This window comes from Lactiplantibacillus sp. B652, from assembly GCF_023806745.1.
Classification (GTDB): Bacteria; Bacillota; Bacilli; order Lactobacillales; family Lactobacillaceae; genus Lactiplantibacillus; species Lactiplantibacillus pentosus.
Window position 1 is genome coordinate 57,672 of the sequence record NZ_JAMSKY010000004.1, and the last position, 179,600, is coordinate 237,271.

At 46.5% G+C, this 179,600-nt stretch carries 159 protein-coding genes, 3 pseudogenes and 1 riboswitch (1 of these 163 only partly in view); of the genes and pseudogenes, 107 read left to right on the forward strand and 55 right to left on the reverse strand.

What is annotated here, in order from left to right:
- On the forward strand, positions 1-415 hold the 3' end of the coding sequence (locus tag MZO40_RS06775; RefSeq protein WP_105961112.1) for a glycoside hydrolase family 13 protein. The gene continues 1,310 nt to the left of window position 1, outside the view; the window shows 415 of its 1,725 coding nt (coding positions 1,311-1,725); the start codon falls outside the window, past its left edge; the stop codon is at positions 413-415.
- 375 nt (positions 416-790) lie between these two features.
- Here the strand turns inward: MZO40_RS06775 and MZO40_RS06780 are convergent, their stop codons facing one another.
- Positions 791-1,108 (reverse strand): hypothetical protein, encoded by a 318-nt coding sequence (locus MZO40_RS06780; protein WP_003639467.1) that lies wholly within the window; start codon positions 1,106-1,108, stop codon positions 791-793.
- 194 nt (positions 1,109-1,302) lie between these two features.
- On the opposite strand from MZO40_RS06780, the gene MZO40_RS06785 reads away from it, so the two are divergent.
- The 3 genes from MZO40_RS06785 to MZO40_RS06795 all read left to right on the forward strand — a co-directional run bounded on the left by MZO40_RS06785 (position 1,303) and on the right by MZO40_RS06795 (position 4,176).
- Positions 1,303-1,941 (forward strand): LVIS_2131 family protein, encoded by a 639-nt coding sequence (locus MZO40_RS06785; RefSeq protein WP_003639466.1) that lies wholly within the window; start codon positions 1,303-1,305, stop codon positions 1,939-1,941.
- Between the two features lie 212 nt (positions 1,942-2,153).
- A complete protein-coding gene (locus MZO40_RS06790; protein WP_252133183.1) occupies positions 2,154-2,666 on the forward strand; it encodes a phosphohydrolase in 513 nt (170 codons plus the stop codon).
- Positions 2,667-2,991: 325 nt separating this feature from the next.
- Positions 2,992-4,176 carry a MalY/PatB family protein gene (locus MZO40_RS06795; RefSeq protein ID WP_105961111.1) on the forward strand — a complete coding sequence of 395 codons (1,185 nt, stop codon included), beginning with the start codon at positions 2,992-2,994 and terminating at the stop codon, positions 4,174-4,176.
- Positions 4,177-4,217: 41 nt separating this feature from the next.
- Here MZO40_RS06795 and MZO40_RS06800 read toward each other — a convergent pair whose 3' ends face one another.
- A complete protein-coding gene (locus MZO40_RS06800) occupies positions 4,218-4,400 on the reverse strand; it encodes a hypothetical protein (RefSeq protein WP_003639463.1) in 183 nt (60 codons plus the stop codon).
- Positions 4,401-4,638: 238 nt separating this feature from the next.
- The gene (locus tag MZO40_RS06805; RefSeq protein WP_105961110.1) at positions 4,639-4,965 is read right to left on the reverse strand and encodes a hypothetical protein; all 327 of its coding nucleotides are present in this window, start codon (positions 4,963-4,965) and stop codon (positions 4,639-4,641) included.
- 170 nt (positions 4,966-5,135) lie between these two features.
- Here MZO40_RS06805 and MZO40_RS06810 point away from each other — a divergent pair, with 170 nt between their 5' ends.
- Positions 5,136-5,612: a hypothetical protein gene (locus MZO40_RS06810; protein WP_225083285.1), complete on the forward strand. Its 477-nt coding sequence runs from the start codon at positions 5,136-5,138 to the stop codon at positions 5,610-5,612.
- Between the two features lie 134 nt (positions 5,613-5,746).
- Here the strand turns inward: MZO40_RS06810 and MZO40_RS06815 are convergent, their stop codons facing one another.
- Entirely contained in the window at positions 5,747-6,163 is a 417-nt protein-coding gene (locus MZO40_RS06815) for a GtrA family protein (protein WP_021337693.1), read from the reverse strand.
- A 78-nt stretch (positions 6,164-6,241) separates the two neighbouring features.
- Positions 6,242-6,478, reverse strand: coding sequence for a sodium:proton antiporter (locus MZO40_RS06820; RefSeq protein ID WP_105921733.1), 237 nt, complete (start codon positions 6,476-6,478; stop codon positions 6,242-6,244).
- 348 nt (positions 6,479-6,826) lie between these two features.
- On the opposite strand from MZO40_RS06820, the gene MZO40_RS06825 reads away from it, so the two are divergent.
- Together MZO40_RS06825 and MZO40_RS06830 are read left to right on the forward strand one after the other, a co-directional pair.
- Positions 6,827-7,156, forward strand: a complete 330-nt coding sequence (locus MZO40_RS06825) for a hypothetical protein (protein ID WP_088770886.1) — start codon at positions 6,827-6,829, stop codon at positions 7,154-7,156.
- A 343-nt stretch (positions 7,157-7,499) separates the two neighbouring features.
- Complete coding sequence (locus MZO40_RS06830; RefSeq protein ID WP_050339706.1) at positions 7,500-7,970, forward strand: universal stress protein; 471 nt, start codon at positions 7,500-7,502, stop codon at positions 7,968-7,970.
- 129 nt (positions 7,971-8,099) lie between these two features.
- Here the strand turns inward: MZO40_RS06830 and MZO40_RS06835 are convergent, their stop codons facing one another.
- Genes MZO40_RS06835 through MZO40_RS06860 form a run of 6 tightly spaced genes read right to left on the reverse strand, consistent with a single transcriptional unit; the run spans position 8,100 to position 13,041 of the window.
- Complete coding sequence (locus MZO40_RS06835) at positions 8,100-8,909, reverse strand: ABC transporter permease (protein WP_105961109.1); 810 nt, start codon at positions 8,907-8,909, stop codon at positions 8,100-8,102.
- Complete coding sequence (locus tag MZO40_RS06840) at positions 8,899-9,777, reverse strand: ABC transporter ATP-binding protein (RefSeq protein WP_065674838.1); 879 nt, start codon at positions 9,775-9,777, stop codon at positions 8,899-8,901. The genes MZO40_RS06835 and MZO40_RS06840 overlap by 11 nt, the downstream gene beginning before the upstream one ends.
- Positions 9,774-10,145, reverse strand: coding sequence for a GntR family transcriptional regulator (locus tag MZO40_RS06845; protein ID WP_003639455.1), 372 nt, complete (start codon positions 10,143-10,145; stop codon positions 9,774-9,776). The genes MZO40_RS06840 and MZO40_RS06845 overlap by 4 nt, the downstream gene beginning before the upstream one ends.
- Positions 10,146-10,172: 27 nt before the next feature.
- Positions 10,173-10,448 carry a hypothetical protein gene (locus tag MZO40_RS06850; protein ID WP_252133184.1) on the reverse strand — a complete coding sequence of 92 codons (276 nt, stop codon included), beginning with the start codon at positions 10,446-10,448 and terminating at the stop codon, positions 10,173-10,175.
- A 22-nt stretch (positions 10,449-10,470) separates the two neighbouring features.
- Positions 10,471-12,252 (reverse strand): FtsX-like permease family protein, encoded by a 1,782-nt coding sequence (locus MZO40_RS06855; RefSeq protein WP_105961108.1) that lies wholly within the window; start codon positions 12,250-12,252, stop codon positions 10,471-10,473.
- A 30-nt stretch (positions 12,253-12,282) separates the two neighbouring features.
- Positions 12,283-13,041 carry an ABC transporter ATP-binding protein gene (locus MZO40_RS06860; protein WP_252133185.1) on the reverse strand — a complete coding sequence of 253 codons (759 nt, stop codon included), beginning with the start codon at positions 13,039-13,041 and terminating at the stop codon, positions 12,283-12,285.
- 437 nt (positions 13,042-13,478) lie between these two features.
- Here MZO40_RS06860 and MZO40_RS06865 point away from each other — a divergent pair, with 437 nt between their 5' ends.
- Positions 13,479-14,453: an asparaginase gene (locus MZO40_RS06865; RefSeq protein ID WP_105961107.1), complete on the forward strand. Its 975-nt coding sequence runs from the start codon at positions 13,479-13,481 to the stop codon at positions 14,451-14,453.
- Between the two features lie 1,204 nt (positions 14,454-15,657).
- Here the strand turns inward: MZO40_RS06865 and MZO40_RS06870 are convergent.
- Entirely contained in the window at positions 15,658-16,467 is an 810-nt protein-coding gene (locus tag MZO40_RS06870; RefSeq protein ID WP_088770890.1) for an alpha/beta hydrolase, read from the reverse strand.
- 25 nt (positions 16,468-16,492) lie between these two features.
- Positions 16,493-17,128, reverse strand: a complete 636-nt coding sequence (locus MZO40_RS06875; protein WP_105961416.1) for a carbonic anhydrase family protein — start codon at positions 17,126-17,128, stop codon at positions 16,493-16,495.
- A gap of 258 nt (positions 17,129-17,386) precedes the next feature.
- On the opposite strand from MZO40_RS06875, the gene MZO40_RS06880 reads away from it, so the two are divergent.
- From MZO40_RS06880 to MZO40_RS06960, 17 genes are all read left to right on the forward strand, one after another.
- On the forward strand, positions 17,387-18,178 hold the full coding sequence (locus MZO40_RS06880) for a tyrosine-protein phosphatase (RefSeq protein WP_165860982.1): 792 nt from the start codon (positions 17,387-17,389) through the stop codon (positions 18,176-18,178).
- Between the two features lie 11 nt (positions 18,179-18,189).
- Complete coding sequence (locus MZO40_RS06885) at positions 18,190-19,200, forward strand: lipoate--protein ligase (protein ID WP_088770892.1); 1,011 nt, start codon at positions 18,190-18,192, stop codon at positions 19,198-19,200.
- A 232-nt stretch (positions 19,201-19,432) separates the two neighbouring features.
- Positions 19,433-20,041 carry an NADPH-dependent FMN reductase gene (locus MZO40_RS06890; protein ID WP_105920724.1) on the forward strand — a complete coding sequence of 203 codons (609 nt, stop codon included), beginning with the start codon at positions 19,433-19,435 and terminating at the stop codon, positions 20,039-20,041.
- A 14-nt stretch (positions 20,042-20,055) separates the two neighbouring features.
- Positions 20,056-21,372, forward strand: coding sequence for an NAD(P)H-dependent oxidoreductase (locus tag MZO40_RS06895; RefSeq protein WP_105961418.1), 1,317 nt, complete (start codon positions 20,056-20,058; stop codon positions 21,370-21,372).
- A 318-nt stretch (positions 21,373-21,690) separates the two neighbouring features.
- Positions 21,691-22,173 (forward strand): 5-(carboxyamino)imidazole ribonucleotide mutase, encoded by a 483-nt coding sequence (gene purE / locus MZO40_RS06900; RefSeq protein ID WP_050339689.1) that lies wholly within the window; start codon positions 21,691-21,693, stop codon positions 22,171-22,173.
- A complete protein-coding gene (gene purK / locus MZO40_RS06905; protein ID WP_105961419.1) occupies positions 22,157-23,287 on the forward strand; it encodes a 5-(carboxyamino)imidazole ribonucleotide synthase in 1,131 nt (376 codons plus the stop codon). The genes purE and purK overlap by 17 nt, the downstream gene beginning before the upstream one ends.
- 2 nt (positions 23,288-23,289) lie before the next feature.
- The gene (purC, locus tag MZO40_RS06910; protein ID WP_105961420.1) at positions 23,290-24,021 is read left to right on the forward strand and encodes a phosphoribosylaminoimidazolesuccinocarboxamide synthase; all 732 of its coding nucleotides are present in this window, start codon (positions 23,290-23,292) and stop codon (positions 24,019-24,021) included.
- A gap of 1 nt (position 24,022) precedes the next feature.
- A complete protein-coding gene (gene purS, locus MZO40_RS06915; RefSeq protein ID WP_021337683.1) occupies positions 24,023-24,277 on the forward strand; it encodes a phosphoribosylformylglycinamidine synthase subunit PurS in 255 nt (84 codons plus the stop codon).
- The gene (purQ, locus tag MZO40_RS06920; RefSeq protein ID WP_252133186.1) at positions 24,277-24,957 is read left to right on the forward strand and encodes a phosphoribosylformylglycinamidine synthase subunit PurQ; all 681 of its coding nucleotides are present in this window, start codon (positions 24,277-24,279) and stop codon (positions 24,955-24,957) included. Before purS ends, purQ begins: the two co-directional genes overlap by 1 nt.
- Positions 24,950-27,169: a phosphoribosylformylglycinamidine synthase subunit PurL gene (purL, locus tag MZO40_RS06925; protein ID WP_105920727.1), complete on the forward strand. Its 2,220-nt coding sequence runs from the start codon at positions 24,950-24,952 to the stop codon at positions 27,167-27,169. The genes purQ and purL overlap by 8 nt, the downstream gene beginning before the upstream one ends.
- Positions 27,154-28,608, forward strand: a complete 1,455-nt coding sequence (gene purF / locus MZO40_RS06930) for an amidophosphoribosyltransferase (RefSeq protein ID WP_050339682.1) — start codon at positions 27,154-27,156, stop codon at positions 28,606-28,608. Before purL ends, purF begins: the two co-directional genes overlap by 16 nt.
- Positions 28,605-29,630, forward strand: coding sequence for a phosphoribosylformylglycinamidine cyclo-ligase (purM, locus tag MZO40_RS06935; RefSeq protein ID WP_105961423.1), 1,026 nt, complete (start codon positions 28,605-28,607; stop codon positions 29,628-29,630). Before purF ends, purM begins: the two co-directional genes overlap by 4 nt.
- Positions 29,623-30,201 (forward strand): phosphoribosylglycinamide formyltransferase, encoded by a 579-nt coding sequence (gene purN, locus MZO40_RS06940; RefSeq protein WP_105920729.1) that lies wholly within the window; start codon positions 29,623-29,625, stop codon positions 30,199-30,201. Before purM ends, purN begins: the two co-directional genes overlap by 8 nt.
- Before the next feature lies 1 nt (position 30,202).
- A complete protein-coding gene (purH, locus tag MZO40_RS06945) occupies positions 30,203-31,735 on the forward strand; it encodes a bifunctional phosphoribosylaminoimidazolecarboxamide formyltransferase/IMP cyclohydrolase (protein ID WP_105961424.1) in 1,533 nt (510 codons plus the stop codon).
- 17 nt (positions 31,736-31,752) lie between these two features.
- Positions 31,753-32,994 carry a phosphoribosylamine--glycine ligase gene (gene purD, locus MZO40_RS06950; protein ID WP_105961425.1) on the forward strand — a complete coding sequence of 414 codons (1,242 nt, stop codon included), beginning with the start codon at positions 31,753-31,755 and terminating at the stop codon, positions 32,992-32,994.
- A 174-nt stretch (positions 32,995-33,168) separates the two neighbouring features.
- A complete protein-coding gene (locus tag MZO40_RS06955; RefSeq protein WP_105961426.1) occupies positions 33,169-33,834 on the forward strand; it encodes a methionine synthase in 666 nt (221 codons plus the stop codon).
- Positions 33,835-34,112: 278 nt separating this feature from the next.
- Positions 34,113-35,012: an NAD(P)H-binding protein gene (locus MZO40_RS06960; RefSeq protein WP_105961427.1), complete on the forward strand. Its 900-nt coding sequence runs from the start codon at positions 34,113-34,115 to the stop codon at positions 35,010-35,012.
- Positions 35,013-35,181: 169 nt separating this feature from the next.
- Here the strand turns inward: MZO40_RS06960 and MZO40_RS06965 are convergent, their stop codons facing one another.
- The 3 genes from MZO40_RS06965 to MZO40_RS06975 form a co-directional block, all read right to left on the reverse strand.
- Positions 35,182-36,465 (reverse strand): NCS2 family permease, encoded by a 1,284-nt coding sequence (locus MZO40_RS06965; protein ID WP_088770904.1) that lies wholly within the window; start codon positions 36,463-36,465, stop codon positions 35,182-35,184.
- Between the two features lie 344 nt (positions 36,466-36,809).
- Entirely contained in the window at positions 36,810-38,153 is a 1,344-nt protein-coding gene (locus tag MZO40_RS06970; protein ID WP_003639430.1) for a nucleobase:cation symporter-2 family protein, read from the reverse strand.
- Between the two features lie 59 nt (positions 38,154-38,212).
- Positions 38,213-38,311, reverse strand: a riboswitch (purine riboswitch).
- 101 nt (positions 38,312-38,412) lie between these two features.
- Positions 38,413-40,002, reverse strand: a complete 1,590-nt coding sequence (locus tag MZO40_RS06975) for a PucR family transcriptional regulator (protein WP_088770905.1) — start codon at positions 40,000-40,002, stop codon at positions 38,413-38,415.
- A 1,355-nt stretch (positions 40,003-41,357) separates the two neighbouring features.
- On the opposite strand from MZO40_RS06975, the gene pyrR reads away from it, so the two are divergent.
- The 12 genes from pyrR to MZO40_RS07035 all read left to right on the forward strand — a co-directional run bounded on the left by pyrR (position 41,358) and on the right by MZO40_RS07035 (position 62,351).
- The gene (gene pyrR, locus MZO40_RS06980; RefSeq protein ID WP_003639428.1) at positions 41,358-41,900 is read left to right on the forward strand and encodes a bifunctional pyr operon transcriptional regulator/uracil phosphoribosyltransferase PyrR; all 543 of its coding nucleotides are present in this window, start codon (positions 41,358-41,360) and stop codon (positions 41,898-41,900) included.
- A 145-nt stretch (positions 41,901-42,045) separates the two neighbouring features.
- On the forward strand, positions 42,046-42,981 hold the full coding sequence (locus MZO40_RS06985) for an aspartate carbamoyltransferase catalytic subunit (protein ID WP_105961429.1): 936 nt from the start codon (positions 42,046-42,048) through the stop codon (positions 42,979-42,981).
- Between the two features lie 3 nt (positions 42,982-42,984).
- Positions 42,985-44,277 (forward strand): dihydroorotase, encoded by a 1,293-nt coding sequence (locus MZO40_RS06990; protein ID WP_105961430.1) that lies wholly within the window; start codon positions 42,985-42,987, stop codon positions 44,275-44,277.
- A complete protein-coding gene (locus tag MZO40_RS06995) occupies positions 44,274-45,368 on the forward strand; it encodes a carbamoyl phosphate synthase small subunit (protein ID WP_050339665.1) in 1,095 nt (364 codons plus the stop codon). Before MZO40_RS06990 ends, MZO40_RS06995 begins: the two co-directional genes overlap by 4 nt.
- A complete protein-coding gene (gene carB, locus MZO40_RS07000; RefSeq protein WP_252133187.1) occupies positions 45,361-48,537 on the forward strand; it encodes a carbamoyl-phosphate synthase large subunit in 3,177 nt (1,058 codons plus the stop codon). Before MZO40_RS06995 ends, carB begins: the two co-directional genes overlap by 8 nt.
- An 86-nt stretch (positions 48,538-48,623) precedes the next feature.
- Positions 48,624-49,541, forward strand: coding sequence for a dihydroorotate dehydrogenase (locus tag MZO40_RS07005; protein WP_050339663.1), 918 nt, complete (start codon positions 48,624-48,626; stop codon positions 49,539-49,541).
- Positions 49,538-50,251, forward strand: coding sequence for an orotidine-5'-phosphate decarboxylase (pyrF, locus tag MZO40_RS07010; RefSeq protein WP_105961432.1), 714 nt, complete (start codon positions 49,538-49,540; stop codon positions 50,249-50,251). The genes MZO40_RS07005 and pyrF overlap by 4 nt, the downstream gene beginning before the upstream one ends.
- Before the next feature lies 1 nt (position 50,252).
- Complete coding sequence (gene pyrE / locus MZO40_RS07015; protein WP_105961433.1) at positions 50,253-50,891, forward strand: orotate phosphoribosyltransferase; 639 nt, start codon at positions 50,253-50,255, stop codon at positions 50,889-50,891.
- A gap of 1,178 nt (positions 50,892-52,069) precedes the next feature.
- Positions 52,070-53,026, forward strand: a complete 957-nt coding sequence (locus MZO40_RS07020) for a DMT family transporter (protein WP_105921753.1) — start codon at positions 52,070-52,072, stop codon at positions 53,024-53,026.
- A gap of 214 nt (positions 53,027-53,240) precedes the next feature.
- A complete protein-coding gene (locus MZO40_RS07025; RefSeq protein ID WP_252133188.1) occupies positions 53,241-56,840 on the forward strand; it encodes a PD-(D/E)XK nuclease family protein in 3,600 nt (1,199 codons plus the stop codon).
- A complete protein-coding gene (gene addA, locus MZO40_RS07030; protein WP_105961435.1) occupies positions 56,837-60,589 on the forward strand; it encodes a helicase-exonuclease AddAB subunit AddA in 3,753 nt (1,250 codons plus the stop codon). The genes MZO40_RS07025 and addA overlap by 4 nt, the downstream gene beginning before the upstream one ends.
- Before the next feature lie 586 nt (positions 60,590-61,175).
- Positions 61,176-62,351, forward strand: coding sequence for an MFS transporter (locus tag MZO40_RS07035; RefSeq protein WP_105961436.1), 1,176 nt, complete (start codon positions 61,176-61,178; stop codon positions 62,349-62,351).
- 26 nt (positions 62,352-62,377) lie between these two features.
- Here the strand turns inward: MZO40_RS07035 and MZO40_RS07040 are convergent, their stop codons facing one another.
- The gene (locus MZO40_RS07040; protein WP_105961437.1) at positions 62,378-63,355 is read right to left on the reverse strand and encodes an AraC family transcriptional regulator; all 978 of its coding nucleotides are present in this window, start codon (positions 63,353-63,355) and stop codon (positions 62,378-62,380) included.
- A 280-nt stretch (positions 63,356-63,635) separates the two neighbouring features.
- Between MZO40_RS07040 and MZO40_RS07045 the strand changes: the two genes are divergently transcribed.
- From MZO40_RS07045 to MZO40_RS07055, 3 genes are read left to right on the forward strand one after another with little or no spacing between them, the layout of a single operon-like run.
- Positions 63,636-65,690: an amylo-alpha-1,6-glucosidase gene (locus MZO40_RS07045; RefSeq protein WP_065674832.1), complete on the forward strand. Its 2,055-nt coding sequence runs from the start codon at positions 63,636-63,638 to the stop codon at positions 65,688-65,690.
- Positions 65,687-68,380, forward strand: coding sequence for an alpha-L-rhamnosidase (locus MZO40_RS07050; RefSeq protein ID WP_252133189.1), 2,694 nt, complete (start codon positions 65,687-65,689; stop codon positions 68,378-68,380). The genes MZO40_RS07045 and MZO40_RS07050 overlap by 4 nt, the downstream gene beginning before the upstream one ends.
- 25 nt (positions 68,381-68,405) lie before the next feature.
- A complete protein-coding gene (locus MZO40_RS07055) occupies positions 68,406-69,695 on the forward strand; it encodes an MFS transporter (RefSeq protein ID WP_252133190.1) in 1,290 nt (429 codons plus the stop codon).
- A 142-nt stretch (positions 69,696-69,837) separates the two neighbouring features.
- On the opposite strand, the gene MZO40_RS07060 is transcribed toward MZO40_RS07055, so the two are convergent.
- On the reverse strand, positions 69,838-70,362 hold the full coding sequence (locus tag MZO40_RS07060) for a GNAT family N-acetyltransferase (RefSeq protein ID WP_105961440.1): 525 nt from the start codon (positions 70,360-70,362) through the stop codon (positions 69,838-69,840).
- 161 nt (positions 70,363-70,523) lie between these two features.
- On the opposite strand from MZO40_RS07060, the gene MZO40_RS07065 reads away from it, so the two are divergent.
- Entirely contained in the window at positions 70,524-71,171 is a 648-nt protein-coding gene (locus MZO40_RS07065) for an SDR family oxidoreductase (RefSeq protein WP_050339647.1), read from the forward strand.
- 91 nt (positions 71,172-71,262) lie between these two features.
- On the opposite strand, the gene MZO40_RS07070 is transcribed toward MZO40_RS07065, so the two are convergent.
- On the reverse strand, positions 71,263-72,156 hold the full coding sequence (locus tag MZO40_RS07070) for a LysR family transcriptional regulator (protein WP_105961441.1): 894 nt from the start codon (positions 72,154-72,156) through the stop codon (positions 71,263-71,265).
- Positions 72,157-72,283: 127 nt separating this feature from the next.
- Here MZO40_RS07070 and MZO40_RS07075 point away from each other — a divergent pair, with 127 nt between their 5' ends.
- Positions 72,284-73,057: a sulfite exporter TauE/SafE family protein gene (locus tag MZO40_RS07075; protein WP_050339644.1), complete on the forward strand. Its 774-nt coding sequence runs from the start codon at positions 72,284-72,286 to the stop codon at positions 73,055-73,057.
- 296 nt (positions 73,058-73,353) lie between these two features.
- On the opposite strand, the gene MZO40_RS17395 is transcribed toward MZO40_RS07075, so the two are convergent.
- From MZO40_RS17395 to MZO40_RS07085, 3 genes are all read right to left on the reverse strand, one after another.
- Positions 73,354-73,485, reverse strand: coding sequence for a hypothetical protein (locus MZO40_RS17395; RefSeq protein ID WP_080390157.1), 132 nt, complete (start codon positions 73,483-73,485; stop codon positions 73,354-73,356).
- 75 nt (positions 73,486-73,560) lie between these two features.
- Positions 73,561-74,430, reverse strand: a complete 870-nt coding sequence (gene dapA / locus MZO40_RS07080; protein ID WP_050339643.1) for a 4-hydroxy-tetrahydrodipicolinate synthase — start codon at positions 74,428-74,430, stop codon at positions 73,561-73,563.
- Positions 74,431-74,437: 7 nt separating this feature from the next.
- Entirely contained in the window at positions 74,438-75,604 is a 1,167-nt protein-coding gene (locus MZO40_RS07085) for an aminotransferase class I/II-fold pyridoxal phosphate-dependent enzyme (RefSeq protein ID WP_105961442.1), read from the reverse strand.
- 99 nt (positions 75,605-75,703) lie between these two features.
- On the opposite strand from MZO40_RS07085, the gene MZO40_RS07090 reads away from it, so the two are divergent.
- The gene (locus tag MZO40_RS07090; protein ID WP_105961443.1) at positions 75,704-77,077 is read left to right on the forward strand and encodes a PLP-dependent aminotransferase family protein; all 1,374 of its coding nucleotides are present in this window, start codon (positions 75,704-75,706) and stop codon (positions 77,075-77,077) included.
- Between the two features lie 267 nt (positions 77,078-77,344).
- Here the strand turns inward: MZO40_RS07090 and zwf are convergent, their stop codons facing one another.
- A complete protein-coding gene (gene zwf, locus MZO40_RS07095) occupies positions 77,345-78,832 on the reverse strand; it encodes a glucose-6-phosphate dehydrogenase (protein WP_105920744.1) in 1,488 nt (495 codons plus the stop codon).
- 123 nt (positions 78,833-78,955) lie between these two features.
- Positions 78,956-79,303: an SdpI family protein gene (locus MZO40_RS07100; protein WP_003639409.1), complete on the reverse strand. Its 348-nt coding sequence runs from the start codon at positions 79,301-79,303 to the stop codon at positions 78,956-78,958.
- A 318-nt stretch (positions 79,304-79,621) separates the two neighbouring features.
- On the opposite strand from MZO40_RS07100, the gene MZO40_RS07105 reads away from it, so the two are divergent.
- Positions 79,622-80,785 carry an MFS transporter gene (locus MZO40_RS07105; protein WP_105961444.1) on the forward strand — a complete coding sequence of 388 codons (1,164 nt, stop codon included), beginning with the start codon at positions 79,622-79,624 and terminating at the stop codon, positions 80,783-80,785.
- A gap of 126 nt (positions 80,786-80,911) precedes the next feature.
- Complete coding sequence (locus tag MZO40_RS07110; protein WP_105961445.1) at positions 80,912-82,504, forward strand: sodium:proton antiporter; 1,593 nt, start codon at positions 80,912-80,914, stop codon at positions 82,502-82,504.
- A gap of 279 nt (positions 82,505-82,783) precedes the next feature.
- Here the strand turns inward: MZO40_RS07110 and nrdI are convergent, their stop codons facing one another.
- Positions 82,784-83,269: a class Ib ribonucleoside-diphosphate reductase assembly flavoprotein NrdI gene (nrdI, locus tag MZO40_RS07115; protein WP_050339638.1), complete on the reverse strand. Its 486-nt coding sequence runs from the start codon at positions 83,267-83,269 to the stop codon at positions 82,784-82,786.
- Positions 83,270-83,530: 261 nt separating this feature from the next.
- Positions 83,531-84,901: a hemolysin family protein gene (locus MZO40_RS07120; RefSeq protein ID WP_050339635.1), complete on the reverse strand. Its 1,371-nt coding sequence runs from the start codon at positions 84,899-84,901 to the stop codon at positions 83,531-83,533.
- A 238-nt stretch (positions 84,902-85,139) separates the two neighbouring features.
- Between MZO40_RS07120 and MZO40_RS07125 the strand changes: the two genes are divergently transcribed.
- The 5 genes and pseudogenes from MZO40_RS07125 (at position 85,140) to MZO40_RS07145 (ending at position 88,168) form a co-directional block, all read left to right on the forward strand.
- Complete coding sequence (locus MZO40_RS07125) at positions 85,140-85,481, forward strand: hypothetical protein (protein WP_050339634.1); 342 nt, start codon at positions 85,140-85,142, stop codon at positions 85,479-85,481.
- A gap of 28 nt (positions 85,482-85,509) precedes the next feature.
- Complete coding sequence (locus MZO40_RS07130) at positions 85,510-85,929, forward strand: Hsp20/alpha crystallin family protein (RefSeq protein WP_050339633.1); 420 nt, start codon at positions 85,510-85,512, stop codon at positions 85,927-85,929.
- A gap of 423 nt (positions 85,930-86,352) precedes the next feature.
- Positions 86,353-86,898, forward strand: coding sequence for an Ltp family lipoprotein (locus MZO40_RS07135; protein WP_225367220.1), 546 nt, complete (start codon positions 86,353-86,355; stop codon positions 86,896-86,898).
- Positions 86,899-87,373: 475 nt separating this feature from the next.
- Positions 87,374-87,655, forward strand: coding sequence for a type II toxin-antitoxin system RelB/DinJ family antitoxin (locus MZO40_RS07140; protein ID WP_252133191.1), 282 nt, complete (start codon positions 87,374-87,376; stop codon positions 87,653-87,655).
- Positions 87,645-88,168, forward strand: a pseudogene (locus MZO40_RS07145) (hypothetical protein). Before MZO40_RS07140 ends, MZO40_RS07145 begins: the two are co-directional and overlap by 11 nt.
- A 12-nt stretch (positions 88,169-88,180) precedes the next feature.
- Here MZO40_RS07145 and MZO40_RS07150 read toward each other — a convergent pair.
- Entirely contained in the window at positions 88,181-88,564 is a 384-nt protein-coding gene (locus MZO40_RS07150; protein WP_050339628.1) for a hypothetical protein, read from the reverse strand.
- Positions 88,565-88,729: 165 nt separating this feature from the next.
- Here MZO40_RS07150 and MZO40_RS07155 point away from each other — a divergent pair, with 165 nt between their 5' ends.
- The 4 genes from MZO40_RS07155 to MZO40_RS07170 all read left to right on the forward strand — a co-directional run bounded on the left by MZO40_RS07155 (position 88,730) and on the right by MZO40_RS07170 (position 92,037).
- Positions 88,730-89,254, forward strand: coding sequence for a DUF1836 domain-containing protein (locus MZO40_RS07155; RefSeq protein WP_003639400.1), 525 nt, complete (start codon positions 88,730-88,732; stop codon positions 89,252-89,254).
- A gap of 184 nt (positions 89,255-89,438) precedes the next feature.
- Entirely contained in the window at positions 89,439-90,188 is a 750-nt protein-coding gene (locus MZO40_RS07160) for a LytTR family DNA-binding domain-containing protein (protein ID WP_050339626.1), read from the forward strand.
- A gap of 9 nt (positions 90,189-90,197) precedes the next feature.
- Positions 90,198-90,851 (forward strand): HD domain-containing protein, encoded by a 654-nt coding sequence (locus tag MZO40_RS07165; RefSeq protein ID WP_105961447.1) that lies wholly within the window; start codon positions 90,198-90,200, stop codon positions 90,849-90,851.
- 397 nt (positions 90,852-91,248) lie between these two features.
- Positions 91,249-92,037: a CPBP family intramembrane glutamic endopeptidase gene (locus MZO40_RS07170; RefSeq protein ID WP_105961448.1), complete on the forward strand. Its 789-nt coding sequence runs from the start codon at positions 91,249-91,251 to the stop codon at positions 92,035-92,037.
- A 180-nt stretch (positions 92,038-92,217) separates the two neighbouring features.
- On the opposite strand, the gene MZO40_RS07175 is transcribed toward MZO40_RS07170, so the two are convergent.
- Positions 92,218-92,997, reverse strand: coding sequence for a hypothetical protein (locus MZO40_RS07175; RefSeq protein WP_050339623.1), 780 nt, complete (start codon positions 92,995-92,997; stop codon positions 92,218-92,220).
- A 4-nt stretch (positions 92,998-93,001) separates the two neighbouring features.
- Entirely contained in the window at positions 93,002-93,505 is a 504-nt protein-coding gene (gene ybaK, locus MZO40_RS07180; RefSeq protein WP_105961450.1) for a Cys-tRNA(Pro) deacylase, read from the reverse strand.
- A gap of 123 nt (positions 93,506-93,628) precedes the next feature.
- Between ybaK and MZO40_RS07185 the strand changes: the two genes are divergently transcribed.
- The 4 genes from MZO40_RS07185 to MZO40_RS07200 all read left to right on the forward strand — a co-directional run bounded on the left by MZO40_RS07185 (position 93,629) and on the right by MZO40_RS07200 (position 98,870).
- Positions 93,629-94,354, forward strand: a complete 726-nt coding sequence (locus tag MZO40_RS07185) for a GntR family transcriptional regulator (protein WP_021337648.1) — start codon at positions 93,629-93,631, stop codon at positions 94,352-94,354.
- 248 nt (positions 94,355-94,602) lie between these two features.
- Positions 94,603-96,969 (forward strand): phosphoketolase, encoded by a 2,367-nt coding sequence (locus MZO40_RS07190; protein WP_252133192.1) that lies wholly within the window; start codon positions 94,603-94,605, stop codon positions 96,967-96,969.
- Positions 96,970-97,390: 421 nt separating this feature from the next.
- Entirely contained in the window at positions 97,391-98,539 is a 1,149-nt protein-coding gene (locus tag MZO40_RS07195; RefSeq protein WP_252133203.1) for a glycosyltransferase, read from the forward strand.
- A gap of 130 nt (positions 98,540-98,669) precedes the next feature.
- Positions 98,670-98,870 carry a DUF2929 family protein gene (locus MZO40_RS07200; RefSeq protein WP_105961453.1) on the forward strand — a complete coding sequence of 67 codons (201 nt, stop codon included), beginning with the start codon at positions 98,670-98,672 and terminating at the stop codon, positions 98,868-98,870.
- Positions 98,871-99,020: 150 nt separating this feature from the next.
- On the opposite strand, the gene MZO40_RS07205 is transcribed toward MZO40_RS07200, so the two are convergent.
- Complete coding sequence (locus MZO40_RS07205) at positions 99,021-99,338, reverse strand: helix-turn-helix domain-containing protein (protein WP_050339616.1); 318 nt, start codon at positions 99,336-99,338, stop codon at positions 99,021-99,023.
- Between the two features lie 386 nt (positions 99,339-99,724).
- On the opposite strand from MZO40_RS07205, the gene MZO40_RS07210 reads away from it, so the two are divergent.
- The 3 genes from MZO40_RS07210 to MZO40_RS17520 all read left to right on the forward strand — a co-directional run bounded on the left by MZO40_RS07210 (position 99,725) and on the right by MZO40_RS17520 (position 103,020).
- Positions 99,725-100,846, forward strand: coding sequence for a TcaA second domain-containing protein (locus MZO40_RS07210; protein WP_105961454.1), 1,122 nt, complete (start codon positions 99,725-99,727; stop codon positions 100,844-100,846).
- Positions 100,847-100,880: 34 nt separating this feature from the next.
- Positions 100,881-101,753 (forward strand): zinc ribbon domain-containing protein, encoded by an 873-nt coding sequence (locus tag MZO40_RS07215; protein WP_088770932.1) that lies wholly within the window; start codon positions 100,881-100,883, stop codon positions 101,751-101,753.
- Positions 101,754-101,850: 97 nt separating this feature from the next.
- Positions 101,851-103,020 carry a DUF6287 domain-containing protein gene (locus MZO40_RS17520; protein ID WP_122217767.1) on the forward strand — a complete coding sequence of 390 codons (1,170 nt, stop codon included), beginning with the start codon at positions 101,851-101,853 and terminating at the stop codon, positions 103,018-103,020.
- A gap of 149 nt (positions 103,021-103,169) precedes the next feature.
- Here MZO40_RS17520 and MZO40_RS07225 read toward each other — a convergent pair whose 3' ends face one another.
- On the reverse strand, positions 103,170-104,072 hold the full coding sequence (locus MZO40_RS07225; RefSeq protein WP_105961456.1) for an RluA family pseudouridine synthase: 903 nt from the start codon (positions 104,070-104,072) through the stop codon (positions 103,170-103,172).
- 94 nt (positions 104,073-104,166) lie between these two features.
- The gene (locus tag MZO40_RS07230) at positions 104,167-104,625 is read right to left on the reverse strand and encodes a universal stress protein (protein ID WP_050339609.1); all 459 of its coding nucleotides are present in this window, start codon (positions 104,623-104,625) and stop codon (positions 104,167-104,169) included.
- Between the two features lie 488 nt (positions 104,626-105,113).
- On the opposite strand from MZO40_RS07230, the gene MZO40_RS07235 reads away from it, so the two are divergent.
- From MZO40_RS07235 to MZO40_RS07250, 4 genes are all read left to right on the forward strand, one after another.
- Positions 105,114-107,474: an SH3 domain-containing protein gene (locus MZO40_RS07235; protein WP_105961457.1), complete on the forward strand. Its 2,361-nt coding sequence runs from the start codon at positions 105,114-105,116 to the stop codon at positions 107,472-107,474.
- Between the two features lie 537 nt (positions 107,475-108,011).
- Positions 108,012-109,025: a lipoate--protein ligase gene (locus MZO40_RS07240; RefSeq protein WP_101873085.1), complete on the forward strand. Its 1,014-nt coding sequence runs from the start codon at positions 108,012-108,014 to the stop codon at positions 109,023-109,025.
- A gap of 13 nt (positions 109,026-109,038) precedes the next feature.
- Positions 109,039-109,419, forward strand: a complete 381-nt coding sequence (locus tag MZO40_RS07245; RefSeq protein ID WP_003639375.1) for a hypothetical protein — start codon at positions 109,039-109,041, stop codon at positions 109,417-109,419.
- A 34-nt stretch (positions 109,420-109,453) separates the two neighbouring features.
- Positions 109,454-109,903 carry a hypothetical protein gene (locus MZO40_RS07250; RefSeq protein WP_105961458.1) on the forward strand — a complete coding sequence of 150 codons (450 nt, stop codon included), beginning with the start codon at positions 109,454-109,456 and terminating at the stop codon, positions 109,901-109,903.
- A gap of 549 nt (positions 109,904-110,452) precedes the next feature.
- Here MZO40_RS07250 and MZO40_RS07255 read toward each other — a convergent pair.
- From MZO40_RS07255 to MZO40_RS07270, 4 genes are all read right to left on the reverse strand, one after another.
- A complete protein-coding gene (locus MZO40_RS07255) occupies positions 110,453-111,379 on the reverse strand; it encodes a DMT family transporter (protein ID WP_165860568.1) in 927 nt (308 codons plus the stop codon).
- Positions 111,380-111,459: 80 nt separating this feature from the next.
- The gene (locus MZO40_RS07260) at positions 111,460-111,948 is read right to left on the reverse strand and encodes a MerR family transcriptional regulator (RefSeq protein WP_252133193.1); all 489 of its coding nucleotides are present in this window, start codon (positions 111,946-111,948) and stop codon (positions 111,460-111,462) included.
- A 265-nt stretch (positions 111,949-112,213) separates the two neighbouring features.
- Positions 112,214-112,933, reverse strand: coding sequence for a hypothetical protein (locus MZO40_RS07265; protein WP_133305827.1), 720 nt, complete (start codon positions 112,931-112,933; stop codon positions 112,214-112,216).
- A 405-nt stretch (positions 112,934-113,338) separates the two neighbouring features.
- Positions 113,339-113,845: a DUF2798 domain-containing protein gene (locus MZO40_RS07270; protein ID WP_050339600.1), complete on the reverse strand. Its 507-nt coding sequence runs from the start codon at positions 113,843-113,845 to the stop codon at positions 113,339-113,341.
- Between the two features lie 228 nt (positions 113,846-114,073).
- Here MZO40_RS07270 and MZO40_RS07275 point away from each other — a divergent pair, with 228 nt between their 5' ends.
- The 6 genes from MZO40_RS07275 to MZO40_RS07300 all read left to right on the forward strand — a co-directional run bounded on the left by MZO40_RS07275 (position 114,074) and on the right by MZO40_RS07300 (position 120,506).
- A complete protein-coding gene (locus tag MZO40_RS07275) occupies positions 114,074-115,918 on the forward strand; it encodes a hypothetical protein (RefSeq protein ID WP_133305826.1) in 1,845 nt (614 codons plus the stop codon).
- Positions 115,919-116,181: 263 nt separating this feature from the next.
- Positions 116,182-116,826, forward strand: a complete 645-nt coding sequence (locus MZO40_RS07280; RefSeq protein ID WP_105961463.1) for a hypothetical protein — start codon at positions 116,182-116,184, stop codon at positions 116,824-116,826.
- A 227-nt stretch (positions 116,827-117,053) separates the two neighbouring features.
- A complete protein-coding gene (locus MZO40_RS07285; RefSeq protein WP_225367222.1) occupies positions 117,054-117,362 on the forward strand; it encodes a hypothetical protein in 309 nt (102 codons plus the stop codon).
- A gap of 684 nt (positions 117,363-118,046) precedes the next feature.
- Entirely contained in the window at positions 118,047-119,168 is a 1,122-nt protein-coding gene (locus MZO40_RS07290; protein WP_105920764.1) for a PLP-dependent transferase, read from the forward strand.
- A gap of 72 nt (positions 119,169-119,240) precedes the next feature.
- Positions 119,241-119,561 (forward strand): thioredoxin family protein, encoded by a 321-nt coding sequence (locus MZO40_RS07295; RefSeq protein WP_003639365.1) that lies wholly within the window; start codon positions 119,241-119,243, stop codon positions 119,559-119,561.
- A gap of 159 nt (positions 119,562-119,720) precedes the next feature.
- Positions 119,721-120,506, forward strand: coding sequence for an alpha/beta fold hydrolase (locus MZO40_RS07300; protein WP_105961464.1), 786 nt, complete (start codon positions 119,721-119,723; stop codon positions 120,504-120,506).
- A gap of 110 nt (positions 120,507-120,616) precedes the next feature.
- Here the strand turns inward: MZO40_RS07300 and MZO40_RS07305 are convergent, their stop codons facing one another.
- Positions 120,617-121,033: a hypothetical protein gene (locus MZO40_RS07305; protein WP_105961465.1), complete on the reverse strand. Its 417-nt coding sequence runs from the start codon at positions 121,031-121,033 to the stop codon at positions 120,617-120,619.
- A gap of 231 nt (positions 121,034-121,264) precedes the next feature.
- Here MZO40_RS07305 and spxB point away from each other — a divergent pair, with 231 nt between their 5' ends.
- The 3 genes from spxB to MZO40_RS07320 all read left to right on the forward strand — a co-directional run bounded on the left by spxB (position 121,265) and on the right by MZO40_RS07320 (position 123,933).
- Positions 121,265-123,022 (forward strand): pyruvate oxidase, encoded by a 1,758-nt coding sequence (gene spxB, locus MZO40_RS07310; protein WP_088770948.1) that lies wholly within the window; start codon positions 121,265-121,267, stop codon positions 123,020-123,022.
- Positions 123,023-123,276: 254 nt separating this feature from the next.
- Positions 123,277-123,564 carry a LasU family protein gene (locus MZO40_RS07315; RefSeq protein WP_165861008.1) on the forward strand — a complete coding sequence of 96 codons (288 nt, stop codon included), beginning with the start codon at positions 123,277-123,279 and terminating at the stop codon, positions 123,562-123,564.
- Between the two features lie 12 nt (positions 123,565-123,576).
- On the forward strand, positions 123,577-123,933 hold the full coding sequence (locus MZO40_RS07320; RefSeq protein ID WP_088770949.1) for a DUF6483 family protein: 357 nt from the start codon (positions 123,577-123,579) through the stop codon (positions 123,931-123,933).
- A gap of 142 nt (positions 123,934-124,075) precedes the next feature.
- On the opposite strand, the gene MZO40_RS07325 is transcribed toward MZO40_RS07320, so the two are convergent.
- From MZO40_RS07325 to MZO40_RS07335, 3 genes are read right to left on the reverse strand one after another with little or no spacing between them, the layout of a single operon-like run.
- Positions 124,076-124,927, reverse strand: a complete 852-nt coding sequence (locus tag MZO40_RS07325) for an SAM-dependent methyltransferase (protein ID WP_105961466.1) — start codon at positions 124,925-124,927, stop codon at positions 124,076-124,078.
- Between the two features lie 8 nt (positions 124,928-124,935).
- Entirely contained in the window at positions 124,936-125,352 is a 417-nt protein-coding gene (locus tag MZO40_RS07330) for a helix-turn-helix domain-containing protein (protein ID WP_003639358.1), read from the reverse strand.
- Between the two features lie 18 nt (positions 125,353-125,370).
- Positions 125,371-127,170: a M3 family oligoendopeptidase gene (locus tag MZO40_RS07335; RefSeq protein WP_122217766.1), complete on the reverse strand. Its 1,800-nt coding sequence runs from the start codon at positions 127,168-127,170 to the stop codon at positions 125,371-125,373.
- 230 nt (positions 127,171-127,400) lie between these two features.
- Between MZO40_RS07335 and MZO40_RS07340 the strand changes: the two genes are divergently transcribed.
- A complete protein-coding gene (locus MZO40_RS07340; protein WP_105961491.1) occupies positions 127,401-128,324 on the forward strand; it encodes an alpha/beta hydrolase in 924 nt (307 codons plus the stop codon).
- 316 nt (positions 128,325-128,640) lie between these two features.
- Here MZO40_RS07340 and MZO40_RS07345 read toward each other — a convergent pair whose 3' ends face one another.
- Together MZO40_RS07345 and MZO40_RS07350 are read right to left on the reverse strand one after the other, a co-directional pair.
- A complete protein-coding gene (locus MZO40_RS07345) occupies positions 128,641-129,099 on the reverse strand; it encodes a hypothetical protein (protein ID WP_105961467.1) in 459 nt (152 codons plus the stop codon).
- Positions 129,100-129,303: 204 nt separating this feature from the next.
- A complete protein-coding gene (locus MZO40_RS07350; RefSeq protein WP_050339580.1) occupies positions 129,304-129,588 on the reverse strand; it encodes a bacteriocin immunity protein in 285 nt (94 codons plus the stop codon).
- A 189-nt stretch (positions 129,589-129,777) separates the two neighbouring features.
- Here MZO40_RS07350 and MZO40_RS07355 point away from each other — a divergent pair, with 189 nt between their 5' ends.
- From MZO40_RS07355 to MZO40_RS07365, 3 genes are read left to right on the forward strand one after another with little or no spacing between them, the layout of a single operon-like run.
- A complete protein-coding gene (locus tag MZO40_RS07355; protein WP_105961468.1) occupies positions 129,778-130,167 on the forward strand; it encodes a GntR family transcriptional regulator in 390 nt (129 codons plus the stop codon).
- Positions 130,148-130,858, forward strand: coding sequence for an ABC transporter ATP-binding protein (locus MZO40_RS07360; protein ID WP_082230298.1), 711 nt, complete (start codon positions 130,148-130,150; stop codon positions 130,856-130,858). Before MZO40_RS07355 ends, MZO40_RS07360 begins: the two co-directional genes overlap by 20 nt.
- Entirely contained in the window at positions 130,848-131,621 is a 774-nt protein-coding gene (locus tag MZO40_RS07365) for a hypothetical protein (RefSeq protein ID WP_050339575.1), read from the forward strand. Before MZO40_RS07360 ends, MZO40_RS07365 begins: the two co-directional genes overlap by 11 nt.
- Before the next feature lie 125 nt (positions 131,622-131,746).
- On the opposite strand, the gene MZO40_RS07370 is transcribed toward MZO40_RS07365, so the two are convergent.
- Entirely contained in the window at positions 131,747-132,301 is a 555-nt protein-coding gene (locus MZO40_RS07370; protein WP_252133194.1) for a cysteine hydrolase family protein, read from the reverse strand.
- Between the two features lie 441 nt (positions 132,302-132,742).
- Here MZO40_RS07370 and MZO40_RS07375 point away from each other — a divergent pair, with 441 nt between their 5' ends.
- The 4 genes from MZO40_RS07375 to MZO40_RS07390 all read left to right on the forward strand — a co-directional run bounded on the left by MZO40_RS07375 (position 132,743) and on the right by MZO40_RS07390 (position 140,114).
- Positions 132,743-134,746, forward strand: coding sequence for a Na+/H+ antiporter (locus MZO40_RS07375; protein ID WP_105961469.1), 2,004 nt, complete (start codon positions 132,743-132,745; stop codon positions 134,744-134,746).
- A gap of 1,338 nt (positions 134,747-136,084) precedes the next feature.
- Positions 136,085-137,836, forward strand: a complete 1,752-nt coding sequence (locus MZO40_RS07380) for a 1-deoxy-D-xylulose-5-phosphate synthase (RefSeq protein WP_105961470.1) — start codon at positions 136,085-136,087, stop codon at positions 137,834-137,836.
- 254 nt (positions 137,837-138,090) lie between these two features.
- A complete protein-coding gene (locus MZO40_RS07385; protein WP_252133195.1) occupies positions 138,091-139,110 on the forward strand; it encodes a Gfo/Idh/MocA family oxidoreductase in 1,020 nt (339 codons plus the stop codon).
- A gap of 26 nt (positions 139,111-139,136) precedes the next feature.
- Positions 139,137-140,114, forward strand: coding sequence for a Gfo/Idh/MocA family protein (locus tag MZO40_RS07390; protein WP_105961471.1), 978 nt, complete (start codon positions 139,137-139,139; stop codon positions 140,112-140,114).
- A 322-nt stretch (positions 140,115-140,436) separates the two neighbouring features.
- On the opposite strand, the gene MZO40_RS07395 is transcribed toward MZO40_RS07390, so the two are convergent.
- Positions 140,437-141,306: a MurR/RpiR family transcriptional regulator gene (locus tag MZO40_RS07395; RefSeq protein WP_088770958.1), complete on the reverse strand. Its 870-nt coding sequence runs from the start codon at positions 141,304-141,306 to the stop codon at positions 140,437-140,439.
- Positions 141,307-141,469: 163 nt separating this feature from the next.
- Between MZO40_RS07395 and MZO40_RS07400 the strand changes: the two genes are divergently transcribed.
- Complete coding sequence (locus MZO40_RS07400; protein WP_050339562.1) at positions 141,470-142,408, forward strand: LacI family DNA-binding transcriptional regulator; 939 nt, start codon at positions 141,470-141,472, stop codon at positions 142,406-142,408.
- 16 nt (positions 142,409-142,424) lie between these two features.
- A complete protein-coding gene (locus MZO40_RS07405) occupies positions 142,425-143,198 on the forward strand; it encodes a Cof-type HAD-IIB family hydrolase (RefSeq protein ID WP_021337609.1) in 774 nt (257 codons plus the stop codon).
- A 194-nt stretch (positions 143,199-143,392) separates the two neighbouring features.
- Here the strand turns inward: MZO40_RS07405 and MZO40_RS07410 are convergent, their stop codons facing one another.
- On the reverse strand, positions 143,393-144,331 hold the full coding sequence (locus tag MZO40_RS07410) for a ribonuclease H family protein (protein WP_105961492.1): 939 nt from the start codon (positions 144,329-144,331) through the stop codon (positions 143,393-143,395).
- A gap of 135 nt (positions 144,332-144,466) precedes the next feature.
- Between MZO40_RS07410 and MZO40_RS07415 the strand changes: the two genes are divergently transcribed.
- From MZO40_RS07415 to MZO40_RS07430, 4 genes are all read left to right on the forward strand, one after another.
- Positions 144,467-144,628 (forward strand): hypothetical protein, encoded by a 162-nt coding sequence (locus tag MZO40_RS07415; protein WP_165861007.1) that lies wholly within the window; start codon positions 144,467-144,469, stop codon positions 144,626-144,628.
- A 167-nt stretch (positions 144,629-144,795) separates the two neighbouring features.
- Positions 144,796-145,116: a bacteriocin immunity protein gene (locus MZO40_RS07420; protein ID WP_252133196.1), complete on the forward strand. Its 321-nt coding sequence runs from the start codon at positions 144,796-144,798 to the stop codon at positions 145,114-145,116.
- A gap of 350 nt (positions 145,117-145,466) precedes the next feature.
- Complete coding sequence (locus MZO40_RS07425; protein WP_105961474.1) at positions 145,467-145,730, forward strand: hypothetical protein; 264 nt, start codon at positions 145,467-145,469, stop codon at positions 145,728-145,730.
- Between the two features lie 280 nt (positions 145,731-146,010).
- On the forward strand, positions 146,011-146,778 hold the full coding sequence (locus tag MZO40_RS07430) for a hypothetical protein (RefSeq protein ID WP_105961475.1): 768 nt from the start codon (positions 146,011-146,013) through the stop codon (positions 146,776-146,778).
- A gap of 224 nt (positions 146,779-147,002) precedes the next feature.
- On the opposite strand, the gene MZO40_RS07435 is transcribed toward MZO40_RS07430, so the two are convergent.
- Positions 147,003-147,959: a nucleoside hydrolase gene (locus tag MZO40_RS07435; protein ID WP_105920774.1), complete on the reverse strand. Its 957-nt coding sequence runs from the start codon at positions 147,957-147,959 to the stop codon at positions 147,003-147,005.
- Between the two features lie 199 nt (positions 147,960-148,158).
- Between MZO40_RS07435 and MZO40_RS07440 the strand changes: the two genes are divergently transcribed.
- Entirely contained in the window at positions 148,159-148,719 is a 561-nt protein-coding gene (locus MZO40_RS07440; protein WP_050339553.1) for a nitroreductase family protein, read from the forward strand.
- Positions 148,720-148,738: 19 nt separating this feature from the next.
- Positions 148,739-149,623: a polyphosphate kinase 2 family protein gene (locus MZO40_RS07445; RefSeq protein ID WP_050339551.1), complete on the forward strand. Its 885-nt coding sequence runs from the start codon at positions 148,739-148,741 to the stop codon at positions 149,621-149,623.
- Between the two features lie 163 nt (positions 149,624-149,786).
- On the opposite strand, the gene MZO40_RS07450 is transcribed toward MZO40_RS07445, so the two are convergent.
- Both MZO40_RS07450 and MZO40_RS07455 read right to left on the reverse strand, forming a co-directional pair.
- Positions 149,787-151,565, reverse strand: a complete 1,779-nt coding sequence (locus tag MZO40_RS07450) for an LPXTG cell wall anchor domain-containing protein (protein ID WP_105961476.1) — start codon at positions 151,563-151,565, stop codon at positions 149,787-149,789.
- A 171-nt stretch (positions 151,566-151,736) separates the two neighbouring features.
- The gene (locus MZO40_RS07455; RefSeq protein ID WP_105961477.1) at positions 151,737-152,504 is read right to left on the reverse strand and encodes an alpha/beta hydrolase; all 768 of its coding nucleotides are present in this window, start codon (positions 152,502-152,504) and stop codon (positions 151,737-151,739) included.
- Between the two features lie 349 nt (positions 152,505-152,853).
- Here MZO40_RS07455 and MZO40_RS07460 point away from each other — a divergent pair, with 349 nt between their 5' ends.
- Positions 152,854-153,849 carry an NAD(P)/FAD-dependent oxidoreductase gene (locus tag MZO40_RS07460; RefSeq protein ID WP_050339548.1) on the forward strand — a complete coding sequence of 332 codons (996 nt, stop codon included), beginning with the start codon at positions 152,854-152,856 and terminating at the stop codon, positions 153,847-153,849.
- A 1,110-nt stretch (positions 153,850-154,959) separates the two neighbouring features.
- Here the strand turns inward: MZO40_RS07460 and MZO40_RS07465 are convergent.
- Both MZO40_RS07465 and MZO40_RS07470 read right to left on the reverse strand, forming a co-directional pair.
- Positions 154,960-156,753, reverse strand: coding sequence for a glycerophosphodiester phosphodiesterase (locus tag MZO40_RS07465; RefSeq protein WP_105961478.1), 1,794 nt, complete (start codon positions 156,751-156,753; stop codon positions 154,960-154,962).
- A gap of 213 nt (positions 156,754-156,966) precedes the next feature.
- Entirely contained in the window at positions 156,967-159,117 is a 2,151-nt protein-coding gene (locus MZO40_RS07470; protein ID WP_050339545.1) for an LTA synthase family protein, read from the reverse strand.
- Between the two features lie 264 nt (positions 159,118-159,381).
- Here MZO40_RS07470 and MZO40_RS07475 point away from each other — a divergent pair, with 264 nt between their 5' ends.
- From MZO40_RS07475 to MZO40_RS07485, 3 genes are all read left to right on the forward strand, one after another.
- Complete coding sequence (locus MZO40_RS07475) at positions 159,382-159,828, forward strand: GNAT family N-acetyltransferase (RefSeq protein ID WP_105961479.1); 447 nt, start codon at positions 159,382-159,384, stop codon at positions 159,826-159,828.
- Between the two features lie 326 nt (positions 159,829-160,154).
- Positions 160,155-162,509, forward strand: a complete 2,355-nt coding sequence (locus MZO40_RS07480; protein WP_252133197.1) for a collagen binding domain-containing protein — start codon at positions 160,155-160,157, stop codon at positions 162,507-162,509.
- A 240-nt stretch (positions 162,510-162,749) separates the two neighbouring features.
- Positions 162,750-163,124, forward strand: a complete 375-nt coding sequence (locus MZO40_RS07485; RefSeq protein WP_105920782.1) for a hypothetical protein — start codon at positions 162,750-162,752, stop codon at positions 163,122-163,124.
- Between the two features lie 125 nt (positions 163,125-163,249).
- Here MZO40_RS07485 and MZO40_RS07490 read toward each other — a convergent pair whose 3' ends face one another.
- On the reverse strand, positions 163,250-165,934 hold the full coding sequence (locus MZO40_RS07490; protein ID WP_122217762.1) for an MMPL family transporter: 2,685 nt from the start codon (positions 165,932-165,934) through the stop codon (positions 163,250-163,252).
- Positions 165,935-166,084: 150 nt separating this feature from the next.
- Here MZO40_RS07490 and MZO40_RS07495 point away from each other — a divergent pair, with 150 nt between their 5' ends.
- From MZO40_RS07495 to MZO40_RS07510, 4 genes are all read left to right on the forward strand, one after another.
- Positions 166,085-166,714 (forward strand): TMEM175 family protein, encoded by a 630-nt coding sequence (locus MZO40_RS07495; protein WP_050339537.1) that lies wholly within the window; start codon positions 166,085-166,087, stop codon positions 166,712-166,714.
- Positions 166,714-166,932 (forward strand): hypothetical protein, encoded by a 219-nt coding sequence (locus MZO40_RS07500; RefSeq protein ID WP_003639318.1) that lies wholly within the window; start codon positions 166,714-166,716, stop codon positions 166,930-166,932. The genes MZO40_RS07495 and MZO40_RS07500 overlap by 1 nt, the downstream gene beginning before the upstream one ends.
- Positions 166,933-167,438: 506 nt before the next feature.
- On the forward strand, positions 167,439-167,753 hold the full coding sequence (locus tag MZO40_RS07505; protein WP_252133198.1) for a hypothetical protein: 315 nt from the start codon (positions 167,439-167,441) through the stop codon (positions 167,751-167,753).
- The gene (locus tag MZO40_RS07510; protein ID WP_252133199.1) at positions 167,707-168,609 is read left to right on the forward strand and encodes an MFS transporter; all 903 of its coding nucleotides are present in this window, start codon (positions 167,707-167,709) and stop codon (positions 168,607-168,609) included. Before MZO40_RS07505 ends, MZO40_RS07510 begins: the two co-directional genes overlap by 47 nt.
- Positions 168,610-168,869: 260 nt before the next feature.
- Here MZO40_RS07510 and MZO40_RS07515 read toward each other — a convergent pair whose 3' ends face one another.
- The 3 genes from MZO40_RS07515 to MZO40_RS07525 all read right to left on the reverse strand — a co-directional run bounded on the left by MZO40_RS07515 (position 168,870) and on the right by MZO40_RS07525 (position 172,222).
- Positions 168,870-169,385 carry a hypothetical protein gene (locus MZO40_RS07515; protein WP_105961485.1) on the reverse strand — a complete coding sequence of 172 codons (516 nt, stop codon included), beginning with the start codon at positions 169,383-169,385 and terminating at the stop codon, positions 168,870-168,872.
- A gap of 423 nt (positions 169,386-169,808) precedes the next feature.
- Positions 169,809-170,762, reverse strand: coding sequence for a linear amide C-N hydrolase (locus tag MZO40_RS07520; RefSeq protein WP_252133200.1), 954 nt, complete (start codon positions 170,760-170,762; stop codon positions 169,809-169,811).
- 602 nt (positions 170,763-171,364) lie between these two features.
- Positions 171,365-172,222, reverse strand: coding sequence for a LysR family transcriptional regulator (locus tag MZO40_RS07525; protein WP_101873120.1), 858 nt, complete (start codon positions 172,220-172,222; stop codon positions 171,365-171,367).
- Between the two features lie 132 nt (positions 172,223-172,354).
- Here MZO40_RS07525 and MZO40_RS07530 point away from each other — a divergent pair, with 132 nt between their 5' ends.
- From MZO40_RS07530 to MZO40_RS07570, 9 genes and pseudogenes are all read left to right on the forward strand, one after another.
- The gene (locus tag MZO40_RS07530; protein ID WP_101873121.1) at positions 172,355-173,206 is read left to right on the forward strand and encodes an aldo/keto reductase; all 852 of its coding nucleotides are present in this window, start codon (positions 172,355-172,357) and stop codon (positions 173,204-173,206) included.
- A 21-nt stretch (positions 173,207-173,227) separates the two neighbouring features.
- Positions 173,228-174,075 (forward strand): annotated as a pseudogene (locus MZO40_RS07535) (aldo/keto reductase).
- On the forward strand, positions 174,068-174,817 hold the full coding sequence (locus MZO40_RS07540; protein ID WP_252133201.1) for a S9 family peptidase: 750 nt from the start codon (positions 174,068-174,070) through the stop codon (positions 174,815-174,817). The pseudogene MZO40_RS07535 and the gene MZO40_RS07540 overlap by 8 nt, the downstream one beginning before the upstream one ends.
- 15 nt (positions 174,818-174,832) lie before the next feature.
- Positions 174,833-175,390, forward strand: coding sequence for a DapH/DapD/GlmU-related protein (locus MZO40_RS17525; RefSeq protein WP_225367224.1), 558 nt, complete (start codon positions 174,833-174,835; stop codon positions 175,388-175,390).
- A gap of 19 nt (positions 175,391-175,409) precedes the next feature.
- Positions 175,410-176,492, forward strand: a complete 1,083-nt coding sequence (locus tag MZO40_RS07550) for an FAD-dependent monooxygenase (protein ID WP_105961488.1) — start codon at positions 175,410-175,412, stop codon at positions 176,490-176,492.
- Positions 176,493-176,508: 16 nt separating this feature from the next.
- Positions 176,509-176,919: a hypothetical protein gene (locus MZO40_RS07555; protein WP_101873125.1), complete on the forward strand. Its 411-nt coding sequence runs from the start codon at positions 176,509-176,511 to the stop codon at positions 176,917-176,919.
- A 48-nt stretch (positions 176,920-176,967) separates the two neighbouring features.
- Entirely contained in the window at positions 176,968-177,426 is a 459-nt protein-coding gene (locus MZO40_RS07560) for a flavodoxin (RefSeq protein WP_101873126.1), read from the forward strand.
- Between the two features lie 4 nt (positions 177,427-177,430).
- Entirely contained in the window at positions 177,431-178,147 is a 717-nt protein-coding gene (locus MZO40_RS07565; RefSeq protein WP_105924050.1) for an SDR family NAD(P)-dependent oxidoreductase, read from the forward strand.
- Between the two features lie 116 nt (positions 178,148-178,263).
- Positions 178,264-179,235, forward strand: a complete 972-nt coding sequence (locus tag MZO40_RS07570) for an aldo/keto reductase (RefSeq protein ID WP_105961489.1) — start codon at positions 178,264-178,266, stop codon at positions 179,233-179,235.
- 152 nt (positions 179,236-179,387) lie between these two features.
- Here MZO40_RS07570 and MZO40_RS07575 read toward each other — a convergent pair.
- Positions 179,388-179,600, reverse strand: a pseudogene (locus MZO40_RS07575) (IS5/IS1182 family transposase); the annotation flags it as partial.

Below are 179,600 nucleotides of genomic sequence, written 5' to 3' on the forward strand. Positions count from 1 at the left end.
ACATGATGATCTCACGAAGTTTAAATCAGCATTGGCACTACTGATGTTATTGCCTGGGAGTCCCTGTGTCTATTATGGGACCGAAGTAGCAATGGTTGGTGGTGCTGATCCGGACAATCGGCGGTGCATGAACTGGCATCCGGATGACCAAGCGCAACAAGTTCGTGAGTTTGTGACCGCACTGATCAAGTTCCGGCGGCAACAGGCGGACTTCTTAGCAGCTAGTACGCTAACCTGGTCGATTGAAGACCAGTGCTTGACGTTGACCCGCACGGACGCTGAACAAACGATTACCGGCCGTTTTAACCTAGGTACGACGGCCGTGGCCGCAACCACGACACCTGCATCACTAATGGCGGCGGGCGTCGTTGGTGGTCAGTTGACGGCTGGCGGATTTGAGCTGACTTTGGCCTAAGGTTTGGACTGAGTCGGCTGATAAAAAAACGAGTTGAAAATGGTTTTGCAGGCTGAATTAAGGGCCTCAAGACCATTTTTCTTGCCTTCAACGAGGATAGTTAAGGCTTGGCGGGTGACTGCACTTTAAGACGTAATGGCGAAGCAGATGGTGCCTAATGTTGGGGTGTCACGCCCTTTGGTCAAGTTGACTAAAATTATCTGGTCAGTAGCATGAGCGGTTAAAGGCTGATTAGCACATTTTTGCACAAACCGGTCACTGAAGGGTACGTCTTGCTGATGAGCGCAAAATCGTGTTGAACCAGAGCGGGGTGGGGGTAAAAGTTGGCAATAAAAAACGCCTAGAATGACTTCTAGACGTGACCTGAGTTAACCTTTATTTGGCAGCTTCAGGCTTGATACCGCGGCCTTGAATGAACTCGATGACAATCAAGACCACGTAGCAGATTAAGACGATGCCTAACAGATTAGTCGTCTTAACGGTGCTGGATAACCAGTAATATTGCCAGTCTTGATTATTAAAGACCCACCAAACTAACAGCCCGGCTAAGGCACCTAAGGTATTCATAATTGCAATAAAGAAAATGTTGCCGTTTTGTTTTTGGCTTGCCCAGTAAGCGGAGAGGATGGCCATCCAGACACCCCAGACGATCAGACCAACCACAACGACCCAATAAATCAGTGATGCGATCATGCGTACGCCTTCTTTCTACAAGTTAATAACTTTATTTTACCATGAATCCGCTAACATTGGCACCGTTTCCAGTGATTATTTTCACAATCTACTCTGTGAAGATTAGGGGTGAATTTGTTGGATTACTTGTTATTTGGGAGCGGATTATTTACAATTAGAACATAATAATGTAATTGAGAAAGGGTTGGCAATCAATGACTTCTGCATGGAATTGGATTGGAATCATTGCTTGGATCATCGTGTTGGCGTTAGTTGTGTGGGTCTTTCACCATATTCGCGTCCGGCGCATCAAAATGATCGTAGAGCGTAAGCACACATTTGAATGGGGAAATCTTCTTATTACCGCTGTCGAATTAATCGTCAGTCTAGGATTGCTAGTTGGGATGGGCTACGTGACGTTCAGTAATCAAGTCAACCTCACCGATTCAAAGGATGTCAAAGTTTCATATTCGGTCGAACCACTCGTGTTGCGTGTCGGGACAAACGGCTCGTATTACGTCACGGTTGACCGTGGCACGACCAAGAAGCCGGTTCACATTTACAATTACTGGGTCGATGGCGCCAAGTACACCGTTTCTAGCAATAAAGCAACGGTCGTGACGAATCTGTCACAGGTTAAAGTGGCCGATGCGGGGATTCCGTGGTCGCAGAAGCAATTGGCCAAAGAAGACCGGAAGCATGAAAAAGCCTATGCCATGAAATTGACGGCGACCTATCAACCGTCGTTCTGGAACGGTCTCGGCATGCACGTTGGCCATCAAGCCATGACGCGCTGGTTGATTCGAGTCCCTGCACAGTCGTTCATCAATACCGCGGATGTGCAAACTAATTAATAATCTGATTGAGAAAATGAATCGAACCTTGTGCTTTTTGGTAGCCAAGATTCGATTTTTTTCATACACTTATTAAAAGTTGTTAAATATTCACAACACCACGCTTTTTTTTGGATTCTTATCATAAATGTAGGGTAAAATGAAATTGTTATATTTTTATAGACTAATTAATTTATCTGCTTAATCATATGACTGAGAGAAGGAAAAATTTGATGATTAACGAACCAACAAGTAGTCCACTATTTGTTTGCGGTATCATTGGTGATTCAACGGCCATGGTTCTTAACAAATGCCTAACCGGACCGTTTAAAAATCGTTATGACCTGGTAACGGCACCAGTGACGACGCGGGCCACATTGAGTGAGTCCGTTAGTCAAATCGCACAATTACAAACTGGATTAAAAACCATTATTTCCAAGCAATTGGGGACCATCCAATTGACGATTCCAGCACTCGCAGCATTAGAACTACCAACAAGCTTGATTAATATTTATTATTTACTAGAACCCGTGGGTGGGCAATTATTGACCAAACGGCCCGCTTATACCGAGGCTGTCTCGGACGGTGCGGTTCGCGTTCCCTTAACAGAATTGACTTGGGCGAATAGTTTGCCGCGGGTCATGCAAGCCAAGCGTTTTTTGCAAACTGGGGCGTTCCCAACTGCTGAACAGCGCTTGGATGGATACGAAGTTGCGAGTGAACCGCAGTTTGAAATCGTCGGTTGACATTTCAGTGGCGACGTTGTAATTTAGTACCAATGTAAAAATGGAATGTTGATGAGAAGAGTAGCCGGTCATGGATGTTCAGCGAGTCAAAGAAGTGGTGAGATTTGACGATCAATGGCTGGTGAAGATGAACTCGGAGTTGGCTAACGGTTGACGCTGTTAGTCCGGATTGACCACCGATAGCCTGGTTGAACGTGACGATTAAGTTGCGCGAGTGACAGGCAGCTGTAATGTAGGTGGTACCGCGGAGTATAAACTTCGTCCTTAGAAGATAAACTAAGGGCGAAGTTTTTTTGATGCATTTTAATGAAAGAAGGACGATGGAATGGATAAGGCAGCATTTATTAAGCAATATGCAACGACTCGGCAACATACGGATTCACTCAAATGGGACGCGCTACAAACGCGTTATGGGGATGCGGATCTGTTACCAATGTGGGTCGCAGATATGGAGTTCAAGGTACCCGAAGCAGTCACGCAGGCCTTGCAGGAACGGGTCGCGCACGGTGTCTATGGGTACTCGATTACTCCAGATTCATATTATCAAGCCTTGATTAACTGGCAGAAGACCCGCCACTGTGTTGACCTCCAACGGGACTGGATCCGTTTCGGCAGTGGGGTCGTCAACTCACTGTATGCACTGGTCAATATCTTGACGCAACCGGGTGATGGCGTCCTGATTTTGACGCCGGTCTACTATCCATTCTTCAACGCTGTCCGGGATAACCATCGTCAACTCGTCACGTCTGAATTACGCAATGACCAGGGCCATTACACGATTGATTTTGACGATGTGGAACGCAAAATCAAAGCCAATGAGGTCCGCTTGTTTATTCAGTGCTCACCGCATAATCCGGTCGGCCGCATCTGGACGGAAGCGGAACAGACACGCTTGTTAGCGTTATGCGAACGATACCACGTCCTCGTCATTTCTGATGAGATTCATCAGGACTTAGAAATTGACCGGGCAGCCCATCCGTTCCAGTCGGCACTGTCCGTTGCGGATGGGCGCTTCAATGACCGGCTAATCGTGGTCAACGCGCCATCAAAGACGTTCAATATTGCGTCATTGTTAAACTCGCACATCATTATTCCAAATTCTGAGTTACGGCAGCGCTACGATGATCAGATTGGCCGTTTCAGTCAGACAGAAATTAGTGTGTTGGGGCAGGTCGCCGGCAAAGCCGCCTACCAATCTGGCGCCGAGTGGCTAGACCAAGTGTTGGCCATCATCCGCGATAACTATCATTATTTGCAAACGACTTTTGCCGCTCAGGCGCCGAAGTTGGTATTGTCAGAGCTACAAGGTACTTATCTGACGTGGCTAGATTTACGAGCTTATGTCCAGCCAGAAAATGCTAAAGCCTTTATTCAAGATCGATGTCATATCGCGGTTGATTTTGGGGAATGGTTCAGTCCAGCTGATAAAGGCTTTGTGCGGATCAATCTGGCCACTGATCCTAAGAACGTTCAGGAAGCAGCCAAACGGATTGTTGCTTGTTTAGCTTAAAGCTTATCAAAAAAATTCCGACACCAGCGTGTTGGAATTTTTTAGCGACTTTTATTAGTGACGGTACGTTGTTTGAGCAATCGGCGTCGATTGACTTCTCGGCGGATGAAGGAGTAAGCAATCAAGCCCAGTGCCAATACGCCGATAATAATTGCAGTCTTCACGAATCCGAAAATCCAGAAAAACACCGCAATAGCAAAGGTACAGTAAACGATTAAGAACATGGGAGCCCTCCTTCGATCGAATGGTTAAGTTATTTTATAAAACCATTGTATCGAGAAAAAATAGCTATCCCGTGATTGAAATTTGAATTTTCTGTTAAGGATTGCAGGATTATCCCCAAATCGGCTTGATTTGTGCTGACCATGACTGACTAGTTAGAATTCTAATCGACATGTGCGCAGGACAAGCATGCGTGAGCCAATTAATTAGTCATGAATTATGACCGAGGTAAAACCATGATCAGTCCCGAAAGTGTCGATGTAGTCGCCGTTCGTTGGCCTGGGCTAATTGTTCAGTCGTCAGTTGATAGGTGGTGGCAGCTTGAAGTTTTGCTAATCCGACCTGAATTGCGCCTAACTGGGTGGTATCACTAGCTTGAGGGCCTAACTTTTCCGTGAGGGTCGATAATAGCGTCAGTTCAGGTTGGAGCGTTTCTGCAACTTGCTGGTCGTATTGCGATTGGCTTAGACTGTGGGTTTGCCAACGCGTCACCCGGCTCAGTAAGTTCAGCATTTGATTGGTTAGTAAGTTCAGTAAATAGTCCGTTTCTTGATTCGTTAGGGTCATCAGCAGGACCTCCAATAATAAAGTAAGCTCACTCAAATATTAGCATGAGTAAGGTCAATTTAATTACTATTTTAATAATTTCGGCCGAAATGTGTTGATTTTGAGTTTCAATCGTCTTTTAGTTTGTGAAGCGTGCTACATTATCAGTAATTGAATGAAAGGAGTGAGCAATGATGATTGGGCATATTACAGCAATGCGACCCGATTATGATGTCGGCATCTTGACTGATTTTCACGGTCGGCACTTTAAATTTCGACTCACGGCGGTTCAACCCGCGAGCGCCTTGCATATTGGTGCGGAGTTTTTCTTTGATCCGCAGTTGACAGCAGCCGGTTTAGTTGCGGTGCAATTACGGTACCAGCACCACGATGGCACTTGCTTGTCAGTGCGGCCACCGACTGAAGTGGACCAGCCAGTCGTCGTCAGAATCGGTGAGTTAGTCTTGAACGTTGATGATATTCAGTACTATGCCTTGACGACTGATCAGGCTGAGATTCGAAACGGATACGCGTCATCTGCTCGGCATCTCGTCATCAAGATGCGGGGCGGCCGCCAATTCATCTTCTATAATTGGGATGGTGTCAATATTGATGATGTGGTCACAAAGCTAGCGACGTTACATACTGTGCAACGCCAATTTGGTTGAAAGGCAGAAATCAAAAAAGACGTCCGTTTCATACAGCCAGGGCTGGTGAAATGGGCGTCTTTTGGTGATTCAAGCGTCTCGGTTGCTGGCAACGGTGTGAGCAGTTGATTGCTAGCGAGCAAGACTTTAAATGGTTAGTGTTGGCGGTCTTTAAAAATAAAGAGCTTGCTGAAGAACCAGTTGAGTAACACGATAATAATTTGGTCGATTAATTTCACAAGCAGACTGTTGCCGTGCAGGACGGAAATCCCGACGATCATAATTCCTTGGTCAACAAAGTAGCTGAGTAGCCGAAAGCCGAAAAACGAGGTCATTTCGGCTAACACCGCACGAAACGTAGGTGTGTGTGATTCAAAAACCCACCGTTTGTTGGTCACGTAGGCGAAGAGGACTGATAGTAACCAGGCAATCGTATTGGCAATCCAATACGGCCAGAATTGGTCGAAAATGCCAAACACGATAAAGTTGATGACGGTGGTTAAGCCCCCAAAAATTAAATAGGACAGCACACTTTGATAGCGCCGCCAGAGTTGTTTGATAAATTGCACCACTAGTAAATTACCCTCACTTTAGCTAATTAATAACTAGCTACCATCCTATCATATAATCCGGTCTGGCGTTGGATAAATTTAGTGTTGAGTGAGCTGGTGGCAGCGCGCTTCAAAGGCGTCATGGGCGGCTGCGAAGTTCGTAAATTGAATCCGTTCAACCGTCAGTGTTCCTAGAGTGGTTGTGGCGCTGACTCTTAATAGAAATAAATGTTGACCAAAGCGCTGCTTGATCAGTTGTAGTTGATATGAAAGGTCATTATTGATCACAATCGTGTGATTTGCCATTAAACCTGGTTGCATTCCCAAAGCAATCATTCAACCCACCCCCAGTGATTAATTTTTATTGTAAGCAGCGACTGTAAATATCGAATGTTGTTGCTGTAAATTTTGTGTAAAGTTGGGGTGAGGGAATCAAAGGTTGCGGGCTATGAATGATTGTTGGATGCTGCAAGTATGTTGGATCTTAAAAAGGAAGCGCATTCAATGGGGCTGGATGTTAGAATGAACTTAGCTATAATTGGGTAGGACGCAGATGTTACAGGAATATTCGGCCTTTCACAGATGGCTCGGAAATATGGTAGTAGTTGAGTTGGATAAAATACGTTCGGAGACAAGTAACTGGTAGATGGGATAGTCGTACGAGCTCGGGGAGTGATGAAAAGCATGTTAAAGTTCAAAACATTTTGTCGTTCAGCATATGCTTTATTATATGTGATCGCACTAGTTTTTATCAGTATATCGCCAAAAACAATAACCACTCACATTAATGGCAATGGTATGGCGGATGCACATGGAAATCGGTTCCTCTTATTATTGGCACCATTACTTTACACAATTGTTGTTGAACTGGTTATCTATGCAACAAAACGAAAAAGAACGAAAGCTGGGCTAAAGGATGTCAATTTTATCTTGGCAAGTGAATACCGTTGGATTGGTGCATTGATTGTCATATTTGTGGTCTTTGTCATTATGATGTGGATTCAAATCAATTAAGAGAAAAAACTATGAAAAACTGCTGCTAAGAATTATCATGTCAAGTGCAACATACAGAACTTATCCACATCCATTAGTCTAGCTAATCATGTTCGAGCCCTCTCATCAACGGTGATTGAGAAGAGAATACCCGTATCTGCATTGATTGAGCACATTGTCGATGGCTTGGACTTCTGCGTTTAATGGCAACTGTGAGGGCCGTCCTCAAGCGTTGAATTCGAGTTAGTGCCGAGTACAATCCAGAAAAATAACTGTCAAACACCACCCGCTTTTGAAAATGACAACGCATTCAATGGCGATAAATGTTAAAATAAGGTTAGTAGATGGAAAGGGCGTGACGTAAATGTTACAAGAATATTCGAATATTTTAGTTCCCCTAGATGGTTCAGAGCAAGCGGAAATCGCACTGGATAAAGCGGTGGCGGTTGCTAAGCGGAATGACGCGCACATTGACGTGTTAGCTGTCATTGATCCTGGACAGTTTGGCTATAATTTAGCCGGGCTAGCTGATGGCGATATTACGTATCAGCTCGTCCAAGATTCAGAAGCCTATTTGAAAGAAACGGTCGGTCAAATCAAGAAGGATGGCTTCGATGACATTGACTTTCACATTCGGATGGGTAGCCCTAAGCCAATTATTTCACAGGACTTCGTCAAGGATCATCATAACGATTTGATTATGATGGGTGCGACTGGCCTGAACGCGGTTGAACGGGTGCTTGAAGGTTCTGTGACGACCTATGTGCAACGTAACGCACTGACTGACGTGATCGTCGTTAAAACGGATTTGGAAAACACGCAAGTTGAAAAGTAACCGCTACGTCAATCCGTCATCACTGACTGATAAATCAGCGGTTTACGACCAAAAACAATACTTTTGAATAAATCAAAAAATACCTGAGCTGACTTTTAACAAGTCGTGCTCAGGTATTTTGCGTAGCATTTAGTTTCTAATCCGTAATTTACGATTGAACAGGTAAGCCAGTGTTCCGATAACGCCACAACCAACTAACATGGTAATCAATGGCATAACCGGGTTGAAATAGCCGGCGTCGGCTGGCCCATGACTGGGGTAACCCACTAGGAATTTCAGGAAGGCTTCTAAACCAGTGTAGCTAAAACTGGATTGACTGCGAACCATCACCACCGCGAGTAACCAAATTGCGATGACGCCTAGAATGGGCGCCCCAACAATCAAGATGGTTTTGGCCCATTTGCCGAATAGAGCGAGCAGGGTGCCACAAGCCATGCCGGTCAAACCAGTTCCAATGTAGAAAATCCAATTAAAGATGAGATTCAGGGCAACGTTAAGCGTGACATTGGAACCAAAAGCGTAGGCGTAAAGCGAGGTACCCGTCTTTAATAGGGCCTGTTGCGTGCTCCAATGCATGTAAGGGGCGTGAATGGCGAAGTAATAAATTCCGCCGACAATCACGCACAGGGCACTGAATAAAATCAATGATAGCAGGCGCGCACTGAAGTACGTGCGCCGCGAAATCCCGTTTTGAATGAACAGCTTGAAGTTATCGTAGGTCAAAGCGCCGAAGATAAAAATCAATAGGAAGAATAGGGCCCCTGGATTCAGATTAGCAATATCTCGTAAGAACTGGTAATGACCAATATTACCGGTCAGCAAGGACACCAACAACGGAAGAACGATAAACAATCCAATCAGAGTGAGAATCGACCAACCAGCCAGTTTTAACTGGTCCAACAACAAATAACGGGTGGTCCGTTGTACTTTAGTTGACATGAGTGGCGGCCTCCTCCTTGGTGTTAGTCAGGTTGATAAAAAGTTTTTGCAGGTCGAGATGTTCAATCTTGACGGTGTCTGGAATTGGCCGATTATCATCTAAACCGCCATAGACATAGTGGGCCGTGATTCCACCCAGTGCGTCTTGACCGATAACGTTGAGGCCGTTCGTGTAGGCGACGACATCCGCCTGTGGCCCCGTGACGGCGTACGATTGCGCGAGGATATCGGAGACATCGCCATCAATCACGATCTGATGCTGGTCGAGCACGAAGACGTGTTCAACGATGTTGGCGATTTCGTCGATCAGATGGGTCGAAATGACGAAGGTCCGCGGGTGCTCACTGTACGTTTCGATAAGTTCTTGGTAGAAAATCTCACGATGATTGGCATCCAGACCGAGGACGGGTTCGTCCAAGAAGATGTAGTCGGCCGGCACACAGAGCGCCACGATCAGTTTAAAAATCGTGCGGTATCCCGTCGACAATTTACCGAAGCGGGTGTTTAGGTCGAGTCCAAATGTCTGGGCTAATTTTTCAGCGTAGGCGAAATCAAAACTGCCGTACAAATAAGCGGTCGTTTTGAAAAGTTGCTTGACGCGTGCTCGGTCAGAATAGAGGTTCACTTCACTCATCAAGTATAGTCGGCCCAAGGTCCGGTCGTTGTCCCGCATGGACTCGTCATCCATCGTCACGGTACCGCTATCGGCAAAGATGCGATTACTGATAATGTTCAGCAAGGTGCTTTTCCCCGCGCCATTGCGGCCCAACAGTCCGTAAATCGTGTTAGGTTCGATGGTCAGGTTAAGTTCATCCAGAACGACCTGACTGTGAAAGGCCTGTTTGACGGCCTGAACTTGAATACTCATGATTCAGAAAACCCCCGTTCAATTAATTTTGCTAGTTCAGTCTGAGTGATGTGCAATTTCTGCGCTTCACTGACTAATTTTTTGACGTAATCCGCATAGAATTGGTCGCGCCGTTTATCAACAATGCGCTGTTGCGCACCACTGATGACGAACATCCCGACCCCCCGACGTTTTTCAATCAATTGGGCGTCGACTAGGATGTTCATGCCTTTTAAAACGGTCGCAGGATTGATATGAAATTCTTTAGAAATCTCGGTTGTCGAAGGAATTTGCTCACCTTCAGCGAAGGTTTCAGTAAAGATAGCTTCTTCAATTTGGTCGGCAACCTGCAAGTAAATTGGTTCCGTACTATTAAAGTTGAACTGCATTCTATTCACCTCATTGCAGTGATTGCCCTATTTCGTTGTGACCTTATGCTGCGGCTGGTGCAGTTGTCGTTCGGTACGGTCGATGCGAGCAGCGATCCAACTAGAACCTAGGAGGAGGGTGCCCAGAACGGCTAAGAGCACGTCTTGGTGTTCAAAGACGACCTGGAAGGCAAGTCCGAGGTTGACGCCCATCCATAAGAGCGGCATGAGCGCGCCTAACCAAAATTGACGACGATTTGCGAGCGCGTAACGGTGTAATGGTGTAATAACGATTAATAAAGCGACTAATCCAAAGTATACCATGATTGTTCCCTCCTCCAAAAGGTTATTCTAAAACGATGCGCCGGTAGATGGTGATGGTCATCAGATAGTACAACAGGTACAGGCCGGCGAAAATTAGAAACGGTAGCCAGATGCCCGTGTAAGGTGACGTGACCATGATGATTTTGAACATTTGTAAGCCGAACAAGACGTGAACAATCCCCACGATACCGGGTAAGATGAACAGTACGGCGATTTCCTTGTTGATAGCCCCGGTCAATTGACGACGGGTCGTGCCGACTTTATCAAGCATGGCATACCGATGTTGGTCAGCGGCGGCCCCAGATAAAATTTTGAACATCAGACAACTAGCTAACATGGCTAAGAAGGCGATTCCGAGGAACATCCCCATGAATTCAAGGCCGGAATACATACTGTTGACGAGTTGATACATCGCATAGCGACCACCGTATTGCTCAGGATTCGTGGTGTGGAAGTGTTCCTTGGCTAATTTGGCAAGTGCGCTACGGTGTTCAAGGACACTGTTGGTCGTGAAAACGGTCAGGCGTTGTTCAGGCTGGGCGAGCTTCGCGTAAGCCGTTTCGGACAAGAAAACTGGTGTCGTTGCGGCCATGGTACCGCCTTGAAGCTGGGTCAGTTGATAGTTGTCAAACGACTTTTGTAACTTAGCGGCATTATTTTGAACTGGTCGGTAGTCCAATTGATGCTTGTTTTGCATTTTGATGGTCGTGAAGGGCTGTTGGTTGAATTCAGCCGCACGATAGTAAGTCACTTTTTTAGTCGCTTTAAAATGATAAGTGTGGGTCGTCTTTGGCTTCATAGCCGCGATTTGTTGACGCTCAGACTTGGTCGTGTTAACGAGGCCCATATCATAGGCGTTGTTGGCGTTGGCCATCAGTGGGATCTGGCTGTGAAAGCCCATCCCGACTGTGATTGCACCCAGTGCCAGTGCGAATAACATGGCGACGATCGATAGCATCTTAGTGTAATTACGGATGCGAAAACTCAGCTGAGAAAGCGTGAAGCCGTTTAAGCCCCGTTGTGCGAACTTGAACCGTTTCAGGGCGACCATTAGCCAAACGAAGATGGCGTTAAATAGCAGGTACGTGCCTAAAACGATGGTGACTAGGGCAATACCGATACCAGCCAGCACGAGTGTTTCCAAGTTAGCCATAGCCCAGTAACCAATCGCAATGGAAATCAAGCCTACGATGACTTCGAGCAATTGCCGCATTGGTTTGAGTTGCGGTCGGTTGGGTTGATCGTTACTATGGAGCAGCTTCAAAGCAGGGGTCCGAGTCAGGGCAATCAGGTTGAAGACGCCGGCAATCAGGAATAAACCGACGTACAAGAGAATCGTGACGAGTGCGGCGGGTGCGTACCAAGCGGCAAAGCGGTGTAGCGTCAGGCCTAAACTGTTGATTAGGATTTGACTTACGCCGGCAGTCAGGGCAGTTCCGACTAAAATTCCGACAATGGTCGCAGTAACCCCGACCAATAAGGTTTCAAGCCAAATCAGCTGTCCAATTTTACTTTTGCGCGCACCGACCATCATAAAGAGGCCGTAGTCGCGTTTGCGCATGCTGAGTAAAAATGAGTTGGCATAGCCGATATAGACTAACGTGATAATCGTCAGTAAGACTGAGCCGAATTGGAAGATAAAGCCGACCATACCGATGCTGGTGTTTTGTTTTAAGAACGCGTTGTTGGTGGCGAGGGCTTCAAACATGTAGAAGATCGCACTGGACATGATCAGTCCTGAAAATAGGACCAGATAATCGCGCCAGCGGTGTTTGAACCCGGTCATGGCAAGTTTAGTTAACATCGTGATAAAACTCCTTTTGATTAATTTCGCTTATTGTTCAAACGTCCCGAGGTTATCAAGCACTTGTTGATAAAAGTCGCTCCGACTGGCCGTTCCCCGTTTCAGTTCTTGTCCAATCTGTCCGTCTTTGATGAACAGGATCCGTTGGCAGAAGCTAGCTGAGAAGGGGTCGTGAGTTACCAACAGAATTGAGACGGCCCGTTCCTGGTTGATTTTGGTAAATAAATCAAGCAATTCCCGCGCGGACTTGGAATCTAGTGCGCCGGTCGGTTCATCACCAAAGAGAATTGCAGGATCATTGATGAGGGCCCGTGCCGCTGCGACCCGTTGCTTTTGACCACCAGAGAGTTCGTTTGGATAATTTGTGAGAAATTCTTGAATACCTAACTGTTGGGCTACTTTTTCGACGGCCGGTTTGATTTGCTTGCTAGGTGTATTTTGCAATGACAGCGGCAAGGCGATGTTTTCATAAGCCGTCATTGTTTCTAATAAGTTGAAGTCTTGGAAGATGAACCCAATCTCCTTGGAACGAAAATCGGCCAGTTGGTTGCCTTTTAAATGGGTGATGGGTTGCTGGCGAATCGTGACTTCACCACTAGTTGGTTGGTCTAAAGTGGCTAGCATGTTCAGCAGCGTGGTCTTCCCGGAACCAGAGGCCCCCATGATGCCGACAAATTCGCCTGATTGGACGTTGAAGTCGATGCCCTTCAAGGCTTCGTATTGTTTGCTGCCGGCCTTACCATACGTTTTGTGCAGGTCGTTGACAGTCATAATCGGTGTCGTTGTCATTTTGTAAAACTCCTTTTGGGTTGTTAGTTTGTTATTTGGTTAATTACTTATGTAACTAACTATAAAGGCAACTAGCTATTCTGTCAAACATAATTTGTCTTTTGATAGCCGCTTGCGGGTGAAAAGTCAGCTATGACGGGGGATTAGCACGACAAAATAATTAGCGGAATTTAGCGATTGGTTGATGATTTGGCCAACTTGAGGTTAATTAGTCCGGTCAAAAGTTAGTCACTCAGTAACTAAGTAACTAACTGACTAACGAATCAGTGGCGATCTTTTTTAGGTGGTGTTCGTTGTGAGGATACGTTATATGAGAATCTAAGGAAGTTGACATGAAGAAGCGGTGAGGGCGGATTGCAATTCTAAGATGGCAGGCCTAAAATAATTTTTACTGAAGTTGCGGATGACCCGCACATGATAAGACAGGAGGAGCTAACGTGAAAAAGATTTTGGTACTACATACCGGTGGTACGATTGCCATGTCGGCGGATGAAGCTGGCAACGTGACGCCCGGTGCAGAAAATCCGTTGGACAATTATCAATCGTCATTCGGTGCCGATATTGAGTTGGAAACTGAAGATGTCTTCAATGTTCCTTCACCCCACATTACGCCTGAACGGATGTTGCAACTGAAGCAACGCATCGATAAAGCGGCCCACGAAGGTGTTGATGGCGTGGTGGTCACCCATGGAACGGATACATTAGAAGAAACGGCTTATTTTTTGGATTTAACGTTACCGAATGAGCTACCAGTCGTGATTACCGGTGCGATGCGCTCGGCCAATGAAATCGGGTCGGACGGGTTGCATAATTTAGAAACAGCGATTCAGACAGCTAGTACGCCAGATGCGGCCGAAAAGGGCGTGCTCGTCGTGATGAACGATGAGATTCACTCGGCCCGTTACGTGACGAAGACCCACACGACCAACGTGGCCACTTTCCGGACACCCACTTTTGGGCCAATCGGATTAGTTGCCAATAAAGGCGTGGTCTTCTTCGAATCACTACTGCGTTCAACGGTCTGCCCGATTCAAAGCGTCACTGACAATGTCTTCTTAATTAAAGCCTATGCCGGGATGGGGCCAGAATTATTTGATGCCATCGCACAACCAACGACGCACGGGGTCGTGATTGAGGCGCTAGGCGCGGGTAACTTACCACCGGCAACCTTGCCAGCGGTTCAAAAACTTTTGGATATGCAGATTCCAGTCGTGCTCGTTTCACGGTGCTTTAACGGAATTGCGCAAGACGTTTACGCTTATGAGGGTGGCGGTGTGCAATTGAAGCAGATGGGTGTGATTTTCTGCCAAGGCTTGAATGGTCAAAAAGCACGGATCAAACTACTAGTCGGCGTAAGTGCCGGCATGTCAACAGACGAACTAGCACGCTTTGTGGCGACGGCGAACTCTTAAATCGGGAGCTAGTGCCTTGAAGCGCGTTGTGCTAGTTATTCTTTAGCATCAAAGATGGTTAAATCATGTCATTTCTTAAGTTCAAAAGCCGCCAGCTTAGACCCGCTGGAAACAGTGCGAGTTAGCGTAAACCTGCTGTTGTAGCGACGTCCTACGCCGGCTTCCAGGCATTCTAGGCAATGGCCGTGACGTGGTGGACACAGATTTAAGCCGACAAACCACGTCTTAAATACTGGTCTTTCACGCTGGCTGCGATATGGACGAAACGTGTTCAGGTCAGACTGGGACTTCCGGTTAGCTACGCCAGAACGCCAAGCGGAAATGCACCGCTTAACGCTCTAGCTAGGCTAATCCTCAGTCCCAACCCGTCTGAACCTCACACTCTGAGAAGCACTTGGCCTTGCCCAGAATACCTTCCAGCCGGGATGGTATTCGAAAGGCAGACATGTGCGAACTCAACTTTTTGTTGGATTAGTCGTTGGTTCCTTGGTACACGGGGACTTTGATATTGAACTGTCAGATTAGTTTCTAATGATAACTAAGCTTCCTAACCCATGCTTTAACTTTTCGAATCAACAGTTTCACTGAATTTGTCAAAACTTTCCCTAGTCGTTTGAGATAGCAAAGTTTCAAATTATAAACGAAGGTAATTTATCAACTAAGACTAATGTCCGTTGAATCTTGCGAATAAAATTCAACTGTTTTTTCAATGATTAAGTGTGATAAAGCATTATTGAGGCCAATTAAAAGTTTACCTGAAGGACCAGTCACTTAATATTCAGCGGTCAATTACACCCAGATAGGTGGCCGTTCATCTGCCATTCGAGCGGCTTCCCGACTGTAGGGGCTGGCTGACAATGCTCAAGGGCGAAGTTCTTCTTGTCCGGGTGGGGTTCCCGGGCTAGAAGAAGACTCGTATTTGAAATTGCGCAGTGGTCTTCTGCGTGAGTTCAAATCGATGTCCGCCCTGTTCCAGCGTTGTCAGCCGGCCCCGGAAGTCGGACTAAGACGTCCATTGGCTGACGAACAGGACGCCAACTTGGCATGATTTAACCATGATTCATGACAAGTTACCTAGCACATGCGTAATAATTGTTGTGTCTCTAAAACAAAACAAGTCGAACACGGTTGCCAACTTTAGCTGAAGTTGACTAACCGTGTTCGGCTTGTTTTTTAGTTGATACTGAATGTGATGAGCGACGATTTATTGGTTAATGAGGTTTTGCCGAATGAGACGCGCCACGTAGGCTTCATGTAATAAGTCACCGTGACTGATGGCTTTTTGGTTGACGGTCATGGCGGTGTAGCGCGTGACGTTATTCATGAACAACTTGCCACCCGCGTTAACACTGCTGAGTGGGACGATGTCGTCGTTGCCATCCCCAGTATCGCCAGCGACATTAATGACGGCGTGTAATTTTTTGAAGGCGGCTTTATGGTCGAGCAACGGGTCATACAACGTTTTATCTGGATTTTCCGCATCGGTACCCAAAAACGGGGTGCCGATAACCATCAAGTCGTGGACGTTTAACGGATTATCAGTGCTCAACCCAGCGAGGTAGCGGCTCCAAATCAGGCCACCATTCGAGTAGCCCAGCGCATTGGCGGTCGTCAGGTGCTGGTGGCGCTTGAGGTAGCGGACTGCCTTAGCTAACCCCGTCGTTTGCGTTTTGATATTGTCGTTGGAATCGGTACTGTTCTCGAAGAAAATCACGATTAACGCGTCGTTGATGGTCGTATTTTTGACGCGGGTTTCAGTGACTTTCAGTTGTTGATCAGCAGTAATGGTTACCCGAATCAACGGATGCCGATCCGTTTTGTTGAGCGAACGAATAATGTCGTCAAAATCCGTCAGGCTACTACTACTGCCGCCAATCATGATCAGCGGTCGTTTTTGTTTGGTCACCACGTGGTTCGTCTGATCCTGATGAATCTGGGTCGTCAAGCCTAACCCAATAATCATTAGCAGGAATAAGCCACAGGCAATTAATCCCCAGATTACCTTTTTTGGCATATGCTCACCCCATTAAGCATTTATTTTAGAAGCGTTCGGCAATAATTGGTCGGTCATTGAGTGGTTGAACTGCCCGGTTATTTGCGGCAAATAGGTGTTGATAAACTGCCAGCTGTTTTTCACCAATCATGACCGTGTCGGCACAAACGTACCATTCGACCGTTTCGCTAAGTGGTGGTGTCGTCAATGAACCGAGGTAGTGATAGACCGTCCCGGTGTCTGGGAGTAGTTCGGTCAGATTGACTGGTTCAGTGAGGTCATGGCTTGCTTCAGGCGTAAATTGGTCTAATAAGCCCTGAAATGACTGGTTAGGCTTGCCAATGCGGCCAAAGACGGCGACCACGGCTAACTGACCGGTAGCGCTTCGGTGAACCAAATGCCATTCGATGGGCGCAGCTTGGCCGTCAATCAGGTGTTCGGCTGGCGTGTGGAAATGCAGCTGTTGGAAGGTGAAATCGCGGTCATTCAAGTAGGCCGCACCAATCCCGTGCGCTTTGAGTGTCGTTGCTTCGCCAGTAATCGATTGTGCTTGGTATAAACCACGCCAGCTAATGGCTGAAAGTTGTGAATCCTGCGTTTTGCTGGTTTGAATATCAATTGGTGATTGGTGCTGACCACTAGTCATCGGCCAGTCGGTTTGGTGTGCGTAGTCAAATGTCATCGTAAATCCTCCGTTAATAAAACCCGTGATAAATTTTAGCGCGCTGTGACCCGGTCTAATTTGAACCAAACAGCCACGAACGTCTGAATCTGTAAACATTATAACACCCAATCATAATCGGTGGTGAATCAGCTGCAACCTGCAAATTCAACCGCACATCGGGTGTTAAAAAACAACAATCAGACAATTGGCACCCGATTGAGGGGAAGACAATGTTAGAATAGAAGTTGAAATGACAACAGATAGGTGGCTTCAACAATGACAAATCAACGTGTATTAACGGTACCAGGTGGTATCAACTTTCGCGAACTCGGTGGTTACGCGACTAAAGACGGACGCACGGTCAAGTGGCATAAAGTGATTCGGACGGGCGGCCTCGACCAACTCACACCGGCTGGTCAAGCGCAATTGAACGATTATGGTGTTCGCTATGACATCGACTTTCGTTCACCAAAAGAAGTATTAGATGCGCCTGACCGGGTGCCAGCTAATGCTAAGTACGTCTATGCACCGGTCTTTAACGTCGATGAGACGCGTAATTCAGATGGCACGGACAAGATGACTGCGAACTTGGAAAAGCATCCGGATAGTGGCTTCAAACACATGCTCAAGGTTTACCGGATGGTCGCAGATGAACAGCACGCTAAGGATGAGTATCGCCGGTTCTTCGATAACTTACTAGCGAATGACCAACCTGATTCAACGCTGTTATTCCATTGTACAGCCGGTAAGGACCGGACTGGTATGGGCGCCGTGTACTTATTAACGGCGCTGGGGGTCGATTTCGCGACCATCAAACAAGATTATTTACTGACCAACCAAGCGTCGATTGGCCGAATCAACGGCGCAATGGCAGCTGCCAAGGCTCAAGGTGCTTCAGCGGAAACGATTGAAAGTATTCGTGCGCTGTGGTCAGTTGATCCGGCTTATTTAGATGCTGCAATGACCGAAATTAAGCGCCAATCTGGTAATTTGACGCACTATTTGCATACTGAGTTGAAGCTGACCAATAATGAAATCAAGGATTTGCAACGAATCTATTTGGAATAGGAAGTGTGACGATGCGCTATTTAGCAAGTTCTAGTCATGATATTCGGACGAATCTCGCGATTGAGACCTATTTGATGACTCACGCAGATTTGACCGAACCAATTCTGTATTTTTATATTAATTCGCCATGCATTATCGTGGGTCGATACCAAAACGTTGTTGCGGAGATCAATCAGGACTATGTGAAACAGCAGCATATTATTTTGACGCGCCGGACGTCTGGCGGTGGCGCGGTCTATGATGATTTAGGCAATGTTAGCTTTAGTTTTATTACCAAAGACGACGGTGACGGGTTCGGTAATTTCAAACGCTTTACCGCACCGGTTCTCAACGCCTTGCATGCAATGGGGGCGACCGGTGCGACGATGAGCGGCCGCAATGACTTGTTGATTGACGGTAAGAAATTCTCTGGCAACGCGATGCACGTTGAAAATGGCCGGATGTTCTCACACGGCACATTGATGTATGATGTCGACCAAAGCCAGATTGCGAAGGCGCTGACGGTACCTAAGGACAAGCTCGCATCGAAAGGTATTAAGTCTGTTCGCAGTCGGGTCACTAATTTGAAGCCGTACATGGCACCCGAGTACCAGCAGCTGACCATCGAAGAATTCCGGGATACGCTGGCACGTGAAATCCTCGGGGTGACTGATTTGAAGCAGGCGAAGACCTACCAGCTTGATGATGAGGCTCGTGCGGGCATCGCTGAACTCAATCAGCAGTATTTCAAAAATTGGGACTGGATCTACGGGCAATCACCGGCCTTTACGATCAAACAACGGCGCCATTTTGATGCGGGGACGGTCGAGTTTCAACTCAACGTGGATGCGGGCCGAATCAAAACCGTCACGATTTACGGTGACTTCTTTGGTGCGCAACCGGTTGACCCCGTCATTGACCACCTAATTGGCGTCAAATACGAACGGCAGGCGATTGCGACCGCGCTGGCACCCCTCGATTTGAGCCAATATTTTGGTAACATTGACCGCGACCAATTGATTGATTTATTGGTTGCACCCTAATACTTTGTGAAAAATCCGGTTAAATGGCGATTTTTGTCAGCAGCCGCGTAGACAACTGAATCGACTTAAACAAGCGAAAAGACTTGAGATAAGTTAATTCAGTTATTTATTAAATTTAACTGAAAGCGCTTAAAATTGTTTTGCTTTCTTTAGTGAAATCCATTACAATATAATTGTTAATTTAGAAAATATATAATATTTGACTATTTGAGTATAGAAGGAGTTGTTTTCGATGCATAAATTTATCGCAATGGTTGGTACCAATTCAGATGAATCGACGAACCGCAAGTTATTGCAATACATGCAGGCCCACTATGCGGATCAAGCAGAAATCGAATTAATGGAAATTAAGGGGCTACCGATTTTTAATAAGCCAGAAAACCGGCAGATTCCAGAACAAGCTCAGGGGATGGCCGCAAAAATCGAAGCAGCTGATGGGGTTATCATCAGTACGCCTGAATATGACCATTCGGCGCCAGCTGTGCTGTTAAATGCATTGGAATGGCTCTCATTCCATATTCAACCATTTGTGGACAAGCCAGTGATGATTCTAGGGGCTTCCTATGGGGCACTAGGGACTTCACGGGCGCAAGCGCATTTGCGGCAAGTGTTGGACTCACCTGAATTACGCGCGCGCATCATGCCAAGTTCTGAATTTATGCTCGGCCATTCATTACAAGCATTCGATGATGACGGCGACTTGGTAGATGACCAACAGGTGGCTAAGTTAGACGGGTTATTCGCTGACTTCCAAATGTTTGTCGAAATCACGAAAAAGCTTAAGAACGCGAACGCAACGACGTACCAAGAAGTTCGCGACATGGATTGGGAAAAACTATAGAGAGGGCGAGACGTATGAAATTAGTTGGAATTGCAGGGTCAATTGAAGATAAGTCTTATAATCGGTTATTGTTGAAGTTTATCGCTAATCATTTTAGTGACATGGTGGACGTTGAAATCTTGGACATTCAAGACGTGCCGATGTTTAACCAAAGTGACGACCAGACGGAAGGCGAAGCCGTTCAATATCTGAAGCGGAAAATTATGCAAGCAGATGGGGTCATTATTGCGACGCCTGAACACAACCACACGATTACCGCTGCCTTGAAGAGTGTCATCGAATGGTTATCATTCAAGATTCATCCAATGTCCGGCAAACCAGTCTTGATTGTGGGTGCTTCATATTATGACCAAGGCTCTTCACGGGCACAGTTGAACTTACGGCAGATCTTGGAATCTCCTGGTGTGGACGCAGTGGTCATGCCTGGTAATGAATTCTTGTTGGGTGAAGTCAAGCAAGCCTTTGATGATCAAAACAATTTGAAAGACGCCCGCACCGTTTCATTTTTACAAGAAACGTTAGGTAAGTTCCTCAAGTTTGTTAAGATGGTCAATGCGATGGACAAAGAAGCACATGCGGATGACTGGAAGAATGAAGACCTAGAAGCGAAGGGCGAAGTTGAGACGACCGTTAAAGGCGTCAACATGCATGCTGCTGACTGGGTCGAACAAGCGGCAGCTAAGACCCACGCCGCTGAAGGTGACGATTACGTGAAGTTAGACCGTGGGGTATTGACGGTCAACCAGTTGAACTGGTTCTTGAACTCAATGCCAATGGAATTAACTTATGCCGATGCCAACAACCAGTTCCTCTACTATAACCACCAGATGGACGGCGACAAGATGTTAGCCTCACGGACGCCAGCACAAGCCGGTAACCCGTTAGCAGACTGTCATCCTAAGCGGGCCGTTCCTGGGGTTAAACGGGCAGTTCACATGCTGCGGACCGGTGAGACTGACCTCTTCAAGTTACCGGTACCCGGGATTCCAAATAAGTATGTCATGCATTACTACCAAGCCTTACATGACGACAAGGGCGAATACAAAGGTATCAACGAGTTTGTCCTCGACTTATTACCAATCGTGAAGTATTACTTGAAGCAGACTGGACAGATGTTAGCACCTGATCCAGATGCGAAGACTGACGCGGTTTCTGGTGCTTCTTCTAAAGCCAAGGAAACTAAACCAGATGATGTATCCGGTGCTTCTGCGGATACGGAAGAACAACCCGCTGTCGATGACGTTTCCGGCGCTTCAGCCGATACGGCAGCAGAACCAACTAAGCCTGAAGAACCAGCCGTTGATGATGTATCCGGTGCTTCAGCCAAATAATCGAATGTGTTTTAAGAAGCTTTCAAGTCCACCAATGCTTGAAAGCTTCTTTTTTGTGCAATCAGGGATTGTTCGGTAATTATAATATTAATATTATTATGGCGAGCCCTGAGAAGGGGTGGAAGATGATTCGTTAAAATAGCTGTAAATTAACTAAAATAGCGGTTTGTGTTGGAAAATGAAGAAATATTAGCAAAATTGTGTCGGATAATAACACGAACATTAAAACGTTAATTAATCAATAAAGTTAAGAAATTCGTTGACAGCGGACCGGCTGGTTGCTAAACTAATGGTGAAAACAGAGAAAGAGGGATCGTGATGGCAAAAGTTGGGTTAGTGATGGGATCAATTTCGGATTGGCCAACGATGCAATTGGCCGCCGAACGGTTAACAGCAATGGGTGTTTCGTACGAACGCCACGTCATTTCGGCACATCGGATGCCGCAGACGTTGCAGACGTACGGCGAACAGGCTGCTGAGCGGGGACTACAAGTCATTATTGCGGGTGCCGGTGGAGCGGCTCATCTTCCTGGAATGTTGGCTGCCAATACCGTCCTTCCAGTTATCGGGGTGCCAATTAAGACGAAGGCGTTGAACGGGGTCGATTCATTACTCTCAATCGTTCAAATGCCAGCGGGGGTTCCCGTAGCCACGATGGCAATCGGAGAGGCTGGTGCCAAAAACGCCGCTTTGATGGCCGCTCAAATTATTGGGCTACGCGAGCCAGCAGTCCAACAAGCAATCAGTGATTTTCGAGACAAACAACGTCAGGAGGCTGAGCAAAGTGAACGCCAGTTTTAAACAGCCGATTTTACCACCAGCCACCATTGGCATCGTCGGTGGGGGGCAGCTTGGACAGATGATGACACTAAGCGCCAAAGCGATGGGCTATCAAGTTGGTGTCTTAGATCCGACGTCCAAAGCGCCAGCCGCTCAAGTCGCGGACTTTCAAATTGTTGCGGCTTATGATGACGAGGCCGCCTTACTCGATTTAGCGCGGCGGAGTGATGTGTTGACCTATGAATTCGAGAACGTTGATGAGACGGCCTTGAAGGCGGCTCAAGCATACGCCCAATTACCACAGGGAACCGAATTACTGCATATTACGGGTGACCGGCTGAACGAAAAACAATTCTTACATGACCATGGCATTCCAGTCACACTATTTGCACCAGTCAATGACCGTCAATCCTTGAATTACGCGTTAAACCGGGTCGGCACCCCAGCCATCCTCAAAACGGCGGCGGGCGGTTACGACGGCCACGGCCAAGCTGATTTAGCATCAACGACCATTACGCCGGAAGCGGAAGCACTGCTCGCCCATCCTTGTATTTTGGAAGCACGACAGGAATTTCAGACGGAAGTTTCGATGATGGTGACGCGCAGTGCAGCGGATGTCGTGACGACCTTCCCACTCGTTGAAAACCAACATCAACATCATATTCTGCACACCACGATTGCCCCGGCGAACGTGCAAGCTAGTGTCCACGCCGCTGCGCGTAAAATCGCGGTTTCAATTGCTGAGGCACTTGAATTAAGAGGGGTTCTCGGCATCGAATTCTTTGTCTTACCAGATGACACTTTAATTGTGAATGAGTTAGCGCCGCGACCCCATAACTCGGGCCACTATACGATTGAAGCTTGCAATATTTCGCAATTTGAAGCACATATTCGTAGCATTTGTGGGTTACCGATTCCCGCTGTGGTCCAGACTAGTCCGACAGTGATGCGTAACTTACTGGGCGATGATTTGACACTTGCTCGGCAGCAGTTGATCAACCATCCCGAATGGCATTTTCATGATTACGGCAAGGCGGCGATCAAGTCGCAACGGAAGATGGGCCACGTCACCGTGTTAAATCACAATATTGACGCAGCATTGGCATCAGTTTCAATTCTGAAAGGGGAACAATGAGTATGACGGCAGCGATTGAAAAAGAAACGTTATTATACACGGGTAAAGCGAAGGAAATGTATACCACTAACGATCCAGAAATCCTCTGGGTCGAATACTTAGATCAGGCGACGGCGCTGAATGGCAAACGGAAGGTGCCAATCGATCAAAAAGGTCGTTTGAATAATCGAATCTCCAGCTTAATTTTCAAAGATTTAGCTGCGCATGGAATTCCCAATCACTTTATTGATCAACCAACTGATTACGTTCAGCTAGTTAAACGGGTCACGATGATTCCGTTAGAGACCGTCGTTCGTAATGCGGCTTCAGGTAGTTTTGAACGGAGATTTGCCGTGGCCCACTTGACGAAATTCCCTGAACCGGTGTTGGAATTCTTCTACAAGAGTGACGCGCTCGATGATCCCTTTATCAATGACTCACAAATTCACGCGTTAAATATTGCCACTCCAGAAGTGGTCGCGGAAATCAAGCGTCAAGCCTTGCAGGTCAATCAGCGGTTAACGACTATTTTTGCGGCGATGGGCGTTCAATTGGTTGATTTTAAAATCGAATTTGGTTTAACAGCAGCGGGTGACGTGTTGCTCGCAGACGAAATTTCACCAGATAGTTGTCGATTAGTTGATCTGAAGACCGGTGCCTCGTTGGACAAGGATGTCTTTCGTAAGAACTTAGGCGACTTAACGTCGGTATATCAGGAAGTGTTAGCACGGTTAGTGACCGTCGAGGAGGATTAACATGTACTTAGTAAAAATCTATGTCACCTACAAACAATCAATCTTGGACCCCAAGGGCGAAGCGATTCACGATGCCTTGCACCGGCTGGGGTATACGAATGTTGCGGATGTCGAGCTCGGTAAATATTTCGAAGTCAAACTTGAAGCTGACGAACGGCCAATCGAAGCTGAAGTCGATGAAATGTGTGACCGGTTGTTAGCTAACGTCAATATGGAGACGTACCGTTACGAAATCACCGAGATGGAGGCCCTGTAATGATGAAATTTGCCGTACCAGTCTTTCCTGGTTCGAACTGTGACCACGATATGGTCAACGCTTTGCGTGATGTCTTAAAGGTTTCGGCGGATTTGATCCCAGCAACTGCAACTTCGCTAGCAGGTTACGATGCCGTCGTTTTGCCCGGGGGCTTCTCGTACGGTGATTACTTGCGTAGCGGTGCGATCGCCCGCTTTGCGCCAATCATGGCAGCGGTGATTGAATTCGCTAACGCCGGCAAACCGGTTATTGGTATTTGCAACGGTTTTCAAGTACTGACTGAAGCGGGTTTATTGCCGGGCGCACTCCAGTCTAACCGCTCCGCCAAGTTTATTTGTCAAGATAGTCCCTTAAAAATCGTTAATGGGGATACGGCCTTTACGCGAGCGTATGGCGCAACGACTGAAATTACGCTGCCGATTGCCCATGGCGAAGGCAACTATTATTGTGATGAGGACACATTGGCACAATTACGCGCGAATCACCAAATCGTCTTTGAATACGTCGATAACTCGAATGGGAGTACCGCGAACATCGCCGGCATCACCAATCAGGCCGGTAACGTGCTCGGTATGATGCCGCATCCAGAACGGGCAGTTGAAATGATTTTAGGGTCAACGGATGGTTTAGGACTATTCCAATCAATTATCACGAGTCAAGAGGAGGTCGCCCATGCTTAAGAAGCAACCATTATCACCCACGGATGTCCGTGATTCAAAAGTCTATCGGGACTGGGGATTGACTGATGCGGAATATCAGATGCTGACCGATGACGTGCTGGGGCGGTTGCCTAACGAAACTGAAACGGGACTGTTTTCTGGCATGTGGAGTGAACATTGTTCTTATAAAAATTCCAAGCCGGTCCTGAAAAAATTCTGGACGCAAGGTGAACAAGTTCTGGAAGGCCCTGGTGAAGGTGCCGGAATCATCGACATTGGTGACGGTCAAGCCGTGGTGTTCAAAGCAGAAAGTCACAATCATCCGTCCGCAGTCGAGCCTTATGAAGGTGCAGCTACCGGTGTCGGTGGGATCATTCGCGACATCTTCTCGATGGGCGCGCGTCCAATTGCCTTACTCGATAGCTTGCGTTTTGGTGAACCGACTGATGCACACACGAAATATTTGATCTCACAGGTCGTTGCCGGAATTGGCGGTTATGGCAACTGTATCGGGATTCCAACGATTGGTGGCGACACGGTCTTTGATTCGAGTTACCAGAAAAATCCGTTAGTGAACGCGATGTGTGTCGGCATTCTTAATCAGGCTGATATTCAAAAGGGACAAGCAACTGGGATTGGCAACGCCGTAATTTATGTCGGCGCCAAGACCGGCCGCGACGGTATCAATGGGGCGTCTTTTGCTTCTGCGGAATTCAATGATGCCAATGAAACCCAACGTTCAGCGGTCCAGGTCGGTGATCCGTTCATGGAAAAACTGTTGATGGAAGCTTGTCTGGAAGTGATTCATGACCACGCCGACGTGTTGATTGGCATTCAAGATATGGGTGCTGCTGGATTAGTTTCATCTTCGGCTGAAATGGCGTCGAAGGCCGGCAGTGGGTTAACGCTTAACCTGGATTTAGTGCCGCAACGTGAAACGGGTATGACGCCGTTTGAATTGATGCTCTCTGAATCACAGGAACGGATGCTGCTGTGTGTGAAGGCTGGGGCCGAAGCGGAGATCTATCAAGTCTTTGAAAAATATGGTCTGGACGCGGTCACAATCGGTAAAGTGACGGATGGTCATCAGTATCAATTATTCCACCATGGTAAGTTAGTAGCGGATGTGCCCGTCGATGCACTCGCAACCAAGGCCCCCGTTTATCAACGAGAAAAGAAGCGGCCGACACGCTTGAACCATCAGAGTCATCATCAATTTATGCCCCGAATCGTTGACGCGACGGGGACGCTGAAGAAAATGCTCCAGCAACCCACGATTGCCTCCAAAGCGGTGCTGTATAACACTTATGACTCACAAGTGCAGACCAATACCGTTGTTAAGCCTGGATCAGATGCCGGTGTGATTCGGATTCGTCATACGGATAAGGCGTTAGCCATCACCACCGACGTAAATGGGCGTTACTTGTACTTGAACCCACGGGTCGGTGGCGAGATTGCGGTGGCGGAAGCTGCTCGTAATATCGTGGCTTCCGGTGGCCAACCATTAGGGATTACCGATTGCTTGAATTACGGTAATCCGGAGAAACCCGAACAATTTTACGATCTGGATGAATCTGCGATGGGGATTGCCCGGGCTTGCCAATTATTTAATACGCCGGTGATTTCCGGCAACGTGTCATTGAATAACGAGTCGAATGGGGAAGCCATCTATCCAACGCCGATGATTGGGATGGTCGGACTGATCAAGCACCAACGTGACATTACGACCAGTGACTTCAAGCACGCTGGCGATGCCGTCTACGTTCTCGGGACGACTGCTGCTGATTTTAACGGTAGTGAATTGCAAAAGATGCTAACTGGAACGATCAAAGGCGAGCTGTTCGACTTTGACCTGGTCACTGAGAATCGCAACCAGCGCTTGTTGTTGACGGCCATCCAAAAGGGCTTAGTTGCCAGTGCCCACGATGTCTCAGAAGGGGGCTTGATCGTCACCATTGCGGAATCTTGCTTTGGCCAGAATCTGGGGGTCGATTTAACGAGTAGTGAACCGGCAGCCAACTTCTTTGCCGAAACGCAATCGCGCTTTGTGATTTCAGTGACACCTGACCATCAAGCGGCATTTGAACAATTAATGGAACCCTACGTCACGTATCTTGGGAAAACGACGGACGCGGACCGGTTACTGGTCAAGACGGCCGACCAAGCATTTGATTTGAAAGTTAGTTTTGCCAAACAGTTGTGGGAAGGGGCTTTACCATGCCTACTGAAGTAAAAAGTTTGAATGAAGAGTGTGGGGTCTTCGGTGTTTGGGGTTCACCAGATGCCGCCCAGCTCACGTATTTTGGCCTCCACGCCTTGCAACATCGTGGTCAGGAAGGTGCCGGCATTACGGCTAATGACCATGGCAAGTTACGTACAGAGCGGGGGCTCGGATTATTAGCGGATGTTTTCCGTGATCCGCGGCGCCTCGAACAATTGACCGGACAAGCTGCTGTGGGCCACGTCCGTTACGCGACGGCCGGCAATCACGGATTAGAAAACATTCAGCCGCTGAGTTTTAATTTTAGTGATTCGCAGTTTGCACTTGCCCATAACGGTAATTTGACGAATGCGGTCACGTTGCGGCGGAACTTGGAACAAAACGGCGCAATTTTTCACGCTAGCTCTGACAGTGAGATTCTAATGCATTTGATTCGCCGCAGTCCCGCAGCAACTTTGACCGAACAAGTCAAGGATGCGCTACGTCAGATTCATGGGGGCTTTGCCTACTTACTCTTGACTAACGACCGTTTGATTGCGGCACTCGACCCGAATGGTTTGCGGCCGTTGGTAGTTGGACAACTGCCAACCGGGGGCTACGTAGTTTGCAGTGAAACATGCGCGTTAGATACGATTGGGGCAACTTTCGTGCAGGATGTGCAACCTGGTGAACTCCTGACGATCGACGATAATGGCCTCACCATCGACCATTACACGACCGATACGCAGTTAGCGATTTGCTCGATGGAATTTATTTATTTTGCGCGTCCGGATTCCGATATTCACGGCGTCAACGTGCATTCCGCCCGCAAACGAATGGGTGCTCGCCTGGCAGCGGAACAGCCCGTCGACGCGGACATTGTCGTCGGGGTGCCGAACTCGTCACTATCGGCCGCAACCGGTTACGCAGAAGCGAGTGGTTTACCTTATGAAATGGGCCTGATCAAGAATCAATATTCAGCGCGGACGTTTATTCAACCGACCCAAGCGTTGCGTGAACAAGGCGTGCGGATGAAACTCTCGGCGGTTAAAGGGGTCGTCGCGGGCAAACGGGTCGTCTTGATCGACGATTCGATCGTTCGTGGCACAACGAGTCGTCGCATCGTTAAATTATTGAAAGACGCCGGCGCCAAGTCAGTCCACTTACGGATTGCGTCGCCACCATTACGCTACCCTTGTTTTTATGGCATCGATATTCAGTCGACTAACGAACTGATTGCGGCGCAACAGACGATTGATCAAATGTGTACGACGTTTGGCGCGGATTCCCTGGGCTTTCTAAGTGAACAGGGTGTGATCGATGCCGTGGGGTTGGACACGACTGAACCATACGGTGGGCTGTGCATGGCCTACTTCAATGGCGATTATCCAACGGCACTGTATGATTACCAAGCCGAATATGATGCGGAGATTGCGCAATTACAAGCCAATCATGAAGGGGTGATCAAGTGAGTGATGCGTATAAGCGCGCTGGTGTGGATATTAACGCGGGCTATGAAGTCTTAAAGACGGTCAAGCAAATGAGTGGGAATGCACAATTGGGGGCTTTTGGGGGCTTATTCCCGTTAGATGCGAAGACAACTGGCAATGAACCAGTGCTGGTTGCGGGCACGGATGGCGTTGGGACCAAGTTACTAGTGGCGATTGCTGCTAATCAGCATACGACGATCGGTATTGACTTGGTGGCAATGTGCGTAAACGATATTTTGGCACAGGGCGCCACGCCGCAGTTCTTCTTGGACTATTTAGGTCTGGGACATACCGACCAGGCGCGCGTCAAAGCGATTCTTTCAGGCGTTGTCACGGGGTGTCAGCAGGCGCATACCGCACTAATTGGGGGCGAAACCGCTGAGATGCCGGATATGTACGGCGAACGACACTACGACTTAGCGGGTTTTGCTGTTGGTGTCGCGAATCGGGCAGACTTGTTGTCACCGACGAATGTCACAGTTGGCGACGTGTTGATTGGGTTACCATCTAACGGTTTGCATTCCAATGGTTTCAGCCTGGTCCGTGACATCTTATTCAAACAACATGACTATCAACTAACGACGGTCTTTGAAGAATTGGGACATGATTTGCAGACTGAACTACTACGGCCAACCACGATTTATGTCGATGCTGTTCAACCGTTATTACAGCAAAAGCTCATCGCAAGTATCGCGCACATCACGGGTGGTGGCTTGATTGAAAATGTGGCGCGGGCGTTACCAGCAGGCTTGAGTGCCCACTTGAAGCCAGAGACATGGCCGGTTCCACCGATCATGACGTTACTGGCGAAATTAGGCGACTTGACGACATCAGATTTGCGGTCGACCTTTAATTTGGGACTTGGGATGGTGCTCATCGTTCATCCCGAACAGGTGAATGCCGTGACGGCGAACTTGACGGCTAACCACCAAGCCTACTATCAGGTTGGAACGGTTCAAGCAGGGGATACTCCGGTCGTTTTCGAGGAGGCTAAGCATGCTTAAACAGATTGCCGTCTTCGCTTCTGGCAATGGCACGAATTTCGTTGCCCTACATCAAGCGATTGCTGCGAGACAACTACCGGCAACGATTGCGTTACTCGTTTGTGACCAACCGCAGGCACCGGTGATTGCCAAGGCGCGTGCGTTGCAAGTGCCAGTCCTCATCGTTGATTTTCATGACTATGCGAATAAGGCTGCAGCTGAGGAAATCATCCTCACGGCGCTACAGGCACGCCAAATCGACGCAGTTTTATTAGCCGGTTACATGCGGATTATCGGCGCAACCTTGTTGACCGCCTATCCGCATAAAATTATTAATCTTCATCCAGCGTTACTGCCTAAATTTCCTGGTCGTCATGGCATTGAAGACGCCTTTGCAGCTGGTGTCAGTGAGACTGGTGTGACGATTCATTATATTGATGCGGGCATCGATACCGGTCAAATCATCGCACAACGGACAGTTCCCGTTAAAAGTGATGATACGTTAGCGACTTTGGCAACTAGAATCCATGATTGTGAGCACCAATTTTATCCAGACGTTCTACAGACACTCATTAATGAAGGAGCAATTTAAAATGACAAAACGTGCGTTGTTAAGTGTTTCTGATAAGCAAGGATTAACTGATTTTGCGAAGGGGCTGGTCGCCTTAGACTATGACCTCATTTCGACCGGTGGGACTAAAAAAGCGCTTGAAGCTGCTGGTATCCCGGTTACTGGCATTGAAGCAGTTACCGGCTTTCCAGAAATGCTTGACGGTCGAGTTAAGACGCTCCATCCCAAGGTTCACGCAGGTTTGTTAGCGCGCCGCGATGTGCCCGCTCACATGGCCCAACTCGCTGAAGCAGGGATTGAACCGATCGACATGGTCGTCGTTAATCTATACCCATTTAAGGCAACGATTCAACGGCCAGAAGTGACTCAAGCCGAAGCTATCGAGCAGATTGATATCGGCGGTCCGTCCATGTTACGTTCAGCTGCTAAAAACTTTGCGGCCGTACTACCGATCGTTGATCCACGGGATTATGACCAAATTTTGGCAGCACTGCAAGCAGATGAAGTGACGCCAGAATTACGGCAGCGACTAGCGGCAAAAGTCTTCCAGCACACTGCGGCGTATGATGCCTTAATTGCGCAATATTTGACGACTGAAGAATTTCCAGAGAAACTGACGTTGACTTATGATAAAAAGCAGGCGCTACGGTATGGTGAAAACAGTCATCAACAAGCGGCCTTTTATGAAAATGCATTGCCAACCAACTTCTCGATTACTGGCGCGCAACAACTTCATGGTAAGGAGTTATCCTACAACAATATTAAGGATGCTGATGCCGCGTTGCGGATGGTCAGCGAGTATCAACAACCAGCCGTCGTCGCAATGAAACATATGAATCCATGCGGTGTTGGTCTCGGGACGACCATTGAAGAAGCGTGGGACAAAGCTTATGAAGCCGACTCCATCTCGATTTTCGGTGGCATTATTGCCTTAAACCGTCCCGTGGACTTAGCAACTGCTGAAAAAATGCACGCGCTCTTCTTAGAAATCATCATTGCACCAAGCTTCGATGACGATGCCTTTGCGGTCTTGGCGAAGAAGAAAAATCTGCGGTTAATGACGGTCGATTTTGACCAAGCCCACACCGCTGATAAATTCGAAACGATTTCAGTCGGTGGCGGCTTACTCCGTCAAGAAGTGGATGCTGCTTTTGAAACACCAGCTGATTTTACTGTCGTGACCAAGACCCAACCAACCGAAGCGCAACTGCAAGCGTTGGCGTTTGGCCAACAAGTGGTCAAGCACGTGAAGAGTAATGCGGTCGTCGTGACAACTGCGGACCGGACGCTCGGGATTGGATCCGGTCAAATGAACCGGATCGATTCGACTAAGATTGCGATTGAAAAAGCGATGTCTAAAGCTGGCTATGAAAATGCCATTTTAGCCTCTGATGCCTTCTTCCCGATGGATGACTGCGTGGAATATGCAGCCCAACACGGTATCCGGGCCATCGTTCAACCTGGTGGTAGTATTCGGGATAAAGATTCAGTCGCAATGGCAGACCGGTATGGCATCGCGATGGTCACAACTGGTGTGCGGCACTTCCGGCATTAATGAAAGGGGTGGCAAGGATGGCGAAAGTATTAGTTGTTGGCGGTGGTGGTCGTGAACACGCGATTGCTAAGGCGATGTTAGCAAGTCCACAAGTGGGTACGGTCTATTGTGCGCCAGGTAATCCCGGCATGGTCGCGGATGGGATTCAAACAATCGCGATTGATGAACTCGATTTCGCCGGATTGGCCGATTTTGCCCGCGCCAATCTAGTGGCAGTGACGTTTGTTGGTCCAGAAGTGCCCTTGGCAGCCGGTATCGTGGATTATTTTCAGGCAGCCGGGCTAGCCATTTTTGGCCCTAATCAAGCCGCGGCCCAACTAGAAAGTTCGAAAGTTTTTGCCAAAGACTTCATGCAACGGCACCAAATTCCGACAGCCGCTTATCAGCAATTCCACGAGCTCGCGCCAGCATTGGCTTACAGTCAGCAACAGTCATTACCTCAAGTTATCAAGGTCGATGGTCTGGCGGCTGGCAAGGGTGTAACGGTAGCGACGAGTTACGAGCAAGCTGCGACTGCACTGACCGATGCTTTTGAAAACAGCTCGACGGTGCTGATTGAAGATTATGTCGATGGGTTTGAATTCTCACAGATGGTCTTGGTCGGCGGAGATCGCTATGTCCTATTACCGACGGCGCAAGACCATAAACGACTTCAGGACCATGACCGCGGCCCCAATACGGGCGGCATGGGTGCTTATTCGCCAGTGCCCCAAATTACGCCGGCCATTATCCAGCAGACGGTTACCACGATCGTCGAACCGACGATTGCTGGTTTGAAGGCAGACGGGTTGAGTTTTGAAGGCGTGATTTACGTCGGTGGCATTTTGACGGCTGACGGTGTTCAAGTGATTGAATATAATCTGCGGCTCGGTGACCCGGAGACTCAAATCCTCTTACCACAATTACAAAGTGATTTCTATCAAGTCATCGTTGATTTGCTTCAGCATCGGCAACCACATGCTGAATGGCAAACGGTATCCAGTTACCTTGGTGTCGTGTTGGCGGCACCAGGTTATCCTGGAAAAGCCCAAGCCGGTGTGCCAGTCCCCACTTTAGCCGGGGCAGATTACGCGAGTGTTGCCGGTACGCCTGACCAACTAGTGAGTGCGGGTGGCCGGGTCATGATGGTGACGGCCAGTGCCGCTAGTCTGGCAGGCGCACAAAAGGCTGTTTATCGACAAATTAATCAACTGGCTGTCGGTGACCTGATTTATCGCCATGATATTGGGGCTAAGGGGATTGCGGCAACCACTGATTAGTGCTTGACAATCACGGCGTTCCATTCTATGCTTAACCCATTACTTAAATTCGACATTAAATTAAGGGTTGGGTGCGTCATGCCAATCTTGAAATCATCCTTTTTTAAGCAGAATTAAAAGGGATGATTTTTTATTTTTGAACGATCGACAACCAGTTTTGGAGGCTAGGCTTGCATGGAAATTGGAACCTTGATGGCAATGGTAAAGCGACACGTCCGGCAACGGCAAGCGACAGTCAGAAGGCGGGGACAGTTGCGCCGTCACATCACCATGTCCACGATCAGTGCAGCTGGATTTAGTAAGATTGAGGATGCCATTTTTATTGAGCAACTGAAAAAGCCGAATAATAACGCTAGAATTTGCCCTAATAATTGGTGGCATCTCAACTTTTTCTGGGAATTACAAGGGATCAGTCGAACGTCGGCCGCCCAGGTGCCCGCGTTGTCTTTGAATGGCAAAATCAGTGGCATCAATCATCCAGCCGTCGCACATTTTGAATTCATGCGTGAGCAAGTGAGTGATGGCGACGCCGATAAACAAATTTTGCCAGCACCAGCCCTATGTTTGGCTGAGCTCAAACGTCCGGATAATGCGGTGGCCGTTAGTCGCGTCTATCAATCAGATACTGAGCTCGTTCATGACTTAGCCAGCGCGTACCATCAAATCATGACTGACTTATACCACGCCGGTGCCCGTCGGATTCAGCTGAACAACGGGCACCAGTCTTCGGATAAAATTACCGAACTCAGTGCGCAAGTCAGTCGTGAAGCTGTTCAGAATTTACCGGCCGATTTATGTGTGAACTGGCACGTGGCCCAGGGGCACTATTATTCGGCGTAAGCGCTGGTAATGGGGTGCTTGAACCGATTGGAAGTGAGACTGGTATTCAACGGTTGGTGAGTTGATCATAACTGCAGAATAATGATAATAGTGCGCGCGACTGAGGTATTTGCTTTTGGTCGCGCGCACGTTTTGATTATCACTGATTCTGGTTTGTCGTGTGAAGCCGATTGTTGGATAGGCACTGGCAGCCCCAGTGATTGACTGTGTTTTGGTGAACTTTTATAATCATTAAGAGATTTAAAAACGATGAAGACGAGAGTAGAGGATTAGTACAGATGAAAATTGTTTTAACTGGCTCATTAGGTCGGATCAATCAAACTTTGGTGCCCAAGTTGGCGCATGCCGGGCATGACGTGACGGTCATCAGTCATAATGCTAGCCGTAGCGGACTGATTAAGGTCTTTCGGGCGACCCCCGCAATCGGGAGCATTACGGATGAGGCCTTTTTAACGCAAACGTTTAAGGACGCGGACGTGGTTTACTTGATGTTGACCGGCATCATGGCGAGTGAGGATATTTATGCCGCTGCGACCCAGCAAGCCGAAACTTACGCGGCGGCGATCAAGGCGGCTGGTGTTAAACGGGTCGTCAACTTGAGTAGTGTGGGGGCCGACTTGGGTCCTGAGGTCGGGTCGCTTTATATGTATCACTTAATTGAACAAACACTGATAACTGCTTTGCCGGACGTAGACATCACGTTCATTCGCCCAACTGCGATGTATTACAATTTATTGAGCAGCGTGCCAACCGTTCGCAAGAGTCATCGTATTTATACCAATGCCAGCCTAGAGGTCAAAAACGTTTGGGTGGCACCCATCGATGTGACGACCGTTCTGATTCAAGCGCTGACGAAACCGACAGCGGGGCAAACAGTGACTTACGTGGCCAGCGATGAGCAGACTTACTTAGAAGTGGCGTCAGCACTTTCTAAGACGCTCAAAATGCCAGATTTGCGGGTCTCACAAGTGCCAGATGAAGTGATGCAGGATCATCTGATTACGGCTGGTGCACCCGCAGCCTTTGCGCGAGAATATGTCAAAACGGTGGCCTACCAACGCGATCACGATTTTTATGCGGATTACCGCGCCCATCAACCGCGTTTAGGTGAGGTTAAGATGGCGGATTTTGCGCAGGTGTTCGCTGAAGATTATCGTAATCGACAGGTCATTAAGTAACTATCGGGCTCAGAAGTTAACTGTGGTTGTCATTTGGACAAGGACGATCTGACTTCATTTAGCTTGTCGCCAGTAAAATAATTGAAAAGCTGAGTGGTGAAATCGAAGACGATTTTCACCACTCAGCTTTTTAATTGACCATCATATTGATGATGATGACGCGCTCAACCTAGGCCACAAAGGCAAAGTACAGGATGAAGACGACCATCATCGTCCACATCAGCGCGTTAACCTCACGCCAACGACCTTTGACCGTCATCGTGATTGGATAGAAGATAAAACCGACTGCTAATCCTTCTGAAATACTGTAGGTCAGCAGCATCATAATCATTGTGAAAAAGGCGGGGACGGCAATTTCAAACTTGGTCCAGTCGATGTATTGGACATTTGAAAGCATCAAAATACCAACGATAATTAGCGCGGACGCAGTAACGGCAGAAGTGATCACCGTTAAGACGGGTGAGAAGAAGGCCGCAATCGCGAAGAGCACAGCGACGAAGACTGACGACAAGCCGGTCCGAGCACCAACGGCCACGCCAGAAGTCGATTCTACGTAAGCGGTCGTTGGGGAAGTCCCAAAGATTGAGCCCAGCGTTGTTGCTAAGGCGCCACTAAATAGGGCTTTACCAACACCTTTGACTTCACCAGATTCTTTATCGACCATGCCGGCTTCAGTTGCGACACCGACGAGGGTTCCCGACGTATCGAAGAGGCCGATAATGAAGAAGGTCAATATAACGATAATCATTTGAAACGAGTTAATGTCACCGATATGTGTGATAGCCTGGCCAAATAATGGTTGCACGCTTGGAACACCACTGACGATTCCAGATGGCAGTGGGATAATCCCAAAAATCATCCCAACCGCGGCAGTAATAAACATACCCCAGAAAATACCACCGGTCACATTAGCGGTCACTAGCATGATGCCCACGATAATCCCAAAAATAGCGAGTAAGACGGTGGGATTATGCAAGTTACCCAGTGCGACGGCGTTTGACTTGTCCGCCACAATGATGCCAGAAGTCTGGAGTCCAGAAAAGGCAATGAATAATCCAATCCCGGCCGAAACGGCATACTTCAGTGCACTTGGAATTAAATTAATTAATTTATCACGCAACTTTGAGAGGGTTAATAGGATAAATAAAATCCCAGCGACGAAGACACCGGCCAGCGCCGTTTGCCACGGAATATGCCATTCTTGGACGACCGTGTATGTGAAGAAGGCGTTTAACCCCATACCAGGTGCGAGGGCAACGGGAAAGTTAGCGACTAGTCCCATTAACAGACAGCCACCGATCGCCGCCAGAACAGTCGCTGTAAAGACTGCAGTTTTATCCATCCCTGCGCTACCCAATAGTTCGGGATTTACAGCTAAAATGTAGGACATTGCTAGAAAGGTGGTTAGACCACCAATCAGCTCACGTCTGACAGAAGTGCGGTTTTCCCGCAAATGAAATAGATGTTCTAGAATAATGACCCACTCCTAAAATTAATAAAAAACTAACAATTCAACAATTGTCTAGTATAACATACTGATTTTTCAGGGAACAGGGGGAGTTGGTTTAGTCGTGAGTGGTCAAGCCACGGCACGTGAAGATTGGTGAACGAACATTTGGCTAATCGTACTGAAAGCATCGCGATGTCTCAGGCTACCGAGTTAGTATGCCGCAACTTTCAAGCGAACGCAAAAACGCCGTAAGAATCGGAAAATTCTTACAGCGTTGATTTTATTTATAATAATTATTCTTTTTGAACACGGTCGTCTCAGTCAAGTTAACGCTGAGTGAACGACAATTAGGAGTGTTGTTCGGCTTCGTTCAGGCCGACCGATTCGTCGTCGACTTTATTTTCAGCGGCGTGCCGATTAAAGAGCAAGTTCAAGCCAACTGCGGCTAAACTACCGACGACCACACCGTTACTTAACATGATCTGTAGCGCGTTTGGTAAGAATTGGAAGATGTTGGTTTCAACCGTGACACCTAAACCAAGGCCAATCGAAACGGCAGCGACCAACAAGTTGTTGTTATTGCGAAAATCAACTTGGGCTAACATCCGAATCCCTTGAATCCCAACGATCCCGAACATGACGACCATTGCGCCACCCAGAACCGGGTCGGGGATGATCGTTGCAAGTGCCCCAATTTTCGGCAACAGTCCTAGGATGACTAAGAATGCTGCTGAGAAGTAGATTGGCTTACGCGTTTTGACCCCAGATAATTGCACGACACCGACGTTTTCGGAGAATGTTGAATAGGGGAAGGTGTTGAAGAGCCCACCGAGGATAACGGCGATACCTTCTGCCCGGTAACCTCGTTTTAAATCTTCACCTTCGATTTTACGGCCAGTAATGTCACCTAATGCGAAGAAGACACCGGTCGATTCGACCATGGTCGTTAATGAGACCAGAATCATCGTCAAAATCGAGGACCATTCAAAGTGCGGTGCGCCAAAGTAGAAGAGCGTTGGGAGATGGAACCAGCTGGCTTCAGCGACGGGTTTGAGGGAGACCATTCCCATGGCACCCGCAATCAGTGTGCCGGCGAGAATCCCAATTAAAATTGAGACGGATTTCATGAACCCCCGGGCAAAGACGCTAATCAGTAAAATAATCGCAATCGTCAAAAAGCCAATACCCAGTGCCTGCAAGTTACCAAAGTTTTTGGCGGATGCATCGCCACCACCGAGGTTTTCAAAGGCGACCGGAATCAATGTGAATCCGATGATCGTAATCAGCGAACCAGTAACGACCGGTGGAAACAGGTTTTTAATCTTAGAGAATAGTCCGGCAATCAGAAAAATAAAAATACCGGCACCAATAATCGAACCATACATCGTCCCCAGTCCGTAAGTCTTCCCAATTTGAATCAATGGGTTGACGGCTTGAACCGCACAGCCTAAAACAACTGGCAATCCAATCCCAGTAAGGGGCGTTCGCTTGAGTTGCAGGAAGGTGGCAATCCCACACATGAAAATGTCGATTGAGACTAAGTAAGTCAATTGTTCTTGGCTAAAATGTAACGCTGCTCCAATCAATAGTGGGACCAGCACGTCACCTGAATACATGGCTAATAAGTGCTGAAATCCTAAAACCGCCGCCTTAATATTGGTAATCTTAGGTGATACGGATACTTCCTTCAAATCAATCTTCCTCTCTCGATTAAGCTGATTTGCCTATAAAAAAAGTCACCCCGGCAAACGGGATGACCTCGTTTGCTTATAGTCCAACCTTTACGGGGTTGGGTAGAAACTCGTCAACCATATTATGACATTATATAGGCAATTACCACTTATTTGAATGAAGCCCATTCTAGCACAGATGAAAACCGAATACAAATGTACCCGAATATATTAATGTTCGTGAAAACGTCATTTTCAATAAATTTAAAAATGTAAACGTTCACTTTTGCGACTGTTGATTATGCCAGAGGAGTACGGCCATCTCAAGGGTTTGGGTCTGTTCGGGATCGTCTAAATTCAGTGTCAACATTTTTTCAATTTTTTTGAGTCGATAGATGACCGTGTTCCGGTGAATATCCAAATGCCCGGCAACTTCCGCAATATTTTGGTGGTAGTAGAAGTAGCCGTATAACGTGTTCAATAAATTTAATTGTTCGTTGGCACTAACGCCGCCGACCAGGCCACCTAAGACGCGTTCCACGAATGAGCGGGCTTCGTTTTGCGGAATCAACGAGATCAATTCCTTCACGTATTTAGGCCGATAAATCGTGACAGCGTGCGGACTATTTTTACTGAGGGCGAGAGCCTCGGCCGCTTCGTTATAAATCGTGGCCAGTTCGGTCAGTGGGAGCGTTGAATAGCTGTAGCCCGCAATCAAGCGACTTTGTTTATCGAGCTTCGGCTGAATGAACTCGACCAGCGCTGTTAAAAAGTGTTGGGCGTTTTGTTCATCGTTGATTAATAAGACAAGTTGCTGCTTTAATGAAAAAACGATGACGGAAGCTTGGTATTCTTTAATAAACCACAGTGTTAACTGCTGCACCTGTTCCAACAGATGATTGCTCAGTAAAGGTTGGTGGTTAGTGGTGACTAGAATAGCCGCACAGCGGAATTTAGTTTGTGGGTCGATCTGCTGAGCTTTCAGAGTCTTGTTGATCAGGTCATTAGAGATACCGCCGTCCATCACGTTTAAGTAGAAGCCACTGAGGTTACGAAAGGCAGATTCATTTAACATGTCAACGCGACTATTGACGAAGCTCAGCGTATTAAGCGCCACTTGGGTCAGCATTTGGTCCGTCGAGTTGGCGGGGTCTAAGTCTAAGATGCCGACAAAGGCCTTATTTTCTTTATAAGCCGAAAAGAGTGGCATAATGGTCAAATCATTAGTTTGATAGGGGATTGTGACCCGCGTGTTCAAGTTGAAATAATCAATATCGGTCTGATTGCGTAAGAAGTCTGTCAAGGTACTGCGCGTCATTGGCAAATCTTGAGATGCACTGACGACCCGGAAATGGCTGTCCATCAAAAAGATGGGGTGGTGAATCAACTCACGACACTTGTTTAAGACCGTTGTATCGGTTGGGTCTTTGAGCAATAAGTCAGCTAGCGTCTGGTTGGCAGTTACGATGCGACTCAGTTCATCTGTTTGTGATTTTAAAATGATACTGAGCATTTTACGCATGGTTTCAGAGATCAGTTCATCGCCGGGTGTGATGATGATGGGAACCGCCAATTCATCCGCTAATTCAATCACGGCCTTGGGTAGATGGTCGACGTAGCGGTGATCCTTGAATCCGAGTCCTGCACAATTAGCATCATGCATCGCTTGAATCAACGTTGACGGGGCCGTCGCTGATTGTGTAAACGGGTAGCCGTTGGTAATCAAAAACTGGCCGCTCGTCAAATAGTTGGCGATATCTGGCGACTCAATCATTCCGATATTACTAATTTCACGTTTGAGACCGCGTTCACCCGCAATGACCCGCATCGCATGCATGGATGGTGTTTGTAAAAGTGTTTGTAAACGCATAAAAAGTCCCCCTAAAATTAGTTATCTTTAACAAGTAGTATACCGATAATTTGGCAGTTTGACTATAATTAAATGAAAATAAGATTAAAAATAAATTAATCAGTCGATTAGTGATAGGGGTTATGCATTATGCGGGAGGTTAATTTGCGTTGAGGATGATTCAAACGTCAAATTCAAAAGCAGCCAGCTGAGGACCGCTGGAAGCAGTGCAGGTTTGCGTAAACTTTCGGTGGTAGCTGCGTCCTACACCGGCTTCCAGGCATTTCTGACAACGCTGGAACGCGATGGACACAGATTTAAGCCGAAAGCCCACGTCTTAAATACTGGTCTTCCACTAACCAAGCCGAAAACGCTTGCTAAGTGGAATTTCATCGCTGAGCATTGTCAGAAACGCCCTCCACCCGGGGATGGTGTTCGAAAGGCAGACATGTGCGGGGCCAACTTCTGATGAACTGGTTGTTGATTCCTGGTAGACAGTCATGTTGATATTCAACCGTCAGACCAGCTACCGGTAATACTAAGCTACTTGACTCGCGGTTTTAGACGATGAACGATAAGCACCACTGAACACTGTCAGAACTTTTTCCAACTTGTCTGAAATGATAACGGCTTAAATTTTAAATAAATAGCAATTTTGTCGACTCATCTTTCTAATCTCAAAACTAGTTGTTATTGGAATTAGTAAACAACCTTCAGAACATCTCATCGGCATTAAACTATCCGTAAGCAATTATTGATGTTGGCTCAAAGCATGCATGAAGGCTCAGTTTCCTAATATTTAGTGGGCAATTGCACCTAATTCGGTGGTCGTTCATCTGCCATTCGAGCGGCTTCCCGACTGTAGGGGCTGGCTGACAATGCTCAAGGGCGAAATTCTTCTTGTCCGGGTGGGTTTCCCGGGCTAGAAGAAGACTCGTATTTGAAATTGCGCAGTGGGCTTCTGCGTGAGTTCAAATCGATGTCCGCCCTGTTCCAGCGTTGTCAGCCAGCCCCGGAGGTCGGATTAGGGCGCGCATCGGCTGACGAACAGGAAACCAACTAACTAGCTCGTTTGTACCATGATTCATGACAATGGAACTTCCACAACACGCATCATCGCCGCCTTTTCACATAGACTTAATGAAAGTCGCTTAAATTGATTGGATAATTAACTGAACTTCATGGATTGCCCCTTGACAGTGGTAGTGGAGTTCGTTACACTTATTTCAATCAAACAAGCACCTTTAACTTAGTCCTGTGAGGCTAACAAGGGGAACGGTCATGTTAGGGTCTCCCACGCTTTTCGCAGGAAAACGGGGTGACCCTTTTTTCATCCCGTACCAAGGTGAAATTACAGAAATGGAGCTGACAAACTAATGGCACGAGAAGTCGTTGATGCAATGACCATGCGCCGTGCGCTGACGCGGATCACTTATGAAATTATTGAGCAGAACAAGGGTGTTGGTAACCTGGTATTTATCGGGATCAAGACTCGTGGGATTTTCTTGGCCCAACGGTTAGCCCAACGATTAAAACAGTTGGAAGGCGTTGACGTGCCAGTTGGTTCGTTAGATATTACGTTATATCGTGATGATCACCATGCCGTCGACGTGGCTGGACAAGCCAAGTTGAACGGTGCGGATATTCCGGTCGATATCAATGGCAAACACGTCATTTTAGTTGACGATGTGTTGTTTACAGGTCGGACAGTGCGGGCGGCGCTCGATGCGTTGATGGACCATGGACGTCCCGCTAAGATTTCTTTAGCCGTGTTAGTTGACCGTGGACATCGCGAATTACCGATTCGGCCTGACTTTATTGGTAAGAACATTCCAACCGCATTAGATGAACAGGTCAGTGTGGCCCTCGAAGAACACGATGGTCATGATGGGATTAGTATTGAAAAATTAGAAGAATGATTTAATTGAATATAACCATTTAATTGTTTCCAGAGAGGAACGAAACGGTTCGGTCATGCGTGACCACTTAATCGGAGTCTAGCCTCTTTGCAAACATTTTTGCGGAAGCTAGACTTTTTTTGCACACAAAGGAGACGGCAAAGCCATGAAAACGAGTCAAAACTTAGTCAGTGTCGAACAATTTAGTAATGAAGATGTGATGGCCTACCTGAAGTTGGCTCAGGCCTTTAAGAACGGGAAAACGATTGAATTAGCACGACCAACATTTGCCATGAATTTATTTTTTGAAAACAGTACTCGAACCCATACTAGCTTTGAAATGGCGGAACGACGCTTGGGCATTCAAGTGATTCCGTTTGACCCCAAGACCAGTTCGGTGACGAAGGGTGAAAGTCTACTTGATACGCTTAAAACGATTCAGGCGATTGGCGTAAATTTGGCCGTGATTCGCCACCCACGCGACCGCTACTATCAACCATTGCTTGACGCGGGACTCAGCTTGAGTTTGATCAACGCCGGTGATGGCAGTGGCCAACATCCGTCACAATCGCTGTTGGACATGCTGACGATTTTTGAAGAATTTGGCCATTTCGACGGCTTAAAGATTGCCATCGTCGGCGATTTAGCCCACTCACGGGTCGCACGTTCCAACATGGAATTGTTAACGCAGCTCGGCGCCAAAGTTTACTTTGGTGGTCCGCGTGAATGGTACGGCGCGGATTTTGCCCAATACGGGGAATATCAGGAGATGGATCAACTGGTCACGGAGATGGACGTCATGATGCTACTGCGGGTGCAACATGAACGACTGACTCAGGAAAATAATCAGGCGTTTGACGCCTCCGCCTACCATCAGGCGTATGGATTGACCAATGAACGGGCAGCGCGGATGCCGCAACACGCGATCATTATGCATCCGGCCCCCGTCAATCGCGGCGTCGAATTAGCGAGCGATTTAGTCGAAGCACCACAATCACGGATTTTCCAGCAGATGACCAATGGCGTCTATATTCGAATGGCGATGATTGCGACGGTGCTCGCGCATCAAGGCTTATTGTCAGCGACTCAAGTGGAGGCTTAACTCATGACGACATTAATTAAAAATGCGCAGATTTGGCAAGATGACCGATTACAGACGAACGATATTTTGATTGCGGATGGCCGAATCAAAGCCATTGGACAACAGCTGCACGACCAATTTGGACCAGCCGACCACGTGATTTGTGCCGACCAACATTTCGTCAGTCCTGGGCTAGTGGACGTTCACGTGCATTTACGCGACCCTGGTCAAACTGAAAAAGAAACGATTGCGACGGGCACTTTAGCGGCGGCCCACGGCGGCTTCACAACGGTGGGGGCCATGCCGAATGTTGACCCCGTTCCAGATACGCCAGAACGAGTGGCAACCATGGTCCAACGTAATCAACAAGAAGCCCACGTTCACGTCGCTCAGTACGCTAGCATTACGACGGGACGGACGAGTGAACAGCTCGTTGATTTTGCGGGCGTCAAGGCAGCCGGCGCCTTTGCGGTCAGCAATGACGGTTCGGGCGTTCAAACGGCGGGGACGATGTTTGCCGCTATGCAAGGCGCTGCGCAAGCGGGATTGCCCTTAGCGGCGCACGTTGAAGATGACTCGCTGTATCAACATGGCGTGATGAACGCTGGCCCAGTCGCGGAGCGTTTAGGCTTACCGGGCATCAACAACGTTTCGGAAGCCGCACAAGTCGCACGTGACGTGATGTTGGCAGAAGCTAGTGGCGTTCACTATCATGTGTGCCACGTTTCGACGGCCGAGAGTTTGCGCGTCATTCGAGCGGCTAAGCAGGCGGGCATCAATGTGACTTGCGAAGTTTCACCGCATCACTTACTACTCAGTGATACGGACATTACGATGGATAATCCAATGCTGAAAATGAACCCACCGCTGCGGTCACCTCAGGATCGTGCTGCGTTAATTGCGGGACTGCTCGATGGCACCATCGACATCATTGCGACCGACCATGCGCCGCATACGGACGCTGAAAAGACCGGGAGTATGAAAACGGCCGCGTTTGGCATTACCGGAATCGAAACGGCCTTTGCCACCATGTACACGGCTTTTGTGAAGACTCGGCTGCTCACACTCGGTCGGTTGATCGAGCTGATGAGCACGCGACCAGCTGAATTGTTTGGCTTGAAGGATGCTGGCAAGCTCGTCGTTGGCGCACCGGCGGACCTGACAATCATTGATTTGGACCATGAATACAAAATTGACGCGACCAGCATGTTATCGAAGGGCCACAACTCACCGTTTATCGGTTGGCCGGTCTATGGCAACGTCTTAATGACACTAGTCGACGGTCAGATGGCCTATGGAAAGGAACAACAAGCATGAAACGATATCTAGTACTTGAAGATGGCACGATTTACCCCGGCACGGGTTTCGGTGCGACCACCGCAACAGTCGGTGAATTGGTCTTTAACACTGGGATGAGCGGTTATCAAGAATCGATTACCGACCAGTCTTACAATGGCGAAATTTTGATGTTTACTTACCCATTGATCGGTAATTACGGCATCAATCGCGATGATCATGAATCCATCAAGCCAACGTGTAAAGGGGTCGTCGTTCACGAAGTTGCCCGCCGCGCTAGCAATTGGCGTAACGAACTCTCATTAGACGACTACCTGAAGCAAAATGATATTCCTGGCATCATGGATATTGATACGCGGGCGGTGACCAAGCATATTCGAACGAAGGGGGCCATGAAAGCCACCATCGTTGATAACGTCCTACCAGATACCGTTGAACGGCTCAAGGTCACGGAGCTCAATCGGGCGGTCGTCGCTCAGAGTTCCACCACCAATGCTTATCCGAACCCAGCGACGGGTCCCAACGTGGTCGTTGTGGACTTTGGTTTGAAACATTCGATTTTACGCGAACTGGCCAAACGTCAATGTAACTTGACAGTGTTGCCATACAACACGACCGCTAGCGAAATCATGGCTTTGAATCCGGATGGCGTGATGTTGACGAATGGCCCTGGTGACCCGAAAGACGTGCCGGAAGCCCTCGTGATGATTCGTGAAGTTGAGAAGCACGTGCCACTCTTCGGGATTTGTCTCGGCCACCAACTCTTTGCACTCGCGAATGGCGCCGATACGTTTAAGATGAAGTTTGGTCACCGCGGTTTTAACCATCCTGTTCGCGAGATTGCGACGGGCCGGATCGACTTTACCTCGCAAAATCACGGGTATGCCGTCGACCGCGAGTCTTTAGCGAAAACGGACTTGATGATCACCCATGAAGAAATTAATGATGGCACCGTCGAAGGCCTCCGTCATCGGGATTACGCCGCGTTTTCCGTGCAATATCATCCCGACGCTGCGCCTGGTCCACACGATGCTGACCACATTTTTGATGAATTTATTGATTTGATGGCCGCTAATCAAGCAGCCCGGAAAGGAAGCCAATTCAATGCCTAAACGGACGGATATTCATAAAATCATGGTGATTGGTTCAGGGTCAATCATTATTGGACAAGCTGCGGAATTCGATTACTCCGGGACTCAAGCTTGTCTGGCACTCAAGGAACTGGATTATGAAGTGGTGCTGGTCAACTCCAATCCGGCGACCATCATGACCGATAAAGAAATCGCGGACCAAGTATACTTGGAACCCATCACGTTGGAATTTGTGTCACAGATTTTGCGTAAAGAACGCCCGGACGCCATTTTGCCAACACTTGGTGGTCAACAAGGGTTGAACATGGCGATGGAATTATCGCAATCCGGCATTTTGGATGAACTGAAAATCGAATTGCTGGGGACGAAGTTGAGTGCGATCGATCAAGCCGAGGACCGGGAGCAATTCAAAGATTTGATGGCTGAATTACACGAACCCGTACCCGCTTCAGGCATCGCCCGGACAATTGACGAAGCCTTAGCGTTTGCGGACGAATCCGGTTATCCTGTCATTGTCCGGCCAGCCTTTACCATGGGTGGGACTGGGGGCGGAATCGCCGAAAATCCGCAACAGTTACACGACATTGCCGAGAACGGCTTGGCCTTATCGCCAGTCACCCAAGTGTTAATCGAACAAAGTATCGCCGGTTATAAGGAAATCGAATTTGAAGTGATGCGCGACGCCGCCGATAACGCGATGGTCGTCTGCAACATGGAAAACTTTGACCCTGTCGGCATTCATACGGGGGATTCAATCGTGTACGCGCCGGTGCAAACCTTAGCCGACCGCGAAGTTCAGATGTTACGGGATGCGGCCTTAAAGATTATCCGGGCACTAAAAATCGAAGGTGGCTGTAATGTTCAGCTGGCTTTGGATCCGGAAAGTTATCAATATTATATTATTGAAGTTAATCCACGGGTCAGCCGCTCGTCAGCGCTCGCTTCAAAGGCGACCGGTTATCCGATTGCCAAGATGGCCGCTAAAATTGCGGTGGGACTGCATTTGGATGAAATCAAGAATCCGGTTACCGGGACGACCTATGCTGAGTTTGAACCGGCGTTGGATTACGTCGTCTGCAAAATTCCGCGCTGGCCATTTGATAAGTTCACGCATGCTGACCGACGTTTAGGGACTCAGATGAAGGCGACCGGTGAAGTCATGGCAATCGGCCGTAACATTGAAGAAGCCACTTTGAAGGCGGTTCGTTCACTTGAAATCGGCGTGCATCACGTCACGGAGCCAGCACTGGCAACGGTCGATGACGATGTCTTGAGTGACAAGTTGATTCATGCTCAAGATGACCGGTTATTCTATCTCACCGAAGCGATTCGGCGCGGTTATCCGATTGAAGAACTGGCGGAGCTGACGAAAATCAACGTCTTCTTCTTAGACAAATTGTTACACATCATCGAAATCGAACGGGAACTCCAAGCGCATGTTGATGACTTAGACGTTTTGACGGTTGCGAAGCGTAACGGCTTTGCGGACCAAACTGTCGCTGATTACTGGCACGAAACCATCGACCAGGTTCGTCAATTCCGACTAGACCATGATTTAGCCCCCGTTTACAAGATGGTCGATACCTGTGCGGGTGAATTTGCTTCAGAGACGCCGTACTACTATGGCACATACGAAACGGAAAATGAAAGCGTCGTGACGACTAAGCCATCCGTCCTCGTGCTCGGTTCGGGTCCGATTCGGATCGGTCAAGGGGTCGAATTCGATTATGCGACGGTCCATTCCGTTAAGGCGATTCAAAAGGCCGGCTATGAAGCAATCATCATGAACAGTAACCCTGAGACGGTTTCCACTGATTTCTCAGTATCCGACAAGTTGTACTTCGAACCGTTAACGATTGAAGACGTCTTAAACGTTGTCGAATTGGAAAAACCAGTCGGAGTCATCGTTCAGTTTGGTGGTCAAACGGCCATCAATTTGGCAAAACCACTGGCAGACCATGGCATCAAGATTCTGGGGACGAGTGTGGCGGATGTCAACCGGGCCGAAGACCGTGATGAGTTCGATAAGGTCATCAAGGCCTTGGAAATCCCACAACCAGCTGGTGATACCGCTAGTGATGAAGCGACTGCCTTAGCGATTGCCGACAAATTAGGCTATCCAGTCTTAGTGCGGCCAAGCTACGTGCTCGGTGGTCGGGCGATGGAAATCGTCAAGAAGCGGGCGGACTTAGATTATTACATGCATAATGCCGTTAAAGTCTCACATGACCATCCCGTTTTAGTGGATAGCTACTTGGTCGGTAAAGAGTGTGAAGTTGATGCGATTTGTGACGGTGAGACCGTCTTGATTCCAGGTATCATGGAACATATCGAACGCGCTGGGGTCCATTCCGGTGATTCGATGGCCGTTTATCCGCCACAGTCACTGTCCGCAGCGGTTCAAGCCCAAATTGTGGATTATACTGAAAAACTAGCGATTGCGCTCAACTGTGTCGGCATGATGAACATCCAATTTGTCATTCATGAAGAACAAGTTTACGTGATTGAAGTCAATCCGCGGGCAAGTCGGACGGTACCATTCTTGAGTAAGGTCACCAACATTCCGATGGCTCAAGTGGCCACTCGTGCGATTCTGGGACAATCCTTGACGGACCAAGGCTATCAAACTGGGTTAGTCACACCTGGTCGATTGGTCCACGTTAAGGCGCCGGTCTTCTCATTCTCCAAGTTGAACCGTGTCGACAGTTTACTCGGCCCAGAAATGAAGTCGACGGGTGAAGTCATGGGCAGTGATGTCACGATGGCCAAAGCCCTATACAAGGCGTTTGAAGCGGCCAAACTGCACGTCCCAAGTCATGGCAACGTCTTATTCACCGTTCGTGATGATGACAAGCCCGAAACAGTGGCACTTGCCCGGCGTTTCCACGCACTCGGCTATCAATTGTTGGCGACGCATGGGACCGCCAGCGCATTGACTGAACAGGGATTACCGGTCACCGTAGTCGATAAAATCGATAGCGGCGAGCACGATTTATTGCATCGGATGGAAGCCGGTGAGGTGCAAGTCGTCATCAATACGGTCTCAGATGAAGAACAGGCAGAAAATGATGGAACGCTGATTCGGAATACGTCAATCATGCATGGTATTCCGCTATTCACGGCACTAGATACGGTGGCTGCCATCCTACAAGTGCGCGAATCGCAATCATTTGTGACCCAAGCGCTATAACATCACCGGGCATTAGGACGCGTGTGATAGTTAGTATTGAGTTCGATATGAATTTGCACGATCCATTTATATAGGAGGAAAATTTGATGGGACGATTAACAGTAGATTTAGCCGGGGTGACCCTGAAGAACCCAGTCATGCCAGCAAGTGGGACGGCCGCTTACGGTCAAACGATGGCCCAACAATTAGATTTGGCCGCACTGGGTGGTCTGGTCATCAAGTCCACGACCGCGGCACCCAAAGCCGGCAATCCGCGGCCAACGACGGCTCCGACCACGGCTGGTTGGCTGAACGCGATTGGGTTAAAAAATCCTGGTATCGATAACGTACTCGCAGAGAAACTCCCGTGGCTTGCCAGCCACTATCCTGAGTTACCAATCATTGGGAGTGTTGCTGGTGCAAGCTTCGATGAATACGTTACTGTTGCCCAGAAGATGGCCTCAGCTGAAAATGTTAAATTACTTGAAATCAATATTTCATGTCCCAACGTTGAACACGGCGGCTTGGCGTTTGGAACCGACCCAGACACGGTCACGGCCTTAACGAAGGCCATCGTCGATGTCGTTGATAAGCCGGTATTCATGAAGCTGACGCCAAATGTGACCGATATTGTTCCAATTGCCAAAGCTGCCGAGGCGGGCGGTGCGGCCGGCTTGACGATGATTAATACGCTGACTGGGATGGGCATTGATCTGAAGACCCGCCGACCAATCTTGGCACACGGTACCGGTGGCTTGTCGGGTAAGGCGATTCATCCATTAGCCGTGCGGATGATTCACGAGGTTCGCCAACAGACGACCTTGCCAATTATCGGCGTTGGTGGCGTCTTCACGCCAGAAGATGTCCTTGAATTCTACCTGGCTGGTGCAAATGCGGTTCAAGTTGGCGCGGCGACATACGGTCAGCCAACCGCTTGTACTGACATTATCGCTGGCTTACCTGCAGCGATGGATAAGTATGGCATCACGAGTCTACAAGCGCTGATCAAGGAGGTGCAGGGATGAGTCGACCAGTGATTATCGCCTTGGACTTTCCAACGGCTACTAAAGCGTTGGCGTTTTTAGACCAATTTCCAGCAAACTTGCATGTGACGGTCAAAATCGGGATGGAGCTGTTCTACGCGGCGGGTCCGGAGATCGTAAAGGCTGTGCAACAACGTGGTCACGCGGTATTTCTTGACTTGAAGCTCCATGATATTCCTAATACGGTGGAATCGGCAATGCGGGTACTCGGTCAATTAGGGGTGACCTATACGACCGTGCACGCCGCGGGTGGTCACATGATGTTAGCGGCTGCCAAACGGGGCTTGGTAGCTGGTGCGACGGCCGCGGGTTTACCAGCCCCTAAATTATTAGCGATTACACAGTTGACCTCGACGAATCAGGACATCCTTAATCAGGACCAACAAATTGCTGGGACGGTGCGTGCAAGCGTCGTGCACTACGCTCAGCTCGCACAACAGAGCGGTTGCGATGGCGTCATTTGCTCAGCGCAAGAGGTGCAGGCGATTCATGAGGCGGTTGGCACCGATTTTCTGGGGATTACGCCCGGAATTCGGCCAGCCCAGGCCCAAGCGGATGATCAGCAACGGGTGATGACCCCCGCGGCGGCCGCTAAAGCTGGAAGCAACGGCCTAGTTATTGGCCGCCCGATTACTCAAGCAACTGATCCGGTCAAAGCCTATCAAGACATTATGTCAGAATGGAGTAACTAATATGAGTGAAATTGCAGCAACCATCGCGACCGATTTATTAGCCATCCAAGCCGTCACGTTACGGCCGAATGCACCGTTTACTTGGGCGAGTGGGATCAAAAGCCCAATTTATACGGATAATCGGTTAACGATTTCATATCCAGAAGTTTGGCAGCACATTGCAAGCGGCATTGCGGCCATCATCAAGCGTGACTATCCAGAGACAGAGGTCATCGCAGGTGTTGCCACGGCTGGAATTCCGCACGCGGCGTGGGTCGCAGCTGAACTGCACTTACCACTGATTTACGTGCGGTCCAAGCCTAAGGACCATGGGGCTGGACGCCAAATCGAAGGTGTCTTGAAGCCTGGTGAAAAAGTGGTCATGTTAGACGATTTGATTTCAACTGGCGGCAGTGTCTTACAAGCGGCTGAGGCAGTCCAAGCAGCCGGTGGCCTGATTCAAGCAGTCGGCTCAATCTTTAGCTACGGTTTAGATGCCGCGACGCGTAACTTTGCCGCTGCCAAACTACCGCTGTTCAGTCTGTCAAATTATTCAGAACTAATCAAAGTTGCCCGCGACGCGGATTACATCAATGATGACGAGTTAGCTTCGCTCCACGCTTGGCGTCAAGATCCCGAACATTGGGATGCACAAGCGTAAGTTGGTCGACTGATCTTAATACTGATTAACCATTTAAGTGTGCCACCGGGTGGCCTGCTTAAATGGTTTTTTAGACCACCAGACCGGGGCTGAGGGAAAATGCTGTCATTGATTGGGTAGTAAAGTTTAAAATAGATTGAATGACGTGTGACTGGTGATAAGCAGTATCGAGATCCCTCAGACTAATTACGCCAAGTCAGTGTATAACGCACGTTGTGTTAGTTATTATTTCGCATGAATCATGATTAAAATGTGCCAGTTCTTAAGTTCAATAACAGCCAGCTATGGACCGCTGGAAACAAGGCAAGTTAGCGTAAACCTGATTTGATAGCTACGTCCTACACCGGCCTCCAGGAATTTCTGACAACGCTGGAACGCGATGGACACAGATTTAAGCCGAAAGCCCGCGTCTTAAATACTGGTCTTCCACTAACCAAGCACAAAACGCTTGCTAAGTGGAATTTCATCGCTAAGCATTGTCAGAAACACCTTCCGGCCGGAGATGGTATTCGAAAGGCCGACATGTGCGGACTCAACTTTTTGTTGAACTGGTCGTTGATTCTTAGAAACCAGTTACTTTGGTATTTAACTGTAAGACTTATCTCTGATAATCGCTAAGTCAGCATACTCATGTTTTGTTTTCGGGAATCAGTAACGTTACAGGACATGGGTCTCATTATCTCTAGTCGCCTGAAATGAAAAGAGCTCCGAATGCTCAACGACTGGAAATTAGCGAATAATACTTAGACAAGCGACTGAGTATACAGATGCTATAACTTACCATCGATAACGATTCGGAAAAGTATGCCTGAAGGACCAGACACCTAATAATCAGTGGTCAGTTGCACCCAGTTAGGTGGCCGTTCATCCGCCATTCGAACGGCTTCCCGACTGGAGGGGCTGGCTGACAATGCTCAAGAGCGAAATTCTTCTTGTCCGGGCGGTTTTCTCGGGCTAGAAGAAGACTCGCATTTGAAATTACGCGGTGGGTTCCTGCGTGAGTTCAAATCGATGTCCGCCCTGTTCCAGCGTTGTCAGCCAGCCCCGGAAGTCGGAGTAGAACGAACCCTCGGCTGACGAACAGGAATCCACCAACTGGCACGTTTTAATCATAATTCATGACAATTCAACTCGCACAAGACGTGTTAAAACATAAGTGAGAATAGAGGAAACAGTATATGTTAGCAATTTTGATTGGGTTAGCCATTGGTGTCGGCTTGCCGATGCAAACAAGTATTAATTCACGACTGCGCAGCTCAGTTGGGTCGCCATTCATGGCCTCACTGATTTCTTTTGCAGTCGGGACCGTGTTTTTGGGCGTGATTACCTTAATTGATGTCCATACGTTGGGTTTTTCACCAGCGTTATTCACGAGTCAGCCCCTGTGGATCTGGTTGGGGGGATTATTCGGAATCATTTATTTGACGGGTAATATTTTACTTTTCCCGAAGTTAGGCAGTGTCCAAACGGTGATTATGCCGGTGCTTGGCCAAATTGTAGCGGGACTCTTAATCGATAATTTTGGCTGGTTTGATTCAGCTACCCGTGCATTGACGCCTATTCGGGTGCTGGGTGCGGTGCTCGTCTTAGTCGGGGTCATCATTACTGTGGCGGTCAAAGGGTGGCTCGATAATCGCCATAACCGCATTGCTGAGTCCGCGGAACAACAATTAGCAACTCAGCAGACAGCGCTCTGGTTGTGGCGGCTCTTAGGCGTCTTTGCTGGGATGTTAAGTGCGGCCCAAACTGCAGTCAACGGGCATCTCGGTAAAGTGTTAGGGTCGACCGTCCACGCGGCGTTTATCTCGTTTTTGGTCGGAACTATCGGACTGATTATCATCGTTGCAATCTTGCATCCTGGCTTAAAATTACAGACACCGGCCGGTCAATCGAATCCGTGGTGGATGTGGATTGGTGGCATGATTGGGTCGTTGTATGTGCTGGGAAACGTCTACCTGGCACCAGCGGTTGGAACGGGGTTAGCGGTTGTTATTGTGCTAGTTGGCTTGATGGCCGGGAGCTTGTTGATCGACCAATTTGGCTGGTTTGCTTCCAAACGTAACCCGGTTACTGGCGCACAACTCTTAGGGTTACTAGTGATGATTTTTGGCGTGGCGCTGATTCGATTGTTCTAAAGCTACCGTCTCGATATCCATTGGGCTGCGTACGTTTAATAGGACGTTTATTAAAATTAAAATGGTGCTCATTCTCCAGTCAGAATGAGCGCCAATTTTTATTTTCAGCGTCTAAAAAAATCGATGCGTGAAAGCTTTTTTTCGGTGCAAAACTATGCGATAATAAGATTACTTCAATGAGAACGTTTGTTCAGGTTTAGAGGGGGAATTCAAGGTGAGTTTACAATTCGTGTTGGGGCCGGCCAGGCTGGATCACCGGTCGAAGATGGTTGAACAGTTAGTCGCGAAGTTACGTGCCCAACCCAATGATCAGTATTTCTACTTAGTACCCAATCATATTAAATTCGATACAGAAGTGGACGTGTTGAACCGGCTTGCAGAAGCCGATGGCCAAACTGGTTTGTACGCGCAAAGCCAAGTCCAGGTCTTTTCATTCACGCGTTTGGCGTGGTATTTAATGAAAAACGAGGCGGCTTATCAAGTTCCTCGGCTTTCGGCGGCGGGCATCAATATGTTACTGCATCGTATTTTGCAGCAACATGCGGATGAGCTGCGGTTATTTGGTGGTGAAATCTCACAAACTGGATTTGTGACGCAACTGGCCAGTGAAATTAATGAACTGCAACTAGCCAACTTGCAGCCTGAAGATGTAGCCCAACTGGCTGCCAATGCCCAGGCTGGCGACTTACAAGCGAAAATGCACGACCTCGCAATCGTTTATGCTGATTTTGTCACAGCGACTGCGGATAAATACTTAAAACCAGCCGATGTTTTGGTTCAACTGAATGCTTACCTACGTCATCAGGACTTACATGGCACGCACGTTTACGTTGAACTGGCGGGCTTTGCACAATTACCCGCTCAGGAACAGGGAATCATCACAACCATGCTGGAGCAGGGCGCGGACGTGACTATTAGTTTGGTGTTGGATCACAAAGTCGTTGACCAGGCACCGGATAACGGCATGCTCTTTTATCAATCAGGTCGACTCTACTATCGACTCTATCAGTATGCCCGAATTCGCCAAATTCCGGTTGGACAGGATATTCAAGCAACTGAGCCACGAGTGACAGCTGGATTGGCGTCCTTAGACGACTTTTGGCGTGGAACTCCTCAGGCCGCAACTGGCCAAGAAGCACCTAATCCCAACGTCCATCTCTTCAGAACAGATAGTCGGCAAACTGAACTGGCACAAGTTGGTCGTATGATTCGTGATATGGTCGCTCAGAAACATGTGAATCCGGCCGATGATTATCATTATCGTGATTTCTTGATTATGACGCGGCATCTGAATGCTTATAAGACAATGCTTGCGCCCACCTTTCATCAACTCGAAATCCCATACTTCGTTGACTTAGAACGATCCATGGCTGATCACCCATTGGTCGAATTGGTCAATGCGTTATTTGACATGGATGAACAGCAGTATCAATACCGCGATGTGATGCGGGTCCTCAAGACCGAATTACTGATTCCACAAATCAACGGGCAACCGATGGACCGTGAAGCCTATCGTCAAGCGGTCGATTTAACTGAAAACTTCATTTTGAAGAGTGGGTATCATGGTCAACAGTGGTTACAAGCCGAAGATTGGCAGTATTTCCAACTTACGGAAGGCGATATTGGGATTGAAACCGACCAAAACATCGAAATTTCGCGGCAAATCAATTTAATTCATCACTTTGTGGGGACGATTTTCCCACCTTTCTTCAAAAAAATGCAGCAAGCGCCCGATGGCAAGACAGCCGTCACCGTACTTGTTAATTTTTTGACGGCTCACGGTGTCACACAACAGCTTCTAGCGTGGCGTGACCAGGCTTTGGACCGCCAAGATGTTCAGGCCGCAGCAGAGCCAGAACAGACGTGGCAGACGTTTTGTGACATGCTTGATGAATATGTGACGATTTTGGGGTCTGAACCGTTTGAAATTACGGACTTCTTAGCGTTGTTACAGGCCGGATTTGAAGGCGCTAGCTACTCACAGATTCCATCGACCTTGGACCAAGTCTTAATTTCTGAAAGTGGAATCGTTCAAAGCCAGGATCACCGAGTCGTCTTCATGATTGGTGCGACTGATTTAGTCATGCCCGACCGCATTATGAGTAACAACTTATTGAGCGATGTCGATAAAGAGAATTTACAACCAAGCCTAGCTACTTTAGATGGTGACCACTATCTGAATGATTCAGCCGTCGTTCAATTGGGCGATGAAAGTTGCTTGAATTACCTGGCTTTTTTGAGTGCGCGTCAGCACTTGTTCTTTAGTGCACCGTTTAAAGACGATCAGGAAACAGATCTAAATTGGTCGACCTATGTTCGGCGGATTCAACAACAGTTTAATCTCAAGGAACACTCGTATCTGGGAACGCCTGACCCGACTAGCCCCGACGTTAAGCCGTTTGTCGGTACCAAACGCCGGACGCTCAGTCATGTGATCCAAGTCTATCGAGATGTGCTGACGACCAATACTGACCGCAATCGCGTTGGTGAACCATTACGACCAGCGCCAGTCTGGGTTTGGCTGCGTCAACAACTGACCCGGGATCCACAATTTGGGTCGTTAGCGCGGCAATTGATGGCGGGACTCAGTTATCGTAACCAACCCGTCACTTTGACGGCCGCAAGTGTCGAGGCACTCTATGGTCATCAAATTTATACCTCCATTTCCAAACTAGAAGAATTTTATCGCAACCAGTATGCCTACTTCTTAAAGTACGGCTTAAAGTTGCGTGAACGGGACGTCTTCGAACTATCCGCGGCTAGTACCGGTGAGTTCTTCCACGCGGTATTGGATGGTTTGATTAAAGCGCTTCGGACGGATCAGATTCCGTTGGCCCAAGCCAGTGATCAGCAGTTGGGTCACTATTTGGAAACGGTGACTCGCGAGATTCTCGACCAACCCCAATTTACGATTTTAACGAGTTCTAATCGCATGGCGTATCTCCAACGGCAGTTGATCAACACGGTGCGCCAAATTGCGTTTGCCATTCGTAATCAGAGTAAGTTGTCGGCGGCCGAACCGCGTCAAACCGAAGTGCTCTTCGGAAATGTTGGTAAGGAGCACGGCTTAAAAGCCTTAGATTTCCAAATTGATGCAACTCACAGTGTCCACGTCCGGGGTAAAATCGACCGGTTAGATCAGATTCAAGTGGCCGACCAAAGCTATCTAGGAATCGTTGATTACAAATCATCTACGCACAAGTTTGATTTCCAAGAAGCTTACTATGGCTTGGCAATGCAAATGTTAACGTACTTAGATGCGGTCTTGCATAATGAATCTGAATTAGTTGGCTCTGACCAAGAAGCGGTCAAATTGGCGGGTGCGCTCTACATGCATATTCAGAATCCGACCTTGAAGCCTAAGGAAATTCAAGGGGGCTTTGAAGCCGCACTTTTGAAGAAAAACAAGTACAAGGGGATCCTATTGGACGACCCACAACTGTTGGAACACTTGGATAGTGAGGTCCAGGAGCAGTCAGGAACCTCGAAAGTGTATCCATTTTCGCGACGAAAGGACGGCTCCTACAGTGGTGGTCGGGCAGCATCACTGGTCACTAACGAGCAATTGGAACGGCTACTAGCCCATAATAGTCAGCTGATTGTCGCCGCAGCTGAAGCCATTTTTGCGGGGCAAGTGCAACTGAATCCAATCCGGCTCAACGATAAGACAACGGCCTTACAATATTCGCCATACCTGGCTATCATGCAGTTTGATGCGATGTTGGCGGAAAATGCTTATCGCGATTTACCACCGCTGTCCGCAAAACAAGTACTTGATTTATTGAAAGACGAGAAAGGTGGCAGTTTATCATGAGTGGCGCAACCCAGTACACCGCAAGCCAACAAGCGGTGATCAAGCAACAAGGCAATAATTTACTTGTCTCAGCCTCAGCTGGTTCGGGGAAGACGACGGTTTTAATCGAGCGTATTATGCGTAAAATTTTAGCCGGAACTAATATCGACCAATTGCTAGTGGTCACGTTCACGAATTTGGCTGCCAAGCATATGAAACAAAAGTTGGAATCGCAAATCAACAAGCGGATTTCGACGTTGATGGCTGAAAATTCTAGTGAAACAACGGCGTCACCAGTAATCCGGCAATTACGGCAACAGTTGAATTTGCTCGGCGTTGCCAATATTAGCACGCTGGATGCGTTCTGTTTACGCATCATTCAACGCTACTATTACGTGATTGATTTAGATCCTGTGTTTCGATTGTTAACGGATAACACGGAAGGACTCTTGATTCGCGACCAGGTCTGGGATGCAGTCCGTGAACAGTTGTATAAAAAAGACGGGGCAAAGTTTGACTTATTGACCGCGAACTTTTCAAATGACCGCAGTGATGATGGGCTAAGCCGGTTGATTTTTCGACTATTCGACTTTGCGCAATCAACACCAGCGCCGCAAGAATGGCTAGATGGTCTGACCAAACCTTATCAGATTGACGATGGTCCGTTGACGAGTAGCGCATTTTATCAACAACAACTATTACCACTACTGGAAGATAATGTTGATGACATGTTGCAAAAATTAACGCAAGCGCAGAAAATCGTCACTGACTTTGACTTAGAACCGAAGTCGCTGGATGTCTTGCAAAGCGTGGCAACCACGTTAACGACCTTGCGCGATCAGTTAGCGACGGCGAGTTGGAATGAGTTGCGAGCGCAAATCAACGAATTCAAAGTTGGTCGACTTAAAAAGACGTATAAAGATGACCCAGACAAGACTGCCCATGCCAAAGCAATGGGCACGCTGATTGATGGGATCAAGAAGCAGATGGCGACGCTTAGTGAACGGTACTTTGCTGCCGAAGAACAACAAGTCTTAGATATCATGGTCGGTGCCAAGGCGATCGTTCAAGAACTGGTGAAGGCGACGAGTCAGTTCGGCACGGCATTTGCCGCTGAAAAACGACGTCGGCACGTCTTAGATTTCTCTGACTTGGAACATCTGACCTTACAGATTCTCACGAGTGATAATGAGAGTGGTCAAGCCGCTTTAAATCAATTAAGAGCTCAGTTTGATGAAGTCATGGTTGACGAATATCAAGATATTAATAGTTTGCAAGAATCTATTTTGCAGCTGTTGTCGCGTGATGAACCAGGCAATATGTTCATGGTGGGCGACGTCAAACAGTCAATTTACCAATTCCGCTTGGCGGATCCGCTCCTGTTCTTACACAAGTATCATGATTTTGCCGATAATCCAGCCCATGGCGATCGTATCGTGCTAGCCGAAAACTTCCGGTCAGTGGCCAATGTTGACCATTTGACCAACCTGATTTTTAGTCAGTTGATGGATGCACCGGTCGGACAAATCGACTATGACGAGGATGCTTACTTGAAGTACGGGCCGAAAGATTATCCGACCGATATGCCGCAGACGACGAATCTGTTGTTGTACCAGACTGAAACGGATGCGCCAGCGGAACTAACTCAAGAAGATGAGAGTAACTTTTCAATCGATGATCCGTCCGTGGGCAGTATCACGATGGTTGCGCAAAAAATTCTGGCGTTGAAGGCACAGGATAAGCCAATTTATGACCGGGGCGAGGGGACTTATCGGCCATTTCGTTATAGTGACGTCGCGTTACTAGTTCCAACCCGTAATCATAATTTGACAATTATTGACGTCTTCAAGCGTTACCACATCCCAGTCGTCGTTAACGATGCGCAGAACTATTTTCAAACGACTGAGATTCGCATCGTGATGTCGTTACTCAGTATTATTGACAATCCATATCAAGATATTCCGTTGGTCGCCGTGTTGCGGTCACCAATCGTCGGTCTTGATGAAAATCAGCTCGTTTATTTGCGGATTCAAAATAAAACGAGTGACTATTTCCAAGCCGTTCAGGACTTTTATCACCAGTACCCGAGCGGCCCCGCGACTGAATATGGGGATCAAGTCTTTGCTAAAATCGAAACGTTTTTGAAGCAACTCGGTGATTTTCGGGACTTGGCTCGCCGCAACCAAATCGTGACGCTGATTTGGCAGATTTATGAGCAAACTGGTTTCTTGGATTACGTGGGCGGCATGCCAGCTGGTAAACAGCGACAAGCCAATCTACACGCCCTATATGAACGGGCGTACAGTTATGAACAGGGGAGTTTTAAAGGCCTGTTCCAATTCGTTCGTTTTATTCGCCGGATGCAAGAAAAGGATCAGGATTTAGCGTCAGCGGTGGCAGAGACGGATGCCGAAGCTGTTAGTGTCATGACGATTCATGGGAGTAAAGGGTTGGAATATCCCGTTATTTTTGTCATGGATATGGACAAGCAATTCAATCAGACTGACACACGGTCCAGTGCGTTATTGGACCGACAAGCCGGAATCGGGATCACTTATCTAGATCCTGAGACACGGGTCAAATACCCGACGTTGCCGCAAATTGTGACGAAGCAAGTTGTGAGCCAAAAGATGCGTGCCGAAGAAATGCGTAAGTTATACGTGGCCATCACGCGGGCACAACAACAGCTCTATTTGGTGGGAACCATCAAGGATATTGATACTGCAACCGAAAAATGGCGGCAGGCGTTCACAAGTGATGGCCGCGTGCTCAGTGCACAAGCCCGCGTTGCCACCACCAATCAACTCGACTGGGTGGGGATGACCCTGATTCGTCACCCTGCGATGCGCGACTATTGGGGCGACGAGTGGCCGAGCTATGAATTGACAGGAGATCCCACCAAGTTTGCCATCGAATTGGGTGGTGCGACCACGATTGCGGCTGATGATACGACCACAACGGCCGATGAACAATTAGATGCCGTTCAGTTAGTCGAGCAACAAGTCAGCATTGATGTCGATCATGCAACGCGCGAGCAACTCGCTGCGCTGCTGAATTTCCATTATCCACATCAGGCATCAACGACGACCACGGCCTATCAGTCGGTATCGGAAGTTAAACGAATCTTCGAAGATCCTGACACGCCGTTGATGAATGCGAACCCAACGGTCAGTCGGCAACGCGTTCGACCAACCTCGCGCTACGTGACGGGTTCACTAGACTTGCCACAGTTCCTACAAACGACGCAGGCACCGACTAGTGCGGAAGTTGGGAGTGCGACCCACTTGGTAATGGAACAATTAGACGTGACGAAACCCGTCGACGAAGCAGCCGTTCAGGCGACGATTGACGATTTGGTGGCGAAACGAGTACTGACAAGTCCCGTCGCTGACCGAATCGCTGTTGAGACGGTGGTCGCATTCTATCAGAGCGACCTCGGTGAACAGATTCTCGCACATCCTGATAAGGTCCACCGTGAAGTGCCATTTTCGTTGCTGATTCCAGCACGTCAAATTTTTGACGTCGATGATCAAGAGGATAGCAAGGTCTTGATTCATGGGATCATTGACGGCTATTTGGAGACTGACGACGGCTTGATTTTGTTTGATTATAAGACGGACCACGTCAAACAACCGGCTGACCTCAAACAACGCTATGCGGGTCAGGTCAAGTTGTATGCCGAAGCATTGAATTCAATGTATCGTGACACAAAAGTCATCCAGCGCTACTTGTATTCGTTGCCACAGCATGTTTTTGTGCCGGTAGATTAGTATATGAATTGGAGCGGCTAGGTTGCAGCTTGGATTCCCACTTTAGTTGTAGGTTATGTCGTTGCTGAAATGTTCATCAGCTTTTTGGGGTTCGCTGTCAACCGGTGTTTATGAAGTTTTAGTGAGTCTAGGTATAAACAGTACACGTGGTACTAGTTCGTAATAAAGTAAGCTGTAAATAACCGACCGTATTTCCTGCGTCTGCTATATGGATTATCAAAATCATCAAAAAATGGATCAATGGAAAGGCATCAATGAGCTCAGGAAACGACGTTCACCGCATAGACTGAAAAAGGAAAAGAGTGTTCTAAACTTCTCGTTTTTTGAGAAGTTTAGAACACTCTTTTGTATTAGAAATAATCTGTAAAAAAATAAAACCAGACGGTCAGTTATTTACTGATTACGGTATTATTTTCAGAAATGACTTGGAAGGCGGTCGGTATTACTAGGATGATGGCGCAATAAGTTTATCAAGTTAAATTATCTGTAGAATAGACATGAATGTATGGAGGATAGAACATTGTTCGAATTAAGAATTAAAATTATACTCGTTATGAATTAACATATTCGGATTGGTGGGAAAAAATTGAAAGCGAGTTCTCGAGTCTTCAAATTAGCACTATTATCAGTTTCTCTAATGTTGACATCTGTTACTGCTGTCGCAGCGTCTATACCAAGCATGGTACAGTCATTCCCGGGATTCAAAGAGACGGACTTTGAATTGCTAATTACTATCTCTTCTTTTTTTGTTGTCGCTGGTGTCTTGCTAAGCCCGCTAATCGTGCACTTTATACATGAAAAGAGCACGGTAATCCTAGGTCTTTTGTTAGCGGGATTTGGAGGAATCATTCCTGCCTTTATTAGTAACTATTGGATGATTTTAATTGGTCGAGCATTCCTGGGCTTGGGTCTAGGATTATACAACTCACTTGCGGTATCATTAATATATCTGTTTTATAATTTACCTGAATCAGAGAAAATGATTGGTTATCAAAATGCATTCCAGAATTTTGGTGCGGCAGGACTGACGTTATTTTCTGGAGCACTTTTGTCGATTAATTGGCGTTTCTCATTTCTAGTGTATGTTATCGCAATTTTTATTGGACTTTTTTTTAAGAGATACGTTTTTATTCCAGTAGCTAAAAAACGTCCGAAAATGGCTAAAACGGAATACCAGGTTACACCAAAAGCATGCTTTTTATTATTTGCAATGGTATTTGGAATGATGATTTACATGTCCTTGTATAATGGTATTAGTATTAAATTCTCTAGCTTAATTGTTGCTAAGAAACTTGCCACCAGCTCACAGGCTAGTGTTGTTCTTACAGTTATGCTTGCACTTAGCGGCGTTTTTGCTATGACATTTAGTAAATTGAGTCTTTGGTTAAAAAATTATCTTAATCCAATTTCAGTGATCATGTTGGCGATTGGTTATTTAATAATGACTTTTGCTGATAATTTCTTTTTAGCCGGTTTAGGGGCTATCATCGGAGGAATGTCGTTTGCAATCTTTGGACCGTATCTTTTTCTAAAGAGTGCTGAAATTCATAGAATACCAGTTACTATGAGTTCAACTTGTTTACTGATTGGTGCAAATATCGGCTGCTTTTTAACACCATTTATTTTTGAAATGCTTGGTCAGTTAGCGTCAAAGCACATTATGGCAGAGTTGACGATGGCTTGTATATTAATTTGCGTTTGTGCCATAACATATTTATTTATCACCATTGTCGTCAATAAAATAAATAATAAAGCAGCTTAACAGCGGAAATTGATGTGTGGGCAACATCAATTTCCGCTGTTTGTATCGATACGAAAAGCCTTCGGTGTTGTACCTAAATACTTCCTATAAAGTTTGAATAGAGAAGTGGGACTTTTGAAGCCAACCATTCCGGATATGCTTTCAACCGAATAGTTCGTATTTGTAAGCAAGGTGCGACTGCTTGAAAGTCGTTTCTGATCAATAAGACTTTGAAAAGTGCTACCTGTTTTTTCTTTCAGCATATTTCCCAAGTAATTTTTATTATAACCGAAGTGATGTGCTAGTTCGTCGAGCGATAACTTATTATAATGATTATCAATGTACTGCAAAATAGCAAGTTCCAAACTAGATGATTTAGCAACCTGATTGGTTTGTGATTCAACTGTGTTTGCTAGTTCGATTAATAACGTTGAAAGCAATAAGTTTAATGACTTGTTACGATTTTGTCTTTCAGAAAAGGTTTTAGCAATCATCATTTTTATGAGATCATTGGCCATTTCATTCTTGTTGATATCAAATAAAATGAAGTTATTGTGAACAGCATTTACAGCTGATGCGTTCATCATGAACTTAGTAACCAAACTTTCAGAATCGGCGAGATTTTGCATAATATTATTCAAAATAGAACTATCCTGAACACCAATATTTATGAGAATATCGTTTGTACCGATATAGTCAATACGTTGAATAATATCTTTATCCATCAAGATTAAATCATTCTCTTTTAGCTGGATTTTTTCGTCATTAATATATTGAGTACAGTGCCCAGAGTACATGTAATTAAATTCTACAAAGTTATGACGATGGGCCGGCGTATATGAGAAGCGCCGGCTTTTATTGATAAATATATTTCCTTCTTTGAAGAAGCCTTTAGTAGGCATAGTTGGAATATTTCCATCGTGATAATCTAAGTGAATTGTGTTAACATTTTGTTGATTTTCTTTCTGTAATCGTTCAATTGAATCCTCGGTACGCAAGAGTTTGTCCAGCTGACTTTTATCCATTTTACCATCTCCAATCAGCATCATTCTCTCATAATAAATCTAATAAATGAACCCCTAAAACACTGAACTTTTAATATCCACATTTTCAATTTGTTGATGTTACTGACGTTATAGAAAAGTTGAGAATTACTTTCCAGCCTATGACATAATCTGTATTTTTAACAGTGTTACGTGGAGAAATGATATTGTTACATGTATTGGAAAGCGGTTTAATAAACACATAGCAAACTTGTAAGCCTTTTCAACGGGCGGCGTTGATATGCAGAGAGGAAGAAAATAAATGTCGAAATGGATTTGGTATCATGGTGATTTTGAAATTTATCATGCAATGAAACAAAACTTTGATCGTGAAGAGCGTGGAATGACTTGGCCGGCATATTGGTATACTTCTAATTGGAACCATAATGTTTACTTTAAGCGAGATTATGAAGTTACCCACAAGCAAACATTCATTGTTCATGCGAAGGGCAAAGGATATGTAAAAATTACGAATTTAGGTTCAGATGAGCATGAGTCTAAATTTCCGTTAGATACTAAAATTGAAAGCCCAATCGGTCACATCCGTATCCAGGTGTTTGTTAGTAATATGCAGGGATTGCCGACAGTTTTGGTAGAGGGCAATCAAATATTTAGTGATGAAGAATGGGTCGCTTCTAATTTTCTGGGCTCTGACGTTTCGGTAGGGACGAGCAAGTATTTTACGCATGCCAATCAGAACCCAATGAAGTTTGAATATTCTCAGAGAAGACTTATGGCGTCAAAAATTGAAATCATTGATGGAGGAACATTATATGATTTTGGTCATGATATTACTGCCCAAACTTTATTTAAGTTCAACAATAATTTTCAACAGATTACTCTGTCATATGGTGAAAGCCGAACTGAAGCGCTTGATGTACTTGGAACATATCTCAAGCATACTTTAAAAAAAGAGAAAGATCCTTTGGGGCAATATTATCCAGAAACAAAAACTTTCGTTACAAAATTACGTGCTTTCAGGTATATATATGTGCCGGATGTTTCCAATCTGAAAAAAATCGGACAATTAAGCGTGAATTTTGAATATGTTGATTTTCCACAAATTGGTAACTTTAAATCATCGGACAATGAATTGAGCCAGATTTGGAAAATCGCAGATAGAACACTTAGGCTTTGTTCAGGTGTCTTCTTCATCGATGGCGTGAAAAGAGATCGATGGGTTTGGGCTGGGGATGCGTATCAATGCTACTTCATGAATCGATATGATTTTTTCGATAAGGAGATTGTTGAGAGAACAATTTTAGGATTACGTGGCGAATTAGATATTAAACAACATCTAGATACGATTGTTGATTACTCACTGTATTGGTTGATTAGTATTGAACTTTACTATGAAACGTTTGCAGATAAGAACTTTGTTAATAATATTTATCAAAAGATGAAACGTTTAATGGATTATTCTTTAGAGCAAACAAATGATTTGGGCTTTATCTATGGACGTAAAGGAGATTGGATCTATATTGACTGGGCCGATATAGATCGCAATGGAACGTTATGTGCAGAACAGATGTTATTGGCACGTGCCCTCCAAAGTATGGTTTATATCTCAAAACTTCTGGGTAAAGATGATACTTTTTATCAAAAAAAATATCATGATCTTCGCCAAAATATTGATCATTATTTCTGGAATGCTACAAAGCATGCTTACATTGACAGCTATGAATCTGGGATGAAGCATGTGAGTCGTCACGCGAATATTTTTGCAATTTTATTTGGCTATGTGGGACAAAATCGTGCAAATGAAATAGTTAGAAGTGTGTTGCGTAACGATAGAATTGAGCCAATTAAGACACCGTATTTCAAGTTTTGGGAATTGGAGGCACTCGCCCAAATTGGTAAATATAAGTATGTCCTAGATGAAATTAAATCATATTGGGGTGGAATGTTGGCTAATGGTGCAACGACTTTTTGGGAACAATTTGATCCAACCAAGCAAGGAAGTGCACGCTATGAGATGTATGATGACAAATATGGTAAGAGTTTATGTCATGCATGGGGTTCAAGTCCTATTTACTTGATTGGAAGATATTTAGTTGGTTTGCGGCCGACAGCACCAGGATATGGGACATATGAAATCAATCCACAATTAAAATTACTTAATGATTTTGACTGTACTTTTCCGCTTAGTACCAGTGGAGACAAGGTTGAGATGTCAGTACACGAGGGTACTTTAAACATAACCGCAACAAGGCCTGGTGGTGTTTTAAAGTTGAGCGACCGTAAAATGACGATTCCCGCTAATGAAACAATCGAATTATCAATTAATGAAAATAATAATTGGAAGGTGAAAAAATGACTAAATATCGTGTTTATGGTTTACGTGTTAATAATCAGAGAACACCAATTACGGTTACTTATCCGGTAACTTTTACTTGGAAGTTAATCAGTGGTAAGCAGAAGCGCTACTTTTTAGAAATTTCTACTGATAGCGACTTTACGACACTTGTCTTAAATATCGAAAAGTTTACTTCTAATACCAAGTTTGTACTGAAAGATAAAATGCTTGACTGGAACACAAAGTATTATGTGAGAGTTCGGTCTTTAAATAATAAAGATGAACTGTCCGAATGGTCGACTGTTCATACATTCGAATTACCAGTTGTTGAATGGTCCGCTAAATGGATTCGACCCAAGAAGCAAAATAATCCAGATCATCCGTTTCTAACTAAATATAATTTCAAAACAACTGCTCCAATCGAAAAGGCTCGCCTTTACATTACGGCTCAAGGTGTTTACCAAGCCAGTTTGAATGGTAACCGGGTTGGCAACGATTATTTTCGCCCCGGTTTTACTGACTACAATCATCGTCTTCAATACCAACAATATGACATTACAAACTTATTGCAAAATGAGAATGAGATTCAAGTGTTAGTGGCAGATGGTTGGTTCACAGGTTATTACGGTTGGGATCAAAGCAAGGACAAATTTGGTCATCGAACAGCTTTATTGGCTCAGTTACAGATTGAATATATCAATGGAGAAAAAGTAACTATTGGCACGAATGAAAATTGGAAGTTTTTTGATAATCCAATTCAGTCTGCGGATATTTATAATGGTGAGACAATAGACTATCGCGTCCGAAATGCCATTATCGGAAACGGTGAAATGACCGTTATCAACTACCCAAATAAAAAGTTAGTCCCACAAGAAGGCCCGAGCGTGCACCAAATTACAACGCTTCATCCTCAAAAAGTCTTAAAATCTACTCCAAACGAGACTATTTTGGATATGGGGCAAAACATGGTTGGTTGGGTTCGTGTGAAAGTCCATGGCAATAAGGGACAGAAAGTGATAACTCGCTACGCTGAGATTATGGTCAAACATAAAGATTTTTACACAGATAATCTTCGGAATGCGAAGGCAATGGATACGTATCTCTTAGATGATGATACAGAAGTAATCGAGCCCCATTTTACTTATCATGGGTTTCGCTGTGTACAAATTAAGGGGCTCGGTTACGAACTGAATTCTGAAGATGTTGAAGGAATTGTTCTTTCATCAAAGATGCAAGTTACAGGCAGTTTCAAAACTGATAATGAAAAATTAAATCGATTAGAAAAAAATATCGAGTGGTCTTTGAAAGCAAATTTCTTTGATATTCCAACTGATTGTCCACAACGCGATGAACGTTTGGGATGGACAGGCGATGCGCAAATCTTTGCCCCAACGGCGAGCTTTTTAGTTAATACTCAGGGCTTCTTCAAAAAGTGGCTTAAAGATGTTGCCTTAGACCAAGCTGATCAAGGTGGTGCAGTACCATTAGTTGTTCCGGATGTGCTAAAAGGAATGCTAAGTGATGGTCAGATGAATACAACAACCGGTTGGGGCGATGTTGCTACTTTTGTTCCTTGGACATTATATAAAATTTATGACGATAAGGAAATCTTAGTTAACCAATATGACAGTATGAAGTCATGGGTAGATTACATGATGAGTCGTGGTGATAACCCATATTTATGGGACACGGATATTCAACTCGGTGATTGGTTGGCACTTGACTCACCGCATAAAGGAGCCGATCCTGTTTTTGGTGCGACAAGCACAGCATTGGTTGCCACAGCTTTTTTCGCTGAATCGACACGAGTCTTAGCTTCAGCAGCCAAGGTGTTGGGGAATATGAGCGATTACTTGTTCTATCACAGCGCCTATGAAAAGATTGTTGAGGCATTTCAGTCACACTTTTTAGATGCTAACTATACACTGGTTTCAAATACTCAAACTGCAAACACATTAGCGCTTAAATTTAATCTTCTAGACGGACAAGCAAAACAAGTAGCCATCCAAAATTTGGTTAACATGATTTACAACAATAATGATCATATTGTGACAGGGTTTCTTGGAACGCCATATGTATGCGAAGTTCTTGCAGATAATGGCTATCAGGATCTTGCATTTAAGTTACTTTTCAATGAAGATTATCCCTCTTGGCTATATCAAGTAAACCATGATGGACCAACGATTTGGGAACGTTGGAATTCTGTCATGGATGACTACACGATGAATCCGGATGGAATGAATTCACTTAATCATTATGCATATGGTGCAATTGGTAATTTTTTGTATCGCTATCTAGGTGGTATTCGGTTGCGCAAACCTGGTTATAAAGAAAGTATAATTTATCCAGTACTTCCCAAAAATAACAAAGTGAATCATGTTGCAATCCAATTCAACAGTGAGAATGGATTGATACAGAATACATGGACACGTAAAGGTTACCAATTCCAAATGGATACGATTGTTCCTGACAATACAGAAGCAATTATTGTGTTGCCGACGCCAGCGGATAAGAAAGATTTGTTAAATAAATTACAAATGAAATATCCGAAAATGATTGTGGGATTGACTGACAAATCAACAACTGAATTTATGGGCGAAAAATATCCGCTTGGACCAGACTCTGAGCGTTCGTTGACAGTATTTGGAGCCGATGCTGTTGTGATAACAGTTACAGGTGGAACTTACAATTTTGAATATCAATTAGGATAATTTACCTAATTACAGGAGAAAAATCATGGATACAAAACTTAATGAGAACGAACTCGTAAAGAAGTACCGTCCGTTGGCAACTGCCGCAGGAGTCGGTTCAATGCTTGGATCCGGAATTATTATTGGCTTATCAACAACATTAGCTGTATGGCAGGATGGATTGCAACTCTCAAATAGTCAAGCAGGGACAATTTCAGGTGTTTTGACTTTAATGATTGGATTTGGCTCTTTATTTGGTGGAAGAATTGCTGAACATGTTGGCTTAATTAAAACGTTTAATTGGATTAATTTGTTTTATGGATTTGGAACCCTTATTTGTGTATTTTCTACTAACTTTGCAATGCTTGTTGTTGGAATTGGAATTGCTGGGATAACTTCTGGGATAGATCTTCCAGTTTCTTTAGCGGTGATTTCACGGGATGCACCAGATAAATCGGTGAATAATAAGTTAGTTTCCTACACACAGATTTTCTGGCAGCTCGGAACCTTTGTCTCTTCGGTAGCAGCTTTTATCGTTTCTAAAGTTAGTGGGGCTATGGGCGCACGAATTGTCTTTGGCGTTTTGACAGTGATTGCTTTCTTTGCCTGGCTCTGGCGGCTAGAATCTCCAACATTTAAAAAATTTCATGCATTAGGTAATGAATACTGGGCCAAGATGGACTTGGAAAATAAAGATGAGTCAAAAGCTAACAATGCATCTGTTATTAACGTTTTATTTCACCAAGGTAAGGGAAAATATATGAAATTCTTTATTATGATTATTTCATATTATTGTTTATGGAACTTGCTTGCCAATACATGGGGACAATTTGGAACGTTTATGTTACGTAAAGCAAATGCTTCGCAAAGCCTGGCTACTGGGGCAGGGCTAGTAATATCATTCTGCGTAATGGGTGTGATTGCCTTCTTCTCGAAGGTTTGTTCTAACAATAAGTCACGTATGAGTTCATTTATTGTTGGAGCAATTATTACTTTTGCATCTTTCATCTTGTTAGGATTTTTTGGAACAGCTGTCATCGGTATTATTTTGGCCCAATTTTCTTATCAAGTTGGTGCGTCGCTTGCCGGCGAAGCAATGTATAAAGTTTGGACACAGGAATCATTTCCAATGGGGGTAAGATCTTCTATCCAAGGAATTGTCAACGGAACATCGCGACTCTTGTGTGCCCTGTTTGCGATTGTAACGCCGTCATTAGTTATGCCTGGCCGTATTATAACAACAATGTGGGTATTTTCAGTTGTCGTCATTATTTATGCGATTATTGGTGTGGTAATGGGGAGAACTCAGAAAAAGTATGGCATTGATGCTGAATAAATCAGGTTAAGTGGCAAATTGTAAGGGGATGCTTTTCTAAAAGATAAATAGACCCGGAATCTTGATTCCGGGTCTATTTATCTTTTATTGGGCTAGAATTAATGATATTTTAGAAATGCTTACACCCGCCCAGGAAAGAGGATCACGGTAACAGAATTTGATAAGCATTCCGCGCCTCATCTGGTTGATGATCAATGTAAATCACGCCGCGGTAGTCAAAGCCGGCTTTGGTGATAACGTGTTGCATCCGCTTGTTTGACAGGTGGGTGTCGATGCGGATTTGGGGAAATCCGAGTTGATAGCTGATGGTCATTAAATTACTGAAATAAAAATCGGCTAAATGCTGACCATGGTAGCCATTTGCGATGGCGATACGATGGATGGAAGTGTAACGATGATGAGTCGTTGCTTTCCAGGAGCCATCGCTGATTTGAGCATAGTTGGGGTCCGGTGTGGTCAGTAGCGTTGCAGTTCCGGCAATTTGGCCATCGACGATCAAGACCCATGCGAGTTTGGCATCAATATCCGCTTGAAGGTCCACTGATTGGGGATAGCCATCTTGCCACTGAGGAATTTGGTCAGCGGCTAGGGCCGTTTTGGCTTGTTCAATAATCGCCATCATGGCTGGTAAATCTGCACTGGTGGCTTGACGAATGTATTTTGACATAAAAATCACTACTCTCGTTTAGATGCACACATTATAAGCCAATTCATTAACCTGGACAAATCAGGAACACAATAATTCTTTTTTGACGGGGTAAGTTTTATAATAGAACTTATATAATGAACTGATGTCAGTGAATTGATAATGATGATAGGAGTGACTCGATGAAAGTCTTTGTAATTGGTGCCCATGGTCAGATTGGTAAAAAAATCGTCTCAAAATTGGTGGCTCAAGGCGATCAAGTCTACGCCGGTATTCGACAACCTGAACAGGCGGAAGCCTTTGAAGATGCGGGTGCTGAACCCGTCCAGTTCAATTTGATGGCTCAGCCTGAAGACTTAGCCTTGGCTTTCAAAGGGATGGACGCCATCGTCTTTTCTGCTGGTTCTGGTGGTCAGACTGGTTACGATATGACGCTGATGATTGATTTGGACGGTGCCGTCAAGTCGATGGAAGCGGCCGAAATCGCCGGCGTTAAACGTTACGTCATTATTAGCGCCGAGTTTACCCCAGACCGCAGTCGGTGGCCACGTGCATTACAACCTTACTATGTCGCAAAGTACTATGCCGACGAATGGTTGAAGACGCGCACTCAGCTGGACTATACGATCCTGCAACCAGGAACGTTGTTGAACGACGCTGGAACTGGTCAAGTAACGGTCAATCCGGAAGTGGGCGGCGAAATTACTCGTGATGACGTTGCGACCTTCACCGTGCAAGCCTTGCGGACACCCGCAACGATTGGTCAAACGATTGCGTTAATCAACGGAACGACGCCAATTGAAACCGCAGTGCAACAAGCCGCTAAGTAATATCATGATAACTAAGAAAACTCACGGTCATGCGACGATGGATTTTGTCGGATGATTGTGAGTTTTTGATTCTCGCAACGTCACCTCAAAACTAAACCGACCAGTCCACCGATTGAAAGGCCGCAATCAAGTTAGAGCGAAGCGCGGCCTGGGGCGGACTGAATTGCATTTCGCGGCGATATGCGACCCCGACATTAAACGTTGGTACCTCGCTATCAGCTAAGGTGATGCGGGTCAAGCCTATCGGTAGTGCGACGGAATTACTGAGTAGGGCGATTCCCATGTGGTTACGAATCATATTCAAAATACTACCGATTTCGTTAGATTCGAAGACCACGTTAGGTCGAATATGATGCTGCCGACATAATTGGCGAAATGCTTGGCGATGGACAAAATTGTCCTTCAAGGCGACAAATTGCCGTTCTCGTAAGTCTTTAAAGTGCACAGTTGCCGCTTGAACCAAAGGGTCGTCCGTCGCGATAATAATACTGAATGCCTGCGTATCAAATGTCGTCAGTTGAATCGCTGGGGCATCGAAAACATTGAGATAGGCTAAGACGGCCAGGTCTAATTGTCCGTTTTGGAGGCTTTTCAAGGCTGCTAGCGATCCTTGACTGACGGGCTGAATTTGGTTGAAAAGCGTGGTCGGAAGTTGACTGGCGACGCGCGGAAAATAATTAATTTCGATAATCGGAGGCATCCCAATCACCAGTTGGTCGGCCGTCGTATGGGCGACTTCTTGACGCATGAGTTGGGTCTCCGCCAGTATTTTTTGGGCATGCTGTTGGACTTGCTGCCCGGTCGTGGTGAGTTCAACGGGCAGGTGTGGATTGGCGCGAATCAGTAACTGAGTGCCTAATTCACGTTCTAGTCGTTGAATCGCCGCAGTGATGGTCGGCTGACTAACGTGAAAACGGGTGGCGACTTGTGAAAAACTTTTGAGCTCAGTGAGCGCGAGATAATATTGCAATTCTTTAATATTCATTGATAATCCCTTATATAACAGTATTTTGATAACTAGTATTATGAATGGCTATTATAACATGTTTATTTGACTATGCTAATCGTTGTGACTATGGTAGGACTATTAAGAGAGAAGGGAACGTTGCAAAATGTTCGCGTATGGCACATTGATTATTATTTTAATTGTTGTTGGTATCGTTGCCGGAATCGTTAGTACTGCCGCTGGCTTGGCGTCGCTGGTCTCATATCCGGTGCTATTGGCTTTGGGCCTGCCACCGGTGACGGCCAATGTGACCAATACGGTTGGCTTAGTTTTTACGAGTTTTGGCGCCGTACCAGCGTCGCGGCGTGAATTACGAGGGCACGGCCGCGAGCTCAAAGTTTTATTACCACTGACGTTGATTGGCAGTATCGTCGGCGCCATTTTGTTATTTGTGATTCCCGCTGCGACTTTTGCCAAAGTGGTGCCGTTTTTCATTTTAGTCGCCGCCGTGTTAGTTTTGATTCCACGGCATATTCACGTTAAGCAGCCGGGAGAAGTCGTCGTTACGCCCAAATGGGTCACGGCATTGGCCTGGCTCGGGATTTTCCTAGTGGGGACGTACACCGGTTACTTCGGTGCGGCTGGTGGCGTCCTGATGTTGTCGATTTTATCGTTTATTAGCGATACGCCATTTGCGGTGTATAATGCTCAGAAAAATCTGGCGTTGGGACTTGCGAACATCGTGTCAGCCGTTGTTTATGGCTTGCAGACGCCAATTAAGTGGCACTATGTCATACCTTTGGGAATCGGCTTTTTGATTGGTGGTAGTCTTGGACCACACATTGTTCGACATGTGCCTGCTCAGTTGCTCAAAATTGTGATTGGCATCGGTGCGCTGGGATTAGCGGCTAGCTTGTTCAAGTCGGCGTATGGACTGTAAAGTAGTCTTGCGGTAAGTGTGGCCGACGCCAATCCATACTTGGACTAGCAATACCTAGAAATACAGGTCGGCAACACAGCGAGCAAACAAAATCGTCGTTGTTAGCATTCCTCTTGAATGTCGACAACGACGATCTTTGTAACAGCGCAAGAATTCAGCCTCCAGATCTGGTACACGTTTCATGCACACTCAGCCACCCACTGCACTTAATGCACAACACAAAAAATCGCGATCATTTTGAGCAACGTCTCAAAATGATCGCGATTTTTGATTGGTCAAGTCGACCACCACTAATATTAGTCATGATGGCGTGACCGTGTGCCGAGAAAATAGGCGCCCACGGCTAGCAAAATCAAGAAACCGATGATGCCAAAGGAGCCACCCATCCACATGAATGGCATGCCACCTGTAAAAGCCCAACTACACATATTTGGTCACCACTTTTCAATATTGATTCTAAGCTCAGTATACGCCAGATGCACGTGATAACCAATCGTTTTGCATTAGGCTAGGCAGTTGAGTAGTTGACGTTGCTCACTGGTCGATAGCGGTAGGATTGGCAAGCGCGGTGTGCCTACCCGATGGTGTTGTGCGTTCAGGGCGGCCTTGACCGGTGCTGGTGAGGGCTGGTTAAAGAGGGCGGTCATTTTTGGAATCAGTCGGCGCTGGATTTGGGCCGCTTCCGCAACTTCGCCTGTCGTTAAATGAGTGCGCATCGCTGCCATTTCGGACCCAAATAGGTGACTGGCGACAGAAACAACCCCTTGTCCGCCGTAGACCAACGCCGTCAGGGTCTGCGCATCTTCGCCAGTGTACACGAGAAAATCGCGGGGCGCGTCTTCGATGATGGCTGCCAGTTCCTCGTCAGTGCCGCATTGCTTGACCGCGACAATATTCGGATTTTGCGCTAACGTCAGAATGGTAGAAACGTTCATTTTTACGCCGACGCGTCCGGGAATATTGTAGATCATGACTGGGAGTCCGCCCTGTTCCGCAATCGCGGTAAAGTGGGCGAGCATCCCAGCTTGATTCGGTTTGTTGTATGGTGGCACGACGACTAGCGCGGCGTCGATGCCGATAATTTGGCTGACGATATGGGTGAATTTGATGGTCTCAGCGGTATTGTTGCTACCGGTGTTGGCAATAATTGGCACGCGGCCGTGGACAAAACGGGCGGTCCGTGTATACAAGTCGCGTTTTTCAGCAATACTTAACGTGGGACCCTCACCAGTCGTGCCGCCGACGACTAGACCCTCAGTCCCATTCGCTAGCAAATATTCGATGAGTTGTTCAAGTTGCTGGTAATCAATGTGGTGCTGTTCATCGAACGGCGTGACCATCGCGGTGATGATGTGGGCGCTTGATAATTTCATGTCCTGTTTACTCCTGACTAGCGGTTTGGACCCGCCATAATGCAAGTTGATTCATACTTTCACGGAGGACTGATTGGCTGGCGGCGTAGCTGATTCGAAACCAACCTTCGCCACTGGCCCCGAATGCGGAACCGGGAACGACTGCGACATGGGCCTCGTGGGCAAGCCGGGTTGCAAAGTCCCAACTTGAGCCTTCAAAATCAGTTGGCAACTGCACGAAGATGTAGAAGGCGCCGGTCGGATAAATATAATTGAGGCCAATCTCACTGAGTCGCTTGACCATATAATCACGCCGCTCCTGATAAACGGACCGCATTGCCGGGCCATCATCCAAGCCATTGGTCAACGCTTCAATTCCAGCGGCCTGACTAATTGAACTGGTCGAGGTCACGAGGTATTGGTGGGTCTTCTTCATCTCGGCAATCAGGTCGTGCGGGGCTAAAATAAAGCCCAGTCGCCAGCCGGTCATGGCATGTGATTTTGAGAGCCCGTTGATGGTGATCGTTTTGCTTGGATACAAGGTGGCAAAGGCGGTGTGCGCTTGCTCGTAAGTCAGTTCGCTGTAAATCTCATCACTGATAACATAGATGCCAGCCGTGGCAATCACCTTTTGGAGCGCTTGCAGTTCGTCTCGGGTGTAGGTGACGCCAGTTGGATTGGTCGGGTAATTTAAAATCAACGCTTTGACGTGGTCGAGGACGTGCTCATCCAGTGCCGTTTGCAGCGCGGTCGGTGTTAATTTATAGCCGGTCGTGGTGGTATCGATGGGAACTAACTGTGCGTTGGCCATGGACACGACCGGTTCATAACTCGTATATGCTGGCGTCGGGAGCAGGACCGTATCACCGGGATTCAGAATCGTTAGTAACGCCGTGGCAACCGCTTCTGTTGCACCGACCGTGGCAATGATTTCTTCTGGGTCATAATTTAATTGATATTTTTGATTAAAATAAGTACTGGCCGCGTGCTGCAGGGCGGCGAAACCCATCAATGGTGAGTAGTGGGTCCAATCATCACGAATGGCGGCAATGGCCGCCTTTTTGATGTGTGCGGGTGTCGGTAAGTCGGGCTCGCCAACGGTTAATTTGAGAATGTCAGGAATCGTACTGATGGCTTCGTCAAAGCGACGGATGCCAGAGACTTGAATTTGCTGGATACGGATATTCGTTTGCATATTGAGACCTTCCTCTCCTGGTGATTACCGTCTATAATAGGGGATAATTGTCATCTGAAAAATAGACAATTTTGACAAAAATGAAAGGACAGTTGTCAAATGCCACTAAATCGCTCTGAACGAACGCCAATGTACCTGCAACTTTACCGACAATTACGTGCTGATTATGATGACACGCGGGCCAATCAGCCGCTCTGGTCGATTCGTAAAATGGCGCAAAATCTCGGCGTCTCGAAAACGACCGTCGCGCAAGCCTATGATCAGCTGGTTGCGGAAGGAATCGTCTATAGCGTTCCTGGCAGCGGCTATTATTATCGTGACCAGGCGGATTGGTCACCGGACCAACCGAGTACGGATCAAATTGTGGCCCCTAAGACACCAGTCCCGGTTAAATACGATTTTCGTTACGGTGTGACCCAACTGTTGTCCCCAAGCTGGAATGCATGGAAACGGGCGGTGCGCTTAGCCCTCCGACAAACGGAACAGCAGCCGACCGCCATTTATCCGGATGCCCAGGGCTTACCAGCATTGCGGGCGGCACTGGTGCGGTTTCTTAAAACAACGCGGGGCGTACACGCCACCCCGGAGCAAATTGTGATTACCAATGGCGCCAAAGCGGGCCTCGGCATTTTATTGAGTATTTTACCGCGCGCCACACTCGGTATCGAAAATCCGGGTTACCGGGGATTATCGGACTTAGCTGCCAGCTATGGCCACACGGCGGTGAATATCCCGGTAACTGCCGATGGACTGGATCTTGCGACAGTCCGGCGAGTGAATCCGCAAGTCGTTTATACGACTCCCGGGCATCAATTTCCATTAGGTGTCATCCTGCCGATTGAGCAACGGTTGGCGTTGTTAAAGTGGGCAGGGGCTGACCACCTGATTATTGAGGACGATTATGACAGTGAATATCGTTATCGTGCGCATCCATTGCCGGCGCTCCAGTCATTAGCGGCGGCCAACCAAGTCGCATACCTGGGCACATTTTCGCGCGGCATTGACCCGACGTTGCGGATGGGATACCTGGTCTTACCACCACGGCTGGTCTCGGTCTATCACCAACACTATCAGTATCAGGCAGAAATGGTGGCGGGCTTGTTGCAACAGGCGATGGTCAATTACTTTGATGATGGCGCCTACTATCGGCATCTGAGTCGTAATCGTAGTACGAATCGGCAAAAATATCGCTGCTTGTGTGATCAACTCAAACGAAGCAAACAGATTCGGCCCATCATGACGGGGGCGGGGGTTCATTTGGTCGTTCAGATTCCAGGTATCGACCAGGCGACCTTACTGAAAGCGTTGGAACAACAGCAAGTGCGCATCTATCCGCTCAATTCCAATTGGACGGCCATGCCATCAGCCGACTATTACTTGTTAGGCTTTGCCGGGCTGACATTGGCGGATTTGAAGGTCGGTGTTCAGCGACTGATGCAAGTCTGTGAACGGCTGAGTGCGACGGGAGCGTAATCCTAGTTTAGCTTAGTCATTGTCTGGGCAGGGGCGATGAGTAGTTGGTTTGGCAATCATGCAAACGAGCGGGTCTGCACCGACTAATGAGCCGCAAGCCAACTGATGCCTATGTTGGGCCTTGATCGCTGTTAATCAAGCAAAACGGTGGGGGCTACCTAACAAGCAAATCGAGGCCCGCAGTCGCACATTTCGTACAAAAAAGGTTGGCATCACTCACAGCGAGTCATGCCAACCTTTATTTGTTCAGTAATTTAAATTAATACTTTAGTTCCGGTAAACCCAACGATGACCGTCTTTGTGCAAGAGTTCATCGGCGGCGTCTGGGCCCATTGTCCCAGGCCGGTAGTTAGGGAAGTCCGGTTGATGTTCGTCCCAATACTTCTGAATGACATCGACGAATTTCCACGAATCAGCAACTTCTTGCCAATGGGTGAAGTTCGTGGCGTCACCATTCAGTGCATCGTGTAGGAGCCGTTCGTAAGCTTCTGGACTGCCCGCGGTCGCTTCAGCGTCGTGGGAATAGTTCAGCTTGACCGGTGTCGTTGCAAAACCTTGGCCGACTGCCTTGGCGTTCATCCGTAATTCAAACCCTTCCGTTGGTTCAACGTTGATGGTGAGAATATTTGGATCAAGACGGGTTGACGCATCATCATTTTCAAGCACATCTTCGTGGTTGAAAATGTTAACGACTGGCCGCTTGAAGACCACGTCGATCCGCGTGAACTTATCAGTCAAACGCTTACCAGTCCGAACGTAGAATGGCACGCCTGACCAGCGATAGTTGTCGATCATGATTTTACCGGCAACGAAACTGTCGGTGTTGGAATCTGGTGAAATCTTATCTTCATCACGATAAGCCTTAACGCCGTCATCGCCAGCACCATATTGCCCACGAACAAAGTTAGTTGCCACTTCTTCGGGCTTCAATGGCCGTAAACTCCGCAGTGCCTTGACTTTTTCAACATCAATGTCTTTTTCAGTGAATTCGACGGGTTGATCCATCGTTAACAGACTGAGAATTTGTAAGATGTGGTTTTGGACCATGTCGCGCAAGGCCCCGCTATTGTCATAGTAGACGGCCCGTTCTTCGACACCGAGCTTTTCACTCAAGGTGATTTGCACGTTGTCGATGTAGCGGTTGTTCCATAGTGATTCCCAAATATTGTTACCAAACCGAATAGCCGTGATATTTTGAATCATTTCCTTACCAAGGTAGTGGTCGATCCGGTAAATCTGGTCTTCATTGAAGGTCGCCGTTAAGTGATCATTCAATTCTTTAGCACTGGCGTAGTCATGACCGAATGGCTTTTCAATGATCACCCGGTTGAACCCATTGTCCGTTAAGATATTTTCAGAACGCAAGTGTTGCGCGATCGTCCCGAAGAAATTGGGGGCCATCGCTAAGTAGAAAATCCGGTTGCCCTGTAAACCATACTGGGCGTCCAACTTTTCTGATAACTTTTTCAGGGTCATGTAGTGTTGCGCATCAGTCACGTCATGTGATTGATAGTAGAAATGGCTGGCAAACTGGTCGACGTCTTTTTGGTCAGCGTCTAAATCAGCCAGTGAGTCACTAATGACTTCGTGATAATGTTCATCAGTCCATGGACGACGCGCCGTGCCAATCACGGCGAAGTGGTCCTGGAGATAACCTTTTTGATATAGCTTAAATAACGACGGATATAATTTCCGTTGGGCAAGGTCACCAGTTCCACCAAAGATGGTGAATAAGGCAATTTTTTCTTTACTCATCAATTTCACTTCTTTACTTAGAGTATTTTAAACTGAAACATGCTTGTCAATTGTTATTTAGGATAAACTACCAGTATCAATATTAAGCAATTAATCGAAATGGTCAATTATAAAGCACTGGAATTACGATTGCGACTGTTTAGGAAACTGTAATTTCAGTTCGTGTTCGGTGGCCATGTTTTGAACAATTAGGCCAACTGCCAAGGCAATGGCCTGAAACTTGAAGCTTTGTAATAGGGCAATCTGGAATAAGCCGCCAGCCAGAGCGCCAATTAATAAAATGGAGAAAATTTCGATACCAACCATTGAATAAAAGCGCTGTGCAAACCGCCACGTCTTCTCGTTTTGGATGGCGCGTCGTGACATATAGCCCGCCAGTGAGCGCATTTTTGGCATGCGGACGCGTTGATAAATCCAAAGCAGCAGAATTACGAAGAATCCTAACGCTAACCCAAAGCTATTATTCGCCATGTTGTCACCTCAATTGTTTGTAAGTTACACTTGTTGGCAGTGTTTATTATATTATAGCAATCATTAGGGGTATGAGTCGACAATCAGGTTCAAAAACCGGACATTTCAATTTTAACTTTTTGGATAAGTCCGAGTTATTATCGCAAAATGTGTCTCGGTTCGGCCTGCTGAACAATCCAATGGTGTCCTGATTTAGATTGCTCAACTGTGTGGGTCCTGCTGAGGCTGATGGGTGGTAAACCCGGCCGAGTAGCGTATACTAGCTAGGGATAGTTTTGACAATGAGTTAACTAAATTATTTAGAACTGAGGTGAGCGGATGCAAAAAGAAGTTCGGTTGCGGTGGCTCTTTTTGGCTAACTTGCTGAACAACGCGGGGGCGGCCTTCATGTGGCCACTCACAACCATCTATATGCATAATTATTTGAAACAGAGCCTGACTTTTTCAGGCATTGTGCTATTTTTGATGTCGATGGCGATGATTGCCGGCAACTACTTAGGTGGACACTTGTTTGACCATTGGCGGCCATACTTTACAGCTTTACTGGGTGGCGGGATTTCAACCGTCATGCTGGCAACGCTGATATTCTGGCATAGTTTATGGCCATACGCGATCGGTTTAATTATTGTCGGTTTTGGGGACGGTATCAGTATGACGGTCGTGAATGCGTATGCGGCCACGGTGACGACGAGGTCTAATCGGTACGTCTTCAATATGTTGTACCTCGCTCTCAACGTCGGCGTCGTTATTGGGACGTTACTCGTCGGCTACTTGCTAGACTTAGGCATTAGCGTGGTCTTCATCGTGACGACGATTTGTTATCTGGGATTGATGACGATAACGATCAGTACCTTCAACGTGACACCGGCGCACCGGACAGCGACGGCAACAACTAAGGCTGCGGATACGACTCCCAGTAATCATCGTCAATTGATCTGGATGATCTGCCTGATGATTTTTACGATTTATCTCAGTTATGCGCTGTGGGAGAGTATTTTGTCCGTACACATGACCAACTTAGGAATTCCGTTCAGGCGCTATAGTGAAGTCTGGACGATCAATGGCTTGCTGATTATCGTCAGTCAACCAATCGTGTCGCTATTTAACGAGCGGTTCAAAATTGGCACCCAGATTGGCTTTGGAATTACCTTATTTGCGTTGTCGTTCTTAGGACTCGTTTTTGCGCGCCAATATGTTGATTTTATTATTATCATGGTCGTCTTGACGATTGGTGAAGTGATTGGATTGCCAATCGCACCAGCATGGGTCGACGACATGGCGGCGGATGATCAACGCGGCAAGTATCAGGGCCGCTATAACATGGCATTATCGCTGGGCCGGGCCGTGGGACCACTGTTCGGTGGGATGATGGTGGCCCAATTCTCATACTCGTTGCTATTTATCACGGTGACGGTTTTGATGCTCGGAAGCTTGGCATTAGTGTTATGGCGCGCACGCCGTGAACATTTATTAAACGGTTAGGTTGTGCGATTAAAATGCAAATCAGCTTTCAGAGCCAGTCACTCTGGAAGCTTTTTTACTTCGATGACCAGACAGATAAGGCTATGCAAGGGCATCTAAGTTAATTATTGAAAATGGGGTGAGTACGTGAACTTAATGATTTCGACCTTTATTTTAGTCATCGCAGCTGTTGTGAGTATCTTTATTTCCCGGGTAATACCACAAATCTCGGTCAACTATCTTAGCCTGTTAGTGGGAATGATCCTATTTTGTGTGCCCATCTTAGGGAACCACATTGAAAAATTCAATTCTGAGATTTTCATCGGCCTAATTGTTGCACCGTTACTATTTTTCGAAGGTCAAGCAACGCGCTTGAATGTCGTCGGGCAGGAATTCAAACACATTATTCAAACAACGGTGGTTTTAGTTATTCTGGCGATGATTGTTGCGGGCTTTAGTTTAGCCGCACTGGGCGTCGTTAGTTTGCCATTAGCCTTTATTCTCGCGGCAATCAGTACACCGACGGATGCGACGGCAATGGAATCCGTGACTAATGGTCTAGAAATGCCGACCACTGAGGGCACCTTCTTGAAAATGGAGTCGCTATTCAACGATGCTTCCGGCATTATTTTATTGAACATGGCTGTCTTATGGTATGCCAACGGTTATATCAATTACGGCCAAACGATGATGGATTTTATGATTTCAGCGGGCGGTGGCGTGCTGTTCGGGTTTGTTAGTGCCTGGATCCTGGTGCTGTCACGCCAGGTGTGGCTTCGGTCCTCGTACAATGCCTTGAATGCGTCATTGTTAATTTATATTATTACGCCTTTTATTTTGTATTATGCTGCCGAAGCCCTGCACGTGTCTGGAATTATTGCCGTGGTCGTTGCGGGGTTGGTACACAATGCGGAAGCCCAGCGGAGTCGACTACTCAATTCGCAGCAAGTACATTTTGCCTTCGACTTAGTCAGCATGATTACCGAAATATTCAACAGCATGGTATTCGTGGTGCTAGGCTTTATGTTTATTCAAATTTTGGTGAACGACCACTTTGGACATGGCTCCCTGAACTTTTTGATGATTGGGGTTGTCCTGTATGTCAGCACGGTCTTGGTCCGGTATGTTTACGGCCGGTTACGGTTAAATTTCAAAAATCGCCCAGCTTGGATTTTTTCCCTAGGTGGTGTACACGGGGCGGTGACCTTGGCGTTGGCTTACACCTTAGCGGATACGGCAGTTGGGCGAACGGACTTTAATCTAGTGTTGATGGCGGCTAGCACCTTGATTATTCTGAGCATGGTGGTCCCAACGGTTATCTTTCGGTGGCTCTTAAAACCCGCCGTAACGGATGATGAGGCAGCCAATGAAATAGATAAAATTCGTGTTGAAATGGTGCATCAGGCCATTGATACGGTCCAAAAAATGTACTTGCCAGCGAACGTGAAACAGTCCGTTATTTTTGATTTGATGACGCAAAAGCAGCGGACGCGAACGCGTGATTTTACGCGTGCCTGGTTCGATGTTGTCCGCCATCCTGAATTTACGGGGGCGGAAAAGGAACTGGAAATGCGCGCATTTATGAACGCCTTAGCACGGGAACGCGACTATTTGGACATGATTTCGCAGCGCGAAGTTAAGTATCAAAAATACGTGTTCAAATTATACAACGAAACACTATTAGCTGAATCACTGATCATCGGGCCAACGATTTTTGATAAGGATAAGCCCAACGAGTAGGGCATAGGCCGATTGTGCTAGTTAATGCGTCACGGATCCTGATTTAAAAGTGCCGATAATGTGTCTTATTATTCGTTCGCCGATGATCGTCCAGTCGGGAACCCGTGGGAATGGCGAGTGAAGGAGACCTATTCTGGCGCAATTGGCTATCGAGCATTAGGTAATTTGAGCTTCATGTCATTGGTAAATCAACATCAATGCCATATAAGTCGTCGCACAAACAAAAAGGGTCCTAGCAAGCGCATTAGACGTGCGGTTGCTAGGACCTTTTTGAGATCGTTAGAGTGGTTGGTTATCGCGGTAAGCGGCTAAGCGTTCCTTGATGACATTGTAGATGCGTTCGGTATCGACCGAAGTACCACGAAGTTCATAGTCGGCGATGAAATCGGTATCAAGTTGTTCAGCGTAGCGCCGAGCAGTCAGGCAATACTGTTCGTTGAAGTTCCGGTTACCAGAGCCAACAACGCCTAAGCAGTAGCGTGAATTTTGGTCATAGTTCAAATATTCACCGAGAACGTTGGTCATTAATTCTTTGACCCCGTTGTCAATGCCGTTACCACCGTCGAGGTAAGTTGGGACGAAGGCAAAGTAAGGTTCAGTCTCAATCTCGAACTCAGATTGTTCGGTAATTTCCTTTAAATTAACTAATGGATTGCTATCATCAGCGGCATGCTGGGTCTTGGCGTAGTCTTGCATACCGGTGACAAATGAGCGGGTGTTTCCTTCGATGGAAATATAAATAATATTAATCGTTGATTCACTCACAGTCGTTCCTCATTTCTGTTTTTACATTAGTCTTAGTTTACGCTGGGCACTAGTTAATTGCAAACGACGCGGGTTCCGAATCGCCTAAGTTTAGGCGGATAAATGGCGGCTTAAGGGAAATTTAAAGTTTATTAAATGAGAAAGTCGTGGGTCCACCAATAGCGCCCTGAAATTTACGTGAGTAGGCCAGACCTGCAACCCGTCTCGATAGTCATTGATGTCACAAAAAAACCACCCAGCAACGTGGCTGAGTGGTTCTATCTAGTTAGCTTGTTCTTGGTCATCATTGTCATCAGGAGTGGCTGGGGTCGTGGTTGAACTGACCTCAAACCAGTTGATGTAGGCATTTTCAAAATCAAGCGCTTTGAAATTGAAGTTGCCGATTTGAATGGTATCACCAGCTTGAATTTTCGGGAAGTTGTCCAGAATGTAACCCGTCAATGTAACGACATCTGAATCCTCAAATTCTTGTAAGTCGGTCTTGAAGTACCGTTCAAAATCATAAATCGTCATTTTTCCGCTAATGCGGTAAGTGCCATTGGCTTGCTTTTCGATGTATTCGTTCGACACATTATCGATTTCATCATTGACCGTTCCAAATAATTCTTCATAAATATCTTTATCGGTCACGATACCACTGGTCCCACCATACTCATCGACAACCACCACGATTGGGGTTTGCTTATCGATCATTTTCTGGAGGATCGCTTGAATCGGTGTCGTTTCTGGAATCGTAATGATGTTTCGTAATAACTTGTTGACGCGAATATCATCGTCGACTTCACCTTGGCGAATCAAATCGTAGTTGTAGACGTAACCTAAAATCTTATCCTTATCGTTGTTGGCAACGACGGGTAGGCGACTGAAGCGTTTCTGTAAATAAACGCGAATCGCTTGCTTGACGGTGTCATTAATATCAATGACGACCAGTTGCGTTCGGTCGATCATGATGTCTTTGGCAATTTTGTCGTTGAATTCAAATGCCCGTTCCATATAAAGATAATCGTTACGTTCCAACTCACCGCCAGTCACGGCGTTACGTGATAAGTTCAGGATTTCAGCTTGCGAATAGACGTCATTGTCTTCGTTCGCCACTGGAATCCCTAACATTTTGACCACGCCAGCCGATGAAACGTTGAGTAACCACACGAATGGGTAGAAGACCACGTGGAACCACCGTAATGGCGTCGTAATGACCGCCATGACTTTCAACGGCATATCGATCGCGATGTTTTTCGGTACGATTTCGGTCAAGACGACTTCCAAGTAAGTCAATAGGAAGACCCCAACTACGATACTGATTCCCCGGAGGACAGTCGTTGAAACGGAGAGGTTGAAGATTGATAAGAAATCGAGAACAAAGTGTTCAGTGGTTTGTTCACCAATCCAACCTAAGATGATTCCGGCTAATGAGACCCCGACTTGAGTTGTTGAGAGGTACTCGTTCAGATTACGAACCATGTGAAGTGAAGTTGCAATCCGTTTTGACGGTTTATCACGCTTTTTTTGTTCTTCTTCGAGGGCGCTGGGTCGGGTCTGAACGAGTGCAAACTCACAGGCCACAAAGAACGCCGCAACGAAGAATGTAATGACAATAATGACTAAATTAACAATTATCTGGCCACTGTCCAAAGAAACATTCCTCATTTCATAATATTAGTTACTTTGATTATAACGCGAAGTAGCTTATATTATAAGGCTTATCCCCGTTTTTGTCAGCCCTTGAGATAGTGATGCAATTGGTAAGTCAAGTTTGAAAAGGGAAAAGTCAGGCCGAATATCAGCGAATTTACTGGAAATGAGAAAGATAGTTAACGTTTTCAAAAATTGGTGCTAAACTAAAGGTATATCAAGTAAAGGGAGATCTTCAATGATGCCAGTAGAAACGAAAACTAAGATTCATGAGGATTCGAAGAAATTGGTTTATCAAGATAGTGATGTCAACAAAGCGATGGATTTAATTCGTGACCATGGTTACGTGACCCGTGCTGATTTTAGTCAAATGGCCGATGCCGATTGGGCCCAAGGTTTTGGGAAAAAGATTGAAGCCGCTTTCTTAAAGGTCGACGGCGAAGACCCATATATCTACTTCGAACAATTTGACTTCAAGGGTGGCGACATTGATTCAATTATTTTCGATATGGATCAAGTCGGCACACGTGACCATGCCTTAGATTTACTTGCTGAAGCCATTCACCAACAGGCTTACTAAACTTTGATTTGAGACGGAGGTTATTCATATGCGCCAGCAATTATTAGGTCATCACTTAGATGATTTGCTTTACCCAGCAAGATTATTAAAACGTGCCCACCGCGAGGCAGAGAACGTTTTGAATGCCCATGTCGGCATGAAGACTGACGTGGTCGAACACGATGATGATTACACCGTAACAGCCGAATTACCCGGTTTTGATAAGCAGGCGATTACGGTGAACTATGCTGACGAATGGTTAACGATTCGTGCGCATCGCTCACAGGATGATCGTAACGATGATGGGCGGATCCTGCATCGTGAACGAATGGATGCAGACTTCACCCGGAAGTTCCATCTTACCGATGTGGTGCGTGATCAAATTCAAGCCCACTACCAAGCAGGACTACTGACAGTGACGCTACCGAAAAAGGTGGCCGATTCGGCGGGCAAGATTGAAGTTCAATAAGAATATCAGTTCATGTTGTGCCTTGATGGTGTGACACTCAGTTTAACGATTAAACGTGAACTAGCTTTGGAAATGAATTAATTTCTGAAGCTAGTTTTTTTGCACTCACGGATCTGTTGAGTCCGCTACTGCAGTGTCTGGGCAGATCTGTGGGCAGAGGGGCGAGATTAAGCACAAATTCGCTATTGATACGATACGTTTTGCAGAAAGAAGCTAACTGCGGTACTTTCTGCAAAACGTCAAAATGGCATGACGTGCACATTTTTGTTTCTTAAGCGGGAGATGGCCTAATCGGTCGCTGGGGGACGCAATCACTTCATAAATAAAGGGATTCATCCCTTAACTTTACGGTCATCTCAGACTTCTGTAGAATTCTTTATTATTGAAACCATTAGTTAGGTGAATTGAACAAGGGGGATAATTTTGAAAAAGAAGTTAATTTTGGGGGCTGTCGTTGTATTGGTACTAATCGTGGGGATTAGTTTGAGTGGTGGCAAAGACAATGAAAAGTCGAGTCAATCGACAACTGCCCAGCAGGAACGGACGACTGAATCTGAGACAGCGGAAGCAGAAGACGAATCAGAAACAACAGAGACAAAAGAATCAGAAGCAGAAGAATCGGCCAAAACGACAGCGGCATCCAAGTCGGAAAGTAAGGTGCCGATGGAACATCAGGCGGCTTTGAAGAAAGCTCAGAGTTATGCGCGTCACATGGACATGTCGGAAGCTGGCGTGCGCGAACAACTAGCTTCTTCCTATGGCGAGAATTTCACACCCGAAGCGGTCACTTATGCGATGGAACATCTTGAAGGTATCGATTGGGAAGCCAATGCACTGGCAAAGGCCAAAAGTTACCAGAAGAACATGGCCATGTCGACTGAATCAATTCGGGAACAATTGACCTCTGATTACGGTGAACAGTTCACCAGCGAACAGGCGGATTATGCGATTCAGCATCTTCCATCGTAAGTCAATACGAGGGACTGCATTGAATGATGGTCGAATGAATAGTCATAGTATTAGTCATTATTTAGTACTGAGAATGATTAGAACGCGTCATTTGGTTATAGTTTTTTTGTTTGTCAGCCAATAATCTGCATATTTAAATATTGAAAAACGTTTATATGGCACGGCGCAAACTTTATTTAACATTTGGTGGAAAAAATAAATTGTATGCCGTAAAACACTTTGTTGATGATGAAAGTGACTGAGAATGAAAGGCTATATCAGCTTGTTTAGGTCGTTTTGAATCGATCTTATATTAAATTCGGCAGTGGAGACAGCTGCAAAATGTGTATACGGATGTTTTCGAGAATCATCTTAGGGGGTTCTATTAACGAAAGAGCAACAAACCTAAGATCACAGTTTTGAGGGACTTAAATGATTGAGAAGGTACTCAAAAGGTAGTATAGTGGTAGAAACTAATGAAAGGGGACGAGACAATATGGCAGTTAAGGAAAAGAAACGGGTGCAAGTTAAGATTGATAAGGATTTGGCCGATAATACTGAGGCAGTTTTAAGTGAGTTGGGTCTTAACCCAACTACAGCGATTAACATGTTTTACAAGCGGATTGTTGCTAATGGTGCTTTGCCTTTTGATGTGTCTTTAAGTGAAGAAGAAAAAGCGAGTTTACGCTTTTTAAAAGTGACCGAAGATACGCCAGTAATCACATTTAAAGACGCTAAAGAAGTCGGCGATTGGCTCAATGATCCCGATGAGGACTAATGACTTAATCAGTCTATACGTTAGCTTTGTAGAAACCAACGGCGGCAAGTCTCGGCCAGTATTAATCCGTAAGGTATCAGAGCAAACGGTCGAAGCTTATAAAATTACCAGTAAGTATCAAAATAAATCATTTTATATCAGACAACAATACTATCCAATTAAAGATTGGAAAGTGGCTGGATTGAAGAAGCCGTCATGGGTTGATCTTGGTAATCTTTATCGTTTTCCCAACGCTGATATCAGCTTTCAAGAAATTGGTCATTTGAGTAAGCTAGATTAGAATAAAATTTCAGATTTTGTACTGGACCTGAAAGCTAAGAGAAAGGGCAAGGATCAAAATATTATTCAACAGGGATCAAGTATGAAGGACTCAAAAAAGTAAATCAGAATTCACACAAAAGAAACTAAAAGTTGTTAAAGAATGTTTCAGATGAACACCGAGAAGTTAAATCCAGAAATGATCTGGAAAATAAAACGGACGAGCAATCACTGGTTGCTCGTCCGTTTTATTGAGTACTGGTTCAATTAATCAGTAGTTTCAGAATCAGATGGTTTATCCGCGTTGTCTTCACTATCTTCATCCGCCTGTTTGTTGGCAGCCGAGATACTCATTTGAATCGTCTTCGGCCGGTCCTTGATAATCACGATGGTCCCGTGACCGAGAAAGTTTTTGGGCCCGTCATAAGCCATTTCGTATTCATTGTTGAATGAGCCGGATTTTTGAAGTGTCATGAAGAAGATTTTGTCGTCTTCATAGTCGTCACTAAACATGACGGCCATCGTACTATCGATTAGTAACTTTTCTTTGCGCATCGCTTTGAGCCGGTCCCAGAGACCTGCAATCACAGCTTGTGGAATCAATGCTTTGACGTCATCACCGACGCGCAGTTTTTTGGTCATTTCATACATACCAGATAACCTACTTTTCATTTGTATTTTGATTAACTCATACAATGGTAACATATTCCGAAATTAATGTGATTTACAATGTCATCTAGTTTACAAGACTAGTTAATCTAGGTATAATAGAAATAACTTAAACGGACATCAATCAGCAATTGAGGAGGGATTTTGATGGCAGCTAATGAGACGTACGCCGACTGGCAACAACGGATGAGTAAGGTCATCCTACCAAAATGGACCGAACTTCCGAATTTTGACCTCTACATGGACCAGGTCCTACTGTTGATCAACGAAACGTTGCAACCACTGGGGGCTGATCCGGTGACGGCCGCGATGATCAACAATTATGTCAAACACAAGGTGATTTTGTCGCCCGTTAAGAAAAAGTATCAAATTATGCAGTTGGCGGATATCATCGTGATTAGTTTACTCAAACCAAGTTATCCGCTTGATAAAATTCGGCAGGGGATTGATCAAGTAACGGCAACCGGTTATCCAAAGCGCGCTTACGATAACTTCATTACGGCGTTGACGAATCAACTGCATCATCCTGATGATCCCATTACGATCTCAGACCAAGATCTGAGTCACAGTTTGACGACCGCCGCAGCACAACTGATCGTCAACAAATTGCGGACAGACGAGTTACTACGCTTGAATCAAGCCCAAATTAAACCGCAACAAATTGAAAAGTAGCATCTAACGTGGGTGAGCTGATTTCACAGTTTTATTTAGCTGACCGACGTTTTTTTAGTTGCTGGAATGACGGGGCTTTAGTATGATAAAGGCTGATTGTAAACAATTTAAATGGGCGTAGAGCAGATTTTAGTATTGGGTGGTTAGTTTGTTAATCTGCTTTACATTGGGAAGAGTGATTGATATGAAGGTTTTTATCAGTGACGATCAGGAACAGCAACGTCTCTGGTTAAACGACATCATTACGAAACAGCTAGATGCATTGCATTTTAATTATGAGCTTGTTTCGGCTTGGCAGCCAGCTGATGTGTTGGCAGCGGTCAAAAATGGTGGCGGACCAAATCTTTATTTTTTAGATATTGTGTTACAGCGTGAAATTAATGGGATTCAACTTGCTTCAAAAATTCGCGACTATGATCCAGATGGGTTTGTCGTGTATGTCACGATTCGAGATGACATGATGCCAGAGACGTTGAGCGCGATGACGACGCCGACCGGGTTCATTTCAAAGGCGAACATGTTCGATGAAACCAAATTTGTGCCCCAAGTCCAACAAGTCTTGGAAGTGGTCAAGAAGCGGTTGGTCACGCTTGAGCGGTCGGCAGAACCGACTTTAACTTTAAGAAGTGGCGCGTTATTATTGACCTTGAAACTCAAAGATATCGTTTATTGTGAGAAGGTCCATGGTCTGCGGACGACCCGCATCGTGACGACCTCACAATCTTATGTCGTACATAAGAATTTGAATACGATTAAGCAGCAGTTGACGGCGATGCGATTCTTCAACGAGTTTCAAAGCTATGCCTTAAATCTTGAACACGTGATTACGGTGGACTTTAACAAGGGTGTCATTAGTATGGACAATCGAGACCACTTAACCTTTAGCCGTGGGACGATCAAGAAATTAAAGGCGTACTATCAAACACAAGAATAGGGTGAGTGGATGATAACCGAAACACAATTAACGGCCATTCGAACCTACGCACGACAAAAGTTGGCGCAGGATCATAGTGGCCACGGCAGCGACCATCTCGAACGGGTCAACCGCTTAGCACGGCGCTTGGCTCAAGCTGAACAGGCCAACTTGAATTTGACCCTAGCTGCGGCCTGGCTCCATGACGTGATCGATGATAAGTTGATGGCTGATTCTGAACAGGCCCACCACGACTTAGCTGACCAGTTGAGTGAACTTGGCGTTTCGACTGCTGATCAAACGGCGATTTTTGATATTATCGACCACATGTCATTTAGCAAGTCATTAAATGGCGCGCAAAAATTGTCGTTGGAAGGTCAAATCGTGCAAGATGCGGACCGATTAGACGCGATTGGTGCGATTGGTATCGCGCGGGCTTTGTATTACTCGGGCCACGTCGGTGAGAAAATTTATGACCCGGCGATTGCCCCGCGCGAGCACCTGACTAAGGAACAGTATCGACAACAACCAGGAACGGCCATCAATCATTTTTATGAGAAGTTGTTCAAGCTGGCTGACATGATGAATACTCCGGCGGCTAAGGCGTTAGCCAAGCGGCGGACCGACGTCATGCGAGCGTTTGTCGACCAATTCAAGGCGGAATGGACCGCGGATGACGAATAAGTGGCGCGAGCCAGTTAGCATGCGCTGATTCTGTTGAACTGAATATTGAAGTCAAAACGGCCAGGAAACAGCAACCTTGGTCGTTTTTGTGTGGCCTGAGGTTGGTGGTGCAATGGTTAATCAGGACATCGTTAATTTCATCACGCGTTCATCAAATGTGTTTGCTTTGTGAACGTTAATCAGGCATTTGCGGACGTTAATAAAAATAATTCCTATTGATCTGCATTATTCGATAGAATGGAATTAACGCAAGTGATTGCCACTGTTGACCGCTAAAGTGTTTAAGACGCGGCGTAATGATAGCGCAATCAATTAAAAATTGACGGGGGACTCATCTGGTGGCAGCACTAATGCTGGGTCAGTGAGTCCAACCGGTCAAAGTTTTGGAGGGTGTTAAATGGGGAAAATATTCAAAATACAAGGCTTGCCAGTCGCGATTTTTAAGTTAGTCATGATCTACCTATTGATTCAATTGACTGATATTCCAATGACCATCGTGGAATTCAGCCAGAATCGGAGCGGGGATTTCGGCTTTCAGACTGGTTTATTCGTGGCGGCGCTGATTATCAGCTTGATCACGGTCAGTGCGGCCTGGTACATTTATCGCGGTGGTCGGCCGATTCAGCGGCAGCAATGGTCATTGAAGCGTCATTGGTTGGCAATCTTGGTTGGTCTGTTAGTGTTTCTGATTGTTAATGTGGGGATCGGATTGCTGATACCTATCACTGAGAACCAGGCAACGATTGAAGGCCTCTTGAAACGCGCCCCGTTGCCACTGTGGCTACTTACGATGGGAATTGTCGGTCCCATCATGGAAGAATTGACATTTCGGGGCGTCTTGATGGATTATTTCTTTCAACCTCGGGCTGGATGGCTGGCCATTCTAGTTAGTGGCACGTTATTTGGATTAATTCATCAGACGAAGACTGTCTATGAATGGTTGGTCTATGCCGGCATGGGTTGGGTCCTGGCGACAGCGTACTGGTTGACCAAGACGATCTTCGTGCCAATTATGATTCACATTCTGAATAATTGTGGGTCGCTATTTCAACTGACAACGAACGTGTCTAATATTCAAGTTTTCTGGGGAGCGGTCATCGGATTGGTGATTGTTGTGAGTGTCTGGAGCTTTTGGCGTTGGCGAGTGAGTCAACAGGCGCGTGACATTGGTGAATCGATTAAATAAATGCCGTGGTTACTCGGCGGGCCTGACTGCAAAAACTAGGGACTGACCACCTGAGTATGGTGCCTGCGCCACGGCGATTTGGCAGTTGGCAAAAATCAATAAATGGCGAAAATTAAAACGGGGTTCCTTGCAAGCATTTCAAAAGCTGCAAGGAACCCCGTTTTAGATACGAAATGAGACTTAAGCCCGGTTACTGAGCAAACGGGTCACTGCCATGACAATCAGTGAAAGTAGGAGCGAGTAGCTCAGAATCATGGCGACCAATAACCCCCAGGTGACCAACTGGTGTAACCACCCCGTGATGCCAATGAGCGTCAAAATACTGGTGATCACAATAATCAGTCCGACCGTACTGTACAGCCCAATCGCGCTATTTTGATAATCCGCCGGGCTCAGGTCGAAGCCCCCGATGACGATCGTCAGGGTCAAAAACAATAGTAGCAGGGCTTGCCACCAACTGACCGGCGTCGTGGTGAGCGCGTGCAGACTGGCTGTCCACTGAGGTTGTTCAGGCGTATCGGCGATTAAAAAGACAGCGCGGAATAGCCCGGGTGCAAGTAGGCGGTCCAATCCGAGCAACGCCGCGGTACAACCAAAGATGGGTGCGACGCCAATGAACAGGTTACCGATGACCTGATAGAGGCTGTGCCGATTCCAAGTGTGATTGACGTAGCCTAACGCCATTGCTTCATCGGAATCGTCGACTTGGTGCAGACGTGGCAACTTCAGTAGGCGCACCGAGTGGATGCCGTGCCGAAAGATCAGGGCGACAATCAGATGGCTGAGCTCGTGAATAATGATGCCGAGAAAGCCACAGTAGACCTGACTATTGATGCCGTAGTGGTTGACTAAGTTGGCTTTGGTCTGACGATTGACCAGTGTGAGCAGCCAAGCAAACACGCCGGGGACGCCAATCAAAATCAGTAGCGCCAGACCGTTATTTTTAAATAAGTTTTCCACAAGGTCACTCCGTTATTGCGCCAAAGGTCCCATGGACGAGTTTGCGTAAATCGTCAGCGTCAATTTCAATCGAACGACCGATCTTACCTGATGAAACCAAAATCTTACCTTGTTGCTTGGCGACTTCATCGATGTAAATCGGGAACTTTTTAGTCTCCCAGATGCCGACAGGGGTATTCGCGCCGTGTTGGTAACCAGTCGTGTGTTCCAAATCCTTGAGCGGAATCATGCCGACCTTCTTGTTGCCGGATAACTTGGCGAGTTTCTTGTAGCTGAGATGCTCATCCAAGGGGAGCACGCCAACGACCGGGCCAGTCTTGTTACCAGTCAACGCCAGTGTTTTGTAAATATGATGTTCATCGACACCGAGATGGTCGACTTGTAATTGTTGAACGTCGCCTTCAGTTTCGGTTGGAAACTCGTATTGTTGATAACTAATGTTGGCTTTATCCAGAATTTTTTCAACCAGCGTCTTACCTAATTGGTCTTTTTTCTTCTTTTTAGACATACTATTTACCTCACATTTATTAAAAATACGGTCCAATTTATAAAATGGACCGGAACAATTCACCCAAAGCCAATTAATTCTGCTATACTTGAGTTACGAAATAAGCTCAAAGGAGGGATTAACGTGGCTGACTTAGTCTATCAACAAGTCATTACTGATTTGAATAAACGCATCATGGCGAATGAATTTGTTGATAAAAAGCTACCGGATGAACGTAGTCTTAGCGAACAGTACCAAGTAAGTCGGAGCTCAATTAAACGGGCCTTAAATGTGCTAGCGAATAAGGGCCTGATTTTCAAGAAGCGCGGCTCGGGAACGTTCATTAATCCATTATATCTTAAAAATCAATCTTCATTTAAATACGAAGGGACAAATTTAGGAATTACGGATAGTTTGAACACTGAAGGTGCTAAGCCTAGTATTCAATTATTAGACTTTCGGGTCATTCCTGCAAGTCAAGAGTTGCAACAGGACCTATTTTTAACCGCAGATGAGTTTGTTTATGAAATTAAGCGCTTACGTTTGCTGGATGACCAACCATTCATGATCGAGAGTGGCTATATTCCAATCAAACTCGTGCCGCAATTGAACCGGCAAGTCGTCAGCGGCTCGATTTTTAACTATGTTCAGGAGACGTTGCACGCTGCGGTCACCAAGTCGTTCTTGTCGATTGCGGCGGATGCGTCGAATGCCAACGACCAAGAATTATTGCACCTCAAACCAAACGAACCAGTCGGATTGATGAGTGGGATTTTCTTCTTGGATGATGGGACGCCATTTGAAGTGTCCAACATGCGTCTGCATTATCAATATATGAAGTACACGACGTTCGTTTCGACGAATAATTAATTGGTGGCTGGAACAATTTGGGGCACATTTGGGTCGTATAAGTGATCAAGTTCAAAAAAATTTACGAATTAAAAAATGAGGCGTCCCAAGGGATACGCCTCATTTTTTGCGAATTTTTTAAAAATTGGACCGTTCCAATTAACAAAAAGGTTGATTTTTCAAAATAACTTGGTAGAATAGAACTTGTAAACGATAACAGCTAAACAGCTAACGTTCAAGCAAAAAGCAAATTAAGGAGTGTTTTGAAAATGTCTACAGATTACTCATCACCAGCATATTTGCAAAAAGTTGATAAGTACTGGCGTGCTGCCAACTATTTATCAGTTGGTCAACTTTATTTAAAAGATAATCCTTTATTACAACGGCCATTAAAGGCTAGTGACGTTAAGGTTCACCCAATCGGTCACTGGGGCACGATTGCCGGCCAAAACTTCATCTATGCGCATCTTAACCGGGTCATCAACAAGTACGGTTTGAAGATGTTCTACGTTGAAGGTCCAGGTCATGGTGGCCAAGTGATGGTCTCCAACTCATACCTTGATGGGACTTACACGGATATTTATCCTGAAATTACGCAGGATGTTGAAGGGATGCAAAAACTCTTCAAGCAATTCTCATTCCCAGGTGGCGTGGCTTCCCATGCTGCTCCTGAAACACCAGGCTCAATCCACGAAGGTGGCGAACTTGGTTACTCAATTTCACACGGTGTTGGGGCAATCCTTGACAACCCTGATGAAATCGCCGCAGTTGTTGTTGGTGATGGGGAATCCGAAACCGGCCCATTAGCAACTTCATGGCAATCAACGAAGTTCATCAACCCAATCAACGATGGGGCAGTGTTACCAATCTTGAACCTTAACGGCTTTAAGATTTCTAACCCAACTATTTTTGGTCGGACTTCTGATGAAAAGATCAAGCAATACTTCGAAAGCATGAACTGGGAACCAATCTTTGTTGAAGGTGACGATCCTGAAAAGGTTCACCCAGCTTTAGCTAAGGCCATGGATGAAGCCGTTGAAAAGATCAAAGCCATTCAAAAGAACGCTCGTGAAAACGATGACGCTACTTTACCAGTATGGCCAATGATCGTCTTCCGCGCACCTAAGGGCTGGACTGGTCCTAAGTCATGGGATGGCGACAAGATCGAAGGTTCATTCCGAGCTCACCAAATTCCAATTCCTGTTGACCAAACCGACATGGAACATGCCGATGCGTTAGTTGACTGGTTGGAATCATATCAACCAAAGGAACTCTTCAATGAAGATGGTTCTTTGAAGGATGATATCAAAGAAATTATCCCAACTGGCGATGCACGGATGGCCGCTAACCCAATCACTAATGGTGGGGTTGATCCAAAGGCCTTGAACTTACCTAACTTCCGTGATTACGCCGTTGATACGTCTAAGCATGGTGCCAACGTTAAGCAAGATATGATTGTTTGGTCAGACTACTTGCGTGATGTCATCAAGAAGAACCCAGATAACTTCCGGTTATTTGGCCCCGATGAAACCATGTCAAACCGGTTATATGGTGTCTTTGAAACCACTAACCGTCAATGGATGGAAGATATTCACCCAGATAGTGACCAATACGAAGCACCTGCTGGCCGGGTCTTGGATGCTCAGTTATCTGAACACCAAGCTGAAGGTTGGTTAGAAGGTTACGTCTTAACTGGTCGTCATGGCTTGTTTGCAAGTTACGAAGCCTTCTTACGGGTTGTCGACTCAATGTTGACGCAACACTTCAAGTGGTTACGTAAGGCCAACGAACTTGACTGGCGGAAGAAGTACCCGTCACTCAACATTATCGCGGCTTCAACTGTGTTCCAACAAGACCATAATGGGTACACCCACCAAGATCCAGGTGCTTTGACTCATTTGGCTGAAAAGAAGCCTGAATATATCCGCGAATATTTACCAGCCGACGCCAACTCCTTGTTAGCTGTTGGGGACGTCATCTTCCGTAGCCAAGAAAAGATCAACTACGTGGTTACGTCGAAGCACCCACGTCAACAATGGTTCAGCATTGAAGAAGCTAAGCAATTAGTTGACAACGGGCTTGGTATCATTGACTGGGCAAGTACGGACCAAGGTAGCGAACCAGATATCGTGTTTGCTGCTGCCGGAACGGAACCAACGCTTGAAACGTTGGCTGCAATCCAATTGCTCCACGAAAGCTTCCCAGAAATGAAGATTCGTTTCGTGAACGTGGTCGACATCTTGAAGTTACGTAGCCCTGAAAAGGACCCTCGTGGCTTGTCAGACGCTGAATTTGACCATTACTTCACTAAGGACAAACCAGTTGTCTTCGCCTTCCATGGTTACGAAGACATGGTTCGTGACATCTTCTTTGATCGTCACAACCACAACTTACACGTCCATGGCTACCGTGAAAATGGTGACATTACGACACCATTCGATGTCCGGGTCATGAACCAAATGGACCGTTTCGACTTAGCAAAATCTGCAATTGCGGCGCAACCAGCAATGGAAAACACCGGTGCAGCCTTTGTTCAAGACATGGATAACATGCTTGAAAAACACAACGCATACATCCGTGACGCCGGAACCGACTTGCCAGAAGTTAACGACTGGCAATGGAAAGGTTTGAAATAACCTAGTCATTTAAGATAACTGAACCGCCGTGATACCGGCTTGTGCCTCCGGTATCACGGCGGTTTTTTGCGTTGAAACAGATCCTGAAGCTTCTAGTGGCAGTAAGACTGACGCTGGCTCATTGCTTGGCTGCCGATGTTCGTTTTATTCTGATATCCGGAGATGACTGACGACACTGAAAACTAACAATTTGCTGTGTAAACCATCAGCTGTCGAAAGTGTTCAGAGCATATTCTAATTATTTTTTAATTACACCTGTTATAATAAGCTAACCAAACTGATATTAGCTGGCATGTCAAAGGGAATTTAATGAAGAATTGAGTGTGACCAATTAATTCCTCAACGTCGCCAATTCCGGTTCCATGAACCAAGCATAAGTGGAAAGGAGCGGTTAGTCATTTGGGACTAGCCAACGATGCGGATGAAAATCTTACTTACAGTCGAAAATTTAGTGATGGATGGTGTCAAACGTGCGACGACCGTCCTCGGAAATGCATTGACGTCACAAGCAGATGTGACCTTTTATTCTTTAGCGCAACCACGGTCTTTTTATGAACTAGCCGCGCCACTGATTACCGCTCGGCGGCCGGCTAGCACCACGGTGTTAAATTATTTTGGCGCGGCCCCGCTACAAGTCTACGAGGCCCAAATCACGGACTTGGTTGCGACCTTAGAAGAGGGCCACTATGATGCGGTCATTTTACCAGGCGGGCTCTTAACGAGCTTTGCACCGGCAATCAAGCGGGCGCTGCCGCGGGTCAACGTGATTGCGTGGATGCATAACAACGTCGATATTTATTTGAATCAATATTACGCGCAGATGCGCGATGAATTAGTTGCTGGCTTACTGGCAGCTGATACGGTGGTCACCTTGACCGATTCTGATTGGGAAGGCTACTCACGGTTTAATTCACATACGGTCAAGATCTACAATCCGCCGACCATGCAACCTAAGGGCCACCAAGCCGACCTTAATCAGCATGTGATTGCGTATACCGGACGGATCGATTTACAACATAAAGGATTAGACTACCTGCTAGCGGTGGCGCGCGCACTCCCGGATGACTGGCAAATCGCCGTTGCGGGTTCTGGGCCAGATGACCAACTAGCGACCTTCCAGCGGTTGATGGACGAGTTGAACGTCCGTGAACGAATCATTTATCGCGGGGCTTTAAAGGATACCGAGTTACGGCAACACTACGAGAAGGCCAGTGTGTTCATGATGACCTCGCGTTGGGAAGGAATGCCACTAGTGATGGGTGAGGCCATGGCAATGGGGCTCCCAATCGTTTCAATGTGGAATACCGGTTCAGCAGAATACTTACAAGCAGGCCAGCATGGTGTCTTGACGCCAGCCCGCGATGTGAACGGTTTTGTGAAGGGGTTATTGCCGTTATTGCATGATTTAGAAATCCGGCAAGACTATGCTGAACGGGCCCGCCGCCGCAGTCATGACTTTACTCTAAGTAAAATCGTGCGCCAGTGGTTAGCATTGCTCAATCGGCAATACGTCCCGCAGTCGACATTGGATATGGATTGGGACCTGCAGCGGGGTGTTGGTGAAAACTAGTGATAGTTTTGACTGATTAATCAATTAGATGAAATTAATTGAGATCATAACGGATTTGCAAAGCGCCACGGGCTCTGATACACTCGAACTAATCGTCAGGACAATCTGGCAAGATGTGGAGGAGCAGCTGATGAAGACGACGTGGCTGGCTAGTTTACTAGTCACAATCTTTTGGGGCGCAGTATTAGGCCTGGTCGTAACCTATCTAGGTGGTGCGATGGTCGAAGCACTCACGGCGACCCCGTTGACGCGGGAACCACTCAAAGGGATGGCAGTCGGTGTGTCGTTGGCCGTCATGAGTGGGTTGTTGGTGAGAACGACGCATCGATGAGCGTTTTTAACCACTGTATCGACTGTGGAATGAGCAAGATGAACTCGCATAAAAAAAGATTCACCTTCTGATTGTGGGAAGGTGAATCTTTTTTATGGTGATTATTATTAGCAAATTAATTAGTCGGGTAAAATGTTGAACAAATAACGATCATTTCGCAAGGTGTAGCAGTTTAAGCAGTACTCCTGCCAGTTCTTCACGCTGGTTGGCAGGCAAGTCGCTCAAGTAATCAAGTAATGCGACAACATTAGTCGATTGAAGGAGTGGATCGCGAAAGAAGTCCGCTAGTTTTAGGTTCAAGGTTTCAGCGATGGCGCTCAAACTTTGTATTTTTATATTATTGACTTTACCACGTTCGAGTCGAGAAATTAGCGAGATCGAAACATTTGATTGTTCGGCCAATTGCTCGATGGTGATGCCTTGTTGTTGTCGGCGTTGCCGAATGATTTTGCCTATCTCGGGTAACATGGAAATCCTCCTTAATCCATAAAGCGTCTTAGAATTAATTTTAGAGGTTTCACCATGCTTGAAACAGAGCTGTAAATACCTTAAATCTCTAATTATAAAGTCATTAAAGCTTCTTTAACTCGTGTTGAATACGTGCAATTTGCCTTTCTTCCATTGTAATAAATGAGTGGTGGGTTAATTTCAGTGTTAACTGCACTAACCCAATGCTGACGATATAATCTCAACATACTATAAAAGTCTTTAAATACCTCTTTATGTCATATATAATGTTATTAAAGCTGTGTTATGGCGCTATTAAACCGTTAATACACGTCAAAGCAGAATAAAGGGGATAGGAGGACATTATTTTATAGAAGTTATCGTAAAAATGGAGGGGTGTAACAGTCATGAAAATATGTCCAAATTGTCAGCACGCGAATGAAGCGACTAATGATTTTTGTGAAAACTGTGGGGCTGATTTGAGCCAGGTTGTTAGTCAGCAACACGCTCAAGCTCGTAAAACAGGCAAGGTACATGGAGAATCTAGGCAAAATCAAGGTTATTCGCGAGCTGATAATCACCGGTTCAGCCGGCTAAAAATTGGTGGTAGTGTGCTTGTGATTATTCTGATTGCAGTGATTGGCTTTGGCTATCATCAATATCATGCAGGTAAAGACCAGCAGATTGCAGCTGTGGTTAAATCGATGACAGGTCAGAAGCAAACTAAATTAGTGGAGAACTTAGTAAGTGATAATGCTGACTTTAAGATTAGCAAACAATCAGTTCAGCCACTATTGACCTATATTCAAAAACATCCACAATATGCACGAGATTTGAAAATGGACCTGCAACATAATGGCCATTCCAGTGATTATACGTTTGTGGTTAAGCAAGTTGGGACGAAGTGGACGCTATTTCCAACGTTTAAATTACGAGTCACAACGATGGAACCGCTGATTTCAACAAATCTCAAGGATGCCACACTTGAAGCGAATGGGGGTGAATTAGTGGAAACTAAAAATGCTCATGCGACTTATAAAGTTGGACCACTGTGCCCGGGAACCTATCGCTTTAAATTAAGTAATTCCGACCGGACAATCACACACAAGGTTAATCTGATGGGACGTAAAAATACGCATGAATTGATCTCACTAGTTGCAAATGAAAAGTCTTCGACGGCGACAACGGCGAACGCTGATACCACGACCGATACTGATTCGGACTCAAGTGAGCTGGATACTGAAAATAGTACTGAAAGTGATACGCAAAGTGGTACCGGAAGCACCTATGATGATTTGTCTAGCTCTGCTCAGACAGCCGTGTCGAAAATTGCAGCGACTACTGATAGTGACGTCAACGATTATGACTACACAGAGAGTGAGCCATATACGGATGTGTATGAAATTAAGTGCTATACGAGTGGCACCAGTGATTTAGTAGATACTTATCGATACGATGACGTTCATGGTATTTTAGCACTTTACAATTCAGACACTGGAAAGTTTGAAACGGTTGATACGAATGAGTGATACTAAGTTAATGATGATATCGGAGGAGTTTTAAATGAATAAACAAGCGCTTTTTTGCTCGCAGTGTGGCAACCAATTAAAAAGCGGAGCGAAGTTTTGCCCGAAATGTGGCGCGGCAATTGCCCCAACACAGCAAGTTACCAATCAGAATCAGTCAATTTCTCAGAATGATGATGTTGCTGAGAACATTGGTGACACAACTGTCAGCAAGATTTTGACCACAGATACCGTCCAGCACGTCAAAAAGTATTCTGGAAATTATTTCTCGTGGTTTAAGATGACGATGCGTCATCCTGGCCGCACGATTGACCCGACTAATCGGTATTTTGGACTGACTTCAGTTGGGCTCGAAGCACTCTTATTGGCTTTGTCAATTGCGTCAATTTTACGTAAAGCCGAAAATGTTGCCAATGATTTTACCAATTCTCTCACCGGTAGTACTAATAATGCCATTCACGCAGGTAGCTTTATCCTGAAAACAAGTGTGCTAGTGTTCTTGATTGTTCTTGGTGTGTATGCAGTTTATATTGGAATTGCTTATGCTTTTCGTAGGGTTGTTAATACCGACTCAATGCAATTGCATGACTTTATTAATCAATTTGCAGCAATTACGAATCTGATTCTTGTCTTTAATGTGATTACGTTGCTTTTGACGATTCTCACTGGAACGAGCAATTTTTCAGGCATGACCGGCCTATTCTTCTTTATGATTCCAACGATTGGAATTATGAATCTCGCATTTATTTATATCATCATTAATAACGTCGTGAAGCCTCATATCGACAAATTTTATGCGCTAATCATTGCCGAAATCGCATTAGGGTTTTCGTTGACGATTTATGTCATGATATTAGCTGTTTTAGGTGGAAATATGATTTTTTCACAATTATCATCACTATTTTCGTAAGTGGAAGATTATATTAACATGGCGTTAGCTCGTCTAAGCGTTGCAGGAGATGGTTAGACGATATTATTGGAGAGGCGTAAAAGGGGGGCAACCGGTCGTGAAAAAAAGGGCAACAATCAGTATTGGTGTCATGCTACTGTTATTCATGAGTGGCTGTGGTAATTCACAGCAGACCACGAAAGCATCAAAGTCGGCGAAGAAAAGCAGCATTAGTGTCGTAAGAGTCAAGTCTAAGGTATTCACTGATAAGACATCGAAAACCAGTGAGACAAAACATGCGACGAGTACGTCAGCAAGTGCTAGTACGCGTTCATCAGTGAAATCTGGTTCAGCGAGATCTCAGCCGCGTGTGAATACCACGATGAATCTCAGTGAAATTCGTCAGGGGTTTTATGGCAGTTTACTGGGTGAATGGAAAGAAGTTGCGACTAGTGTCAATAAACATAACGGCAAGGGTAATGTCTGGGAAGGACCAAGGTCAGATGCAAAATTGACGGTGACAGATACGAAAATCAGTGATGGTGAAATGGCTTTGGTACGTGGTCAGTTTGAAGATCCACGTGGTGACCAAGAGGCGTATAATACTAACGCTGGGAGGCAGGAACATGGCGCGCTGAGTATTGATGGTGATATCGGTGCAGCGGCAGTAACTTATTGCTTTTATCCTAAGGGGGTCGCACTAAGTGGATGGGGTGATAAAGTGCCGACAACCATTAAGACGGATACTGAGCGAATCATAACGCGCACAAGTAATAATTCTTATGTAAAAGTTTTTGAACGACAAACGACCGCTACGGATGCAGGGCATCTTAAATCAACGATGGCGCTTAACCGGATTAAAACTGGTGATTATTCCAGCCTTAACGGTACCTGGCAGAACGGACAAGGCAATCAAATCAAGGTTCACAATCAGCAGATGAAATTCAGCGACTTTGGATTGATGCATCGTGCAACTCCGGGGACGATTACGAAGCTCAAAATGGATGTGCCGTCACTAGATGATTCCAAAGGAAGTCCCAAGTTGGTTGATGGATTGAAATATCACCAACAACTAACGCAAAAAACGGAACAGGGTGTCAGCATGCTTGGAAGCTACTTTTCAGTTTCAGGTTCATCAGGTGGCCTTTATGATGTGGTATTCATGCCAGCCGGGGAAAATGCTGATTTAAACAATGGTGATGGTAGTCGGGACCGCATTGCGGCGTTTGCAACGCAGAATGAGCCGAAAAATGTTTCGAACAATAAGATTTATTATCGCGTGAATTAATTGGTATATGCTAGCGTGGTTAACGTGAATAATACTGAACCATCAAAAAAGGAAGCTCGGGCTTCCTTTTTTGATTTGAAATGAATATTTTTATGAAGATTGTCAGCCAAACTAGCCACAGTAATTTGACTGAGCCCGAATCCAAGCAGTTAATAACGGTCAATCAAACGTGGCTGCTCAAATAATTCAGGCAATGGTGCCGGTACTAGCACCCGCGTGGTACTAAATGGCAGTTGCAAATCCAGTAATTGTGCGTGCAGCATCAAACGGGGCGCTGACTCAGCCTGTGAATCATAAAGCGGATCTCCGATAATGGGGTGGCCGCTAGCAGCGAGGTGGACCCGTAGCTGATGGGTGCGGCCAGTATGCAGGGTCAGTTTGACTAAGCTCTGCTGGTCAGTTTTCTCGCACACTTCATAGTCTGTGAGTGCGGGTTGAGCGTCGTCAGTATTAACCCACCGCTTACGTTTGTCAGTGATATCATGTCCGATGGGGGCCGTGAATTGACCAGTTGTTGTGGCAAAATGACCACGAACCCAAGCATAATACGTCCGTCGAATTTGTTTTTCACTGATGAGCCGGTCCAGGATCGGAACCACGACGGGATTCAAGGCGACTAGCATTGCGCCAGAGGTCATTTGATCTAATCGGTGAACCATGTATGGTGCTTGCTGAGTGGGCTGGAGTGCGGCGGCTAGGTCGTTTAAAACCGAGCCGGTCTCACCAGGCTGATTCGGATGCGACTTGATGCCCGCGGCTTTATTGACGACCAATAAATCAGTTGACTGATATAAGATATCGACAGGGTTAGTCGCAACCGCCAGATAGTTAGACGTTGGCGTCCGGAAGTCGCTGGGAATAAACGTCAACGTGAGCTGGTCCCCAGTTTGCACGGTTTTGGCAATTGTGGTGGGCTGACCATTGAGTTGAATGCGGCGGGTTTGCCGTAGTTGGCCCTGAATACGCTTAGGAATGAGCCACGACCGCAGACAAGTACGGATCGTTTGTTGATTTAAAATTGGCGGAATGCTGAGATCATAAGTCCACGTCAAAGGTCGTCTACTCCTGTTCTTTAAAAGTGATTGGCGTCGGGAAAATTAGTGGCAAATAAAAAGTCTGGAGCGCATCCAGACTTTTTATATTGCTTTATTCTTCGGTGTCCGTTGGCTTAACGATTAAAACGTCGCAGATCGCGTTGCGACTAACGTAAGTCGTTACCGACCCAACCATTAACCGTTCAACTGCAGAAAGCCCTGTCGAACCAATCATGATCAATTCATTGTGATGGTCAGCTGGAAATTCGCGTGCGATAACCGTCTTCGGATTACCAAAACGAACGTGGATGTCAACGTCCGTCACGCCAGCGTCAATCGTCTGTTGCTTGAGTTCTTCCAAACGCTTTTGAACGTCTTCAGATAGCTTGTAGATGACGTCACCACTGACCGCACCGCCGTACGTATCACTGAATTGGTTAACTTCCAACACATTTAAAATGTCGAGATGCGTCTTGTTACGCTTAGCGACTTCGATGCCCCGACGAAGAACTTCATCGGTAGCCTTGGAGCCATCAACTGGTACCAAGATATTTTGATATTGTTGTAACATAATGGTTACCCCCGTTTGATATGGCTAGTTAATAACTACATTTTATCATTAAATTTGATACATGTAAGCAATTTAAATCGATTGATTAATGCCTCGATTTCAGTTAGTAAGGATAATTATATTAATAGATCTGGAAAACGGCAAATTTTTTCACGACGCAACAATTTTAAATTCAAACTCGTTTGCAGTCTGTTTAATGGCATAATCAGGGACTGCTGATAAATTTCAATGCTGGGGTACGGCTAAAATGCAGTATTGGCAATAGTTTCAGCAGATTGTTGATTGACTCAATGGTAAGCGAAAGTTAACTAGTTCCGGTTTCAAAATGATAACGGTATCAATGGTTTGCTATTAATAAAATAATTGAAAGCAAACTTGTTTGAAAGTGACTGGTCGACATGCTAATATTACTTTGTAACAGCAGGTATCAACGGGGATACATTCAGTTGTATTGACGACTAACTCACGGAAAGTTCGGGGAAATCAAATTGAAAATAGGAATGACGAAAAAAGTAGTAACCTCATTATTATTGAGTACCGCTTTATTACCAATGTTAAGTGGTAAGGCGGATACGACAGCGACGGCCACCAAGCCATCTTCTGCAACCAAGGAGAGTGGTGCGACCTCCACTGCCAGCAAGCAAGTGACGCTGAGTGCGGGGAGCCAGACGGATACGGCAGCGACGAGTAGTGAGACGCAATCAGCATCCACTGCCAGCCAGGCTACTGAAAGCACGACAACGACTTCAGCAGCATCGAAGTCGGATGCAGCGGCTACCAGTGCGACCAGCCGGGTAACTGTGCGGGCGGCAAGTGCAGCAACCAGTCAGTCCGCTAAAGCTGACAGTACAGACCAGCAAAGCTCGTCATCGGAAGCAGCCAAGCAGGATGAGACTGCGGCCAGTGCAACGGCGGCTTCAACGACAAGTGCGGTCGACAAGTTAGATGAAACGGCTAAAGCAAGTGTGGCAACCAGTCAAGATAGCCAAGCGACAAGCGACCACGCCAATTCGGCAGTGACCAGCTCAGCTGCTAAATCAGCTGCTTCGGCGGATTCTGCAGCCAAATCAGCAGAAGCGAAATCCGCAGAAACCAAACCAGCGGCTGAACAGGCGACGCCAAAAGCCACGCCACAAGTTGAGACGGCCAAAGTTGCGGCTACGATTCAATCGCCAGCTGTGGCAGCACGGGCAACGCGGGCACTTACCAGCCAAGAAATCTTCTTAAGTCAGATTAAAGCGGGTGCGGTCTCTGGTTGGAATAAGTATCAAGTCTTACCATCCGTAACCGCCGCCCAAGCCATTCTCGAAAGTGGTTGGGGCCGGTCACAATTAGCCACTGCCGGTAATAATTTGTTTGGTATCAAGGGGAGTTATCAAGGACAATCGATTTACTTCCCAACTCAGGAATGGAACGGTTCACAATACATCACGATTCAAGATGCGTTCCGGAAATATCCGAACTGGTCAGCTAGTGTTGAAGACCACGGCGCCTTCTTAGTGGAGAACCCACGTTACAGTAATTTACTGGGTGTCACGGACTATCGCCGCGTTGCGAGCCTCTTACAACAAGATGGTTACGCGACCGCGCCAACCTATGCTAGCTCACTGATCAGCATCATTGAATATAACCAGTTACACCAGTGGGATCAAGAAGTTTTAAATGGTCAGACGAATACTGGTAATAACAATAATACTCAGACGCTACCTGACGAAAATGTGACGGTAACGAGTGGTACACATAAGTTCACCAAGACCACGACGATTCACAATTCACCTGACCAAAATAGTGCGTCAGTTGGCACGTATTATGCCGGTGAAACTGTCAACTATAATGGTAAATTGACGGTCAATAATGCCACTTGGCTACGTTACCAATCCTACTCAGGGGTCTCACGGTATGTCATGATCAGTCAAGCAACCAATAACAATAACAACAACCATGAGAATCAAGCTACGGTCACACCAGCTAGTGGTAGTTATAAGTTCACGGTCAAAACCAATATTCGCTCCGCAGCTAGCAAGTCGGCCACGGTCGTTGGCACTTACAATGCCGGTGAGACGGTTTACTACAACGGTAAGGTAACTACTGGCGGTACGACTTGGCTGCGGTACCTGTCCTACTCTGGGGCCCAACATTACGTGGCCACGAGTGGCGATGAAGTTGCGCCAGTCAACAAGCCTAACGTCGTCGCAACCAGTGGGGCTTATCGTTTCACAAATACGACGGCCATCAAGAATGCGCCGGCCAATAACGCTGCCACGGTGGGGACGTATAACGCTGGCGACACCGTTTACTATAATGGTAAGGTGACGACTAACGGTGAGACTTGGTTACGTTACTTATCTTATTCTGGTGCCCAACACTACGTTCAAATCAGTGGTAATACCGGTGGCAACAGTGTTTCTAAGCCACAAGTGACGCCACAAAGCGGTAGCTACCGGTTCAACCATACGACAGCGATTAAGAACGCCCCAGCAGGTAATGCTGCCAATGTTGGGACTTACAATGCTGGCGAGACGGTGTACTATAACGCCAAGGTGACCGCTGATGGCCAAACTTGGTTGCGGTACTTGTCCTATTCTGGTGCGCAACACTACGTTGCCATTAGTGGGGCATCATCGTCATCGAACACGACGAGCACGCCAACTAATACCACTGGTGCGTTCCGATTTGTCACGACGACGAATATTCGGACGGCGCCAACAACTCGTGCAGGGATCGTTGGACAATATAATCCAGGTGAAACGGTCTACTATAACGGGACGGTACAATCAGAAGGCTATACCTGGTTACGGTACCTTAGTCGCTCTGGTGCGACCCACTATGTTGCAATGATCAAGAACTAAGCATTTGAGTTGTAACTGCTTTCAAGTGGTTCTATAATAGTGTTAGTGAAATGGATAGCGACTACGGCCGCTATTAAGTTTCGGCGACCTAGTTGGCTTCGGCTGACTAGGTCGTTTTTTTGGATTTCAAGACCGGTAGACGGAGATAACATTTATATACCCGGTTTGCAATCGCTTACATTCTATGCTATATTGGATTCATCGGAAGAATCACAGGTCAGTATCAAATCGTTACCCAATTGTTGTAACAAACCCGTCAAGTGATAGCTAGTGCAGTATAGCAGCGTTTCCGCTAATTTCGGATAACTGACTGACCCAACCTCCATCTATTGATGGCACGGTTAGCTCCACGGAGAACGGATTGCCGCCAATCAAACGTTCATGGATGTGGATAGTGAATCAGTCATCTTGTGGTGTGAAGAACGCCACGCTAAACTTTTTTGTATGATTCTTCCAAAAAATGGGCTCACATTGTGGGTCCTTTTTTCATCTTGCTGTATGATTAAAGTAACCTAAAGCTGAAGGAGATTTTAAACCATGTACTATGTCGCAATGAAAGATCATGAAATTGGCCGCAACCTGGCAACAGAACAGTATTTAATGAACAATGTAGATTTTGATGAACCATTGGTCTTGTTCTATTATGAGGAACCTTGCATTATCGTTGGGCGTAATCAAAATACGCTTGAAGAAATCAATGCAGATTATGTTCGTGAACATCATATTACCGTCACTCGTCGGTTATCTGGTGGTGGCGCTGTTTATCAGGACTTAGGCAATCTCTGTTTCAGCTTTGTGGTCGACAGTGATAGCCAAGAATTTGGTGACTTTAAGACGTTTACCAAGCCAATTATCGATGCACTGCACGATATGGGGGCAACGACGGCAACGGTCAGTGGTCGTAACGACTTACTCGTTGATGGCAAGAAGTTTTCTGGTAATGCCATGTATTCGCGGAATGGCAAGACTTTCTCACATGGGACGTTGATGTTGAATGTCGACTTAAACGTCGTGCCACAAGCATTAACCGTTCCAACTGATAAGATTGCATCCAAGGGCATCAAGTCGGTCCGGAGTCGGGTCACGAACTTACGGCCATATCTGGCACCAGAGTATCAAAATATCACGGTGCCAGAATTCCAAGACGCGTTATTGAAGGAATTATTCCACGTTGATTCACTCGATCAAATCGCCGATAAGGAATACCACGTGACACCAGAACAACAAAAAGCTATTGATAAAATTTACGAAGACTATTATGCTAATTGGGATTGGGTTTACGGCAAATCGCCTGAATTCTCAGTTAAACGGCGGCAACATTTTGATATGGGAACCATTGATGCCCGCATCAAAGTGGATGACGGCTTGATCAATAATATTAAATTTTACGGTGATTTCTTTGGTAGCGGTAACGTCCAAGATATCGAAGCAGCGCTGAACGGGGTGCGTTATGACCATGAAGCCATTGCGGACGCCCTAGCTGATATCGACTTAAACCAGTACTTCACTGGAATTGAACGGACTGCTATCATCGACTTAATTGCCCAGTAATAGGAGTGATTTGTTGAAACTGACTCGCTTAGTTGCATTTGCGTTTGTGTCCTTTTTTTGTTACGGTATCGTCAATTGGATGATGTCGACCAGCCATTTTCACTTGCAAGCCAAGCATATCTCGGTCGCAGAAATGTGGCAGGGCTTGCTGATTGCGCTCGTGTTGTACTTTTTAGGCGTCCTGGCGGTTTATATTAACCGGATGTTGGGCTTCTACGTGCTCGGACTAGTGGTGCTGATATACAGTCTTGGACTCATCAGTGCGCTGATGTCTGGCTATCAAAGTACGGCTGGAATGGAAATCAAGCTTTTGCTAGAGATTATGGGTGTGATTGGACTCGGAATCAACTTTTACACGTTGGTGCTACTCACACGTTGGCGACGAACAAATTAACGAAATTGACAAAATAAATGAGGGATCGAGTTTTATGCAACGAAACGTACAAACTTTTATCGATGATGTCACGGCCGAAAAGGTGACCCAGGCCAGTTTAACGGGGACCTATGACCAATTAACGGCGCAAGTTCAACCGTGGTTAGCAAAGTTGGTCGCAGCGGTGAAGCAAGACCAGCTGGCCCAAATCACCTTGACGACGACTCACGAGCCCGCGATTAGCTTTCGGCTTGAGACGAGTGTCATTAACCTGCCACTCGCAAACTTAACTGAAATTGGCAAGGTGACGGTTGCAGACGACACGATGCCAATCAATGTCTATATGATTGCCGAATCCGAAGTGCTCCAATCCGGCTTGCGGATCGATGAATTAGGCTCAGTTGATGATGTGCTGGCTGATCAGGCCAACGCCGAAAAGTTGTTGACGGACTGGTTGTCAGCGCAAGTCGACCGTTTGAATCAGATCACGGCGGTTGAAGATTAAACACAATCTTTACCTGCCAGTTACTGAATGTTTACAAACATGTGGTATTGTTAAAATTGATATTGGAGCCAAGCCAAAATCAAAATACCAATGGGAACGGTGGCGTCGATTGCTAGTCAATTGCACCACCGTTTTTTGCGGCTACCTTGCATTTTAGAGATTAAGATGTTATGGTTGTTCTTGCGATGAGTCGATAGAGTCAGATCGTTAGTAATAACGGTTCCGCGCGAGCGGCTAGTGACTAATATTGATAGCGGGGCACGTTTCTCTGACGTATTTCAGAGTGCTTGGGTCACTGACATTGTGGAGTGTCACCCCCGCTGGCTTTGCCAGTGCCGTGAATAGACGCGTGTTGACCATTTTCGGATGGCTGATACGCGCCTTTTTTTGTCCTTGTGAATCACGGCTAAAGCGATGAGTGATTGTAGCAAAATTGCTAGGCATTATGAGGGGATTCTCTCATTGACTTGTCAATATCGCAGCATTGTTTTTATACAAAAACGGATCTATCTCACTTTGAGATAGATCCGTCAATGATAATGGAAAGATTTATAAGAAATGAATTCCAATCACGCCTACTAACATCAGCAATAGGCCGACTAAGCGGGGAAGTTTGACCCGTTGTGCCTGGGCTTCGAACCAACCGAATTGTTCAATGATGGCACTGAACAGCAATTGGCCAAATAATGCAATCACGACCACTTGACCCGTCCCAATCTGAGGGACTAACCAGGCACTACCGAAAACATAGGCTGCACCTAAGAAGCCACCGATCCACATCCACCAGTAACTTCGACCAGCTTGAAGGGCGATTTGAAGTGGCTTAGTGGGTACCCGTAAGACGGCAATCAGTAACAGTAAGAGCACTGCGCCGACGGTAAACGAAACCATTGCAGCGTGGACGGATGACTGGAGAATCGTGCCTAGATGACCATTGATGGCTGCCTGAGTTGCAATTAGCATCCCAGCACCGATGCCAAGTAACCGCCACAGCCAGAGCCCTTTGACCGGATGTTCAGCGGTCGCATGATTAAAGCGGACGGTGGCGACCAGCATGCCTAAGGTGACTAATACTAATCCAATGACTTTAACAATCGTGAGCGGTTCGCGCGGTGAAGCAAACCAGCCAAATTGGTCGATAAGAATACCCATCACAATTTGGCCAAAAATCGGTAGTACCGCCGTTTGAATGCTACCAAGTCGTGGGAAGAGTAGCAAGTTGACCGTTAGACCAATGACGCCTAAAAGGCCACCAAGCCAGATCCACCACGGGTTGGTCGCAATTGTCGTCAGTGAGACGAACGGTGAGACGCCACTCAGTAAAGTGAGTACGATCAAGAATAGCGCACCGACGCTAAAGGAGACCGCTGAAGCTAAATAGGGAGACCCCACAAATTGACGTAATTTGGCATTGACCGCGGTCTGCATGGCCAGACCACCGCCCATTAAAATTGGAATTAAAGCTAGTAAGAACATCATTCATCACACTCCTATAACAGTTGATGAATCATAGCTTACTAGCTCAAGTAAACTTGAGGTCAAGTCTAAAGCCTAAATTAATTTTTGGAACCGTTCCCAAGTTCCTGAGCGGTGTGACCTGCTTGAAGTAATTCTTGATACTCACGATAAGTTTGCGGGTCGACTTGTTTGGAACCAGCCCGTAGATGAATCTTCTCTGTACCAGCTTCTTCGGCAGTTCGATAGTACCATTTCTTAAAACGCAAGTAGGCCAGCGAATTTTCGAGTTGGCTGATCTCGTCTTCGAGCGTCTGTTCATGTTTCGCCAAGAATTGATAGCGCTCGTGCAATGAATCGTCGCCGTCTAAGCGCCAGGAGACGAAGTGGGCAATATCCTTGATGGCCACGCCGGCTCGTTTTAAGTCCAAAATCATTTGTAATAGCTGAATATTATCGTCGGTAAACCGGCGCCGGCCAGCCTGGTCGCGTTTGACGAATGGCAGTAATCCCATCTCGTCATAATATCTAATCGTCGCAACTGAAAGTTCCATGCGCTCAGCCACCGCACCAATTCCGTATGTTTTCACCCTCGTGATACCTCCTTAATCGTTATCATTACCATACCATGATGTACGCGAAATTGGGGTCGATTTAGTTTCAAATTATCCCTGAATTACATGATGACAACTTGAAACGCAAGACGCCCCAATCAGCAGAAAATTTGACTGCTGGTCGGGGCGATTTGTGGTTAATCATTAAAAATTAGTTGCGGCACTGCAGGCAACTTGCATAAGGAGTGTCGCGCTTCTGTTCACAGCGTATGGCTTAAAATCAACGCATAGTACTTGAGCCTTAGCGCACGTTGTCGTCTGTATCTGGCTGAACCGCCGTAATTTGGTGACACCGCAGTTGATGCTGGGCATCCCATTTGACCGTCCAAATTTCTTGAAAGCGTTCAATGTAAGCTGAATCCTTGGCCTGTTGGTTGAACGTGGCACTTTTATTGGCATATCGGAAGTAGTCGCGGGCCTGCGCGGTGACTAAGATGTTGATAGCGCGACCCGGACCATTGTCGAGCTGGCGGAGTGAAATCAGGTGCAGTGAGTCAAGCTCGTTGAACTTGCGCTGGATCATAAAACCGATAATGATGCAGCGTTGATATTGATAATATCCTGGTCCCATCAAGCGGTGTAGCGACGTCAAATCATTACGCGTCCAGGCGGCTTCCACCTCATAGAACAGCGTTTCAAAGGCCGCTGCTAGGGTCGGCGGCAGGTCCGTTTGATTGGCGAGTAAGTTCTGGCGTCGACGTTGTAATAAGCGTTTAATAGCGATAACAGCGACTAGTAAGCCGAAACCGCCACCAGTTGCATTGTGCCGCCAACCAGTTATTATCCTGGGACGGTCAAATTCGCGGCGGTCATCATAATATTCGTCGCTGCTCGACCGATTCCAAGTCGACGTCGAGTCGCTGCCACCACCGCCGTAATTGCCACCTGCACGTGCTTGGACGTGGAGTGGTACCATTAATAAGCATAGGAATAAGCCCCCAAAGCTTAACCATTTTTTCAATATGTTTCACCCCAATTAAGTTCATTCAATTAGCATAGCATGGATTGTGGTTAAGAAAGTTAAGCTATTGGGGGTGGCTGGTGTGGTGGCTGGTATGACTGCTGAATAAATTATCGTGAAGTCGTTGGGGGTATCCTGAACTTGTCAGTGGAATTGGTGGCCATTGGCAGCAGGTTATTTCGGAAGTATTTAAAAGATGGTCGTATCCAGGCGTTGGCAGTGAAAGTTTGTCATTGTAGCTGTGGGATGTCCGCAACACGGTCATACCTGTGAGTCGCGTAGTTGAACCGTCATGCTGGACGGGCGAGGGAGTGACACCATTGGACGGGACGTTCAATTCAAAAAACGCGTGCTCAACTAGGATTTATCTCAGTCGGGCACGCGTTCAAGTGTTAAACGTGGTTATTAATCTTCTTCTTCTACCGTAGCTGCGGACTCAGTGTTCGCCGTTGCTTGTTGCATCTTTCCAAGCACAGCGCGGGCGATTGGGCCAACGATGAGCAGTTGGAGCGGAAGGGCAACGATCAAGTTAAAGATCCAAGTATGACCATAAGTTGCTAAGACGTGACCGCCAGCCAATTCACCTTCGACTGCGATGCCGAAGAAGGACATGCAAGTCACCATGCCCAGCACCATCAAGACGGAAATCGTAATTCCGATTAAGACGACCTTTTTACGCATGTAATCATTAATGATATATTTGAAAGCTAATCGTTTGGCAATTGGTCCCACGACCAATAAGTCTAACAGGATCGCAACGAATAAACCGAGTGGGTAGCCACTAAGGATTGCCATTACCAAGCCGCTACTAAAGCCTTGAGCGAGGGTAACGTTGTAGGCGGTCATGACAAAGACCATTAAGCCAGCCATGATGGCAGTGAAAACAACTTCTTCTTTTAAATTACGTGGCATTCTATTGACACACTCCTAATTTTAGTATCGGTTGATTACTATAGCATGCAAACTGGGCTTCACATAAGTAACAATTTGATGACAAATTATGAACCGGTTACATTTTGTAAGCAGAAAAAGGGATTTAGTGACAGATACTTGGTCTCATTAAGTACTAATTAGGACTGTACGGTATAATAGAACTATTAAATGAATGCGTCGTGACCGCGCAGCCATCAGTCAAGCCTGGTGAGTGTTAGTGATGGCGTGGACTCAGTTTTTGGAATCAAAAGATCAAAAAATAATGAAACGAGGGGTAACATGGCAACATTTAAATCAATTTGGGCTGGGTTTAAAGCATCCCCGGAATACCAGCCACTTAAGACACAATATGATCAGATGGATGGTGTCTCTGATATCATCGGCATGAACTGGGATAATTTAAGCGAAATGGTGGGTAGTCAGCTAGATACCGAGCTTTCTGATTATATCAGTAAGTCCCATGCTGATTGGACAGCAGCATCCATTGGCGCTTATTTGACTCAAGTTAAGCATGATGACGACATCGATGGCACGCAGTTCTTGGTGGAAGGACCGGTCGTCATCGGTGAACCGTACTGTACTTACTTAGCACGAACGAAACAAATTAATGCGAAGCCCGCTGACATTTCGAAGGTGATGGCGGAAATTAAAAAAGAGAATCCTGAAGCTGGCAGTCTTCCGAAGTTTTTATTGGCATTATTTTCGACACCAGTTGAGACTGAAGGATTTATGGATGATGACGACGACTCCGATGATGATGATTTCGACGATGTTGACTTTTGGGATAACCCCGACCTTGATTCCGATGATGACTTTGTGCCGAGTGTTGATTTGGGCCAGGATGGGTCATCCATGACTGAAGATGACTTTGATGATGATCCTAGTACCCGAGTTAATCGGGATCCAAAGTTGCCAATGTGGCAACCTAGCCGATTATTGAGAGTAAATCTTCAGTATTCGAGATTAATGAAAATCTACCAAGAGCGTCCAGAATGGCAGAACCGTCCCGAGGTGGTCACAGCCGACTTTATGCAAAATGTTGTTGAAACATTATTGGTGATTGGGTATAACCGTTATCGTAAATTGCCGCGAAGTTGGACCAAGCATATGTTGGTTGAGATTCTGACGGGTGATTTTGTTGCGGATCGTCTTTATAGTCAAGAAGAATATGCGGCGATTGGTCCAATGTTAACTGATTTGATTAGTATCGTAGGTTCCGAGCAGATGATGAAACCAAATAAGGTCGCTCAACTCCAACGGTATATTCATGAGGCTGCTGCAAAAATGGTTGAAGCAGCTAAGGATCCCAACAATTATTCGGTAGACAAGAAGATGATTCTGAAAATTCAAGCGGCTGGTGTTGACTTGAATGATGACGACAGTATCAACAATTATGTGACTGACCACAAGAATGACATCAGTAGTGAATATGAGAATGGCTTTCCAATCACGGCGGCAGTATTTGATGATCCAGAGCAACTGGCCAAGTTGATTGACTTTTACAGCCCTGATCAGGAAAGGGATTACCTGAATCCGGATGCGCATGTTGAGACTTTCGAGGGTCGGTCTTGGCATCGTAAGGATGCGATTAAGGCCCACCGCTTTGCTGTTGAACTGGGGTTTAGGGCCTATTTAGATCAACAGCAAAAGCATCCTGAAAATACAGCCCGCGTTTCTGATTATGTGGAGTCTTTTGAGTTTTACCTTGGCCGTGCATACGACTGCAACCTTCTACAGCCTGAAGAATTGACTACGGAAGCGCTTGAAGAGACCATGTCGCTTGAATACGGGCCTGGTTCAGTGGTTGATGGTGCTGAACAACAAAGGGTTGTACAACGAATACAGCTCGATGATATGGATAAATTGATTGTCATGGTGGATATGCTAGAAATGTATGCAACGCTTCCAAAGCAGCGTGCACAAGCTCTGCGACAAGTTGTCAGAGATGATAAACTGCGCTTGCACAAGAGGCTGGGGATGGATGCGACACCGGCATTCCGAAAAAAGAAGAAGCGTAAGCGGCCCAAAAAGAATCGGCGCAATAAACGTTAGGGGATAATTAGGGTACTCATTGAGGCAGTGCGTTTGTGAGATCTGTTGTGGGATGCAAGTCAATTGTGTGTCTGCTGTTTTCGTTAATCGCACATTTTTGCTGCAAGCGGCGGCATTTTCTGAATTCGAATTTTCTAACTGAACCCCAATTCTTATCGAAACATTAAATTTGCATCTAAAACAGGTAAACGTTGGTAAAGTGAGTCAACATAGCGTATGCTTTAGGTAGTATCAGACAATTAATCTTTGGGGAGTTGATTATCTTGAAAAAAGTGTTAGTTAGTACCGCAGTAATCGCCGCAATTGCAGCGCTTGGGGGTGGCTATTATTTGGAGGCCGACCACCAAACTAGTCAACAACGTGTTAGTGAAACGAAGACGGTCGTGTCAAAGAAGGCTGAAAAGTCGAGCAAGTCTGCGTCCTCGTCAGATGCTAAGACCGAGAAGTCAACCGCAACAAAATCGTCTTCAACAGCTGATGACTCTTCAACAACTGCGACTTCCGATAGTCGGAGCTCATCGACGACTGGGACGGATGCACAATCATCTACGGATTCCACGACGACCAGCAGTCAAGCAGCTAGTTCCGCAACCACGGGGACTAGCAAGCAATCGTCCTCATCAGCGACTAGTAGTACCGTTGCAACGCAACATTTAACGACTAGTCAGATCAACGATTGGGCTTGGCATCAAGTGGCAGCCCAGTATCAAGGGACAACTGCTAACAAGCAGAACTTTGTCTTCAACCAGTATCAACAGGGCGGACTCGTCTACGTTGAAGTTTATGAAAATCAAAACGCCGATGTCGCGCACTTAGCAGGCCGGTTCCGGGTTAATGCCAAGGGTCAACTTGAGCAGCAACAACTTGCCCAAGGGGACGTCTGGCAAGTCGTTTCGACACAACCTTAAGCCGTTCGACTGAAGTAGGCTAACAACGGTCAAGGAGATTCCTTCAGAAAATGATTCTGGAGGAGTCTTTTTGTATGGTCTTTTTTCATGGCCAGATGGCAGACGCGGGTATGGCTCGACCAGCGTTCTACTCACACTATGGCTACTACCAACTCAGCACCACGTGTAACCGCCTTCTTGCCCTCACATTCAAAATACGGCATACTAGAGGGAGGTTATAAAGGTTGGTGGATAAGTTGGCAAAAGAGAAACATGAGATTTATGATGAAAAGGATAAGCGGCTTGGACGCCTGATTCTTAAAATTATGGGGATTGTTGCCGTGGTGAGTGGTCTGATTGGGCCGTTTGTTTATGTGTGGAATGCTGACTGGGGCCGCGAGCTTGGAACATTAGCCGTGATTTGTAGTGGCTTGGTGCTCTGCTTGGGACCAAAGGGGCGAACAGCCGGAGGACAGTGGCTCGCGTTGTTGAAGACGTTGGGGCTAGCCGCTTTGATTTTGATTTATTTTGTGATTGTTTCAAAATTATTCGGATAAGTCGCTTTGGCGAACGTTTTTTTGCTCAGAAGTTAGTTTAGAAAATGTAAATCATGTCAGGAACTGCCGATGCTGGTGGTTCCTTTTTTGATAGCGTGGCACTCAAAGTTAACGATTTTCGGAACGATTTAGCTCGGTTGCTAACTTAATGATGATAATTCTCAGCAGCAGCTGCAGCTCGAATTGGGTTAAACCCGCTGGAAGTTACCCAAATACGATCGGTGCGCCAAAATTTTGAGCACGCCGACCAGTCGCTCCAGCCACATGACGTCAAGTTTTTGGGCGATTCCGCACGCGTTTCATAGGCCGGCTGGCGCAAAATTAGCCTTGCACTCACCTCATCATGAGAGTAAGATGAAAATATCATTAAATGACATGTTGATGAGAAGAGTAGTTAGTCTGCGCCTTTAACAGGGAGCCGTAGTGAGTGCAAAGCGGCAAGGTGGCGGCCTAATGAAGATGAACTCGGAATGCCCAGTAGCGGTCACAAGGCTGTGCTGGCGGGACTAGCCGTTATCCTAGTGAGTTGAAATCAACTTGATGAGTGTTGTGGGGCGACCCGCAATTGAACTTGGGTGGTAACACGCGACCGGCGTCCCTGATAGATGGCGGTTTTTTTGTGTTTTCATTTTTAGGATGAGATTACGATTAATGGCATAAAATTTAATAAGGTGGATTGAGAACATGACAAAGCAGACAGATGAGTTACATATTGAAACCCGGTTAGCGCAAGCGGGTAATCGGAGTGATGATGAGAAGACCGGGGCAATTTCAGCACCGATTTATTTATCAACGGCGTATCGGCATGCCGGTCTCGGCCAATCGACGGGCTTTGATTATCCGCGTGAAGCACAACCGACGCGATGTATTTTGGAACAAGTGTTAGCTGAAATGGAACACGGGGTGGCTGCCTATGCGCTCACTTCGGGCATGGCCGCGATTCAACTGGTCTTCACGTTATTCCATAGTGGGGACAAAATTATTGTTTCAGACGATTTATACGGAGGTTCGTATCGGTTCTTTGACTTACTGCATGATCACTATCATTTGGATTTTGCGGTCTGGGACGGACAAGACCAGGCGGCACTGGCAACTTTAGCGGATGAACACACCGTTGCGTTATGGCTCGAAACGCCATCCAATCCAACGATGAAAGTCATTGATATTCAGGCCACCGCTGCGACTGTCCATGACCACGGGTTAAAATTGATTGTGGATAACACGTTCTATACGCCGCTGATTCAAAAGCCGTTAGACCTGGGTGCTGACATCGTCGTGCATTCAGCGACCAAGTATCTAGCTGGCCACAATGACGTGCTGGCTGGTGCGGTCGTGGTTAAAGACCAGGCGGATGCCAAGGCCTTAGAATTCAATCTGGTGACGACCGGTGCCGTGTTAGATCCGTTTGACGCGTGGTTGCTATTGCGAAGCCTGAAGACGTTGCCGCTTCGTTTACACCAACAAGAAGCTAATGCCCAATCGCTCGTCAAAACGCTGACGGCGGATGCACACGTGTCGCGGGTCTTATACCCCGGTCGCGGCGGTATGATCAGTTTTTACCTGGCTGACGGAACCGACGTCGACACCTTTTTACGCGCGTTAAACGTGATTTCCTTTGCCGAAAGCCTGGGTGGGGTCGAGAGCTTGCTGACCGTTCCCGCCGTCCAGACACACGCCGATTTGACGCCTGAACAGCGCGCTGAAAAGGGCATCACGCCGAACTTATTACGTTTGTCAGTCGGTATCGAAAACGTGGCCGATTTAGCAGCTGATTTACAACAAGCGTTGCAACGTGCGAGCGAATAGCGCAAAGTCCTTTACTTACTTTTAGTATGTGTTAAACTATAGGTATCATCAAGAATATTGGAGGCATTTTTTATGGCAACTGCAACTTTAAGCGACGAAGAAATTCGCGACCGAATCAAGACGGGTAAGCATATGTTATTCTTTACGGCGGACTGGTGCCCGGATTGCGCGTTTATTAAACCAGTAATGCCCCAAATCGAAGCCAAGTACGACCAATACGATTGGATTACGGTTGACCGTGACGCAAACATTGAAATCGCCCAGGACATGGGTGTGATGGGCATTCCTAGTTTCGTTGGCATTGAAGATGGTCAAGAAATTGGCCGCTATGTCGACAAGTTCCGTAAGACGCAAAAACAAGTTGAAGATTTCTTAGATACACTTGAAAAGTAATTTATTTATTACACTAGTCAGTAGTGGCTAGTCGACTTAATTGCCAACTCAGATGTGTCCGTGATGGTTAAGCTTTAACCACGATGGGCGCGTTTGGGTTGGTTTTCGTTTGGGCTTCTGCTACACTATTAACTATTAATTTTGGAAACGGTGATAAAAATGACAACGAATTTATTTGAAGACGTGGTAGTCCGTACGACCAAATTGGGCGATTTGCCCGTCTTACACGTGTTTGCAGCGAGTCAAGCACAGACGAAGTTACCAACGATTATCGATTATCATGGTTGGACGAACCAAACGGCAACAGAACTATCCGCGGCCTATCAATTGGTTCGCGCTGGTTTTCGGGTCATTTTACCAACTGCCTATTTGCATGGTAGCCGCAATGATGGCACTGACTTAGACCGCCATCCGGAACATTTCTGGTCGATCGTCGGCCATTCGGTGGCTGAATTTCCACAATTAGTGGATAGTTTAGTTGCGGCTGGAATCACTGATGCGGACAAGATCGGCGTGATGGGGACTTCCATGGGTGGTATTACCGCTGCAGGTGTGATGGCCACGCAGCCCCAAGTTGTTGCTGGCGTGTCACTGATTGGGTCACCTGAACCGGTCGCATTTGCCAAGGACCAAGTTGCGCAGCTACCGGCAGCCTTACAAGCCAAACTGCCGGACGAACTGATTACCAAAACGTATCAACAGTTGGCCAAGTTTGACTTATCAGAACATCCAGAAGCGCTGGCTGGGCGTCCAATGTTCTTCTTTAACGGAACGGCCGACCAGATGGTGCCATATCAATATGTGCGCGATTTCAAGCACCGTTTCAAAGATACACCCGCACTAAGCGCAACGGTCTTCAAACGTGCTGAGGGTGGCGTTCATCACGTGCCACATAAGATTCAGGAAGCTGCAGTCGACTTTTTAACGGCTAGTATTTTGAAATAAGATAACTATGATTGTTGACAATGTGCCGGATACTAACCGATGTGCTGAAAATAATCCATAAAACTAAAAAAACGAAACAAAGCGTCCTAACTGTTCAGATTTACAAACAGTTAGGGCGCTTTTCGTTTGCCATTGTGCTGAAGTCGCCGGATCCCAAAATACAAGAGTAACAGCAGTCCCGCTGGTTCCGACAGCAGCATCAAGACCCCGCGCTCCAATATAAAAATGGCGAGATTCATTTCATCATCCCAACGGGCAGCCCGTTCGTTCAAATGAGAGTGATACTTTAAACTGGCCTGCACCGAGATTGACTGCATTTTGAAGTGGTTGCGACGTAGCATCGGGATGGCAGACAGGAGCAGTGGATAACTGATCAGATACGAGCTAATTAGCCAGCACACCGGTAGATTAAGGACCAATTGCCACTCACCAGTGGGCTTGGCCGTGATGGCGTAATACGCGACAATGAGTACCGGTAGCGCTGACAATTCGGCGGTCAATATATTAATTAATTGATGAGTTCTCATTATTTCGCCTCGAAACCGAACCAGAATTACGCGCTGAACGAACTGGTTTAAATTAAAATAATCCGCATTATAGCACTGGTCTGGCGGGGGAACTGTCGTGACGATTTGGTTAGTTAAGCCAATATTTTTAAAATAATGATTGTTTACAATTGAATTTTGAACAATTTAGATGTATGCTAATAATCGTAAATGAAAACGTATACAACCAATTTAAAAAAGAAGGCATTTACTATGGCAAAGATGATTGAAGCATCCGTCGCAATGTTGAAAGTGTTAGAAGCTTGGGATATTAAGCAGATTTACGGCTATGCCGGTGGGTCGTTTAATTCAACCATGCACGCGTTGGACGTCGAGAAAAATCGGCTCCAATACGTACAAGTGCGTCACGAACAAGTTGGTGCGCTAGCTGCCGCGGCTGATGCGAAGTTAACCGGGAAGATCGGTGTCGCATTTGGTTCTGCAGGCCCTGGTGCCGTTAACTTGCTGAACGGATTGTACGATGCGAAGGAAGACCACGTTCCCGTACTTGCCTTAGTGGGTCAAGTTGCCCATACCAATATGAACTATGATTATTTCCAAGAATTTGCAGAAGAACCAATTTTCAGTGACGTCGCCGTCTTCAATCGGACTGTAATGACGCCTGAAAGTCTACCATACGTTGTCGATAAGGCAATCCGGACCGCTTACCGGGAAAATGGCGTTGCCGTCGTCACGATTCCAAATGACTTTGGGTATGTTGAAATTCCGGATGAAAACTATGATTCAGCGAGTGTTCCTGCCAAGTTACGGGGCGTTCCTGAAATCGAGGATGACCAAGTCAAGACCGTCTTAGACATGATCAAAGCTGCCAAGTACCCCGTCTTCCACGTTGGTCAAGGGACTCGTGGCGCGACCGAAGATATGATGGCTTTAGCTGAACGGTTACAAGTGCCAATCATCATCACTGGTTTAGCCAAAGGGGTCATTCCAGATAGTTTTGATGGCAACATGGGCAGTGCTTACCGGGCTGCTTCCAAGGCTGCGGATGAACTCATGGGGATTACGGACTTAGTTGTCTCAGTCGGTGCGGACTATTCATTCGCCCAAATTATGTACACGACCCATGATTTCAAGTATGTTCAAATTGAATTAGATCCTGGTAAATTTGGTCGTCATCACCATTTAGACTTCGGTGTCAATGGCGATGCCAAGGTGTTCATCAAACGGGCCTTAGCCTTGAGTGAACAGGCCGCACCATCACCATACTATCAAGCTGCTAAGGCCGACATGGCTGATTGGAAGCAGTACTTGAAGAAGTTGAGTGAACGGACGACCGATCCACTGGAATATGAACAAGTTTATCAAGAAATTAACCGGGTCGCAGAAGACGATGCCGTCTTCTCAATGGATGTCGGTGATAATACCATCAACAGTTTCCGGTTCTTAAAGATGAACCCTAAGCAAAAACTATTGACCTCCGCACTATTTGCGACGATGGGTGCCGGCGTTCCCGGGGCAATTGCTGCCAAGATGAGCTATCCTGACCGTCAAGCCTTCAATATTGCCGGTGATGGGGCCTTCTCAATGGTCATGCAAGACTTGTTGACCGAAGTAAAGTACCACTTGCCAATCTTCAATATTGTCACGTCTAACCAAACGTTGAACTTTATTAAGTCTGAACAAGAGGACGTGCCGCAACCATACTATGGGATCGATTTGCTCGATGCCGACTTTGCAAAAATCGCTGAAGGGATGGGCGTCAAAGGGATTCGTGTCGACCACTTTGCCCAATTACATGATGCCTTTGAAACGGCCATGGCCGAATTAAAAGCGGGTCGTCCAGTCTTGATTGATGCTAAGATTACTGACAAACGGGGCTTACCAGTTGAAATTCTGGATGTCGATCCAGCCAAGACATCCGATGCTTCGGTCAGCGCATTTAAAGAAAAGTACGATGCTAATGAATTGAAACCATTATCCAGTTACTTCAAAGAATTCAAGGTACAATAAACCTCACGATTAATCGTTGAGATTGGAATCACGAATTGGCAGTTCTTCCATTGTGGAAGAGCTGCCAATTTTTTTACGCGTCGTTCTAGTGGTATATACCTGTAAAAAGGTGGATAATGAGCATACGATTTAATGATAGATGTGATAGCCGGTCAAATGGGGAGACCGGTATTCGTGAATGCTGCCGCTTGAATCTTAGTAGCAGTCAACACGATGCTTGAGGACGATTGGTACCAACAAAGGGGGAGTACACGATGATTAATCGACGGTTAATTGCCGGACCGACGTTTATTTTAGGCCTGGTTTGGTTGATTGGTTACGGCCTACAACGGGCCCACAGCGGAATTGGTGGTGCTTGGAGTGCTTACGCGTTTACGGGGCTGATTCTGTACACGATTCTGGCAACGTTCATCACCAGCTTGGCGGATGCGTACCAGGGAAACCACGCGCGGACGAAGGCTGAAAAACACTTTTACGGCTATATGTGTACGTTATCCGTGATTTTAACGATCACAGCGATATACTGGATGGCGCATAATTAGGGGGAGACCACCATGCAAGATGAAAGTGATTGGTTGATGCGGCAGTTGCGCGCATTTGCGACGGGGCTGGGATACACTTTGAGTCGTCGTAAGGGTGGTGAGACCCAAGTCGTCTTTCCAGAGTTACAAGATAAACCGTTACCGCACCAAGTCGAACTGACACAATTAATCGACAAGCACGCCTATGCGCAAGCCGCAGACCGGTTGCTAGCGTTACAATACGCCATGACGGCCTCAGAATTCTTGAAGTTAGGCATCTGGTTCTACGCGACACTCAACCGATTTGATGACCAGAACCTCGCCAGCGGGGGAATATCGCGGGCGTCACTGGTAGCGGGATTAGCACAGTTGAAGCAGTTAGATTTATAATCCAGAATACTGACAACTGATGGGAGCGGAAGCGACGCTGCTTTTGTCAACACACAATATGAAATAAGCTGCAAAAAACGAGCTTTCAGAAAAAATTCCGAAAGCTCGTTTTGATTAATTTAGCGCATTAGTAATGAGGGCGTTAGCGGACGACGTAGACCTGATCGTGAATCAGATCAAATCGCCGAAAATGGGCATTTAATTTGGTCACTGCATCGTCGTTTTGATAGGTCGCTTCGTCCCAGAATTGCTTGGAACCAGTTGCACCGTACTTTTCACCAATGACAATCAGTGGAATATCGTGCTCATCTTGGCGCATTGCCTGTAAAAGGTCCCAATCAATGGTCAATTTGTCGGGTGACCAGGCCATGATAACGTACTTGATGGACCCGGCGTATTGTTTAAAGGCACTGACAGCATCCAGTGCTTCAATCGATGTGACCGGGTGGCGTCCCGTTTGATTACCAGTCTCGTGCGTCCAATCCTTAGAATCGGTCGTGTAGATTGGCTGACTGGGATGCAGCCGCTTGAGCCCCTTTGAAATGTAGCCGTTGCCAGCCATGACTTCTAACACCGGGGCATTACCAGTGAAATCAGCTAAGTCTTTGAGAAATGGGGCGCTGATGTAGGCCCACATGCCGTATTGCGCTTCCAAATAATCTCGGAAATCACGCAACAATTTGTCGACCTTTGGCAGGGCCGCTGACAATTGGTTCCACGCGGCATCACCAGCCGGGTCGCCCAGTGGGTACTGTTGATTGATGCGTGCAAACAGCTGATCCTGAAAGTCATCCGGCACTTCTAAGACCGGTAGTTGTTGCGGTGCCAATCCAGCGGCCAATAGCCGGTCTGCTTCTAGCACGTTATTGATCAGCACGAGGATTTGCGGGTCGTCTTTAAACAACGTGCGGTAACGCGTCATTTGCTGAATATAGGGGGTCACGGATTGTTGTTTCGCCCGTTTTTTGAGTTGTTTTAATTTCTTGGGATTCATAATAACTCCTAGTCATCGAAATGTAGATCTAATTCTTCCTGACCGACCACATCCGTCGTGGCCCGGTGTTGACGGCCATGTAAGTAGCCGTCCATCAGTTGAAATAGTTCATAACGGTCTTCACTGGACAGTTGTTCCTGGTTGAACGTCAGTGGTTTGCCAGATAAAAAAATCCGTCCGAGGTCGTATTCTTCTTGGTCCGATTTTCCTGATAAATAGTCAGTGGTGACGTTAAAAAACTCGGCTAATTTACGAACTTCTAGGTAGGAAGGGGTCCGTAAATTACGTTCCCAGTTGCCGATTTGAGCTGCGGTATTTTTGCGAGTCGTCTGTTCAGCGGCGGGCATCTGATTGAGCGCGGTCGCGAGTTGGGCCAGGGTCATTTTTTGCCCTCGTCGAAGGGCGCGTAAACGTTCTGGAAACATATGCTCACTTCCATTCTGTTAGATTAGCGGTGCGGATAGGGCCATAAATTCATCAATATCCCGTTTGATTAGGGCGACGCCAGCTTGCCAGAACGCGGGCTTAGTCAAGTCCACATTGAGGTGCTTGGCAGCTAAGTCCTCGGTCGACATGTTGGCCGTATCCCGTAGTAGAGCGATGTAGCGGTCTTCAAAGTCCGGTTGGGTCTTCGCCTGTGCGTAAATTCCAAGGCTGAAGAGGTAGCCAAAGGTATAAGGAAAATTATAAAACGGTACGTCGTCGATGTAGAAATGTAACTTGCTGGCCCAAAACATTGGATGATAAGTACTCAAAGCGTTGCCGTACGCTTCTTGTTGCGCGTTCAGCATCACCTGTGAGAGCTCGTCTGGCGTGACGATGCCGTGTTGCCGGGCTTCATAGAAGCGGGTCTCAAACAAGTACCGAGCGCGAATATCCAAGAACATTGCAAGCGGGTTTTGCATTTTGGCATCGAGCAAGGTCAACTTGGCTTTGGTGTCGTCTGCAGCTTTGAAGCTCGCGTCGGCAACGATCAGTTCTGCAAAAGTCGAGGCCGTCTCTGCGACGTTCATCGCATAATCCTGACGCCAGAGCGGTAAATCCTGAATCACGCTACCATGAAAGGCGTGTCCAAGTTCGTGCGCGAGCGTTGCCGTGTCGTTGGGCGAGCCAGTGAACGTCATGAAGATGCGGGATTCGTGTGTTTCAGGCAAGTTTTCCATGTAGCCGCCGGGACGCTTGTTCGGCCGATTCTCGGCTTCGACCCACCGATTTTCTAGGGCGTGTTTAGCGAGCGCTCCCATCTTAGGGCTGAACTGCTGGAAATTCTTAATCACGAAGTCGGCAGCTTGGTCATAAGTCTGACTTGGTATTTCCCCTAAGGCGAGCGGGGCTTCGATATCTTGCCAGTCCAATTGTGACTTGCCTAAGAGTTGCGCTTTACGTTGCAAGTAGCTGAGTAACAGGTGCTTGCTGTCGGCGACGACTTGGTACATCGTATCCAGCGTCGCACGGCTCATGCGGTTTAATTCGAGTGGCTTTTTCAAAAAGTCATCGGTACCGTGTGCGCGATAATTTGCCAGACGAAAGCCTGCTAAGTGGTTCAGGGTGTCGGCAAACGGGGCCGCGTGCGCTTGCCAAGCCGCTTCCCAATTACGCATCAATTGCGCGCGCTGTTCGTTTGGCATGGCAGCGGCTAACATATTTTGGGCCTGCCCGGCTGAAAGTTGCGTCGTCTGACCAGTTTCATCCGTATAAGGTACCTTGATCGCACTGACCAGCGTGTCGTAGTGGTCGCTCCAACCTTGAAAACCATCTAGGGCCAAGCTGTTGATCAAGGCTTCTGTATCGTCATCTAAAAGTGCTAACCCTTGCTGGCGCATTTCAGTGAGATTGAAAGCCAGTGGTGCTAGGGCCGGCTGTTTGATGAGTGCTTTAAAGGTGTTGGCATCCAACTTCACGAGTTGTTTTTTGAAGCGTGTCAAGAGATTATCCAGCTGATTGTCGAGTTGGTAGAGTTGATTCAGTCGGGGCGCTGCCTTGGTATCGTCAGCGTGTGCAGACTGGTAGGCGACAACGAAGACCGTGGCTTGGTCAATGCCGGCTTGAATCGCTTGCAAGTTGTTGACGAGTTGGGTGAACCAATCCGCATCCGGCGTATCGGCTGCGGCCCGCCAATGAACGAGAACGTCGGCAGTCGTGGTTAATTGTTGTTTGATCGTAGTCATCTTTTCAGCTAATGCGGGTGAATCGATGCCACCGGCAAAAATGCTGTCTAGATCCCACGTTTCTGAATAGTGCATAGAATATTGGCCTCCTCAATCTGTTCTAGTTATCTTTAATTATAACGGTTATTATGGAAGTAGTGGCAAAATTTTCCTGCTTTAAGCAGATTTTTGACGATGGCCAGGAGTCCTGTTTTTTGATTCTATGCTGGATTGTCGATTGTTTTGGCCGTTATTTATGGAATTTGGTGCTGTACGACGCAGATTTGGGTCGTCTTGAAGTGCCAAAATACGAGGAGTGGTTAGGTGTGAAAAAGTGGTGGATAACGCTAGCTGTGCTGGTGGTGTTAGTTGCTGGTGGCTTAATTGGTGCGGGGAGTTATTTTTATCACGTTGCGATTGCCAGGGGCGACAAATCGTTCGTGACTCAGAGTACGAAATTATCGAAAAAGAGTCAGGTCTATCATGAAAAATATTGGTATTTACATACGGCGAAACAAACGTGGACAATTGAATCGCATGATCATTTGCGATTAGTGGCGTGGTATATTCCCGCCAAGAAATCGACCAAAACGGTGGTGCTGGCACACGGGTTTGCCGGTAATAAATCATTGATGGGTGCCTGGGCAGGCATGTATCATGAGCTCGGCTATAATGTCCTAGTTCCCGATTCACGTGCGAGCGGTGCCAGTCAGGGGCAAGCGGTCGGTTATGGCTGGCTCGAGCGGCGAGATGATTTGCAATGGGCCCGAACCGTCGTCAAACGGACGGCAACCAAGCAAATCGTGATGAGTGGAATTAGTATGGGCGCAGCTGGAATGACCATGGCGAGTGGTGAGCGGCAGATTCCACAGATCAAAGCGTACGTGGTGGATAGTCCGTTTACCAGTGCGGATGCCATTATCAGCTATCAAGCGGGCCAGTTGTATCACTTGCCGGCATTTCCATTGGTCAACGTGACGAGTCTGATTACCAAATTACGCGCGGGCTATAGCTTCAAGGAAGCAGACGCGGTCGCACAGATTCGTAAGAACCGGTTACCGATTATGATTATCAGTGGCACGAAGGATGATTTCGTGCCGACCCGCATGGGTAAACAACTGTATCGCAATGCGCATCAGCCCAAGCAACTCTGGCTCGTCAAAGGCGCAGGGCACACGACTGCGATTACTCAGAATTATCAACGGTATAAGCGTCACATCGCTAGTTTCTTAGCACAATATGTCGATTGAAATAAAAGAACCTTTCGATTCAGTTGCATCGCAGGCCTGAATCGAAAGGTTATTATTGTCATTATGATGGATACGCAGACACGAGGATTGCACAATGAGCGCGTGACTACTAAATCACCAATCATGTTGAAGACAGTCTATCGCATGTCCTGCCAATCAGTATTGTGATAACCACTGCCAGCACTGACTTCGAGCGGCATCCGTCATGTTGGCTGAGTCACTGTGGTGGCCGATTCGTTGGTCGTTGCGGCATGTGCGGCTGTTTGAACTAGACTAATACTGACAATTACTCTTAAACTGGATGTTAATAAAATGACTAAACTTTTTTATTTGGTCGATGGTGAATCAGGTGAGACAAGCCAACTAGGATGAGTGCCGGTAACGCAATGATAATTAGTATCCCACAATAAAAAATATCAGCAATCAAACTGATGTCAGCATCCCGCTGTTGATTAGCAGCGTCGATTGCCAGTCGGCTTTTAACTGGATTAGTCGCGTCATGGTAGGTATCGGCTAAGTTTGAGGGCTGTTGACGTTCTATTGCAGCAGACTTGGAACGAAGTGATTTGGTTTTGAGATGTGGGTGGCCGATTTGGGGTCGGATGATAATCAGTAATGGATAAGCAATCAGAAATGAAGTCGTCCAATACAGATTAAGCCATGTCCAATGGAGCTGCAGTGTGCCATCTGGGTCAGCGGTGATCAAATAGTACACGGCAATGAAAAAGAGCCCACCGCGTAAATAGGCCGCTAAGATATTTTTAACAATAACCATATTAGTCCACCTTTCAAATCGACAGTGGTGGTTTCATGTAATACCATTTCAATCCGGATTGAAGTATTAGTAGGTTATGATTCCATTTTAAATTAAAATAAGATTAAATTAAAGCAAAAAATTAATTTATATATAATAAAAAGCAATCAGCCCGCAAAATCTTGCCGGCTGATTGCTTTTATGGATGTCATTAAAACGGACTGATTAGCCCCGCTGGTATGGCACTTGACATGGGACATCGACGCCATCTTGTAAGGTGACAAGATAGAGCTGGTCTAAGACAGCGGGTCCCCGAGAATGATTGCTGCCCCAGGTGGTTAATAAGTGGTTCAACCGGCTGGCAACTTGATGATGATCCATCACGCAATCCAAATCCTGTGCGGCTTTAGCTAAGGCTTCAGATAATTCAGGAATTGCACGTACTTCAGGATCACTGTACGCCACGTCGATTGCCCGAGTCAAAGCGATGGCATTTTCATTTTTTAACATGTTTCCCCATCCCTTTCGCGTTATGATGACCAATTGTGGTCTACTGCTAACTTAAGTATAGCGCTACTGGGGTGAGTTTCAAGTCGAAAATGTAACCGCTATCACACGTAATGGCAGTGTCGGATTGCATTTAATGAGCCAACGTGTTATATTGTAATAGATAAATAGAACACTAGGGAGGCCGATCAGTTGAAATTCGATGACAAGGTGCCGATTTACTATCAAATCAAGCAACACATGTATCATGAAATGATTGACGGGTCATTGCCACCGGGGGCTAAGTTGCCTGCGGTTCGGCAATTGGCGGTAGATTTGACTGTTAATGTCAATACGGTTCAACGGGCCCTCAGTGAGATGATTGCAGAGGGAACGCTGACGTCACAGCGTGGTAAAGGTAATTTTGTGACGGATGACCCAGAGAAGATTGCCCGATTACAATCGGAATTAGTGACCGAGCAGTTAGTACTAGCTTATCAGCAGTTGCATGCTTTGAATTTGAATGATGCCGACATCATTCAGCGCATGCAACGATATATTGAACAGCGGGAGGATGACGCAAATGGCAACATTGACGCTTAAAAATGTCGCGTACAAGCACAATCAACGGCAGATTTTACAAGATGTACAATTAGTACTTTCAGCAGGAAAAATCGTCGGCTTGTTAGGTGAAAACGGGGCTGGGAAGACGACTCTGATGCGGCTCATCATGGGAACGGCGAAAGGCCGCGGTGAGATTCGGGTCAACGGTGAAGCTGGCGTGGTTGCCCGTAAACAACACATCAGTTTTACGGACCACCTCAGCGGATTTAGTACCGGCATGAAATTAGAACAGATTGCGAAATTTTATGCCAGTGTTTATCCAGACTTCGATACAACTCGGTATCAGGAAATGGTGGCGTTCTTGGAACTCGACGCTCAACAGAAATTAGGCGAGTTGTCCAAGGGGACCCGAGAAAAGCTGATTATTGCGCTGACGCTGAGTCGTCAGGCGGCCGTTTATTTACTGGACGAGCCATTCAGTGGTATCGACAGCATGAGTCGTAAGAAAATCATCAACAGTATTATTAAGTGGACCCCTGATGAAGCCATTCTGCTCATCAGCGACCACTATGTCAGTGAAATTGCGCCGATCTTAGACGAAATCGTGGTCGTCAAAGACCAAACGATCACGTTGCATCAGGCGACTGATGAAATTCGTGATCGGTATGGCATCGAATTAGAAGACTATTATGAACAGTTGTATACGGGAGGTGCGACGGATGACAAATAGTTGGTCACTTTTTAAGGCACTCAGCTGGCCACGGTTCAAACAAATGAATCTCCTGGTGGGTGTTGAAATCATTGCAGTCTTGGTCACGAGTCTCTGGACCGCAATCAAAGGAAATTTTTCGGGTGCAACGTTATTTTATAATTTAAGTGCCTGGATGATTTTGCCACTGGCCGTCGGGTTTATTTTGTTGGCAGTCGCTAATGAGAAGACGTTTCGGTCAGGGACCTTCCAGTTATTGCCCGTCAGTGATTGGAAGATGTATACGATTAACTTGGTGGCGTCACTTGCCAATATTATTTATGTTTGGCTCTTGCAAGTGGTTCTGATGGCAATCACCATTGGTATCGGTTGGCAGGATTTGATGGGTGGGCTAACGACAACTTCAATTCTGTTCAGTCAATTTAGTGCCAGCGGTGTGACGAAGTTCGTCCTCGGAACGTTATTAGTCCTCGTGCTCGTCACCTTGTTGATTTGGAGTACGATTGCGACTTGCCACTTTATTACTAACGCGGCAAAGGGCTTCTTACCGAAATTCCGTCAGCAGTTTGTCAATGTGATTATTACGGTCGTCGTTATTTACGTGGCCTTCCGCTTAGCCAGTCTCCTCATGAATATGATTAGTTATTTATCGAGTCAATTGGTCAATCAGGGGCAGGTCGATTCCCTATGGGTTGGCAGCTTGATTATGCTGATCGTCATTCTGGTTGAAGGCGCGATTAATGTCTTTATGCAACACAAATGGGTTGAACCAACGCTGAACTAACTGAAAACGAACCGCAAAAGCCACTGCGAACTGACCGCATCACGCGGTTGGATTCGCAGTGGTTTTTTTGGACTGGTCAATCAGTCTGAAATTAACGTGACCGACTGACTTGCGATTAAAAGCGTCTAAACAACTTTGGCGCCCAGACTGTTTTTAAAGTGACGTAAGGCCCATTCGTGTCCATCCGCATCAAAACTAGCGACAGCGTCTTGATGAATCACGAGCTGATAGCCTAAATTGTAAGCATCGACGGCAGTGTGTAGCACGCAAATATCGGTGCAGACACCAACTAAGTGCAGCGTATCGACGTGGCGTTCGCGCAATCGTAAGTCCAAATCGGTCCCAGCAAACGAGCTATAACGGGTCTTGTCGAATTGCCAGACTTGATCATCGGCTTGATGCTTATCGAACCAAGTCTTCAAGGGGCCATACAGTTCACGACCCCAGGTGTTGCGAACGTTATGCGGTGGAAAGAGGCGACTTTCCGGATGGTACGGGTCGTTAGGCGTGTGGACGTCGGTTGGGAGCAACACCCAGTCACCATTGTTGGCCATTGTTTCAGCAAGTTGAACAATGGTCGGCGCGAGCGCCTGTCCCGGTTTGCCACAAGTTAAGGCCCTGTCGTCGGCCACAAAGTCGTTGGTATAATCAATAATGAGTAACGCTTGATTGGTTGCCATTTCACGATTACCTCCCTTAAGATGGCTTTACTCTAAACAACTTCACGGGGCCTGTCAATCATTAAGGGTGGGGGAGCAAACGCGTCATAAGTGAATTAATGTTGGTTAGATATTTACAGTAAGCAAGGCAGCGAGTTGGCTGGTCGCCAATATAATTTTATCGATAATTATATTGTCAATGGTTGGGGGGATTCGTTGGCGTGGTCGTAAACTGCTTAGGCTAAAGGGTGAGTGATACCGGTACGGGCAACAGCAGGCCACGAGCAAATCAACGGATTCCCGATTGCACGACTGTTAGCCACCCGATACAGATACCCCAACGCAGTGTAGATGCTCGACTACCGGTGAGAAATCAGTGTCGTAGATCAAAGTCACAATGTGTGTTTATCTGGCGAGTTGCGTTAAAATTAAAGAACAACTAAATCAAGGAGGATTTTTGGTGTGCAAACTGTTTTCTTAGTGCTACTCCTCGTCGCGGCTGTCGTCGTGGCAAATGCCGTCTATGCACGCTTTAATCAAGTCCCGGTCGCCTTTTTGCAAATTGGGGCCGGATTAATTTTGTCATTAATTCCGTTATATCAAGACTTCGAGCTGGAACCGGAAATATTCTTATTTGTGATTATTTCGATTCTCATGTTCAATGACGGGCAAAATACGAACGTCCGTAAGTTGAGTCACCAATTTGGGACGACCTTGTCGTTAGCGGTCGTGTTGGCAATCGTCACGATTTTCATTGTCGGGATACTGACGCACCAACTGATTCCAGAGTTTTCATTAGCACTGGCGTTAGCCTTGGGTGCAATTATTACGCCGACCGATGCCGTGGCCGTTTCATCGATTACGACTAAGGTGGCGATTCCTGATGAAGTCATGACGACGCTGGAAAATGAGTCGCTCTTTAACGATGCTTCCGGTATCGTGGCCTTTAATCTGGCGATTGCCGCCATTGTGACGGGCCAATTTTCCGTCTGGCACGGAATTACGAATTTTTTATACGTCTTTGTTGGTGGAATTATCGTTGGCTTGGTATTGGGATACGTCATCGTCGCCATCCGAATCATGTTGATCAATATGCGTGTGGACACGCCGTCGGTCATTGTGCCTTACACGTTACTGACACCATTTGTCGTCTACTTCTTAGCTGAATCTCTCGGCGTTTCTGGCATCTTGGCCGTGGTGGCGACTGGTTTGATTCATGGCGTGCAATCGGATCGGTTACGGCTGACGACTTCGCGACTTCAAATCGTGATGTCGACGACCTGGTCGATTGTCGCTAGTATTTTAAACGGAATCGTGTTCGTATTGTTAGGCGTGTCGCTGCCGAGCGTTATCAAACATTTACAACAGCGTGATACCGGGTCAGTGGCCGTATTAATCGGCTTAGGAGTTCTACTATATCTAGTGATGACCCTGGTGCGGTTCTTCTGGACACGGTTTGATTTGGCCCGTATTCGTGCTTGGGATACGCACGAAAAGACCCGTAATGCGTTTGTGATGGGGCTCAGTGGGGTGCACGGGACGATTACACTGGCGATGGCCTTCTCATTGCCACTAACACTCAACGGCAGTGCGTTTCCATACCGCAATGACATTATTTTCGTTGCCGCCGTCGTTATTTTGACCAGCCTGCTGGTACCGACGATCTTGTTACCGCTGACGCTACCGAAGCAAACCGTTAAAGTGACGGAAGAAGAGTTAGCATCAGCCAAAGCGGAGATGGTCACTCATGCGATTCAACTGATGCAGGCGCGCCACGGCAATAACGTCGGTACGGGTAAGGTGATTGAAATCCTATCTGGGCAGCGGACGCTGGATGGCCGGCCAAAACGGTCAGAATTGTCGCAGCTCTTCGATGCCACGTTTGATGTTGAACAGCAGACCATCAATCAAATGGTCGACCGCGATGAAATTACGCCTCAAGCGGCAGATAAATACATGCGTTTGGCGAGCCAGACGCGACTCCAGAATCAGCAAACCTTTTTCAAGCGGTTTAAATTATTTTTCCGGTTTGCAATGGTCAAATGGTCGCTAACCAAGAAGGCCCGGGCTCGCCGTAAAGCCTTCCGTCAGTACCATGCGCGCCATGGTCAAGAACGCTCAGAATTGATGTCGCGTCATCGCGAAATGTGGCAACAGATGCGTGCGATTGAACAACAGCCATATGATGCAGTGCTGGCCTATCTCTCAAAGACGATCACTGCCGAAAACCAGCAAGCTATCGGTATCGTCCGTCGAGCCTACGATGAACGGCACCGGCGCTTGTCAGGAGAACGGGACTTACAAGATGTTCAAAATGAATTATTAATTGAAGCCTTTCAGCTGGAATACAACTTTATTCAGAACCAGTTGGCCAATAAGACGTATAGCGCTGAACTGGGCAATCAGTTATATGAACAAATCTCAACTGACCAGTTAGTTTACTTACAATCGGTGAACACCGATTAATCACACTTAGTAACGTCAACGATAGGACCAACTGTGACGAGTATCATTGCGGGCGCGGCTCAGGTACAATCAAAGTATCCCAAGAGTCGCATTGACGCATTGCTATGTCAATCCGTCCGCCCCCAAACTGTAAGTTATGCATGACGTCTGGGAATAACGATGACCGCTTTAAGCCTGATGGTTTGAAGCGGTCATTTTTATGATGCGCATAATTTGATATCTTAGTCACGCATTGTACTCATTGATGTGGCATGAATCATGGTTGAAAGGTGCTGGTTGGATTCCTGTTCGTCAGCCAAAGATGCGTCCTAATCCGACTTCCGGGGCCGGCTGACAATGCTGGAACAGGGCGGACATCGATTTGAACTCACGCAGAAACCCACTGCGCAATTTCAAATACGAGTCTTCTTCTAGCCCGGGAAACCCACCCGGACAAGAAGAATTTCGCCCTTGAGCATTGTCAGCCGGCCCCTACAGTCGGGAAGCCGTTCGAATGGCGGATGAACGGCCACCTATCTGGGTACAATTGATCACTGAATATTAGGTGGCTGGTACTTCAGGAAAGCTCTTAATCAGTATCGATAATGACTTATGGCATTTAATTGCTGAGAAGATTAGCAAATATTATTCACTCAGCATGCCACCAACTTCAATAGCAACTGGTCTTGGATTTAGTCGATAAGATTATCTTCATTGAGAATTCAAGATTTTGCTATCTCAGATAACTAGGAAAAGTTCTGACAAGTTGTGTGGAGTCGCTGATTCGAAAAGCTAAAACCTGGTTAAGAACGTTTAGCAATTGTTAGAAACCAATCTGAAAGTTCAATATCAAAATTCCCGTGTACCAAGGAATCAAAGACTAATCCAATAAAAAGTTGGGTCCACACATGTCTGCCTTTCGAATACAACCCAGGCTGGAAGGTGTTTCTGACAATGCTCAGCGATGAAATTCCACTTAGCAAGCGTCCTTTGCTTGGTTAGTGGAAGACCAGTATTTAAGACGTGGGCTTTCGGCTTAAATCTGTGTCCATCGCGTTCCAGCGTTGTCAGAAATACCTGGAAGCCGGTGTAGGACGAACAACACGACAGGTTTACGCTAACTTGTTTTGTTTCCAGCGGTTCTCAGCTGGCTGCTTTTGAACTTGAGAACCAGCACCTTTCAACCATTTTTAATACCAAATCATAACTAGCGCAACGTGCGTAGTCGTACGGCATATTGTCGCTAGGTTGATGCTGGTATAATTTTAATCATAAAACTTGAACAAAATGCTTGTCTTAGAGTGGCTCTAAGGTGCTAATCTATGAACAGACTTATGAATTAGAAAGTGAGCGATAAACATGGAAACGCCTATTTTGGCAACAATTGATCAACCGGCAGACCTTAAAAAACGATCATTGCCGGAACTGACACAGCTAGCTGACGAGCTGCGACACGTGTTATTGAATAAAGTCAGTCAGACTGGAGGCCACGTGGGGCCAAACTTGGGCGTTGTTGAATTGACGATTGCCTTTCACACGATTTTTGATTCGCCCGTCGATAAAGTCGTCTGGGACGTTTCACATCAAGCCTATACGCACAAAATTTTGACTGGGCGTAAGCAAGCATGGTTAGATCCCGCCCACTATGACGATGTTAGTGGCTATACGGCACCTGAAGAAAGTCCGCACGACTATTTCAATATCGGTCACACTTCGACGTCAATCGCACTCGCGACTGGGATGGCGGTTGCACGTGATATTGAAGGTAAAACGGGTAACGTGATGGCCGTCATTGGTGATGGGTCCTTGTCCGGTGGCTTAGCGCTGGAAGGTCTGAACATTGCGGCGACCTTGAAGTCGAACCTGATTATTTTAGTCAATGATAACGGGATGGCGATTGCGGAGGACCATGGCGGTATTTATCAAAATCTACGGGAACTCCGTGAATCGAACGGGACGAGCAGCCATAACTTGTTTAAAGACTTCGGCCTGGACTATCGATACGTGGAAAACGGGAATGACTTGGAAACGATGCTAACAGCCTTTAAGGCGGTTAAGGATATCGACCACCCAATCGTTTTGCACGTTCACACCGAGAAGGGTCATGGCTATCAGCCCGCGATTGACAATAAAGAGGCCTTTCACTGGCATGTGCCGTTTGACTTGGCTAGTGGTGCAACCTTGCATCCAAATACCGGGGAGACTTATACGGATGTCATTCACGCGACCTTGGAAGATGAATTAGCCGCAGAGACGCCAATTACTGCGATTACGGCGGCTGTTCCAGGGACTTATGATTTGAAACGGTTTGGTCGTAAACATCCGCACCGTTACTTCGACGTTGGCATTGCTGAACAAGAATCGATTACGTTCGCTGCTGGTCAGGCGCAACAAGGGCTACGGCCAATCGTCTTTCATTCTGGCACGTTCCTCCAACGGGCATATGACCAGTTATCGCACGACCTAGGCATCAACAAATTGCCGGTCACGATTATGGTTGCCGGTGGTCGCATCAATGCGGGTGATCCGACCCATCAAGGTATTTTTGACGTTGCGATGTTGAGCAACATTCCGAACCTGACGTATTTGGCACCAACGACTAAGCAAGAATTGCGTGCGATGATGCACTGGGCGTTGCACCAAAATAACGGCCCGGTCGCAATTCGGGTCCCAAGTAATGACGTTCAGTCCGCACCACTGCAAGACTTTGACGCCTTGAAGATGCACACGGTACACACGGGTCGCCAAGTGGCCTTAATCGGTGTCGGCAGCATCTTCCCATTAGCCGCGACGGTTCAACAGCAATTAGCTGCGCACGATATTGATGCCACGTTGATTGATCCACGCGATATTTCGGACCCTGATACGGCCACTTTGGCGCAACTCAAGGCTGGACACCAACTCGTGGTGACGATTGAAGAAGCCAGTCTTAGTGGCGGTTTTGGTGAGAAAGTCAGCCGGTACTATGGTGACAGTGAGATGCGGGTCTTGAACTTCGGGGCCGCAAAACGGTTCAATGATCGGGAAACGACGACGGAATTGAAGCACGAATTTCAGTTGACGCCTGAACAAATCGTGACTGCCATCACAGCCCAATTGGCACAAAAGTAATTGAGCGGCGGTCGTCATATTTTTTAGCACCACTGCGTTAAAGCAATCGCTTAGCCGCAGCCAGACACCTGATGAAGGGCTTGGCTGCGGCTTTTTTGTTCGGCAAGGTGTCAGAAAAAACATTGGACAAAATGTCCAAAATCTTGGCGACCACGCTTAATTATTGAACGTTTTGACCGAAAGTCAGTCTTTAGCTTGGTTCCGGCAATTAAGTCGGTATAATGAAGCTATCAACCAATTTGGAGGAAGTCAACATGCTAACGATTGCTTATATTGGAAATGGGAAGAGTGCGAATCGCTACCACCTACCGTTTGCCTTGAAACTAAAGGATAAAATTAACGTTAAGACGATTTATTCACGCTCAGGACGACAAACGTGGCAACCGATTGCGGGGGTCCATTACACAACTGACCTGGATGATATTTATCAAGACCCGGCGATTGATTTAGTGGTCGTTTCAACGCCTAGCCATACCCATTACGCTGTAGCCAAGGATGTCTTGTTGCATGGGAAGAACGTACTGGTCGAAAAGCCGTTTACCGAAACGTCGGCGGAAGCTCAAGAATTGTTCGCGTTAGCCAAAGAGAAGCAGCTGTTCATTCAGTGCTATCAGAATCGCCGTTTTGACTCGGATTATCTCACGGCCCAAAAAGTGATTGAAAGTGGCGTACTGGGAGATTTACTGGAAGTCGAGATGCATTTTGACTACTTTCGACCGGAAGTTCCGACCAGTGTTAAAGAATTCTCGTTAGCTACGAGTTACTTATATGGCCACGCTTGTCATACTTTGGATCAAGTCATCGCCTATTTTGGGGAACCAGACGACGTGCACTTTGATGTTCGGCAGCTGTTGGGCGCAAACCGGATGAATGATTATTTTGATATCGATATGTATTATGGCGCGCTGAAAGTTTCCGTGAAGTCCAGCTACTTCCGTATCAAACCACGGCCAAGTTTCGTGTTGTATGGTAAGCAGGGGATGTTCGTGAAGGCGGATAAGGATCGGCAGGAATATGATTTAAAACACTTCTACATGCCAGACCATGCAGACTTCGGTATTGACCAACCGGAAAACTACGGGACGCTGACGTACGTTGACGACGCCGGTCGCTATCATGAAGAGAAGGTCGTCTCAGAGGTCGGTGATTACAGCCGCGTTTATGATGGTGTGTATGAGACGCTCGTTAACGGGGCCCCGAAGCTTGTGAAGGACGAGGAGACTCTGTTGCAAATCAAACTATTGGAACAAGGCATTCAACAGTGCCGCCGGTAATTATCATTAGACGAGGAGGAAGACACATGCGATTAGGAATTTTAGGAACTGGAAAAATTGTTCAAGAATTTTTGCCAATGGTCAAGACGATTCCGTCAATTGAACTCGCGGGCTTATTGTCGACGCCGCGGAGCGTTGAACGGGCGCACGACTTGCAGCAACAGTACCAGATTGCGACTGTTTATACGGATTATGCGACGTTATTGGCGGATGCGGCGATTGACACGGTGTACGTGGCGCTGCCGAATTCGCTACATTATCAGTATGCCAAACAAGCCTTATTGGCGGGTAAAAAAGTGATTTGCGAGAAGCCGTTTACCCTGGTGGCTGAGCAGTTGGCGGAGTTAAAAGACCTTGCTTTGAGCCGCGACTTAGTCCTGATCGAAGCCATCACCAACCAGTATCTGGAGAACTATCAAGCCATTCGGCGGGACCTACCGGATTTAGGAAAATTGAAGATTATTGAATGCAACTATTCGCAATATTCTTCACGCTATGACCAATTTAAGGCGGGGACCGTCTTACCAGCCTTTGATCCCAAACTGGGTGGCGGGGCGCTGATGGATTTGAATATCTACAACATCCACTTTGTTGTTGGTCTGTTAGGCGCGCCGACCCATGTGCAATATCTGGCAAACGTTGAGCGAAATATCGATACATCGGGCATCTTGGTGCTGACTTATCCAGACGTCAAAGTCGTCTGCATCGGTGCCAAGGATTGTACCTCACCAGTGCGGTCAACGATTCAAGGGACTGATGGGTCAATCGTTTTGAACGGTCCAACCAATACCGTCGAAAGCTTTACAAAAGTTGCGCATGACGGGACGGCGACTGATTATGCGGGCAATCAAGCGGCACACCGGATGCATGCTGAATTTGTCGCGTTTGAACGGATCGTTGCCGAGCACGATATGGCAACGGTCAAGCAGCAATTGGCTCATTCAGAAACCGTCATGGCTGTGGTCGACCAGGCGGTGGCGAGTGCGGGATTGAAACTGGGCTAGGTTTAATTATCAACAAGTCATCAATGATTAGGTGTTCATGTGCGTCAGTGATTTGGCGTGGTGGGCACCTTTTTGTGTCGGCACTTAGCAAGTATGAAGCCCAAGTTGACTGACAAATGGTACGACGGCCAGGCCTCGCACGCTTCCAGACTAGGAGTGACTTAATTGCGGATTGCGGACCAACTAGACCCGATGGCGACCGGCAACTCGATAATCTAGCAGGGGATGTCGCATCAGTTGGCATGACCTCTGTTGCTGCGGGGTGCCGCCGTTGCGTTGGTTTTAATTATCGATACCGCCTCCCAATAGCAACCTCACCGCATTAGCGCTCCTTGGTCGTCAGCGGGCCAGCTTGCAGCAGTTGTTGCTTGGCCTGTAAGTTTTGCAAGTTGGCGTGGAAATCTTGCGCGTACATCGTGGCAAAGAGGCTATCGAGGACGTATTCGAAGGCCGCTTGTGAGGCAAAGGTGCCGATCTTAGCAAAATTATATTCGCTTTGCACGGTCAGCAATTGCGTCGTTGCTTGCGCCAACAGCGGCGATTGCGGATTGCCTGTCAGCACGAGTAATGGAATTTGATGGTCGGCGAAGTACGCGGCAAATTGCTGGTGCACACTGGTTGTGCCGGCATATGAGATGATGAAGGCACAGTCTTCTGTCGTCAAATTAGCGGCGTTCCAAGCCTCATCTGCATACTCGTCGGCAATAATCGCAAAGCGGTTGATTTTAACGAGTTTGTTTTGAAAGCTCCGTGCGCGTAATTGGGAATCACCCTGGGCAAAAATGAAAATTCGGTTCGCTTGCATCAGCAAGTTCGCGGCTTGGGCGAGCTGTGCCGCATCTAGTTGCTGCTGCGCGGTTTGGATGGCGTTGATGGTCAACGTCGCCATCTTGGCGCTGATGGTTTGTACAGAATCGTTATCCGAAAAAGGAAAGTTGGCATCCACGGTAGTCGATTGGTGTTGCTGTGTGGCAATTTCAGCTGTCAACGCCTGCTGAAAATCGCGAAAGCCATGGTAGCCCAGCTTCTGGGTCAGACGGACGATCGTTGAATGCGAGGTGTACGTTTTGGCGGCCAGGTCTTTGATTCGCAACGTGGGCATCTGATTCAAATGAGCTAAGATGTAGGCGCTGATGCGTTTTTCAGTACTTGTGAAGTCGGTCGGGTGTTGTAAGCTGATTAAAATTGACATGTCATGATTTCCTCCAATCATTAATATCATACGAGTAATTCCCCAAAATTGCGATTATTATCAGAAAATTGAAAATAAACGGCTTGACCTGGTACCGGTTTCATAAATTATGGTAATTATATGAAACATCGTGGTATCATCAAGTTAGAGAGGAAGTTCTGTGATGACGAATATTCATGATATTGCCCGATTGTCAGGCTATTCCGTTTCAACTGTCTCACGGGTGATCAACCACCAAAAGTACGTGGCAGACGATAAGCGGGCGAAAGTCGAAGCGATTATGCAGGAACTCGATTACGTGCCCAACCGGGTCGCACGGGATTTGAGCCGGGGCCAGACCAAAACCATTGGCGTGGTCCTACCGTACGCCAATCATCCGTACTTTGCCCGGATCGTGGACGGCATCGTGGGGGCGGGGTTTGCTGCCGGTTACAAGATTACGCTACTGCCCACTAACTATGACCGGACGATTGAACGACACTACTTGGAAGAACTTCGAAGCAAAGCCTATGATGCGTTAATTTTTACCTCACGTAGTAGTTCGTTAGAAACGCTCGAAAATTATCGCAAATACGGTCAAATCGTGTGTTGTGAAGATCCTGGCGACGACCGTGAACTGGCGGCGGCGTATACTGACCGGATGGCGTCGTACGTGACGGCCTTAAAATGGGCCAAACAGCGCGGTTATGAGACGATGGGCGTTATTTTAAGTCGCAACAACGTCATCAGTGCCAGCACGCGGGTAACCAAACGGGCGTATCAGCAGGTCTATGGGCCGTTGGATGACGCCCACCTGTTTATCGGTGCGGCGACCTATGAGGATGGCTACCGGGCTGGCGAGTATTTTGCGGCGCAGTCACCACAAGTGGCGGCGGTCTTTGCGAATGGCGACGACATTGGAGCGGGCGTTTATCAATACTTTATTGATCACCAGTTGCCCCCAATGCCGATCATTGGTCAGGAGAACCTATTGACGAGTCGATTGCTGAAGTTTTCGACGATCGATCACCATCTGGAATCGTTGGGCCAGTCTGCATTTCGACTAGCGATGGGCAAGACCCGGACGCATGAATTAATAAAATCAGAGTTTATTGAGCGATAATTTGGAGGCACTTAATATGGTAGCGAGATTAGCCGTTTTTGATATTGATGATACACTATTAGCAAGTAATAAGACCCTTTTGCCGAGTACCGTGGCCAGTATTCAGGCACTCAAGGACCAACAGATCCATGTCGCGATTGCGACTGGTCGTAATTTGGCGATGGCTCGTCCCGTGATTGAAGCGTTGGCGCTACGAGACTATGTGCTCTGTAACGGGTCGGCCGCCTTCGCGGATGGTAAACAAGTTCATCAGCACACCTTGTCCAAAGCTAACCTGGGCAAGCTGATTACGGCTGCTGACCAACAACAAATCGATATTGTGGTCGAGTCATTGGATGGATTGCATATCCACACTCATCCGTCACAACAAACGCGGGATGTTTTGGAGACATTTCGGGCACCGCAACTCGACTACGCCCCGGATTACTATCAAGCGCATGACGTCTATCAGGCGATGATGTTTTATCCGGATGCCCAGAACCGGTTGTTACCACATCCAGATGAATTTTCGTTTGTTCGTTTCCATGAACGGGGCGTCGATATTATCCCTAAAGCCGGTTCGAAGGCCCAGGGGATTGCCAAACTGGCAGCGGCGTTGAATGTCGACAACGCCAACGTGGCGGCGTTTGGCGATAATGAAAATGACCGTGAAATGCTTCAAAGCGTGGGCATCGGTGTCGCGATGGGCAATGCTAAACCTGAAATCAAGGCCTTAGCGGACATCACGACCACGGATTGTGACCATGACGGCATCGCCAATGGTTTGAAAAAAATCGGTTGGATCGCCTGAACGTCGCAAGCAATAACGGATTGCCTTAAAGCATGCATGGCGTTGTATTCGTCATGTTTGATGAGCACAACGCTCAGGTACATCTCACCAAAATAATGACAAAACCGGCGACCTAATTCAGGTCGCCGGTTTTTAGACTGCAATGGAAAGTAGAGGTTTGCCGTACAGTCAAACTAGAATTGTTGCGCCTAAGATTACCGGTCCTGCAGCATTTTTTTGATTGCTGCTACGGAGCGGGCGACTTGTTCCGGGTCTGCGGGGCGCTCGTCAGAATTGAATGGCCCAGTCGAGTCAGTCCGAGTCGAAGGTGCTGAAACGGACTTGGCAGTTGCACTCGGCTTAGTTTGAGTGTTTGTTGTTGCCGACTTGGATGCCGACTTGGCTTGACGGGCACTCGTTTTCGCGCCAGTCGAAGCTTGTGCGGGTTGACCGGCGTGCATCTGGTCCATCGTTTGGTTTAATAAATGGTCGACGAAGACGTTGCCTTGGTTGGTCGCATGGCCCTTGGTCCACCGGTAGTGAAGGTCAGTGAACTTGGGGAGTAGGCGGTCAACGGCTTGCCATAATTCGGCGTTGACTAGCGGGCCATTACTTCGTTTCCAGCCACGGCGTTTCCAACCAGATAGCCAACCCTTAGTGACCGCATTTAAGACGTACTGTGAATCGAGCACGAATAAAATCGTCGTGTTGGTTTGTTCTAATTTTTCGAGCTGTTCGAGTGCCCGCAAAAAGGCCATGATTTCCATACGATTATTGGTCGCGCCCCATTCACCGGCTGAATCGGTGACGAGTTGATCCGGCAATTCGATTCGGTACGCCCACGCGGCCTTGTCATCATGATGGACGTGTTGGCCGGCAACGTTACCGGTATTCCGAGAGCCACCATCGGTATAAACGGTGATGGCGGCGTCCACGGGTGCGGGTGCTGGATGTGTTGATGATTTAGAACGGCTAGACTGACGTGTTGATTTGGCGCTAGTTTGACCACTCATAAACGCTTCCGCTTCGGCGGCCGTTGGAAAACTCTTGTACTGTGCTTGTGAGTAACCGTTGACTTGTGCTTGCGTTTCAGCCCAGGTCCGGTAAATGCCAGGATGACGGCCTTTGCGAACAGCATAATATTTTTGTGCCACGAGGATTCCTACTTTCTGAAAGGTGGCTGCGATTGCGAACGATGCAATCAAGCATTGACACCCAGGATAATGCCCTAAATTATACCATATTTGGCTGGTGAAATTGATTAGTAGACTGCCATGGTAGCGGTTCTGATGAAATATGAAGCACAGTGGGTGGCCGGTCAAAACAGCTGTCCCGTGGATGATGGTTGGATAATGAACTATCTCGCATTTCCTCTGGACATTGGTTTAGGGAGTGCTCAAACTGATGCTGTGCAATTTTGCAGCATCATCCCGTTGCTGGTGATTCGCTAGTTTGACTATCTTCAAGACGCTAACGCGCAAGGTCAATTCTGATGCGTATTGACATGTTATCAAGACGCTGTCAAAATATGGCATGCAAGTGAATCATTTACTTGACTGTCATTGCCAACAATGTTGGTGCGGGGGACAGACTTAAAAAGGAAGTTAGGTGAAGCACAATGTTTGGACGACATCATGTGACTTTGGATGAGGAAGAACTGTTAAGTAATATATACGATTTTGTACTGGACGAATCGATTACTGAACGTGAGCGCAGAATTGGATTGCTGGCTAAGGCTGATTTGGAGGCCAAGCGTTATCCAGTCGCCGTTTTGAATAAAATAGTCGTCAGTTTTCGGATGGAAGCGTTGAACAAGAAGGGGTTGTCACCAGTGGCGTCTAAGTTCTATGACCAGATCGAGCCGCTATTAGTGGCGGTGAAACCCTTTGGTACCAATATCGGATTTGTCGGGATGCACTGTAGTTATTTAGACGACTAACAATTGAATAATGGCTAGGAAAACTAACTGGTGAAAGCTGTGACGGCTTAGTGGGTATATTCGGACTGAATCGTCGCAGCTTTTTTGTGCCTTTGATGGCATGATGATGCAATATCATGACAGGGGAATGCAGTGGTTGATGGGGTGGTGCCCGCCGTATGTAAAGCTTTCGGACGTGTGAACATATGAAATATTAATTCCCCGGCGTAAAATAAGTGAAATAAATATTGAATCTTTTCTGATCATTTGTTTGTAAAAATAGTTGTGTAACTATATAATTAAGTAAATAAAAACATTGGATTTATGATACGCGTGACAAATGTAGGCTTGATACAGAAAGGACGACATTAATGCGATTCTATCTCTTTACCCAGGGTGAGCAACAAGCCCTGATTGCGGCTAACAATGAATGGTTGGCACGCAAGCGGGCGGTACAAGAATGTGGCCTGAACGCTACAACACCAGCCGTTGAAGTTGAAGAAGCAGAAGTGTTTGATCGCTTCCGACCCATTTTTTTTGATGTGCTGGGTGATAAGAGTGCTTCTGCCGCTCAGATGGCTCGGGCAGTCTTTTCAACGCCTGGTGTGATTTTGACCAATATTCCAAACGTGTGAACGAATGAAAGACGGTGTTGGCAGGGAGCTGATGCCGTTTTTATTTCAAAAGGTGAGTGACACGCGCAACGCGACCAACCAGTAGAATCCTGACGACTAACGATCACGACGATTACTGAAAGCCTTTATTTTTCAGCAAAAATCGTGGCGAACGATGGCTTATTTTTAAAAATTACGACATAATTATCTTGTAGGTGAATTAGCGCTTAGAAAAATAATTATTATTTGACGGTTGAGTATTCTCAGTCGCCAACAAAATCGTAAACGAGGGAGTCAAAGCATGGCAGATCATCGCGGAATCAAAACAGAAGATGTAGATGGGCAGTTGCGAAGCCTATCCTATCTGGCGGATAAATACGAAATCGATCAAATCAGACTAACGACACGTTACAAAAATGGCGAGCGTGGGAAACGACTGGTGCGGCCGGTGCATTATACGAAAGGCCTGCAAATGATTGATATTGATGGGCAAAAGATGAATTTTATTCAGGTTGCCAAGAAGTTCGGCTTAAACCAGCAGACGGTCCTCAGTCGCTATAAACGGGGCGTTCGCTATCCAGACATTGTGCTACCAGTCGATGAATTTAAACGTAAGATGAAACGTGATGGTCCTCAAGATATTCAAACCGTGATTGATGGCCACGAGATGACGTTAGGCGAGGCTTCCGCTGAATACCAGGTCAAACCAAGTACGGTGATCAATCGCTATAAACGGGGGATTCGCGGCCCTGAATTAGTCCAAACGGTCAAACGGGTCACTTCCGGGCCAATCGTTTTGGAAGACGGTCAGACCCTGTCAGAACTGGCCGCAAAGACGAGAATTGACTATATGACGCTCTGGCAACGTTATCAAGCCGGCAAACGGGGCGCTGAGTTAAGTGTTCAACCGAAGCGCAAACGGTTTATGGTTGATTATCAGGGTCGGACGTGGACGCTGTTAGAATTATCGCGCGCGTTTCACGTGCCGGTGGGGACGTTACGAAATCGCGTCAAACAAGGTGAGTCCGGTGATAACTTAGTTCGGCCACCCTATTCACCAAAGAAATAGCTGAACGACTCACAAGTGTCACTGATTTTGGGCTTTTGGCAGCTGTTGCCAAAGTGAGTTAATCATTTGGCGTTTTTTAGCAATCGCTGATTTTAAACCGTTGGTGATCATTAAGATGTTAATATCCAGATAAAAACAGTGCCGGCAAACTGAATTTCAGTCTACCGGCACTGTTCGCGTTTATTAATAAATTTGTATTGAATTATTCCAGTTTTACAGCAAGCCTAGTGTTGTTTGAACAGCGTCGTTAAGTAGTCCATGAAGGTCTTCAAATAACGATCTTTATCGACAGTTAAGGCGACGGTCACATTCGTTGGGTCGTTCAAACGGGCAGGGTCGCCAATCGTCCGACCGTAGTCTTCACCGCTGGCTTGGACGTACATATTCAAGTCAAGTGTCGTGACGAAACTTGGGTCGAGTGAAACGCCGACTGCTAGTGGGTCGTGCAATGCGCAACCGTGCAAATCTGGACTGGTGATGTCGTAGGCGGCGATGTAGTAGTCAACGATGTCCGCGAATTTTTCGCCGGCCGTCGTCTTCAAGTCGCGCCATTGTTGGGTTTCAGTCTTGGTCAATAACGTCCGTAACGTGACGTCTAGGCCGACCATCGTTAACGGCATGTTGCTAGTGAAGACGGCATTAGCGGCTTCGGCATCTTGGTTGATGTTGGCTTCAGCGTAGTGGCTGACGTTACCAGGAACCGTGAGTGCGCCACCCATCAAGGTCACGTTGCCAATTGTGCTGGCGATGTCTGGGGCTTTTTCGAGTGCTTCGGCCAGGTTGGTCAGTGGACCAGTTGGCACAAGGGTCAAATCAGCGCCATATTGGTGAACGGCGTCAATCAAGAAATCAACGCCAGATTGTTTTTCAACGGCACGTTTTGGTGCGGGTAGTTCGACGTCACCGATCCCGTTCATCCCGTGGATTTGTTGTGAAATCGGCATGACATCAAAGTGCTCGGTCGTACTGGAGTGAGGTTCGCCTAAGAAGACGGGCACATCGGTTGCACCTAGTAATTCCAAGATTTGTAAACTATTAGTGGCGGCTTGGTCGACCAGGCAGTTCCCGTATGAACTAATAATCCCAATCAAATCAACGTCGGGCGCACCGACCGCATAAGCAATTGCCATTGCGTCGTCAATCCCAGTGTCCAAGTCTAAAATCATTTTGCGTTTTGCCATGAAAAACATCCTCCCTAGTTAGGTCTGAAGCGCTGTAATGCTATGATTTAATTGTAAACGTTTCAGTGGACGCTGACAACGGCTAGCGGCGAATTAAATATTGATTAGATCATAAAATGTTCGGGATTCGTTTGGTAAAACGCTTACTGGCACAAATTCCCTGACTGACTTATACTGAAAGTCAAGGAAGGTGAAGCTAATGACCACTCAAAGTCCATTAGAAACAGTAATTAACGCCCGTCATTCTGTTCGTAAATATGACGGCCAAACTAAAATTGAACCCGAAGAAATGAATCAGATGTTACAGACTGCATTTCTGGCACCGACTGCCTTGAATCAGCAGCCGATTCGCGCACTGGTCATCACGGATGCGCAACTCCGCGAACAGTTATGTGCAGCCACTGGGAATACCAGTCAATTGACCACATCTAGTGCGGTCGTGTTATTCGTATTGGATCGCGAAAATCAGCATCAAACGCCCGCGTTTCAACCGGGACAAGGGGACGCACCAGCTCAACATTCAGATACGATTGGGGCCTTAGATACCGGGTTGATCGCGATGCAATTCATGCTGGTCGCCAAGGACCATGGCTACGATACCAATCCGATGACTGGTTTTGATGCCGCCGGGTTCACTAAGATTTTGAACTTAGATGCCCAGCGCTATCAGCCGCTATTGCTGGTGTCAATTGGCAAGGCGGCCGTTGCGGGTAAAATGGCAGACCATCAACCATTGTCGACATTAGTAGATTACCGCTAAACGGGGAGGCGGATGCGACGTGAATTTTGAAAAGCATTATCGCTATACCGGTAAGCAGAAGCTCGGATTGACCAAATTAGCGACGACGGTCGACCCGGAGTTTGAAGACGAAAAGGTGATTAAGAATCAGATTGCCAAAAATATCAAGCAACTGACCGAGCTGCAGGGTAAATTGTATGCCCAAGACCGGTTCGGTGTCCTGATTATTTTTCAAGCGATGGATGCTGCGGGCAAGGATAGTATGATTCGCCACATCATGAGTGGGGTTAATCCGCAGGGCTGTGAAGTCACGTCATTCAAGCAGCCAACGAGTAAAGAAATCGCGCATGACTACTTGTGGCGGATTCACGAGCGGGTACCCAAGCGCGGGATGATTGGAATTTTTAACCGGTCGTATTATGAAGACGTGCTGGTGAGCCGTGTTCATCCTGAGATTATCGTCAACGAACATATCGGTGAAATTGCCCATAAAAAGCAAGTCGACGACGCGTTTTTTGAACGGCGTTTCGGCGATTTACGGTATTTTGAAGATTATCTCCAACATAACGGTTACTTAGTTTTGAAGTTCTTCTTACACATGTCGAAAGCGGAACAAAAGCAGCGGTTTATTCGCCGCATCGAGATTCCAAGTCATAATTGGAAGTTCTCCGCCGCCGATATTCAAGAACGGCAGTATTGGGATGACTATCAGCAAGCTTATGATGACGCGATTACGCAGACGGCGACCAAGGAGACCCCGTGGTACGTCATTCCGTCAGACAGCAAGTGGTATTCACGGCTGTGCGTGTCTGAAATCATTAATCAGCGACTGGCTGAATTACCATTAGCCTATCCGTCATTGGATAAGTCCGCTCAGGCGCAGTTAAAGACTGCCTTGGAGCAACTAGACCGCGAAACGGATTAATGCTTGCCATCAACGCCGTATTGAGTTGTACCTTGCCGCTCACGTTAAATCGACTGAGCGCCTATCGCGATGAATAAACAACACAAAAACGGGCCGTTCAAGCCATCTCAGCATTAACTGAGATTGGGCTTGGACGGCTCGTTTTAGAACTCAAACAAATGAGTTAGGAGCGATGATGTGGTTGACGACGAAGCAAAACGTAACTAAGAACGACTAACAGGATGACCATCCCAAGTAAGATTAACCACGAGCTGGAACGTTCATTAGTCTGTGGCAAGTGCCGCGCCGTGGTGGAACCAGCGAATGCCGCTGCGGCAGTGGCTGGTAAAGTGCCGGCCGATTGTGTCGTTGTCAGTGGTACATTCGTGGACGATGCTAGCGGTGAACGGTAGAACGGTGCGCTAGCAAGGGCACTTGGTCCAGTAGCGGAATTGCTGCCAGCACCGCCATTGTCGACGGCTGGTTGCCCAGAGACGGCAGGTGTATTGGCTGCACCAGCGCCTGGCTGACTTGGCTTAGAAACGTTTGGTGTCGTCACGCTCGGCTTCGACGGCGTTTCCCCGTTAGGCCGTTCTGGCGTGGTGACGCTAGGCTTTTCGGGCTGAGTGACACCTGGCTTTTCCGGTTCAGTCACGCCAGGTTTTTCCGGCGTAGAAGTGCCCGGCTTTTCAGGTTCCGTGACACCAGGTTCTTCTGGAGTTGAAGTGCCCGGTTTCTCAGGTTCCGTGACACCAGGTTCTTCCGGCGTAGAAGTGCCCGGCTTTTCAGGTTCCGTGACACCAGGTTCTTCTGGAGTTGAAGTGCCCGGTTTCTCAGGTTCAGTCACACCAGGCTCTTCTGGGGTGGAAGTCCCAGGCTTTTCAGGTTCCGTGACACCAGGTTCTTCCGGCGTAGAAGTGCCAGGCTTTTCAGGTTCCGTGACACCAGGTTCTTCCGGCGTAGAAGTGCCCGGCTTTTCAGGTTCAGTGACGCCCGGTTCTTCAGGAGTAGAGGTCCCAGGTTTTTCAGGTTCCGTGACACCAGGTTCTTCCGGCGATTCATTCTCGTCTGGATTATTTGGCTCGGTCACCCCAGGATTCTCCGGCACATCGACCTTAGGCTTGTCGATACTCGAATCAGCTGAGCCACGGTTCCCATTTTTATCCGTGTATTCAATATCGTTCGTAAAGACAGCGGTTTCAGATTTCGGATCGATTTGGGTCTTGTAGGTCAGCGTCAGCTCAGTCACATAGTTACCACTGGCGTTAAACGTGACCTGATTACCGTTTGTCGTTGCGGTGACTGGAATTGCATTACCAGTTGCATCGTGTAGCACAGCGCTACCCGCGACAAACGTTTGGTCAGGTCCTAAGGTGTCAACGAAGCTGGGATCGGCCAGTTCGTTCTCATTTGGTAAGACGTGGACGGTCCAAATGATATGGTATGGATCGGCTGGGTCTTCCCAGGCTGCAGTTTTATCTAACAAAATTGGCGATAAGTTTCCGGGATGTTCTGGGACAGTCCCTTTAACATCCAGTTGAACGTATCCGGAGCGGTTGACCGTTGCGTATTGGTAGATCTTATTGAAAGTGACGACCCCGGTATGGGAGCCGGCCGCGATGAAGAAATTACCACTAGAGCCCGCAATGGTCCCGGTCATTGGAAACGAGTCATCGGCTGGAATCGTGACGTTGGCTGGAACTTGGAACGTCATGGTATCGCCGGCCGTAATCTTAACATTGTCTGGAATGCGCCATTTATAATTGACGGTATAATCTGCGTCTGCCGGCAATTGCGCATCATGTGAGATGATATTGCCTTTGCTATCTTTGATGACTGCACTATTCACATCATTACCAGTTGCTTCAATCACTTCTCGCGCTTGACTGACCAATGGGGGACTAAACATCAATAAGAAGAGTCCCGTTAGAGCTAATAACAACCATTGCCACCTTTTGCGCATGGTAAACACCCCCTGCTATTAAATTACCCATAGTTTACCACTGTTGTACAATTTAATAGTACGCTTAGGTGTTGTTCGTCGAGTTTACTAACCATCATGACTAAACCGGCTTGATTGCCCGTGGATAGCGGTAAATCAAGCCGGTCTAGACTAGGACTGTTTGGTAGGTTATCAATTGATGACGCCATATAGGAACTGGATGAGGCGCAAGTCAACTTGCGGGTTGATATGCAACATCGAGTGTTCGGCGGTTAGTGGACTGCCGTGAATGATGGTCGTTTGTGGGTGCCAGCCGGCTGCGCGAAGTTGCTGACTGAATTTTAAAACATCATCCAGTTTGACGCCGCCATCGCCAGTTGTCTGCCAGATTTGACCGCCGATGTTCAGGACTGGAAAACGGGTCGGCAGTTGTTGTATTGTTTTGCGAGTCACTCCCGGATAAGTCGAGCCAATCGTGACAAACTTGTTGATCTTGGCGGGGTGGTCAATGTTCGCTGTCAGGTAGTCAAAAATAATGTTGCCGCCAGACGAGTGGCCGACCGCATTGTAGCGGGTGACGTGATAGCGTTTAGCCAAAACCGCAATGACGGTCGCAAACTGGCGGGCTTGTCGTTTCGCATGGTGGTTATCCGCGAAAATCACTTGAATCGTAGGATTAGCTTTCAGTGGGGCAAACTGCTGCACGCTAACGTGTCCAGATTGACTGACATGGACGATCAGACCTTTAGTCATCAGGTGTGCCGCGGTCAAACGGTGGACAAAGCCCGCCGTCGAAAAGGCCCGAGCATAATCGCCGCCCACGAAAATCGTTGGAATCGATGTTTGATTGACCTGGACTTTTTTTAGTGGCATGAGTCGGTGTTGCCAATAAGTTCCTAAGCAGACGATTAGAGTCGCGCTGATGACCGCCATAATTTTAATGATTTTGTTGTGCCGCATGTTTCCCACCTTGCTTTCAGCTTCTATTATAGTCTGTCTGCTTTGACTATGCGGATAAAGTTGAATCAGTGCGTGAATGAAGATGACGCAACTTGTACCGGCATCTGTTAGCAAGCTTCTACGCACCAGTAGCGTTGGGCGGGGGAGTATAATAAAACTTTGTGCAACACCGCAACCTAAGCCAATATGGAGATGGATTGGGGGCATGCACCTCGCCAAAACGTTTTCCGCGTCATACTAGCAATCTGAGCCTAATTTAAGACAAATCGACAAATTTGGTTTTGCAAACCCTCCCAGAATCCACTAGAATTAGAAGCAACAAATCTACATACAAGAGAGCTGGGAAACGATGAGTTCAGATTACGATTTAACAATTATTGGTGGCGGCCCCGTTGGAATGTTTGCGGCTTTTTATGCCGGCATGCGGAACGCCCGCGTCCAATTATTAGAAAGTCTGCCCGAATTAGGTGGACAGGTTCAGGCACTCTATCCTGAAAAAATGATTCATGATGTTGCCGGCTATCCGGCAATTAAGGGGCGTGAGTTGGTCGCTCAATTGGCTAAACAACTGGACCAATTTCCAATTGATGTTCGGTTGGCTTGCCCGGTAACGGATGTGACGGGTGCCATGGGGGACTTTACGGTGACGACCGCAAATGGTGAACAGTCACATACCAAAGCAATTATTGTTGCCACTGGGAGTGGGGCGTTCGAACCCCGTCGATTGGCGGTTGATAACGCGGCGACGTTTGAAAATAAGCAATTATTCTACCACATTCCAAGTGTCGACCAGTTCAAGGACCAGACTGTTTTAGTTGCCGGGGGTGGCGATTCGGCCATTGATATGGCATTGATGTTGGAACCAGTTGCCAAGCAAGTCTACATCATGCATCGCCGCGACCGTTTTCGCGGAATGGAACATAACGTCGACCTATTGAAGGCCTCGTCTGTTCAAATCAAGACGCCATTTCTCATCAAACAGCTGGCGGAACTCGACAACGGGCAATTGCAATTGACGATGAAGGAAGTTCGCGGTACGGCTGAAGAGACGTTAGCAGTCGATGATTTGATCGTCAACTATGGCTTTATTGCGGACAACAAGGTGATTCGCAACTGGCACGTCACGCCAACGATGGCTCACCGGCTGATTACGGTCGACACTGAAATGAAGACGGATATTCCGGGCATTGCGGCGATTGGTGACACGGTCACTTATCCGGGCAAACTTGGCTTGATTGCAAGTGGCTTCGGTGAAGCACCGAACGCAGTCAATCAACTGATGATGACGTTATACCCGGAACGGCGCAGCCCACTGCACAGTACGACGTTGTTTGAAAAAATGTAATTAATCAACGCTTGAGAAGTGAAATAGCGGCAATCGATAATCAATTTAATGATTACCGATTGCCGCTATTTATATGCTTTAATGAAGATGCAATTGGACAAAAGTGTTCAGCCAGCTTTTGACAGAAAGTAGGCGTCTACGCTCATTTAGCATGAATGATGATTGAAACGTGATAGTTCTTAAGTTCAAAAGCTGCCAGCTGAGACCCGCTGGAAACAGTGCGGATTTGGGTAAAACTGCTGTTGTGGCGACGCCCTATACCGGCTTACAGGCATTTCTGACAACGCTGGAACGTGGTGGACACAGATTTAAGCCGACAAACCACGTCTTAAATACTGGTCTTTCACTAACCAAGCACAAAACGCTTGCTAAGTGAAATTTCACCACTTAGCATTGTCAGAAACGCCTTCCAGCCTGGATGGTATTCGAAAGGCAGACATGTGCGGACTCAACTTTTATTGAACTGGTCGTTGGGTCTTAGTAAGCAACTAGTTTAATAGTCATCTGTAAGACTGGTTGCGATAATTTATGACCATCTTCAATGCTACGAGTCATCAGCTTCACTGAAGCTTGTCGGAACCTTTTAGCCAACTGAAATAGTGAGGCCTTTAATTCCATAGACAATATGATTCTGTTGGTTAATTTTAAAGATGGCTACCATTGAAATCAGTCGATAGTGTGCAGACCACATCAGTATTAAATTGCTGAGTATAAACTCAAATACTAATATGGTGGCCTGAAGGACCTGTCACCAAATATCCAGTGGTCAATTGTACCGAGATAGGTGGCCGTTCATCTGCCATTCGAGCGGGTTCCCGACTGTCCGGACTGCCGGACAATGCTCAGTAGCCGAATTATTCTTAGTCGGAAGTGGTCTTCTTCCGGCTTAGAATAAGACTCGTATTTGAAATTGCGCAGTGATTTTTTGCGTGAGTTCAAATCGACGTCGGCTTACGTTCCAGCAATTGTCAGCCGCCCCGGAAGTCGGACTAAGACGATCATCGGCAGACGAACAGTAAGCCGAACAATTGGCATGATTCAATCATCATTCATGCTAAATCATAACGAGCGCAATTGTGTACTGTTGTGATGTCCAACTGATGACCGAACTTATTCATTACTAGTCAAGCTCAACTCATTCATGAAGGTCAAGAGTAGTTTCGCGTAGCTCGGATGGTCGGTATTACTCTTGGCTTCCTGCTGCATTTCTTTCAGGTTGTCGGTGATGATCCCCGTTACGCCCATGAACATCATCCGGTCCATTTGGTCAGTATCGTCGATATCCCAGGCGTAGACCGTCTTGTGATTGCGGTCGGCTTTATCGACGAACTGGTCGTTGAGCGTGGTGACTTCCATGGTGTATCCGTTGGCGTCCGTATGCGGGAAGGTCAAGTTATACGGCAAGATGTAACTGACAAACTGTTGTGAGTCGAGTCGCTTCAAGTCGCGCATAACTTTGTAGCTCAGCGTGTGCACTTGGTCGTGATGTGCCAGCAATGTTGCCCCATATCGTTTGATGAACCGTTTGGTATCAGCAGACGTGTAAGCGGAACTGGTCTTGATTTCGACTAATAATTTCTGATGGTGTTGTCGGGCGGCCTTCAGGTAAGCATCGAAACTTGGAATTTTGGCTTGATGTCCATTTTCACGCACCGTGATTTTTTCGAGCTGTTTCAGGGTCAATTGGCTCGGTTTCTTGTTGATACCAGCTAGTGCTTTCAGGGTCGGATCATGCATGACGACAAACTGGTGATCCTTGGTGACTTGAATATCCATCTCAACGTAATCAGGATGTTCCTTACTAGTCTTGATGAGCGCCGGAATCGTGTTCTGCACGCCATTGCCATCATCGACCCCACGGTGAGAAATGATGATGGGTTTGGTGATGACTAATCCGTTTAAATAAACGAGGTTGACCGCGACTAATAGACTAGTCGCCAGTAGAATTCCAATCGCCACGCTGGCTCGGGTCCACCGTTTTAGGCGCGGTGCTTCGTTAAAGTGTTGCGGTGCTTGGCGAAGTAGGGTGAAATCTTGGCGATAACAAACGATGATCAGCATCATGAAAACGGCGGTCGTGTAGCAAATAATGACTTCTGTGATGGCTTCCATAATGAACAAGTTGACCGTCGCAGCGGCCATCGCAATCCCAGTCTTATCAAATCCTAATTGCGCGAGGTAAATCAGCATATAAATTAGGGTGACCGTGACTAGAATCATAAACAGGGTTACTAGCATCGTCCAGAGGTACCGCAGTGTTCGGTGCTTGGTTTGTTGCCAACTGCGTGTAACTGCAGTCTTCCATGGTAATCTGTCGATGATCATGAGTGGTAATAGGCTGATCAAACGGATTCCGAGATACCCAGCAATCAAGTAGAACCCTGCCAGTCCCAGTGCCATCCAAGGATTCTCAAGTAAGTAACTGACGATAAAGGCTGGAATACGTGCCTTGTTCAGTAGGGGCGTCGTAAAAATAAAGCTCCCAAATGGCAGAATAACGATGAAGTAGCCGATAAAGAAGAGAAAGGTGCTCGGTGAAGTCAGCGTCAAACTGGTGACCGTTGTCCGTAAGACCTGCCGAATCGTTTGCGGGCGGCCACGGAAGATGTTAATGATCCCTAGTAATAAAAAGGCGAATTGCCAGTAGATCAAAATAATGACGGCTAGTAAAATGGCCAACATGCCGAGTGCCGCAATCGGTGTGTGAATAATGATGCTTAAGACATTGGTGTAGGAGACATAACTGACTCCTTGCCATTTCAGCAGCATTTCCAGAAGCCAATTGAAGAAGGGCACTGCTAGATAACTAATGACCAGATTGGTACTGAAAATCAGTGCCACGTAACTTCCCCAATTTTTATAAAAACGGCGGGTACTATCCCACCAGAAACGCCAAGCGCCCATGCGCATTGCCCCCTTCACGTGATGACGACCATCACGCTTCTCAAAATAAGTTGACCATTGCCAGGTCGTCCCAGCTAGTCAGTGGATATAATTTATTTTATTCTATCATGAAACCGGTCACGACAGGCAATCGGCTTGCGGTGGGAACAAAAAATCCTGGTTAAGGGTCTCAGTTGAGAGCTCCTTAACCAGGATATCGTTGTTACAAATCACTTATTTAGAACTGCTAGAACTCGTCGTACTGTCCGTATCGTCCGGATTGGTAATCTTGATCCGAGTTGAATCAGTCTTCTTATGCGATGCTTCTGGGGCATCCGTCTTGTACAGATCGACCGTTGACTTGTTGCCGTTCTTCGAGTACAAACTCGTTGATTTGCCAGCCAACTTGTTTTGAATGTCGATTTCTTTTTCAAGCCCGTCAGCGTAGTTGTACTTCGACGCATCGACTTTCTTAAAGTTCTTCGGTGTGTAGAAGCGCAATAAGTTCTTGTTATTGAGTGAATCGGAAAGACTCAGTTCTTTGTCAACTTTCTTCTGATCCTTGTCGACTTTCTTCTCAACACTTTCATCATCTTCGACTTGTTTACCAGTGGCGTTGTCGTAAATTTTGCCACTGAGAACGGTGTACTTCGGTGTCACGAAGTCGCGATTCCGGAAGACGACCGTACTGTCATGCTGCTTGGAGAAGAGGTCGGTCCCAAACTGAATGTAGCGTTTGCTGGAAATCCCGAGCAAGTGCAGAATCGTTGGCAGAACATCGATTTCACCACCATAAGTCGATTCGACCTTACCACTCTTGATGCCTGGAATGTTGATCATGAACGGTACCCGTTGGAGTTGGGCACTGTCAAAGGACGTCCAGTCATCCGCCGATTTACCAAGAATTGGCGCCAACGTTGAATTTTCACTGTTAGATAGGCCGTAGTGGTCACCATACAAAACAATCATGGAATTCTTGAGTAAACCAGCCTTTTTGAGGTAGGTGTAGAATTCCTTCACTGATTGGTCCAGATAATGCGCCGTCTGGAAATAACCATTGATGGCCGAGTCACTCGTATCCGTCGTCTTGAAGGTCGTATCTTCACTATCTAGTGAGAACGGGAAGTGGTTCGTGACGGTGATATATTTGACATAGAACGGTTGCTGGAGTCGTTCAAGGTATTTGACGGAATCCTTAAATAGCAACTTGTCTTTCAGCCCATAACCAGTTGATTTATCACCGGTCGTATCGAAATAACTGGCATCAAAGAAGTACTGATAGCCCATGTTCTTGTAGGTGTTATTTCGATTCCAGAAGCTAGCGACGTTTCCGTGGAAGACCGCGGAAGAGTAGTTGGCCCGTTGATTTAAAATCGCGGGCGCTGCCTGAAACGTGTTGTCTGAACCTAATTGTGAGAACAATGAACCCGTTGAAAGGCCATAGGTACTCGTTTCGAGCATGTTTTCGGCATCGGAAGTCTTCCCTTGACCGACTTCATGGAAGAAGTTCTTAAAGCTGTAAGTTGATTGACTGTGATACAGCTTATTGAGGAATGGCGTGACTTCCTTACCATTGATTTTTTGACCAATTAAAAATTGTTGGAAACTTTCCAGATGAATCACGATCACATTACGACCCTTAGCGATCCCGTACATTTTGGCATTTGGGGCGGCGTAATGCGATTCCGTATAATCCTTAACGGTGTCCAGCTCGGATTTCTTCGCGCTGGCCCGTTGATGGTTCGTTTGTTCATCCTTGATGCCGTCGTAGACCGTGAAAGCGTCGAGTCCCAGGTATTTGACGATGTAGGTGCGGTCAAAAGTTCTGGTCAATAACTGGGGACGGTTGGATTCAGCGAGTGTTAAGTTGAGCCCAAAGCCCGCGATCGCGGCAGACGTATAGGCAAACGCGGTGTGCTTCTTAATCGGACGCTGATCTTGTTTAATGCGATGAAGAATCACCAAACCTAAGATGATGACAATGTCTGCCCAGTAAAGCACGTCGCCCCAGTTAGCTAAGGCTAATGAGGAGCCGGTCAGCCCTTGACTGACCTTGGAGACGCCGGTGATCGTGCTCACAGTCATGAAATCTGTGAACTCGCGGTGATAGATGACATTGGCATATAGTAAAATGGTGTCCAATGCATCAATGAATAGCAAAATATAGTAATATACACCGGTTTTACGAATGTAGAACGCCAGACTAAACAAGAAGACCGTCGTTGCAATCGGATTGACAAGCATTAAGAACGCTTGCAAGGGATCCGCAACGCCGAGCGCAAATTCAGTTAAGTACGCATAAATCGTTTTGGCCCAGAATAGAAAGACTAGTAGCCAAAAGAATCCAATTCGCGTATTAACGTATTGGCGAAATTTGGTAAACATCGATAAAGACCTCATTTTTAACAAATTTGGATATGACGCGATAAACAGTCATCAAATCATTTTAACATAACATCTAGTTCCGTAATCGCTAACAATTTTAAGAATGCGTTAATTTCAGCCGGCTTGTACAATCTAGGGTGCACATTAAACAAGCTAAGAATACGAGTTTTCAAACGAAACTAGTGTTGTGCTCGAACCGACATTTGACGACGATACCATAAACGCGTATTCTCAAAAGTATTTGAGAAGGAAAGTGGCGATAAGATGAAAATCAAGACGAGTAATCAGATTGACTCAGACGTTTATGCGGATGCCATCGCAATTCGACGGGCGGTCTTCGTTCAAGAACAACACATTGATGAGGCCATGGAAATCGATACGGTTACGCCAGCAACTTGGCACTATGTTGGTTATGATGACACGGGCAAGCCAGTGGCCACCGCACGGGTGACGCCCAACGATCCTACGACGGGCCATATTCAGCGTGTCGCCACGTTAAAGGCCGCACGCGGCCACGGGTATGCACGCCAGCTCTTAAACCAAATTGCGGTCGATGAGGCTGCGAAGGGCTACCAACAGCTGGTGTTAGGGGCACAAGTCACGGCCCAGAGTTTTTATGCTGAGTTGGGCTATCAACCAACGGGCGCGCCATTTATGGAAGCCGGCTTGCGTCATCAAAATATGGTGAAAGTATTGACGCCTGCCAATTAACTGACAAGTCAACTGCATCCTGAATTCAAGACATCTCAAGCACTGCGACCCGGTTACGACTGACCGGCGACGTGGTGCTTTTTGCATTTATCAAGCTTCTGGTTTTCGTGCAGAGATGGCGCGTTTAATTAAGTTAGAAAAGCGGATTCAGTTTGTTCAGTTAGTTGGCAAATGAAAGTTATTAGTCGTCTCTACCTAGTGAGTTGCAGTATTGTACATATGGAACCGATTAGCGCAAAAGACTGACCGGCGTTCGGCCGCTATCATCCGATGGTTAGGCTGGAAAAGTTAGGTTGTTTGGCTTTTTTTGAATGGGGGAGGAGCATATGCGAAAAAAGCGAATAGGTTTTTTGTTAAGTGTGTTGATGGCAATTTTGACGTTATTTGTGTTGGGGTCTACGGCGCATGCCAAGGAAATAAGTGTCAGCGGTCTCGATGCCAATAGTGCTCAAGTATATGATAAGAACGGTCAGTTGATGCCACCGTCCAGTTTGTTGAATACGACCACGTCATATCAAGTGACCTATAATTGGCAGATTCCAGATTCTGAAGTTTTGAATGCCGGTGATACCGTTACGGTAGGTATTCCAGCTAACGTCAAGGTTCAAAACAACGTCAGTTTTCCAGTGGTGGATCCCGATGGGGTAACTATTGGAACGTTCACGTATAAGGCTGGAGATCCCACGGGGACCATCACGTTCAATGATCGACTCAGTGGGTTGCAGAATCGGCACGGGACGTTAACGATTAACGCAAATGGTAATTCAACGATTTCGGGAGATGAACGGAGCATTGCTAAGAGTGGATCGATATTTACGTCGGATGAAGCAGGTTCACCGACCACGCTGTTCTGGCATATCACCGTTCAACCTGGGAATAACCCGACTATTGTCATCACGGATACGTTAGGACCGAACCAAACCTTTTTACCAGATACCGTTCAAGCGTATTTGGTCAATGTCGTGAACGGGATGGAAGTACCTGGTCGGACAGTGACGCCAACGGTTGCGGTTTATGGCAATATCATCACATTTTCATTTACGAATGTAACCAGTAAGCTCGTCCTGAATTATCGGACGAAACCAGAAAATGTTGATCCCGCTGCTGGCAATGTTTGGCATAATACCGCTTCCTTGAATGGTTTGGATGTGACGGCAGATGCCGATATTGTGTTTGGTGGCAACGGAAGCGCTCAGCAGGATTATAGTGTCCGGTTAACCAAGCATGATGCCGATACACAGGCCGTGCTAGCTGGTGCCACTTATGACCTCCAAGATAGCACTGGCAAAGTGTTGCAATCCGGCTTAACAACGGATGCCAATGGTCAGCTGATTGTCGAAAAATTGGCAGCAGGAAACTATCAATTCGTTGAAACTAAGGCCCCAGAAGGCTATGAGCTGAACACCAAGCCATTGACCTTTACCTTGGGAACACCGAAAACGCTGCTTTCGATTGAAGTGAGTCAAGATGATCAGAAGATGCCGGTCGTACCAGCGACTGGTGATGTCACGCTGACGAAGACTGATGCGACGACTAAGAAAGTTTTAGCAGGCGCAGTCTACGAACTACGGGATGCTAATGGTAAAGTGTTGCAATCCAACTTGAAGACCGACGCGGCTGGTCAATTGACTGTGACCGGTTTAACAGCTGGCGACTACCAGTTTGTTGAAACTGCTGCACCAACGGGCTATGAATTGAATGCAACGCCATTGCCGTTTACGATCAAAGCCGGTCAAACCGCGGCGGTGACCGTTTCCGCGACTGATGAACCAGTCACGAATCCAAGTCAGCCGGGTGAACCAGGCCAACCCGAAGAACCCGGCAAGCCAAGTGAACCAGGGACGACTGAACCCGGACAACCAGAAGAACCAGGCAAACCAAGTGAACCAGGAACGACTGAACCCGGACAACCAGAAGAACCAGGCAAACCAAGTGAACCAGGAACGACTGAACCCGGACAGCCCGAAGAACCCGGCAAACCAAGCGAACCAGGAACGACTGAACCCGGACAGCCCGAAGAACCGGGCAAACCAAGCGAACCAGGGACGACTGAACCCGGACAGCCCGAAGAACCCGGCAAACCAAGCGAACCAGGGACGACTGAACCCGGGCAACCAGAAGAACCAGGAAAACCAAGTGAACCTGGAACAACTGAACCCGGACAGCCCGAAGAACCCGGCAAACCAAGCAAACCCGGAACAACTGAACCGGGCCAACCAGGTCAACCAAGTAAACCCGGAACAACTGAGCCAAGTCAACCAAGTAAACCCGGGACGACCGAACCAGGTCAACCAAGTCAGCCTGGTACCACTGGCCCAAGCACACCGAGTCAACCAAGCGTGCCTGGAACCGCCACACCAAGTACACCAAGTCAACCAAGTGGAACGTTACCAACCAATCCTAGCCAGCCTGGTGTACCAGCACCAAGTTTGCCGGGAGCTGGTAACCCATCTGCCAGTCAAGGCGTGACTACCTCAAATGGTTCAGGGACGTTAGCCTCAGGAACCGGTTTGAACGGTACGACTGCAGGAACGGGGACCACTGGTGCTGGCGCAGGCCATGGAGCGGGACTCCCGCAAACGTCTGAAACGCCAACGTCATTATTGATGATGCTCGCTGGCTTGCTCGGCTTGTTGATGGCCGGAACTGGTGTCGTTTATCTGCGGCGTCGGCACAGCTAAATTGCGTCAGTCATCATGATGGATGAGAGATCCAATTGAGTTGTTTTACACGGAACTCCAGCAAGTGCGCTGGGGTTCTTTTTTGAACGCCTAAGATATGGCGTCATGTATCGTTAGAAATTGCTGGACGACATTCGTTTAGATGTTGACGCAACGAATCCGTTGGGGTGCCAAAATCATTCGGAGCGTGTATGGTCTGAAATATCATTAGAAATCGGCACAATTATGGGGGCGTTGCGCATGCGGGGAGAACGGACGCGATGGTGGCTAAAAATCCTAGTCATTATTGGCATTATGATACTAATTGGTGGTGTGAGTCAGTGGAAGATGGCGCACGCCCGGCAACAACCGACCATTCAGTCGCGGGCAACTGTGCTTATCGCAACGGTCTCACAACAAATTAGTACTGTAACGCCAACTGAGCTGATGAACAGGCGAACTGGCGATCCAGTGTTTTCAGCACGAATCGGCCACTTTCAGCATGATCATCCGAATTCGATTACCTCGCAACCATATCGAATCAAACGGCGCGCCTATAATGTCACGTTAATTGGCGGGGTCATGGTCGGTAGCCTCGTATTGTGGTTGGGGTATCACTGGTGGCGCCGGCGATAATGTGGACATCAAATTGAGAATATCGTAACCTTAAAAGGCCGTTCTAAGCGACACACAGTCAACTTAGAACGGCCTTTAACTAGCTTGATCATTAGTATTCAGTACTGAGTAGTCGTGTCATCACATCACGCTGAGCGGCGTTTCAGTAGTTGCGACCACCGTGGAAAACTGACGGTCCAACGAATTAGGCCCGGCAGTGTCGCCGGCACAATTAGATTACTGAGGCCAATCCCAATCAGGCTCATCAGCGCAAGCCCTTTTAGATTAGGCGCAGCGGTCAACCAGAGTGGCAACAGGTAGCCGCATTCCAGCAGCGTGACCGGCCAGACGAGTTGTCCACAAGCATAGAAGTGGGTCTGTAACCGCTGGGCATCAAAGTGGTGGAACCAATTTTGACGGTCGACCGCCATCAAGGTGACTGTCAGCCAATGCAGCGCTAGGATCACCAGGCTACTGAGGAAGACGGCGCTGCTTAACAATCCGGCATGTTGCCACTGGGTCATGATTAGCTGAGTCCAGCCCCAACTACTGATAGCCAATGCGGCTAACCCGCTAGTCAACAGGGCGCTCAGTAGGAACGAGCGTAAGCCCAACCAGAGGGCGATGACTAGAATTCCCGCGACGCCAACAGTCCATTTTAGCGCGTGTTGGCTGACCAACTGATGGCGGGCCTGTTGTTGCGCGGTAATGCCCGTTGTTGTGATTTTTGAAGCTTTAAGCGGCGTCGCCAACAAACTAGCGTGAGTCACCGCTTCAAGCTGGCGCAACGTCTGCCGACTGGCTTGATCACCCGGTGCTGTTTTGAGGAGCACGGTCAGTTGGGTCATGTTAGAATCGCTGCTAACGTTAGTAAACAAGCTGTTCTGGTAAGCTTGATTGGTGGCGGCGTTAGCGGGGAGGTAGAAGCTGCGGCCAACTTCGCTATCTGCCAGACTTTCCAAATAGCTGTGGGTGGCTGCCAACGACGCCAATAACGTCTTGAAAGGTGTAGTCGTTTGTTTGAGCGACTGGGTCACGTGATGAACGTGTTGATCGACATGGCCAGCTTCAGTCGCAACGGCTGTTTGGGCACTAACGACGTGGTCAAGTGCAGTCGTGGTGCGACTGGTCAAACGATCGAGCTTGCGCAAGGCGCGGTGTAGTTGTTCGGCGTCAGTCTGCTCGGTCGGCTGTGTATTGTCCGCTGATGGCGTTAACAGTTTATCGACCGTTTGCAGTTGGCCATTTAACTGGTCGTTCAAATCAGCTAAATCATTGATGCGGTCTGAGAGTTGATCGACGGACTTAGTGTGCTTGTTTGTTGCCGCTTGTTTCAGCGTTTTTTGATCACTGGCCAGCGTTCGCTGCAGTTGCGCCACGCTGGTTTGTTTGCCCGCCAAATCAATGTTGATGGCGGACAATTGATTGTTGACGTAAAAACTAGCGATCGGTTGGCCAGTTGGTCGGGTGACTGAAATGACGCGATTAACATTTGGCACCGCGGTCAATTGACGCGTCAACTGGTCGATTGTTTGGAGCGCGCGTTGGTGGGTTAAGTTCTGGGTGCCTTGTAGCGTAATCGTGATTGGCCCCGTCGCACCAGTACCAAAGTGCGCTTGAACCAGTTGTTGGCCGAGCTCTGCATTGGTTAATTGGGCCTGCTGCCAAGGGCGTAAATTGTCGTCCGCAAATTGTTGATTGGCGCCGAGAATGCCGGGGACGATTAACAACGCACTGGCGACAAGTCCTAGGGCTGGCTGCCAGTGACTAAACCGACTTAACTGGCCCCATAGGTTGTGTGACCGCGGTTGCCAAGCGTTGGTGCCAGGCCAAAAGAGGCTATCGCCCAGCCAACCGACAAAGGCATCATTCAGCGTAGGAACGGCGAGTAGCGTAATCATCAGGGCGACCGCAATCGTCCAGGCGCTGGCTAGCGTGATGAAAGCTGTCCAGTGTGCGATCAGCGTAATCAGCATCAACGGAATAATCGTCAGTCCCCATTGCCGATAGTGGGTCGTTAAAATTTTGAGACCAACTGCTTCAGGTGTTTCATCTGCGGCCGACCGCCAGTATGCGCGCATGAAGGACCACGTCAAAATCGGGGTCAATAGCAGACTGACTAGCCCAGCTAGCCCCAAGGCACTTGCCGTGAGTGGCCAGTGCCATACCAAATGACTGTTGGTAATGAAACTGACCGTGGTAATCAAGGTGACGGCCTGGCAGCCCAGGTTTAATAACGGCACTAACAGTGATTTAAAAATCAGGCCGAGTATCATCAGCGTGATGACCGTCCCAATCAGGTAGACCACTAGCAAGGCGCGTCCTTGCCGCAACACGTGTTGCTGATAGACGAGGTCAGAACTGGTCACACTAGTGGTCAGCCCGTCGGCAGCAATCGCGTTGTTTAATTGGTTGGCAATAATCGGCAGGTCAGCCCGAGAGGTTTGCACCGCGGCTAATGCGAGTTCGGTCGAGCCATCGTTGGACCGTAATAATTGGCGGTCATTGGTCATGCCAGTCGCGGTTCGCAGCTGCACCAGCCCATACGTATCCGCTTTGCGATTCAACTTCGCTAACACTTTGGTAATTTGACGGTGTTGTGATTTCGTCAACTTACCATTGGGATTGCTGAAGACCAATGTTAGTGAACGGGTGTCCGCTAGTCCGTGGCCCCATTGCTGTTGGTATTTGGCAGTGGTACGTTGATTTTGTGGCATGGTTGTTTGTTCATTCACAAATGTGGTGATGTTTGGCAAAATCACAATACTTGCTAACACCACGATCCCCCAGAAAAATAAAAATAGCCATTTTGGTTTCAATAATTTTCGCATTCGTCTTGACGCCCCCACATCAATTACTTTTTGTTACGCTAATCTTACCATATCAGTCCTGAGATTAGCGGTTTTGTCGCCAGTTTGAAAAGTTAATTACAGTAATTAATTCAGAGTTATGATATCCTAAAACGCTGTGGGGGTGACGTTATCAAAACAGACCGTTTTCAGGCATTCAGTGATGGCATATTTGCGATTCTGATTACCATTTTAGTGCTGGAATTTCATATTCCAAATTATCAGCCCGGTCACTTGTTGCCAGCCATACTGGCACAGTGGCCGTTAATGTTGTCGTACGTCTTTTCATATTTCTACGTCGGAACTTTGTGGCTGTTTCACCATGATTATTTCAATATGTTGCAACGCATCGACCGTAATTTGAATATGTTGAACCTATTGATGTTATTTAGCATTACGTTGATCGATTATCCGATGTCGTTAGTGGCGGATGCGCTGACGACCGGCAATCGTCAAGATATGCAGACAGCCTTTATCGTTTACGATTTGGTCGCGCTGTTTATTTCTGCGACCTTTTACCTGATGTATGCGTATTTGCATCACCATCAAGCGTTAAAAAAGCCGGGGGTCTCCATGGCTTTTTATACCGCAATCAAACTGGACCCGGTGCGTAGCGTGACGATCTACGCGTTAGCAATCATTGCGACATTCTGGTCGGTCTGGCTTGGGGTGATTCTGCTGGCGAGCGGCATCATCTTTCACTTTGTCGCATATTTACGGATGAGTCATCAATTAGAGCAGGCGAAAGGAGGCACACAGTGATGGATTATTCCAGTTTATTAGGTCCGGACCGCTATGATTTGGCGGTCACGTTAGCCAAGCAGTACCATCTGGATCCCAGCCAAGTCTTGTTCGGCTACTTACAAGTGGTCAGCCAAGTCACGGGTGGAACGGATGCCGAACATGCAGACTTGCATGAACCAAAAGTCCGTGCAGCAATTAATCAAGAATTTGAGCATTTTTTGAAACGACGTCATTGATTAGAACGCCACGATACCGCCTAGATTGGCACGTACCGTGGCGTTTTTGCGCTGCGCTTATCGCTATTTGGAGGTGCGAGGAGACTATTTTTGGATAACTGACAAACGATTCCTTCAAGGCCGCAATGTCCGCCGAGCAAGTTATAATCACAATCATATTGGTTGGTGACGATGGCTAGCTGTTTGCGGCAATGGCAGTGTTGACCAACTAATCGCCCAACTGATGTCACGGTCGGACCTCGTAAGCAATCCGAAGTCTATGAAGAATGGAATCAGGGTGAGTAGCTGCGAGTTAAGAAAAGTAAATTCAGTTGTGATATACAGACGGAAAAAGATGGGTAAGTGGCCAAGATTATAATTTGATTAGAATTCGATTTAATTTTATTGTGACCACATGCTAAAATAGCACTATTCACCCTTCCTGTCACCTCAGCCCCTCGGCGCATTTCTGATCAAGTTCAATGAACAGCATTATCAACAATTCAAAGCTAAAGTGAAGTGATTCAATGAAAAATATCTATGTTCTACTTGCCGGAGAGTCGACATCGCAATTCGGTAATAATTTATTTGATATTGCGATCATGTGGTATCTGTATCGACTGACTGATAATTCAACGACGATTGGCCTGATTTCTGGGACGTTCAATGCATTAGTCGTGTTGAATGTCTTGACGGGATATTTAGCCGATCGGTTTCCTAAGACCAAAGTGATGATGACGATTGACGGGCTTCAAGCCATACTAATGGGCGTCGCCACTTATTTGTATTACGGCTTTGCAGTTAATATTTGGACGCTGGTGGGGGGTCGCGTTTATCGCTAAAATTCTGGGAACTGTTTTTGATCCGGCTGAGAATGCATTAATTCCGCAAATTGTCCCAGCTGACCAATTACAGCGCGTCAATAGTATGAATCAAGGCGTTAAGGTGTGCGCCCAATTAGTGGGGATGTTAGCTGGCGGTAGTCTAGTTGCGTTCGTCTCGCTAGCTGATTTCGTTTTGATCAATGGTCTGACGTTCTTGGTCTCGCTAGGTTGTATCGTGATTGTACATAAACGGGTGGACCACGCCGAACAAGTGAGCGTCGAGCAGGTGCAAACCTGGGATTGGTATGCTGGCTTAGCTTACGTCTATCATAACCCAATGTTGCGAACGCTAATTTTACTAGCTGTTATCGTGAATATGGTGATTGGCCCCGTGCTAGGGCTGAATATCATCTGGACGCGGGGAACTTTACATGCCAGTGCCGTCGTCTATAGCTTGGCACAAGCGCTGTTCATCATTGGGGTTGTGACTGGCAGTATTCTGATCAATTTTGTTAAAACGACTTTTAAGACCAAGTTACTGCTAGCTTTGACGACGATGACGGTCGCGGTGACGTTCATGGTGTTGATGCGCAGTATCGGTACCACCTTGATTGCGATGATGGTGATTGGTATGGCGGGTGGCTTTGTGAATGTGTCGCTATTCACTTTGATCCAATTGAAAACGCCCGGCGAACTATTAGGGCGGGTGAACGGTGCGATGATGTCTTGCACGAATATTTCAATGCCGATTGGTATCGCACTCGGCGGCGTCATAACCAGGTACGTCGGTATTGCAACCGTATTTATCATCGGCAGTGCGATTACCCTAGTGGCGTTACTGGCGATGAGTCGGGTGACGCTCAATGAAGCTTGATTGGTTACTGAGCCTATGTCCAAACAAGTATAAATCTGGTCTGTCATGTTGGTGTTACTCAAAGTACCTTGAGTAGGTGATGTGATTTTGCTATGCAGGATGGATTGGAAGAATTGAAGAAGCGACGCAAGAGGATCATCTAAAAAACCAGTGGTTACAACAGTCGTGCAAGTAAGATTGTTGTAACCACTAGTTTTTTAGTTTTATGCGGAGTTTTGCGGTACTAGTTTCTTATTCAAGCAGTCAACGTAACCATGCCATTAATTCAAATCTCGTAAAGATTTATGATTTAAAGCTTGAACATAACTCGACCGACCAGAGCCGCTGAGCTGTTGGTTAGTATCCAAATAAATTTGCCCGGCCCATCGCTTGGACGTTTTGGTGGGGGGTCGCAGTATCACGCGATAGACGATTGGACAATTTTCGAGCGTGACCTGTTGATAGGGTTGTCCCGTCGCTTTTAGATACCGCTTGCTCTCCGCTAGTGTTTGCGGGCTTGAGAAAGTATAGTCATACCAAACAATGCCGCTGAAGGGACCAGATTCTTCTTTAATCAGCTTACTTCTCGGAATTTGATTGCCATCATGATTTTCCTTCAGCATTACCTCAAGTGTTGCCCGTGCCTTAGTCATCTCCATGCTAGATTTAACGGACACACCAATTAAGAGGATACCAATAATGAGCAGAACAGAAACCGTCCAACTGAGAATTTGATGTCTTTTAAAAAAAGCGAATATGGGTAATAACTGCTTGTCCCAATGATTGATGAAATTCATTTTGTATCCCCCATTTTTAGCATATACAAAACATAACAGGGGTAATGTCGCTTGTCACGAACTTATGAAATTTATACGCAGGATATTATCGCAAGTCAGTGAGCTTTTTTTGATTGAACATAACTAAATTTATACAAGTAGGGTCCGTCAGCTGCTAGAAAAAGTGAGTATTGAGAAAATCTGCTCAACAAATGCGAATCCTAAACTGTTTTCAAAAATTTATTTTAGAATTTTTGAAGGCAAAATATTTTAACTGAATTTTTTTTGAAGCATTCTCACAAAAAGGTCTCTGGATCTATTTACATGGTTATTTCTTTTATTAAAGCCTCAAAATGGAAGTCACTAAAATATTTATACGGATGGCGGACCGTGCCTTGGAATCGCGCTCAATTTAAACAGGCAACGGCAGTGCGTCGATGAGAATCAGTCCGCTGGAAAGACGTACGGTGTTTGCCAATCCGCAGCCATCTCTGACGTTAGGGTCAAGCTTTGCTGACGACCAGTCGTGCGGGGAATGAAGTGGTAAGTGCGGGTCTCCAGCTGAATCAAACAACGATAATGCGTGTAATTATGACTAATCAGATTGCGGCGGTTCGCATCATATGGCAAGCTGACTTCTTGCAACCAACGAAAAATAGTCGCAGGCACTTGCTCGGATGAAAGTTGCCCCGTTCCCAGCCGCCGCAACGCCATATGAATAAAGCGGTCAGTTGGAATCGGACCAGTCGGCAGGGGCTGCTGCGCCTGAATGACTTGTTGGGCAGCCTGCTGAGTTGCTGCGGTGATTTGAGTGCCGTTTAATCCTAAGTAGCGATTCAAACGACGCTGATGGTCAACCAGGATTGGTGTATTGGTCAACACGCCAGCTGGATTCGGTTGGGCAGTCAGGGGGCCACCGGTGGGTTCAATGACGACACTGGTCTGACGATCACTCAGGATCCAATGAAAGGGGTAGACCTCCCCAGTGTCGTCGCCCCAGGAAGCCCCAACGAGATTGATCCGAGGCAGGTCGGCGATGACGGCAGCGACCGATGCATGTTCACCTAATACCCAATTGATAAAGGCTTGCGGGGTCAAGTTGATTTGACCCGGGACTGATTCAGTCGCGTAGTTGACCGCGTGTGGCAAGTATAGTTCGGCACAGGTTAAACCCGCTTCGTTGATTCCATCGGCCATCAAACAGCTACTAAATTGCTTGGGCAGGCGCCCACCACCAAGAATGGCATACTGGGTCGTTCGCTCAGTCGCTAAGCCAGTTGGCCACCGATAGTGCCGTGGTAAAAAAATCGGCCGCCAAGGTGTCGTCGTTGGGAAGTCCATCGTTCGGGCAAAGTAGTGTTGGTCGTCAGTATCAAGATAAGTTAAACTAGTGCACATGTGGCCGCCTCCTGATCAAGTTATGGTGAATGTATTACGTTAGATAAAGTGTTATGGATGATGATTAAAACATGCAGTCCTCAGGTTCGAAGAGACCAGCTGAGAGCCACTAGAAATAATGCGAGCTATCGTAAACCAGTACCATTATTGAATAAATAATAGAATTTTCGTAATGGTAGCGCTTTTAATCCTATACGAATATGCTCGGCGCCAGTTCACAAAAAACGACATTTAACAAAATAACTAATAAGATTAGGCTTTAAGGAATACAGCCAGTAAGGAAGCATTAAACCTTACCAGGTCATCTAAAATAAAAAACGTTATCAAATCCAAGCCTACTCCGACAATTATATCTTCTTAGTGCTTTTCTTGTACCAACAATATTGGCTGCATTACTGTTCTGATACGAAAGGTGATCCGACTACAAGTCAACTTACCGTTGATAATATGGTATCGAGAATCATCTCAGCTGTAGTGTGACTGGGTTCCGGATATGACTTTAGACAGCCTTTTTGCTTAGAACATTTACCTTTTTGACTTTGTTATGAACCATTGCCATGCATTCATTAATGACCAAACAATCGTCGAAATTAAAGTAATATTTAGCTGATTGTTTGGTCATTAATTTGGTTAAATAACTCCCTGTATACTTTTTGCTTTTCTCTTAAACAGATCAGGTAATAATCCACATGACATTCCTCATCAAGAATAGAAACATTAATCTGATTCTTTAACACCAAACCACGCTTAATATCATAGCCAGAAACAAAACTTGGATAATTAGAATTATGAATGAGTTCGTTAAATGCGCCACGGTCGATTTGTAAAAGAAAATGGGAATCGGGTAGTTTTAGGTTACACATTTCTGCCCAAAAACCAGTCTGAGACAATCGAAGAATTGAAAGACCATTTAAATCTTTTAGATGAATATTCGGGTAAAACGTCAAAGGGTTGGATCGATGTAGTGAAATATAAAGATCCTCATGTCCAATTTTCTTTGAGTATATTGTGGGGTCCGTTGGCTTATGATGAACTACTGCCAATTGATAATCACCATCCTTGACCCGCCGAATAAAGTCCTTGTCGTCTGTCATACTGCTAGAAATTGTCATCCCAGAAAACACGTTATTAATAATTGAATTTAATACTCGCTGTGGTAGAGGTGCACAGTAGCCCACTGAAATAGTGTGTAAGCTTCGATGATATGACTTAACTTGCTCGATAAGGTCTTCATCGGTTTTGATGACTTGCTGGGCACGTTCTGCCATGAAACGACCAGTCTGATTCAACTCTAACCGGTTGGAGCTCCGAATAAAAATCTTGATACCAAGCTCGTCTTCTATTTTTTTCATTGAACGTGTAAGCGCTGGTTGAGAAGTGTGCAACTTCTTAGCTGCTAAAGAGAGTGTTCCCAAGTTTGCGAAAGCAACCAGTTGTTCCAATAAATGAATTTCAAGCACGTATCCTCGTTCCTTTCTATAACAATTAGATATAGTGAATTGACTAATTGGTATTGTACAGATTGATAATATCACCTTAATATTAGGATATCAATAAAATACAATATCAGATATGGATAGGAGCGCAAGGTTATGGAACAAATTAAATTGAGCAATGGTGTACAAATTCCTAGATTAGGTTTAGGAACCTTTATGGTACGTCCTGAGGATACTAAAGCTGCCGTATACACTGCAATAAAAGATGGTTACCGCCTTATTGATACAGCGAACGGATACAATAATGAAAAAGAAGTTGGCGAAGGCATTCAACAAGCTATCAACGACAATATCGTCAAGCGTGAAGATATTTTTCTTTCAACTAAAATTTGGCCCACATTTTATGAGAACGTAAATGCGGTTGATGAAACGCTGAAGAGACTGGGGGTCGATTATGTCGATTTGCTCTTCATCCATCAGCCATCAGGAAATTTTGTTGCTGGTTATCAGTTGATTGAAAAAGCCTATCACGATGGTAAAGCTAAATCATTGGGCATTTCCAACATGCACGATGAAAAACTCGACAAGTTGTTATCAAAGGCAGAAGTTAAGCCACATGTTATTCAGCTCGAAGCTCATCCTTACGACACAGAAGACGAAATCATGGGGAAACTTTCTCAGTATGATACCAAGTTAATGGGGTGGTATCCGCTTGGTCATGGTGATTCTGAGCTATTCAAAGAACCTACTTTTGTTGCCCTAGCAGATAAATACCACAAGAGCGTACCTCAAGTTATTCTACGCTGGCATATTCAAATGGGGTTCATTACCATTCCTGGATCAAAGAATCCGGATCATATTCGCGATAATTTCAACATTTTCGACTTTAGTCTAACTGACGCCGAGATGAAAGAAATTAGTAAGTTGGATGGCACTAAAAAATATTACCAGCCTGATAATGCAACTGAGGAGAAATATGCAGAAATGCACTTACCATTTGAAAAATAAATTTATTTGGAGGAAACAATAATGACAAAATTTGATTACGTCACACTTAATAATGGCTTGAAAATGCCCAAAATTGGGTTTGGTGTCTTCCAAATCCCAGATGCTGGACAAGCACAACAGGCAGTAAGTGATGCTTTAGAAGTTGGCTACCGAATGATTGATACGGCCGCTTCGTACTTTAATGAGTCTGCGGTGGGAGCCGCAATTGCTGCCAGCAATATCGACCGTAAAGATATTTTTGTAACGTCAAAATTGTGGGTCCAGGATTATGGCTACGATAATACATTAAAAGCGTTTGACGTTTCGATGAACATTATCTTGATCTATATCTGATGCATAAGCCGTATGGTGACTACATGGGTTCTTGGCGTGCACTGGAACGACTTTATAAGGAAGGTCGAATTAAGGCCATTGGTGTTACAAGCTTTTGGAATGAACGCTTAGCTGATCTAATCAATTTGAGCGAAGTCAAACCGGCTATCAACCAAATTGAAACCAATGTCTGGTGGCAACAATGGTCCTCACAAAAATTCATGGAAGAGCAAGAGATTCAGCCTGAGGCATGGGCACCCTTTGCAGAAGGCAATAATGACATCTTTAACAATCCGACAGTTAAAAAAATTGCTGAAAAGCATCAAAAAACCACTGGTCAGGTCATGCTTCGCTGGTTAATCCAACGTAATTTCGTTGTTATTCCAAAATCTATCCATAAGGAAAGAATGCGGGAGAATATTGATATCTTCGATTTCTGCTTAGATGAAGCTGATATGGCCCAAATCAAGTCTTTAGATACCGGGAAGAGTACAGTTTATGACGAAATGGATCCAAAAATTGCGATGTCGATTGGACAAGTCAAAATTCATGACTAACAACTCAAGCAAACAAGTCATTTGGACGAAAAATCGACGTGGCCAAAATATATACGGAGAATTATATTTACCCTCGAACCCTTCTCCCGCCCCATTGGTCATTTATTCTCATGGATATGGCTATACAATGCCATTTATAGATAGCCACGCACTAGTTGAGTCAGGAATTGCAACTTTTGAATTTGATTTTTGTGGTGGGTCACCAGAATCAAGGAGTGATGGTTCCTCAATAGACATGTCGGTAATGACTGAAGCAGATGATTTAGATGCTGTTCTTAATAAGTTGCAATCGCATCCGGCTATCGACCGGAATAAGATATACCTTTCAGGTGGTAGTCAGGGTGGCTTTGTTTCAATCGTAATTGGTGTTCGCCGCCAGAAAGATATCCAAGGAATGATTTTGTATTGTCCAGCATTAGTGATTGGTGACTTTGAACAATATGAACTTCATGGAGCAAGAATGCCTGAGCGTTACCGCTTTGGAAACATGACAGTAGGTAAACGCTATGTTGATGATCTTAAGAACTATGATGTTTATGCTGAAATGAAAAAGTTTACAAAGTCTGTTCTCTATTATCAGGGCAGTGCTGATGAAATGGTGCCAATAACTTACGCTTATCATGCTGAGAAATCATTTCCAAACGTACAACTTAAAGTGATTCCAGGTGCAAGTCATATGCTGACTTTTGGTCACGAAACGGAACTTTTTGAAGAGATGAAACAATTCATTTTGAACGAATAAAGAAAGGTGTTTGCTGTGGAAAAAAGGATTAATCAACTTGAACAGAGTGAATCAAATCACATTAGGCAAAACGAGATTAAAGAAAGTGCGGAATTATGTTGGAAGATTAATACCACCAATCCCAACTCTGAGAAGATTCCTCAATTATTAAACCAACTATTCTCGGGTGATTTTGGCGATCAAAGTCGTATACAACCACCACTACACGTTCTTGACGGTAAAGAAGTTCAGATTGGTAAGAATGTGAGCATTGGGTTTAACGTAACGATGATGTCTGCGGGAAAAATTACGATTGAAGACAATGTTAAACTTGCTGCCAACGTTCAATTGCTGACTAATAATCATGATTATTACAATCGCGAAATATTGGTTTGCAAACCAATCGTCATTAAAAATAATGCATGGCTGGGTGCTGGTGTGACCGTATTGCCAGGCGTGACAATCGGCGAGAATGCGGTTGTTGGTGCTGGAGCAGTCGTTACAAGAGACGTAGCAGCAAATACGGTGGTTGCAGGAATTCCTGCTCGAAAACTATCAGAGATTGCACACCCAGAAAGGATTATCCAGGGTTAAAAGTGAAGGAGAACCAATTATGTCACAGATAAAAACGGCAATTGTTGTAGGCGGTTCCTTGGCGGGGATGATGATGGCTCTAGCACTTGCAAAAAGTGGCGTTAAAGTAACGGTTCTCGAACGACACTCCACAAATGAACGCCGTGGTGCAGTGCTTTCAGTTCACTCTGGAGCAATTAATCAGTCGGCTCTAGCCCATGAATTACGCGCAATCGCTGCAGGTGACGGCCGTGGAATTGAGTCATGGCGAATGATTCACCAAAGATTGCAAAGTGAAGCGCACAATACCCCGAATATAGATGTCCACTTCAATGAAAGCGTTCAAGATGTTGGTGAGAACCGTACCTACGCATACGCACAGACCAATCAAGCAAAGTATCAAGCAGATATTTTGGTTGGTGCGGATGGGGGCAGCAGTTTAGTTCGCAAATATGTCAATCCACAACAGCCCAATGCCATATTTGCTGGGTATCAGCTGTGGGTTGCAATCGTAGAGGAAGAATTAGTACCCAAAAATTTGTGGCCTGGTAAACGTTATTCGGATTTTCAGGAGTTTGATGGTGCAGATGATGACTTTCTTTTTGCGATGATAGTTCCTGGCATGGATGGTTCACGTGAGGTTGGCCATCGCCAGATTGGCTTGGCCTGGTATGACAATGGATCCAATGATGTGCTCTACCAATCAGGCGCGGTGCAGAACAATCACGTTTTGCACACTTTAAATACTCGCAGTATTCCACAAGAGATTCGTATGCAACTGATTGGGCGAGCCCAAAAATACTTTCCACCATTATTTGCGAAAGCAATTCAAGTTGCAATCGAAAGGGAATATTTAGTCGCCACGCCCATTAGTGAATATGTTGCTTCTAAAATGTCTCGAGGTCGAGTGACCATTGTTGGCGATGCGGCGCATGCGTTAACACCAATGACGGGTAAAGGCTTTAATTCTTCTCTAGATGATGCGGCAACCTTGGGTGGATTAATTTCGAAATATGATGATGCTAATCAGTTGCTCCAAAAATTTGAAGACTTGCGCATGCCAATCGATACCGAGATAGTTCGCTCCGGTCAATCCTTCAGTCAAAGTTATGGACGTGAATAGGAGGAAAGGCACTTTGATGAATATTCAAAATTTAGTTAAACAATTAAATAGCTTAACACGGGCGTTAGGAACATTACAGGTCGTCGCAGTTCAAAAAGATCCGAACGTCCTTCTAAAAGAGGTCAATCGGGCCAAGCACCTCATTTCACAACAATTAGCATTTTTCGTGTCAGATCCTGCCGCGGAGAAAGATAAACGTGAAGATTCAGACAGTCAGTTAGGTGCCTTGTTGATCGAGTTTATTAAAGAATTACGAAAGACCCAGCAATTGTACGATCAAATGATTGATGACAAAAAATATGATGCCGAAAAAGAACAATTCCTTGTCTTTCAACATCAAATCAAACATCTCTTTTGGCATTTTCAAGGTTATCTAAATTATGCTTCAGATATTGATCAGAGTGGTGAACAACTCTTCGTACCTTAATCGGTAATGCTGCTGATAAGATATTTATGAAAGGACATTTTTTAGTAAATGAAAAAAACATTAATTGCTTATTATAGCCTAACCGGTACAACCAAAACTTTGGCTGGAAAAATACACAAACATTTTCCTGATTCTGATTTATATGAGATTACGGTTTCTGATGATGTTTATCCGACAGACATGTATGAAATCGCTGACGTCGATGAACGCATCAAGCAAAAGAAAACTTGGCCAAAGATTTCGCAACTACCAGACGTTCAACAATATACAAAGATTATTATTGGGGGACCAGTATGGGGTGATAACGTCCCCAGCCCAATCATCTCGTTTCTAAATGAAATTCAAAACTATCAAGGTAATATTGATGAATTTCACACTGATGTAGGCCAAATCCGTCATTATGAGGACAATTTCAGAAGATATCTTGGAAATCTGAAGGTGGACGCTTTCTTCGATGCTAATTCAGATAGTCTAGATTATTGGTTTGAGCAGCAAACTGCGAGGTAAGACCATGACAAAAATCTTTATTACGGGTTCATCCACTGGTCTGGGTGCCCTGGTCGCAAAAGATTTGATTGCTAATGGTAATCAGGTTTATCTTCACGCGCGAAATGAGCAGCGGGCGCAAGATGCTTTAAATGTAAATCCACAGGCAAAGGGAGTTGTTACCGGTGACTTATCCGACTTAGATTCAGTAAAAAGCATTGCTAATCAACTGAACGGTATCGGTACTTTTGACGTCATTATCCAAAACGCCGGCGTTTATTCAGAAGACAGCACATTGACTGCTCGAGTTAATGTTGAAGCGCCATATCTACTAACCAATTTACTTAACAAACCGAAGCGAATTATTTTTATTACTTCCGGAATGCACATTGGCGCACCGCTTGATATTGAACACCTAGAAAGTGACCTTTCATACTCTGGATCTAAGCTGGCCGTAATGATTCTAACTGAATACTTTGCTCGTATTTGGCCGAAAGTAATCACTAATGCTGTTGATCCTGGCTGGGTACCAACTCGGATGGGTGGCCCTGCTGCAAATGATGATCTGCATGGTGGCTATTCAAGTCAGCTTTGGCTGGCAACAAGTAATGATTTTCGCGCGCTAAAAAGTGGAGATTGTTACTATCATTTGAGACACGAAAATTACGATTCACGTGCAAATAGTACACAGATACAAACAGAACTAGTTGCCAAACTAAACGAATTAACTCAACCAAAATAAATTGCATCAATGTTATCTCTGACTCGTATCAATTAGACTTAGGACTGATTAAGCCTATTGCCCATGTTGTGAACTCATTATTAAAATTGACCGACGACTAGAAAGGACGCAGTAAAATGCAAAAACGAATTTTAGGACAAAATCTGAGTGTCTCTGCTATCGGCTATGGCGCCATGGGGTTATCGCATGCTTATGGTACCGCGGTTGAAAAAAATGAAGCAATCAAAATTATTCGGACCGCCTTCGAACAGGGTTATACGCTCTTTGATACTGCCGCACTTTATGTTGGCCAGTATGCAGATGGCGCGACTGCCATCAATGAAGCCTTGGTCGGCGAGGCAATCAAACCATTTCGGGACCAGATTGTTCTAGCCACAAAGGGCGGAGCAGAATTTCATGACTCAAAATTAGTTATTGATGGAAGTCCAGAAGGGTTACGAAAATCAGTTGAAAATAGTTTACGACAGCTGGACGTGGAAACAATCGATCTCTATTATCAACACATGCCTGATCCAAACGTTGCCCCCGAGGTTGTTGCCGATTTGATGGGACAACTAATTAAAGAAGGTAAAATTAAACACTGGGGTATCTCTAATGCAAGTGTTGATTATATTGAACGTGCTGATGATGTCACCAAAGTAACTGCTGTCCAGGATCGCTTCTCAATGCTAGCACGTCGTAAAAGTGAAAGGCTGTTTCCCATTCTGAAAAAACGGCAGATTGGCTTTGTCGCCTATTCTCCTCTGGCAAGTGGATTTTTAACCAACCAAGATAGATCCAAAATTGACCAGCATAACAAATTAGATTTCAGAGGTAATATGCATCAATTTACTGAAGTTGGTACGGACGAAGCACAGGCAATCTCCAGCCTGGTAACTCAGTTGGCTGATGAAAAGCAAGCTTCACCGGCTCAAATTTCCTTAGCATGGGTTTTAAAACAACAACCGTGGATTGTCCCAATTCCCGGAACTAGTAAGGAAAAGCGATTAATTGAAAATGCGGATGCTGTGAACATTCAACTAAGTGATGATGAAATCAAGCAGATGAATCGCCTTCTTGATAAAGTCAATTATGATCAATTTGACTAGTGATTGGCGCACTACATCGTTGGACAATCTAGAAACACAATTTATGAACAAATACTAAAAAGTTGGGATTTCTTGAATGAGCGAGTGAAAAATTAACTAACCCAAGACGTGTGGGACGTCTAGTATGTGTCAAACTAGGGTCCGTCTGAAAACTACTTAAGTAAGATGCAAATTGAGGCAATGTAGACCGTAGCCAGATAAACATGAGCGAGCTTATCATAACGCGTTGCAATCCTACGAAAGTTCTTCAACTGATTGAAGAAGTTCTCAATCAAATGGCGCTCACAATAAACGTGGTAATCACAGGTCCACTTGTCTTTGGTATTTTCCTTTGGCGGAATGGTATAGACGCCTGCTTTATCTTC

Excerpts from the sequence above, each read along its gene's own strand:
- MZO40_RS07550 (WP_105961488.1), top strand. The coding sequence starts at position 175,410 with ATGTCACAGATAAAAACGGCAATTGTTGTAGGCGGTTCCTTGGCGGGG.
- MZO40_RS06895 (WP_105961418.1), top strand. The coding sequence starts at position 20,056 with ATGAAATTAGTTGGAATTGCAGGGTCAATTGAAGATAAGTCTTATAAT.
- MZO40_RS07425 (WP_105961474.1), top strand. The coding sequence starts at position 145,467 with ATGCGATTCTATCTCTTTACCCAGGGTGAGCAACAAGCCCTGATTGCG.
- MZO40_RS07515 (WP_105961485.1), bottom strand. The coding sequence starts at position 169,385 with ATGAATTTCATCAATCATTGGGACAAGCAGTTATTACCCATATTCGCT.
- MZO40_RS06825 (WP_088770886.1), top strand. The coding sequence starts at position 6,827 with ATGTTAAAGTTCAAAACATTTTGTCGTTCAGCATATGCTTTATTATAT.
- pyrE (WP_105961433.1), top strand. The coding sequence starts at position 50,253 with ATGAGTGAAATTGCAGCAACCATCGCGACCGATTTATTAGCCATCCAA.
- MZO40_RS07070 (WP_105961441.1), bottom strand. The coding sequence starts at position 72,156 with ATGAATATTAAAGAATTGCAATATTATCTCGCGCTCACTGAGCTCAAA.
- MZO40_RS07170 (WP_105961448.1), top strand. The coding sequence starts at position 91,249 with ATGGGGAAAATATTCAAAATACAAGGCTTGCCAGTCGCGATTTTTAAG.
- MZO40_RS17395 (WP_080390157.1), bottom strand. The coding sequence starts at position 73,485 with ATGTGTAGTTGGGCTTTTACAGGTGGCATGCCATTCATGTGGATGGGT.
- MZO40_RS06875 (WP_105961416.1), bottom strand. The coding sequence starts at position 17,128 with ATGACATTTGACTACGCACACCAAACCGACTGGCCGATGACTAGTGGT.
- MZO40_RS07415 (WP_165861007.1), top strand. The coding sequence starts at position 144,467 with ATGAAATATGAAGCACAGTGGGTGGCCGGTCAAAACAGCTGTCCCGTG.
- MZO40_RS07250 (WP_105961458.1), top strand. The coding sequence starts at position 109,454 with ATGCAACGAAACGTACAAACTTTTATCGATGATGTCACGGCCGAAAAG.
- MZO40_RS07150 (WP_050339628.1), bottom strand. The coding sequence starts at position 88,564 with ATGTATGAAATGACCAAAAAACTGCGCGTCGGTGATGACGTCAAAGCA.
- MZO40_RS07385 (WP_252133195.1), top strand. The coding sequence starts at position 138,091 with ATGCTAACGATTGCTTATATTGGAAATGGGAAGAGTGCGAATCGCTAC.
- MZO40_RS07065 (WP_050339647.1), top strand. The coding sequence starts at position 70,524 with ATGAAAGTCTTTGTAATTGGTGCCCATGGTCAGATTGGTAAAAAAATC.
- MZO40_RS07455 (WP_105961477.1), bottom strand. The coding sequence starts at position 152,504 with ATGCGGCACAACAAAATCATTAAAATTATGGCGGTCATCAGCGCGACT.
- MZO40_RS07500 (WP_003639318.1), top strand. The coding sequence starts at position 166,714 with ATGGATTATTCCAGTTTATTAGGTCCGGACCGCTATGATTTGGCGGTC.
- MZO40_RS06785 (WP_003639466.1), top strand. The coding sequence starts at position 1,303 with ATGACTTCTGCATGGAATTGGATTGGAATCATTGCTTGGATCATCGTG.
- MZO40_RS06990 (WP_105961430.1), top strand. The coding sequence starts at position 42,985 with ATGACGACATTAATTAAAAATGCGCAGATTTGGCAAGATGACCGATTA.
- MZO40_RS07165 (WP_105961447.1), top strand. The coding sequence starts at position 90,198 with ATGATAACCGAAACACAATTAACGGCCATTCGAACCTACGCACGACAA.
- MZO40_RS06860 (WP_252133185.1), bottom strand. The coding sequence starts at position 13,041 with ATGACAACGACACCGATTATGACTGTCAACGACCTGCACAAAACGTAT.
- MZO40_RS07100 (WP_003639409.1), bottom strand. The coding sequence starts at position 79,303 with ATGGCGAATAATAGCTTTGGGTTAGCGTTAGGATTCTTCGTAATTCTG.
- MZO40_RS07450 (WP_105961476.1), bottom strand. The coding sequence starts at position 151,565 with ATGCGCAAAAGGTGGCAATGGTTGTTATTAGCTCTAACGGGACTCTTC.
- MZO40_RS06810 (WP_225083285.1), top strand. The coding sequence starts at position 5,136 with ATGATGATTGGGCATATTACAGCAATGCGACCCGATTATGATGTCGGC.
- MZO40_RS07470 (WP_050339545.1), bottom strand. The coding sequence starts at position 159,117 with ATGTTTACCAAATTTCGCCAATACGTTAATACGCGAATTGGATTCTTT.
- MZO40_RS07405 (WP_021337609.1), top strand. The coding sequence starts at position 142,425 with ATGGTAGCGAGATTAGCCGTTTTTGATATTGATGATACACTATTAGCA.
- spxB (WP_088770948.1), top strand. The coding sequence starts at position 121,265 with ATGGCAAAGATGATTGAAGCATCCGTCGCAATGTTGAAAGTGTTAGAA.
- MZO40_RS06975 (WP_088770905.1), bottom strand. The coding sequence starts at position 40,002 with ATGCGTTTACAAACACTTTTACAAACACCATCCATGCATGCGATGCGG.
- MZO40_RS07430 (WP_105961475.1), top strand. The coding sequence starts at position 146,011 with ATGGCAGATCATCGCGGAATCAAAACAGAAGATGTAGATGGGCAGTTG.
- MZO40_RS06995 (WP_050339665.1), top strand. The coding sequence starts at position 44,274 with ATGAAACGATATCTAGTACTTGAAGATGGCACGATTTACCCCGGCACG.
- MZO40_RS07210 (WP_105961454.1), top strand. The coding sequence starts at position 99,725 with ATGAAAATATGTCCAAATTGTCAGCACGCGAATGAAGCGACTAATGAT.
- MZO40_RS07490 (WP_122217762.1), bottom strand. The coding sequence starts at position 165,934 with ATGCGAAAATTATTGAAACCAAAATGGCTATTTTTATTTTTCTGGGGG.
- MZO40_RS06820 (WP_105921733.1), bottom strand. The coding sequence starts at position 6,478 with ATGATTGCTTTGGGAATGCAACCAGGTTTAATGGCAAATCACACGATT.
- purE (WP_050339689.1), top strand. The coding sequence starts at position 21,691 with ATGGCAAAAGTTGGGTTAGTGATGGGATCAATTTCGGATTGGCCAACG.
- dapA (WP_050339643.1), bottom strand. The coding sequence starts at position 74,430 with ATGAAATTATCAAGCGCCCACATCATCACCGCGATGGTCACGCCGTTC.
- MZO40_RS07040 (WP_105961437.1), bottom strand. The coding sequence starts at position 63,355 with ATGGATAAAAGTCAGCTGGACAAACTCTTGCGTACCGAGGATTCAATT.
- MZO40_RS07565 (WP_105924050.1), top strand. The coding sequence starts at position 177,431 with ATGACAAAAATCTTTATTACGGGTTCATCCACTGGTCTGGGTGCCCTG.
- MZO40_RS07370 (WP_252133194.1), bottom strand. The coding sequence starts at position 132,301 with ATGGCAACCAATCAAGCGTTACTCATTATTGATTATACCAACGACTTT.
- MZO40_RS07560 (WP_101873126.1), top strand. The coding sequence starts at position 176,968 with ATGAAAAAAACATTAATTGCTTATTATAGCCTAACCGGTACAACCAAA.
- MZO40_RS07205 (WP_050339616.1), bottom strand. The coding sequence starts at position 99,338 with ATGTTACCCGAGATAGGCAAAATCATTCGGCAACGCCGACAACAACAA.
- MZO40_RS07300 (WP_105961464.1), top strand. The coding sequence starts at position 119,721 with ATGACAACGAATTTATTTGAAGACGTGGTAGTCCGTACGACCAAATTG.
- MZO40_RS07505 (WP_252133198.1), top strand. The coding sequence starts at position 167,439 with ATGAAAAATATCTATGTTCTACTTGCCGGAGAGTCGACATCGCAATTC.
- MZO40_RS07330 (WP_003639358.1), bottom strand. The coding sequence starts at position 125,352 with ATGTTTCCAGAACGTTTACGCGCCCTTCGACGAGGGCAAAAAATGACC.
- MZO40_RS07345 (WP_105961467.1), bottom strand. The coding sequence starts at position 129,099 with ATGGTTATTGTTAAAAATATCTTAGCGGCCTATTTACGCGGTGGGCTC.
- purS (WP_021337683.1), top strand. The coding sequence starts at position 24,023 with ATGTACTTAGTAAAAATCTATGTCACCTACAAACAATCAATCTTGGAC.
- MZO40_RS07365 (WP_050339575.1), top strand. The coding sequence starts at position 130,848 with ATGACAAATAGTTGGTCACTTTTTAAGGCACTCAGCTGGCCACGGTTC.
- purC (WP_105961420.1), top strand. The coding sequence starts at position 23,290 with ATGACGGCAGCGATTGAAAAAGAAACGTTATTATACACGGGTAAAGCG.
- MZO40_RS07390 (WP_105961471.1), top strand. The coding sequence starts at position 139,137 with ATGCGATTAGGAATTTTAGGAACTGGAAAAATTGTTCAAGAATTTTTG.
- MZO40_RS07325 (WP_105961466.1), bottom strand. The coding sequence starts at position 124,927 with ATGAATCCCAAGAAATTAAAACAACTCAAAAAACGGGCGAAACAACAA.
- MZO40_RS07060 (WP_105961440.1), bottom strand. The coding sequence starts at position 70,362 with ATGTCAAAATACATTCGTCAAGCCACCAGTGCAGATTTACCAGCCATG.
- zwf (WP_105920744.1), bottom strand. The coding sequence starts at position 78,832 with ATGAGTAAAGAAAAAATTGCCTTATTCACCATCTTTGGTGGAACTGGT.
- ybaK (WP_105961450.1), bottom strand. The coding sequence starts at position 93,505 with ATGTCTAAAAAGAAGAAAAAAGACCAATTAGGTAAGACGCTGGTTGAA.
- MZO40_RS07020 (WP_105921753.1), top strand. The coding sequence starts at position 52,070 with ATGTTAGCAATTTTGATTGGGTTAGCCATTGGTGTCGGCTTGCCGATG.
- MZO40_RS07090 (WP_105961443.1), top strand. The coding sequence starts at position 75,704 with ATGCCACTAAATCGCTCTGAACGAACGCCAATGTACCTGCAACTTTAC.
- MZO40_RS07045 (WP_065674832.1), top strand. The coding sequence starts at position 63,636 with ATGTCGAAATGGATTTGGTATCATGGTGATTTTGAAATTTATCATGCA.
- MZO40_RS07155 (WP_003639400.1), top strand. The coding sequence starts at position 88,730 with ATGGCAGCTAATGAGACGTACGCCGACTGGCAACAACGGATGAGTAAG.
- MZO40_RS06805 (WP_105961110.1), bottom strand. The coding sequence starts at position 4,965 with ATGACCCTAACGAATCAAGAAACGGACTATTTACTGAACTTACTAACC.
- MZO40_RS07315 (WP_165861008.1), top strand. The coding sequence starts at position 123,277 with ATGATTAATCGACGGTTAATTGCCGGACCGACGTTTATTTTAGGCCTG.
- MZO40_RS07480 (WP_252133197.1), top strand. The coding sequence starts at position 160,155 with ATGCGAAAAAAGCGAATAGGTTTTTTGTTAAGTGTGTTGATGGCAATT.
- MZO40_RS07050 (WP_252133189.1), top strand. The coding sequence starts at position 65,687 with ATGACTAAATATCGTGTTTATGGTTTACGTGTTAATAATCAGAGAACA.
- MZO40_RS07395 (WP_088770958.1), bottom strand. The coding sequence starts at position 141,306 with ATGTCAATTTTAATCAGCTTACAACACCCGACCGACTTCACAAGTACT.
- MZO40_RS06855 (WP_105961108.1), bottom strand. The coding sequence starts at position 12,252 with ATGTTAACTAAACTTGCCATGACCGGGTTCAAACACCGCTGGCGCGAT.
- MZO40_RS07530 (WP_101873121.1), top strand. The coding sequence starts at position 172,355 with ATGGAACAAATTAAATTGAGCAATGGTGTACAAATTCCTAGATTAGGT.
- MZO40_RS06845 (WP_003639455.1), bottom strand. The coding sequence starts at position 10,145 with ATGCAGTTCAACTTTAATAGTACGGAACCAATTTACTTGCAGGTTGCC.
- MZO40_RS07195 (WP_252133203.1), top strand. The coding sequence starts at position 97,391 with ATGAAAATCTTACTTACAGTCGAAAATTTAGTGATGGATGGTGTCAAA.
- purD (WP_105961425.1), top strand. The coding sequence starts at position 31,753 with ATGGCGAAAGTATTAGTTGTTGGCGGTGGTGGTCGTGAACACGCGATT.
- MZO40_RS07295 (WP_003639365.1), top strand. The coding sequence starts at position 119,241 with ATGGCAACTGCAACTTTAAGCGACGAAGAAATTCGCGACCGAATCAAG.
- MZO40_RS07465 (WP_105961478.1), bottom strand. The coding sequence starts at position 156,753 with ATGGGCGCTTGGCGTTTCTGGTGGGATAGTACCCGCCGTTTTTATAAA.
- pyrF (WP_105961432.1), top strand. The coding sequence starts at position 49,538 with ATGAGTCGACCAGTGATTATCGCCTTGGACTTTCCAACGGCTACTAAA.
- MZO40_RS07335 (WP_122217766.1), bottom strand. The coding sequence starts at position 127,170 with ATGCACTATTCAGAAACGTGGGATCTAGACAGCATTTTTGCCGGTGGC.
- MZO40_RS06795 (WP_105961111.1), top strand. The coding sequence starts at position 2,992 with ATGGATAAGGCAGCATTTATTAAGCAATATGCAACGACTCGGCAACAT.
- MZO40_RS06880 (WP_165860982.1), top strand. The coding sequence starts at position 17,387 with ATGACAAATCAACGTGTATTAACGGTACCAGGTGGTATCAACTTTCGC.
- MZO40_RS06955 (WP_105961426.1), top strand. The coding sequence starts at position 33,169 with ATGGAAATTGGAACCTTGATGGCAATGGTAAAGCGACACGTCCGGCAA.
- MZO40_RS07440 (WP_050339553.1), top strand. The coding sequence starts at position 148,159 with ATGACCACTCAAAGTCCATTAGAAACAGTAATTAACGCCCGTCATTCT.
- purN (WP_105920729.1), top strand. The coding sequence starts at position 29,623 with ATGCTTAAACAGATTGCCGTCTTCGCTTCTGGCAATGGCACGAATTTC.
- purQ (WP_252133186.1), top strand. The coding sequence starts at position 24,277 with ATGATGAAATTTGCCGTACCAGTCTTTCCTGGTTCGAACTGTGACCAC.
- MZO40_RS07290 (WP_105920764.1), top strand. The coding sequence starts at position 118,047 with ATGACAAAGCAGACAGATGAGTTACATATTGAAACCCGGTTAGCGCAA.
- MZO40_RS06985 (WP_105961429.1), top strand. The coding sequence starts at position 42,046 with ATGAAAACGAGTCAAAACTTAGTCAGTGTCGAACAATTTAGTAATGAA.
- MZO40_RS06835 (WP_105961109.1), bottom strand. The coding sequence starts at position 8,909 with ATGTCAACTAAAGTACAACGGACCACCCGTTATTTGTTGTTGGACCAG.
- MZO40_RS06850 (WP_252133184.1), bottom strand. The coding sequence starts at position 10,448 with ATGGTATACTTTGGATTAGTCGCTTTATTAATCGTTATTACACCATTA.
- MZO40_RS07460 (WP_050339548.1), top strand. The coding sequence starts at position 152,854 with ATGAGTTCAGATTACGATTTAACAATTATTGGTGGCGGCCCCGTTGGA.
- MZO40_RS07420 (WP_252133196.1), top strand. The coding sequence starts at position 144,796 with ATGTTTGGACGACATCATGTGACTTTGGATGAGGAAGAACTGTTAAGT.
- MZO40_RS07520 (WP_252133200.1), bottom strand. The coding sequence starts at position 170,762 with ATGTGCACTAGTTTAACTTATCTTGATACTGACGACCAACACTACTTT.
- MZO40_RS07055 (WP_252133190.1), top strand. The coding sequence starts at position 68,406 with ATGGATACAAAACTTAATGAGAACGAACTCGTAAAGAAGTACCGTCCG.
- addA (WP_105961435.1), top strand. The coding sequence starts at position 56,837 with ATGAGTGGCGCAACCCAGTACACCGCAAGCCAACAAGCGGTGATCAAG.
- pyrR (WP_003639428.1), top strand. The coding sequence starts at position 41,358 with ATGGCACGAGAAGTCGTTGATGCAATGACCATGCGCCGTGCGCTGACG.
- purF (WP_050339682.1), top strand. The coding sequence starts at position 27,154 with ATGCCTACTGAAGTAAAAAGTTTGAATGAAGAGTGTGGGGTCTTCGGT.
- MZO40_RS07320 (WP_088770949.1), top strand. The coding sequence starts at position 123,577 with ATGCAAGATGAAAGTGATTGGTTGATGCGGCAGTTGCGCGCATTTGCG.
- MZO40_RS06885 (WP_088770892.1), top strand. The coding sequence starts at position 18,190 with ATGCGCTATTTAGCAAGTTCTAGTCATGATATTCGGACGAATCTCGCG.
- MZO40_RS06800 (WP_003639463.1), bottom strand. The coding sequence starts at position 4,400 with ATGTTCTTAATCGTTTACTGTACCTTTGCTATTGCGGTGTTTTTCTGG.
- carB (WP_252133187.1), top strand. The coding sequence starts at position 45,361 with ATGCCTAAACGGACGGATATTCATAAAATCATGGTGATTGGTTCAGGG.
- MZO40_RS07230 (WP_050339609.1), bottom strand. The coding sequence starts at position 104,625 with ATGTTACAACAATATCAAAATATCTTGGTACCAGTTGATGGCTCCAAG.
- MZO40_RS07125 (WP_050339634.1), top strand. The coding sequence starts at position 85,140 with ATGATGCCAGTAGAAACGAAAACTAAGATTCATGAGGATTCGAAGAAA.
- MZO40_RS06960 (WP_105961427.1), top strand. The coding sequence starts at position 34,113 with ATGAAAATTGTTTTAACTGGCTCATTAGGTCGGATCAATCAAACTTTG.
- MZO40_RS07255 (WP_165860568.1), bottom strand. The coding sequence starts at position 111,379 with ATGTTCTTACTAGCTTTAATTCCAATTTTAATGGGCGGTGGTCTGGCC.
- MZO40_RS07005 (WP_050339663.1), top strand. The coding sequence starts at position 48,624 with ATGGGACGATTAACAGTAGATTTAGCCGGGGTGACCCTGAAGAACCCA.
- MZO40_RS06870 (WP_088770890.1), bottom strand. The coding sequence starts at position 16,467 with ATGCCAAAAAAGGTAATCTGGGGATTAATTGCCTGTGGCTTATTCCTG.
- MZO40_RS07160 (WP_050339626.1), top strand. The coding sequence starts at position 89,439 with ATGAAGGTTTTTATCAGTGACGATCAGGAACAGCAACGTCTCTGGTTA.
- MZO40_RS06790 (WP_252133183.1), top strand. The coding sequence starts at position 2,154 with ATGATTAACGAACCAACAAGTAGTCCACTATTTGTTTGCGGTATCATT.
- MZO40_RS07215 (WP_088770932.1), top strand. The coding sequence starts at position 100,881 with ATGAATAAACAAGCGCTTTTTTGCTCGCAGTGTGGCAACCAATTAAAA.
- MZO40_RS07200 (WP_105961453.1), top strand. The coding sequence starts at position 98,670 with ATGAAGACGACGTGGCTGGCTAGTTTACTAGTCACAATCTTTTGGGGC.
- MZO40_RS07130 (WP_050339633.1), top strand. The coding sequence starts at position 85,510 with ATGCGCCAGCAATTATTAGGTCATCACTTAGATGATTTGCTTTACCCA.
- MZO40_RS07485 (WP_105920782.1), top strand. The coding sequence starts at position 162,750 with ATGCGGGGAGAACGGACGCGATGGTGGCTAAAAATCCTAGTCATTATT.
- MZO40_RS07555 (WP_101873125.1), top strand. The coding sequence starts at position 176,509 with ATGAATATTCAAAATTTAGTTAAACAATTAAATAGCTTAACACGGGCG.
- MZO40_RS07475 (WP_105961479.1), top strand. The coding sequence starts at position 159,382 with ATGAAAATCAAGACGAGTAATCAGATTGACTCAGACGTTTATGCGGAT.
- MZO40_RS07270 (WP_050339600.1), bottom strand. The coding sequence starts at position 113,845 with ATGCCACGTAATTTAAAAGAAGAAGTTGTTTTCACTGCCATCATGGCT.
- MZO40_RS06840 (WP_065674838.1), bottom strand. The coding sequence starts at position 9,777 with ATGAGTATTCAAGTTCAGGCCGTCAAACAGGCCTTTCACAGTCAGGTC.
- MZO40_RS07350 (WP_050339580.1), bottom strand. The coding sequence starts at position 129,588 with ATGTTAAAAAATGAAAATGCCATCGCTTTGACTCGGGCAATCGACGTG.
- MZO40_RS07380 (WP_105961470.1), top strand. The coding sequence starts at position 136,085 with ATGGAAACGCCTATTTTGGCAACAATTGATCAACCGGCAGACCTTAAA.
- MZO40_RS06830 (WP_050339706.1), top strand. The coding sequence starts at position 7,500 with ATGTTACAAGAATATTCGAATATTTTAGTTCCCCTAGATGGTTCAGAG.
- MZO40_RS07140 (WP_252133191.1), top strand. The coding sequence starts at position 87,374 with ATGGCAGTTAAGGAAAAGAAACGGGTGCAAGTTAAGATTGATAAGGAT.
- purL (WP_105920727.1), top strand. The coding sequence starts at position 24,950 with ATGCTTAAGAAGCAACCATTATCACCCACGGATGTCCGTGATTCAAAA.
- MZO40_RS07360 (WP_082230298.1), top strand. The coding sequence starts at position 130,148 with ATGGCAACATTGACGCTTAAAAATGTCGCGTACAAGCACAATCAACGG.
- MZO40_RS07435 (WP_105920774.1), bottom strand. The coding sequence starts at position 147,959 with ATGGCAAAACGCAAAATGATTTTAGACTTGGACACTGGGATTGACGAC.
- MZO40_RS07105 (WP_105961444.1), top strand. The coding sequence starts at position 79,622 with ATGCAAAAAGAAGTTCGGTTGCGGTGGCTCTTTTTGGCTAACTTGCTG.
- MZO40_RS06780 (WP_003639467.1), bottom strand. The coding sequence starts at position 1,108 with ATGATCGCATCACTGATTTATTGGGTCGTTGTGGTTGGTCTGATCGTC.
- MZO40_RS07570 (WP_105961489.1), top strand. The coding sequence starts at position 178,264 with ATGCAAAAACGAATTTTAGGACAAAATCTGAGTGTCTCTGCTATCGGC.
- MZO40_RS07305 (WP_105961465.1), bottom strand. The coding sequence starts at position 121,033 with ATGAGAACTCATCAATTAATTAATATATTGACCGCCGAATTGTCAGCG.
- MZO40_RS07190 (WP_252133192.1), top strand. The coding sequence starts at position 94,603 with ATGTCTACAGATTACTCATCACCAGCATATTTGCAAAAAGTTGATAAG.
- MZO40_RS07540 (WP_252133201.1), top strand. The coding sequence starts at position 174,068 with ATGACTAACAACTCAAGCAAACAAGTCATTTGGACGAAAAATCGACGT.
- MZO40_RS07075 (WP_050339644.1), top strand. The coding sequence starts at position 72,284 with ATGTTCGCGTATGGCACATTGATTATTATTTTAATTGTTGTTGGTATC.
- MZO40_RS07400 (WP_050339562.1), top strand. The coding sequence starts at position 141,470 with ATGACGAATATTCATGATATTGCCCGATTGTCAGGCTATTCCGTTTCA.
- MZO40_RS07240 (WP_101873085.1), top strand. The coding sequence starts at position 108,012 with ATGTACTATGTCGCAATGAAAGATCATGAAATTGGCCGCAACCTGGCA.
- MZO40_RS07085 (WP_105961442.1), bottom strand. The coding sequence starts at position 75,604 with ATGCAAACGAATATCCGTATCCAGCAAATTCAAGTCTCTGGCATCCGT.
- MZO40_RS06890 (WP_105920724.1), top strand. The coding sequence starts at position 19,433 with ATGCATAAATTTATCGCAATGGTTGGTACCAATTCAGATGAATCGACG.
- purH (WP_105961424.1), top strand. The coding sequence starts at position 30,203 with ATGACAAAACGTGCGTTGTTAAGTGTTTCTGATAAGCAAGGATTAACT.